At 52.9% G+C, this 230686-nt stretch carries 206 protein-coding genes, 9 tRNA genes, 2 other RNA genes, 2 pseudogenes and 1 riboswitch (2 of these 220 only partly in view); of the genes and pseudogenes, 113 read left to right on the top strand and 106 right to left on the bottom strand.

The genetic code is table 11. The features are described 5' to 3' along the window. The 3 genes in view from AC0Z7K_RS03365 to AC0Z7K_RS03355 are tightly spaced (at most 9 nt apart) and all read right to left on the bottom strand, a layout consistent with a single transcriptional unit that may run on beyond the window. Window positions 1-187 carry the start of a hemagglutinin repeat-containing protein gene (locus tag AC0Z7K_RS03365; protein WP_485612779.1) on the bottom strand. Its footprint begins 8885 nt before the window's first position, so 187 of the gene's 9072 nt are visible here — the first part of the coding sequence; its start codon is at window positions 185-187; its stop codon lies off the left edge, out of view. Further along, the gene (locus tag AC0Z7K_RS03360; protein WP_485612778.1) at window positions 184-729 is read right to left on the bottom strand and encodes a toxin-activating lysine-acyltransferase; all 546 of its coding nucleotides are present in this window, start codon (window positions 727-729) and stop codon (window positions 184-186) included. Before AC0Z7K_RS03360 ends, AC0Z7K_RS03365 begins: the two co-directional genes overlap by 4 nt. A 9-nt stretch (window positions 730-738) precedes the next feature. Further along, on the bottom strand, window positions 739-2433 hold the full coding sequence (locus AC0Z7K_RS03355; protein ID WP_485612884.1) for a ShlB/FhaC/HecB family hemolysin secretion/activation protein: 1695 nt from the start codon (window positions 2431-2433) through the stop codon (window positions 739-741). 977 nt (window positions 2434-3410) lie between these two features. Here AC0Z7K_RS03355 and AC0Z7K_RS03350 point away from each other — a divergent pair. Then, window positions 3411-3974, top strand: coding sequence for a YagU family protein (locus tag AC0Z7K_RS03350; RefSeq protein ID WP_485612776.1), 564 nt, complete (start codon window positions 3411-3413; stop codon window positions 3972-3974). Between the two features lie 74 nt (window positions 3975-4048). Here AC0Z7K_RS03350 and AC0Z7K_RS03345 read toward each other — a convergent pair whose 3' ends face one another. Beyond that, window positions 4049-4381 (bottom strand): hypothetical protein, encoded by a 333-nt coding sequence (locus tag AC0Z7K_RS03345; RefSeq protein ID WP_485612775.1) that lies wholly within the window; start codon window positions 4379-4381, stop codon window positions 4049-4051. 780 nt (window positions 4382-5161) lie between these two features. On the opposite strand from AC0Z7K_RS03345, the gene AC0Z7K_RS03340 reads away from it, so the two are divergent. Next, window positions 5162-10747 carry a DUF3320 domain-containing protein gene (locus AC0Z7K_RS03340; protein ID WP_485612773.1) on the top strand — a complete coding sequence of 1862 codons (5586 nt, stop codon included), beginning with the start codon at window positions 5162-5164 and terminating at the stop codon, window positions 10745-10747. 197 nt (window positions 10748-10944) lie between these two features. Here AC0Z7K_RS03340 and AC0Z7K_RS03335 read toward each other — a convergent pair. Continuing rightward, window positions 10945-11109, bottom strand: a pseudogene (locus AC0Z7K_RS03335) (DUF421 domain-containing protein); the annotation flags it as partial. A gap of 118 nt (window positions 11110-11227) precedes the next feature. On the opposite strand from AC0Z7K_RS03335, the gene AC0Z7K_RS03330 reads away from it, so the two are divergent. After that, window positions 11228-12223, top strand: coding sequence for a LacI family DNA-binding transcriptional regulator (locus AC0Z7K_RS03330; RefSeq protein WP_485612771.1), 996 nt, complete (start codon window positions 11228-11230; stop codon window positions 12221-12223). 12 nt (window positions 12224-12235) lie between these two features. Here AC0Z7K_RS03330 and AC0Z7K_RS03325 read toward each other — a convergent pair whose 3' ends face one another. The 3 genes from AC0Z7K_RS03325 to AC0Z7K_RS03315 form a co-directional block, all read right to left on the bottom strand. Continuing rightward, window positions 12236-13675: a glycoside hydrolase family 32 protein gene (locus tag AC0Z7K_RS03325; protein ID WP_485612769.1), complete on the bottom strand. Its 1440-nt coding sequence runs from the start codon at window positions 13673-13675 to the stop codon at window positions 12236-12238. Further along, entirely contained in the window at window positions 13672-14922 is a 1251-nt protein-coding gene (locus AC0Z7K_RS03320) for an oligosaccharide MFS transporter (RefSeq protein WP_485612768.1), read from the bottom strand. Before AC0Z7K_RS03320 ends, AC0Z7K_RS03325 begins: the two co-directional genes overlap by 4 nt. 153 nt (window positions 14923-15075) lie before the next feature. Further along, window positions 15076-15939, bottom strand: coding sequence for a hypothetical protein (locus tag AC0Z7K_RS03315; RefSeq protein WP_485612767.1), 864 nt, complete (start codon window positions 15937-15939; stop codon window positions 15076-15078). Window positions 15940-16438: 499 nt separating this feature from the next. Between AC0Z7K_RS03315 and AC0Z7K_RS03310 the strand changes: the two genes are divergently transcribed. From AC0Z7K_RS03310 to AC0Z7K_RS03270, 9 genes are all read left to right on the top strand, one after another. Then, window positions 16439-17236 carry a fimbrial protein gene (locus AC0Z7K_RS03310; protein ID WP_485612765.1) on the top strand — a complete coding sequence of 266 codons (798 nt, stop codon included), beginning with the start codon at window positions 16439-16441 and terminating at the stop codon, window positions 17234-17236. A gap of 179 nt (window positions 17237-17415) precedes the next feature. Beyond that, entirely contained in the window at window positions 17416-17919 is a 504-nt protein-coding gene (locus AC0Z7K_RS03305) for a CS1 type fimbrial major subunit (protein ID WP_413528203.1), read from the top strand. A gap of 76 nt (window positions 17920-17995) precedes the next feature. After that, window positions 17996-20728 (top strand): TcfC E-set like domain-containing protein, encoded by a 2733-nt coding sequence (locus AC0Z7K_RS03300; RefSeq protein ID WP_485612763.1) that lies wholly within the window; start codon window positions 17996-17998, stop codon window positions 20726-20728. A 15-nt stretch (window positions 20729-20743) separates the two neighbouring features. Further along, complete coding sequence (locus AC0Z7K_RS03295) at window positions 20744-21901, top strand: CfaE/CblD family pilus tip adhesin (RefSeq protein ID WP_485612762.1); 1158 nt, start codon at window positions 20744-20746, stop codon at window positions 21899-21901. Window positions 21902-22149: 248 nt separating this feature from the next. Next, a complete protein-coding gene (locus tag AC0Z7K_RS03290; protein ID WP_413528295.1) occupies window positions 22150-22557 on the top strand; it encodes a (R)-mandelonitrile lyase in 408 nt (135 codons plus the stop codon). An 83-nt stretch (window positions 22558-22640) separates the two neighbouring features. Next, the gene (locus AC0Z7K_RS03285; RefSeq protein ID WP_413528206.1) at window positions 22641-23696 is read left to right on the top strand and encodes an NAD(P)-dependent alcohol dehydrogenase; all 1056 of its coding nucleotides are present in this window, start codon (window positions 22641-22643) and stop codon (window positions 23694-23696) included. A 261-nt stretch (window positions 23697-23957) separates the two neighbouring features. Beyond that, window positions 23958-24983, top strand: a complete 1026-nt coding sequence (locus AC0Z7K_RS03280; protein ID WP_485612760.1) for a diguanylate cyclase domain-containing protein — start codon at window positions 23958-23960, stop codon at window positions 24981-24983. A 48-nt stretch (window positions 24984-25031) separates the two neighbouring features. Further along, window positions 25032-25382 carry a hypothetical protein gene (locus AC0Z7K_RS03275; RefSeq protein WP_413528208.1) on the top strand — a complete coding sequence of 117 codons (351 nt, stop codon included), beginning with the start codon at window positions 25032-25034 and terminating at the stop codon, window positions 25380-25382. A 23-nt stretch (window positions 25383-25405) separates the two neighbouring features. Next, window positions 25406-25921, top strand: coding sequence for a cupin domain-containing protein (locus tag AC0Z7K_RS03270; RefSeq protein ID WP_485612758.1), 516 nt, complete (start codon window positions 25406-25408; stop codon window positions 25919-25921). A 64-nt stretch (window positions 25922-25985) separates the two neighbouring features. Here AC0Z7K_RS03270 and AC0Z7K_RS03265 read toward each other — a convergent pair whose 3' ends face one another. After that, on the bottom strand, window positions 25986-26231 hold the full coding sequence (locus AC0Z7K_RS03265; protein WP_485612756.1) for a hypothetical protein: 246 nt from the start codon (window positions 26229-26231) through the stop codon (window positions 25986-25988). A gap of 341 nt (window positions 26232-26572) precedes the next feature. Between AC0Z7K_RS03265 and AC0Z7K_RS03260 the strand changes: the two genes are divergently transcribed. The 5 genes from AC0Z7K_RS03260 to cspE all read left to right on the top strand — a co-directional run bounded on the left by AC0Z7K_RS03260 (window position 26573) and on the right by cspE (window position 32389). Continuing rightward, window positions 26573-27604 (top strand): Ppx/GppA phosphatase family protein, encoded by a 1032-nt coding sequence (locus AC0Z7K_RS03260; RefSeq protein WP_485612754.1) that lies wholly within the window; start codon window positions 26573-26575, stop codon window positions 27602-27604. Window positions 27605-27640: 36 nt separating this feature from the next. Continuing rightward, a complete protein-coding gene (locus AC0Z7K_RS03255; RefSeq protein ID WP_485612752.1) occupies window positions 27641-29731 on the top strand; it encodes a prolyl oligopeptidase family serine peptidase in 2091 nt (696 codons plus the stop codon). Window positions 29732-29930: 199 nt separating this feature from the next. Beyond that, the gene (locus AC0Z7K_RS03250; RefSeq protein WP_485612750.1) at window positions 29931-31061 is read left to right on the top strand and encodes an ABC transporter substrate-binding protein; all 1131 of its coding nucleotides are present in this window, start codon (window positions 29931-29933) and stop codon (window positions 31059-31061) included. A 204-nt stretch (window positions 31062-31265) separates the two neighbouring features. After that, window positions 31266-32003, top strand: a complete 738-nt coding sequence (locus tag AC0Z7K_RS03245; RefSeq protein ID WP_485612748.1) for a DUF2076 domain-containing protein — start codon at window positions 31266-31268, stop codon at window positions 32001-32003. A 176-nt stretch (window positions 32004-32179) separates the two neighbouring features. Beyond that, the gene (gene cspE, locus AC0Z7K_RS03240) at window positions 32180-32389 is read left to right on the top strand and encodes a transcription antiterminator/RNA stability regulator CspE (RefSeq protein WP_056772010.1); all 210 of its coding nucleotides are present in this window, start codon (window positions 32180-32182) and stop codon (window positions 32387-32389) included. Between the two features lie 64 nt (window positions 32390-32453). Here cspE and AC0Z7K_RS03235 read toward each other — a convergent pair whose 3' ends face one another. From AC0Z7K_RS03235 to AC0Z7K_RS03220, 4 genes are all read right to left on the bottom strand, one after another. Beyond that, a complete protein-coding gene (locus AC0Z7K_RS03235; RefSeq protein WP_485612747.1) occupies window positions 32454-33641 on the bottom strand; it encodes a multidrug effflux MFS transporter in 1188 nt (395 codons plus the stop codon). 9 nt (window positions 33642-33650) lie between these two features. Next, window positions 33651-34307, bottom strand: a complete 657-nt coding sequence (locus AC0Z7K_RS03230) for a TetR family transcriptional regulator (RefSeq protein ID WP_485612746.1) — start codon at window positions 34305-34307, stop codon at window positions 33651-33653. A 417-nt stretch (window positions 34308-34724) separates the two neighbouring features. After that, window positions 34725-35108, bottom strand: a complete 384-nt coding sequence (gene crcB / locus AC0Z7K_RS03225; RefSeq protein WP_413528217.1) for a fluoride efflux transporter CrcB — start codon at window positions 35106-35108, stop codon at window positions 34725-34727. A 64-nt stretch (window positions 35109-35172) separates the two neighbouring features. Next, a riboswitch (Fluoride riboswitch) is annotated at window positions 35173-35235 on the bottom strand. 22 nt (window positions 35236-35257) lie between these two features. Next, window positions 35258-36601, bottom strand: a complete 1344-nt coding sequence (locus AC0Z7K_RS03220) for an aminotransferase class I/II-fold pyridoxal phosphate-dependent enzyme (protein WP_485612745.1) — start codon at window positions 36599-36601, stop codon at window positions 35258-35260. A gap of 219 nt (window positions 36602-36820) precedes the next feature. Here AC0Z7K_RS03220 and AC0Z7K_RS03215 point away from each other — a divergent pair, with 219 nt between their 5' ends. The 6 genes from AC0Z7K_RS03215 to tatA all read left to right on the top strand — a co-directional run bounded on the left by AC0Z7K_RS03215 (window position 36821) and on the right by tatA (window position 41919). Continuing rightward, window positions 36821-37780: a substrate-binding domain-containing protein gene (locus AC0Z7K_RS03215; protein ID WP_413528219.1), complete on the top strand. Its 960-nt coding sequence runs from the start codon at window positions 36821-36823 to the stop codon at window positions 37778-37780. A 17-nt stretch (window positions 37781-37797) separates the two neighbouring features. After that, entirely contained in the window at window positions 37798-38598 is an 801-nt protein-coding gene (locus AC0Z7K_RS03210) for a deaminated glutathione amidase (protein WP_485612882.1), read from the top strand. 194 nt (window positions 38599-38792) lie between these two features. Further along, window positions 38793-39701: an ABC transporter substrate-binding protein gene (locus AC0Z7K_RS03205; RefSeq protein ID WP_413528220.1), complete on the top strand. Its 909-nt coding sequence runs from the start codon at window positions 38793-38795 to the stop codon at window positions 39699-39701. Beyond that, window positions 39698-40681 carry an amino acid ABC transporter permease gene (locus tag AC0Z7K_RS03200; protein ID WP_485612744.1) on the top strand — a complete coding sequence of 328 codons (984 nt, stop codon included), beginning with the start codon at window positions 39698-39700 and terminating at the stop codon, window positions 40679-40681. Before AC0Z7K_RS03205 ends, AC0Z7K_RS03200 begins: the two co-directional genes overlap by 4 nt. Next, a complete protein-coding gene (locus tag AC0Z7K_RS03195; protein ID WP_485612743.1) occupies window positions 40678-41475 on the top strand; it encodes an amino acid ABC transporter ATP-binding protein in 798 nt (265 codons plus the stop codon). The genes AC0Z7K_RS03200 and AC0Z7K_RS03195 overlap by 4 nt, the downstream gene beginning before the upstream one ends. A 240-nt stretch (window positions 41476-41715) precedes the next feature. Continuing rightward, a complete protein-coding gene (tatA, locus tag AC0Z7K_RS03190) occupies window positions 41716-41919 on the top strand; it encodes a Sec-independent protein translocase subunit TatA (RefSeq protein ID WP_112169037.1) in 204 nt (67 codons plus the stop codon). Between the two features lie 132 nt (window positions 41920-42051). On the opposite strand, the gene lipA is transcribed toward tatA, so the two are convergent. The 14 genes from lipA to leuS form a co-directional block, all read right to left on the bottom strand. Further along, entirely contained in the window at window positions 42052-43017 is a 966-nt protein-coding gene (gene lipA / locus AC0Z7K_RS03185; protein ID WP_112169035.1) for a lipoyl synthase, read from the bottom strand. A 244-nt stretch (window positions 43018-43261) separates the two neighbouring features. Beyond that, a complete protein-coding gene (locus AC0Z7K_RS03180; protein ID WP_485612740.1) occupies window positions 43262-44248 on the bottom strand; it encodes a YbeF family transcriptional regulator in 987 nt (328 codons plus the stop codon). Between the two features lie 161 nt (window positions 44249-44409). Further along, the gene (gene lipB / locus AC0Z7K_RS03175; protein WP_485612739.1) at window positions 44410-45099 is read right to left on the bottom strand and encodes a lipoyl(octanoyl) transferase LipB; all 690 of its coding nucleotides are present in this window, start codon (window positions 45097-45099) and stop codon (window positions 44410-44412) included. Between the two features lie 72 nt (window positions 45100-45171). Further along, window positions 45172-45435: a DUF493 family protein YbeD gene (ybeD, locus tag AC0Z7K_RS03170; protein WP_112169030.1), complete on the bottom strand. Its 264-nt coding sequence runs from the start codon at window positions 45433-45435 to the stop codon at window positions 45172-45174. A gap of 125 nt (window positions 45436-45560) precedes the next feature. Continuing rightward, entirely contained in the window at window positions 45561-46769 is a 1209-nt protein-coding gene (gene dacA, locus AC0Z7K_RS03165) for a D-alanyl-D-alanine carboxypeptidase DacA (protein ID WP_413528225.1), read from the bottom strand. 139 nt (window positions 46770-46908) lie between these two features. Next, a complete protein-coding gene (gene rlpA, locus AC0Z7K_RS03160) occupies window positions 46909-48045 on the bottom strand; it encodes an endolytic peptidoglycan transglycosylase RlpA (RefSeq protein WP_485612738.1) in 1137 nt (378 codons plus the stop codon). A 9-nt stretch (window positions 48046-48054) separates the two neighbouring features. Then, window positions 48055-49167 (bottom strand): peptidoglycan glycosyltransferase MrdB, encoded by a 1113-nt coding sequence (mrdB, locus tag AC0Z7K_RS03155; RefSeq protein WP_112169024.1) that lies wholly within the window; start codon window positions 49165-49167, stop codon window positions 48055-48057. Between the two features lie 6 nt (window positions 49168-49173). Continuing rightward, window positions 49174-51078 carry a peptidoglycan DD-transpeptidase MrdA gene (gene mrdA, locus AC0Z7K_RS03150; RefSeq protein WP_413528227.1) on the bottom strand — a complete coding sequence of 635 codons (1905 nt, stop codon included), beginning with the start codon at window positions 51076-51078 and terminating at the stop codon, window positions 49174-49176. Between the two features lie 43 nt (window positions 51079-51121). After that, on the bottom strand, window positions 51122-51592 hold the full coding sequence (gene rlmH, locus AC0Z7K_RS03145; protein WP_013576495.1) for a 23S rRNA (pseudouridine(1915)-N(3))-methyltransferase RlmH: 471 nt from the start codon (window positions 51590-51592) through the stop codon (window positions 51122-51124). A 3-nt stretch (window positions 51593-51595) separates the two neighbouring features. Further along, window positions 51596-51913, bottom strand: coding sequence for a ribosome silencing factor (rsfS, locus tag AC0Z7K_RS03140; RefSeq protein WP_056771497.1), 318 nt, complete (start codon window positions 51911-51913; stop codon window positions 51596-51598). A 207-nt stretch (window positions 51914-52120) separates the two neighbouring features. After that, window positions 52121-52789: a nicotinate-nucleotide adenylyltransferase gene (nadD, locus tag AC0Z7K_RS03135; protein WP_485612880.1), complete on the bottom strand. Its 669-nt coding sequence runs from the start codon at window positions 52787-52789 to the stop codon at window positions 52121-52123. Window positions 52790-52812: 23 nt separating this feature from the next. Then, a complete protein-coding gene (gene holA / locus AC0Z7K_RS03130) occupies window positions 52813-53853 on the bottom strand; it encodes a DNA polymerase III subunit delta (protein WP_485612735.1) in 1041 nt (346 codons plus the stop codon). Then, window positions 53850-54497, bottom strand: coding sequence for an LPS assembly lipoprotein LptE (gene lptE, locus AC0Z7K_RS03125; protein ID WP_485612734.1), 648 nt, complete (start codon window positions 54495-54497; stop codon window positions 53850-53852). The genes holA and lptE overlap by 4 nt, the downstream gene beginning before the upstream one ends. A 14-nt stretch (window positions 54498-54511) precedes the next feature. Next, the gene (leuS, locus tag AC0Z7K_RS03120) at window positions 54512-57094 is read right to left on the bottom strand and encodes a leucine--tRNA ligase (protein ID WP_485612732.1); all 2583 of its coding nucleotides are present in this window, start codon (window positions 57092-57094) and stop codon (window positions 54512-54514) included. A gap of 270 nt (window positions 57095-57364) precedes the next feature. Between leuS and AC0Z7K_RS03115 the strand changes: the two genes are divergently transcribed. Then, window positions 57365-57859: a zinc ribbon-containing protein gene (locus AC0Z7K_RS03115; protein ID WP_112169019.1), complete on the top strand. Its 495-nt coding sequence runs from the start codon at window positions 57365-57367 to the stop codon at window positions 57857-57859. 53 nt (window positions 57860-57912) lie between these two features. Here AC0Z7K_RS03115 and AC0Z7K_RS03110 read toward each other — a convergent pair whose 3' ends face one another. From AC0Z7K_RS03110 to miaB, 9 genes are all read right to left on the bottom strand, one after another. Then, complete coding sequence (locus tag AC0Z7K_RS03110) at window positions 57913-58638, bottom strand: amino acid ABC transporter ATP-binding protein (RefSeq protein WP_112169018.1); 726 nt, start codon at window positions 58636-58638, stop codon at window positions 57913-57915. Then, the gene (gltK, locus tag AC0Z7K_RS03105; protein WP_485612730.1) at window positions 58635-59312 is read right to left on the bottom strand and encodes a glutamate/aspartate ABC transporter permease GltK; all 678 of its coding nucleotides are present in this window, start codon (window positions 59310-59312) and stop codon (window positions 58635-58637) included. Before gltK ends, AC0Z7K_RS03110 begins: the two co-directional genes overlap by 4 nt. Window positions 59313-59314: 2 nt before the next feature. Further along, entirely contained in the window at window positions 59315-60055 is a 741-nt protein-coding gene (locus AC0Z7K_RS03100) for an amino acid ABC transporter permease (RefSeq protein ID WP_413528231.1), read from the bottom strand. Window positions 60056-60249: 194 nt separating this feature from the next. Continuing rightward, the gene (locus AC0Z7K_RS03095) at window positions 60250-61146 is read right to left on the bottom strand and encodes an amino acid ABC transporter substrate-binding protein (protein ID WP_112169015.1); all 897 of its coding nucleotides are present in this window, start codon (window positions 61144-61146) and stop codon (window positions 60250-60252) included. A 466-nt stretch (window positions 61147-61612) separates the two neighbouring features. Continuing rightward, window positions 61613-63142: an apolipoprotein N-acyltransferase gene (lnt, locus tag AC0Z7K_RS03090; protein WP_485612728.1), complete on the bottom strand. Its 1530-nt coding sequence runs from the start codon at window positions 63140-63142 to the stop codon at window positions 61613-61615. 7 nt (window positions 63143-63149) lie between these two features. Further along, window positions 63150-64028, bottom strand: a complete 879-nt coding sequence (gene corC / locus AC0Z7K_RS03085) for a CNNM family magnesium/cobalt transport protein CorC (protein ID WP_056771527.1) — start codon at window positions 64026-64028, stop codon at window positions 63150-63152. A gap of 110 nt (window positions 64029-64138) precedes the next feature. After that, window positions 64139-64612 carry an rRNA maturation RNase YbeY gene (gene ybeY, locus AC0Z7K_RS03080; RefSeq protein WP_413528233.1) on the bottom strand — a complete coding sequence of 158 codons (474 nt, stop codon included), beginning with the start codon at window positions 64610-64612 and terminating at the stop codon, window positions 64139-64141. Then, window positions 64609-65679 (bottom strand): PhoH family protein, encoded by a 1071-nt coding sequence (locus AC0Z7K_RS03075; protein WP_485612726.1) that lies wholly within the window; start codon window positions 65677-65679, stop codon window positions 64609-64611. Before AC0Z7K_RS03075 ends, ybeY begins: the two co-directional genes overlap by 4 nt. Window positions 65680-65923: 244 nt before the next feature. Next, window positions 65924-67348, bottom strand: coding sequence for a tRNA (N6-isopentenyl adenosine(37)-C2)-methylthiotransferase MiaB (gene miaB, locus AC0Z7K_RS03070; protein WP_413528235.1), 1425 nt, complete (start codon window positions 67346-67348; stop codon window positions 65924-65926). A 192-nt stretch (window positions 67349-67540) separates the two neighbouring features. On the opposite strand from miaB, the gene ubiF reads away from it, so the two are divergent. Then, window positions 67541-68725, top strand: a complete 1185-nt coding sequence (ubiF, locus tag AC0Z7K_RS03065) for a 3-demethoxyubiquinol 3-hydroxylase (RefSeq protein WP_485612725.1) — start codon at window positions 67541-67543, stop codon at window positions 68723-68725. A gap of 97 nt (window positions 68726-68822) precedes the next feature. On the opposite strand, the gene AC0Z7K_RS03060 is transcribed toward ubiF, so the two are convergent. The 11 genes from AC0Z7K_RS03060 to nagB all read right to left on the bottom strand — a co-directional run bounded on the left by AC0Z7K_RS03060 (window position 68823) and on the right by nagB (window position 75839). Continuing rightward, window positions 68823-68897 (bottom strand) — tRNA-Gln (locus AC0Z7K_RS03060). A 52-nt stretch (window positions 68898-68949) separates the two neighbouring features. Continuing rightward, window positions 68950-69026: transfer RNA gene (locus tag AC0Z7K_RS03055), tRNA-Met, on the bottom strand. 91 nt (window positions 69027-69117) lie between these two features. Further along, window positions 69118-69192, bottom strand: a tRNA-Gln gene (locus tag AC0Z7K_RS03050). Window positions 69193-69257: 65 nt separating this feature from the next. After that, window positions 69258-69332, bottom strand: a tRNA-Gln gene (locus AC0Z7K_RS03045). Window positions 69333-69355: 23 nt separating this feature from the next. Beyond that, window positions 69356-69440: transfer RNA gene (locus AC0Z7K_RS03040), tRNA-Leu, on the bottom strand. 7 nt (window positions 69441-69447) lie between these two features. Continuing rightward, a tRNA-Met gene (locus tag AC0Z7K_RS03035) sits at window positions 69448-69524 on the bottom strand. 228 nt (window positions 69525-69752) lie between these two features. Next, entirely contained in the window at window positions 69753-71417 is a 1665-nt protein-coding gene (gene asnB, locus AC0Z7K_RS03030) for an asparagine synthase B (protein ID WP_485612724.1), read from the bottom strand. A gap of 349 nt (window positions 71418-71766) precedes the next feature. Next, window positions 71767-72519, bottom strand: coding sequence for an HAD-IIA family hydrolase (locus AC0Z7K_RS03025; protein WP_112169008.1), 753 nt, complete (start codon window positions 72517-72519; stop codon window positions 71767-71769). Between the two features lie 57 nt (window positions 72520-72576). Further along, window positions 72577-73800 (bottom strand): DNA-binding transcriptional regulator NagC, encoded by a 1224-nt coding sequence (gene nagC, locus AC0Z7K_RS03020; RefSeq protein ID WP_485612722.1) that lies wholly within the window; start codon window positions 73798-73800, stop codon window positions 72577-72579. Window positions 73801-73820: 20 nt separating this feature from the next. After that, the gene (gene nagA / locus AC0Z7K_RS03015) at window positions 73821-74960 is read right to left on the bottom strand and encodes an N-acetylglucosamine-6-phosphate deacetylase (RefSeq protein ID WP_485612879.1); all 1140 of its coding nucleotides are present in this window, start codon (window positions 74958-74960) and stop codon (window positions 73821-73823) included. A gap of 78 nt (window positions 74961-75038) precedes the next feature. Further along, window positions 75039-75839 (bottom strand): glucosamine-6-phosphate deaminase, encoded by an 801-nt coding sequence (nagB, locus tag AC0Z7K_RS03010; protein ID WP_112169006.1) that lies wholly within the window; start codon window positions 75837-75839, stop codon window positions 75039-75041. Window positions 75840-76233: 394 nt separating this feature from the next. On the opposite strand from nagB, the gene nagE reads away from it, so the two are divergent. The 5 genes from nagE to AC0Z7K_RS02985 all read left to right on the top strand — a co-directional run bounded on the left by nagE (window position 76234) and on the right by AC0Z7K_RS02985 (window position 85005). After that, window positions 76234-78186 (top strand): PTS N-acetyl glucosamine transporter subunit IIABC, encoded by a 1953-nt coding sequence (gene nagE, locus AC0Z7K_RS03005; protein ID WP_413528237.1) that lies wholly within the window; start codon window positions 76234-76236, stop codon window positions 78184-78186. Window positions 78187-78400: 214 nt separating this feature from the next. After that, window positions 78401-80071 carry a glutamine--tRNA ligase gene (gene glnS, locus AC0Z7K_RS03000; RefSeq protein ID WP_485612720.1) on the top strand — a complete coding sequence of 557 codons (1671 nt, stop codon included), beginning with the start codon at window positions 78401-78403 and terminating at the stop codon, window positions 80069-80071. A gap of 419 nt (window positions 80072-80490) precedes the next feature. After that, a complete protein-coding gene (gene chiP / locus AC0Z7K_RS02995; protein ID WP_485612718.1) occupies window positions 80491-81954 on the top strand; it encodes a chitoporin ChiP in 1464 nt (487 codons plus the stop codon). Between the two features lie 13 nt (window positions 81955-81967). Beyond that, window positions 81968-82309: a ChiQ/YbfN family lipoprotein gene (chiQ, locus tag AC0Z7K_RS02990; protein ID WP_485612878.1), complete on the top strand. Its 342-nt coding sequence runs from the start codon at window positions 81968-81970 to the stop codon at window positions 82307-82309. Between the two features lie 14 nt (window positions 82310-82323). After that, a complete protein-coding gene (locus tag AC0Z7K_RS02985) occupies window positions 82324-85005 on the top strand; it encodes a beta-N-acetylhexosaminidase (protein WP_485612716.1) in 2682 nt (893 codons plus the stop codon). Between the two features lie 144 nt (window positions 85006-85149). Here AC0Z7K_RS02985 and fur read toward each other — a convergent pair whose 3' ends face one another. Next, window positions 85150-85605, bottom strand: coding sequence for a ferric iron uptake transcriptional regulator (gene fur, locus AC0Z7K_RS02980; RefSeq protein WP_013576469.1), 456 nt, complete (start codon window positions 85603-85605; stop codon window positions 85150-85152). A 314-nt stretch (window positions 85606-85919) separates the two neighbouring features. Beyond that, on the bottom strand, window positions 85920-86447 hold the full coding sequence (gene fldA, locus AC0Z7K_RS02975) for a flavodoxin FldA (protein WP_056771565.1): 528 nt from the start codon (window positions 86445-86447) through the stop codon (window positions 85920-85922). A gap of 419 nt (window positions 86448-86866) precedes the next feature. Here fldA and AC0Z7K_RS02970 point away from each other — a divergent pair, with 419 nt between their 5' ends. Further along, complete coding sequence (locus AC0Z7K_RS02970) at window positions 86867-88531, top strand: methyl-accepting chemotaxis protein (protein WP_413528242.1); 1665 nt, start codon at window positions 86867-86869, stop codon at window positions 88529-88531. Between the two features lie 78 nt (window positions 88532-88609). On the opposite strand, the gene ybfE is transcribed toward AC0Z7K_RS02970, so the two are convergent. Both ybfE and ybfF read right to left on the bottom strand, forming a co-directional pair. After that, window positions 88610-88891: a LexA regulated protein gene (gene ybfE, locus AC0Z7K_RS02965; protein ID WP_056772022.1), complete on the bottom strand. Its 282-nt coding sequence runs from the start codon at window positions 88889-88891 to the stop codon at window positions 88610-88612. 255 nt (window positions 88892-89146) lie between these two features. Further along, a complete protein-coding gene (gene ybfF / locus AC0Z7K_RS02960; RefSeq protein ID WP_485612877.1) occupies window positions 89147-89935 on the bottom strand; it encodes an esterase in 789 nt (262 codons plus the stop codon). 238 nt (window positions 89936-90173) lie between these two features. Here ybfF and seqA point away from each other — a divergent pair, with 238 nt between their 5' ends. The 3 genes from seqA to AC0Z7K_RS02945 all read left to right on the top strand — a co-directional run bounded on the left by seqA (window position 90174) and on the right by AC0Z7K_RS02945 (window position 93294). Continuing rightward, the gene (gene seqA, locus AC0Z7K_RS02955) at window positions 90174-90722 is read left to right on the top strand and encodes a replication initiation negative regulator SeqA (protein ID WP_413528244.1); all 549 of its coding nucleotides are present in this window, start codon (window positions 90174-90176) and stop codon (window positions 90720-90722) included. Between the two features lie 24 nt (window positions 90723-90746). Next, on the top strand, window positions 90747-92390 hold the full coding sequence (gene pgm, locus AC0Z7K_RS02950; protein ID WP_485612713.1) for a phosphoglucomutase (alpha-D-glucose-1,6-bisphosphate-dependent): 1644 nt from the start codon (window positions 90747-90749) through the stop codon (window positions 92388-92390). Window positions 92391-92562: 172 nt separating this feature from the next. Further along, window positions 92563-93294 carry a PadR family transcriptional regulator gene (locus tag AC0Z7K_RS02945; protein WP_485612712.1) on the top strand — a complete coding sequence of 244 codons (732 nt, stop codon included), beginning with the start codon at window positions 92563-92565 and terminating at the stop codon, window positions 93292-93294. Here AC0Z7K_RS02945 and kdpE read toward each other — a convergent pair. Genes kdpE through AC0Z7K_RS02915 form a run of 6 tightly spaced genes read right to left on the bottom strand, consistent with a single transcriptional unit; the run spans window position 93284 to window position 101228 of the window. Next, the gene (gene kdpE, locus AC0Z7K_RS02940) at window positions 93284-93973 is read right to left on the bottom strand and encodes a two-component system response regulator KdpE (RefSeq protein WP_413528247.1); all 690 of its coding nucleotides are present in this window, start codon (window positions 93971-93973) and stop codon (window positions 93284-93286) included. The two genes, AC0Z7K_RS02945 and kdpE, sit on opposite strands and share 11 nt — an antisense overlap. Next, window positions 93970-96669, bottom strand: coding sequence for a two-component system sensor histidine kinase KdpD (gene kdpD, locus AC0Z7K_RS02935; RefSeq protein ID WP_413528300.1), 2700 nt, complete (start codon window positions 96667-96669; stop codon window positions 93970-93972). Before kdpD ends, kdpE begins: the two co-directional genes overlap by 4 nt. 54 nt (window positions 96670-96723) lie before the next feature. Continuing rightward, on the bottom strand, window positions 96724-97317 hold the full coding sequence (gene kdpC / locus AC0Z7K_RS02930) for a potassium-transporting ATPase subunit KdpC (RefSeq protein WP_485612710.1): 594 nt from the start codon (window positions 97315-97317) through the stop codon (window positions 96724-96726). Window positions 97318-97339: 22 nt separating this feature from the next. After that, entirely contained in the window at window positions 97340-99406 is a 2067-nt protein-coding gene (kdpB, locus tag AC0Z7K_RS02925) for a potassium-transporting ATPase subunit KdpB (RefSeq protein WP_485612708.1), read from the bottom strand. Between the two features lie 43 nt (window positions 99407-99449). Next, on the bottom strand, window positions 99450-101138 hold the full coding sequence (gene kdpA, locus AC0Z7K_RS02920; protein ID WP_485612707.1) for a potassium-transporting ATPase subunit KdpA: 1689 nt from the start codon (window positions 101136-101138) through the stop codon (window positions 99450-99452). After that, window positions 101139-101228: a K(+)-transporting ATPase subunit F gene (locus AC0Z7K_RS02915; RefSeq protein ID WP_101075733.1), complete on the bottom strand. Its 90-nt coding sequence runs from the start codon at window positions 101226-101228 to the stop codon at window positions 101139-101141. Between the two features lie 306 nt (window positions 101229-101534). Here AC0Z7K_RS02915 and AC0Z7K_RS02910 point away from each other — a divergent pair, with 306 nt between their 5' ends. From AC0Z7K_RS02910 to AC0Z7K_RS02890, 5 genes are all read left to right on the top strand, one after another. After that, on the top strand, window positions 101535-101750 hold the full coding sequence (locus AC0Z7K_RS02910; protein WP_413528251.1) for a YbfA family protein: 216 nt from the start codon (window positions 101535-101537) through the stop codon (window positions 101748-101750). Between the two features lie 190 nt (window positions 101751-101940). Continuing rightward, window positions 101941-102894: a YbgA family protein gene (locus AC0Z7K_RS02905; RefSeq protein WP_413528252.1), complete on the top strand. Its 954-nt coding sequence runs from the start codon at window positions 101941-101943 to the stop codon at window positions 102892-102894. Between the two features lie 10 nt (window positions 102895-102904). Beyond that, window positions 102905-104335: a deoxyribodipyrimidine photo-lyase gene (gene phrB / locus AC0Z7K_RS02900; RefSeq protein ID WP_485612704.1), complete on the top strand. Its 1431-nt coding sequence runs from the start codon at window positions 102905-102907 to the stop codon at window positions 104333-104335. 35 nt (window positions 104336-104370) lie between these two features. Next, complete coding sequence (locus AC0Z7K_RS02895; RefSeq protein ID WP_485612703.1) at window positions 104371-105351, top strand: MBL fold metallo-hydrolase; 981 nt, start codon at window positions 104371-104373, stop codon at window positions 105349-105351. A gap of 26 nt (window positions 105352-105377) precedes the next feature. Then, window positions 105378-106121, top strand: a complete 744-nt coding sequence (locus AC0Z7K_RS02890; RefSeq protein ID WP_485612702.1) for a type 2 GTP cyclohydrolase I — start codon at window positions 105378-105380, stop codon at window positions 106119-106121. Here the strand turns inward: AC0Z7K_RS02890 and AC0Z7K_RS02885 are convergent. Further along, on the bottom strand, window positions 106083-107492 hold the full coding sequence (locus AC0Z7K_RS02885) for an MFS transporter (protein ID WP_413528301.1): 1410 nt from the start codon (window positions 107490-107492) through the stop codon (window positions 106083-106085). The genes AC0Z7K_RS02890 and AC0Z7K_RS02885 overlap by 39 nt on opposite strands. A 289-nt stretch (window positions 107493-107781) precedes the next feature. Here AC0Z7K_RS02885 and pxpB point away from each other — a divergent pair, with 289 nt between their 5' ends. Genes pxpB through nei form a run of 5 tightly spaced genes read left to right on the top strand, consistent with a single transcriptional unit; the run spans window position 107782 to window position 111594 of the window. Next, on the top strand, window positions 107782-108447 hold the full coding sequence (gene pxpB / locus AC0Z7K_RS02880) for a 5-oxoprolinase subunit PxpB (RefSeq protein ID WP_413528256.1): 666 nt from the start codon (window positions 107782-107784) through the stop codon (window positions 108445-108447). Beyond that, window positions 108441-109370, top strand: coding sequence for a 5-oxoprolinase subunit PxpC (gene pxpC, locus AC0Z7K_RS02875; protein WP_485612701.1), 930 nt, complete (start codon window positions 108441-108443; stop codon window positions 109368-109370). Before pxpB ends, pxpC begins: the two co-directional genes overlap by 7 nt. Next, window positions 109360-110094, top strand: coding sequence for a 5-oxoprolinase subunit PxpA (pxpA, locus tag AC0Z7K_RS02870; RefSeq protein WP_485612700.1), 735 nt, complete (start codon window positions 109360-109362; stop codon window positions 110092-110094). Before pxpC ends, pxpA begins: the two co-directional genes overlap by 11 nt. Window positions 110095-110149: 55 nt before the next feature. Next, the gene (gene pcp / locus AC0Z7K_RS02865) at window positions 110150-110800 is read left to right on the top strand and encodes a pyroglutamyl-peptidase I (protein ID WP_413528259.1); all 651 of its coding nucleotides are present in this window, start codon (window positions 110150-110152) and stop codon (window positions 110798-110800) included. Beyond that, on the top strand, window positions 110800-111594 hold the full coding sequence (gene nei, locus AC0Z7K_RS02860; protein ID WP_485612698.1) for an endonuclease VIII: 795 nt from the start codon (window positions 110800-110802) through the stop codon (window positions 111592-111594). Before pcp ends, nei begins: the two co-directional genes overlap by 1 nt. An 86-nt stretch (window positions 111595-111680) precedes the next feature. On the opposite strand, the gene AC0Z7K_RS02855 is transcribed toward nei, so the two are convergent. Then, the gene (locus AC0Z7K_RS02855) at window positions 111681-112964 is read right to left on the bottom strand and encodes a citrate synthase (protein ID WP_485612696.1); all 1284 of its coding nucleotides are present in this window, start codon (window positions 112962-112964) and stop codon (window positions 111681-111683) included. A 756-nt stretch (window positions 112965-113720) separates the two neighbouring features. Here AC0Z7K_RS02855 and sdhC point away from each other — a divergent pair. The 26 genes from sdhC (at window position 113721) to pnuC (ending at window position 136215) form a co-directional block, all read left to right on the top strand. Continuing rightward, window positions 113721-114110, top strand: a complete 390-nt coding sequence (sdhC, locus tag AC0Z7K_RS02850) for a succinate dehydrogenase cytochrome b556 subunit (protein WP_015698116.1) — start codon at window positions 113721-113723, stop codon at window positions 114108-114110. After that, window positions 114104-114451: a succinate dehydrogenase membrane anchor subunit gene (sdhD, locus tag AC0Z7K_RS02845; RefSeq protein ID WP_112168980.1), complete on the top strand. Its 348-nt coding sequence runs from the start codon at window positions 114104-114106 to the stop codon at window positions 114449-114451. Before sdhC ends, sdhD begins: the two co-directional genes overlap by 7 nt. A gap of 3 nt (window positions 114452-114454) precedes the next feature. Beyond that, entirely contained in the window at window positions 114455-116221 is a 1767-nt protein-coding gene (sdhA, locus tag AC0Z7K_RS02840; protein WP_213051120.1) for a succinate dehydrogenase flavoprotein subunit, read from the top strand. 19 nt (window positions 116222-116240) lie between these two features. After that, window positions 116241-116957: a succinate dehydrogenase iron-sulfur subunit gene (locus AC0Z7K_RS02835; RefSeq protein ID WP_485612693.1), complete on the top strand. Its 717-nt coding sequence runs from the start codon at window positions 116241-116243 to the stop codon at window positions 116955-116957. Between the two features lie 407 nt (window positions 116958-117364). Beyond that, entirely contained in the window at window positions 117365-120172 is a 2808-nt protein-coding gene (gene sucA, locus AC0Z7K_RS02830) for a 2-oxoglutarate dehydrogenase E1 component (RefSeq protein WP_413528262.1), read from the top strand. Window positions 120173-120218: 46 nt separating this feature from the next. Beyond that, the gene (gene odhB, locus AC0Z7K_RS02825) at window positions 120219-121451 is read left to right on the top strand and encodes a 2-oxoglutarate dehydrogenase complex dihydrolipoyllysine-residue succinyltransferase (RefSeq protein ID WP_413528263.1); all 1233 of its coding nucleotides are present in this window, start codon (window positions 120219-120221) and stop codon (window positions 121449-121451) included. A gap of 100 nt (window positions 121452-121551) precedes the next feature. Next, entirely contained in the window at window positions 121552-122718 is a 1167-nt protein-coding gene (gene sucC / locus AC0Z7K_RS02820; RefSeq protein ID WP_485612691.1) for an ADP-forming succinate--CoA ligase subunit beta, read from the top strand. Then, on the top strand, window positions 122718-123590 hold the full coding sequence (gene sucD / locus AC0Z7K_RS02815) for a succinate--CoA ligase subunit alpha (RefSeq protein ID WP_056771654.1): 873 nt from the start codon (window positions 122718-122720) through the stop codon (window positions 123588-123590). The genes sucC and sucD overlap by 1 nt, the downstream gene beginning before the upstream one ends. A 717-nt stretch (window positions 123591-124307) precedes the next feature. After that, window positions 124308-125876: a cytochrome ubiquinol oxidase subunit I gene (gene cydA, locus AC0Z7K_RS02810; RefSeq protein WP_112168975.1), complete on the top strand. Its 1569-nt coding sequence runs from the start codon at window positions 124308-124310 to the stop codon at window positions 125874-125876. 14 nt (window positions 125877-125890) lie between these two features. Then, the gene (cydB, locus tag AC0Z7K_RS02805; RefSeq protein WP_485612689.1) at window positions 125891-127030 is read left to right on the top strand and encodes a cytochrome d ubiquinol oxidase subunit II; all 1140 of its coding nucleotides are present in this window, start codon (window positions 125891-125893) and stop codon (window positions 127028-127030) included. Between the two features lie 10 nt (window positions 127031-127040). Then, window positions 127041-127154 (top strand): cytochrome bd-I oxidase subunit CydX, encoded by a 114-nt coding sequence (gene cydX / locus AC0Z7K_RS02800; RefSeq protein WP_013576433.1) that lies wholly within the window; start codon window positions 127041-127043, stop codon window positions 127152-127154. After that, on the top strand, window positions 127154-127447 hold the full coding sequence (ybgE, locus tag AC0Z7K_RS02795) for a cyd operon protein YbgE (RefSeq protein ID WP_485612686.1): 294 nt from the start codon (window positions 127154-127156) through the stop codon (window positions 127445-127447). The genes cydX and ybgE overlap by 1 nt, the downstream gene beginning before the upstream one ends. Before the next feature lie 138 nt (window positions 127448-127585). Then, window positions 127586-127990 carry a tol-pal system-associated acyl-CoA thioesterase gene (ybgC, locus tag AC0Z7K_RS02790; RefSeq protein WP_112168972.1) on the top strand — a complete coding sequence of 135 codons (405 nt, stop codon included), beginning with the start codon at window positions 127586-127588 and terminating at the stop codon, window positions 127988-127990. Beyond that, the gene (tolQ, locus tag AC0Z7K_RS02785; protein ID WP_056771666.1) at window positions 127987-128676 is read left to right on the top strand and encodes a Tol-Pal system protein TolQ; all 690 of its coding nucleotides are present in this window, start codon (window positions 127987-127989) and stop codon (window positions 128674-128676) included. Before ybgC ends, tolQ begins: the two co-directional genes overlap by 4 nt. An 11-nt stretch (window positions 128677-128687) precedes the next feature. Then, entirely contained in the window at window positions 128688-129119 is a 432-nt protein-coding gene (tolR, locus tag AC0Z7K_RS02780) for a colicin uptake protein TolR (protein WP_413528266.1), read from the top strand. Between the two features lie 115 nt (window positions 129120-129234). Beyond that, window positions 129235-130479 carry a cell envelope integrity protein TolA gene (tolA, locus tag AC0Z7K_RS02775; RefSeq protein ID WP_413528267.1) on the top strand — a complete coding sequence of 415 codons (1245 nt, stop codon included), beginning with the start codon at window positions 129235-129237 and terminating at the stop codon, window positions 130477-130479. Window positions 130480-130608: 129 nt separating this feature from the next. Next, window positions 130609-131901 (top strand): Tol-Pal system beta propeller repeat protein TolB, encoded by a 1293-nt coding sequence (gene tolB / locus AC0Z7K_RS02770; RefSeq protein ID WP_413528268.1) that lies wholly within the window; start codon window positions 130609-130611, stop codon window positions 131899-131901. Window positions 131902-131948: 47 nt separating this feature from the next. After that, window positions 131949-132458 carry a peptidoglycan-associated lipoprotein Pal gene (gene pal, locus AC0Z7K_RS02765; RefSeq protein WP_056771674.1) on the top strand — a complete coding sequence of 170 codons (510 nt, stop codon included), beginning with the start codon at window positions 131949-131951 and terminating at the stop codon, window positions 132456-132458. A 9-nt stretch (window positions 132459-132467) separates the two neighbouring features. After that, window positions 132468-133265, top strand: a complete 798-nt coding sequence (gene cpoB, locus AC0Z7K_RS02760; RefSeq protein ID WP_413528269.1) for a cell division protein CpoB — start codon at window positions 132468-132470, stop codon at window positions 133263-133265. 197 nt (window positions 133266-133462) lie between these two features. After that, window positions 133463-133538 (top strand) — tRNA-Lys (locus AC0Z7K_RS02755). A gap of 68 nt (window positions 133539-133606) precedes the next feature. Further along, window positions 133607-133682 (top strand) — tRNA-Lys (locus tag AC0Z7K_RS02750). Window positions 133683-133696: 14 nt separating this feature from the next. Continuing rightward, window positions 133697-133816, top strand: a non-coding RNA gene (locus AC0Z7K_RS02745) — RtT sRNA. Between the two features lie 67 nt (window positions 133817-133883). After that, window positions 133884-133959 (top strand) — tRNA-Lys (locus AC0Z7K_RS02740). A 14-nt stretch (window positions 133960-133973) separates the two neighbouring features. Then, window positions 133974-134093: non-coding RNA, RtT sRNA (locus AC0Z7K_RS02735), on the top strand. A gap of 295 nt (window positions 134094-134388) precedes the next feature. Further along, window positions 134389-135453, top strand: a complete 1065-nt coding sequence (gene nadA, locus AC0Z7K_RS02730; protein ID WP_485612683.1) for a quinolinate synthase NadA — start codon at window positions 134389-134391, stop codon at window positions 135451-135453. Window positions 135454-135492: 39 nt separating this feature from the next. Beyond that, window positions 135493-136215 carry a nicotinamide riboside transporter PnuC gene (gene pnuC / locus AC0Z7K_RS02725; RefSeq protein ID WP_413528302.1) on the top strand — a complete coding sequence of 241 codons (723 nt, stop codon included), beginning with the start codon at window positions 135493-135495 and terminating at the stop codon, window positions 136213-136215. A 58-nt stretch (window positions 136216-136273) separates the two neighbouring features. Here pnuC and zitB read toward each other — a convergent pair whose 3' ends face one another. Both zitB and AC0Z7K_RS02715 read right to left on the bottom strand, forming a co-directional pair. After that, window positions 136274-137224, bottom strand: coding sequence for a CDF family zinc transporter ZitB (gene zitB, locus AC0Z7K_RS02720; RefSeq protein ID WP_413528271.1), 951 nt, complete (start codon window positions 137222-137224; stop codon window positions 136274-136276). 128 nt (window positions 137225-137352) lie between these two features. Continuing rightward, window positions 137353-137694, bottom strand: a complete 342-nt coding sequence (locus tag AC0Z7K_RS02715) for a protein YbgS (RefSeq protein WP_485612682.1) — start codon at window positions 137692-137694, stop codon at window positions 137353-137355. 201 nt (window positions 137695-137895) lie between these two features. Between AC0Z7K_RS02715 and aroG the strand changes: the two genes are divergently transcribed. After that, complete coding sequence (aroG, locus tag AC0Z7K_RS02710; RefSeq protein WP_413528273.1) at window positions 137896-138948, top strand: 3-deoxy-7-phosphoheptulonate synthase AroG; 1053 nt, start codon at window positions 137896-137898, stop codon at window positions 138946-138948. Between the two features lie 268 nt (window positions 138949-139216). Then, window positions 139217-140641, top strand: a complete 1425-nt coding sequence (gene gbpA / locus AC0Z7K_RS02705; RefSeq protein WP_485612679.1) for an N-acetylglucosamine-binding protein GbpA — start codon at window positions 139217-139219, stop codon at window positions 140639-140641. A gap of 56 nt (window positions 140642-140697) precedes the next feature. Here the strand turns inward: gbpA and AC0Z7K_RS02700 are convergent, their stop codons facing one another. The 13 genes from AC0Z7K_RS02700 to modE all read right to left on the bottom strand — a co-directional run bounded on the left by AC0Z7K_RS02700 (window position 140698) and on the right by modE (window position 153922). Next, window positions 140698-141171 (bottom strand): GNAT family N-acetyltransferase, encoded by a 474-nt coding sequence (locus tag AC0Z7K_RS02700; RefSeq protein WP_485612677.1) that lies wholly within the window; start codon window positions 141169-141171, stop codon window positions 140698-140700. 111 nt (window positions 141172-141282) lie between these two features. Next, complete coding sequence (locus AC0Z7K_RS02695) at window positions 141283-142938, bottom strand: methyl-accepting chemotaxis protein (protein ID WP_485612875.1); 1656 nt, start codon at window positions 142936-142938, stop codon at window positions 141283-141285. Window positions 142939-143197: 259 nt separating this feature from the next. Beyond that, a complete protein-coding gene (arsC, locus tag AC0Z7K_RS02690) occupies window positions 143198-143638 on the bottom strand; it encodes a glutaredoxin-dependent arsenate reductase (RefSeq protein WP_485612676.1) in 441 nt (146 codons plus the stop codon). Window positions 143639-143664: 26 nt separating this feature from the next. Beyond that, window positions 143665-144957, bottom strand: a complete 1293-nt coding sequence (locus AC0Z7K_RS02685) for an arsenic transporter (protein ID WP_485612674.1) — start codon at window positions 144955-144957, stop codon at window positions 143665-143667. Between the two features lie 57 nt (window positions 144958-145014). Beyond that, complete coding sequence (locus AC0Z7K_RS02680; RefSeq protein WP_485612672.1) at window positions 145015-145350, bottom strand: metalloregulator ArsR/SmtB family transcription factor; 336 nt, start codon at window positions 145348-145350, stop codon at window positions 145015-145017. Between the two features lie 175 nt (window positions 145351-145525). After that, a complete protein-coding gene (gpmA, locus tag AC0Z7K_RS02675) occupies window positions 145526-146278 on the bottom strand; it encodes a 2,3-diphosphoglycerate-dependent phosphoglycerate mutase (RefSeq protein WP_112166632.1) in 753 nt (250 codons plus the stop codon). Between the two features lie 206 nt (window positions 146279-146484). Next, window positions 146485-146817 carry a PsiF family protein gene (locus tag AC0Z7K_RS02670; RefSeq protein WP_485612670.1) on the bottom strand — a complete coding sequence of 111 codons (333 nt, stop codon included), beginning with the start codon at window positions 146815-146817 and terminating at the stop codon, window positions 146485-146487. Between the two features lie 143 nt (window positions 146818-146960). Then, the gene (gene galM / locus AC0Z7K_RS02665; RefSeq protein ID WP_485612669.1) at window positions 146961-148007 is read right to left on the bottom strand and encodes a galactose-1-epimerase; all 1047 of its coding nucleotides are present in this window, start codon (window positions 148005-148007) and stop codon (window positions 146961-146963) included. Further along, on the bottom strand, window positions 148001-149149 hold the full coding sequence (gene galK / locus AC0Z7K_RS02660; RefSeq protein WP_485612667.1) for a galactokinase: 1149 nt from the start codon (window positions 149147-149149) through the stop codon (window positions 148001-148003). Before galK ends, galM begins: the two co-directional genes overlap by 7 nt. After that, window positions 149149-150198 (bottom strand): galactose-1-phosphate uridylyltransferase, encoded by a 1050-nt coding sequence (gene galT / locus AC0Z7K_RS02655; RefSeq protein WP_485612666.1) that lies wholly within the window; start codon window positions 150196-150198, stop codon window positions 149149-149151. The genes galK and galT overlap by 1 nt, the downstream gene beginning before the upstream one ends. 18 nt (window positions 150199-150216) lie before the next feature. Continuing rightward, the gene (gene galE / locus AC0Z7K_RS02650; RefSeq protein WP_485612664.1) at window positions 150217-151233 is read right to left on the bottom strand and encodes a UDP-glucose 4-epimerase GalE; all 1017 of its coding nucleotides are present in this window, start codon (window positions 151231-151233) and stop codon (window positions 150217-150219) included. Between the two features lie 317 nt (window positions 151234-151550). Continuing rightward, the gene (gene modF / locus AC0Z7K_RS02645; RefSeq protein ID WP_485612662.1) at window positions 151551-153017 is read right to left on the bottom strand and encodes a molybdate ABC transporter ATP-binding protein ModF; all 1467 of its coding nucleotides are present in this window, start codon (window positions 153015-153017) and stop codon (window positions 151551-151553) included. Between the two features lie 122 nt (window positions 153018-153139). Further along, a complete protein-coding gene (gene modE, locus AC0Z7K_RS02640) occupies window positions 153140-153922 on the bottom strand; it encodes a molybdenum-dependent transcriptional regulator (protein ID WP_485612660.1) in 783 nt (260 codons plus the stop codon). Between the two features lie 173 nt (window positions 153923-154095). Here modE and AC0Z7K_RS02635 point away from each other — a divergent pair, with 173 nt between their 5' ends. The 4 genes from AC0Z7K_RS02635 (at window position 154096) to modC (ending at window position 157006) form a co-directional block, all read left to right on the top strand. Continuing rightward, window positions 154096-154251: an AcrZ family multidrug efflux pump-associated protein gene (locus AC0Z7K_RS02635; protein WP_112166616.1), complete on the top strand. Its 156-nt coding sequence runs from the start codon at window positions 154096-154098 to the stop codon at window positions 154249-154251. Between the two features lie 232 nt (window positions 154252-154483). Continuing rightward, entirely contained in the window at window positions 154484-155254 is a 771-nt protein-coding gene (modA, locus tag AC0Z7K_RS02630) for a molybdate ABC transporter substrate-binding protein (RefSeq protein ID WP_485612658.1), read from the top strand. Then, on the top strand, window positions 155254-155943 hold the full coding sequence (gene modB, locus AC0Z7K_RS02625; protein WP_413528311.1) for a molybdate ABC transporter permease subunit: 690 nt from the start codon (window positions 155254-155256) through the stop codon (window positions 155941-155943). The genes modA and modB overlap by 1 nt, the downstream gene beginning before the upstream one ends. 1 nt (window position 155944) lies before the next feature. Next, on the top strand, window positions 155945-157006 hold the full coding sequence (gene modC, locus AC0Z7K_RS02620) for a molybdenum ABC transporter ATP-binding protein ModC (RefSeq protein ID WP_485612656.1): 1062 nt from the start codon (window positions 155945-155947) through the stop codon (window positions 157004-157006). Here the strand turns inward: modC and AC0Z7K_RS02615 are convergent. Next, window positions 157003-157266, bottom strand: coding sequence for a helix-turn-helix domain-containing protein (locus AC0Z7K_RS02615; RefSeq protein ID WP_485612655.1), 264 nt, complete (start codon window positions 157264-157266; stop codon window positions 157003-157005). The genes modC and AC0Z7K_RS02615 overlap by 4 nt on opposite strands. A 141-nt stretch (window positions 157267-157407) precedes the next feature. On the opposite strand from AC0Z7K_RS02615, the gene AC0Z7K_RS02610 reads away from it, so the two are divergent. Beyond that, window positions 157408-157668, top strand: a complete 261-nt coding sequence (locus AC0Z7K_RS02610; protein ID WP_413528318.1) for a helix-turn-helix domain-containing protein — start codon at window positions 157408-157410, stop codon at window positions 157666-157668. 69 nt (window positions 157669-157737) lie between these two features. Here AC0Z7K_RS02610 and AC0Z7K_RS02605 read toward each other — a convergent pair whose 3' ends face one another. Continuing rightward, entirely contained in the window at window positions 157738-158559 is an 822-nt protein-coding gene (locus tag AC0Z7K_RS02605; RefSeq protein ID WP_485612653.1) for a pyridoxal phosphatase, read from the bottom strand. 207 nt (window positions 158560-158766) lie between these two features. Between AC0Z7K_RS02605 and pgl the strand changes: the two genes are divergently transcribed. Both pgl and AC0Z7K_RS02595 read left to right on the top strand, forming a co-directional pair. Beyond that, window positions 158767-159768 (top strand): 6-phosphogluconolactonase, encoded by a 1002-nt coding sequence (pgl, locus tag AC0Z7K_RS02600; protein WP_485612651.1) that lies wholly within the window; start codon window positions 158767-158769, stop codon window positions 159766-159768. Window positions 159769-160018: 250 nt separating this feature from the next. Then, complete coding sequence (locus tag AC0Z7K_RS02595; protein ID WP_413528316.1) at window positions 160019-161530, top strand: methyl-accepting chemotaxis protein; 1512 nt, start codon at window positions 160019-160021, stop codon at window positions 161528-161530. A gap of 97 nt (window positions 161531-161627) precedes the next feature. Here the strand turns inward: AC0Z7K_RS02595 and AC0Z7K_RS02590 are convergent, their stop codons facing one another. From AC0Z7K_RS02590 to AC0Z7K_RS02575, 4 genes are all read right to left on the bottom strand, one after another. Then, window positions 161628-162938 carry a putative acyl-CoA thioester hydrolase gene (locus AC0Z7K_RS02590; protein ID WP_485612650.1) on the bottom strand — a complete coding sequence of 437 codons (1311 nt, stop codon included), beginning with the start codon at window positions 162936-162938 and terminating at the stop codon, window positions 161628-161630. Window positions 162939-163060: 122 nt separating this feature from the next. Next, window positions 163061-163543 carry a kinase inhibitor gene (locus tag AC0Z7K_RS02585; RefSeq protein WP_485612648.1) on the bottom strand — a complete coding sequence of 161 codons (483 nt, stop codon included), beginning with the start codon at window positions 163541-163543 and terminating at the stop codon, window positions 163061-163063. Between the two features lie 37 nt (window positions 163544-163580). Further along, entirely contained in the window at window positions 163581-164276 is a 696-nt protein-coding gene (locus AC0Z7K_RS02580) for a type 1 glutamine amidotransferase domain-containing protein (protein ID WP_485612647.1), read from the bottom strand. 41 nt (window positions 164277-164317) lie between these two features. After that, window positions 164318-165355: an NADP-dependent oxidoreductase gene (locus tag AC0Z7K_RS02575; RefSeq protein ID WP_485612645.1), complete on the bottom strand. Its 1038-nt coding sequence runs from the start codon at window positions 165353-165355 to the stop codon at window positions 164318-164320. Window positions 165356-165626: 271 nt separating this feature from the next. On the opposite strand from AC0Z7K_RS02575, the gene aphA reads away from it, so the two are divergent. Next, on the top strand, window positions 165627-166340 hold the full coding sequence (aphA, locus tag AC0Z7K_RS02570) for an acid phosphatase AphA (RefSeq protein ID WP_485612644.1): 714 nt from the start codon (window positions 165627-165629) through the stop codon (window positions 166338-166340). A gap of 116 nt (window positions 166341-166456) precedes the next feature. On the opposite strand, the gene AC0Z7K_RS02565 is transcribed toward aphA, so the two are convergent. Both AC0Z7K_RS02565 and AC0Z7K_RS02560 read right to left on the bottom strand, forming a co-directional pair. Then, complete coding sequence (locus AC0Z7K_RS02565; RefSeq protein ID WP_413528472.1) at window positions 166457-167455, bottom strand: ABC transporter permease; 999 nt, start codon at window positions 167453-167455, stop codon at window positions 166457-166459. Window positions 167456-167463: 8 nt separating this feature from the next. Beyond that, window positions 167464-168945, bottom strand: coding sequence for a sugar ABC transporter ATP-binding protein (locus AC0Z7K_RS02560; RefSeq protein WP_485612872.1), 1482 nt, complete (start codon window positions 168943-168945; stop codon window positions 167464-167466). Between the two features lie 361 nt (window positions 168946-169306). On the opposite strand from AC0Z7K_RS02560, the gene AC0Z7K_RS02555 reads away from it, so the two are divergent. Both AC0Z7K_RS02555 and AC0Z7K_RS02550 read left to right on the top strand, forming a co-directional pair. Continuing rightward, window positions 169307-169648, top strand: a complete 342-nt coding sequence (locus AC0Z7K_RS02555) for a zinc ribbon domain-containing protein YjdM (protein WP_413528322.1) — start codon at window positions 169307-169309, stop codon at window positions 169646-169648. 112 nt (window positions 169649-169760) lie between these two features. Then, window positions 169761-171623 carry a M3 family metallopeptidase gene (locus AC0Z7K_RS02550; RefSeq protein ID WP_413528323.1) on the top strand — a complete coding sequence of 621 codons (1863 nt, stop codon included), beginning with the start codon at window positions 169761-169763 and terminating at the stop codon, window positions 171621-171623. Window positions 171624-171697: 74 nt separating this feature from the next. Here the strand turns inward: AC0Z7K_RS02550 and AC0Z7K_RS02545 are convergent, their stop codons facing one another. Continuing rightward, entirely contained in the window at window positions 171698-172327 is a 630-nt protein-coding gene (locus tag AC0Z7K_RS02545; RefSeq protein WP_485612642.1) for a flavin reductase family protein, read from the bottom strand. Between the two features lie 205 nt (window positions 172328-172532). Here AC0Z7K_RS02545 and rlmF point away from each other — a divergent pair, with 205 nt between their 5' ends. The 3 genes from rlmF to AC0Z7K_RS02530 all read left to right on the top strand — a co-directional run bounded on the left by rlmF (window position 172533) and on the right by AC0Z7K_RS02530 (window position 175461). Next, window positions 172533-173498: a 23S rRNA (adenine(1618)-N(6))-methyltransferase RlmF gene (rlmF, locus tag AC0Z7K_RS02540; RefSeq protein WP_413528325.1), complete on the top strand. Its 966-nt coding sequence runs from the start codon at window positions 172533-172535 to the stop codon at window positions 173496-173498. A 338-nt stretch (window positions 173499-173836) separates the two neighbouring features. Further along, entirely contained in the window at window positions 173837-175141 is a 1305-nt protein-coding gene (locus AC0Z7K_RS02535; RefSeq protein WP_485612641.1) for a methyl-accepting chemotaxis protein, read from the top strand. Window positions 175142-175197: 56 nt separating this feature from the next. After that, on the top strand, window positions 175198-175461 hold the full coding sequence (locus AC0Z7K_RS02530) for a hypothetical protein (RefSeq protein ID WP_485612639.1): 264 nt from the start codon (window positions 175198-175200) through the stop codon (window positions 175459-175461). A gap of 430 nt (window positions 175462-175891) precedes the next feature. Here the strand turns inward: AC0Z7K_RS02530 and ybiO are convergent, their stop codons facing one another. The 5 genes from ybiO to AC0Z7K_RS02505 form a co-directional block, all read right to left on the bottom strand. After that, on the bottom strand, window positions 175892-178114 hold the full coding sequence (gene ybiO / locus AC0Z7K_RS02525; RefSeq protein WP_485612637.1) for a mechanosensitive channel protein: 2223 nt from the start codon (window positions 178112-178114) through the stop codon (window positions 175892-175894). Between the two features lie 463 nt (window positions 178115-178577). Continuing rightward, a complete protein-coding gene (gene glnQ, locus AC0Z7K_RS02520) occupies window positions 178578-179300 on the bottom strand; it encodes a glutamine ABC transporter ATP-binding protein GlnQ (RefSeq protein WP_056782351.1) in 723 nt (240 codons plus the stop codon). Next, complete coding sequence (gene glnP, locus AC0Z7K_RS02515) at window positions 179297-179956, bottom strand: glutamine ABC transporter permease GlnP (RefSeq protein ID WP_413528328.1); 660 nt, start codon at window positions 179954-179956, stop codon at window positions 179297-179299. The genes glnQ and glnP overlap by 4 nt, the downstream gene beginning before the upstream one ends. A gap of 106 nt (window positions 179957-180062) precedes the next feature. After that, window positions 180063-180806 (bottom strand): glutamine ABC transporter substrate-binding protein GlnH, encoded by a 744-nt coding sequence (gene glnH / locus AC0Z7K_RS02510; protein ID WP_413528329.1) that lies wholly within the window; start codon window positions 180804-180806, stop codon window positions 180063-180065. A gap of 409 nt (window positions 180807-181215) precedes the next feature. After that, entirely contained in the window at window positions 181216-181482 is a 267-nt protein-coding gene (locus tag AC0Z7K_RS02505; protein ID WP_112166570.1) for a DksA/TraR family C4-type zinc finger protein, read from the bottom strand. Window positions 181483-181595: 113 nt separating this feature from the next. Between AC0Z7K_RS02505 and AC0Z7K_RS02500 the strand changes: the two are divergent. Continuing rightward, window positions 181596-181817: pseudogene (locus tag AC0Z7K_RS02500) on the top strand (KpsF/GutQ family sugar-phosphate isomerase); the annotation flags it as partial. 165 nt (window positions 181818-181982) lie between these two features. Here AC0Z7K_RS02500 and dps read toward each other — a convergent pair. The 5 genes from dps to rhtA form a co-directional block, all read right to left on the bottom strand. Beyond that, window positions 181983-182486 carry a DNA starvation/stationary phase protection protein Dps gene (gene dps / locus AC0Z7K_RS02495; protein ID WP_112166546.1) on the bottom strand — a complete coding sequence of 168 codons (504 nt, stop codon included), beginning with the start codon at window positions 182484-182486 and terminating at the stop codon, window positions 181983-181985. A gap of 407 nt (window positions 182487-182893) precedes the next feature. Beyond that, window positions 182894-183571, bottom strand: a complete 678-nt coding sequence (locus AC0Z7K_RS02490) for an anti-sigma factor (RefSeq protein WP_485612634.1) — start codon at window positions 183569-183571, stop codon at window positions 182894-182896. Further along, entirely contained in the window at window positions 183568-184149 is a 582-nt protein-coding gene (locus AC0Z7K_RS02485) for a sigma-70 family RNA polymerase sigma factor (RefSeq protein WP_485612633.1), read from the bottom strand. The genes AC0Z7K_RS02490 and AC0Z7K_RS02485 overlap by 4 nt, the downstream gene beginning before the upstream one ends. Before the next feature lie 64 nt (window positions 184150-184213). Then, window positions 184214-184777 carry a fasciclin domain-containing protein gene (locus tag AC0Z7K_RS02480; protein WP_485612632.1) on the bottom strand — a complete coding sequence of 188 codons (564 nt, stop codon included), beginning with the start codon at window positions 184775-184777 and terminating at the stop codon, window positions 184214-184216. Window positions 184778-184965: 188 nt separating this feature from the next. Next, window positions 184966-185874, bottom strand: a complete 909-nt coding sequence (rhtA, locus tag AC0Z7K_RS02475) for a threonine/homoserine exporter RhtA (protein ID WP_413528474.1) — start codon at window positions 185872-185874, stop codon at window positions 184966-184968. 486 nt (window positions 185875-186360) lie between these two features. Here rhtA and ompX point away from each other — a divergent pair, with 486 nt between their 5' ends. Continuing rightward, window positions 186361-186894 (top strand): outer membrane protein OmpX, encoded by a 534-nt coding sequence (ompX, locus tag AC0Z7K_RS02470; RefSeq protein ID WP_413528334.1) that lies wholly within the window; start codon window positions 186361-186363, stop codon window positions 186892-186894. Between the two features lie 96 nt (window positions 186895-186990). Here the strand turns inward: ompX and AC0Z7K_RS02465 are convergent, their stop codons facing one another. The 3 genes from AC0Z7K_RS02465 to AC0Z7K_RS02455 all read right to left on the bottom strand — a co-directional run bounded on the left by AC0Z7K_RS02465 (window position 186991) and on the right by AC0Z7K_RS02455 (window position 189187). Next, complete coding sequence (locus tag AC0Z7K_RS02465) at window positions 186991-187755, bottom strand: molybdopterin-dependent oxidoreductase (protein ID WP_485612631.1); 765 nt, start codon at window positions 187753-187755, stop codon at window positions 186991-186993. After that, window positions 187748-188392 (bottom strand): cytochrome b/b6 domain-containing protein, encoded by a 645-nt coding sequence (locus tag AC0Z7K_RS02460; protein WP_485612871.1) that lies wholly within the window; start codon window positions 188390-188392, stop codon window positions 187748-187750. Before AC0Z7K_RS02460 ends, AC0Z7K_RS02465 begins: the two co-directional genes overlap by 8 nt. A 171-nt stretch (window positions 188393-188563) precedes the next feature. Continuing rightward, window positions 188564-189187 (bottom strand): hypothetical protein, encoded by a 624-nt coding sequence (locus AC0Z7K_RS02455; protein ID WP_485612630.1) that lies wholly within the window; start codon window positions 189185-189187, stop codon window positions 188564-188566. A gap of 212 nt (window positions 189188-189399) precedes the next feature. Between AC0Z7K_RS02455 and AC0Z7K_RS02450 the strand changes: the two genes are divergently transcribed. From AC0Z7K_RS02450 to AC0Z7K_RS02430, 5 genes are all read left to right on the top strand, one after another. Further along, window positions 189400-190074: a heavy metal response regulator transcription factor gene (locus AC0Z7K_RS02450; RefSeq protein ID WP_413528337.1), complete on the top strand. Its 675-nt coding sequence runs from the start codon at window positions 189400-189402 to the stop codon at window positions 190072-190074. Further along, window positions 190067-191494, top strand: coding sequence for a heavy metal sensor histidine kinase (locus AC0Z7K_RS02445; protein ID WP_485612629.1), 1428 nt, complete (start codon window positions 190067-190069; stop codon window positions 191492-191494). Before AC0Z7K_RS02450 ends, AC0Z7K_RS02445 begins: the two co-directional genes overlap by 8 nt. A gap of 233 nt (window positions 191495-191727) precedes the next feature. Beyond that, a complete protein-coding gene (eptB, locus tag AC0Z7K_RS02440; RefSeq protein ID WP_485612628.1) occupies window positions 191728-193404 on the top strand; it encodes a kdo(2)-lipid A phosphoethanolamine 7''-transferase in 1677 nt (558 codons plus the stop codon). 133 nt (window positions 193405-193537) lie between these two features. Next, window positions 193538-194650: an endonuclease/exonuclease/phosphatase family protein gene (locus tag AC0Z7K_RS02435; RefSeq protein WP_485612627.1), complete on the top strand. Its 1113-nt coding sequence runs from the start codon at window positions 193538-193540 to the stop codon at window positions 194648-194650. 2 nt (window positions 194651-194652) lie between these two features. Beyond that, window positions 194653-195567, top strand: coding sequence for a LysR substrate-binding domain-containing protein (locus tag AC0Z7K_RS02430; RefSeq protein WP_485612626.1), 915 nt, complete (start codon window positions 194653-194655; stop codon window positions 195565-195567). 13 nt (window positions 195568-195580) lie between these two features. On the opposite strand, the gene leuD is transcribed toward AC0Z7K_RS02430, so the two are convergent. Together leuD and leuC are read right to left on the bottom strand one after the other, a co-directional pair. Next, on the bottom strand, window positions 195581-196189 hold the full coding sequence (gene leuD / locus AC0Z7K_RS02425) for a 3-isopropylmalate dehydratase small subunit (protein ID WP_485612625.1): 609 nt from the start codon (window positions 196187-196189) through the stop codon (window positions 195581-195583). Continuing rightward, a complete protein-coding gene (gene leuC, locus AC0Z7K_RS02420) occupies window positions 196176-197606 on the bottom strand; it encodes a 3-isopropylmalate dehydratase large subunit (RefSeq protein WP_485612624.1) in 1431 nt (476 codons plus the stop codon). Before leuC ends, leuD begins: the two co-directional genes overlap by 14 nt. A 171-nt stretch (window positions 197607-197777) precedes the next feature. Here leuC and AC0Z7K_RS02415 point away from each other — a divergent pair, with 171 nt between their 5' ends. Further along, window positions 197778-198653: an alpha/beta fold hydrolase gene (locus AC0Z7K_RS02415; protein WP_485612623.1), complete on the top strand. Its 876-nt coding sequence runs from the start codon at window positions 197778-197780 to the stop codon at window positions 198651-198653. Window positions 198654-198715: 62 nt separating this feature from the next. Here AC0Z7K_RS02415 and AC0Z7K_RS02410 read toward each other — a convergent pair whose 3' ends face one another. Then, window positions 198716-200761 (bottom strand): choline transporter, encoded by a 2046-nt coding sequence (locus AC0Z7K_RS02410; protein ID WP_413528344.1) that lies wholly within the window; start codon window positions 200759-200761, stop codon window positions 198716-198718. Window positions 200762-200997: 236 nt separating this feature from the next. On the opposite strand from AC0Z7K_RS02410, the gene betI reads away from it, so the two are divergent. From betI to AC0Z7K_RS02390, 4 genes are all read left to right on the top strand, one after another. Next, window positions 200998-201591, top strand: a complete 594-nt coding sequence (betI, locus tag AC0Z7K_RS02405) for a transcriptional regulator BetI (protein WP_413528345.1) — start codon at window positions 200998-201000, stop codon at window positions 201589-201591. 43 nt (window positions 201592-201634) lie between these two features. Continuing rightward, window positions 201635-203104, top strand: a complete 1470-nt coding sequence (gene betB / locus AC0Z7K_RS02400) for a betaine-aldehyde dehydrogenase (RefSeq protein WP_485612622.1) — start codon at window positions 201635-201637, stop codon at window positions 203102-203104. 24 nt (window positions 203105-203128) lie between these two features. Continuing rightward, window positions 203129-204814 carry a choline dehydrogenase gene (betA, locus tag AC0Z7K_RS02395; protein ID WP_485612621.1) on the top strand — a complete coding sequence of 562 codons (1686 nt, stop codon included), beginning with the start codon at window positions 203129-203131 and terminating at the stop codon, window positions 204812-204814. 101 nt (window positions 204815-204915) lie between these two features. After that, window positions 204916-205374 carry a GNAT family N-acetyltransferase gene (locus AC0Z7K_RS02390; protein ID WP_485612620.1) on the top strand — a complete coding sequence of 153 codons (459 nt, stop codon included), beginning with the start codon at window positions 204916-204918 and terminating at the stop codon, window positions 205372-205374. 697 nt (window positions 205375-206071) lie between these two features. Here the strand turns inward: AC0Z7K_RS02390 and AC0Z7K_RS02385 are convergent. Together AC0Z7K_RS02385 and ompC are read right to left on the bottom strand one after the other, a co-directional pair. Then, entirely contained in the window at window positions 206072-206878 is an 807-nt protein-coding gene (locus tag AC0Z7K_RS02385; RefSeq protein WP_485612618.1) for a 5'-nucleotidase, lipoprotein e(P4) family, read from the bottom strand. Window positions 206879-207092: 214 nt separating this feature from the next. Beyond that, the gene (ompC, locus tag AC0Z7K_RS02380) at window positions 207093-208202 is read right to left on the bottom strand and encodes a porin OmpC (RefSeq protein ID WP_485612616.1); all 1110 of its coding nucleotides are present in this window, start codon (window positions 208200-208202) and stop codon (window positions 207093-207095) included. 323 nt (window positions 208203-208525) lie between these two features. Between ompC and dinG the strand changes: the two genes are divergently transcribed. Continuing rightward, window positions 208526-210700, top strand: coding sequence for an ATP-dependent DNA helicase DinG (gene dinG / locus AC0Z7K_RS02375; RefSeq protein ID WP_485612614.1), 2175 nt, complete (start codon window positions 208526-208528; stop codon window positions 210698-210700). A gap of 28 nt (window positions 210701-210728) precedes the next feature. Continuing rightward, a complete protein-coding gene (ybiB, locus tag AC0Z7K_RS02370; RefSeq protein WP_485612612.1) occupies window positions 210729-211691 on the top strand; it encodes a DNA-binding protein YbiB in 963 nt (320 codons plus the stop codon). Window positions 211692-211798: 107 nt separating this feature from the next. Here ybiB and nfo read toward each other — a convergent pair whose 3' ends face one another. Next, window positions 211799-212665: a deoxyribonuclease IV gene (gene nfo / locus AC0Z7K_RS02365; RefSeq protein WP_485612610.1), complete on the bottom strand. Its 867-nt coding sequence runs from the start codon at window positions 212663-212665 to the stop codon at window positions 211799-211801. A 103-nt stretch (window positions 212666-212768) separates the two neighbouring features. Next, complete coding sequence (locus AC0Z7K_RS02360; RefSeq protein ID WP_485612609.1) at window positions 212769-213869, bottom strand: YeiH family protein; 1101 nt, start codon at window positions 213867-213869, stop codon at window positions 212769-212771. Window positions 213870-214072: 203 nt separating this feature from the next. Here AC0Z7K_RS02360 and yieE point away from each other — a divergent pair, with 203 nt between their 5' ends. The 6 genes from yieE (at window position 214073) to cirA (ending at window position 222096) form a co-directional block, all read left to right on the top strand. Next, window positions 214073-214945: a DNA-binding transcriptional regulator YeiE gene (yieE, locus tag AC0Z7K_RS02355; protein ID WP_485612608.1), complete on the top strand. Its 873-nt coding sequence runs from the start codon at window positions 214073-214075 to the stop codon at window positions 214943-214945. A gap of 131 nt (window positions 214946-215076) precedes the next feature. Further along, a complete protein-coding gene (locus AC0Z7K_RS02350) occupies window positions 215077-216567 on the top strand; it encodes an amino acid permease (protein ID WP_485612606.1) in 1491 nt (496 codons plus the stop codon). A 231-nt stretch (window positions 216568-216798) separates the two neighbouring features. Beyond that, window positions 216799-217962, top strand: a complete 1164-nt coding sequence (locus AC0Z7K_RS02345; protein WP_485612605.1) for an ABC transporter substrate-binding protein — start codon at window positions 216799-216801, stop codon at window positions 217960-217962. Between the two features lie 45 nt (window positions 217963-218007). After that, window positions 218008-219090: a FecCD family ABC transporter permease gene (locus tag AC0Z7K_RS02340; protein WP_413528358.1), complete on the top strand. Its 1083-nt coding sequence runs from the start codon at window positions 218008-218010 to the stop codon at window positions 219088-219090. Further along, window positions 219090-219926: an ABC transporter ATP-binding protein gene (locus AC0Z7K_RS02335; RefSeq protein ID WP_413528359.1), complete on the top strand. Its 837-nt coding sequence runs from the start codon at window positions 219090-219092 to the stop codon at window positions 219924-219926. The genes AC0Z7K_RS02340 and AC0Z7K_RS02335 overlap by 1 nt, the downstream gene beginning before the upstream one ends. A 196-nt stretch (window positions 219927-220122) precedes the next feature. Next, window positions 220123-222096, top strand: a complete 1974-nt coding sequence (cirA, locus tag AC0Z7K_RS02330; protein ID WP_413528360.1) for a catecholate siderophore receptor CirA — start codon at window positions 220123-220125, stop codon at window positions 222094-222096. Window positions 222097-222178: 82 nt separating this feature from the next. Here cirA and AC0Z7K_RS02325 read toward each other — a convergent pair whose 3' ends face one another. Next, window positions 222179-223111, bottom strand: coding sequence for a LysR family transcriptional regulator (locus tag AC0Z7K_RS02325; RefSeq protein WP_485612870.1), 933 nt, complete (start codon window positions 223109-223111; stop codon window positions 222179-222181). 102 nt (window positions 223112-223213) lie between these two features. Here AC0Z7K_RS02325 and AC0Z7K_RS02320 point away from each other — a divergent pair, with 102 nt between their 5' ends. Together AC0Z7K_RS02320 and AC0Z7K_RS02315 are read left to right on the top strand one after the other, a co-directional pair. Beyond that, complete coding sequence (locus AC0Z7K_RS02320; protein ID WP_413528361.1) at window positions 223214-223648, top strand: DMT family transporter; 435 nt, start codon at window positions 223214-223216, stop codon at window positions 223646-223648. 3 nt (window positions 223649-223651) lie between these two features. Continuing rightward, a complete protein-coding gene (locus AC0Z7K_RS02315) occupies window positions 223652-224104 on the top strand; it encodes a DMT family transporter (protein WP_413528362.1) in 453 nt (150 codons plus the stop codon). Between the two features lie 17 nt (window positions 224105-224121). Here the strand turns inward: AC0Z7K_RS02315 and AC0Z7K_RS02310 are convergent, their stop codons facing one another. Continuing rightward, window positions 224122-224580 carry an RES family NAD+ phosphorylase gene (locus tag AC0Z7K_RS02310; RefSeq protein ID WP_413528363.1) on the bottom strand — a complete coding sequence of 153 codons (459 nt, stop codon included), beginning with the start codon at window positions 224578-224580 and terminating at the stop codon, window positions 224122-224124. After that, on the bottom strand, window positions 224577-225041 hold the full coding sequence (gene parS / locus AC0Z7K_RS02305) for a type II RES/Xre toxin-antitoxin system antitoxin (protein ID WP_485612602.1): 465 nt from the start codon (window positions 225039-225041) through the stop codon (window positions 224577-224579). Before parS ends, AC0Z7K_RS02310 begins: the two co-directional genes overlap by 4 nt. Before the next feature lie 347 nt (window positions 225042-225388). Here parS and AC0Z7K_RS02300 point away from each other — a divergent pair, with 347 nt between their 5' ends. From AC0Z7K_RS02300 to AC0Z7K_RS02275, 6 genes are all read left to right on the top strand, one after another. Then, entirely contained in the window at window positions 225389-226276 is an 888-nt protein-coding gene (locus AC0Z7K_RS02300; protein WP_413528365.1) for a nucleoside-specific channel-forming protein Tsx, read from the top strand. 163 nt (window positions 226277-226439) lie between these two features. After that, a complete protein-coding gene (locus tag AC0Z7K_RS02295) occupies window positions 226440-226862 on the top strand; it encodes a lysozyme inhibitor LprI family protein (protein ID WP_485612600.1) in 423 nt (140 codons plus the stop codon). Window positions 226863-227029: 167 nt separating this feature from the next. Continuing rightward, window positions 227030-228625 (top strand): ABC-F family ATPase, encoded by a 1596-nt coding sequence (locus AC0Z7K_RS02290; protein WP_072158016.1) that lies wholly within the window; start codon window positions 227030-227032, stop codon window positions 228623-228625. A gap of 250 nt (window positions 228626-228875) precedes the next feature. Further along, complete coding sequence (locus tag AC0Z7K_RS02285) at window positions 228876-229355, top strand: Hcp family type VI secretion system effector (protein WP_413528367.1); 480 nt, start codon at window positions 228876-228878, stop codon at window positions 229353-229355. A 15-nt stretch (window positions 229356-229370) separates the two neighbouring features. Then, window positions 229371-230261, top strand: coding sequence for a hypothetical protein (locus AC0Z7K_RS02280; protein ID WP_485612598.1), 891 nt, complete (start codon window positions 229371-229373; stop codon window positions 230259-230261). 1 nt (window position 230262) lies between these two features. Further along, window positions 230263-230686: the 5' portion of a DUF1240 domain-containing protein gene (locus tag AC0Z7K_RS02275; RefSeq protein WP_485612597.1), read on the top strand. Its footprint extends 32 nt past the window's final position; the window shows 424 of its 456 coding nt (coding positions 1-424); the start codon lies at window positions 230263-230265; its stop codon lies beyond the right edge, outside the window.

Genomic DNA, 230686 nt, shown 5'->3' with positions numbered 1-230686 from the left:
TCGCACCAAGTGCCAGCAGTAAGGCAAAACTCACGCCATGAACCTTACCAATCAGCTGGCTGAGGGTATGACCGGTCCCGGATGAAGACGACGACGCGCCTGCCCTGCCTGCACCGGCAATATCCGCCACGACCATCAGCAGGCCGCGCGCTTTGTTGAAAACAATACGGTAGAGATTCTTATTCATGACAGCGTCCTTACTGGCATTTCGATAACAGGGACAGACAGCGGGTGTGCATCACGCCAGGCTCTGGCCTGCTGATGACTGACACGGTCGCCTTTGAAATTGATGACCCGCTGGCCTTTTTCAGCCCCGCGGTGATAAAGCGCCCGGAAGCAGCGTTCGGGAAAAAGGGTATTGCAAACAAGGCGACGCATGGCCATCGTGTCGCCAAAAGGCGCAATCCAGTCACGGATCCACATACGTTCGCCGCTGGCCCAGTCACGATCCTGCACGCTGATCGCCGGTTGTGTCAGGTAGCGCTGCTCGGCAATATCGTCCAGCCACATCCAGCTTAAGAAAAACAGCGGCCTGGCGTCGCGGCTGACCAGGGCATACTGTTGTCGTTTTATGATTGGCAGAAGCACCGTCGGCAGCGCATGCAGAGGCAAGTCGCGATGCTGAGCCGAGTGCATCCATAACCAGACGGCGGCACCGAAAGCTTCAGCTTCACTCATATCCCCACCAACGATCATGGGTGAATGAATGTCATAAGACCCTATTTGCATCCCTGCCTCTCAATACTGCCAGTTGAGGTTAAAGCCCAGTGAAACCGGATCGGTGCTAAAGCCGTCGGGTTTGGAGAATGGCACGGCGGCAAACAGGTCATAACCTGTTTTAAATGCTGAACCGCGAATACCGATAGCGCCCCCGGCCAGGTGGTTGCCCACCAGATATTGCGTGCCGTTTCCGCCCACTTCGCCGTAGTCAACGCCCAGATAAAGTTCCTGCGCCGGAACCGGCGTAGCCCAGGCGATATCATTACGCACAAACCAGCCACGATCGGCGTTCAGGGTACGCTCGCCGTCAAAACCGCGCACCGTCCAGCGGTTGCCGATAGCAAACTGATCCTGCGGCGTCAGCGGTGTATTGCTGAACTGACGCTGGTATTGCACGTTGTAATGGAATTTTTGGTTAGCCAGCGCGAAGGGGATATCGAGCTGAGACGAAATTTGTACGATTTTGCTCAGTGCCGTGGCATCGCCGAAACTTTCTTCCGGCGCAGGCATTGCACCGAACCAGCGGGTGCCGCGCTGGTAACTGATGCCCGCATCCAGGGTGGCCTGAGCAATATAATGACGATGTTGCAGACCGACGCGCCATGCGGCAGTGCGACGTCGCTGCACTTCAACTTCCGTATCATCAATGTAATTTTTTGATTCGCGGGCCAGCACATCGTAAGTCAGGGTGGTTTTCTGGCTGCCGCTACGATGCAGAACGCGGCTGATCTGGAAATCGACGTTGTTGCTTTTACCGCTGTAGCGGTAGTCGCTGTTCAGACCGGCCACTGTCTGGTGGTAGTCATAACTGTTGGCCGTGAGGCCAAACATCCAGTATCCGAAAGGTACAGAATAGTGCCCGGTGATATTATCCGAACCTTTTCCGCCTTTACTCTCCAGGCTGCTGCTGCCGGAGAGATAGAAGAGATCGCTGAGTGAAAAAGGGTTATCCAGCGACAGCGTCAGACCGCCCTGATAACGCCCGGTGCTGCGGGTGCCGGAATCATCCAGCGAAGCACCCACCCTCCACATGCGTTGCTGTTTCCAGAGCAAGGCAATGTCACTTTCCCCCGGCTGACTGCCGGGCAAAATTTCCATGTTGGCCTGTACTGTAGGCAGCCGTTGTAAATTTTCCAGCCCCTGTTCGATATCGCGCAGATCTAAAAGCTGGCCTTCATGGGCGGGAAACGCGCTGTACAAGGTGATGTAGTGACCGCTGTCCGGCGTCAGTTTTACCTGGCGGACTTTACCCGGTACCACGGTCAGTTTGAGTTCGCCACTGTTGAGATCCTGCTGCGGAGCCAGCACGCGGGTTGTGATGTAGCCGTGATCCACCAGGCGGTTTTGCAACGTGCTCATCAGCAGGTTAATGCCTTTCCCGCCCAGACAGTGGCCCAGTGCCTGATTACTGATGTGCTGTAACGGCAACCAGTGTGGCAGGGTGTCTGTGCCAGAAAGTGTGACCTGCGAAATTGTAAAGCACGGAGTTTCCTGCGGGAAAATGATGCGGCCAAAACTATCAGAAGGCGGAGAAAGGCGAACGTCAGGTGCGTTGGGGGTCAGGCGTTGCTCTAATGCCCGCTGCTGTTCCTGCTGATGAATAAACTGCCGGTCACCGGCGGTCAAGGCACGTTCAGGGTTATTTCCCACAACATTTGGCACCGCTGAGTTAATCAGGGGTGTAGGTATCTCGGGGGCGGCAAACAAAGGCATTGAGCATAACGCCAGCAGGGCAAAATATGGGCGGCGACGCGTAAAAGTGGCAGGGTAAATCACAACATATCCTTATGTACTGAACGCAAAAACATCCCTTTTTATGTCTTACTTATTTTCATAAATTTACACTTTTCGTACAAAATTTCAATTAAATGGTCTGTGCTATACAAAAAATTTCAGAATTGAGATTAGTCATCATATCTCCCTTCGTGCGGATACCGTATCAAACATATTCAGGAGGCTGAACCAGACGCGCGGCTGGATCTATTCAGGGCAGTGACTTTCGCTTATCGCTATATTCAGGTAATACAATGTTGATACAAATTTTATCGAAGACAGGATTTTCTATATAAAACATACCACTACTGGATGTATTAGAATCCTGTAAGGTAAATGACTGGTGTCAGTAAAAATTAACTTCATCCTGCTTGTTACTCATTTAAGACAGATTTTCAGTATTTTGATATGATTTCATCAACAAACAACAGGGATATAATTTATGAGAATAATTTTAATTACTGCTTTGTGTTTACTATTGTCCGCCTGTACATGGGAGTCGTTATTGCGTCCGGTATCCTCCGATGTATGTCCTCAAGGAACAAACAGTATTACCCAGCAATGCAGGTGAAAAAAATAGGTGTTTTAGCGTTTATTTAGGGCGTATTTATTTAACAAATACTAATAGTGTTTCTACTTCATGAAAAAAAACAGCGGAAAGTGAAGGCTATATTCACTCCGCTTATCATATCTGAAGGTGATTGTTGTTTTTAAGGTGACAGTTAACCGCGCTTGTTGTTTATTCATTATCTCTGAAGAGTATAAAAAATATAGCAGCATCCAAAAATAAAACTCTGGCAGCAATTAATCTTAAACTACACAATTATTTACAAATATCCCAAAACCCTGATCAAGATCAACTATGACAATCTGTAAAGTTTTACCCTTAACGGAAATTTATTTGCCATTGGGGATCTATGAAAATCAAGGAATTTTTTGTTATGACTGCACCGGGCCGACGTCGTTATGGTGTAGCTCTGTTTGTCGGAATCATCGCAGGTATGATGTCTGCCTTTGTGAAATGGGGCGCGGAAGTGCCTTTGCCACCGCGCACTTTCACAGGTGGACGCGACCAGTTCAATCCGCCTTTTCTGTTCCTGAGAGATTATCTGGGTATTGATCCGACTCATACGGTTTACCAGTTTTCTGAACACATCATTAACCCTGTTCATATTACCCACATTATTTTCTCTTTGGTCTTCGCGATAGGTTATTGCCTGGTAGCCGAAGTTTTTCCGAAAGTGAAATTATGGCAGGGCGCGCTGGCGGGTATTATTGCCACCGTGTGTGTTCATTGGATCAGTTTCCCGCTGCTGGGGCTGACACCACCATTATCCGGGCTTCCGCTGGATGAATATGTGTCTGAATTAGTGGGGCACATCTTCTGGTTCTGGGCGATTGAAATGATTCGCCGTGATCTGCGAAACCGCATCACGCATGAACCAGACGCCGAAGTACCGATGAATTCACCGTTCCGTTAACATTTTCTTTTTTCCTAAGCCCGCCTGAGCTGTCTGGCGGGCTTTTTTGTCTGTGTGTTGTCAGACAGGATACGCTATCCGCTAATGGCGTCAGCGTTGATTACTCTCGCCTTTCCCAGTCCGTCATTTGCCCGTTCGCACAGCTCAAACAATACTGGCAGGACATGCGCGGTGGCTTTCAGATAAGCGCTCACCTGAAGGATACCCTCTGGCGGCAAGATCTCACCGTTCTCCAGCCCTTCACTCAGGCAGAGCAAGCCGTGGCACAGCCCTTCGGCGGATTCAGATGCCAGCGCACTGAGGTCATAGAGCTGAGTATCCTTAAAGCTGCTTATATCCATTTCGTTAATCAGCGAACGGAAGACGGTAATAGAGTTTTCTGTGAATGCGGTTTCAGTGTTAGTCATTATTTAAATTCCGTGTAAGTAAGATTAAAACGACCACCTGAGACGCTAAACTCGGGTGGCGGCTCAGACTGGGTTAGCGTACCGGCTTACACGGATCCGGCGCTTCTTGCGAAGCCCCTGCCTGAGCCACCATTATTTGGGGTGAATCAAAGCGCGCGGCATTATCACATAACGCCACCGTGTAAGTCTCGGAACGCTAACTCCGACTGCGGATTTTGCCGCAGCGAGGAGACTTTATTCCTGCCAACGAAACAAAGAAACAGGCTGGATGAATTTACAGGGAGTTGTATTCAGATTTGGAAGATGTCTCGCAAAGGTGGGGCTATTAATCGTTGAGTGTTTAGCCGATAAGCCCTTGTGTCACGAACGCTTCTACATGATGCCATTCGATAAATTGCTCCAGCTCTTGTAGTAATTATCACATCAGGCATAAATAACTGTAGTAAATTATTTTTTTTGCAATAATTCAAATTATATCTAGTAGCATGATTATCTTGACGGATTGTTTTCTATTGACGTTGTGAATCAAATTATTTTCTTTATCTATTAAGTATATGGCTTTTTGATTTTCTCAAAGTTTTCTTAAACGTATAGTTTTCATTTATAGTAAAATGATCAGATGTTAAATTTTCAATACACCTGCTACTTTTTCAGTAGTAATAGGTTTGTTAATTCCCGCCCTACTAAAAATTTATTTCTGACTATTCTGTTGCTGCAAGACAGGGTGATATCTGCATTTGCGCTGACTTTAATATTAACTCACTGGAAAATATAGAGATTATGGACGTAGATAGTTCACTTTTTCAAAGTCGTCTTTCCCTAGAAGATAAGCTTGAGCGAGCTCGTACTGAGCTGTTGGATCTCGGCGCACGCAATAAGCTTCTAAATATCCCCCGTTCGAAAACTTCTAAAAGTGTAGAAATAATCGGTGAGAGTTCCGAGCAGGTATACCGTTTTCTCTTTAATGAATCCAAGGCCTTTACATTTTTGCCCGGGCGTGGTGCTTCTGATGACGACGGAAAGGATGAGCTTACAGAGGAGTTAACCGAAACAAACCTGCTACAACCTGATGAAGATGCCTGGCAGTTACGAACCGGTCAAACTGATACAAAATTACAAACCAGAATGACGCCAAAAGGTTTGCAAAAAAGATTATTAGATCTTTATCACGACGCAAGAATTCTAGAAGAGGAACAAGGGGTAAATATTCTGTTCCTGACGTTAGGTACGTTAAAGTGGGTAGATCCCAATAATAAAGAAAACATTCGATTTGCTCCTCTGGTTTTACTCCCCGTTACTCTGGAGCGAGGAACTGCTGGTGAAAGGTTTAAACTTAAAATCAGGCCAGAAGAATTATTGGCTAACCTTTCTCTTGAGTCATTTTTGGATAAAATTCATAAGCTCAAATTACCCGCTTTTGATATAGGGGATGATTTTGACATTATAGGGTATATGGACGCTATTGCTGATGCAGTCAGCACTAAAACTGACTGGAGCGTGCAGAACAACGATATCACCCTAGGTTTTTTCTCTTTCGCTAAGTTTTTAATGTACAGAGATCTGGATCCAGATAACTGGCCAGAAGGTAATAAACTCACCGATCAGCCGATTGTTCGTGCATTACTGGCGGATGGATTTGAAGGCAGTGAGTCATTGATTCCGGATGATGTCTCTATTGATCCCTATATTCAGCCCAAAGAAATGCTCCACATTGTGGATAGCGATAGCTCACAAACTCTGGCAGTAAATGACGTCCGGCAGGGGCGAAATATTGTCATTCAAGGGCCACCTGGAACGGGTAAATCTCAGACAATAGCCAATGTTATTGCTTCAGCTATTGCTGATGGAAAGACAGTCCTTTTTGTCGCCGAAAAAATGGCTGCTCTTGAAGTAGTTAAGCGTCGTTTGGATCAGGCAGGAGTAGGGGATGCGTGTTTAGAACTGCACAGTAATAAAGCCAACAAACGTGCTTTTTTAGATGAATTAAAAAGAGTATGGGAACTGGGTTCTCCACGCGGTGAATTCCCCGATGTACTTTTGGAAAATCTGACAAGCGCACGCGATGAGTTAAATGAACACTCGCGCAGGTTACATGAACAATATTTACCCTCTGAACTCACACCTTATCAGGTGATGGGGCAGTTGGTTCGATTACGCAGAACGGGTCAGCAGCCTTCTGATATAACATTAAGCGGGGTATTAAGCTGGTCTAAAAATGAATACAACAAACGACTTGAATTAGTGGATGAGTTAGTTCAGCGAATTCAAGATATTGGTTTGCCGGATGAACATCCTTGGTTTGGCGTAGGGCGAGAGGAAATATTACCTGTTGAAGTCGAGAGGCTGATACCAAGATTGGCTGAACAAAAACAACAAATTGAATTGTATCAGTCCAAAATGGAAAGTATGGCTATTGCACTGGAAATAACTTCAGTGCCTATATTATTCAATGATGTTGACCTTCTTGAAACCGTTGCAGCCATTGTAGATAACGTTCCCTCGCTGGGTGTGGAAGCATTAACTTCAACTGTGTGGAATACTGATTTCGAAACAATTAAAACGTCGGTTTCGCAAGGGTTTTTATATCAAAAATATATTGCTGATCTTTCGGATGTCATCACCTCAGAAGCTGTAAAAGTCTCTGTAGATGACTTATCAAAATATCTGGTTGCGTTACCTCAGGACTTTATTTTTTCAGGTTTCAAAGCTGCGGAGCTGTTAAAAGATTTACTTCCCAGATTACTCGCTGAGGCTGAACGCCTTCGACAAGAGCTGGGGGCTCAGGGAATTTATGGCACATTTACGGATATTTCTCGTCTGGCCTCGCTAGCACAACGTGTTGCTGACGCGCCTGAAGCCAGCTCGGATGCTTTCATTGCTACTGTATGGGACTACGGGGTTGAACAAGCTTCTGACATTGTTGATGCGATCGAGAATCTGGAAACCGTCAGAAAGAATGTGGGTTCTGGTTTACTGGATATTGCATGGGACACGGAGGTTAAATCTGCCAGACAAGTGTTGGCTACTGAAACCGGAGCCTTTCGTTTTCTCAGTAGCAAATGGCGCAGCGCACGTGCACTGAGCCGATCAATCTTACAGGATGCTAATCTCCCCGTTCCAGATATTGTAAGATTACTCGATGAACTTATTAAAGGCCAAGCAGCGGTAGCCAAAATACGTGAGGGAGATACGTTGGGTCAGTCTGCATTTGGTAGCGACTGGAGGAGCGAACGTAGTAACAGTGAGCCATTGAGAGCGCTTGTCGACTGGATGAGAACACTTAAAGGATTCGGCTCTGAACCACGCGTCTTAGTCAGTCAGTTGGCTGACCGTAGTATCGTTCAGTCACGTGCTCAGAGCGTTTTCAATTTAATGCAACAAGCAGAACCAGAGTTGATGAATCTCTGGAATGCCTATTCACAACGCGCGAGTGATAACTTCTGTAATGAACTGTCTATTACACGCGTCCATCTCAGCACTATCGAAATGCGGGCCAGACACCTGGGTGAGATTGATGAACTTTCCCGCCAGGTTTTACAAAATCCTCCACAGAACATTGGCGCGCGTCTTCAGTTAGTACTTCGCCTGAAGGAATTACAGGAGTTAGGAAAGAAAATATCCGCTTATGCCCCCTTAGCTCAGCAAGCATTTGGTGATGCCTGGCAAGGAACAGAATCTGACTGGTTGCAATTGGAAAGCGCAACTGAATGGATGCAAAAATATTCACAATATCGTTTTGTCGCCGCTAAAGTTTACAGTGAAAGACACGAGATCATTGAATCTGTCAACGGTCTTTCTGATCATAAAAATACTCTGCTGGCAGCAATTCGAATAATAGCTGATGAGCTGAAAGCATCACCCGCCATGCTATTTAAAGCTACGTCTTCTGAAAAATTAGCAATGCAAAGTGTTAGTGATGTCCTCGGCTCGTGGTTGCTTCATTCTGAGCAATTATCTAAATGGGTTGCATACCAACATCGTGCGACTAAGGCGCGTAGTTCTGGTCTTAATGAACTGGTTGATAGGCTGGCAGATGGTCGGATTTCTTTAACTCATGCCAGGCTGACAATGGAAAGGGCATATTACGAATCGGTTCTGGCTAATATGGTTCAACAACAACCTGAACTGGCTCGTTTTGATGGTGAACTGCATTCAAGGCTGGCGTCAGATTTTGCCAAGTTTGATCTTCAGAGAATTAAGGCGGCAAGCTTTGAAGTTGTGCGTGCGCATCATCGCCGCATACCTTCTAAAGAAGGTGGTGCAGGCCCTGTCGGCATTTTGAGAGGTGAAATGGCGCGTAAGCGAGGCCATATGCCGATAAGGCAACTAATGCAGAAAGCGGGTTCTGCAATTCAGGCGTTGAAGCCTGTCATGATGATGAGTCCTCTTTCCGTGGCACAGTTCCTCGTTCCTGGCAGACAGAATTTTGACTTGTTAGTGATGGATGAAGCCAGCCAGATACAGCCAGTTGATGCAATTGGTGCGATTGCACGTTGCAGACAAGTGGTTGTAGTGGGTGATGAACGGCAACTGCCACCAACGAAATTCTTCAGCAAAATGACGGAATCGAGCAATGACGATGATGATGAATCCACTCAGGTATCGGATATTGAAAGCATTCTTGGATTATTTGTTGCACGTGGTTTACCGCAACGTATGTTGCGCTGGCATTATCGCAGCCGTCATCAATCCTTGATTGCCGTCTCAAATAGTCAATTTTATGAGAACAAACTCTTCATCGTTCCAAGTCCTTACACTCAGGAAGCGGGAATGGGATTACAGTTTTATCCCGTGACCGGGGGCGTTTTCGGGGCTGGAGGAAAGGGAACTAATGTTGTTGAGGCAAAACAGGTTGCCGAGGCAGTCTTGAAACATGCCAAAAATAATCCTGAACTGTCATTAGGTGTTGCCACGTTTTCAGTTTCCCAGCGCACTGCGATTCAGGATGAACTTGAAGTATTACGCCGCTTGAATCCTGATTTGGAGAGTTTCTTCTACTCTCATCCAAGCGAACCTTTCTTCATTAAAAACTTGGAAAACGTTCAGGGTGATGAACGCGATGTCATCATGATCTCAGTAGGTTATGCCAAAAATGAGCATGGTTACATGGCAATGCGCTTTGGTCCACTTGGTGCTGAAGGCGGGGAGCGCAGGCTTAATGTATTAATCAGCAGGGCAAAACGCCGGTGTGAAGTTTATGCTTCAATAACTGATGAAGATATTGATCTTGAGAGGGCGAAAGGAAAGGGCGTTTTCGCATTCAAATTGTTCCTACACTATGCAAGAACAGGGAGACTATCGGTTGCACATGCCAGTCATCGGGAAATGGACAGTATTTTCGAAGAGCAGGTAGCTGATGCACTTCAGTTAGCCGGGTATCAGGTTCATCCTCAGGTAGGTATTGCTGGTTTCTATATTGATCTCGGTATTGCCGATCCTGAAATGCCAGGGCGGTACTTGATCGGAATCGAATGCGACGGGATGTCTTATCACTCATCGCGGTCGGCACGCGAGCGAGATCGTCTGCGCCAGGCTGTTCTTGAAGATCATGGATGGATCATCCATCGGATCTGGAGTACTGACTGGTTCCAGAGACCTGAAGAGCAACTGGCTCGTACGTTGGTCGCAATTGAAACTGCTAAGACTGAACTCGCAGCCAGACTTGAGCGAGGCGCGCAAATCAGTCGTGCAGTTCCGGTTGAGATTGTGACTGTTGACCGCGGACCTGTCACCGAGATTGGGCTTGGAGATGTTGAATCTTCTATCTTTGTATCAAATAATTACATTGAAGCAGAGCCTAAGGCTAACTTAGCTTATGAACTGCATGAAACTCCCACAGGGATTCTGGCCGATTTAGCGGAGCAAATTGTTATTATTGAATCGCCTGTCCATTTCAGTGAAGTCGTTACCCGGTTAAGAACCGCATGGGGATTACAACGCTCGGGTGTTCGTATTGAAGCTGCTGTTGAACAGGCTCTTAAAGTAGCTTGCTCCAAAGGTCATATTGTCAGAAATAATGCGTTTCTTTTATATTCTGCTTCTTCCGTGACGATTCGTAACAGACAAGATGTCCATTCTGCAGGGATCCGTAAACCAGAAATGATTGCACCTCAGGAAATTGCAGTGGGGATTTTTCAGGTGATCAAAAGTAATTTTGGTGCATCTGAGGATGAGTTAATTGTCTCAGTTTCGCGAATGCTTGGGTTTAAAGCAACGAGCGGTACCTTGAGAAAAGTTATTACCGATGTTATTCAGGATATGTTGAAAAACAACATATTATTACGTGACCAGATGATGCTTATTGATAACAGATCAAAAAGTGACGAAGTAGCGGGGGTGATCATCCCTGTTCATCTAGCTATATAATTATCCAATGCACTAAATAACTCTTAAATAAAAGACACCTGTGAAGGTGTCTTTTATTATCCTTAGACAACCCTACCGACATACTTTCCCGTCCGTCATGACCAACGTCATCGGCTCCGGTCACAATTCGGCGAGGAAAATGTCGCTGATTTCTTTGACATCCAGTGCCCTGATCTTCTTATTCAACCATTCTTTGTCTTACTGATTGTGTACAAAAGAGAGGTTAGCATGACGCCGAGCATCAGCACGACAATACATTGGTACTGCGGGATAACATCGTTATAAATGACGCCACCGATAATTCTGCCCAAAACAACGTTGCTGATGAGATCGACCGGCGTTATCTGTGAAAGCTGAGTTTCTTGTGCAGCCTTTCAGAGCAAACCCCCTTCGGCCTCTCATCTGCAAGGATATAGGCTTACGCTACGGTCGTTTTTTTGTGTAGGATCAGGGCTGTAAAATTCGCTGATAGGGAGAGGTATGGCTTCGCTGAAAGAAGTAGCACAATTGGCATCGGTCTCGTTGATGACCGTGTCCCGCGCCATTAATGAGCCGCAAAGGCTGAAGCCGGAAACCCTGGCGCGCGTGCAGCAGGCCATTGATGCACTGAATTATGTGCCCGATTTCTCCGCACGGAAAATGCGCGGTAAAAGCAGCAAAGTATCCACGCTAGGCGTACTTGCGCTCGATACCGCCACAACACCGTTCTCGGTTGAACTCCTTCTCTCGATAGAACTCACCGCCCGCGAATTTGGCTGGAGCAGTTTTCTGGTCAGCATTACGTCAAAGGAAGACAGCGAGCGCGCTGTCAGTCAGCTGCTCTCGCAACGCCCGGATGGCATCATTTTTACCACCATGGGGCTGCGCGAAGTCGAGATCCCGGCGCGGCTGTTGGATAAAAATCTGGTGCTGGCGAACTGTCTCAGCCGTGAGCTCGCGCTGCCGGGCTATATTCCTGATGATTTTGACGGTCAGTATCAGGCGATGAATATGCTGATCCGTAAAGGGTACCGGCGTCCGCTGTGCGTTTATTTACCGCAGTCCATTCCCGCGGGCATCCGCCGTCGCGCGGGTGCTGAGCAGGCGTGGCGCGAAGCTGGACTGGCGGAAGAACACCTTCGTCAGCTTCATATGGAAGTGGGGGATGAGCATTACCGTGACGTTGTCGGGATGCTCGAAAAGTTCATCATCGACGGCAAACCAGATTTTGACGTGCTGGTCTGCGGCAATGACCGCATCGCATTTTTGGCGTATCAGGTATTGCTGGCGAAAGGGATTGCGATACCGCAGCAGGTCGCCGTGCTCGGGTATGACAATATGGTCGGCATCGGCGATCTGTTTCTGCCGCCGCTGACCACGGTGCAGCTGCCGCACCGTGAAATCGGCCGTGAAGCGGTGCTGCATCTTATCGAACAGCGCCCCAATCACGGCCTGATAAAAATCGCCTCGCCCGTGCTTGAGCGGGCGTCTTTATAACGTCTTCGCGAATTATCCTGCGCTTAACGTCCAGTATTCACTCTGCACTAACGCCGCCTCACCTTTTTCAGCGAAGAAAGAGAGGGCACGCCGATCGGGCTGCGGGTAAATCCGGCTGCTGAGCGTTGCATCGCCCTGATTAACAAACACTTCCACTGATGAGCGGTCGATAAAGATCCGTACTTCCAGTGTGTCACCCGCTGGCAACGCCACGCTGCGGTGATCGTGGATCCCGTACTGCGGGAAATCACGGCGCAGACACAGCCTTTGCGCCTGTGCGTCCACGAAGACGGAGACGCCGTCGCCCAGTTTTATACCGAAGCTCTCCGCATCAGAAGCGCTGAGATCCCACTGTGCGATGATTTCGATTGCCTGCGCGTTATCCGTTATCCGCACAACGCTGCTTTTGATGACCTGCGGCAGGAGAGGGTGATGATCACGGCGCAGTGTTCGCACCTCGTCCACCGGCATCATGCAAACCTTGCCCTCGCGCAGCTTGAGTTCACGCGGCAGCGTCATGCAGCCCGCCCAGCCTTCCGCCTTCGAAGGCATCACCGATTCCCACATGTCCATCCACGCGATAACCACCCGACGTCCGTCGGCAGCGGTAAACGACTGCGGCGCGTAAAAATCATGGCCGTTGTCGAGTTCGGTGAAACCTTCCAGTACCTCAAAATCCTGACCCGGCTGCCATCTGCCGCGCACGCAGCCGCTCTGGAACAGGTTGCGGTAATCATAGCCTTGCGCTTTGATGCCCTGCGGCGAATACATCAAAATGTGTTCATCGCCCAGCGGGAAGAAATCCGGGCATTCCCACATGTAGCCCGTGTTACCGTCGGCTTTGGCGAGGATGCGATCGAGCGTCCAGGCGAGCAGGCTGTCGCCTTTGTACAGCAACACCTGCCCGCAATCATGTTCATCCCGCGCGCCGATAACCATCCACCAGTAACCCAATTCGTACCAGACTTTCGGGTCACGAAAATGCATGATGTTGTCCGGCGGCGTGAGTACCACACCCTGTTTGGTGAAGTGAATACCGTCCTCGCTGGTGGCAAGACATTGCACTTCACGGATGGCACTGTCATTGCCTTCGCCGCTCAGCCAGACGTGGCCGGTGTAAATCAGGCTGAGTACACCGTTGTCGTCCACGGCGCTGCCTGAGAAACAGCCGTCGCGGTCATACCCATCGCCCGGCGCCAGCGCCACCGGCTGATGCTGCCAGCTAACCATGTCCCGGCTGGTGGCGTGGCCCCAATGCATCGGCCCCCAGTTCTCGCTGAACGGATGGTGCTGATAAAATGTGTGATACAGCCCCTGATGATAAATCAGCCCGTTAGGATCATTCATCCAGCCTGCCGGTGGGGCGAGATGAAAGTGTGGGTAGAAGGTATCGCCGCGCGTAGATTTTCCATTGCGCAACGCCTGTTCTGCGCGTTCCAGTCGCTGTTTCATAAAATCTCACTCTTTTTGAATAACACAGATGGAGGCGTCCGGCTCTTTTCACCGATGAGCAGGCAGCCGGAGATGAGGGTCAGAACCAGCACCAGCATCCCCATGATCATGTAAGTGTCGGCAAAGCCGATCAGGTCGTAGCCGTGCCCGGCCAGCGGGGATAACACACTGGCGCAGACTTGCGTGATGAACTGAAAACCGACCAGATACAGCGTGGCCGAAAGGCGCGGGTCAAAGCGGGTGGTGATGTACTTAAACATGGCAATCAGCAGGATCGGCAGCTCGACGGCGTGCAGCAGCTTCATGCAGGAAATCGTGACGGCATCCGCCGCCAGCCCCGAGCCAAACACGCGCAGCGCCATGATCAGGCCGCTGAGCAATAATCCGTTTTTAGCACCAATTTTGTTAACGACAAACGGCGCGAGGAACATTCCGCCGGCTTCTAAAAACACCTGGAAGGAGTTGAGGAAACCATACATCTCGTTGCCGTTTTTGACGTCCGAGAACAGCGAGGAGAAGTACACCGGAAACTGCTGGTCGTAAACGTTGTAAACGCTGACGCCGGTCACAAACACGATCAGCGCCCAGAAACGCGGCAGGCGAAACAGAGCCACGGCATCAGCCAACTGGAGGTTGGCGGGCTTGCCGTACTCGAGCTGGTTCAGCGCATCGGTTTTCACTTCGCGCAACCGCCACAGCAGCAGCAGGAAAATCACCGCAGAAGATGACGCCATCCAGAAGTTCAGGTTCGGGTTGATGTTAAACAGCATCCCGGCGAAGAAGGTGGCCGCCGCCCAGCCGAGCGATCCCCACATTCTGGCCTTGCCGAACTCAAACCCCAAAATGCGGCTGACCCGCTCGGTGTAAGACTCCAGTGCGCCAATCCCGGCAAAAAACGTCGCGCCGACGTACAAGCCCCCGGCAGCGGCACCCAGCAGAATATTGACCTGCAACAGCGGGGCGAAGATGAAGATAAAAAACGGACCGCTGGCCAGTAACAGACAACCGATGGCCCACAGCAGGTTTTTGCGCAGCCCCAGTTTGTCCTGAATAAATCCGTAAAGCGGCTGGGCGCACAGCGCCGTCAGGGCGATGGCGGAAAAAAACATTCCTGTTTCCGTACCTTTCAGCCCGACCTTTTGACTGAGCCATAGGGAGATTAGCGAAAAGGCGGAGGACCAGGTGTAGAAAAAGCAAAAAAGCAATCCGCTCAGCAATGTGTAGTGACTTCGGTGACTGTTTTTCATGGGCATATCCGTGCATGTTTCGAAGAGACAGACCACATTGTTAACGTTAACTTATTGCTTTTCCCAGACTGAACGATGTGGAATTATGATGTTAATCACAAGTGTTAACGTTAACATAATTGAAGTGTGATCTGAACCACAAAATCTTGTGGTTCAGTGCGCCGGAAGCGGGGGGACACCGGGCAGGCCGCGCAATCCATGCTCGACCATTGCCATGTAAACGGCAAAATAGTTCAGTACCATCTGCATGAAGGTCAGGTGCAGGATGATGGTGTTATTCGGTGTATCGAGCGTCAGTAATCCGCCAACTTCTGCCGCTTTCAGGCATCGTTTGATGTGCGAACGGGACACTCCACACTTGAGCGAGGCTTTCAGGTAGTTGTACTCGATCACCGCCGTCTGCTGCCTGATGCTCTCGATGTACAGGTCCATTAGCAGCATGTGCCCGGCATCCCTGAATATGAACTCCTTACAATCGGGTACCATATCGAAGAGATACACCTGACTGAGGGTGATTTCGGCATATTTATGGAAATAATCAGCCATGAAATTTTCCATTTTCAAACATCCCGATACATCGAAATCCGGATAAAGCATTCCGTAGGGGATCATCATGGTATTAATTAACGCACGGGTTTCATCAAGCGCTTTTGACGTCACCTGATAGTTTAACTTTCGCTTATCCTGCGGATCCTTTTTAACGTCCATACGACCGCCAACCCGGATAAAGAGCAGAAAAGAATCGATCGTATTGTCGCTGATTAAACCCGTTTTCTTGCAAAAATCTTTGACGTGGCGAAGCGTCGGTTTTTCTGTCGTGAAAAAATACGCCATGATGGCAGAACCGATAATAAAACGGTTTGCTTTAAAAATAACCTTAAAATAGAGAGGTTTAGTCAGGTAAAGTCTGAACAGAAGTTTATAGTGCTTCTGCATGACTGCCTCAATATCTTTATGGGACTTAATTGCTTCTGCTCGGTGAGAAATTAATTCTGTGAGTTGTTGTTTGCTCTTCATATTGCTGCTTACTTTGCCTGGTTCCATAATACAAATAAAAAAACATCGCAATTGTTCTTTAGCGTTAATTTAAAGTCCGTTGAGGAACGGTTCATTATGCTATATGGCAACATTGGGTGTTTAGCGATTTTTGTTAAAATAAGGAAGGGTCTTTATTGCCCTTCTCAGGATAATCCTAGCACTAAAGTGACTATTTTGCATAAACTCTGATTTTATTTTCACCAGTTATAATACTTTCAAAAGTCAAAGTCTTATTTTTTACATGGATATTTTAATCAGTTATTTCATTGAGTTAGGTAGTTTTTTTTACGACATGGATTTTCTGCCGTTTCTCTTGAAAAAATTAACCACAAAAATGGACAGTGACATAACAAATCCTGTGTGAGAATTTTCTTATCGCCAGGTTATACCCGTGGGTTCAGATGTCCGGGTTAACAGGGGTTCTCTCAGGAGGGGGAATTACCGGCACGTTTTTTAATGGATTTTATAAGGATTTATCATGGAAGAGTCACGTCATCAGACCCTGCATCACGGCAATTCTTTTGCGTTATTTTGTAAAAAGAAGTTCGCCTGGCTACTTCGTTTATCTCTGATATCAATGACTTTTTTAGCCATCCCTGCTGCTTTGGCAAATATGAGTGTCTATCCTATGGAAGTGACGCTAAATAGCCAGGGCGCAGCGCAGGTACAGACCCTGTCGCAAAGCGGTGAAGCGCAGTTTATTAAAGTCAGTATTAAGCGAATAGATCGTCCTGCGACACAATTTGAAAAAGAAACATTGATAGAAGATGCGGTTTCACGCTCTCTGATTGCTACGCCGGATAAATTCGCGCTGGCATCAGGTTCGCAACGCATCATTCGTCTTATTTCGCTACAACCTCCGGAGAAAGAGACCGCCTGGCGTGTTTACTTCGAGGCCGTCGGTGCGCCGGAAGAATTGAAAGATAAAACAGTTCAGGAAAATAAAATCAGCAACCAGGTAGGTATCAATTTAGTCTGGGGCGTACTGGTTCATATTCCGCCGAAACATGCTGTATTATCTCTTATACCCTTATCATCGGGTGAAGTTAAAAATGATGGCACCGTGCGCATGGTGATCCGCGAAGTCGCTCTCTGCTTGCAAAAAAATAGCAGCGGCAGCTGTCAGTGGAAACAGGAACACGCCACGGTATATCCGGATGAGGCATTGCGGTTTAAAGCATGGACGCCAGCGGAAGTAAGCGCAGCACAGGAAATACGAATTAAATATGTTGATCAGAAAACGAGAAATATGAACGAGTATATTCTCGGAAAATAATCAGCTTATTCTAAGGGAATAACAACCCGTTTGTTATAAAGCAGTTCATTATCAACGAGACGGTCATTGATGCGCGTCATTCTTCAAGCCGCAGGTGCGTTGGCTATGTTCAGTCGCCTTCCTGTAGCGAGAATTATCTGGCGTATAGGGCCATTACATGGATTTTCATGGAGCTAAAAATGCAAAAATTAATCAAACCACTTTTCATCGCTGCTGCGTTAACGGCTGCATTTAATGCACAGGCTGTGCAGAAAGATATTACTGTCAATGCAAACGTTGATTCGACGGTAGATATGACTCAGGCTGACGGTACTGCACTGCCAGGCACTATTAATATGCAATATATTCCTGGCCGTGGTTTATCTACTTATTCACTGGATACTAAAATCTGGTCGAATTCTTCTACCGCCAATATCAACGTGGCACTGGTGAGCACTGCCCAGCTAAACGAAACCGTGACCGGTACCGCCGTTCCGTTGAAAGTCACGCTGGGTGCAGATCTGAAACCGATCACCACCACGGCAACTTCCCTGACTTATGCATCCCTGTTTCCGGCGGGTACTGCGAACGGTTCTTCCGTTCTGCCACTGAAAATCTCCCCGGCAACCGTATCGCCTCTGGCGACCGGCACCTATTCCGGCGTGGTCAGCCTGTTAATCACACAGGCAACGACGTCGAGCTGATTTGCCGGAGTTGACTGATCGATTATTTCGGGGGGCAGTTCGCCCCCTTGTTATTCTTTTTCAGCAGGACGCTGTAATGAAGGTCAATATTCGCGTTGTTTTAATAGCCTCTTTCATTACCCTGATCCCCTTTCTTTCAGCCCGTGCCGCCACTCAGGTTCCACCAGGTTTTGAATCGCTGGTCACCGGCCAGACGCTGTGGGTCAACCTTTCTGTCTACGGGCAATCGCTTGGACTTTTTGAAGCCTCCGTTAACCTCGATACCGTCACCTTCCTTAAACCGCAAGAGGTGGCGCAGGCGGTAATGGCGCATTACCAAAAAAATTCTCAGCAGCAGGCGGTGTTAAACACGCTGATCCGCCAGCCTCTGGCGCGGAACGGAAATCTGGCGTGCAGCAGTAACGGCGGCGTGGCAGGTTGCGACTATCTGGACACGGATTCGGTTGCGCTTATCTATGATGAAAACAATGCCAAAGTCGCGCTGTTTCTTGGCCCCGAGTTTGTACCGCTCGCCGCCGATAACAGCTCACCGTACTACGAACAGACGGCAGAAACGGAAGCGGCGTTTATCCATCAGCAGAATATCAACTTCGTTACCAACAATGATGATCAGACGTTGTCCCTTCAGGGCGCGGGTGCGCTCGGGCTGACGGAAAACAGCTATGCCGGTATTGACTGGGATTATCTGGCGCAGAAATATCGTCAGCAAAATCATCAGGATGTGCGTTTTAACAACGTCTTCTTGCGCCGTGACGTCGGCAAACGCTATTACGTTCAGGCGGGGCGTATGGACTCGCGGGATATTTTCAGCAACGCGGGCGGAAATATTACCCTCAGCCAGTTGCCGCTCAGTACCATCGAAGGCGCGCGCGTCGGTTCCACGCTGGCCTGGATGAACAACTCGCAGGCGGCGCAGGGCACACCCGTGACAGTGTTTATCACCCGCCCGTCACGCATTGATGCCTATCGCGATCAGCAACTGCTCGGCACTTTTTACCTGAATGCGGGGACACAGAACCTTGATACCACCGCATTCCCCAATGGCAGCTACAACGTGACGCTGCGCGTGTATGAAGATAACCAGCTGTCGCGTACCGAGCAGGTGCCTTTCAGCCGCACGGGCAATGCGACCAGCCAGAACATCGAATGGTTTGTGCAGGGTGGTGCCATTCCTGACCGCGGGGTACAGGGCAACGGCGCAGAATCACGAAACGGTGCCGACCGCCGCGTGATGCAGGCGGGGATCAAAGTGCCGCTCAGCCGTGAAGCCGCGCTGACCGGCGGTGTGGCCGCGACCAACCGCCACCATTTTGTCGAAAGCGCACTCGACTGGAGCCACGGATTTGATAACCCGCTGCTCGACGGCATTCTTACCACCCGCTTCAGTTACCTGAAGGGCAGCGAAGGCTCGCGCGGCAATATTCAGCAAGTCACCTATAACGACGGTTTTTCCCTCAGCTTTTACCGCAGCGCGCTGTATGCGCAGGACTGCTACAGCAATAACGGCGGCCAATACGGTTTCAGCGGCTGCTATCAGAGCAGCAGTCTGATGTTCAGCGTGCCGGTGAAAAGCTGGTACGTGAATGCCGGTTACAGCGCCAGCAAAAATGAAGGTCGCAATGTGATCCCGGCGCAGCTCGATGATAACGACATCGTACCGGTGTGGACTCGCCGCAGCAGCTATAACAAAACGCAGACGACCACCTGGCAGGCCGGATTTGGGCGCGGGTTCAGCGTCGGCGGCATCAACATCAATACCAGCGCCAACTTTTTTACGCGCACCAGCAACACCGGCATGAAGCGCGATAATGGCGGGTTTCTCTCCGTTTCGCTCTCGCGGGTCAGCACGCCGACGATTAATGCGCGCTCGAACTACAGCTCGGTAGGCATGACTTATCAGACTGACCGCAGCAGTAAGGATCAGGTTGGCTATAACGTCGCGCAAAACTGGTATTTCGATGCGCAGAATCAGCAGGAAATCGGCGTGAATCTCAACGGGAATCAGGACAATACGCTGAATGCTTCGGTCTACGGAAAAACCAGCGGCGAGTACGGCAGCGGCAGTCTGGCGTTCAGTTCCGCCTCTTCCGGTGCGTCCGGCCAGCGTTTAAGCAGCAGCGGCAGCTATAACTCCTCAATGGCGGTGGCGAAATCCGGTTTGTACTGGGGCAAATGGGGCAACGGCCTGCCCGGTGCCGCTGTCGGGCTAAACGTCGTGAGTACCGATGACAGCCGGGATACCCGCGTGGATGTCTCCGTTGACGGCGCGGGCAGCGCCAGCCTGCACGGTACCGGACGTACCTTGTTCAGCGTACCGGCGTATACGCAAAGTAATATCAGCATCAATGATTCCATTGAATCCACCGCCGGTATGCGCAGTGAAATCACGCAGGGTGCCGGACGCCGGACACTGTTTATCGCGCCGGGCCGGATGCTGGTCAGCAAGGTGAATATCGTCTCGCGCTATACCTATCTCGGCAGGCTGATGATCAATCAGCAAACGCCGCTGGAAGGCGCTACGCCGCTGAATGTCGCCAGCTGGTCGGGATTAGGGCAGGGCGGATTCACAGCGGAAACCGATCACCGCATGAAGAATTTATATATGGCGCGTGGCATGCAGATGTACCGCTGCGAATTGAAGGTGAAAAGCACGCATGACGTTGTGCGTTACGTCGGCGACAGCGACTGTAAAACGGTCGAACTTGCGTCGGTGCCGCAGGACGTTCAGCAGCAGGCAAAAATGCTGATCGCTACCCGCCGGACGGATGAAGGTCCTCTTGCCCGGGCAGAGTTTTCTTCGCAGGAATAACAATAGGGATTTTGTATGAAAAGTAGATTTCTTGCCGGTCTGGCGCTGATGTGCCTGATGTGCGGAGCACAGGCGGCCTCGCTCACGCCGTCAGGACGCAACACCAGCGTCGCCGTGTCCTTCGACCGGATGTCCGTACCGGCGCAGTTGCCCATCTGGACCAACGAAAACGGTGGCTATGACACCACCAACGCGCCCAGGTGGGGGCGAAACACGCTGGTTTGTCAGTCACGAACCAGCAATCAGTATGGTGCCTGCCTGACGTTTCCGGTCTGGCTGGAAGCGTCCCCCGCGCCGTATCCCGTACCGGTTTTATTTACCGAAAGCACCACCAAACAGACGCTGGTGCTCAATGTCTATATGACCAAACGAAGATCGCTTAATAACATTGTCGTGGCCACCAATCTGGTGCCGCTGAATGCCTTTGGCGGCGAAGTAACGCCGAGGGGCGACGGTACGGATTACTCGGCGTATCTCCCCTCGTCGGAGCTGAGTAAATTCCCTTCCGCCGGAACCTGGAGCGGAACGCTCAAAATGTCGCTGATGCAATGGCCCGTAACCTGTACCGGGAATTCGCAGAATGTGAACGTGGGCTGTACCAACGTAACCAAGCTGGGTGACTGGATCGCCAGCATGACATTCAAGGTGACGGATTACGGTAATCAGCAGATCTATCTGCCCGAGTTTGGCAATGCGGCGGCGAATGTGGATCTCGGACTGAAAATCTTTCCCGGCGCCCGCGCCACCACCACCGTGAGCGGCAGCCGTTCGCTGGATATGTGTCTTTATGATGGCAATAATTCGGACAGCAACCGCGTAAGCCTGATCTTTCAGGACGAAGGCTCCACCGCGCCCTCCAGAGCCACCGGATTGTTTTCGTTATATCTCATCGGCGGGAATAAAAATCTGGCACAAGATCGTCTGGATTATTCGATAGAGGTGATTAATCCGCTGACCAGGGCGCGGCAGATAGTGCAGAACGGCACTGAGGTCATCTGGAGCGGCACCAATAAAGGCGTATTACGGCGCGTCGTTTTACCGGGGCAGCGAAATTCCGTGTTGTGCGTTCCCGCACCGATGGAATTAATTACGCCGTCTTTCACGTTATCGTCGAAAACGGCGGGGCGTTATCGCGGTACTCTGAGGATTATTTATACCCCGACGACGCAATAGTTCTCTGACAATATTCACAACTCATGACGTTGATTAATGAATTTTGCTCATAGGTGCTTTCATATTTTGCCATCTAGTCCGCACACGCGAAGGGCGCTAACGTAGTTCAATCAATCATGAGTCTGTAATGGCTCGGGCATAACGTGGCAGGAGAAAGTGACATGAATGCCTTCAAAGCAACTACGCTTTCACTATCAATGATGATGTCCTGCATGGCCCCGGCAGCGTTTGCCGAAGCGGAGAATAAAATGAACGACGCAATCAGAATCACCAAAAGCGGTTCCACGCCTTCTCAGAGCGGCCCGGAAAGTTACTTCACCGGTAAAGTGCGCATTGATGCGCCGTTTAGCGGCACGGAATCTGCCCGCGTTGGCGGCGCCACCGTGACCTTCGAACCCGGCGCGCGTACCGCATGGCACACGCATCCGCTGGGTCAGACGTTGATCGTCACCCACGGTCGCGGCTGGTTACAGGAAGAGGGCCGCGATGTTCGCGAAATGAACGTGGGGGATATCGTGTGGATCCCGGAAGGGGTGAAACACTGGCACGGCGCGACGCCGGAAAACGCGATGACGCATATCGCGATTGCTGAATCTCTCAACGGCAGCCCGGTAGAGTGGATGGAAAAAGTGACCGACGCGCAGTATCAGAAATAAAGAACAGGTTTTCATTTTTGACAACATCCTGTCCGGATTATCCGGACGGGATTTCTTACTTTCTACCTGTACAGGAAAATATCATGACCCTGAAAGTGCTCGGATACGCTGCCCAGTCAGCGAAAGTGCCATTAGCGCCCTTCGAATTTGAACAACGCGAAGCCCGCGCCGACGACGTAGTGATCGACGTAATGTATTGCGGCGTCTGCCATTCAGATTTACATCAGGCCCGCAACGACTGGGGATTCAGCACTTATCCGCTGGTGCCCGGCCATGAAGTGGTGGGCCGCGTGGCGAAAGTCGGTAAGAACGTCACCAAATTCAAAGTCGGTGATTACGCCGGGATCGGTTGTATGGTCGATTCCTGTCGCACGTGCAGCCCGTGTGAAAAAGGGCTCGAGCAGTATTGTTTAGAAGGCAACACCCAGACCTATAACAGTGTAGATCGCCACGATCATATGCCGACTTACGGCGGCTACTCCAAATCCATCGTGGCGAGCGAAAGCTTCGTGCTGAGAATGCCGGAAGGCATCGACCTCAAAGCAGCCGCACCGCTGCTGTGCGCCGGTATCACCACCTGGTCGCCGCTGCGCCACTGGAATATCACCAAGGGAAGCAAAGTCGGTGTGGTCGGGCTCGGCGGTCTGGGCCACATGGCGCTGAAACTGGCGAATGCGCTGGGTGCGGAAGTTACGCTGTTCACCCGTTCCGCCGGCAAAGCAGAAGATGCCCGCCGTCTGGGCGCGCACCACATCGTGGTCTCCACGGATGACGCGCAGATGGCCGCGACCAAAGGCGAGTTCGATTTGATCATCGATACCGTGCCTTACGTTCACGACATCAACCCGTACATGCCAACCCTGAACATCGACGGCACTCTGGTGTTTGTTGGTTTCCTCGGTGACATCAGCCCGATGCTCAGCACGCTGTCGATGATCCTTGGCCGCCGCTCCGTAGCCGGTTCATGCATCGGCGGCATTGCAGAAACCCAGGAAATGCTCGATTTCTGCGCCGAACATAACATCGGTTCTGACATCGAAATGATCAGCATGCCGGACATTAACGACGCTTACGAACGTATGCTGAAAAGCGATGTGAAATACCGCTTCGTGATTGATATGGCGACGCTGACGGCGTAAGAAATCTGCTTCTGACACTGTAAAACGACTCTTTCGGGAAAGCTTCCTGATGGGGTCGTTTTTTATTCCCAATGCACCGCTATCCCAAATTTCTGCGCTAAACCTATAACTCTCTCTAAATAAGTCAAAAACACCCCGTATTCCCCCCATTAAAACCGATGCTTTAACTAGATGACTCATCACTAACTCGACTACTATAAAAAGAATTACATTCAGCGAGCTTTGTCAGGTATGCCACATTTTTTCCCGGATGAAAGTCACGTGCGTGAACGTTCTGATCGTTTTTTACGACGAATGTATCTGATGCGCATGCTGGGCACTTTCCTCTGCTTTCTGCCCATTGCCTCTGTGCTTGAAGAGCGGGGTGCATCCTGGCTGCCGATCAGTCTGCTGGTGTTCAATGGGTTTATCTGGCCACACGTCGCGATGCTGATTGCACGGCGGTCTAAAAAGCCCAATCAGGCCGAGTTCAGAAATCTGGCGTTTGACGCCGTCGCCGGTGGCGCATGGGTCGCGCTGATGGGCGTCTGTCCTCTGCCGTCTGCGGTGATTACGTCCATCCTTATTGCGGATCGTTTTTCCGCCGGTGGCTGGCGTCTGTTACGCCGTGCGATGGCGTTTTACTGCATCGGATTTATTGTCTGCTGGCCGTTCTCGGGGATGACGTTTTATAACGACGTTACCGTGCGCACTCTGTGGCTGACGTTACCCCTTTCGACGATTTACATCATCGCCTTCAGCGCGGCCAACTATTCGATCTCCAGAAAGTTGCGTGATAAACAGCATGAGCTGGAGAAAACTGCGCTGATGGATCCGTTCCTCGGCCTGCCAAACCGGCGGTTGCTCGACAGGCGGCTGATGCTGGAGTTTGATCGTTCCAGACACGATCTTTCCTGCCTGATGGTGCTCGACGTCGATGATTTAAAAATGGTCAATGACCTGTTTGGTCGTGAGGCCGGGGATTATGTGCTGCGTTCGGTGGCGACGATTTTGCGTCAGGAAACCGGCGAGCACGATTTCCCTGCGTTGCTGGGTGACGATGAGTTCGTGGTGATCCTGCCGGGAATTTCCGAAGAGGAAGCTTACGCAGTCGGATACCGGTTATTGCTCAAAGCTTCAGAAATCCGGCTATCGCAGGACGCCGGTTTCCAGTGCTCTCTGAGCGCGGGCATCGCAACCTCGCGCGGGCGGGAAGATTACCACCAGTGGCTGGCCGCGGCAGAACACGCCGTAGCGGCGGTAAAACAAAATGGCAAAAACAGTATTGGCAGCGCAGGCAGGGCTTAAGCCTTTCCTGGTCTACACTGATTTGGAATACATTTTTCGGGATGAATAATGATGAAAAATATGAAAATAGTGATGATTGCAGCGGTTATGAACGCCGGTTTTCTGGCAGGATGCTCAAGTATTGATGAACCCGTAGGCGAGCAAACCTATCGCCCGGCAAAGTTCGATGAATCTTTTGCCCAGGGGCAGGCGAGTTATACCTCTTCCGTATTTTCCATTCTGGAACGTCACCGCCGGGCGGAGACTTACAAAAAGATTTTCGAGTTTTGTAACGGCAGATTCCAGACGCTCGGCGAAAGTAATGACGGCGAAAAGGTTAACATTCGGTTTGCCTGTCTGCCGAAGGAGCTGGCGCAAAGTAATTATTCTGCGCAGCCGGGATTACCCACGCATTATTAAACTTACTGATATTTTGAGGCGCTATGAGCAAGGAACGACCTGATTTTATCCGTCACTGGACGGAGCTCGAAGGCCCGGACGACGGCAGTTATCCCGGCGATGATGAACTGATGTCGATCGGTGTGCCGCTTGGAAAATCACTCGGGCTGACGCGCATTGGTATCCATCATGAGCGGCTGCTGCCGGGGCGTCGCACCAGTTATCCGCATGCGGAAAGTGCTGAAGATGAATTTGTGTATGTCCTTGAGGGGCATCCGGATGCGTGGATCAACGGGGATTTGCATCCGCTGAAACCGGGCGACTCGGTGGCTTTTCCACAGGGAACCGGTATCTGCCATACCTTCATCAACAACACCGATGAAGAAGTGCATTTGCTGACGATCGGTGAGGCGAACAAAGCGGAAAACCGTATTTACTATCCGAAGAATCAGCAATATGAAGCCACCCGCAAAGACCGCTGGCAGGATGTACCGCCGCAGGAGTTTGGTGAGCATGACGGGCTGTCGGATCAAAAAAGAGGCAACAAAAAGCCGGTGTGATAACCGGCTTTTTAAGGTGCGTGTGACGCGGGTTTTGCAGAGTTCATCATGTTAACAAAGGTCTTCATTGGATAGAAAGCGACTGCCAGCGCTGCTGACAATACGGCATCATGCGGTGGATCTTCAGCGTCTGCGCTTCATGGCGGTTGAGCGAGTAACCTTCCGGCGTGATTTCCAGCGTATCACCGGTTTTCAGCGAGAAGTTGTTATCCACCGACAATATCAGCTTCAGGTTTTTAAACGCCTGAATGCAGATGTATTTGAGTCCTGTGTGCGGGATATTCAGGATATCTATAATTTTCCATTCCATACTTCCACTCCTTTCTGAAACTGCCTGATTTTCGTGCCTCATTTTTACCTCATAACCACGTCATTTTTTGTCATCACAAGGTAATGATTTCTTTATAGGCGTTCCTATAAGTTCAATGCATGAGCTGACTCACAAAAAGGAATAGCCAGATCTCCGTGGGATCTCAGAATGGATTTTTTAGGACAAAGTGCAGTGGTTTTTGGTTTTTTAGGCCAGGGAAATCGTACGTTTTAAGAAAGTCGCCGTGTGTTCAGAAAGCAAAAAAGCTTGAAATCACAAGGATAAAACGGGTATTCCTGAATGCTTTATGATTTTTGTTATATTTTTCAGGGCAGGATGAGATGAATCACACACGTAAAAATCTTCTGGTTATTGTATTCGCGTTAAGCACGTTCTCTGCGTGGGCAAACAACTGTATTGAAACCCGTGCGGGTATCGATATGGGTTCCGGCACCACCAAAATTCAGGTCGCACAGGTGGATATTTGCCGCCACCAGCTGGGGAAAGTGCTGTATGAAGATCAGCGCCCGCTGGGCTTTAACGATGATTTAGGAAAATCTGGCAATAATCAGTTAAGTGCCGCCATGCAGCAGCAGGGCGTGACCGCGCTCAGGGAGATGGTTGATAAGGCGCGCACGTTCCATCCTCAGCGAATTACCGGCGTGGCGACCGCGGTGTTCCGTTCAGCGTCAAACGGCCAGCAGGTGATCGACCAGTTCAACCAGCAGGCACAGATCCAGCTGCGCATCATCACGCAGGAGCAGGAAGCTGAGCTGGGGTTTATTTCGGCGAAAGCCGCGCTGCATGACAACAACGTCAAAAATGAAGATTTGCTGGTATGGGACATTGGTGGCGGATCGATGCAGATGACCGCCTTTCGCGAGCAAAATGGCAAGACGGTGACCGATATTTACCAGGGGCGTCTGGCCTCGGTGACGCTGAAAGAATTCATCATCAGCGTGCTGAAAAATCAGGAACTCGACAAAGCGGCGTCGCCGAACCCGATTGGTTCGCTGCGTAATACCGTGCTGCGTTATGTGAATTTCTACGCACGGACGCACGTCAGCCCGCAGATCAAAGAGGATGCTAAGACCCGTCGGGTGATCGGTATCGGCGGCGTTCACGGCTACTCGGTCAAAGACCAGCTGCGTTCTGCCAACAAGACTCATCGCTCAAACAATACTTACACCTTAGAAGATCTGCAGCGGGTGTCGAAAAATCAGGTGTGGAAAGGCGACAGCGAACTGGCCGGTGAATATCGGGCGACCGACGTCAGCAACTTGTTGCTGGTCGAAGGGTTTATGCAGGCGCTGAACATTCCGCAGGTGACTGTGGTGAAAGCCAGCCTGATTCAGGGCATTCTGGTGCAATAAGGCCCGTATAACGCATGACTGAAGGAGCAGAATCGCATGACAACTGACTCAACCAACCCACAGCACGATGACTTTATCTGGCTGGAAGGGATCCGTAACGAACAGGCGCTGGCCTGGGCGCATGAGCAAAATCCAATTACGCTGGCCGCTTTTACCCAGGGCAAAGAGTTTGACCCGCTTCGCGAGAAAGTGCTTAAAGGGCTGAATTCGCCGGATCAGATCCCCGGCATCGGGCGGTTTGGCGAAAAGTGGTACAACTTCTGGCAGGATGCGAAAAATCCGCGCGGCCTGCTGCGGCGCACCACGCTGGACGAATACCGTAAATCTGAACCACAGTGGGAAACGGTGCTGGACATTGATGCGCTGGGCAAAGCTGAAGGAAAGGACTGGGTGTATCACGGAGTCTTTCCGCTGAAACCTGAATACAAACGGGCGCTGGTTTTCCTGTCCCCGGACGGCGGCGATGCCTCTGAAGTGCGCGAGTTTGATTTGCAGACGCTGGAGTTCGTCTCCGACGGCTTCTTCCTGCCGGTCGCGAAAAGCCGCACCGGCTGGATTGACCATGACCACCTGTTCGTCGCCACTGATTTTGGCGAAGACTCCCTGACCGAATCAGGTTATCCGCGTAGTGTGAAAATCTGGTCGCGCGGTACACCGCTCAGCGAAGCCACTACGGTCTACAGCGCGGGTAAAAAAGACATGATGGCCGTTGGCTATCACGACAGCTTCACCGGCTTCGAGCACGATTATATCGTGCGGGTGATCGATTTCTATCACCGCGAAGTGTTCCTGTTAAACGCAGAAAAAGAACTGATTAAAATCGATTTGCCTGATGATGCCAAATTCAGTTCGTGGCGCGAATGGATCCTGATCCAGCCTTCCAGCGAGTGGCAGGTCAACGGCCAAAGCTGGCCGTCCGGTTCGCTGCTGACCATGAATTTTGACGCCTTTATGGCCGGTGACCGCACGCTGGTACCGCTTTTTGTGCCGGGCGATCACAGCGCACTGAGCGGAGTGACTGCCACGCGTGATCAGCTCAACGGCTATTCCTGCACCTGCGATCACATCATTTTGAGCATCACGCGTGACGTGGTGAACCGCCTCGAAGTGCTGACCCCCAAAGACGGCGAATGGCAGCGCGAGCCGTTCGGACATGTGCCGGAACTCAGTAAAATCAACGCCTGGGGCGTCTCGGACGACTCGAACGACTATTTCATGACCGTCAGCGGCTTCCTGCAACCGGCGAGTTTGTCGCTTGGCAGTCTGGATAATGGCGCGGAACAAGAGGCGCAATTGCTTAAACAGGATCCGTCGCATTTCGATGCATCCCGTTATCAGGTCAGCCAGCATTTTGCGCGGTCCGACGACGGCACCCGCGTGCCTTATTTCGTGGTCTGCCGCAAAGATGTGGTGTACGACGGCAAAAATCCGACGCTGCTTTACGGCTACGGGGGATTTGAAGTGTCGCTCGATCCCTATTATCTCGGCGTGAGCGGCGTAGCATGGCTGGATCGCGGCGGCGTCTTTGTGGTGGCCAATATCCGTGGCGGTGGCGAGTACGGGCCGGAATGGCATAAGGCGGCGCTGAAAGGAAAACGTCTGCGCGCGTATGAAGATTTCGCCTCGGTCGCCAAAGCGCTGATTGGCAGCAACATCACCTCACCGGCCCATCTGGCGGCGCAGGGCGGCAGCAACGGCGGTCTGCTGGTCGGCAATATGCTGACGCGATACCCGGAGCTGTTCGGCGCGATCGTCTGCGAAGTCGCGTTGCTGGACATGCAGCGTTACACGCAGATCTCCGCCGGTGCCTCGTGGATTGCTGAATACGGCGATCCGCAGATCCCGCAAGAGTGGGAATTTATCCGCGAATTCTCGCCGTATCACAACATCGATCCGGCGAAGAAATACCCGCCGGTACTCTTCTCTACGGCGACCAGCGATGACCGCGTCGGGCCAGATCATGCGCGTAAAATGGCGGCTAAAATGCAGGCGCTGGGTATTCCTGATGTATATTTCTACGAGAATACTGAAGGTGGCCACAGTGCAGCGGCAGACAAAGCGCAGTCCGCCTTTAAACGCGTGATGGTCAGTGAGTTCCTGCTGAAGTTCATCGGTCGCGAATCGTAAGACCAGCCGTTTTATTGATTATCTGACTTAACTCAAACGGGATGCCGGCCTGGTATCCCGTTCATATTTCGACATGTTTTATCCGCATTATTCCCCGTAAAAGCGTTGCCTCATCAATCGTTCCTTGTTTATTATTTCTGTTTGTTTGATAACAATTATCAAAATCATTTTTCATTCATTCTCATTTTCGGGGCTTTGCATGTACAAGAACACCGCTCGCGTGCTGTCTGTTGCCGGTCTGATGGCCGCTTCCTTTTCTGTTTTTGCCACCACTTATCCGCTGACGGTTACCGACATTTCCGGACAGAAAGTCACTATCGAGAAAGCGCCGCAGCGCGTGATTTTGCAGGATGGCCGCGATTTACTGGCGCTGGCAGTGCTGGACAAAGCCAACCCTTTTGAGCACGTAGTGGCGTGGAATAACCTGCTGAAGAAAACCGACAGCGGCACCTGGGATATGCTGAAAAGTAAATGGCCAGAATCTGCCAATATTCTTGATATGGGGTTCAGTGATAAAGGGCAGGTTGATCTCGAAACCGTGATTGCCAAGAAACCCGACCTGATGGTTGCCCAGCTTCGGGCTAAAGATTCTCTCGCACAGGCGGGCGTGCTGGACAAACTGGCCGCGCTGCACATTCCGGTGGTGTTCCTGGATTATGAACTGGATCCGGCCAAAAACACTGCGCCAAGCATCGATCTGCTAGGCAAAGTGATGAATCAGGAGGATAACGCCCGCGCCTATACGCAGTTCTATAACGAACATTTCCAGAACATTCAGAAAGCCGTATCAGCGATCAAAATTAAACCAAACGTGTTCATCGAACCGATTGCCGGTCGCGATGATTCCTGCTGCTTCACCCACGGTAATGCAGGCTGGGGCCGGTTGATTCAGGCGGTCGATGCCCACAACATCGGCTCCCAGCTGTTGCCCGGGGCTTCAGGCACCGTTTCGCTGGAGCAGGTGATCAGCATGAAGCCGGACGTTTACATCATGACCGGTTCTGCGCGTCCGAAAGGCGGTTCTGTGACCCACATTCTGCCATTTGGTTACGGCGCGGATCAGGCCAGCCTGGATCAAACCGCGAAAGTGCTGACCACCCGCACCGGCGTAGCGCAGATCCCGGCTGTGATGAACGGCAACGTCTATGCGGTGTATCACCAGTTCTATAACCACCCGTACAACATCGTAGGGATGGAATATCTGGCAAAGTTTATTTATCCAAAAGAGTTTAAAACGCTGGATCCCGCGAAGACTTACCACGAGATCGTGCGTAACTACACCAACCTGCCGGATCAGGATTTCATCCTCGGCTGGTCAGCGAAGAAATAACTTAAGCGTCATCCCGTCTGCTTTCCGGCAGACGGGCTCCTTACCGCCTCGCGCCCGTTATGACCGCCATTTACATTCGTCACATTCGTTGACACTCCGTTAATTCATACCTTAATTCAATTGTATTAGTGTGATTCATAGAATCCCGCTATAGGTCACCAGGACGACCGCCAGCGAAGCGCACGACATCAACAAGGTGAATTTATGCAATCTGAAGAACAGCGTTTAATTGACGGGCTTTTTAGTCGCTTGCAACAGGCTGAGTCCAATACAGCACCCCGCGATGCGGACGCTGAGCGTGTGATTCAGGCCCATATCCGTCAGCAGCCGTCGGCACCTTATTACATGGCGCAGGCGATGATTATTCAGGAAGCCGCACTGACCAAACTGAACGGTCAGGTGCAGGCCTTACAGCAGCAAGTCGATCAGTTACAACAGCAAACTGCCAAACCGCAAAGTAGCGGTTTTCTGGCCGGGCTGTTTGGCGGCGGAGCTTCTGCGCCTGAGCCGCAGCGTTCTGTGTCGCAGGGCAGTCAGCCAATCCCCGGCACGCAAGGGTGGGGCGCTCAGCCACAACCGTCACAATACGCCGGGCAGCCACAGCAGGCTCCCGCACAGGCCGCGCCTCAGGCTCCGGGATTCCTGGGCAGCGCACTGCGCACGGCGGCGGGCGTCGCCGGTGGCGTGGTGCTGGCGGATATGCTGACCGGCATGTTCCATCACAGCCAGCCGCAGGAAATTGTTAACATTATCGAAGAACCGCCAGTGCAGGATCTCAATCCGGCTGACAGCAGTTTTCTGGATAACAACAATCAGGGCTTCGACAGTAATCAGCCATCCTGGGAGGATGCGTCGTTGCGTGATAACAATTCAGATCTGGGTTTCGGTTCAGATAATTTTGACTCTGATGACTTCAATAATGACGATGATTCATTTTTCTGATGGTGCGCGATATCAGGGCGTGAAGGGCTGATTTTGCAGAAGAAAGCGGCAACGAAAAGTCAGGAATGAGAGCTTTATCGCTTATTGCTATCAGAATTCTGGACAAAATGAAGATCTGTTGCTGTACTGTGAATGACACACATTTTGTGTCCAACATTCACGTAAAGGTAAGTTTGATGTCTAAGATTAAAGGTAGCGTTAAGTGGTTCAATGAATCTAAAGGTTTTGGTTTCATTACCCCTGAAGATGGCAGCAAAGATGTTTTCGTTCATTTCTCTGCTATTTCCAGCCAGGGCTTCAAGACCCTCGCTGAAGGCCAGCGCGTAGAGTTCGAAATCACCAATGGTGCCAAAGGCCCGTCGGCTGCTAACGTTATCGCTATCTGACTTTAGCCGAATTCTTAAAAAACCCGCCGAAGCGGGTTTTTTTTTGCCTGTCGATCAGGGACATTTACGCCGGTTTGCGTACCAGCGTGACGAACAGCAGGATGGCTATCGCATAGCAGCCGAGCATGGTCAGCGCCATTGAGAGCGCAGGCATACTGCCAAAGCCGGTCACCGGTACGGCAATCGCGCCGAGCGCAAACATACACACGCCCAACAGCGCCGACGCGCTGCCTGCATTTTTCCCCTGACTTTGCATCGCCAGCGATCCGGCATTCGGGCTGACAATCCCGATCACCATCACCGAGAAGAACAGCGGCACCAGCAGCATAATCAGCGGCGCACCAAGACTGGCGGCGATCACCAGCGCGACAGACGCCACGGCAGCAATGCACAGGCCAGTTTTCACCAGCGCCATTTCGCCATAGCGACGGCTAAAGCGGGTGGATACCTGCGCGGAAATGACCAGACCGATGCCGTTGACTGCAAAGCACAGGCTGAACATCTGCGGGCTAAGGTGATAAATCTGCTGCAAGACAAACGGCGATGCGCCGATATAGGCGAACATTCCCGCCATCACAAAGCCTTGCGTCAGGCACAGCCCCATAAACGGACGGTGTTTCAGTAATGAAAAGACTGAGCCGAGCATGCTGAAAATCCCGCCCTGCGAGCGTCGCTCCGGCGGCAGCGTCTCGTGCAACTTCAGCGCGGCGGAGGCAAACAGCATGATGGAGATGACCGCCAGCACGCCGAAAATCCCCCGCCAGTTCATCCAGCTCAGCATCGCGCCACCCAGCACCGGTGCAATGATGGGCGCCAGCCCGTTGACCAGCATCAGCAAGGCAAAGAAGCGTGTCAGCTCATGACCGTTGTACAAATCTCTGGCGACGGCGCGGGAAAGTACTGCGCCACCGGCACCGGCGATGCCCTGAAGTAAACGGGCTACAATCAGTTGATGGATATCCGGTGCTACAGCGCACCAGACTGAGGCAGCCAGCAGCAAAGCCAGCGACCATAACAAAGGACGAATGCGGCCATAGCGATCGCTTAGCGGACCAAAAATCAGCTGGCCGAAACCCAGGCCAAGCAGACCGGCGGTGAGACTTAGCTGCGCGCTGGCGGTGGAAGTATTCAGTTCACCGGCCAGTTCTGGCAGCGCCGGTAAATACAAATCGGTACATAACGGACCGAGAGCGGCGAGTGAGCCGAGAACCAGGGCATAGCCGAGGCGTTTATCTTGCAGGTGAGCACTCATGGTGAAGGATTATTCCGGTTTGCTGGGGGTGAAATCCGAGTTGAAGAGATCCTGAAAGTAGCGATGGTATAACGCTTCCAGAACCTCCGCATCGGCGTGAACGGTGGTCAGACGGCGGAAGGCGGTTCCTTCGCAGATGACGGCGAGGCTTTCGACTTTTGCCGTCATTTCCGCATCCGAAAACTGCGGGAAACTTTTACTCAGGAATGATTTAGCTTCGTTAAACAGCTGCTTTTCTGAATCGCGCCAGATCTTTTCGACCGCAGGATTACGGGTAGCTTCGGCGGCCACCTCCAGCATCAGCGCGTGGTCAATTTCGGCCTGCTCTTTTTGTTCGGTGCAGAAATCTTCCTTAAACGGTGAACTGAGATTGCCGATGCGCCGGTGCGCCAGATTGTGAGCCACCTGTTGTAAATTATGGGCGTTACCGGTGATCAGCTGGATTTTTTTCATCACCATACGACGCACGATTTCTTCGATGATGGCGTCTTTGTTGGCGAAATAACGATAAATCTGCCCCACGCTGAGCTGCGACGTTTTGGCTATCTCAGCCATGCCGGCACCGTGAAAACCGTGCTTACGAAAACACAGTCGGGCGGCGGCGATAATCTGGTCACGCCGGGCGCTGATACGGGCATCTTTACTGCATTGTTGGGGGGCAAGCATGGGTGTCCTGGCGTATCGCCGTCATTGGTTGTGAACGATCATTCTCAATTATAGGCAATAAGGCACGGCAGGTAAATATGAGTATGCGGAATGCAACAAAAACGGCGCACTTCAGAGAGGTGCGCCGTTTTTTGCAAAGGGGAGTGTAAACCGGTGGTATTAAGAGAAATAGGCCTGGAAAAAAGCGGCAACGGTCAGGACACAAAGGGCCACAACCAGATATTCAGATGACGTTTTTGGAGCAGAAAACATGGCATACCTCAGAGTGTGCAATTAATGAGTCCGATTTAATGCTCACCATTATCTGCAAGGAACATGAAGGAAACATTAAGACACTGAGAAGGGATGTGAATCTGCGTCACAGTTCGAACACAACAACGGGGCGTTTGCGCAGAAAAGCCCCGCTGCCGGAGAGGATCAGTGTGCGGTGTACCAGCTGACCAGCGCGAACGCCAGTAAGGTCATGGCAAGGGAGCCGGCCAGATTAAGCGCCATGTTGAGCATCGCCGCACCGAAACGGCCATCCTGCAACATGTAAACCACTTCCAGCGAGAAAGTCGAAAAGGTGGTCAGGCCGCCGCAGAAACCGGTAGTGAGCAGCATTTTCCAAACCGGATCCAGGTGCGTCATCTTGCTGAAAATGGCAATACACAGCCCGATGATAAATGCGCCGACCAGGTTAACCGTCAGCGTGCCGACCGGTAGCACCGGGCTCATCCCGTTCATTTTAAGGCTGACATACCACCGGACAACGCTGCCAATGCCGCCGCCGATAAAGACTGCAAGTAAGGTGCTAAGCATATAATCCATTCTAAGTAAGTTGAATTCAGAAAGGCCCGGGCACGACGCTACGAACCTCTCACGAGATTGCGTAGACATCATCAGCCGGTAAAGGCGGTTTGGGAGGAATGTCATCTCCATACAGCAGGCGCTGATTTTAGCGTGAAACGTCAGCCCATCGCCAGCACTATGGCATCGGCAATCAGATCGACTTTATCGGCCTTGATCTGACTGGTGCTGATGCGGATAAACTGTCCCGGTCCAATGCGGCAACGTTCACCCGGCAACACGGCGATCCCGCGTGCGGCCAGCGTCACCAGCGCAAACTGCTCAGAAGGTACCGGGATCCATATCGCCAGCCCGTCGCGTTCCGGGATATTCACGCCGCGAATGCGCAGGGCATCCGACATCGCTTTGCGCCGCTCTGCGTACACTGTTTTGGCGTGAGTAATACCGGCCTGCGTTTTCACATCGTTAATCAGCCACGCCAGCGCCTGTTGCAAGATACGGCTCGACCAGCCAGCGCCGAAATTACGGAATGATTTGATTTGCTTCACCAAATCCTCAGAACCGGACAGCACTGCCAGCCGTAAATCAGGGCCGTAGGCTTTGGAATAAGACCGCACATGCACGGTGCGATCCGGCAAGACGCTGCCCATGCTGACCGGCGGGTAGGCCGACAGTTGCCCGATGCCGTCGTCTTCGATAATCAGCGTATTGCTCTCGCCAAGGATTTTCGCCAACGCCGCAAAACGCGCGTCATTCAGCGCATGACCGCAGTGAGAATGGGTGCGCGGCTGGTAGATAAATGCCGAAGGGTTTTTAGTCAGCGCCATGTTGAGCGACTCCGGGATCGGGCCGAATTCATCACATTTCACCGGCACAACCTGTGCGCCGAGATTATCCAGCATATCGAGCAGACGCGTCGCCGTCGGGTCTTCAATCGCCACTACGGAACCCTGCATCAGCAATGTTTGCAGCGTGAGATTCATGGCGTCGAAGCCGCCGTCGGCAGCCATAAACGACGGTGCGTCATAAGGCCAGTCAGGTTTGACGGCATCGAGTAAGGCGGGTGCAATGGCTTCACGCTGATAGCTATTGAGATTGTCAGCACTCACGCCGTGCTGCATGGCTTCATGTAATTCCGGTAACAAGGTCGGATCGGGCGAGGAGAGCGCCAGATCGGCGATGATATGCTCGCCGAAATTACCGATTTTCTCAAAACGGGCAGGGCGCGGTGAGAGCATATCGCCGCAGACCCAGACGCCATTTCTGCCGCGTCCGGCAATGACTTTCTGGCGGCGCAACTGCCCCCAGGCGGCGGATACCGTCGCCGGGCTCACCCCTAACGCCTGCGCCAGTTCGCGAACGGCGGGCAGGTGCGTACCTATCTCGATCACACCCGAACGGATCAGCGCAGCGGTTTCAATTGCAATGCCGCGCATCGAACGATCCTGCAATTGTGTTGCTAACCATTGCGCATCCAGCGTTTTTTCAGGGGAATTTTCAGCCATCTTTTTGCCTTTTGTTCAGTAACAAAGATTCTATTGTACATATTAATTTATGCCATTAGTATCAAACTTAGCCAGCGGAGGCGATAAAATAATCACGTTGCAATAATCATGATCTCCTTCGTAAAAGAATTTGGTGCGTTTGTGGAGCGGTTTGTGACCAGCTGATGAACGCACAGTTATTTTTCTGCATTTCAGATGCTGACACTTAAGGGGATAGATGTGACGATTACCATCAGGCTGGCAGTACGTGACTGGGATTATTTTACGCCGCTGGCGTTGGGCGATCTTAAACCTGAAGGGTTTAACCTCGAGATTGATCGTGTGGGAACGCTGGTTGATAACCTGGCGACCAGCGAGAAGTACGATGCAGGCGAAGTTTCTTTCAGCCGTTATGCACAGGGGCGGGCGCGTGGTGAATCCGATCTGCTGGCTATCCCGCATTTCCTGATGCGCGGTTTTCGCCAGCGTTGCATTATCACCCGCGAAGACAGCCCGCTGACCGAGCTGTCGCAGCTGGCAGGGAAACGCATCGGCCTGACCGGCTGGCAGGATTCAGGCAACACCTGGACCCGTACGCTGCTGGCGCTGGAAGGCGTGGGGATTGAAGATGCGAACTGGTACGTGGGACGCCTGACCGAAGCGCACCCGATTGTCGATCGTCTGGCTGGTTTTGGCCGCGAAGGACGCATCGAAACGGTGCCGGGTGAACGTCCGATGATGGAATTGTTGCAGGAAGGCTGGCTGGACGCGATTTTCACGCCGTTTATGCCTGACGGCTTTTTCAAACCGGATTCCGGTTTCCGTCAGTTCCAGCCCGATTTTCGTGCCGCCGAGCTGGCTTATTTCAACCGCGTCGGTTACATCCCCGGCATTCATTTGCTGGCCATCAAACCGGCGCTGGCCGAAGCGCATCCGTGGCTGCCGCAGGCGTTAAGCGACATCATCGACCGTTCCTATGAACTCTGGATGGATAAGCGCGCGAAATACGCCGATACCACGCCTTGGCTGCTGGATGATTTACGTCGCACGGTGGTGGATTTACCGGCGAACTGGAATGCAAACGGTTTCGCGGCGAACGAAAAAATGATCGACGATTTTGCTCATGAATTACACGCACAGGGGCTGACTGCTCAGCGCCTGACGCCGGCAGATTTGTTCCCGCAGTTTGCCACCCGTTAATGGCCGGAGAAGTAATGATGAAAGTTGCATTAGGTCAGTTTGCCGTTTCCCGCGAATGGGAAGCCAACGTCGAAACCTGCCTGTCGCTGATGGCGAAATCGCTGGAAGCCGGAACCGATTTACTGGTGCTGCCGGAAGGTATTTTAGCGCGTGATATCACCGATCCGGATTTAGTACTGAAAGCCGCACAGCCTCTGGACGGTCCGTTCGTCAGCCAGCTGCTGGCCGCCAGCCGTGGTAATCAGATGACCACCATGATGAGCGTGCATACGCCTGCACCGGACGGTCGCGCGTATAACATCCTGATTTCTATTCGTAATGGTGAAATCATTTCCGAGTACCGCAAGCTGCATTTGTATGATGCGTTCTCCTCGCAGGAATCGAAAAACGTTACCGCCGGCGACGACGTGCCGCCGCTGGTCAACGTTGCCGGTTTTAACGTCGGCCTGATGACCTGTTATGACGTGCGTTTCCCTGAACTGGCGCGCCGTCTGGTACTCGATGGCGCAGATGCGCTGGTACTGCCTGCCGCCTGGGTGAAAGGCCCGCTAAAAGAAATGCATTGGGAAGTGCTGGTCACCGCCCGCGCACTGGAAAATACCACCTATATGGTGGCGGTGGGCGAATGTGGCGAGCGCAATATCGGTAACAGTATGGTGGTCGATCCGCTGGGCGTGGCCATTGCCCGCGCCGCCGAAGCGCCTGCCTTAGTGTTTGCCGAGCTGGACAAAGATCGTCTGGCTCATGCCCGTAAAGTGTTGCCGGTGCTGGCTAACCGCCGTTTTGGGTTGCCGCAACTGAACAACAACGAAGCCTGATTTCCGCCGGTCCTCAACGGCTGACATTCAGCGCTTAAAAGCAGTAACGCGAGCGCCTCACCAGGGACTCGTTGTAAAGAAAGACCTATAAACAGAAAGCATTACTCTAAAGAAGTCCGCCACGGAAGGCGTTAACTATAAATACACAACATTCATAAACTCACAGACTAATTTTTTACACAGAGGATTAAGAGATGATGGCAAAACAATTACGTCAGGCCGCGGTTCTGACTGCTGCATTACTTTCCGTGTCTTCCCTGAATACCTTTGCTGCTGAAAGTGTTGCGATTCCGACTCAGACAATGGATCCGGCGATCCACGCCAAATTACCTGCGGACATTCAGAAGTCAGGTGTGATGACCTCTGTGAACAACGGCTCTTTCCCTCCCTATGAAATCGTGACCGGCAGCAACGGTCTTGATGGCGCCAGTGCCGATTTGTCCCACGCGCTCGGAGAAGTGCTGGGCGTCAAAATTGAACACGCATCGGTCACCGGTTTGTCCGGCATTTTGAGCGGCATGGCCGCGGGGCGTTACCAGATGGGTATCGGCCCGATTGGTGATTATCCCGATCGCCAGGCGAAGAATGATTTCGTCGATTTCGTGAAGGAGTTTGTGGTGTTCGGCGTGCGCAAAGGCAATCCCGAAAAGATTAACGCGCTCGACGATACTTGCGGCAAGCGTATCGCCGTCATGGCGGGTGGTTCGGCTGAACAGGTGATCCGCAAGCAGTCTGAAGTGTGTGTGAAAGACGGCAAACCGGCCGTGACCGTGCAGTCGTTCAGCGATCAGCCGACGTCCATCCTGGCGGTGCGTTCAAACCGCTCTGATGCCTTCTTCTCTTCTCAGGCACCCCTGACTTACTTCGTTGAAAAAGCCAACGGCCAGCTGGAACTGACCGGCACCGGAAAATCTAACGGCTTCGGCGATATCTTCCAGGGCACCGTAGTGCCGAAAGATTCTGCCGTGCGCGATGCGATTCTGGCCGGTTATCAGAAGCTGTTTGATAACGGTACCTACGCCATCATCATGAAAAAATGGGGTCTGGAAGGCAATATGATCCAGGCACCGGGCATCAACCTGGCAAAGGCGCAACCTAAATGACCGACAAAACGTATAGTTCAAAGCCGGCAGTCAAGGACGACTATACGCAGGATCCACGCCGTAACGTTGAGTTCTCCCATGCACCCCGCAGCTTTGGCCGCTGGGTTGCCTGGATTGTGGTACTGCTGATCGCCGCAGATGTGCTCTGGGGCGTATCGCAGAACAAGAACTTTGAGTGGCACGTTGTCGCGCAATGGTTCATGGAAGGTTCGGTGATCAAGGGCCTGGGCGTAACGCTCGGCCTGACCGTGGTTTCCATGTTGCTTGGTGTGTTCATTGGTCTGATGCTGGCCATTGCCCGCTTGTCTGACAGCCTGTTGCTGCGCCAGCTGGCGGGGTTGTACATCTGGTTCTTTCGCGGAACGCCGCTGCTGGTGCAGTTGCTGTTCTGGTACAACATGTCGACGTTATTCCCGCGCGTCGTACTGGGCATTCCTTTTGGCCCGGAATACATGAGCTGGAACACTAATGATCTGATCACGCCGCTGACCGCCGCGATCGCTGGTCTGGCGCTGAACGAAGCCGCGTACATGGCGGAAATCATTCGCGCCGGGTTGCTCTCGGTGGATAACGGTCAGGGCGAAACCGCACAGGCGTTCGGTATGAGCCGCGGGCGCGCGCTGCGCCGGATTATTATTCCGCAGGCGATGCGCTCCATTATCCCGCCAACCGGTAACCAGCTGATCAGTATGATCAAAGCGACATCGCTGGTCAGCGTCATAGCAATGGGCGATCTGCTGTATTCAGTGCAAACCATTTACAACCGTACCTTTGAAGTGGTGCCGATGCTGATGGTCGCGGTTATCTGGTATCTGTTTATCACTTCGCTGCTGAACCTCGGGCAGTCTGCCGTCGAGCGTTACTATTCCCGTGGTACGCGCCGTACGTTACCCAGCGTGAAACGCCGTCAAAACGCTGCGCAAGAAAAAGCCGTGCCGATCATGAATTCACCGGGCATGGCCCGCAAGGAGGACTTATGAGTCATACGCCATCCGACGTACAGTCATCCGACACGGCGTCACTGGTGGTTGCCCGTAATGTGCATAAAAGTTACGGCGACAACGAAGTGCTTAAGGGTATCGATCTGGATGTAAAGCCGAGCGAAGTGGTGGTGATCCTCGGGCCTTCGGGCTCGGGTAAATCGACGTTTCTGCGCTGCATTAATCATCTGGAAGATATCGATCGCGGTTCAATCATGGTGGGTGGTGAGCAGATTGGTTATGAACTGCGCGGCGACCGGCTGCACAAATTGTCCGAGCGGGCGATTGCGCGCCAGCGCCGGGACATCGGTATGGTGTTCCAGCAATTCAATCTGTATCCGCACATGACGGTGCTGCAAAACATTATTGAAGCGCCGGTCGGCGTGCATAAAGAATCCCGTCAGGATGCGGAAAAATATGCCCGCGAGCTGCTGGAAAAGGTCGGGCTAAGTGATAAAGCCGATGCCTATCCGCGCCATCTCTCCGGCGGACAGCAACAGCGAGTGGCGATTGCCCGTGCGCTGGCGGTTAAACCTAAGCTGATGCTGTTTGATGAGCCAACGTCCGCGCTCGATCCGGAACTGGTCGGCGAAGTGCTGGCGACAATGCGGGATCTGGCGCAGCAGGGGCTGACAATGATTGTTGTCACTCATGAGATCGGATTTGCGAAAGAAGCCGCAGACCGCGTGGTGTTTATGGATCGCGGGTATGTGGTCGAGCAGGGCGCGGCGGATGAAGTTTTAGTTAATCCGCAACATCCTCGAACGCAGGCCTTCCTCAGCCGCTTTATCTGACCGACAGCGGTGCAACGAAACGCGGGTTTAAATCAAACTTGCGGCGTATTTAGGGCAGCGAAGGACGGAATTGCTTTATAGGCTGGCGGTTCATGCTCATAATAGCCGCCGCTGGTCATAATGCGCACAGGTTTGGATCCGTTCTGTTACATTTTCGGGTTGTATTAGCGTCGCGAATGGCCGTTAATAATGACAGGTTGTTACCGCTGTTTTCTGGCACTCAGTGTAAAGAAGGTATGTATGGAAGGTCTAAGTATTACTAAATTGTTGGTGGTCGGCGTGCTGATCGTCCTGTTGTTCGGTACCAGCAAGCTGCGCTCTTTGGGCGGAGACCTGGGCGCCGCGCTGCGTGGCTTCAAGAAAGCCATGAACGATGATCCGGCTCCGGCAGCACCTGCTGAAAAAACGGCTGCAGAAGAAAAACGCGTAGAGCATAAAGACTGAGAAGTCAGCAATAAGCTCTCTGGCCTTACTGCAGAAAATAAAAAAGGTTGTTCTCGCGAACAACCTTTTTTGCATTCAGAAATTAAGAAGTAACAAAATATTTAAGCGCTGAACTCATTTCAGCGCCGCAGATTATTTTACTTCCATCCCTTTGGCTTGCAGATCGGCGTGATAAGAAGAACGCACGAACGGACCGCAGGCTGCGTGGGTGAAGCCCATTTCCATCGCGGCTTCTTTCATCTGGTCAAACTCTTCCGGGCTGACGTAACGCTGTACCGGCAAGTGGTGACGGCTTGGTTGTAAATACTGGCCGAGGGTCAGCATGGTCACACCGTGGCGGCGCAGATCGCGCATCACTTCGATGATCTCTTCGTTAGTCTCACCTAAGCCGACCATCAGGCCTGATTTGGTAGGTACTTCCGGATGCGCTTCTTTGAAACGTTGCAGCAATGTCAGTGACCACTCGTAGTTTGCCCCAGGGCGAACCTGACGGTAAACGCGCGGTACGTTTTCCAGGTTGTGGTTGAACACGTCCGGTGGTGTCTCATTGAGGATATCCAGCGCACGATCCATACGGCCACGGAAATCCGGCACCAGCGTTTCGATTTTAATCGTCGGGTTCTTGGCACGGATGGCAGCGATACAGTCGGCAAAATGCTGAGCTCCACCGTCGCGCAAGTCATCACGGTCAACTGAGGTGATCACCACGTAACGCAGGCCCATGTCGGCAATGGTTTGTGCCAGTTTTTCTGGCTCATTCACATCAGGCGCGGTCGGGCGGCCATGTGCCACGTCGCAGAACGGGCAACGGCGGGTACAAATCGCGCCGAGGATCATGAAGGTCGCGGTGCCGTGGTTAAAGCATTCGGAAAGATTCGGGCAGGCGGCTTCCTCACACACGGAGTGCAAACCGTTCTTGCGCAGCGCCGCTTTGATGCCCTGAATTTTAGTTGAGTCTGCAGGCAATTTGATTTTCATCCATGCCGGCTTACGTAACATTTCCTGCCGGTCGCTGACCACGGTTTTCACCGGGATTAACGCCATCTTATCTGCATCGCGGTATTTAACGCCGCGTTCCATCTGAATCGGTTTACTCATAGTCTTGCAGCTTCCAGGTTTTTCTCTCGTAACGCGAGATTTTTCAGGACATTCAATGAACTGGCTGATTCATCAAAAAAAGTAGAAATAATGCGGAAATTATATCATTGAAGCATCGCTTCGTTCAGCCCTTCGTCATGGCCTGAAGTGCTAAATGCTGCATTTTTTTAACCTGAGTCACATCATTTCTGCACCGGCAAGGGCTTTTTTTGAACGCAATTCGCTGAATTTACAATGATTTTACTCAGATGGCGGGGGGCGGTCGTTTGGTGTTAATAGGGTGTGAATTTTTTTGTGCCCGTGCGGATTTTTCTTGCTGAACGAACGCATCACCAATGGCATCAATAATCATGCTCAGCGTTTTATCGCTATTGGCCGCTTTGTTGTAATACATCATCATGGTGTAAGAAAGTGTCGGTATTTCGCAGGTAAGCTTCTGTACTTCGAACGTATTGGCAAACATATCCACCAGTTTTTCCGGCAGGATGCCCAGCAGGTCAGTGCTGGCAACCATCGACAGGATATTGATCGCGTTGTAACTGGTGAACACAACTGGCCGGTCGGGCAGGGATTCACTGAGTTCAAATTGCATTCGCTTCAGGTCACTGGCGTTGGTCATGAGCGTGGTTTGCGGCAGTGCGACGGCCTGTTCGGCGCTGAGGGTTTTGTGGACTGTCGGATGGTTTTTCCTGCAAACAAACACGGCGCTGTCCGACATCAGAGTGATGGCTTTCAGTGACTTATTAAATAACGGGCTGATATCGATCACTAAATCGGCACGATGCTGGATCAGCGTATCTTCCGGGTCATGCAGCGGCAGATGTTTAAGCGTGTAGTTACAGTTAATTTTCTCCAGTTCTTTGAGGATCAGCGGAAAAGTGATTAACGCAATATAGGGGAAACAACTGACGGTCAGCACGCGGGATTTGTCATTATCGTGCGTGAAGTCCAGCCCGGTCAGAATGGAGTTGAGCCCCTGACTGATATGTTTGTGCAGGTTAGTCGCGTACGCCGTCGGGCTGATGCCCTGACCATTGCGGATAAACAACGGATCGGGAAAGGTGTTACGCAATTTCTGAATGGACTGGCTGACCGACGAGGGCGTCAGGTTCAGCGCTTTGGCTGCATGGACAATGCCTTTATGCAGATACACCGCTTCAAAGACTGTCAGCAGGTTAAGATCCAGATTACGGAGCTTGTTCAGGCTGGCACTGATATCTTTATCATCCATATAACATTCCTGACAGTGTAAAAGACTGTCCCGGCGTGCGGCTGGCCGGGGAGTGCGCTTATCCTTAAGCGATAAAATGCTGGCAGAGATTTAGCGATATGATAATAAACCAAATTAATCTGTAAAACCTGTGATTCGTTGTTACGTCTCTTTCAGGCAAATCATGAATCAGAGGCAGTGGCGCTATACTGCTCAATCTGCCACGGAAGATAATCAACCTGCTGATAATTAAGATGATGTTTAAAGGATTTCACCAGTACCGGCATCACCGTATCGACCCTCAGCCCTGGCTTTTCACGGCTGGCCTGCGTCATTTCCAGACCGGCATAACCACAGGGGTTGATGCGGTGGAACGGTTCCAGATCCATATCAATATTCAGCGCCAGGCCGTGTAAGGAGCAGCCTTTCCGGATGCGCAATCCAAGCGAGCAGATTTTCTTGCCATCGACATAGACCCCCGGCGCATCGGCGCGAGGATAGGCGTCGATCGAAAAATGGGCCAGTGTGTCGACCACGGTTTGCTCGATTGCGGTCACTAACTGACGCACGCCGAGTTTTTTGCGCTTCAAATCCACCATCACATACATCACCTGCTGGCCGGGACCGTGATACGTCACCTGACCGCCGCGATCGCTCTGGATAACCGGAATATCGCCCGGCATCAGCACGTGTTCTGCTTTGCCTGCCTGACCCTGCGTAAAGACGCGATGATGCTCAACCAGCCAGATTTCATCGAGCGCGTCGGCTGTGCGGTGTTCAGTGAAATGATGCATGGCCAGAGAAACGGGTTCATAAGGCTGAAGGCCAAGCTGGCGTAGTACGATACGTTCTTGCGGATTTTGTGATTGCACGGCGGTTACCGTCAGTAGAAGGGAAGAAGCCGCGCGACAGGTTTGCTCCCGCGCGGATTAATCAGAAAGGGCTTACAGCACCATGCGGACAATTTCGATATTGCCGAGCTCATCGTACAGGGTTTCGACCTGATCGATATGCGTGGCGGTGATCGTAATAGAAACGGAGTGGAAATTCCCTTTACTGCTCGGTTTTACCTGAGGATTGTAGTCGCCAGGCGCATGGCGTTGCACGACTTCCACAACCTGGTCCACCAGCTCGGGTTGTGCCAGGCCCATTACTTTGTAGGTAAAGGAGCAAGGGAATTCGAGCAGTTCGTTCAGTTTGGTTTTCATGTGCACTCCAGCGTGTTGTACCGCGTAATAAGTATTGTCTCTGAAAGTATAACTCCCGCCGGAGCGGGAGCTAATATCTATACCCATTATATGGGGACTGTTGCAAACTATTTCAAGCGGGCAACTTAACCAAACCAATGATGGAACATCAGTTTGATGTAATCGACGATGCGACCGAAGAAACCGCCTTCTTTCACCTCGTTCATCACCACCAGCGGACGCTCATCAATCGTTTTGCCATCCAGCTGGAAGTTGATTGAACCGACCACCTGATTTTTCTGCAATGGTGCATGCAGTTCTGGCGTATTCAGCACATAGCTGGCTTTCAAATCTTTCATACGGCCGCGTGGGATGGTCAGATACGCATCTTTTTCCACGCCCAGTGCGACGCGATCGGTATCACCAAACCACACTGGCTCAGACGCAAACTCTTTGCCTGCTTTCAGCGGAGACACGGTTTCGAAGAAGCGGAAGCCCCAGGTCAGCAGCTTTTTACTTTCAACTTCACGGCCTTTGTAAGTATGACCGCCCATCACGGCGGAGATCAGGCGCATCTGGCCTTCCGTCGCGGAAGCCACCAGATTGTAACCTGCTGATTCCGTATGGCCGGTTTTTATGCCATCCACGTTCAGGCTTTGATCCCACAGCAAACCGTTGCGGTTCATCTGACGGATATTGTTGAAGGTGAACTCTTTCTCTTTGTAGGTCGCGTACTCTTCCGGCACATCGCGGATCAGCGCCTGGCCGATCAACGCCATATCACGCGCTGAGCTGTACTGACCTTCCGCATCCAGACCATGAACTGTACCGAAATGGGTGTTTTTCAGGCCAAGAGCGTTGACGTAGTTATTCATCATGGCAACGAACGCGTCCTGACTTCCGGCGACATGGTCAGCCATCGCGACGCAGGCATCGTTACCCGATTGCAGAATAATGCCACGGTTGAGTTCAGACACCGGCACGCGATCGCCTGGTTTCAGGAACATCAGGGAAGAACCTTTGAACACCGGATTACCGGTTGCCCAGGCATCCTGACCGACAGTGACAATGTCCGTCGGGCTGATTTTGCCTGCCTTGATGGACTGGCCGATAACGTAACTGGTCATCATTTTGGTCAGACTTGCCGGGTCACGGCGGGCATCGGCATTCATTTCTGCCAGAACTTTGCCGGAGTTGTAGTCGATCAGGACATAGGCTTCAGCATCAATTTGCGGAACGCCAGGGATCATTGTTTTTAAATTAACATCGTCGGCATAAGCGGACGCTGCACTGAGGGAGATAACGGTGCCAAATGCGAGGCTTTTGACGAGACGTGAAGTGTTTACAAGTTTCATGATCGGGACAACAACATCCGTAGGAGTAGGTGATAAACGTGCGCCACTATAGCAGAAGAGTCCTGAATCAGACATCTGCGATTACCGGCGCTTACTGATTTTTACTTATGAAACAGGGCTCACGCCCTGGCTCTGAGAATTAATTGCTGGCTGTCACGAACGACTGCTGCTGCGCTTCGCTGGCCAGTCGTTGTTTTAACTGCTCGGCCTGTTGACGTGTGCTGAAGGGGCCGAGTTGTACACGGTAAGTGCTGCCGTTCGCCTGCACTTTGCCCGGTACCGAGAAACGCTGGCTGAGGCTTTTCTGCCACAACTGTGCATTCTGCGGATTACTCAAGGCACCGACCTGAACCATGTAGCCGGAGCCTGAGATTGCCGTAGTGTGCGCAGGTGCCGCCACGGCTGCGGTAGCGGCAACCGGGGCGGCGGTAGCCATGACCGGCGCGGAGACCGGCTCACTGCTTTCAAGAACGCCATTACGTAACGGCGTTGGTGCGCTGAGGAAACCGCCGCTGCCGCTGTTACCGGACATCGTTGTCGCAGGCGCATTGCCGCTTGCGGCTTCATCATTGGTCAGCGGCGCAGCGTTTGGATTACTCAGCGTGCTGTTATCAATAGGACGCACATCGGAAGTGCTTACCGGCTCTGCCTGCATTGTAGGCGTTCCCATGTCGCTTGCCCCTAAGCTTGGACGCGCGGGCAGGGCATAAGACTGTTTGGCAACGGTAGTGCCGATGGTGCCGGGGCCGGTCATGGTGCCGTCCTGCGCAACATTAATGAAATCGATACGCACTTTAGTGCTGTTGGTCAGGTTCAGACGATCTGCCGCGGCCTGCGACAGGTCGATGATTTTACCCGGCACATAAGGACCACGGTCGTTGACGCGAACCACCAGCATACGGCCAGTGGCCATATTGGTGACGCGTACATAGCTTGGGATCGGCAGCGTAGGGTGGGCGGCGGTCATGGCAGTCGGATCAAATTCTTCGCCAATCGCGGTGGTGTTGCCGCCGTTTTCTTGCCCGTACCAGGCGGCCTGTCCTACCTGCGAGAAGTTGGACGGATCTTTGACGATTTTATAGGTTTTACCGTTAACGGTATAATCCTGCATCGTACCCTGATTATAAGGCTCGTAACGCGGATCAGCGCCGCCGATTTCCACCACCGGGCCGTTGTAAGCCTGTTGTGGTGCCGGTTGTTGTTGCTGAGTTTCGTCAGTGGCGCAACCACTTAACAGCAAACCGATAATGACAGCTCCAAGCCACTCCTTACGCATTGCTCACCTCTATAAATTTTTCGACAACATTTTTCGATGAGTATGTATCGACATGACGATACCAAACCCTGCCATTAGCACGATGAGTGCTGACCCGCCATAGCTGACCAGAGGCAAAGGTACCCCAACCACCGGGACAATACCACTGACCATGCCGATGTTAACAAAGACATAAACAAACAGAATCAGCATCAGTCCACCGGACATGACGCGTCCGAAGGTTGTCTGAGCATGGGCGGCAATCATCAGGCCGCGCATAATGAGGCATAAATACAGGCCGAGCAGCACCAGCACGCCTATCAGACCCAGCTCTTCAGCAAGTACAGCAAAGATAAAGTCAGTATGGCGCTCGGGCAGAAATTCCAACTGTGACTGAGTGCCGTGCAGCCAGCCTTTACCGGAAAAACCGCCTGAGCCGATGGCAATTTTCGACTGAATAATATGGTAGCCCGCGCCGAGCGGATCGCTCTCCGGATCCAGCAACATCATCACGCGATCGCGCTGATAATCATGCATCAGGAAGAACCACAGGATCGGGATAAAGGCGGCGACCAGAATGGCGGCGACAGCGATCAGTTTCCAGCTCATACCGGAGAGGAACAGCACGAACAGGCCGGACGCGGCGATCAGAATCGACGTCCCCAGATCGGGCTGGGCAGCTACCAGCAGGGTAGGGATGAAAATCAGCGCCAGTGCGATGGCGGTATTTTTAAGTGAAGGCGGACACACGTCGCGGTTAATAAAGCGCGCGACCATGAGCGGGACGGCGATTTTCGCCAGTTCCGAGGGCTGGAATTTGATGATGCCTAAATCCAGCCAGCGCTGCGCGCCTTTACTGATGCTGCCAAACGCATCCACCAGCACCAGCAGAAAGACGCAGAAGATATACAGATAGGGCGCCCAGCTTTCGTAAACCCGCGGTGGAATTTGCGCCATGACCAGCATGATCACCAGGCCCATCAGGATCTGGCCGACTTTACGTTCCATCATGCCAAGATCCTGACCACTCGCGCTCCACATCACAAACGCACTGTAGGTCAGCAGCGCAAGTATGATCAGCAACATGGTCAGGTCGATGTGCATTTTCGACCACAATGATCTTTTTTGTTGATTCTCAGTCATTGCTGGTTAATCACCTTCGGTTCCCGGCGGCGCAGGCGCGTCAGCCGGTAATTGTGTCGTGTTATCGCCCAATAAAATATGGTCGAGTATCTGCCGCGAAATCGTCCCCACTGCCGGACCTGCACCACCATTCTCCAGCACCACGGCGACTGCCACGGTAGGCTTATCGTACGGGGCAAAAGAGGTCATCAGTTTATGGTCACGCAGATGCTCTGCAATCTTATGCGCATTATAGATTTCATTGGCTTTCAAACCGTAAACTTGTGCTGTACCGGATTTGGCCGCTGCCTTATAAGGCGCGTCAGCAAAATATTTCCGTGCAGTGCCGTTCGGGCGGTTGGCGACGCCATACATCCCGTCTTTGGCGATTTCCCAGTAGCCGGAATGGATGTCACCAATCTGCGTGGTGTCTTCCTGACGATATGGCACCTGCTTGCCATCAATTTTGGTACTCAGCAACAGATGCGGCGTTTTGACGTCACCGTCATTAATCAGCGTGGTCATTGCTTTCATGATCTGTATCGGCGTAGCAGTCCAGTAACCCTGACCGATACCCACCGGAATGGTGTCGCCCTGGTACCAGGGTTTCTTAAAGCGCTTAAACTTCCAGTCACGGTTTGGCATGTTACCGCTGCGCTCTTCCGAAAGGTCGATACCGGTGTAATGACCGTAACCGAATTTACCCATCCACTCAGAAAGGCGGTCGATACCCATATCGTACGCCACCTGATAAAAGAAGGTATCGGCGGATTCTTCAAGGGCTTTGGTGACGTTCAGACGGCCATGCCCCCAGTGTTTCCAGTCACGATAGCGCTTATCCGAGCCAGGTAACTGCCACCAGCCGGGATCGAATAATGAGGTGTTTTTGGTTATCACGCCGGACGTCAGCGCAGACACGGAAATATAAGGTTTTACCGTTGAGGCTGGTGGATACACGCCCTGCGTGGTGCGGTTAATTAGCGGTTTATCAGCATCATTTAACAGCCGGCTGTAATCCTTGCTGGAGATCCCTTCGACGAACAGATTCGGGTCATAGCTTGGGTTTGAGACCAGCGCGCGGATCGCACCATCACGCGGATCGCTCACCACTACGGCCGCACGGCTGGTGGTCAGGAGTTCTTCAATATATTGCTGCAAAGGCAGGTCGATAGTCAGGTAAATATCTTTACCCGCCTGCGGCGGCTCTTCGTGCAACTGGCGGATCACCCGGCCACGGTTATTCACTTCCACTTCTTCATAGCCGGTTTTGCCGTGAAGCGTGTCTTCGTAATACCGCTCGATACCGAGTTTGCCGATGTCGTGCGTGGCAGCGTAGTTGGCCAAAATGCCGTCTTTATCCAGACGCTCCACATCACGATCGTTAATTTTCGACACATAGCCGATGACGTGGGTCAGCGCGGAACCGTAAGGGTAATAGCGGCGCTGATAGCCTTTCACTTCCACGCCGGGGAAATGGAACTGGTTCACGGAGAAACGGGCGACCTGCACTTCCGTCAATGCGGTTTTCACTGCAATAGACGTGAAGCGTCTGGAGCGCTGGCGTTCTTTCTTGAAATTATCGATATCGTCAGGGGTTAAATCGACGATGGGCTTGAGGGCTTCCAGCGTGGCTTGCAAATCATCCACTTTTTCCGGGACCAGCTCGAGCTGATAAATGGTGCGGTTTAGCGCCAGTGGCGTTCCGTTGCGGTCATAGATAATGCCGCGGCTTGGCGCGATGGGCACCAGCTTAATGCGGTTATCATTGGAACGTGTCTGGTAATCCTGGAAACGAACAATTTGCAGGTTATACAGATTGAAGGCCAGGACACCGCTAAGTAGCAGAATGCCGATAAACGCCACCAGTGCACGGCGCACGAAGAGGGCTGATTCAGCCGTATAGTCGCGAAAAGGGTTACGATCTATTTTCATCCCACTACTTAATTCATGTTGCTGACATTCAATTCACCACCCGTTATTCGCGGTGGTATGGATGATTGGTGGTAATACTCCAGGCGCGGTAAAGACTCTCCGCCACCAGGACCCGCACCAGCGGGTGAGGGAGCGTCAACGGAGAGAGCGACCAGCTCTGTTCCGCTGCGGCTTTACAGGCCGGTGCCAGCCCTTCCGGACCGCCAATTAACAGGCTGACGTTGCGTCCGTCCTGTTTCCAGCGTTCCAGTTGTTGCGCCAGTTGCGGGGTTTCCCACGGTGTCCCTGGAATATCCAGTGTGACAATGCGGTTCCCCTTTCCGACAGCAGCCAGCATCTGTTCGCCTTCCTTTTCAAGAATGCGTTTGATGTCTGCATTTTTCCCGCGCTTCCCGGCCGGAACTTCAGTCAGTTCAAACGGCATATCTTTGGGAAAACGGTGCAGATAATCGTTAAAACCGGTTTGTACCCAGTCTGGCATTTTGGTGCCGACGGCGACAAGTTGCAGTTTCACGGCTTAGCCCCAGAGTTTCTCGAGCTCGTACAGTTGACGGCTTTCTTCTTGCATGACGTGAACAATCACTTCACCCAGATCAACCACAACCCAGTCGGCTTCGTTAATGCCTTTAACGCCCATCGCATCAATGCCGACGGCTTTAACTTCTTCCACCAGGTGACCGGCGATAGAGACGACGTGACGGCTGGACGTGCCGGTACAAATAATCATGCAGTCAGTAATACTGGATTTACCCACAACATCAATGGCAATGATGTCTTGTGCTTTCAGGTCATCGACTTTATCGATAACAAAATCTTGGAGCGCTTTACCTTGCAAAGGTTCCCCCTGGGGATGTTTGAAACACGTTGACTCCATAAGACGCCCGCCGGTTTAACACCTGAACGATGATCAGTCTCATGAAGGAGTGGCATAGCGGCAATCAGGAAAACGCCTCAAAGCGTTTAATTATCAATAAATTATATTGACGAGTCACGCGACGTAATCGAGAGCCGAAATTTAGCGGCGCAGTATACCACGCGTTGGCTACGCGCGGTACAAGCCCTGTGATTCTATATAGCGCTCAACGGCGACGGGCAGAAGATCTGAACAATCGAGACCCGCCTTACGGCGCTGACGGATTTCTGTCGCTGAAATATTCAGCAGTGGCGTATTGGCCTGATAAATGAATCCGGCAGGCTGAAGCTTGAGTTTATTTGCATCGGTGACACGATGCACCTCATACCAACGCTGTAACTCAGGCGTATCGAGCTGCTCGTGATAACCCGGTCGTGCCATAACAATCAGATGGCAAAAATCCAGAAGAGAGCCCCAGCGATGCCATTTGTGCAGCGTCAGCAACGAGTCCTGACCGATAATAAACGCCAGCGGGCAACTCTCGCCATGTTCTTTACGTAACGTTGCAAGAGTCTCAATGGTGTACGACGGCGTATCAACGGCAAGCTCACGCGGATCGACTGAAAACAGCGCATTGCCTTCGACCGCCAGTTCCACCATATGCAGGCGCTGTTGCGGGCTGGCGCCGGGCTGCGGGCGGTGCGGCGGAACATTGTTTGGAAGCAATATCACGTGATCCAGACCGGTGTTCTGCGCCAGTTGCGTAACCGGTTTGAGATGGCCGTAATGGATAGGGTCAAACGTCCCGCCAAAAAAAGCCAGCAACGAAGCAGTTTCACCGGTGGAACGAGAGGGCATTGTCGGCATGGAAATATCCTGCGTCAGTACGAACCTTGTCCGACGAAGCTGACAGGTAAGGGTTTGCCACACAATAGCATGGAGAGGCTTTCCAGCTCCGGCCATACGGACTGGCCGTAATCCTGCTTGAGCGTGATTTCCATTTGCGTCAGCAAACGTACCGCCTGATTAAGATCCGCAAGGGATAAACGCTGTAAGGCCTGGGTTACCAGCGTACGTCTGTTCTGCCAGACTTTTTGTTGATCGAACAAAGTGCGCAGCGGTGTACTGTCCATTTTACGTTTCAGATTCAGCAACATAAGGAGTTCGCGTTGGACAGTGCGCAGCAAAATCACCGGCTCGCTGTCTTCCTGTTGCAGTTGACGCAAAATATGCCAGGCACGTTTACTTTTTCCCGCAAGCAGGGCGTCCAGCCAGTGATAAGGGGTGAAATGCGCTGCATCATTTACCGCATCTTCTACACGGGGCAGCGTCAGTTTGCCATCAGGATAAAGCAGTGACAGGCGTTCAAGAGATTGCGCCAAGGCCAGCAAATTACCTTCATAGCAATAGCACAGCAGCTGATTCGCCGGTTCATCAAGTTCAAGGGAAAGTTCTTTAGCGCGACGTGTCACCCAGCGGGGAAGTTGTGCCTGCTCAGGTGTCTGACAGCTGACAAAGACGCTTTTATCACTCAACGCTTTAAACCAGGCGCTGTTTTCCTGGCCTTTGGTAAGTTTGGTGCCGCGAAGTACCAGCAAAATGTCATCGTGCAACAGCGTGGTCAGCTTGAGCAGAGGTTCTGCCATCGGCGCCGTCGGGCCATTTTCCGGTAGGATCAGCATCAGTGTCTGACGGCTGGCGAACAAACTCAGCGCCTGGCAGATGCTGAAAATCGAATCCCATTCAGTATGGGCGTCGAGAATAAACGTGTAATGCTCCTGAAAATCAGCCAGCTGTGCCGCTTTGCGGATACTGTCCTGACTTTCCTGCAGAAGCAGAGGGTCGTTACCACATAATATATAACAAGCGCGCAGCCCCTCACGGAGCTGCGCGGCAAGTTGTTCCGGATAAACTCGGATCATTGTGCAGAAGTGCTGGCCGGTGCCGTTGATACCGGTGTGGTAACAGACGACGACGGCGTCATTGCATCAGAAGATTTGCTGGTGGAGGAGCCGGTAGTAATCACTTCTACCTTGCCATCCACCTCATCGGCTTTTCGCAACTCAGACGCATGAACCGACAACAGTTTACGGATTAATTGTTGTGCAATCTGCTGGCGCATCTCTTCGCGAATGATCTCCTGTTCGTTATCCTTCGCCAGCGCCGTCAACGGGTTGTCAAAGAATGAACGGAACACGATGGCATTGATCGGATAAATATCTTTACCCGGCATCAGAACCGTCGCACTGACACTCATTTGCATCTGATATTCAGCCGTTTTACCGTCCTGGAATACCGATGCAGTGCTTTGACCACTTGTTTCAGGACCAATTCGTAACGAAGGAATATCCTTACGCTCACCGGTTGGATCATCAACAATGGTCACGTTGCTCAGGCGCAACTGAGTACGAATATCACGCGTTAACGGACCGTAAGGATCCCCGCTGTCCAGAACGATAGTTTGCAGTTCGTCAGGCACATTGGTTTTTCCACGTAAATGGAATCCACAGCCCGCGGTAACCATGACTGATGCTGTCAGCAGCAGTGTCACTATACGATGTCGCACAGCTCCTCCTTGACTCAACCTACTACCAGGTTAAGCAGTTTGCCCGGGACGTAGATTACTTTGCGAACCGTAACCCCATCCAGATATTTAGCGACCAAATGTTCTTCTGCCGCACGCTCGCGCACTTGTTGCTCTGTAGCATCAGCGGCTACGGTGATTTTAGCACGCACTTTACCGTTCACCTGCACAACGACCAGTTTTGAGTCTTCGACCATTGCCTGTTCGTCAGCCTGCGGCCACGGCGCGGTATCCACATCACCTTCGCCTTTCAGTGCCTGCCACAGGCTGAAGCACACGTGCGGCGTGAATGGATAAAGCATACGAACTACCGCCAGCAGGGCTTCCTGCAGCAGAGCGCGATCTTGCTCGCTTTCCTGCGGCGCACGGCCCAGCTTGTTCATCAGTTCCATCACTGCCGCGATGGCGGTGTTGAAGGTCTGACGACGACCGATATCATCTGTCACTTTAGCGATGGTTTTATGCACGTCGCGACGCAGATCTTTTTGCGCTTCGTTGAGTGCTGCCACGTCGAGGGCAACGGTCGCGCCTTTTTCGGAATGTTCATAGGCCAGTTTCCAGACACGTTTCAGGAAACGGTTTGCGCCTTCCACGCCTGATTCCTGCCATTCCAGCGTCATTTCGGCCGGAGAAGCAAACATCATAAACAGACGTACGGTATCCGCGCCGTATTTCTCAACCATCACCTGAGGGTCGATGCCGTTGTTTTTAGACTTGGACATCTTGCTCATACCGGCATACACCAGCTCGCGACCCTCTGGATCGGTAGCTTTGGTGATACGGCCTTTTTCGTCACGCTCAACGGTCGCATCGACCGGAGAAACCCAGACACGTTCGCCGCTGTTGCCGGTGTAATAGAAGGCATCAGCCAGAACCATACCCTGACACAGCAAGCGTTTAGCCGGTTCGTCAGAATCGACCAGACCGGCATCGCGCATCAGTTTGTGGAAGAAGCGGAAATACATCAGGTGCATGATGGCGTGTTCAATACCACCGACATACTGATCAACCGGCAGCCAATAGTTGGCCGCAGCCGGATCCAGCATGCCTTCATCGTATTGCGGGCAGGTGTAACGCGCGTAGTACCAGGAAGACTCCATGAAGGTGTCGAACGTGTCGGTTTCACGCAGGCCTGGCATGCCGTTAACGATGGTTTTTGCCCACTCAGGATCGGCTTTGATCGGGCTGGTGATTCCGTCCATGACCACGTCTTCCGGCAAAATCACCGGCAGCTGATCTTCTGGCGTCGGAATAACGGTACCGTCTTCCAGAGTGATCATCGGGATTGGCGCGCCCCAGTAACGCTGACGGGAAACACCCCAGTCACGCAGACGATAATTGACTTTGCGCTGGCCCACGCCCTGCGCGACCAGTTTGTCGGCAATAGCATTGAAGCCGTCTTCATGGCTCAGACCGTCAAACTCGCCTGAATTGAACAGCGTACCTTTGTCGGTCATGGCTTCTGCCGTGACGTCCGGCTGGCTGCCGTCGAGGGTCAGGATGACCGGTTTGATTTGCAGATTGTATTTGGTGGCGAATTCCCAGTCGCGCTGGTCATGGCCCGGAACGGCCATGACCGCACCTGTGCCGTATTCCATCAGAACGAAGTTAGCGACCCAAACTGGCAGCTTTTCACCGGACAGCGGGTGAATTGCATACAAGCCAGTGGCCATGCCTTTTTTCTCCATCGTCGCCATTTCTGCTTCGGCAACTTTGGTATTGCGGCATTCGTCGATGAATTCAGCCAGCGCAGGGTTATTCACTGCGCCTTGTTGCGCCAGAGGGTGCCCGGCGGCAACCGCAACGTAGGTCGCGCCCATGAAGGTGTCAGGACGGGTGGTGTAAACCGTGACTTTCTCGTCGCTGTCAGCCACGTCAAAAGTGATTTCGACACCTTCGGAGCGGCCGATCCAGTTACGCTGCATGGTTTTGACCTGCTCTGGCCAGCTTTCCAGCGTGTCCAGATCGTTCAGCAGCTGGTCGGCGTAAGCGGTGATTTTGATAAACCACTGCGGAATTTCTTTGCGCTCAACCTTGGTATCACAACGCCAGCAGCAGCCGTCAATCACCTGTTCGTTCGCAAGAACGGTCAGGTCATGCGGGCACCAGTTCACTGCGGATGTCTTCTTATAAACCAGGCCTTTTTCGTACAGCTTGGTGAAGAACCACTGTTCCCAGCGATAGTAATCCGGCTTGCAGGTCGCGATTTCGCGATCCCAGTCATAGCCGAAGCCCAGCAGTTTTAGCTGGTTCTTCATATATTCGATGTTTTCGTACGTCCACGGCGCAGGGGCGGTATTGTTTTTCACCGCGGCACCTTCAGCTGGCAGGCCGAAAGCATCCCAGCCGATTGGCTGCAGAACGTTTTTACCGAGCATGCGCTGATAACGGGAAATCACATCACCGATGGTGTAGTTGCGCACGTGCCCCATATGGAGGCGGCCTGACGGGTAAGGCAACATGGAGAGACAGTAATATTTCTCCTTGCCAGGCTGTTCGGTAACTTTGAAGGTTTGCTTCTCTTGCCAGTGAAGCTGAACGTGTGACTCGATGTCTTCTGGACGGTATTGCTCTTGCATGGCGGCCGGTGGTCCTGTGAGTGAAAACAGCTACGCCTGTAGCTCAAAAAGTTTTAATCAAAAGATCCGCATAGCATAGCTGATAAGCAGAGGCGGCAACAACACCCAGCGACGGGCTAAGGGGGATTTCTGCCTCCTTATGCCCCATTATTCGCAAACTGCGAAGCAGCCCGGGATAATCTTCACAACGGATCAGGGATTTACGACTAAAATAAAGACAAGTAAACATCTGCCGGGCGAACGGTCATGTCAGTTCAAGGAGAGGAAATAATGAGCAATATTACTCAAAATTACCGTCAGTTAGTGACGTCGCTGACAGAGCGATTGAAAAATGGGGAACGGGATATCAGTGCGCTGGTGCAAGATGCGCGCGTCCGCCTGCAGGACGAAGGGCAACTGTCTGAAATTCAGATTGAACAGCTCACCTCTGCGGTGCGGCGTGATTTGCATGAGTTTGCCCGCAATTATACGGAGAATCAGCAAGCGGAGAAGGATGACGGCACGGACAGCGTTTTTATGCGGGTTATCAAAGAGAGCCTGTGGAAAGAGCTGGCGGACATGACGGACAAAACCCAGCTAGAATGGAAAGAAGTCTTTAAGGACGTCAATCATCACGGGGTTTATCACAGCGGGGAGGTCGTGGGGCTCGGCAATCTGGTGTGTGAAAACTGCCAATTTAGTCTTGCGGTGTATACGCCAGAAATCCTCAGTAAATGCCCGAAATGCGGCCATACTGAATTCTCACGTCACGCGTTCGAGCCTTAATCTGCAGACTGCCTGCTCCTGCAACAGCCGGGAGCAGGCAGACTCTTCTCTTATCAGTGCAGGATTTTCGCCAGGAAATCACGGGCACGATCGGATTGCGGGTTATTGAAGAAGTCGTCTTTGTTACGGTCTTCCACAATCTTCCCTTCATCCATGAAAATTACGCGGTTTGCCACTTTACGGGCGAAGCCCATTTCGTGGGTGACCACCATCATCGTCATGCCTTCGTTCGCAAGCTCTACCATCACGTCCAGTACTTCGTTGATCATCTCAGGATCGAGCGCCGACGTTGGTTCATCAAACAGCATGGCAATCGGATCCATACACAACGCACGGGCGATAGCCACACGTTGCTGCTGACCGCCAGAGAGCTGGCCAGGGAACTTGTTGGCGTGGGCAGATAATCCCACGCGATCCAGCAGTTTCAGCCCTTTATCTTTGGCTTCCGCTTTGTCGCGTTTCAGTACTTTCACCTGCGCCAGCGTCAGATTGTCGATGATCGACAGATGCGGGAACAGTTCGAAATGCTGGAAAACCATGCCCACTTTCGCGCGCAGTTGCGCCAGATTGGTTTTCTTATCGTTAACCGGCGTACCGTTAACCAGAATCTCACCTTTCTGCACCGGCTCAAGGCCGTTGACGGTTTTGATCAGCGTCGATTTACCTGACCCGGAAGGGCCGCAGACCACCACAACTTCACCTTTTTTAACTTCGGTGCTGCAATCGGTGAGCACCTGAAAGTGCCCGTACCATTTAGAAACATTCTTCAGTGAAATCATGAAACGGTCCTTTTCTTCAAATAACGCACCAGCAAGGAAGCACAAAGGCTGATAACAAAATAAATAAGTCCTGCAAACAGCACCATCTCCACCAGCGTACCGTCGCGGTCGCCGATGTTAGAGGCGCTGCGGAAGAAGTCTGCGAGGCCCAGCACGTAAACCAGCGAGGTATCCTGGAACAGAACGATCGCCTGAGTGAGCAGCAAAGGCACCATTGCGCGGAAAGCCTGCGGTAGGATAACCAGCTTCATTGACTGCCACTGTGTCATACCCAGCGCCAGCGCGGCGGAAGATTGCCCGCGTGCGATACTTATGATCCCGGCACGAATAATTTCTGAGTAATAGGCGGCTTCAAACAGGGCAAACGCCACCATCGCGGAAATCAGACGGATATCGGTTTTCGACGACAGGCCGAGTACTTTTTGCAGGAAGCCCGGCACGATCAGGTAGAACCACAACAGCACCATGACCAATGGCACGGCGCGGAACAGGTTCACGTAGCCCGTTGCAAACCATCTGACCGGGGCAAACGTCGACAGGCGCATCACGGCGAGCAGTGTGCCCCAGAGAATACCCACAACAATCGCCAGTGAGGTTATCTTCAGGGTGATGACCATGCCTTGCCACAGATAGGGCAGGCCGGGGCCAATAGAACTCCAGTCAAATTCATGCATGATTATTTACCTCCCATGTTGCCCGGCAGGCGGACTTTACGTTCTACAAAGTGCATCAGCAGCATAATCACCGCATTGATAAGCACGTAGGCAACGGTAATGGCAGTAAATGATTCATACGCATGCGCAGAGTAATCCAGCAATTTACCGGCCTGCGCGGCCATATCGACCAGACCGATGGTCGAGGCGATCGCGGAGTTTTTCACCAGGTTGACCATTTCTGAGGTCATTGGCGGCACGATGACGCGATAGGCGTTGGGCAGCAGTACATAACGGTAGGTCTGAGGCAGCGTCAGCCCCATCGCCAGACCGGCGTTACGCTGGCCGCTCGGGAGTGACTGGATGGCGGCACGAACTTGCTCGCACACGCGGGCAGCAGTAAACAGGCCGAGACAAATCATCGAGGAGGTGAAGAACTGCACGTCCGGCGCGAGTTCTGATTTAAACCACATACCGATATTTTCGGGCAGCAGCTCAGGCACCACCAGATACCAAATGAAGAATTGCACAATCAGCGGCACATTACGGAAGAGTTCAACGTAACAGGTACCGATGCCAGAGAGAAAACGGTTGGGAACGGTACGCAGGATACCGAACAGAGAGCCGATGAAGAAAGCGATGATCCAGGCGCAAATCGACAGCGCGACCGTGACCTGAAATCCATTCCAAATCCAGCCCAGATAGGTGGTATTACCGAAGGGGGCTTGTTGCAAAAAGATGCCCCAGTTCCAATCTATTGACATAAAAACTCCATGACGCGGGTAATAAACTACCCCTCTGAGTGATGACGTAACCAAAAACGTGGGTGAGTGACGGAAAAAATGCGGGGTGGGGAACGACCACCCCGCATCCGGTCTGCCTGTCCTTTCGGACCATCATCACAAGCTGGTTGGCCAGCCTTTATTTTTAATACCCGGTACTACCCGTCTGCTACTAATTACAGTGCTTTGTCGTTTGGTGCTTTGAACAGGGCTTTCATGTCATCGGACAATTCAAAGTTCATGTTCAGGTTTTTCGGAGGAATAGGTTTTTTGAACCAGGTTTCAAACCACTTGGTGGCTTCACCGGAGGTCTGCGCCTTCACAATGGTGTCATCAACCAGTTTTTTGAATTCCGCATCGTCTTTACGCATCATGCAGCCATAAGCTTCTTTCGACTGCGGTGTGCCGACGATATCCCAGTTATCCGGTTTTTTGGCTTTCGCACGTTCGCCAGCCAGCAGGGCATCATCCATCATGAACGCAACGGCACGGCCGGTTTCCAGCGTACGGAAGGAGTCACCGTGGTCTTTGGCGCTGATAATGCGCAGGTCCAGTTTCTTCTCTTCGTTCAGTTTATTGAGCAATACTTCAGAGGTCGTCCCGGAAGTCACCACCACGGTTTTACCTTTCAGATCAGCAAAATCTTTAATGTCTGACCCTTTTTTGACTAGCAGACGGGTGCCGATCACGAAGATGGTGTCTGAGAAGGCGGCTTGCTGCTGGCGCTCCAGATTGTTAGTCGTAGAACCACACTCAAAATCGAACGTGCCGTTTTGCAGCAGCGGGATACGGTTCTGAGAAGTGATTGGCATCATTTTTACTTGCAGGTTCGGCAGGTCCAGCTTCTTCTTGACGGCGTCAACGATAGCGTTGGAGTAGTCCTGTGAATAACCTACGACTTTCTGTTCGTTGTTGTAGTAAGAGAATGGCACTGAGGATTCGCGGTGACCCACGACGATAACGCCATTGTCTTTAATTTTCTTCAGAGTGCCGGTCAGTTCTTCCGCGTGGGCAAAGCTGCTTGCGGCAACGCTTGCCAACAGTACTGATAACGCCAATTTGCGCAATTGCATGTCCAACTCCTTGCTGTCATTAGGGATCCAAACTCAGGGATCAGAAAGTGCTAATGCCTCGTCATATGAAGCTAGAAAATAGCTGAATGTGAAATTTATGAAACTAAATTGTTTCTTTTTTGAGACGCGACGCGCACCAAATCAAAGCAATTAACCGGCTATGCACTGTGAGGGTGCATGAGGAATAGCCTTTTTGTATCAAAATGATGCACAGCGTCAAAAAAAGTCACTAATCAGATATCTTTCAATTAGATGAAGCAAGACTCATGCCAGATGACCTGATTTAACCTCGAAGGCAAACAAAAAGTCAGCGCTTAATACCGCCGTTTGGACAATCGGCAGCAGGTTAACGGGAGGGATTTTCGGCAACAGGGAAGGGGATGCGACAAAAAAGAACAGGCGCTCAGCGCGCCTGTTCAGTCAGCATTGTTTTTAAAGACTTATCAGTACAGAAAATAGGAGGGACTCAGGCTTTACGCCGGCCAAGCCACAGGGCGACAGAGGCCATCACCAGAGTCGCAAACCAGACTGGCCACCAGCCGACGCGGGCATAAGGCGTCATACCGGTTGTCGGCGTGACTTTTACATTCAGTACTTCACGGGTGAACTGCGGGATTTCAGCGGTCACATCGCCCTGAGCATTCACCACGGCAGTGACGCCGTTGTTGGTGCTGCGCAGCAGCGGACGTCCCAGTTCCAGAGAACGCATGCGCGCCATCTGGAAATGCTGCCAGGGACCAATAGAATGGCCGAACCAGGCATCGTTGGAGATTGTCAGCAGGAAGTTGGTATCAGGCTGCATGTTATCGCGCACCTGTTCGCCAAACACCACTTCGTAACAAATTGCCGTTGTGAGATTCAGGCCGCTGACAATCAGCGGTTTCTGCACATAATCACCACTGGTCAGGCCTGACATCGGTAAATCAAAGAACGGTGCAAGCGGGCGCAGAATCGTTTCTAACGGAACAAACTCACCGAACGGTACCAGATGATGTTTATTAAAACGGTTGTCATCGGGATAACGATAAGTCTGTTCACCGCCGAGTACTATCGCGCTGTTGTAGACTTTCATGCCTTGTTCGTTACGGCGTGCATCAATAATACCGGTCACCAGCTGCGTGCCATGAGAACGGTAAATGTTGTCCACCATACTCAGGAAAGCTTGCTGATCGGATTCGATATCGGAAATCGCCGATTCCGGCCAAATGATCATCCTGGATTTGCCAAGGTAGGGGCGGCTGAGATCCAGATAGGTTTGCAAGGCACTTTCCAGCGCTTTCGGATCCCATTTCATCGACTGGGGAATGTTGCCCTGAACCAGTGCTATATCCACGGCTTTGTCCGGCTGTTCCTGATACCAGTGAACATAGCGCAGCGGCCACGGCAGTAACAGCATTGCCAGCGCAATCACGGCCGGTGTGATGCGGCGCTGAAGAAGGGCATACACCAGCAGGCCGCTCAGGGAGGTTAGCAACAACGTAATGCCGTTCACCCCGGCGATGGGCGCCAGACCTTTCAACGGGCCGTCGATCTGGCTGTAACCAAATTGCAGCCACGGAAAACCGGTCAGTACCCAGCCACGCAGGAAGTCGGTGATTTGCCATAAGGCAGGCGCGGCGAGAGCCAGTTTCCACCACGTTGTTTTTGGCCATAGTTTGCTGAATACGCCTGCGAATAGCATGATGTAAAGCGAGAGGTACGCCGCCAGCAGAACCACCAGAAACAGGTTGATGGCTTCCGGCATGCCGCCAAACGTCGCAATACTGACATAGACCCAGTTTACGCCTGAACCAAATAAACCCATCCCCCAGAAGAAACCGATCCATGCGGACTGCGCAGGGCGGCGGTCTGACGTTAATGCCAGCAGGCCGCAAAGCGAAACAATCGCCGCAGGCCAGAAGTCATAAGGGGAAAAGGCGAATGTGCCACAGGCACCGAATAAAAGCGCCAGCAGGACGCGAACCCGCTGGCGTTGGTATAAAGAGGCAATTGCCATGGAGTAATTATTCTTCCAGTATCGGTTGCGGCGCGTCGTCCGGTATTTTTACGTGAACCTGAATGATACGGCGGCTGTCAGCCATCGCAACCTTGAACAGGTAACCGTCAATTTCAATGCTCTCGCCACGGGCCGGTAAATGGCCGAATGACTGCATCACCAAACCACCAATGGTATCGACTTCGTCATCACTGTAATTCGTCTGGAACACTTCATTGAAGTCTTCGATAGGTGCCAGCGCGCGGACGGTGTAGGTATGGCGGCTGAGCTGTCGGATATCCAGATCCTCAGCTTCGTCATACTCATCGTCGATTTCACCGACAATCAATTCAAGAATGTCTTCTATGGTCACCAGACCGGAAACGCCGCCGAACTCATCGACAACAATCGCCATGTGGTAACGCTGGGACCGAAACTCTTTCAGCATGCGGTCGACACGTTTGCTTTCAGGAACCACCACAGCGGTTCTCAGCACTTTATCGATGCTGAATGGCTCAGACGTTGTGCGCATAAATGGCAGCAAGTCTTTGGCCATCAGGATGCCTTCAATGTGATCCTTATCTTCGCTGATCACCGGGAAGCGTGAGTGGGCAGATTCGATGATGACATCGAGGCACTCTTCCAGCGGCTGATTGCGTTTAAGCGTGATCATTTGTGAACGCGGGATCATGATGTCCCGGACGCGCTGCTCGGCGATATCCATCACACCTTCCAGCATGTCACGGGTATCGGGGTCGATCAGATCGTTTTGTTCTGAGTCACGGATAAGCTCAACCAGGTCGCCACGATTTTTAGGTTCACCGTGAAAAAGCTGGCTAAGGATAAGGGAAAAGAAGCCCTTCTTGGGACTGGGGCTGTCACTATTTTGTGAATGGTCATCGCTCATGGCGTTTGGTTTGTTTTACTCGTAGTAGTGAAAAAATATTTAGCCAGCTTAGTAAACGCGGCGCAAGGGTGAAATTCCCTTCCGCCGTGTTGCTATTGACTGCGCTAATCTCAGTTATCTTCTTTCTCTGAAATATACGGGTCCGGATAACCCAGCCCCTGCATGATTTCAGTTTCAATCGATTCCATCTCTTCGGCTTCTTCGTCAACGATATGGTCGTACCCCAGCAAATGCAAACTGCCGTGGATCACCATATGTGCCCAGTGAGCCAATAACGTTTTTTCCTGCTCTTTAGCCTCTTTCTCGACGACCTGACGACAAATAATCAAATCACCCAGCAGCGGCATCTCCATACCCGGAGGTGCTTCGAACGGGAAGGATAACACGTTGGTCGGTTTATCCATGCCACGATACGTCATATTAAGTTCATGGCTTTCAGGGATATCCACCACACGGATGGTTACCTCTGATTCTTCCTGAAACTGCGGAAGCACCGCCTCCAGCCAGGTCTGAAAGTCATTTTCTGACGGTAAACCTGCAGCATCTTCGCAGGCAATTTGTAAATCGAGGATTACCGTATTCATTGACTGACCTGTTGGGAGGAATTGTGTTCGTGTTTTCGCTCAGCGGCAATCGCATCACGGCGTTTCTGATCTTCTTCTTCCCAGGCTTCATAGGCGACAACAATGCGCGCCACGACCGGGTGGCGAACCACGTCTTCGCTGTGGAAGAAGTTGAAGCTCAGTTCTTCGACCGACGACAGTACTTCAATCGCATGGCGCAGGCCTGACTTCTGATGGCGCGGAAGGTCAATCTGAGTGACGTCACCGGTGATCACCGCTTTGGAGTTAAAACCAATACGGGTCAGGAACATCTTCATCTGTTCGATGGAGGTGTTCTGGCTTTCATCCAGAATGATAAAAGCGTCGTTGAGTGTTCGTCCGCGCATGTAGGCCAGTGGTGCAACTTCAATCACGTTGCGTTCAATCAGCTTTTCTACCTTCTCAAAGCCAAGCATTTCGAACAGGGCGTCATAGAGCGGACGCAAATACGGGTCTACTTTCTGGCTAAGATCGCCAGGCAGGAAGCCGAGTTTTTCACCGGCTTCCACCGCAGGGCGGGTCAGCAGAATGCGACGCACTTCCTGACGCTCCAACGCATCAACCGCAGCGGCTACCGCCAGATAGGTTTTACCCGTACCCGCAGGCCCAATACCGAAAGTGATGTCATGATCGAAAATATTGGCGATGTACTGCGCCTGATTTGGCGTGCGCGGTTTCACCATGCCACGTTTGGTCTTGATGATGACCGATTTACCGTAATCCGGTACGCTTTCAGCGGTTTGTTCCAGCACCCGGCTTTCTTTAATCGCCAGATGGATTTTTTCGGGATTGATGTCCTGCGTCTCACCGCGCACCGGCGCCGTGTCTACATATAAGTCACGCAGGATGTCGGCGGCGGCAGCGACGGCCAGACTTTTGCCGACCAGTTTAAATGCGTTATCACGACGGTTGATTTCAACGCCCAACCGGCGTTCCAGTTGTTTGATGTTGTCATCAAACGGCCCGCACAGGCTCAGCAGGCGCTGATTGTCTTCGGGCTCCAGTAAAATCTCTTGTGTTACAACGTTCAAACTATTCCTCTGGGCCACTCTGGACCTGTTGCGATGTTACCCGACTGCACATTGCTTTCAGCCGTTCACCATACCTGAGTTAATAATACATGCCCTTGGCAAAATATGCTGCGTCGCGGTGACAGTTGCAGATGCCTTCATCCGAATATGCGGCCTTTCTCGGAAAATTAAACCCTCAAGGCCTTAGCGCTGCACAAATTCTCAATAGAAACAGGACGCCGAAGCGCCCTGTGAATGTGCTGCCATACATCATCGTGATGGCTCAGGGTTGATACATTCCAACGCCTAATTCATTCTCCTTACGGGTGCGTGCGATGACTGACTGCGGAGACTCATGTAGGCGCAGCGCCATTTGCTCTTCTGTACGCACCACCACGCCACGCAATGAGTTGGTGTAGACATCAACGATTTCCACATCGACAAATTTGCCAATCATATCCGGTGTGCCTTCGAAATTGACCACGCGGTTACACTCGGTGCGGCCGGTCAGTTCCATAATATCTTTTCGCGAGGTGCCTTCGACAAGAATGCGCTGAACGGTGCCCAGCGTGGCGCGGCTAAAACGCATCACCTGTTGCGTGATCCGCTCTTGTAAAAGCGCCAGACGCTGTTTTTTCTCGTCCATTTTGACGTCATCCACCATGTCCGCCGCCGGCGTGCCCGGGCGCGGAGAATAGATGAAACTGAAACTGACGTCGTAATTTACCTGCGCAATCAAGTCCATCGTGCGTTCGAAATCGTCGTTGGTTTCGCCGGGGAAACCGATAATGAAGTCAGAGCTGAAATGGATATCCGGACGCGCGGCGCGTAATTTGCGAATAGTCGATTTATATTCCAGCACCGTATGCGGACGCTTCATCATCGTTAAAATACGATCCGAACCGCTCTGAATAGGCAGGTGCAGGAAGCTGACCACCTCAGGCGTGTCTTTATAAACGTCGATAATATCGTCAGTGAATTCAACCGGGTGGCTGGTGGTGAAGCGGATGCGGTCAATGCCATCAATCGTGGCCACCAGACGGAGCAATTCAGCAAAGGTGCAGATGCCTCCTTCATAGGCTTCGCCGCGATAGGCATTCACATTCTGGCCGAGCAGGTTCACTTCACGCACGCCCTGTGCCGCCAGCTGAGCGACTTCAAACAGAACGTCATCACACGGGCGGCTGACTTCTTCGCCACGGGTGTAAGGCACTACGCAGAAGCTACAATACTTATTGCAACCTTCCATGATCGAGACGAATGCTGTCGGGCCATCGGCGCGGGGTTCCGGCAGGCGGTCGAATTTTTCAATTTCGGGAAAGCTGATGTCTACCACCGGGCTGTGCGTGCCGCGGACATGATTGACCATTTCCGGCAGGCGGTGCAGGGTTTGCGGGCCGAAAACGATATCCACGCACGGTGCGCGCTTGCGTAATAATTCGCCTTCCTGCGATGCCACGCAGCCGCCGACGCCAATAATCACGTCCGGGTTTTTCTTTTTGAGTAATTTCCAGTGTCCGAGCAGGCTGAACACTTTCTCCTGCGCTTTCTCCCTGATTGAACAGGTGTTCAGCAGCAGAATATCCGCCTCTTCGGCATTATCTGTGAGCTGGTAACCGTGGGTGCTTTCGAGAAGGTCGGCCATTTTGGATGAATCATATTCATTCATCTGGCAGCCCCAGGTTTTTATGTGCAGTTTTTTAGTCATCAGCGTGTCAGTACTCGAAACGAAGGAAAATACGGGTGTTTGGCAATGCCGCAGCGCAGAGCGCAATTCAGAAGCACTATTGTAAACCCTCACTCCGGTGGTGACCAGCGCAGGAAAGCAGCTTAGGTCCTGATGCTGACTCAAAAATCCGGTACACTTTGTTTAATGAACTGAATAAAAAGCCGGAATAAAATGAATAATTCTGAGAAGTTATTTGATGCCGTGATCGTCGGCGGTGGCATGGTAGGCGCCGCTGCGGCTCTGGGACTTGCGCAGCAGGGGCTTGAAGTGGCATTAATCGAGAATGAAGAGCCTGCCGTGTTTGACCCGTCAGCGTCCGCTGATTTAAGAATTTCCGCTATTGGCTGCGCGTCGGTGCGTTTTCTCAGGAAACTTGGCGCATGGCCAGCTGTTGAGCAAATGCGCTCTGTGCCATACCGTCGGCTGGAAACCTGGGAGGTCGATGGTTCCGAAGTAAAGTTTGATGCGCAATCACTCGGGCTGCCGGAGCTGGGATTCATGGTCGAGAACCGCGTGCTCCAGCGGGCGCTATGGCAGCAATTTGATGGTTTCTCAAATCTGACCCGCTTTTGCCCGGCCAAACTGCGCCATCTTTTACAGCATGACGACAAAACCTGGTCGCTTCAGCTGACGACGGGTGAACTGCTGCACACGCAGTTGGTGGTCGCCGCCGATGGTGCGAATTCGCTGGTGCGCCAGTTGGCAGGGATCGGCGTGGATGGCTGGCAATACCGGCAGAACTGTATGCTGATTAACGTCGAGACCGAAACGCCAGATCAGGATGTCACCTGGCAGCAATTTTTCCCTTCAGGCCCGCGTGCATTTTTGCCGCTGTTTGACCATCAGGCATCGCTGGTCTGGTACGACAGCCCGCAGCGTATCCGTTATCTGCAAACACTGAGCATGAAACAACTGACCACCGAAGTCATGCAGGCATTTCCGGCACGGCTTGGGAAGGTCACCGCGTTGTCTTCGGGCGCTTTCCCGCTGGTCCGGCGTCATGCGCAGCGTTATGTCTTACCGGGGCTGGCGCTGGTGGGCGATGCGGCACATACCATTAATCCGCTGGCCGGACAGGGCGTAAATCTCGGTTACCGGGATGTCGACGCGTTGCTGTCGGTGCTTGAAAAAGCGCGAGAGGGCGGCGAAGCGTGGGGCAGTGAGCGCGTGTTGCTGCGCTATCAGCGCCAGCGCCGTCTGGATAATTTGATGATGCAAAGCGGAATGGACTTGTTTTATACCGCTTTCAGCAATGATTTAGCGCCGGTAAAAGTGTTGCGTAATCTGGCGCTGATGACTGCTGAGCGGGCAGGTGGTCTGAAAACCAGAGCATTAAAATACGCACTGGGGATTTAATGAAAAAAGGCTGACGTTAAAAAACGATCAGCCTTTTGAATCTGTTTTTAAATAGCAGAAAAGCAAAAGGCCCGAATATATTCGGGCCTTTCTAATGTGGCTGGGGTGCCAGGATTCGAACCTGGGTATGCTGGTATCAGAAACCAGAGCCTTACCGCTTGGCGACACCCCAATGGTATTTCTTACTTCTTTCTACAACCTGCTTAAAACGCTCAGTTGTAAAATGGTGGCTACGACGGGATTTGAACCTGTGACCCCATCATTATGAGTGATGTGCTCTAACCAGCTGAGCTACGTAGCCAAATTTTACTGATTTACTTCAAAACTTCAAGCACTAATTTAACTAACTTAATAATAAATTTCAAGTGCTTACCAATTAAAAGAGAGAAGTATGGCTGGGGTACCTGGATTCGAACCAGGGAATGCTGGTATCAAAAACCAGTGCCTTACCGCTTGGCGATACCCCAACAGTACAACTTCTTCAAACTGGGTTTTCTTCACTCACATATCAAAAATATGACGAGGAAAGAAATGGCTGGGGTACCAGGATTCGAACCTGGGAATGCTGGTATCAAAAACCAGTGCCTTACCGCTTGGCGATACCCCAACTGTGCTACCGATGTCTGGAAATGGTGCGGGAGGCGAGACTTGAACTCGCACACCTTGCGGCGCTAGAACCTAAATCTAGTGCGTCTACCAATTTCGCCACTCCCGCAAAAAGATGGTGGCTACGACGGGATTCGAACCTGTGACCCCATCATTATGAGTGATGTGCTCTAACCAACTGAGCTACGTAGCCATCTTTTTTCGCGCTACCTTCATCGGCGTTGCGGGGCGCATTATGCGTATATGACCGATTTGCGTCAACACCTTTTTTGGAGAAAAAGCCCTGATGGCGTCCATTTGTCTGGCTTATAACCACTCTGGTGATTAATTGGGCAAAAGACATTATTTTTACTGGCTTTACACATAAAAAAATGGACCTAAAGAGGCCCATTTATGAGAAAGAGATTAATCCGACAATCGGTTATTTATAAGCAGACTGATGAACGCCTACCGCACGGCCGGAAGGGTCATCCATGTTTTTAAACGCTTCATCCCACTCGATCGCTTTCGCTGAAGAACAGGCCACTGAAGGACCGCCAGGGACGCATTCTGCGGCGCTTGGTACCGGGAACAGCTCTTCAAAGATCGTGCGGTACAGATAGCCTTCTTTAGACGTTGGCGTGTTGTACGGGAAACGGAAATGCGCCGTTTCGAGCTGTTGATCGGTGATCTGCTGAGACGCCACTTCTTTTAACGTATCGATCCAACTGTAGCCCACGCCGTCGGAGAACTGTTCTTTCTGACGCCATGCGACGCTGTGGGGTAAATAAGACTCGAAACATTCACGCAGGATATGTTTTTCCATCTTGCCGTTGCCACACATTTTGTCTTTCGGGTTCAGGCGCATAGCCACGTCGAGGAATTTTTTGTCCAGGAACGGTACGCGCGCTTCCACGCCCCATGCTGACATCGCTTTGTTGGCACGCGCGCAGTCATACATATGCAGTGCCAGCAGTTTACGCACGGTTTCTTCATGGAATTCTTTGGCGTTTGGTGCTTTATGGAAGTACAGGTAACCGCCCAGCACTTCATCGGCACCTTCGCCGGATAACACCATTTTGATGCCCATTGCTTTGATTTTACGAGACATCAGATACATCGGCGTTGAGGCGCGAATAGTGGTCACGTCGTACGTTTCGATGTGGTAAATCACATCGCGGATAGCGTCCAGACCTTCCTGCACGGTGAAATGAATTTCATGGTGCACGGTACCTAAATGCGTGGCGACTTCCTGTGCAGCGCGCAAATCCGGAGAACCTTCCAGACCGACGGCAAAGGAGTGAAGCTGCGGCCACCAGGCTTCGCTTTGATCTTTATCTTCGATGCGGCGACCGGCAAATTTCTTGGTAATCGCAGAAATCACCGAGGAATCCAGACCACCGGAGAGCAGTACGCCGTAAGGCACATCGGACATCAGGTGGCTTTTTACGGACTCTTCCAGCGCGTCTTTCAGTGCTTTAGCATCAGTGACGTTGTCTTTAACATTGTCATAATCGAACCAGTCGCGGTGGTAATATTCGCGGATTTCGCCGTCTTGGCTCCACAGATAGCTGCCTGCCGGGAACTCTTTGATGGTGCGGCAAACCGGCACCAGCGCTTTCATTTCGGAAGCCACATACATGTTGCCGTGTTCGTCGTAGCCCATGTACAGCGGGATGATGCCCAGATGATCACGGCCAATCAGGTATGCATCTTTTTCTGTGTCATACAAAATGAAGGCGAACATGCCTTGCAGCCCATCGAGGAAGTCGTGACCTTTTTCCTGATACAGCGCCAGAATGACTTCGCAGTCAGAGGCAGTCTGGAATTCATACTTGTCGCCTAATTCAGCGCGCAGTGCCTGATGGTTGTAGATTTCACCGTTAACGGCCAGAACGTGGGTATGTGCTGCGTTGTACAGCGGTTGCGCGCCGTTGTTGACGTCGACAATCGACAGACGCTCGTGAGATAAAATCGCTTTATCGCTGGCAAATACGCCGGACCAGTCTGGTCCGCGGTGGCGCATCAGGCGCGAAAGTTCCAGCGCTTTTTTGCGCAGCTCGACGGAGTCAGTTTTAATATCGAGCACACCGAAAATTGAACACATAAGTCTTTCTCCCTAACGTTTCTCTGGCTGTCATTTTTATGAGGGTCAACGTTGCCGTTCTTTCTGTTTTAGTCTGGCGATGTTGCGTTGCTGACTATGAAAATGCGTCAAAACCCCCATGCTGTGCAAGCGGTTTAACACTCTTATGAGAAATAGTATGTTCTGGGGCGAAGATCTTTAGCGAATTATCAGTTTAATGATGGATTTATTGATGAATCGTCATTTATATTGCGAAAAATTGAGATGGCAACAAAAAAACAGGAAAGTGGATATAAAACAATCAATAAGATGAAAAAAAACGAGCCAGAACAGGCGTCCTGACTCGTTTTCAAAGACTTAACACACGACATTAAATGATGTCTATATCGGCAACCGAAGGATAAATCCACGTCGGGCGAAAAGGCATCCCCTCAATATCGTTCAGTGTGGAAACGCCGGACAGCACCAGAATGGTTTCTAAACCCGCCTGAAAACCGGCCAAAATATCAGTACGCAAATTGTCGCCGACAATCACCGTGCCATCAGAATGCGCCTGCATTTTATTGAGGGCAGAGCGGATGATCCACGGGCTCGGTTTACCGACATAAAAGGGTTTGCGGCCAGTGATTTTTTCGATAGGGGCACACAGCGCGCCACAGGCCGGGGTAAATCCGTGGCCGTGGTTATCCGGATTCGTGGCGATAAAGCGCGCACCGTTGGCGACGAAGAACGCTGCTTTATGGATCATGTCCCAGTTATAAGAGCGGGTTTCGCCAACAATCACAAAGTCAGGATTGATGTCGGTAATGGTGAAACCGGCTTTATATAATTCGTGGATCAGCGCACCTTCGCCAACGACGTAGGCTTTCTTGCCTTCCTGACGTTTCAGGAAATCAGCGGTGGCCATTGCCGAGGTAAAGAAGGCACTTTCCGGCACATCCAGACCTGCTGCGCTGAAGCGGTTTGCCAGATCTTGCGCGGTCTGGGAAGGGTAGTTAGTGAGAATGACCAGAGGCATTCCCTGTTCCTGAATACGGGCGAGAAATTTGTCTGCGCCGGGTACTGCGGTGTTGTCGTGCAACAGCACGCCATCAATGTCACAGATTACATTCTTTATCGTCATGATTTCTAAACCCACTTTTCCAGCTCCATTTCTGGCAGCCAAAGACTATAGCACGTCTTAATTTTCCAGCAGACGCTGTAAAAGAACACCATTGAGCATCGCGCGTTTAACCAGCGCAAAGGCGCCAATCGCCGACCGATGATTCAGTTCCGAGGTCACCACCGGCAAATTACGGCGGAAATCCTTCAGCACCTGCGCATTGATACAGTTCTGAATGGCAGGCAGCAGCACTTTATCGGCTTCGGTAATTTCACCGGCGATCACCACTTTCTGCGGGTTAAACAAGTTGATGGCAATAGATACCGCTTTACCCAACTGGCGCCCGACGTGATCGATGACTTCCGTGGCCAGCGCATCATGGCGGTTTGCCGCTTTGCAAATAGCGGTAATCGAACAGTCATTGAGGCTGAGCTTGCTGGCATAGCCCTGGGTCAGGAGATGACGCACGCGATTTTCAATGGCGGCGTTGGCAGCGACGGTTTCCAGACAACCGAAATTCCCGCAATGGCAGCGCTCGCCCAACGGGTCTATCTGAATGTGTCCGATCTCACCGACGTTGCCGTTACTGCCAAGGAATATCTGTCCGTTAACGATAATCCCGGCACCCGTTCCGCGATGTAAACGAACCAAAATAGAATCCTGACAGTCGCGGGTTGCACCGAAGTAGTGCTCGGCGAGAGCCAGACTTCGAATATCGTGGCCAACGAAACTGGTCACTTTGAACCGGGCTTCCAGTGCATCCACTAACTTCCACGCACCGACGCTGATATGCGGCATGTAGCGAACGATGCCTTTATTCGGATCGACTAAGCCAGGAAGGATGACGGAAATGGCAATGAGCTCGCGAATTTTGCGTTGATTCAGCTCGATAAATTGCGCGATCGACTCAAACAGTGCGTTCTCCAGCGTTTCCTGAGTGCGTTCCGGCAGGGCGTAATGTTGTTCGGCCAGTGATTTAGCGCTCAGATCATAGAGCGTGATGGTTGCGTCATGGCGACCCAGACGGACAGCAATGGTATGAAACGGGCGGGCTTCGGTGATGATAGATATGGCGCGACGGCCCCCGGTGGACGCCTGTTGTTCCACCTCTTTAATCAGGCCGCGCTCAAGTAACTGTCGGGTGATTTTGGTAACACTGGCGGGCGCGAGCTGGCTCACGTCGGCGATCTGAATGCGCGATATGGGCCCCTGCTGATCAATCAGGCGGTAAACCGCCGCGCCGTTTAACTGCTTAACCAGATCAACGTTGCCGATTTGTGCCTGCTGTCCGCCAGTTGTCATCAATACTTTTATCCGCTCAATTAAACTTCGTCACCGTTAACGATAGTTTTTGTGATTTTAAAATCATGAGTGAACGCGGTGAGGTTGGCGACTTTACCTGCTTCGATGCTGCCTAATCGGTCATCGAAACCAATCGCACGTGCCGGATAAAGCGATGCCATACGCAATGTTTCATCCAACGCGATCCCGACATGTTCGACGCTGTTTTGTACCGCTTCAATCATTGTCAGCGCCGAGCCGCTCAGTGTTCCGTTCTCGTCCACACAGAGTCCATCACGGTAGTATATTGTTTTACCGGCAAAAATGAACTCATCAATATTTGCCCCCGCTGGCGCGGTAGCATCGGTGACCAGTACCAGCTTGTCGCCTTTAAGCTTTTTCGCGTTGCGGATATTCGCCCAGTCCACGTGCAGACCGTCGGCGATGACACCGGTATAGACTTCTGGCGTATCAAAAATTGCACCAATCAGGCCAGGCTGGCGGCCGGTAATGGCCGGCATTGCATTATAAAGGTGCGTAGCAAAGGAGATTCCGGCGGCAAAACCTGCGCGCGCCTGCTCATACGTTGAGTTGGAATGGCCTGCTGACACCACAATGCCCGCATCACGCAGCTGGCGAATGTAATTTGCATCGACCTGCTCGGGCGCGAGGGTGAGTTGGGTAATCACCTCGGCGTTGGCACACAGAAAATCAATCATCGCGCTGTCTGGCAGGCGGATAAAGGCCGGATTGTGGGTGCCTTTTTTCACCGGGCTCAGATATGGCCCTTCGAGGTGCAGACCCAGCGCCTGATTTGGATATTTTTCCAGATAAGTGCGCATGACGCTGATACCGTGTTTCATGTAGTCATCGCTACAGGTGATAAGCGTCGGCAGGTAACTGGTACAGCCGGATTTTTCGTTGGCTTTCTGCATGATTTCTAACGTTTCTATGGAAATAGCTTCCAGAGAATCGTTGAACTGCACGCCACCGCAACCGTTCAGTTGCAGATCGATAAATCCGGGGGCAAGAATGGCACCGTCCAGACTGCGGGTTTCCACATTTGCCGGCAGCTCGCTGACCGGACAGACACGTTCGATTTTGCCATCGGCAATCACGACTGCGTGGTTATCCAAAACGTCGTGACCGGTATAAATCCGGCAGTTAATTAAAGCGTACATCATGCCCCCATTCCCCTTCATCTTTCGAGCCGCAGCCATCACAGCTGCGACTCAAATGATTTTGGGGATTCAGTTAAATTAAAGATTTTTCATATTTTCCGCTTCTAACTCGCGGAAATATTTAACAGTTTTGACTTTCAGTTCCATGGTGGACGGTTCGTCACATACCATCACGGCTTTAGCGTGCAGTTGCAGACAGCTGATGGTCCACATGTGGTTAATGTTGCCTTCAACCGCCGCTTCCAGAGCCTGCGCTTTCGCGTGACCGGTAACCAGAATCATCACTTCTTCTGCATCCAGCAGCGTACCCACGCCAACGGTCAGGGCGTATTTTGGCACCTGAGACACATCGTTGTCGAAGAAACGGGAGTTCGCGATACGGGTTTCGTGCGTCAGCGTTTTGATACGCGTACGGGAAGCCAGCGAAGAAGCAGGTTCGTTGAAAGCAATGTGACCGTCGTTGCCCACGCCACCCATGAACAGGTTAATTTTGCCGTAGGATTTAATTTTTGCTTCGTACTGACGACATTCTTCGTCAATATCTGGCGCATTACCATTTAGCAGGTTGATGTTTTCGCTTGGAATATCAACGTGATCAAAGAAGTTTTTGTACATGAAGGTATGATAGCTCTCAGGGTGTTCCTGTGGCAGGCCAACATATTCATCCATGTTAAAGGTTACGACGTTTTTGAAGCTAACCTGGCCTGCTTTATGCATGGCGATAAGGTGTTTGTAAGCTTCAAGTGGGGTACCACCGGTAGGAAGGCCCAGAATGAAAGGACGTTCGGCAGTCGGTTTGAAGGCATTGATACGTTCAACGATATGTCGTGCAGCCCATTTGCCAACTTCAGTGGTGGTGTTTAAAGGAATCAGTCTCATCACGTACCTCTAGTTTCAGAATATTGAATATACTGTTTATACCCTTAGTCGTAACGAATGACTTCGGATATACGTAGACAAAGCTAAAGCAAAGTTCTTCGATTCAAAGGCGGTCTTGTTAAGCGTAAACCACCGTGAAAGTTTATGGATGGCACAATACCGTCTAGATTTTTTTAATAATAAAATAAGTTTTGTGTGTTGACCAGTCTGATGGCATGTTATCACCTCTTTTTGGTGACAATTATCACAAAAAGAGAGGTTTTAATTTGCGATACGAAATAATCTTTTTACACTCGCAGTGCAGTCGGTTAAATCGGAACGGTTAACAGTAAAGGTAGTAACCATACTAATTAAACTACTTAGGTGATTCGCCTGACGGCGGATAGGGGGAAATGTGAATATTCTTGGATTCTTTCAGCGTTTAGGCAGAGCGCTTCAGCTGCCGATAGCCGTACTACCGGTCGCTGCGTTATTGCTGCGCTTCGGACAGCCTGATCTTCTTAACATGCCTTTCATCGCGCAAGCCGGTGGCGGGATTTTTGATAACCTCGCATTAATCTTCGCTATCGGTGTGGCGTCGAGCTGGTCTAAAGACAACGCGGGTGCGGCTGCATTAGCCGGCGGTATCGGTTACTTCATCCTGACCAAAGCGATGATCACCATCAACCCGGCCGTTAATATGGGTGTGCTGGCGGGTATCATCACTGGTCTGGTCGGCGGTATGGTTTACAACCGCTGGTCTGACATCAAACTGCCTGACTTCCTGAGCTTCTTCGGTGGGAAACGTTTCGTTCCTATCGCAACCGGCTTCTTCTGTCTGGTTCTGGCCGCTATCTTCGGTTACGTCTGGCCTCCGGTGCAGGATGCAATCCGTGCCGGTGGTGAGTGGATCGTGGGCGCTGGCGCATTCGGAGCGGGCATCTTCGGTTTCGTTAACCGTCTGTTGATCCCAACCGGTCTGCACCAGGTACTGAACACCATCGCATGGTTCCAGATTGGTGATTTCACCAACGCTGCCGGTACCGTGTTCCACGGTGACATCAACCGCTTCTACGCGGGTGACGGCACGGCGGGGATGTTCATGTCCGGCTTCTTCCCAATTATGATGTTCGGTCTGCCAGGTGCGGCATTTGCCATGTACTTCGCAGCGCCTAAAGAACGTCGTCCATTGGTCGGTGGTATGCTGGTTTCCGTAGCGGTGACTGCATTCCTGACAGGTGTAACTGAGCCATTAGAATTCCTGTTCATGTTCCTCGCTCCGCTGCTTTATTTAGTGCACGCCATCCTGACCGGGATCAGCCTGTACGTCGCAACGGCTCTGGGTATTCACGCAGGCTTCTCCTTCTCTGCGGGTGCTATCGACTATGCGTTGATGTACAACCTGCCGGCGGCAAGTAAAAACGTGTGGATGTTGCTGGTGATGGGCGTTGTGTTCTTCATCATCTACTTCGTTCTGTTCAGCGTGATTATCCGCATGTTCAATCTGAAAACGCCGGGTCGTGAAGACGACATTGAAAACATGGGCGCGCCGGAAGCGAACAGTAATACCGAAGAAGGCCTGAACCAGCTGGCGCTGAGTTACATCGGTGCACTGGGAGGTTCTGACAACTTCAAAGGGATTGATGCCTGTATTACCCGTCTGCGTCTGAACGTGAAAGATGCCGGCACCGTGGATGATGCCGCGTGTAAACGCCTTGGCGCATCCGGCATCGTTCGTCTGAATAAACAAAGCATTCAGGTTATCGTTGGTGCAAAAGCCGAATCTCTGGCAGATGCTATGAAGAAAGTGATTGCACGTGGCCCGGTCGCAGCAGGTGTGGCAACGGCTGCGCCGGTAGTGACCACCAAAACGGCCCCTCAGGCAGTGCCAAACACGATGAAAACCGTGGTGGAGACGCTGGTGTCTCCGGTAACGGGTGATGTTGTGGCGCTGGATCAAGTGCCTGATGAAGCCTTCGCCAGCAAAGCTGTCGGCGACGGCGTTGCGATCCGTCCGACCGGTAAAACCGTGGTCTCGCCTGCTGCGGGGACTATTGTTAAAATCTTCAATACCAATCATGCCTTCTGTCTGGAAACCGTTTCTGGTGCTGAAATTGTGGTTCACATGGGGATTGATACCGTCACGCTCAATGGTAAGGGCTTTACCCGCCTGGTCGAAGAAGGCGCGACGGTGACTGCCGGTCAGCCTGTTCTGGAACTGGATCTGGACTATCTGAACGCCAATGCGCGCTCAATGATAAGCCCGGTTGTGGTCAGCAATATCGATGATTACACCGGTGTTGTTTCTCTGGCGAGCGGTTCCGTGGTGGCCGGCCAGACCAAACTGTTCGACATTCAGGGCAAATAATCTTTTTGTCTGAGTGAAGCAGTTTCAGAAAGCACTGTTTTAAAAAAGACAGTCAGAACGGGAAGAGAGCGATCTCTTCCCGTTTTTTATTGTTTTCGGACAGCCCGCAAAGGGATAACCACGATTTTATGCAACTAACGGTTGTTTCCCGACGTGGCTTGTTGGAACATAAGCGGTTATCCGTAGAGTCAATGTTGCGTAGAGGAATTGCACAATGAGTGAGGCTGAAGCCCGCCCAACAAATTTTATCCGTCAGATTATTGATGAAGATCTGGCGACCGGGAAACACAATACCGTTCACACCCGTTTCCCGCCTGAGCCTAATGGCTATTTGCATATCGGCCATGCGAAGTCTATCTGCCTGAATTTCGGCATTGCGCAAGACTACCAGGGTCAGTGCAATCTGCGTTTTGACGATACTAACCCGGCAAAAGAAGACATTGAGTTCGTTGAGTCGATCAAACACGACGTCCAGTGGCTGGGCTTCGACTGGAGCGGTGATATTCACTACTCGTCAGACTATTTCGATCAACTGCACGCATACGCGCTGGAGCTTATCAACAAAGGCCTGGCGTACGTTGATGAACTGTCTCCCGATCAAATCCGCGAATACCGTGGCTCGCTGACTGCGCCGGGCAAAAACAGCCCGTACCGCGATCGCAGCGTGGAAGAAAATATCGCGCTGTTCGAAAAAATGCGTAACGGCGAATTCGCCGAAGGTGCAGCCTGCCTGCGTGCCAAAATCGATATGGCATCGCCATTCTTTGTGATGCGCGATCCGGTCATCTACCGTATTAAGTTTGCCGAACATCATCAGACCGGCACAAAATGGTGCATCTACCCGATGTACGATTTCACCCACTGCATTTCCGATGCGCTGGAAGGGATCACCCATTCACTGTGTACGCTGGAATTCCAGGACAACCGCCGGCTGTACGACTGGGTGCTGGATAACATCACTATTCCATGCCATCCGCGTCAGTATGAGTTCTCTCGTCTGAATCTTGAATACTCCATCATGTCCAAGCGTAAGCTGAACCTGCTGGTGACGGATAAGATTGTCGAAGGCTGGGACGACCCGCGTATGCCGACGGTGTCCGGTCTGCGTCGCCGTGGTTATACCGCTGCGTCTATTCGCGAATTCTGCCGTCGTATCGGCGTGACCAAGCAGGACAACAACGTCGAAATGATGGCGCTGGAATCCTGTATCCGTGACGATCTGAACGAAAACGCACCGCGCGCCATGGCCGTTATTAACCCGGTTAAAGTTGTCATTGAGAACTTCACCGGTGATGACGTGCAGATGGTGAAAATGCCGAATCATCCGAGCAAACCGGAGATGGGCACCCGCGAAGTACCGTTCACCCGTGAGATTTACATCGACCAGGCTGATTTCCGCGAAGAAGCGAACAAGCAGTACAAACGTCTGGTGCTGGGCAAAGAAGTTCGCCTGCGTAATGCTTATGTGATCAAAGCGGAACGTATCGAGAAAGACGCGGAAGGTAACATCACCACCATCTTCTGTTCTTACGATATTGAAACGCTGAGCAAAGATCCTGCCGATGGCCGCAAGGTGAAAGGTGTGATCCACTGGGTTTCAGCTTCAGAAGGTAAACCGGCAGAATTCCGCCTGTATGACCGTCTGTTCAGCGTTGCGAATCCGGGCCAGGCTGAAGATTTCCTGACCACCATCAACCCGGAATCTTTGGTCATTGCACAGGGCTTCGTTGAACCGTCTCTGGCCGCTGCTCAGGCAGAAGTCAGTGTGCAGTTCGAACGTGAAGGTTACTTCTGTGCCGACAGCCGCTATTCAAGCGCTGAGCACCTGGTGTTCAACCGCACCGTCGGCCTGCGCGAGACCTGGGAAAGCAAACCCGTCGCCTGACTGAAATATCACGTCTGACTCAACGCAGCTTCGGCTGCGTTTTTTTATGCCTGTAAAAAGGTGTATTTGATTTTCATCACGAATTAATGTGTTTTTGATGGTCACTTTTTAGCTCCTTGATTTAACCACTTTATGAATGCTGAAACGTGTAAAGTGTGTGGTTATTTTATTTAATATCATGAATATTAATGGCTTTACTCTTTTCCACCTGTTTAATTCCTTCCGTGCCGTTTCTGTTACACTTTTTCATCTTTATGTGCACTTTGTCATATTTCAGAGAACAATGATTAATTACTCATTGATAATTCGCGTCGCGAAAAATACTCTTACTCTGCTTTTTACGGTTACGCCGCTGGCGGCCGCTTTTAATACCCGTTTGGGTTTTGCACCATCTTTTTTAGTCAAAACGAGGAATTTCTATGCACAAGCACCTTAACCGGGGCAGGGGATCGGCTTATCTGAAACCTGTGATGTACACTCTGGCCGGCACCTTACTGGGTGGCGGAATGATATTTTCTAAAGAAGTCAGAGCGGAAGGCTTTATTGATGATTCCACGCTGACTGGCGGAGTTTACTACTGGCAACGTGAACGTGACCGCAAAGATCTGAACAAGACCAAAGAAGAAACCCGACCTGACGGCTCGAAAGTCACGGTCAACAACCCTGATTACGATAAGTACGCCACTAACCTTTCTCACTCCACCGCCAACCTGAATCTGGATTTCTCCTCCGGTTATGCGTGGGATATGTTCGGTATCGACGTCGCAGCTTTTACTGCGATTGAGCTGGCTGAAGCCAGCGACAGCGGCCACCCGAACGAAATCGCTTTCTCTTCCAAAAACCACGCCTACGACGAAGATTACTCCGGCGATAAGGGCGGGGTCAGTCTGTACAAAGCCGCAGGTAAATTTAAATATGGCGGTTTCTGGGGGCACGCGGGTTATATCCAGCCTACCGGGCAGACGCTGATCGCGCCGCACTGGAGCTTCATGCCGGGTACCTATCGCGGCGCGGAAGCCGGTTATAAACATGATTTCGGCGAACCGGGCGAGCTGAGCTTCTCCTACATGTGGGCGGACGAATATAAATCTCCGTGGCATCTGGAAATGGATGATTTCCGCCAGAATGACAAGAAAACCGGTGTCTCCTACATTCACTCCCTCGGCGCGAAATATGATTTTAAAAATGATTTCGTCCTCGAAGCGGCCTATGGCGAAGCGGAAAGCTACGTCGATCAGTACTTTGCCAAAGCGTCCTATAAGGTCGATCTGCTGGGCAATCCGCTGACCACCAGCTACCAGTTCTACGGTGCACAAGACCGTATCAGCGACAAGAACGATCCGAACAGTTTGTATGACGGCCTCGCATGGTTGCAGGCGCTGACATTCGGCTACACCACGGGTCAGTTCAACTGGCGTCTTGAAGGAACGATGGTTAAGGCAGAAGGGAATCAGGGATATTTCCTGCAGCGTATGACACCGACTTATTCCTCATCCAACGGCCGTCTTGATGTGTGGTGGGATAACCGTTCTGACTTCAACGCCAATGGTGAAAAAGCAGTCTATGCCGGGGTGTTATACGATCTGGCCAAATGGGATCTGCCGGGCTTCGCGGTGGGCGGTTCTTACGTTTACGCCTGGGACGCCAAGCCAAGCACTAACGCGGCTTATGACCAGAGCCAGCGCCTGAAAGAGAGCGCCTGGAGTCTGGATGCGCTGTACACCATTCAGGAAGGTCGAGCCAAAGGCACGCTGTTCAAACTGCATTACACCCAGTACGACAACCATTCGGATATTCCGAGCTGGGGCGGTGGTTACGGCAACATCTTCCAGGATGAAAAAGACGTCAAATTCATCGTTATCGCTCCATTCACTATTTTCTGAGGTCGCCATGTCGATGAATAAATTACTGATGATCGTTGTTACTTCCGTTCTGTTGGCTGGTTGTGCTCCGACAACGGCGCAAAAAGAAGACACCAAACTGCGTGAGGCCTACAGCGCCTGTATCAATAAGGCGGAAGGATCGCCGGATAAAATAGCCTCGTGCCGGACTGTACTGGACGTCCTTAAACAGGAAAAAGCACACAAGCAATTTGCCGAACAGGAAACGGTGCGTGTGGTGGATTACCAGCGCTGCCTGACCGCGCGTAAAACCGGTGACGGCCAGGCTTACGCCGACGACTGCGGCAAAATCTGGCAGGAAATCCGAGCGAATAATTCCCCTAAACCAACGAATTAAGGATGAGGTTGAAGATGAATAAATTCAGACTCAACGCACTGGCAGCAGCGACGCTGATGGGCGGGATGCTTGGCGGTATGTCTGCGGCGAATGCCGATCAGCAGCTGGCAGACCAGCTTAGCCAGCTGAAAGTGAATTATGCATTACAGGATAATCAGGCCGGTGCGCACGGTACGGATTGCAGCCTGCTGGGCGCCGACTGGGCATCCTGCAACACGGCCATCATCACCCTGACCAATGCCGGTGAGGCGATCGAAGGCAACGACTGGGCGATTTATTTTCACAACGTTCGCCGTATTTTGAAAGTCGATAACGATCAGTTCACCATCACCCGCGTGACCGGCGACCTGCATAAAATCGAGCCGACCAACAAATTCAAAGGCTTCCCGGCCAATCAGTCGGTCAGCATTCCGGTGGTCGGCGAATACTGGCAACTGTTTGAAACCGATCTGATCCCGCGCTGGTATGCGACATCGTCAAATGCCCAGCCAAAAGTGCTGGCGAACACCGATACCGAAGATTTGCATCAGTTCGTCACGCCGTTTAAGGGCGACCAGTGGAAGCGCACGGCGGATGACAAAAACGTTCTGATGACGCCGGTCAGCCGTTATGTGAAAAATGACGAGCTGAAAGTACTGCCTGCGGCGACCTTGCGCGGGCAAATTATTCCGACACCGCTGGAAGTGAAAATTCATGCGAAAGATGTGTCGCTGGCAGGCGGCGTGGCACTCGATCTGAGCGCGCTGGCCAAACCGGCGGCGATCGCGGTGACCGAACGCTTTGCGCTGCTGGGCATCACTGAAAATGCCAAAGGCTATCCGATCACTACGCGCATTGAGAAAGACAAATTCAGCGGAAAGCAGGCGACTGAAGGCGCGTATATTCTCAATATTGGTGAGAAGGGTGCACAGGTTACCGGTTTCGATCAGGCCGGCGTGTTCTACGGTTTACAGTCGATTCTTTCTTTAGTGCCTGCCGATGGCAGTAAAAAAATCGCCAGCCTGGACGCCAAAGATGCACCGCGTTTTGAATACCGCGCGATGTTCCTCGACGTTGGCCGCAACTTCCATTCTAAAGCCGCGGTTCTGCGATTACTCGACCAGATGTCCGCATACAAACTGAATACTTTCCACTTCCATCTTAGCGATGATGAGGGCTGGCGCATCGAGATCCCTGGCTTGCCGGAGCTCACGGATATCGGCAGTAAACGCTGTCACGACCTGACTGAAACCAAATGCCTGTTGCCGCAGTTGGGTTCTGGCCCGGATTCGGACAACAACGGCAGCGGGCATTTCTCCCGTGCCGATTACATCGAGATTGTGAAGTACGCCAATGCGCGTCAGATCAACGTGATCCCGGAAATCGACATGCCTGCGCACGCCCGTGCGGCGGTGATTTCAATGGAGGCGCGTTACCGAAAACTGCATGCGGCGGGTAAAGAGGAAGAAGCCAATGAGTTCCGCCTGCTGGATCCGACTGACACCTCAAATACTACCGGCGTCCAGTTCTATGATCGCCACGGGTATCTGAACCCTTGTATGGAATCGTCCAAACGCTTTGCAGATAAAGTGATTGGCGAAATCGCCCAAATGCACAAAGAGGCCGGACAGCCGCTCAGCACCTGGCATTTTGGCGGTGACGAGGCGAAAAACATCTTCCTCGGTCCGGGCTATCAGGATAAAAACGGTAAGATCGATCCGGCAAAAGGCGTGATTGATCTGAGCAAGCAGGATAAACCCTGGGCGCAGTCACAGGTCTGTCAGGCAATGATTTCTTCCGGCAAAGTCGCGGACGTTGAGCATCTGCCAAGTTACTTCGCAATGGAAGTCAGCAAGCTGGTGAATGCCCACGGTATCGAAAGAATGCAGGCATGGCAGGACGGCCTGAAAGATGCCAGAGATGCCAGTTCCTTCGCCACTAAACGTATCGGCGTAAACTTCTGGGATACGCTCTATTGGGGCGGTTTCGACTCAGTAAACGATTGGGCGAACAAAGGCTTCGAAGTGACAATTTCGAATCCGGATTACGTTTACTTCGACTTCCCGTACGAAGTGACTCCGCTGGAAAAGGGGTTCTATTGGGGTACACGTTACAGCGATGAAGCGAAAGTTTTCAGCTTCGCACCGGATAACCTGCCGCAGAATGCTGAAACCTCTGTCGATCGTGACGGTAACGCTTTCGAGGCGAAAAGTGACAAACCCTGGCCGGGCGCGTACGGGATTTCCGCACAACTGTGGAGCGAAGTGGTGCGTACCGATGACCGGATGGAATACATGATCTATCCGCGACTGTTGCCGCTGGCAGAACGTGCCTGGCACCGGGCAAACTGGGAAATGGATTATAAGGCAGGACGCGAATTCGCCGGTGGTAAAACTCATCACGTCGATACCAAAGCACTGCACACCGACTGGCTGCGCTTCGCCAACCTGATGGGGCAGCGAGAGTTACCGAAAATGGATGCGGCAGGCGTTGCTTATCGTCTGCCTGTGCCGGGCGCGCAGGTGAACGGCGGAAAACTTCAGGCGAATACGTCGCTGCCCGGGCTGGCGATAGAGTATTCCGTCGACGGTGGCAAGCAATGGCAGCGTTATGATGATGTTCAAAAACCGCAAATCACCGGTGACGTCTGGGTACGCTCCGCGTCTGCGGATGGTAAACGCTTCAGCCGTGCAGAGCCGGTGACAGATAAGCTTTAAGCGAAACCGCCTGAGGCTAAAAAACAAAACCCCGGTTTTCCGGGGTTTTTTACATCTGATGTTCATCGCGTAGGCCAAAAAAAACCGCTTTTCAGCGGTTAGTTAAGTCTTTACGTTGACGGCAACTTCGCCGAACCGGGCAGATTACTGCGCGGGTTTATCATTGTGCAAAGAATCATCTTCGCGGCAATCGCCTGCTTCACAGTGACCGTACAGGTACAGGCTGTGGTTGGTCAGTTTGATGCCATGTTTCTTAGCGATTTCACGCTGACGACCTTCGATATATTCGTCGCGGAATTCAATCACGCGGCCACAATCTAAGCAGATCAGGTGGTCGTGGTGATGTTGCTGGGTCAGTTCGAATACGGATTTGCCGCCTTCGAAGTTATGACGGGTCACGATACCGGCGTCATCAAACTGGTTCAAAACGCGGTAAACCGTCGCCAGACCAATCTCTTCACCCATATCAATCAGTTGTTTGTACAGATCTTCCGCACTCACGTGATGACCTTCCGGCGCTTGCAGCACTTCCAGGATTTTAAGGCGCGGAAGCGTGACTTTTAAGCCGGCTTTCTTCAGTGCGGTGTTGTTGTCAGTCATGCGGATTCAGTCCTGTTACTATGTGCTAATCAAGTTGAGGCATGGAGCCTGTGGCATCAGCGGCACAAAATTGTTCGTTTAGGATCCTTCGTTTAACGGAAGTGTGCCGATCCCCTAAACGATTGCCTGTTAATAAAGATCACTAAATGCCAGTCACACCAGATAATGCAACGACTTGATCGATAGAAAAAACAGATGAACTCAGTGTACCTTGATACTACGGAAAGTAACAATTTTGTTGTGGCTAAATTGTTAATTTCAGTAATAGTTTGGCCCTTCAATTGTAGAATAAATCCTCAGGGCCAACAGGGTTTTTAGCCAATAATTTCTGAAAGGCTCAATTCTTCTGTAATTTGCTTAACCCACGCATCAACGCGCTCATTGGTTAATTCAGGCTGACGGTCTTCGTCAATCGCCAGTCCGATGAAGTGTTTATCATCGGCCAGACCTTTTGAGGCTTCGAAGTGGTAGCCTTCGGTTGGCCAGTGACCCACAATCACCGCGCCGCGTGGCTCAATGATGTCGCGCACGGTGCCCAGTGCGTCACAGAAATATTCTGCATAGTCTTCCTGATCGCCACAGCCAAACAGCGCAACCAGCTTACCTTCGAAGTCGATCTCTTCCAGGCTAGGGAAGAAGTCATCCCAGTCACACTGGGCTTCACCGTAATACCAGGTTGGAATACCGATCAGCAAAATATCGAATTTTTCCAGATCCTCTTTGCTGCTCTTCGCAATGTCATGCACCTCAGCAACATCTTTACCCAGTTGTTTCTGGATCATTTTTGCGATGTTTTCGGTGTTACCTGTATCGGATCCAAAGAAGATTCCTACTACGGCCATAAGATGTCTAACCTCTTGTTCTCAATGATAAGCCCTACATTGCAGGCAATAATAACGCTGATAATAGCAAACTCGCGTGGCGGAGAATATGCTTCTGCGCGCCTTCTTAACTGACGAATAAGTTTATCGGCCAAACTTTTTAAGTGTTATCGCCTTCGTGTCTTTTGAATGTCTGTGTTTAACCTCAAAGGTATTGAGGTTAAAAGCAAAGTGAAGAAATAGTCCGACGCACTCCTTAAGTTTAAGCACGCTCAGCCGATAGATGATGCGAGAGCAATCTCAACATAATAAAGAAATCGATGCCCGGAGAGGTGTTCAAACATGTCCAGAGGCACCCGCCCGCTGGTTACATGTCTTGATTCTCCGCATCCCCCTCAATCCTCAGACCAGAAACAGTCATGTTTCGAGAGAGGCATATCGTGCAGTTTTTGAAAAACATTACCATCAGGACCGCTTTATTAGCCATTCTTGGCGTTTTTTGCGTCATGTGGGCCGGTGTATCGCTTTACACCGTCAGCTCGCTTAACACACTGACCCAAAACACCAGGAACAGTTCCGAACTCGTCAACAACATGGCGCTGATCAGCAAAGGAAATGATCAGTATTTTCGTACCGTCACCCGTTTGAGCCGTGCCGTCTCGCAGCTTCAGGCCGATCCGACCAAAGGGCCGGAAATTTTTGATAGCGCAAAACAGTCTCTCGATGGCCTGACTCAGGCTTTGGCGGGATTTAAAGCTGCGCCACATCCGGGCCTGGAAGAATCTGCGGTTCAGGAGTTGCTTGCCAGCTGGGAAAGTCTTGTCGCCCAGGGCGTCAACCCGTTGTTTGAGGCTGCCAGCAACAAAAATATCGATGTCTACAATCAGTTAGCGAACACCACCGTTCCGCCGCTGAGCCGTGATTTTGGCGCGGCAATGCAAAAAGTCAGCGGCCAGATTGCCGTGGACTTCAGCGCGGCGCAAACGGAATCTAACCATCTGACCTACGTCAGCAAAGTGATTCAGATTACAGCGTTCATCATTGGTCTGATTATTCTGCTGCTGACTGACCGCTATCTTGTTATGGCGCTGGTGAAACCGCTGGATAAGATCCGCGATCAGTTTGCACTGATTGCCAGCGGTGATCTGACAAATCAAATGGAAGAGTTTGGTAAAAACTGTGCCGGTAAGCTGATCCCGTTACTCAACATCATGCAAGCCAGCCTGGTGAACACGGTTCAAACCATCCGCAACTGTACCAACAACATTTATCAGGGAGCGTCCGAAATTTCTGCCGGCAATAACGATCTCTCTTCCCGTACGGAAGAGCAGGCCTCGGCGCTGGAAGAAACGGCAGCCAGCATGGAAGAGCTGACCGCAACGGTGAAACATAACGCCGACAACGCCCATCACGCCAGCCAGCTGGTGATTGAAGCGTCTGGCACCGCCCGCAAAGGCGGCAACATTGTGGCCGACGTTGTCAGTACCATGAAAGATATTTCCGGCAGCTCGAAGAAAATTGCTGAGATAACCTCGGTCATCAACAGCATTGCCTTCCAGACCAACATTCTGGCGCTGAACGCTGCGGTAGAAGCCGCGCGCGCAGGTGAACAGGGGCGCGGATTTGCCGTGGTCGCCAGCGAAGTGCGTAATCTGGCACAGCGCAGCGCGCAGGCCGCGAAGGAGATTGAGCAGCTCATCAGCGAATCGGTTTCCCGCGTTGACAGCGGATCCAAACTGGTGGAGAACGCCGGTCAGACCATGAACGAAGTGGTGCGCTCGATTACGCATGTCACCGACATCATGGCGGAAATCGCGTCTGCCTCCGATGAGCAAAGCAAAGGCATCAGCCAGGTCGCTGTGGCCGTCACGCAGATGGACAGCGTCACCCAGCAAAATGCCGCGCTGGTGGAACAGGCATCTCAGGCCGCCGTTTCTCTGGAAGAGCAGGCCGCATTGCTCAATAACGCCGTTGCGACGTTCAAACTACGAGACAGCGTCACGCGCGTCGGGTCAAAACCTGCGGGAATGATTTCTGCGCCGTTGTTACGACCGGATACGGGCATGATTTCTGCGAAAAGTTCGGAAAACTGGGAAACGTTCTGAGTAATGCAGTGAAGGGACACGTTGAGCAGTATAAGTAGAAAAACAAACGGGTAGCCTGAAAAGGTTACCCGTTTTTAATCAGCCTTCATGACCGTTAAGATGCGCCAGCAGCATCTCTTCAATCAATTCGCTCCGGCTGATATTGCGTTCTTCTGCCAGCTTATTGAGTGTATCAACAGCATCGGCGTTCATTTTCAGCTCGACACGACGCAGGCCGCTCGCTTTATCGCGGCGTAACTGGTTGCGCTTGTTGATCCTGAGCTGTTCATCACGGGATAGCGGATTTGTTTTTGGACGCCCCGGACGGCGGTCATCTGCGAACAGATCAATCGTCGTGCGATCCAGTTGTTCTTTTGCCATAGGTAGCGGTACAACCAGGGAAGTTTTTACATCGGAAAACGGCAAGCCGATTCCTGACGAGCGTTTCACACATTTCGGGCTAAGAAACCCTGACCCAATTCACCCCCCGCCACTCGACCTGAGCGAAACGGGGCGGCAAAATTATAGCGCGCAATCATACCCTAGCGCGCCAGGAGTTCACAACGCCTGATTGCCCTGATTTCATGATAACTTCTGAAGTTGTGCAGACTTTTTGCACAATTTATCCCCAGGATGTTAAACCTCAGGCGAATCGATGAAACGATGCACAGCGCGTAGCACGGCGTCAGGTTTTTCCGCGTGAACCCAGTGACCGGTTCCGGCGACCACATAGGCTTTTGCCTGCGGGAACTGGCGGGCAATATCTTCACGGTAGGCGTCCTGCACATACGGCGACAGGCCGCCGCGAATGAATAAGGCCGGGTGATCCCACGCGGGCACATTCTCCCAGCCGATAATCGTATCGTACTCACTCATCAAAACCGGCACGTTGAAACGCCATTCTCCCTGCTGGAAGGATTTGAGCAGGAACTGGATCACGCCATCTTCCTTTATATGCTCTTGCATGCAGGCGGTGGCAGACGTGCGATCGCGTACTCCGGCGGTGGTCACGGCATTAATCGCGGCAAAAATTTCGTCGTGACGGCGGGTGTGATAATCCACCGGTGCGATATCAATGGCGATCAGCTTTTCGATGCGGTCCGGGATAAGCGCCGTCAGCGCCATCGCGGCTTTTCCCCCCATGGAGTGGCCGATAACGATGATTTTTTGGAAACCGACTTCTTCTAACGTCTCCACTAAATCCTGCGCCATCGCGGCGTAAGACATCTCATCCGAGCGTCCGGACTGACCGTGATTTCGCAAATCTACCTGCAACACTCTATGCTGTTGTTTCAGGTCGCGGGCCAGAACGCCCAGATTATCAAGGGTTCCGAACAAACCGTGGATTAACAAAACCGGCAGGGCTGTGCTTCCAGAGACTTCAGGTTCTTGCAGGCGATAATGTAATTTCATGGCGAAGTTCATACAGATAAACAATCTCATTAGGTTATCATGAGTGGCGGATAATTTTTAAAACAGAAAGTTTTCTGCCAGATGCCTGAGCGGGATTTTACTACGTGGAGAACAACAGGCCGGGGCCAGCATGCAGCGAAAGGTAATAATGCTGCTTTTTGCTTCGCGGCACGATTCCCTGTTTGTAAACGCGTAGAAATTTGTATAATCCTTTTGAACAAATTAAGTAGAAAAACAGTACTGGATAAAGATGAAAACTATTGAGGTTGACGAAGAACTCTACCGCTACATTGCCAGCCACACACAAGCTATCGGTGAAAGTGCGTCTGATATTCTGCGCCGTATGTTGAAGTTTACTGCCGGTCAGACCGCACCTGCCGCGCCAGCGGCTAACATCCCGGGCACCGTTGTTCAGGAAAAACCGGCTGCCGCTGCGGCACCGACGTCGCGTGATAAAGTCCGCGCCGTTCGCGAACTGCTGCTTTCCGATGAATACGCCGAGCAGACCAAAGCGGTGAATCGCTTTATGCTGATTCTGTCGACCTTGTACAGCCTGAACGCGAAAGAATTTGCTGCTGCGACCGACTCTTTGACCGGCCGCACGCGCACTTATTTTGCCGGTGACCAGCAAACGCTGCTGCAAAACGGCATCCATACCAAGCCTAAACACGTTCCCGGAACGCCGTATTGGGTTATCACGAATACCAACACAGGTCGCAAACGCAGCATGATCGAACACATCATGCAGCTCATGCAGTTCCCGGCGGAACTGACTGACAAAGTGTGCGGCACCCTCTAATTTCAGCGTCAGGGAGAAGCGCCAGTGGCTAATCACCCCCGTGCAGGGCAACCTGCTCAGCAAAGCGATTTGATTAATGTGGCGCAGTTAACGTCACAATATTACGTTCTGCAACCGGACCCACAAAACACCGCGCATGCGGTGAAATTCGGCACGTCCGGCCATCGCGGTAGTTCGTTGCGTCACAGCTTTAATGAAGCGCACATTCTGGCAATTGCTCAGGCGATCGCCGAAGTGCGCAAAGAGCAGGGCACTACCGGTCCGTGCTACGTGGGGAAAGATACCCATGCGCTGTCCGAACCGGCATTTATCTCCGTGCTGGAAGTGCTGACGGCCAACGGCGTTGACGTCATTGTGCAGGAAGACAACGGTTTCACCCCCACTCCGGCGGTGTCTCACGCGATCCTGACCCATAACCGCAAGGGCGGCGCACTGGCTGATGGCATCGTCATCACCCCGTCGCACAACCCACCGGAAGATGGCGGCATTAAATATAACCCGACCAACGGCGGCCCGGCAGATACTAATCTGACCTCGGTTATCGAGAAACGCGCTAATGCACTGCTGGCGGCGAAACTCGCTGGTGTGAAGCGTCAGTCTCTGGATCAGACGTGGAAAAGTGGTCATCTGACTGAACAGGATTTGGTTCAGCCGTTTATCGAAGGCCTGACTGAAATCGTCGACATGGCCGCGATTCAGAAAGCCGGTCTGAAACTGGGTGTGGATCCGCTCGGTGGCTCCGGTATTGAATACTGGAAGCGCATTGCTGAGCATTACAAACTGGATCTGACGCTGGTGAACGATCACGTCGATCAGACTTTCCGTTTCATGCATCTCGACCACGACGGTGTGATCCGTATGGACTGCTCGTCTGAATCCGCAATGGCCGGTTTGCTGGCACTGCGTGATAAATTCGATCTGGCCTTCGCCAATGACCCTGACTACGACCGCCACGGTATCGTGACGCCTGCTGGTCTGATGAACCCTAACCATTATCTGGCCGTGGCGATTCAGTACCTGTTCCAGCATCGTCCACAGTGGGGCAAAGACGTCGCCGTCGGTAAAACGCTGGTCTCAAGCGCAATGATTGACCGCGTTGTTGAAGATTTAGGCCGCAAACTGGTCGAAGTCCCGGTCGGTTTCAAATGGTTCGTCGATGGTCTGTTTGACGGCAGCTTCGGTTTTGGTGGCGAAGAAAGCGCAGGGGCTTCTTTCCTGCGTTTTGACGGCACGCCGTGGTCAACTGACAAAGACGGCATCATCATGTGCCTGCTGGCTGCGGAAATTACCGCGGTGACCGGCAAGAATCCGCAGGAACATTACAACGAGCTGGCCGCCCGCTTTGGTGCGCCAAGCTACAACCGTATCCAGGCGCCTGCGACTCACGCCCAGAAAGCCGCGCTGTCTAAACTTTCCCCTGAACAGGTGAAAGCGGATACGCTGGCCGGTGACCCGATCACCGCCCGTCTGACTAACGCACCGGGCAACGGCGCGTCGATCGGCGGTCTGAAAGTGATGACCAAAAACGGCTGGTTCGCGGCACGTCCGTCCGGTACAGAAGAAGCGTACAAAATCTATTGTGAAAGCTTCCTCGGTGCAGAACATCGTGAGCAAATCGAGAAAGAAGCGGTAGAAATCGTCAGCAAAGTGCTCGCCGACGCCAAATAAGCCTGTTTCTTTATCTCATCAAAAGCGCTGATTATTCAGCGCTTTTTTTTGCCTGCGATTTACGAAATAAAAAAGATATATCTAAATTCACGTTCAGGCTTGCCAGATGTTGAAATTCGATCTAATTTAGATATATCGAAATAATTCGATATATCTAAATAGGACATAAAATATGTTTAGCAAAATGTTTGAAGGCCGTCATCGTGGTCACGGTAGCAGGGAAGAGGGGCATCGCGGCCATTGCCGTCATGAGTCAGAAGTGAGTGGTCACAGCGAGCGTCATGCTTTACGTCGTGACGGCCGTCATCGTGGTGAAGAACGTGGTGAAGAAGGTCGTGAACGTCGCGGTGGTCGTGGCGAAGGTCGCCGGGGCGGTCCTCGCGGTGAACGCGGTGTGCATCGTCTGTTTGAGCATGGTGATTTACGCCGCGTTCTGCTGGCGCTGGTGGCGAAGAAACCGAGTCATGGGTATGAGTTAATCAAAGCCATCGAAGAAGCCTCTTCTGGCCTGTATGTGCCAAGTCCGGGGGTGATTTATCCGACGCTCACATTGCTGGAAGAACAAGATTTTCTGGAAGCCGTGGCCACCGGAAATGGCCGCAAAAGCTATCAGTTAACCGAAGCCGGTAAAACTGAGCTGGCGCAGCATCAGGATGCGGTGGATGTGATTTTTGCCCGTCTGGCCGGTGCAACCCGACCGAAGGAAAACAATCTGGCGGCAGGCATCCATGAAACCATGCATCGGCTGAAACACGCGCTGCGCGGCAATATGATGCGTGATGATTTAACGCCGGAGCAGGTACTGCGTGTAAGCGCGATTTTGCAGCAGGCGGCAGAGAGTATCGAAGCGGAATTTGCGCCGGTTAAAACCGACACTGACGCCACCGAAGCCCCTACGGCATAAAGCGATAACCCACTCCCGTTTCGGTCAGTAAATGACGCGGACGGGTGGCGTCGGCCTCCAGTTTCTGGCGCAAATGCCCCATGTAGATGCGCAGATAATGGCTGTGTTCGACGTAATTCGGGCCCCAGACGTGGCTCAGTAACTGACGTTGTGTAATGACTTTGCCGCTGTTTGCCAGCAACTCGGCCAGCAGGCGAAACTCGATCGGCGTCAGATGACAGTCCTCACCGTTACGCTGTACGCGACGGTTAATCAGATCGACAGTCACATCGGAAAACGTGACCAGCGGGCTTTCCTGCGAGCTGTTTGCCTGACGGCGCAGCGCCACACGAACCCGCGCCAGCAGTTCACCGACGCCAAATGGCTTGGTGAGAAAATCATCGGCACCGGCATCCAGCGCGGCAATTTTGTCTTCTTCGCGGGTGCGTGCCGACAACACAATGATCGGGATGGCGCTCCAGTGGCGCAAATCGCGAATATAGGTCAGGCCGTCACCGTCCGGTAAACCGAGATCGAGAATAATCAGATCCGGTTTTCGCGTGCCGGCCTCAATCAGCCCGCGCTGCAATGTTTCGCTTTCAAACACCCGTAAGCCTTCCGCCTCCAGCGCTGTGCGCACAAAGCGGCGGATCTCTTTTTCGTCTTCAACAATCAAAATATTGATGGGGGATGCGGTCACGGGGCCTCGCCGATGTCTTTTTCCATGTCATTCTCCATATCAGGCAACGCTTCCAGCGGCAGCCTGAAACGGAAACGCGCACCGCCGTTCGGACCGTTTTCTGCCCAGATCCGGCCGTCGTGCACCTCAATAATGGCACGACAAATGGCTAATCCCAACCCTACACCCGGAATGGCCGATTCTTTATTCCCGCGCGCGAATTTCTCAAAGATTCTTTGCTCGGTTCCCGCCGCAATGCCGGGGCCGTTATCCCAGACTTCGATCTCCAGCCATTCCTCCAGCGGCGTGGCTTTGATACCGATGGTTGCGCCGATCCCGGCATATTTATGGGCGTTCTCCAGCAGGTTGATCAGCACCCGCTCGATCAGGCTGGCATCGCAGTTCACCAGCACCATTTCTGCCGGTAAATCGATTTCGATATTATCGTTGGCCAGCACCGGTTCCAGCATCCGCAACGCGCTGCCGGTGATCTCTTCCACCGACTGCCACTCTTTGCGCAGATTAAACCCGCCCGACTGAATGCGCGCCATATCCAGCAAATTGTTCACCAGCCGCGTGGTACTCAGTACCTGCTGGCGGATCTGGCTGGCCTGCGGGGCGTGTTTTGAGCCCTCTGAAGCCAGATCCAGCGTCAGGATTTCCGCCTGCCCGAACAGCACGGTGAGCGGCGTGCGTAAATCGTGAGAGAGAGCCGAAAGCAGTGAGTTGCGCAGCTGCTCGCGTTCGGTTTCCAGACGTGCAGATTCCGCCCTGGCGGCCAAATGCAGGCGGTCGAGGGCGTTGGCGATAAGCACGGTAAATGTCTGCAACAAACGCTGCTGTTCCGGCACCAGCAGTTGGCGAATGTTGGTGGGCTCCACCGCCAGCAGCCCGCAGGATCCGCCGGACGCCACCAGCGGCAGCAACTGATACGGCACGCCGGGCAGGGTATCGGTGCCCGCACCGGCGGGCAGTTTCTTATCAAAACTCCAGCGCGCGATGGCGTCGTCCACCACAATCGACGTTACTTCTCCGGCAGGCTGCGCCAGCTCGCCGTTTTCCTGCGGCAGCAGAATGGCGGTTTTGGCGTGCAGGCTGGAGGAAATAAAGTGGCGGCTGGTTTGTGCGATGGCTTCCGGCGTCAGCGCCTGACTGAGGCTTTTCGACATCTCATACAGATGCTGTGCACGTTTTTCGCGATGGCGGGCGATGCGCGCCTGATAACGTACACCGGCGGTGAGATTCCCGATCAGAATACCGACCAGCAGCATCACGCCGAAAGTCACCAGATATTGCGCGTCGGTGACGGCGAGCGAGCCGCGCGGCTGCACAAAGAATAAGTCAAAACTGACGACGTTAATCACCGCCGCCAGCACCGACGGCCAGCGGCCATAAAACAGTGCGACGATCACCACCCCGAGCAGATAGACCATCACCAGGTTGGCCTGGTCGAAGGCCGGGATAAGCCACTGTGCCAGTACGGTGATCAGCGCGCACAGTGCGACAGCCAGCGAACAGCCCCACAGCTGGCGGCTGAAGCGGTCGGCGAACGTGCGTGAATCCTGCTCTTTACGCACCGGCGTGGCAGGGGAATCTTCCAGCCCGACGATAATCAGATCGAGATCCGGGCCGATATCTGCCAGCTTGTCGGCAAAGCTGCCACCGGGTTTCCAGCGTTTTTCACGGCGGCGGCCCATCATGATTTTGCCCAGTCGATGCTCGCGGGCATAGCGCAAAATCGCCTGTTCTTCGTGCGGCTCTGAGAGCGTGGCGGTTTCAGCGCCCAGCTCCTGTGCCAGTTTCAGTGAATGCAAAATCGCGCGGCGCTGGCCTTCAGGCAAGCGGTGCAGACGTGGCGTTTCGACATACACAGCGTGCCAGACGCAGCCAAGGCGCGCCGCCAGACGTGATGCAACGCGGACCAGCTTTTCATTGCCGCCGCCGTGCCCGATGCATAACAGCAGCGCATCGCGGGTGTGCCATACGCGGTTGACGCCCTGATCGTCGCGGTATTCCCGCATCTGATCGTCAACGCGATCGGCGGTGCGGCGCAGTGAAAGTTCGCGCAGGGCAATAAGATTGCCTTTACGGAAAAAGTGCTCGATGGCGCGTTCAGCCTGACCGGGAATATAAACTTTGCCCTCTTTCAGGCGCTGACGCAGGGAGTCGGGGGGTAAATCCACCAGCACCACTTCGCTGGCGTCATCAAACAGACGGTCGGGGACGGTTTCACGAATAATAATGCCGGTTACGCCGCTGACCACGTCGTTCAGGCTTTCGAGATGCTGAACGTTTACGGTGGTAAACACGTCGATACCGGCATTGAGTAATTCTTCGATGTCCTGCCAGCGTTTAGGATGGCGCGAACCGGCCGCGTTGCTGTGCGCCAGTTCGTCCATCAGGATCAGGGCTGGGCGGCGCGCCAGCGCGGCGTCGAGGTCAAACTCCTGCACCTGACGTCCGCGGTGGTGAATGCGTTTGGGTGGCAACAATGTCAGCCCCGGCAGCAGCGCCTGCGTTTCCTGCCGCCCGTGAGTTTCCACCACGCCGACCAGCACATCGAGGCCGGTGGCGCGCAGCCGCTGCGCTTCCTGCAACATGGCATAAGTTTTCCCGACGCCCGCACAGGCACCGAAAAAGACCTTCAGTTGCCCGCGCGGCTTTTCGTTGGCGAGCGCCAGTAAGCTGTCAGGATCGGGGCGGTTATCTTCTGTCATATTATCCTTCATACTTCGGGCCGCCTTCCTGCGACCCGAATTATTTTGGCTAAATTAATGGGCTTTCAGTTTATCCAGCGCCTGATTGAGTTCCAGCACGTTGACCACGGTCGGGCCGAGGTAACCTATCAGTGGTGATGATGTATTATCATCAATCAATTTATCCACTTGCGCCAGTGGCAAGCCGCGTGCGCTGGCAATGCGCTGTGCCTGCCATTGCGCTGCTTCTATGGATATCTGCGGATCCAGCCCGCTGCCGCTGGCAGTGACCAGATCGACCGGCACCGGGGCGGTGCTTTGCGCATTGGCTTTACGCAGCGCGATCACGCGGTCTTTCACCGCCTGATCCAGTGCCGGATTACTGGCCGCCAGATTGCTGCCCCCCGACGCCATCGGGTTATACGGCGTATCGGACGTCACTGACGGACGGCCCCAGAAGTACTCATTGCGGGTAAAATTCTGCCCGATAAGCTCTGACCCTATCACCTTGTTGCTGCCGTCTTTGATAAGCGATCCCATCGCCTGCGAGCTGAACACCAGTTCGGAAACGCCGGTGGTCAGCAGGGGATAGGCCACGCCGGTCGCCAGCGTCAGCAGAACGGTCATCACCAGAGCCGGGCGAACATACGCAATACGTGTAACAGACATAATGGTCTTCCTTATTAATCAATCAGCTCAGGTGTAAAACGGTCAGAATCATGTCGATAATCTTGATACCGACAAACGGCACCAGCAGCCCCCCCACACCATAAATCCACAGGTTACGGCGCAGCAGCGACGCGGCGCTCATGGCCTTATAGCTCACGCCTTTCAGCGCCAGCGGGATCAGGAACACAATCACCAGGGCGTTAAAAATGACCGCCGACATGATGGCCGAAGACGGTGAGGTCAGGTGCATCACGTTCAGAGCATTCAGCTGTGGATAGGTGGCCGCGAATGCCGCCGGAATGATGGCGAAATACTTGGCGACGTCGTTGGCGATACTGAACGTGGTCAGCGAGCCGCGGGTCATCAGCATCTGTTTCCCGATGTGCACCACTTCAATCAGCTTGGTCGGGTTAGAATCCAGATCCACCATGTTCCCGGCTTCTTTCGCTGCCTGCGTACCGGAGTTCATTGCCACCGCGACGTCAGCCTGCGCCAGCGCCGGGGCATCGTTGGTCCCGTCGCCGGTCATGGCCACTAAACGGCCTTCCGACTGGTACTGGCGGATCAGCGCCAGTTTGGCTTCCGGCGTGGCTTCAGCCAGAAAATCATCGACGCCCGCTTCGGCGGCAATGGCAGCTGCGGTCAGACGGTTATCGCCGGTGATCATCACCGTCTTGATGCCCATCTTGCGCAACTCGGCGAAACGTTCTTTGATGCCGCCTTTAACGATGTCTTTCAGTTCGACCACGCCCAGCACTTTCGCGCCTTCAGCAACCACCAGCGGCGTACCGCCTTTACGCGCCACGGTTTCTACCAGCCCGTCGACGGCTTTCGGGAACGTGCCGCCGTTGGATTCCACATGGCGACGGATAGCGTCCACCGCGCCTTTACGAATATTACGGTCGCCGACGTTTACGCCGCTCATGCGGGTTTGCGCCGAGAAGGGAACGAAAGTGGCATTCAGCGAATGAATGTCGCGTTCGCGCAGATTAAAGCGCTGTTTTGCCAGGACCACGATACTGCGGCCTTCCGGCGTTTCATCAGCCAGTGAAGATAACTGCGCGGCATCGGCCAGTTCCTGTTCCGTCACCTGAGGGGCGGGCAGGAACTGCGATGCCTGGCGGTTACCCAGCGTGATGGTGCCGGTTTTATCCAGCAACAACACATCCACGTCACCGGCGGCTTCCACCGCACGGCCGCTGGTGGCGATCACGTTGGCTTCCAGCATGCGGCTCATCCCTGCCACGCCGATAGCAGACAACAGACCGCCAATGGTGGTCGGGATTAGACACACCAACAGCGCGACCAGCACGGTCACGGTGACGGGAATGCCTGCATGACTGGCGTCGACGCTAAACAGCGAGAACGGATACAGCGTGGCGGTTGCCAGCACGAAGACCAGCGTCAGGGCCACCAGCAGGATAGTCAGTGCCACTTCGTTTGGCGTTTTACGACGTTTCGCACCTTCGACCATAGCGATCATGCGATCCAGGAAGGTGTCGCCGGGGTTAGCGGAACATTGCACCACCAGCCAGTCGGAGAGTACGCGCGTCCCGCCTGTCACCGAGGAGAAGTCACCGCCGGATTCACGGATGACCGGCGCAGATTCGCCGGTGATCGCGCTTTCATCCACCGACGCGCCGCCGACCAGCACTTCACCGTCGCACGGCACGGTATCACCGGCTTCGATCAGCACCATATCGCCCTTACGCAGCTCGTCCGCGGCGACTTTGATCACCGCCGAATCCGGGCGCGGTTCATAGATTTTTTTCGCCCAGCTGGTTTTTTGGACGCCTTTCAGGCTCTGCGCCTGGGCCTTGCTGCGGCCTTCCGCCAGTGCTTCGGCAAAGTTGGCAAACAGCACGGTGAACCACAGCCACAGCGACACGCTGCCGGTAAAAGCGGCGCTGCCGTCGGTGCGATGCAGCAGGATCGCCAGCCAGATAACCGTGGTCAGAATACTGCCCAGATACACCACGAACATCACCGGATTGCGCCATTGAACGCGGGGATCCAGCTTTTTCGCCGCATCCCACAGGGCAGTGCGGATCAGGCGGGGTTCAAACAGCGCACGTTGTTTACGAGTCATTTTATTAATCTCTATATTCATTAATTAAACGAATTACGCAGCATTATTGTGCTGACCAGACCTGCAGATGTTCCGCGACCGGCCCCAGCGCCAGCGCCGGAATAAAGGTCAGCGCGCCGACTAACAGTACGGTCCCGACCAGCAGGCCGATAAACAGCGGACCAGACGTCGGCAGCGTGCCGTTGCCTGCCTGCTGACGTTTTTTCGCCACCAGTGAACCGGCAATCGCCAGCACCGGCAGGATCACGCCAAAGCGTCCGAAGAACATGCAGAACGCCAGCAACAGGTTGTAGAACGGCGTGTTGACGCCAAGCCCGGCAAACGCGCTGCCGTTGTTGTTGGCGGCGGAAGACACTGCATACAACACCTCGCTAAAACCGTGCGCACCGGGGTTAAGAATGCCCGCCCGACCGGCGTCGGTGACCAGTGCCAGCGCGGTGCCGAGCAGCACCAGCGTAGGGGTGACCAGGATCGCCAGCGCCGTCATCTTCATATCGTAAACGTCGATTTTCTTGCCGAGATATTCCGGTGTGCGACCAATCATCAGCCCGGCGATAAACACCGTCAGCAGCACGAACAGCAGCATGCCGTACAGGCCTGAGCCCACGCCGCCGAACACCACTTCACCAATCTGCATCAGCCACATCGGCACCATCCCGCCGAGCGCGGTGAAGGAGTCATGCATCGCGTTGACCGCACCGCAGGAGGCTGCCGTCGTCACCACCGCATACAGGCTGGAGGCGAGAATGCCGAAGCGACTCTCCTTGCCTTCCATATTGATGTTGCTGCTGGCACCGAGCGCCGTGAAGTGCGGGTTACCCTGCAACTCGGCGTACATCACCACCACCACTGACACCACGAAAATCACCGACATCGCCCAGACCAGCGCGTTGCCCTGACGGTTATCACCGACCACGCGACCGAACGCAAAGCACAGGGCGCAAGGGATGATGAAGATCGCCAGCATCTGGACCATGTTGGTCAACGCCGTCGGGTTCTCAAACGGATGCGCCGAGTTAGCACCGAAGAAACCACCGCCGTTGGTGCCCAGCATTTTGATCGCTTCCTGTGAAGCCACCGGCCCCATCGGCAAGGTTTGTTGCAGGCCTTCCAGCGTGGTGATGTGCTGATAAACTTCGAAGTTCTGAATCACGCCCTGACTGACGAAGAAAAGTGCCAGCAGGAAGGCGACCGGCAGCAGCAAATACAGCGTGATGCGCCATAAATCCGTCCAGGCGTTACCAATGGTTTGTGCAGAAGGTCGCGCAAAGGCGCGGATCAGGGCAAACGCCACGGCGATACCGGTTGCCGCAGACAGGAAGTTTTGAACGGTTAAACCCACCATCTGGCTCAGATAGCTCAGCGTGCTTTCGCCACTGTAGGCCTGCCAGTTGGTGTTGGTGACGAAACTGACGGCGGTGTTAAACGCCAGATCCCACGACAATCCGCCAAAATGCTGCGGGTTCATCGGCAATCCGCCTTGTGCCATGAGCATGGCCGTCAGCACAACAATCCCCAGAATGTTGAACACCATGATCGCCAGCGCGTACTGCCACCAGTTCATCTCAGTATCGCTGCTGCCAGACGTGCGTAATACCCCGTTTTCTACGCGCTGCAAAAATGCGCCAGGCTGTCCTTCAATAAGTTGAGCAATAAAGTTACCCAGTGGTTTTGCCAGCAGCAAAAGCACCAGCATAAAACTGGCAATCAGTAAGAATCCGGTCGCGGCCATTTAAAAATCCTCCGCATTCAGCAAGGCATAAACCAGATAGCCGAGCAGCAGAAGAACCAGCAATGCGCCGCAGATTACGCCAACAGTCACAATCCACCTCCACAGGTGTGTTTTTATGTTGGGAGGAGAATAAAAAAACGCGGGCAAAGATCCTGAAAAGAAAGGGGGCTTAGGTGTAAAGAAAGTATAAAAATGCGCAAATAAAAAACTTAAAAGAAACTTTATCGATGTATTTATTTAACCATTTTGTAACTCAATTACATCTTAAGGCGGAAAGTGGCGAAAATTTACACTTTTAAGTGGTCAGATGAGTGGTAAAATTTCAGCAATTGCCGTAAAATTTTTCACAACTTCCAGTTTCTATAAAAGTTCTGAAATTTGCACAGGAGCAACGCGATGAAAGCTACGTCTGATTACACGCCTTACACCATGACCCGTATTTTGGCCCGCCGCGCTTTTGTGCTGGCTGCCGGACTTCTCGCCTTACCGGTTATGCTGTTCCGCGCCGATCGCGCCCGTTTTTACAGCTATCTACACCGCGTCTGGATGAAGACCAGCGATAAGCCGGTCTGGCTGGTGCATGCTGAGATGGCGACACAAGATTTCTATTAATGGTGAACTCACTCCTTCCCCTTCGCAGGGGAGGAGCTAAACAAAAGCCCTGTCTTCCAGATGGGGCTTTTTTATTGCCCTTTCGGAAAACCTGTACAACATTATTTTTATGTATAACTTATACTGAGTAATACATGAGAGTGATGAATCACTGACACTCCCTTTTTCACTTCAACGGCGGGAGCTGACAATGACGAAAACAATCCCTATCGGCATCAGCGCATGTCTGCTGGGCGACAACGTTCGCTTCGATGGCGGCCACAAGCGGTTCGCCTTTGCTGTAGAGCAGCTGGCGCCTTATGTTCGCTTCGAACCGATCTGCCCGGAAATGGCTATCGGACTGCCAACGCCGCGTCCGGCGTTGCGTTTGGTCAGAATGGATAATGGCGTCGCGATGCGCTTTAGCAATGATGAAACCATCGATATCACCGAAAAAATGCAGAGCTACGCCGAAAAGCGCGTGGCGCCTTTAACGCAGCTTTGTGGTTACATCGTCTGCGCCAAATCTCCGAGCTGCGGCATGGAGCGCGTGCGGGTTTACAGCGCCAACGGCAAAGATGCCAAGAAGAGTGGCGTGGGCCTCTACACCGCAGAGCTGATGAAACAGCACCCCTGGCTGCCGGTGGAAGAAGACGGTCGGCTTAACGATCCGGTGATCCGCGAAAATTTCGTGGAGCGGGTATTTACCCTTTTCGAGCTGAATCAGCTGCGCGAAAGCGGTCTGACGCGCGGCAAACTGATGGCGTTTCACAGCCGTTACAAACTCTCTTTACTGGCGCATTCGCAGCCGGAATACCGGGAGCTGGGGCGCTTTGTCGCTGCGATGGCTGAATGGACATCGCTGGAGGATTATTTTGTCGAATACCGCCAGCGGCTGATGGCGCTGCTTAATCACAAAGCCACCCGACGTAATCACACCAATGTGCTGATGCACGTGCAGGGCTATTTCCGTAAACAGCTTACTTCTGCACAGCGTCAGGAACTGGCGGGGCTTATCGACCGCTACCGTCAGGGAATGCAGCCGCTTCTAGCCCCGATCACGTTGCTGAAACATTACATGTCTGAATACCCGGATGCATATCTGGCCGATCAGCGATATTTCGAGCCTTACCCGGAAGCGCTGCGCTTGCGTTACGGACACTAAAGGGAATTTTATGGCCACGCATTTAGTCTGGTTCCGCAATGACTTACGTATTACCGACAACCGCGCGCTGCACGCCGCCTGCGAGGATCCGCAGGCGAGGGTGATCGCCGTTTTTATTGCCACGCCCGACCAGTGGAAACAACACGAGATGGCACCGCGCCAGGCGGCGTTTATTTATCAGCATCTTCAGTCGCTGCAACATGCTCTCGCGGAACGCGGGATCCCGCTGCATTACCATCAGTGTGATGATTTCGCGGCCAGTGTCAGCTGGATGAAAGCGTTCTGCGAGGCGGAAAAAGTGGATGCGCTGTTTTACAACAAACAGTATGAAATCAATGAACGTCTGCGCGATGACGAGCTGGAAAAAACCGTCGGCGCGGACGTAATATGTCACGCATTTGACGACAGTCTGCTGCTGCCACCGGGATCGGTCACTACCGGTAACGACGAGATGTACAAAGTCTATACGCCGTTTCGTCGGGCCTTTTTATCCCGCCTGACCGAATCCGACAGCCGCTCCTTGCCCGCACCAAAAGCGCGAGAGCACGGGCAGAAAACGGTGATGCATAAGTTAATGCCTTTCGATTATCCGCTGGAAAACATTGACGAGAATTTTGCTGTCGGCGAAGACGCGGCGCGCAATCAGCTGCGCAGTTTTTGCCGTGAGCAGGTGCAGGATTATCTTCAGCAGCGCGATTTACCCGCCGTCGATGGCACCAGTTCGCTCTCGCCGTATCTGGCGATCGGCGTGCTTTCGCCACGTCAGTGTTTCAACCGGCTACGCACCGAATGCCCTGACGTGCTCGACCGAACCGACGGTGGCGCGTTTGGCTGGCTGAACGAGCTTATCTGGCGTGAGTTTTACCGACATCTGATCGTCGCCTGGCCGAAACTCTGTAAACATCAGCCCTTTGTCGGCTGGACCGACGGCGTGCGCTGGCGTCATGCGCCTGAAGACCTTCAGGCGTGGAAAGAGGGCAAAACCGGCTATCCGATTGTGGATGCAGCGATGCGTCAGCTCAACGCCACGGGCTGGATGCACAACCGTTTGCGGATGATCGTCGCCAGTTTTCTGGTGAAGGATTTGCTGATCAACTGGCGTGAAGGCGAACGCTATTTTATGTCGCAGCTGCTCGACGGCGATCTGGCCGCCAACAACGGCGGCTGGCAGTGGGGCGCGTCGACAGGGACCGACGCCGCACCGTATTTCCGCATTTTCAATCCGACAACGCAGGGCGAACGCTTTGACAAAGCCGGGCGATTTATCAAGGCCTGGATCCCGGAACTGTCGGACGTGCCGGAAAAAGACATACACACACCGCATCGCTGGGCGGAAAAACAGCACCGCGTGCTAGACTACCCGTTGCCGATCATTGATCACGCAAGGGCACGCAAAGACACGCTTGCGGCGTTTGAGGCGGCAAAAAACCGGTCAGACTGACCTTTTTGCTAATCACCACGACAAGGAGCGATGTGATGAAAAAACACCTGCTGGCGCTGATACTGGCGTGCTGGACGAGCCAGGCCGTGGCGGCCTTTGATGTGGTTGCACTGGGTGTCAACGGTGGCGTTGAGGAAGGAAATCTGACGTCATATCTGGTGCGCAGTGATGATCAAAAACTGTACCTCGGGCTGGACGCCGGTTCCGTATTGCCGGGCATCCGAAAAGCGCTGGAGAAAGGCAGTTTCCCCGAAGTGACGACTGAAAATGCCGCCCCCTACACCCCGCAGGGCGCGGTATTTCGCAACCTGATCGGTGGCTACTTTATCAGCCACGGTCACCTCGACCATCTGGCCGGGCTGATTATCAGCTCGCCCGAAGACACCAAAAAACCGATTTACGGCACCGCCGACACCATCGGCACGCTGCGTCAGCATTACTTCAACGGCCGCATCTGGCCGAACTTTACCGATTCCGGCAGCGGCCTGCGTATCGGCACTTATCGCCTGAATTTACAGCGTACGGATCAGCGATTCTCCCTTGGCCTTACCGGCCTTGATGGCCGCATTTACCCGCTCAGCCACGGCGGTACGCCTTCGAGCATGATTCTGGTCAGCCGCAATAACCAGTCCTTTGCCTTCTTTGGCGATACAGGGCCGGATGAAGTCGAGAAATCAAAAAATCTCGACGCCGTCTGGCGCGTGCTCGGCGATGAAATCAAGGCAAAACGCCTGAAGGGGCTTATCATCGAAACCTCTTATCCTGATGACGTACCTGACAGCAAACTGTTCGGTCATCTCACGCCGCACTGGCTGCTGAAAGAGCTTGGCAATCTGCAACAATACGCCGGTGGGGAGGGAACGCTGAAAGACCTGACGGTGATTATCAGCCACGTGAAACCCAGCCTGAAAGCCGGTGCGGATCCTGAAAAAGAGATCATGCAGCAGCTGGAGAAAGGCAATAATTTGGGCGTGAAGTTTGTGCGGATGCAGCAGGGTGATAAATTAACGTTTTGATAAGCCATTCTAACCCGGGAATAACCATGAACAATCTCCAGCTTGAAGCCCTGATTAACCAGAAACTGGATGTCAGTAATTTCAATGATTACGCGCCTAACGGCCTTCAGGTCGAGGGGCGTCGTAATGTGCAGCGCGTGGTCACCGGGGTGACGGCGTCTCAGGATCTGCTGGATGCCGCGATTGCCGTCGAAGCGGACGCAATTTTGGTGCATCACGGTTACTTCTGGAAAAACGAACCGGCGGTTATTCGCGGTATGAAGCGCAACCGGCTGAAAGCCCTGCTGGTGAATGATATCAATCTGTATGGCTACCATTTACCGCTCGATGCCCACCCGGTACTCGGTAATAACGCGCAGCTGGCTGAGTTATTTGGCATTGATGTGCAAGGTGAAGTCATGCCGCTGGTGCCGTATGGCGAGCTCGAAAAGCCGTTATCCGGGGAAGCATTACGTCAGCGGATTGAAGTGATTTTAGATCGCAAAGTGCTGCACAGCGCGCAAGGTGGGCCAGAGGAAATCCGTCGCGTCGCATGGTGTTCCGGCGGCGGTCAGGGCTTCATTCAGCAGGCGGCAGAGTTTGGCGTGGATGCATTCATCAGCGGCGAAGTCTCCGAGCAAACCATCCACATCGCCCGCGAAATGGGGCTGCATTTCTATGCCGCTGGCCATCACGCCACCGAACGTTATGGCGTGAAAGCCTTAGGCGAATGGTTGCAGGAAGAGCATGGGTTAGATGTGATGTTCATCGACATCGATAACCCGGCCTAGAGTTTTTGTTTCTTCCGGCACACTGTCTTCGAGCAACGTAAATGCCCGCTGTAAGCCGGTATCCACTTCGGGGTCTGCACCCTGCGGCGGATACGGGCTTTCTTCCTCTTCTTCAGTCACTTCATTTTCTTCCACTGCCGGTTCGGTGACGTTTTCCGGCGCAGGCATCGTTTCCTGAATCATTTGCTCGTCAAAGGCCGGATTCAGCGCAGGCGACAGCGGTGAACTGCTCAGGCTGTCCGGCATAGCGATGTGCGGCAGAGGCGCATCGACCGCCATCACGGTTTCTTCTTCTTTCGCAGAGGTCCGGCTGAGCGCAACGATTGCCGCTCCGCACAGGGCGAAAAAGGCATACAGAATATTGCCGCCGAGCGGTTCCATCAGCGCGCCCACGGCCAGCGGACCGATACAGGCACCGACGCCAAACGCCATTAGCAAACAGGCGGAAAGCGAGACGCGGCGCTCCGGTTCGATCATGTCATTGGCCAGGGCCACAACCAGCGGATACAGCGTGAACTGCATCAGACTGACCACAAAACCGATGCCGAGCAGCACGGGGAACGAAATATGCGTGAGCAACGCCAGCGGCAGGGCGGCGACCGCCAGGAGGATTGCGTTGATGCGCATCAGCATATTTCGGTTATAGCGATCTGACAGCCAGCTCAGCGGAAACTGCGCCAGCAGCCCGGCGAAGATCGCCAGCGCCATAAACAGACCGGTTTGCTGAGTGGTCAGCGATTGCTGGCTGGTGTAAATCGGCGCCATCCCGTAAAACGAGCCGACCACCATGCCGATGACCAGCGTAATCGCCAGCACCTTAGGGATCGCACCGATGAAGAATTTAAGCTCCATCGGCGCCGGAGACATATGGCCAACGTTGGTGCGCGTCGTCAGCGCGATGGGGACCAGACAGAGCGCGAAACACAGCGCGATCATGATGAGCGTACTGACGCCAAGGCCGCTGTCGAGCATCAAAACGACCTGACCGAGCGACATCCCGAGGTATGACGCCACCATGTAAAATCCGAAAACCACGCCGCGCTGATTGGCCTCGGCCTGATCGTTCAGCCAGCTTTCCAGCACCATGTATTGCACCATCATGCACAGGCCGATGATCAGCCGCAGCACCACCCAGACGGGGATAATGTCGGTCAGACCGTGACCCAGAACGGCGGCGGTAATGATGCCGGAGCAGGAGACGTAGGCGCGAATGTGCCCGACGCGGGCGATCAGGATATGGCCGACTTTACCGCCGATCACCAGCCCGATGTAGTTGGCGGCGATAATCGCCCCGATCATCGCGCCGCTGACGTGTATCGCCGACAGTCGCAGGGAAATGTAAGTGGTGAGCAGGCCGGAACCGAGCAGCATCAGTAATGTGGTGGTATAAAGCGGAAAAAAGAGTGCTAAAGGTTTTCTCACGGGCTGTCCCTTTCATTTTGTAAATACTGCGTTATCCAAACGCTAAAAAACTGCAACACCTCTGAGAGTAGCAGGTGCGGGCGATGGGCGAAACCTTCACAGCCCTTTGGTGGTCTTTGACAAGTTGACATCCTCTGTCGCTTTCCCGCATAACTACCCTTAATCTACATACTCTTATCGGGACATTGAGTTCATGAATAACTCAATGATCCACAACCCTTCTTTGAGGAGTGTCTGAGTGCAACGAGCACGATGTTACCTGCTGGGTGAACGCGCGGTAGTGCTGGAACTGGAACCGCCTGTGACGCTGGCCAGCCAGCAGCGGATCTGGGGGCTGACCCAACGTTTACAGGATCGCGTGGCCTATCCCGGCGTTCGCGAAGTCATTCCCGGGATGAATAATTTGACGGTCTTACTCACCGATGCGCAAAGCTCCGCGCTGGACGCAATTGAGCGCCTGCAAACCTGGTGGGAAGAGAGCGAAGCCATTGAACCGGCTTCCCGACTGATTGAAATCCCGGTTATCTACGGCGGTGAGCAGGGACCGGATCTGGAGAACGTCGCCCGCCATACCGGAATGACGCCGCGTGAGGTGGTCGGGTGCCATTCGGGTATCGATTACACCGTTTACTTCCTCGGTTTCCAGCCCGGCTTCCCGTACCTTGGCGGAATGCCGGAGCAACTGGCTACGCCACGCCACGGCGAACCGCGGCTTTCAGTACCAGCGGGATCGGTTGGCATCGGCGGCAGCCAGACCGGTATCTATCCGCTGGCCACGCCCGGTGGCTGGCAGCTGATCGGACAGACGACGCTGGCGATGTTTGATCCCACGCGTTCATCACCGACCTTATTACTACCCGGTGATCACGTGCGCTTTGTGCCACAGAAGGAGGGCGTATGCTGAAGGTTTTACGCGCAGGGATGTTTACCACGGTGCAGGATTTGGGGCGCAACGGCTACCGCCAGCAGGGCGTTAGTCAGTCAGGCGCGCTGGATGCGCCGGCGCTGCGCATCGCCAATCTGCTGGCCGGCAATGATGAGAACGCCGCCGGGCTGGAGATTACCCTTGGCCAGTTCAGCGCCGAATTTCATCGCGAAGGCTGGATGGCGCTGACCGGCGCAGGATGTCACGCGCAACTCGACGGCAAAGATGTCTGGACCGGCTGGCGTTACGAAGTGAAGCCGGGTCAGGTGCTCACCATGAAAACGCCGACGCGAGGGATGCGCAGTTATCTGGCGGTTTCTGGCGGGATCGATGTGGCGGAAGTGATGGGCTCACGCAGCACCGATCTGAAAGCAAAATTCGGCGGTTTTAACGGTCGTGCGCTCCAGGACGGTGACGTGTTGCCGACCGGTGACAGTTTCCATATGCCAAAAAGCGCAGGCGGTATCAAACAACTGCTGTTTGGTAACCGTATCCGCGCAATACCGGGGCCGGAGTATCAGGAGTTCAGCGCCGAAGCGCGCGATGCTTTCTGGCGTGCGTCATGGCAACTGAGCCCGCAAAGTAACCGCATGGGTTATCGCTTGCATGGCCACGCGCTGAACCGGGAAACCGACCGAGAGATGCTGTCTCACGGGCTGTTACCGGGTGTGGTGCAGGTGCCGCACGGCGGCCAGCCGATTGTGTTGATGGCCGATGCGCAGACCACCGGCGGCTATCCGCGTATTGCCTGTGTGATCGAAGCCGATCTCTATAATCTGGCGCAGATCCGCTTGGGGGAACCGGTGCATTTCGTGAAATGCACGCTGGAAGAAGCGCAGAAAGCCCTGCGCGAGCAGTCATTGTTTATCGAACAGATCAAGCGGGGGCTGTATGACCGTTGATCTCAACGCCGATCTCGGTGAAGGCTGCGCCAATGACGAGGCGCTGTTACAGCTGGTCAGTTCCGCCAATATCGCCTGCGGTTTTCACGCCGGAGATGCGCAGACAATGCAGCAATCGGTGCGCTGGGCGATGAAGTACAAGGTCGCAATTGGCGCGCACCCGAGCTTTCCCGATCGCGAAAACTTCGGTCGCACCGCTATGCATCTGCCGCCGGAAACCGTTTATGCGCAGGTGGTCTATCAGCTCGGCGCACTGGCGGCCATCACCCGCGCCGAAGGCGGAAAGATGGTACACGTCAAGCCCCACGGTATGTTGTATAACCAGGCTGCGACCGAAACGCAGCTGGCTGACGCCATTGCCCGCGCAGTCTGTGATGTCGACCCGACGTTGCGTCTGGTCGGTCTGGCGGGCAGTGAGCTTATCCGCGCCGGTGAGCGATACGGGCTGCCAACGCGCCAGGAAGTGTTTGCTGATCGCCGCTATCAGAGCAATGGTTCGCTGGTTCCTCGCAGTCAGCCCGATGCGATGATCGACACTGACGAACAGGCGCTGGAACAGACGCTGGCGATGGTACAACAGCAAAAAGTCCTCAGTCGCGAAGGCGTCTGGGTGCCGGTGCAGGCCGATACCGTCTGCCTGCACGGTGACGGGGAGCATGCTCTGACATTTGCGCGGCGGCTGCGTGAGGCGTTTAGCGAGCGGGGGATTGAAATCCGATCATAATTACCTCATAGCTAACAGATGAGATATCAGTCTTGCCCTACAACAAGGATCTATCATGCGTAAAGTCTTAGTGACCGGTTTCGACCCGTTTGGCGGCGAGCGTCTCAATCCGTCGTGGGAAGTGGTGAAATTACTGGGTGATCTGGAGCTGTCGGGCGCGCAGATTGTGGTGCGGCAGCTGCCTTGCGTGTTTGGCAAAGCCATTGACGCCCTGAATGCGGCGATTGATGAAGTACATCCGGAAATGGTGCTGTGCGTGGGTCAGGCCGGCGGGCGCAGTGATTTCAGCGTTGAGCGTGTGGCAATCAATATTGATGATGCGCGGATCCCCGATAACGAGGGAAACGAGCCGGTGGATGCACCGATTGTTGCCGACGGCCCGGCGGCCTATTTTTCTTCGCTGCCGATCAAAACCATCGTGAATGGTTTGCGCGAATCGGGTATTCCCGCGTCGGTGTCGCAAACGGCGGGTACTTATGTGTGTAATCACGTGATGTATGGGTTGATGCACCGGCTGGCACATCCTTCATGCAGCGTGGTGAAAGGCGGCTTTATCCATATTCCTTATCTGCCTGAACAAGCCGCAAAACATCCGGGCGAACCAAGTATGTCAGTACACACTGTGTTGAATGCCCTTGAACTGACTATCGCCATTGCCCTGCATACTGAGCAGGACCTGCGAATTGCCGAGGGTGCGACTCACTGATGCCTGAAGGTCCTGAAATTCGCCGCGCGGCCGATTTACTGGTGCGCGCGGTCGTCAATAAACCGCTCACGGATGTCTGGTTTGCTTTCCCCTCATTGAAACCTTACCAGTCGGCTCTGCGTGGCACGAAAATCACGGCGATTGAAACGCGCGGTAAAGCGCTGTTGACCCATTTCTCTAACGGCCTGACGCTTTACAGCCACAATCAACTTTATGGCGTCTGGCGGGTAGTGAAGACCGGTGAAACACCGAAAGAAACCAAACGTTCACTGCGGGTGCAGCTGCAGACCACCGATGCGGCGATCCTGTTGTACAGCGCGTCTGAAATCGGGATTTATGATACGACGGAAATAGAAAATCATCCGTTCCTGCAACGTATCGGCCCGGACGTGCTCGACGAGACTCTGACGGTCGCGCAGGTTCGCGAGCGTTTACTTTCACCCAAATTTCGTAACCGCCAGCTGGGGGGCATGTTGCTCGATCAGGCGTTTCTTGCCGGGCTGGGAAACTATTTGCGGGCGGAAATTCTCTGGCTGGCAAAACTGCTGCCGGATCATAAACCGAAAGAGCTAAAAGAGACCGAGCTGGATGCGCTGGCGGATGCCTGTTTGTCCGTCGCGCGATTATCTTACGCCACCCGGGGAACGATGGACGAAAATGTGCATCACGGCGCGTTGTTCCGGTTCAAGGTATTTGGCCGGACCGGCAAACCTTGTGAACGCTGCGGCGATCCCATCGTTAAAAGCAGCGTGTCATCGCGGCCGTTTTTCTGGTGCCCGGTGTGTCAGGTGTAAAGCGAACCGGCTGACGTTATCCAATAAAAATGGCACCCGCGAAGGTGCCATTTTTGTCAGTGCTGATTCTAATTAAAAATCAGCGCTTATTTTTTCAGCTGAGAATGGAAATCACGTTTGTCGTAGCCGGTGTACAGCTGACGAGGGCGGGCGATTTTAATGCCGTCCTGGTGCATTTCGCTCCAGTGTGCAATCCAGCCCACGGTACGTGCCATCGCGAAGATAACGGTAAACATGGAAGATGGAATGCCCATCGCTTTCAGGATGATGCCTGAGTAGAAATCGACGTTCGGATACAGTTTCTTCTCGATGAAGTACGGGTCGTTCAGCGCGATGTGTTCAAGTTCCATCGCCACTTCCAGCAGGTTATCTTTCAAATCCAGCTCTTTGAGTACTTCATGACAGGTTTCACGCATTACAGTGGCGCGAGGGTCGTAGTTTTTATAAACACGGTGACCAAAGCCCATCAGGCGGAACGAATCATTTTTATCTTTTGCGCGCTTAACGAACTCAGGGATGTGATCCACGCTGCTGATTTCTTCCAGCATTTTCAGCGCGGCTTCGTTGGCACCGCCGTGAGCCGGTCCCCACAGAGAAGCGATACCTGCGGCGATACAGGCGAACGGGTTAGCGCCACTTGAGCCAGCGGTACGCACTGTTGACGTTGAGGCGTTTTGTTCGTGGTCGGCGTGCAGGATCAAAATTCGGTCCATCGCACGTTCCAGAATCGGGTTCACTTTGTATTCTTCACACGGCGTGGAGAACATCATGTGCAGGAAGTTACCGGCATAAGACAGGTCGTTGCGCGGATACACAAACGGCTGGCCGATGGAATATTTGTAGCACATCGCGGCAACGGTCGGCATTTTGGACAGCAAACGGTAGGCGGCGATTTCACGGTGACGCTCGTTTTCGACGTCAATCGAGTCGTGATAGAACGCGGCCAGCGCGCCGGTCACGCCGCACAGCACGGCCATCGGGTGAGAGTCACGGCGGAAACCGTGGAACAGACGGGTAATCTGCTCGTGCACCATGGTGTGACGGGTCACATTGGTTTTGAATTCTTCGAATTGCTTCGGTGTCGGGGTTTCGCCGTTCAGCAGCAGGTAGCTCACTTCCAGGAAGTTAGACTCCTTCGCCAACTGATCAATCGGGAAGCCGCGGTGCAACAGAATGCCTTCTTCACCATCAATGTAGGTGATTTTGGATTCGCAGGATGCAGTAGACGTGAAACCGGGATCATAGGTAAAAAGGCCTTTTGAACCGAGGGTGCGGATATCAATTTCATCCTGGCCCAGCGTGCCGGATAGCACATCCAGTTCAATCGGGTCGTGACCTTGTAGGGTAAGTGTCGCTTTCTTATCAGCCATTTACAGTCTCCTTAGCGCCTTATTTTTAAAAATCGATAACAACAGAAATACCTGGAAGCGACGCCTTGTAAGGTCATTATTATTATCAGCCTTAACTCTGCGATCGTATCGGAAGGGAACGTAGAGCTGAGTCGAATTGCAGTCTCAGACTGCTCTGTGACAAACAAGCGGCGTTTCATCGTTGTTAAAGATTCGGTAAATCATTACTGTTCTGTCGCTCAGTACCTGTTAGGAATATGAGGATTTACACAATCACCACTTTTGCATAACTTGGCCTGACAGGGAAGACCCCGTCTTACGATTGTGTGATCCACTGATTCTCTGAATACTTTCCCTTGTTGATGCGTTCGGGTAAAGCCGGTATGTGCTCAGTGTCACAGTCCTATAGGGATGCATCATATGTAATGGAAATGTTGATCAAATGTCAAACTCGATAATTTATTTTGTGTGATTTGTCGAATTTGGGAGATAACTCACTGTTTCGCAGAAATGTGAATAAAGCATTTGTAGGGCAATTGTAATAAGAATGTGATCAACCTATACTTCGACGAGGTCTCCGGGCAAACCCTGAAGTAGGAGCACCCAGCGTTATTTTCTGAGCATTTCGCGTTTCCCAAACGTAAACACTGAGAAAATGCATCACGCGCCGTTTAAGCACATTGGATGTCGTTGTTTGAGCGCGAGGGATGAAGGCTTACAGTCTTAATGCTGTCTGACACTGCTCCAGACCGGAGGAAGTAAAATAATAAGAGCTGTGTGGGCAAAACCGTGAAAAAACAAAGACCTGTCAATCTGGATCTGCAAACGATCCGGTTTCCCGTTACTGCGATAGCGTCCATCTTACACCGAGTCTCTGGCGTAATAACCTTCGTCGCCGTCGGTATCCTCCTCTGGCTGCTAGGCCTGTCTCTCTCTTCTCCGGAAGGGTTTGCGCATGCGGCTGCCATCATGAATAGCTTCTTCGTCAAATTCATCTTCTGGGGAATACTTACTGCGCTGGCCTATCACGTCTGCGGTGGCATCCGCCACTTGCTGATGGATTTTGGCTATATCGAAGAGAGTTTGGCTGCCGGTACCCGTTCTGCCCAGGTGGCAATCGGTCTGACCGTCGTGCTGTCAATTCTGGCTGGAGTCCTCGTATGGTAAGCAATGTTTCTGCATTAGGGCGCAATGGTGTGCACGACTGGCTGTTACTTCGTGCTTCCGCAATTATTCTCACCCTGTACATCCTTTATATTCTGGGCTTCGTGGTTCTGGCTCAGGAACTGACTTTTGATGTCTGGCATGGCTTCTTCGCTTCCTCCATCACCAAAGTATTCACACTGCTGGCGCTGCTGTCGATTTTGATTCATGCGTGGATCGGCATGTGGCAGGTGTTAACGGACTATGTCAAACCGGTAGCTGTTCGACTGGTGCTGCAACTGGCCATCGTCGTCACGTTAGTGGTTTACCTACTTTACGGAACAATTGTTGTTTGGGGAGCGTAGTAAATGAATCTGCCAGTCAGAGAGTTTGATGCTGTGGTGATCGGTGCAGGTGGCGCCGGTATGCGTGCAGCATTACAGATTTCACAAACGGGCCAGACCTGTGCCCTGATTTCCAAAGTCTTCCCGACCCGCTCCCATACGGTGTCAGCGCAGGGCGGTATTACCGTCGCGCTGGGCAACACCCATGAGGATGACTGGGAATGGCATATGTACGACACCGTAAAAGGTTCCGACTACATCGGCGATCAGGACGCGATTGAATATATGTGTAAAACCGGGCCGGAAGCGATTCTGGAACTCGAACACATGGGTCTGCCTTTCTCCCGTCTTGAAGACGGCCGTATTTATCAGCGTCCGTTTGGTGGCCAGTCGAAGAACTTCGGCGGTGAGCAGGCGGCACGTACCGCCGCTGCTGCTGACCGTACCGGTCACGCATTGCTGCACACGCTGTATCAGCAAAACCTGAAAAACGGCACCACGATTTTCTCCGAATGGTATTCACTGGATTTAGTGAAGAATCAGGATGGCGCGATCGTCGGCTGTACAGCTATCTGTATCGAAACCGGTGAAGTGGTCTACTTCAAAGCCAAAGCGACCGTGCTGGCGACCGGCGGGGCAGGCCGTATTTACCAGTCCACCACTAACGCACACATCAATACCGGCGACGGTGTTGGCATGGCGTTGCGCGCTGGCGTGCCGGTGCAGGACATGGAAATGTGGCAATTCCACCCGACCGGTATCGCGGGCGCGGGCGTTCTGGTAACAGAAGGCTGCCGTGGTGAAGGCGGTTATCTGCTCAATAAAGACGGCGAACGTTTCATGGAACGTTATGCGCCGAATGCCAAAGATCTGGCGGGTCGTGACGTGGTGGCGCGTTCCATCATGATCGAAATCCGTGAAGGCCGTGGTTGCGAAGGTCCGTGGGGCCCGCACGTTAAACTGAAACTCGATCATCTGGGTCGTGAAGTGCTGGAATCCCGCCTGCCGGGCATTCTCGAACTCTCCCGCACCTTCGCTCACGTGGATCCCATCAAAGAGCCGATCCCTGTTCTGCCAACCTGCCACTACATGATGGGCGGTATTCCGACCAAAGTGACCGGTCAGGCACTGCGTGTGAACGAGAAGGGCGAAGACGTAGTGATCCCAGGTCTGTTTGCGGTCGGCGAAATTGCCTGTGTCTCCGTTCACGGTGCGAATCGCCTCGGTGGCAACTCGCTGCTGGATCTGGTGGTATTTGGTCGCGCTGCCGGTATGCACTTGCAGGAATCTATCAATGAGCAGGGCGACAGCCGTGAAGCCTCTCAGGACGATATTGATGTTTCCCTTGAGCGTCTGAACCGCTGGAACAATACCCGTTCCGGTGAAGATCCGGTGGCTATCCGCAAAGACTTACAAGCCTGTATGCAGAACAACTTCTCGGTATTCCGCGAAGGCGATGCGATGGCAGAAGGTCTGGAACAGCTGAAAGTGATCCGCGAGCGCCTGAAATCTGCCCGTCTGGACGATACCTCGACGGAGTTCAACACTCAGCGCGTGGAATGTCTGGAGCTGGATAACCTGATGGAAACCGCGTTCTCGACGGCCGTCTCCGCCAACTACCGTACCGAAAGCCGTGGCGCACACAGCCGCTTCGACTTCCCGGATCGGGATGATGCGAACTGGTTGTGCCACACGCTGTATCAGCCGGAAACCGAAAGCATGACCCGCCGTGAGGTGAACATGCAGCCTAAGCTTCGCGCGGCGTTCCCGCCGAAAGCGCGTACTTACTAGGGCGTAGCGGAGACAGAATATGAAACTCGAATTTTCGATTTATCGCTATAACCCGGACGTCGATGACGTCCCGTACATGAAAGATTATGTGCTGGAAGCCCAGGAAGGGCGCGACATGATGTTGCTCGATGCGCTGATTTTGCTGAAAGAGCAGGATCCGACGCTGGCCTTCCGCCGCTCTTGCCGTGAAGGCGTTTGTGGTTCCGACGGTCTGAACATGAATGGTAAAAACGGTCTGGCATGTATCACGCCAGTCTCGACCTTACGCCATGGCAGCAAGAAGATTGTTATCCGTCCGTTACCTGGGTTACCGGTTGTGCGCGACCTTGTAGTGGACATGGGGCAATTCTATAAGCAGTATGAGAAGATTAAGCCTTACTTGTTGAATGATGGGAAAAATCCTCCGGCGCGTGAACATTTACAGATGCCGGAAGAACGCGAAAAACTGGACGGATTGTACGAATGTATTCTCTGCGCCTGTTGCTCGACGTCGTGCCCATCCTTCTGGTGGAACCCGGACAAGTTTATCGGTCCGGCAGGTCTTCTTGCCGCTTACCGTTTCCTGATCGACAGCCGCGATACCGAAACACAACCGCGTCTCGACGATCTCAATGATGCTTTCAGCGTATTCCGCTGCCACAGCATCATGAACTGTGTGAGTGTATGTCCGAAAGGGCTAAACCCGACCAAAGCTATCGGCCATATCAAATCGATGCTGCTACAACGCGGCGCCTGACAAGATAAGCCATGCCACAGCGGGAACTCAGGTTCCCGCTGTTATTTACCCATAAGCGCTACTTACAATAGTTACAAATGTGCTAAGTGAGGCGCTGATAGCAAATAAGTAATTTTTTAATAACAAAGTAGCAACAAGTGCAACAAAGTTGCGCCTGACTGGAGTAAGATAGTGGGGTAAAAATCAGGGACATCTATTTTCAGCTGTTTTGTTAAGAAGGGGAGAAAGATAAGCAGGGCAACTTCAAAAGTCAGTCACGCGCATGGCGGATTTTTGAAGGTTCCTTGAAGAGCCAAACGCTCAACCAACGAACTGTTTTAGTAAGGAAAACCGTTTTACCGCGGTGTATCACGGTCATTATTATTAACCACGGCGAAAACTAAAGCTTCAAAGCTTAAGGGATCACGATGCAGAACGGCGCAATGAAGGCCTGGCTGGATTCCTCCTATCTGGCGGGTGCGAACCAGTCTTACATAGAACAACTCTATGAAGACTACTTAACCGATCCTGGTTCCGTTGACGATAGCTGGCGTTCGATTTTTAAACAGCTACCAACAGTGGGTGTGAAACCAGAGCAACTCCATTCTCAAACACGGGACTACTTCCGCCGTCTGGCGAAAGACGCGTCACGTTATAACTCCTCCATCAGCGATCCAGAAACGGATGCCAAGCAAGTTAAGGTGTTGCAGTTAATCAACGCCTTCCGCTTCCGTGGCCATCAGAACGCGAACCTTGATCCCCTCGGCCTGTGGAAACTGGACGATGTGCCCGATCTCGACCCTGCGTTCCATCATCTGACCGAAGCTGATTTCCAGGAAACCTTCAACGTCGGTTCTTTTGCCATCGGCAAAGAAACCATGCAGCTCGGCGAGCTGTATAAAGCCCTGAAGCAAACCTATTGCGGCTCCATCGGTGTGGAATACATGCACATCACCAACACCGAAGAGAAACGCTGGATCCAGCAGCGTGTCGAATCCGTGGTCGGTCGGGCAAACTTCACTGATGCAGAAAAGAAAACGTTCCTGAAAGAGCTGACCGCAGCAGAAGGTCTGGAACGTTATCTGGGCGCGAAATTCCCGGGAGCCAAACGCTTCTCGCTGGAAGGTGGCGATGCGCTGGTACCGATGTTGAAAGACATGATCCGTCACGCGGGCAAAAATGGAACGCGTGAAGTGGTGCTGGGTATGGCGCACCGTGGTCGTCTGAACGTGCTGATCAACGTGCTGGGTAAAAAACCTCAGGATCTGTTTGACGAATTTTCTGGCAAACATAAAGAACACCTGGGTACCGGCGACGTGAAATACCACATGGGCTACTCGTCTGATGTGGAAACCGAAGGCGGTATGGTTCACCTGGCGCTGGCGTTTAACCCGTCGCATTTGGAAATCGTCAGCCCGGTCGTCATCGGTTCTGTCCGTGCGCGTCGTGATCGTCTGGACGAAGCGCGCAGTAACATGGTTCTGCCTATCACCATTCACGGTGACGCGGCAATTACCGGTCAGGGCGTGGTTCAGGAAACTCTGAACATGTCGCTGGCACGTGGTTATGAAGTAGGCGGTACCGTGCGTATCGTCATCAATAATCAGGTGGGCTTCACCACCTCGAACCCGAAAGATGCGCGTTCGACCGATTACTGTACAGATATCGCGAAAATGGTGCAGGCGCCGATTTTCCATGTGAATGCAGATGATCCGGAAGCTGTGGCTTTCGTTACCCGTCTGGCGCTGGATTTCCGCAATACCTTTAAACGCGATGTCATGATTGATCTGGTTTGCTACCGTCGCCACGGCCATAACGAAGCCGATGAGCCAAGCGCAACGCAGCCACTGATGTATAACAAGATCAAGAAACACCCGACGCCGCGCAAAATCTATGCAGACATCCTGACTGAGCAGAACGTTGCCAGCCTGGAAGATGCAACTGAAATGGTCAACCTTTACCGCGATGCGCTGGATGCCGGTGAGTGTGTGGTGGAAGAGTGGCGTCAGAATGACATGCACACGTTCACCTGGTCACCGTATCTGAACCACGAATGGGACGAGCCTTATCCGAACAAGGTGGAGTTTAAACGTCTGCAGGAACTGGCTCGTCGCGTCAGCCATGTACCGGATGCCATCGAAATGCAGTCACGCGTGGCCAAGATTTATGGCGACCGTAACGAGATGGCCGAAGGGAATAAGAAGTTTGACTGGGGCGGTGCCGAAAATCTGGCTTACGCCACGCTGGTCGACGAAGGCATTCCTATCCGTCTGTCCGGTGAAGATACCGGCCGCGGGACCTTCTTCCACCGTCACGCGGTGATCCACAATCAGAAAAACGGTTCCGTGTATGTGCCGTTGTCGAATATTCATAACAGCCAGGGCGAATTCAACGTCTGGGACTCCGTGCTTTCCGAAGAAGCGGTGCTGGCGTTCGAATACGGTTATGCCACGGCTGAACCGCGTACGCTGACCATTTGGGAAGCGCAGTTTGGCGATTTCGCCAACGGTGCTCAGGTAGTTATCGACCAGTTCATCAGCTCCGGCGAGCAAAAATGGGGCCGTATGTGCGGCCTGGTCATGCTGTTGCCGCACGGCTACGAAGGGCAGGGGCCGGAGCACTCCTCCGCGCGTCTGGAACGCTATCTGCAACTTTGCGCTGAGCAAAACATGCAGGTGTGTATCCCGTCTACCCCGGCGCAGGTTTACCACATGATCCGTCGTCAGGCGCTGCGCGGTATGCGTCGTCCGCTTATCGTGATGTCACCGAAGTCTCTGTTGCGTCATCCGCTGGCGGTTTCCACGCTGGACGAACTGGCCAACGGCAGCTTCCTGCCGGCGATTGGTGAAGTGGACGAACTGGATCCGAAACAGGTTAAGCGCGTCGTGATGTGTTCAGGTAAGGTCTACTATGATCTGCTGGAACAGCGTCGTAAGAACGAAAAAACCGACGTCGCGATCGTCCGTATCGAGCAGCTGTATCCGTTCCCGCACAAAGCCATTCAGGAAGTGCTGGAACAATACGCACACGTTCATGATTTCGTCTGGTGTCAGGAAGAGCCGCTGAATCAGGGCGCATGGTACTGCAGCCAACACAATTTCCGTGAAGTGATTCCTTTCGGGGCTTCTTTACGTTACGCAGGACGCCCGGCCTCTGCCTCACCGGCAGTCGGCTACATGTCCGTTCACCAGAAGCAACAGCAAGATCTGGTTAACGATGCGCTGAACGTGAAATAACCGCGTTGGTGTCAGTTAACTATATGGAACATAAGAAGGATTGATAATGAGTAGCGTAGATATTCTGGTCCCTGACCTTCCTGAATCCGTTGCGGATGCGACGGTTGCCACCTGGCACAAAAAGCCGGGCGACAGTGTTGAGCGTGACGATGTACTGGTAGAAATCGAAACCGATAAAGTGGTTCTGGAAGTGCCTGCAAGCGAAGCCGGTATTCTGGACAGCATTATCGAAAACGAAGGCGCAACGGTAATTTCCCGTCAGATTCTGGCGCGCATTCGTCCGGGTAACAGCTCTGGTAAGCCAAGCACTGAGAAAAGCTCCGATAAAGAAGCGACTCCTGCGGCACGTCACACAGCTGCGCTGGAAGAAGAGAGCAGTGACGCCCTCAGCCCGGCGATTCGCCGCCTGATTGCAGAACATTCTCTCGATGCCAACGCCATTAAAGGCAGCGGTGTGGGTGGTCGTCTGACCCGTGAAGACGTTGAGCAACACTTGGCAAAAGCCAAAGATGCCAAACCTGCAACAGCACCCGCTTCAGCGCCTGCTGCCAGCGAAACACCGGCACCGGCTCTGGGTTCACGCAGCGAAAAACGCGTACCGATGACCCGTCTGCGTAAACGCGTAGCCGAGCGTCTGCTGGAAGCCAAGAACAGCACTGCGATGCTGACCACCTTTAACGAAATCAACATGAAACCCATCATGGATCTGCGTAAGCAGTACGGTGATGGTTTCGAAAAACGTCACGGCGTGCGTCTGGGCTTCATGTCTTTCTATCTGAAAGCCGTGGTCGAAGCGCTGAAACGCTATCCGGAAGTGAACGCTTCTATCGATGGCGAAGATGTGGTTTACCACAATTACTTCGACGTCAGCATTGCTGTTTCAACGCCACGCGGCCTGGTGACCCCGGTTCTGCGTGATGTGGATACGCTGGGCATGGCGGATATCGAGAAAAAAATCAAAGAGCTGGCCATCAAAGGCCGTGACGGCAAATTGAAAGTAGAAGAACTGACCGGCGGTAACTTTACTGTAACCAACGGCGGCGTCTTTGGCTCCCTGATGTCAACGCCAATCATCAACCCGCCGCAGAGCGCGATCCTCGGCATGCACGCCATTAAAGATCGTCCTATGGCGGTGAATGGTCAGGTCGTGATTTTGCCAATGATGTATCTGGCACTGTCCTACGATCACCGTCTGGTTGATGGCCGCGAATCGGTTGGCTTCCTGGTGACCATTAAAGAGATGCTGGAAGATCCGGCTCGTCTGCTGCTGGACGTTTAGTCCCCGGTTGCCGTAAGTAAAAGAGATCTCGACCCACAGTGGCACGGTTCGCCGTGCCACTGACAAAGCCCTCCTACTGAATAAGAATGGATAGAACATCATGAATTTACATGAGTATCAGGCGAAACAGCTTTTCCTGCGCTACGGCCTGCCAGCACCATCAGGCTTCGCCTGTTCCACCCCGCGTGAAGCGGAAGAGGCTGCATCGAAAATCGGTGCCGGTCCGTGGGTGGTGAAATGTCAGGTTCATGCCGGTGGTCGCGGTAAAGCGGGCGGCGTGAAAGTGGTAAAAAGCAAAGAAGAAATTCGTGCTTTCGCTGAACACTGGCTGGGCAAACGTCTGGTAACTTACCAGACAGACGCACAGGGCCAACCGGTTAACCAGATCCTGGTTGAAGCGGCGACTGACATTGATAAAGAACTGTACCTCGGCGCGGTAGTCGATCGCAGCTCCCGTCGTGTGGTGTTCATGGCGTCTACTGAAGGCGGCGTGGAAATTGAAAAAGTGGCGGAAGAAACCCCGCACCTGATCCACAAAGTAGCACTGGATCCGCTGGCAGGTCCGCAGCCGTATCAGGGCCGCGAACTGGCTTTCAAACTGGGTCTGACCGGTAAGCAGGTTCAGCAGTTCACCAAGATCTTCATGGGTCTGGCGAACATCTTCCTTGAGCGCGATCTGGCGCTTATCGAAATCAACCCGCTGGTGGTGACCACTGCCGGTGACCTGATTTGCCTCGATGGCAAACTGGGCGCAGACGGTAACGCTTTGTTCCGTCAGCCAGAACTGCGCGAAATGCGCGACCACAGTCAGGAAGATGCCCGCGAAGCTCAGGCTGCGCAGTGGGAATTGAACTACGTGGCGCTCGACGGCAACATCGGTTGCATGGTGAACGGTGCCGGTCTGGCGATGGGTACCATGGACATCGTGAAACTGCACGGTGGCGAACCGGCTAACTTCCTCGATGTTGGCGGTGGTGCAACTAAAGAACGCGTGACCGAAGCCTTCAAAATCATCCTGTCTGATGAAAAAGTGAAAGCCGTCTTCGTAAACATCTTCGGCGGTATCGTTCGTTGCGACCTGATCGCCGACGGTATCATCGGTGCGGTGGAAGAAGTGGGCGTCAGCGTGCCGGTTGTGGTACGTCTTGAAGGTAACAATGCCGAGCTGGGCGCCAAAAAACTGGCGGACAGCAGTTTGAACATCATTGCAGCGACCAGCCTGACGAATGCGGCTCAACAAGTTGTCGCGGCAGTGGAGGGGAAATAATGTCGATTTTAATCAACAAGAACACCAAAGTTATCTGCCAGGGTTTCACCGGTAGCCAGGGGACTTTCCACTCCGAACAAGCCATCGCTTATGGCACAAAAATGGTCGGCGGCGTTACGCCGGGCAAAGGCGGCACTGAACATCTGGGCCTGCCGGTGTTCAACACCGTGCGTGAAGCGGTAGAAACCACCGGCGCTACCGCGTCTGTGATTTATGTTCCGGCACCGTTCTGCAAAGACTCCATTCTGGAAGCGCTGGATGCGGGTATTAAACTGATCATCTGTATCACCGAAGGAATCCCGACGCTGGATATGCTGGTCGTGAAGATGAAACTGGATCAAAGCGATGCGGTGATGATCGGGCCAAACTGCCCGGGCGTGATTACTCCTGGCGAATGCAAAATCGGCATCATGCCGGGCCATATTCACCTGCCTGGCAAAGTAGGCATCGTTTCCCGCTCCGGTACATTGACCTATGAAGCGGTTAAACAGACTACCGATTACGGTTACGGCCAGTCTACCTGCGTCGGCATCGGCGGTGACCCGATCCCGGGTTCTAACTTCATCGATATCCTGAAGCTGTTCCAGGAAGATCCGCAGACTGAAGTGATCGTGATGATCGGTGAAATCGGTGGTAATGCGGAAGAAGAAGCGGCTGCTTATATCAAAGCACACGTGACCAAACCGGTGGTGGGTTATATCGCGGGTGTGACTGCGCCGAAGGGCAAACGTATGGGGCACGCTGGCGCCATCATTGCCGGTGGTAAAGGTACTGCAGATGATAAGTTCGCTGCGCTGGAAGCGGCCGGTGTGAAAACCGTTCGCAGCCTGGCTGATATCGGTGAAGCAGTGAAATCTCTGCTGCCACAGTAAGTACGACATCACCCGCCAGTAAAATTCTGGCAGGCTGAAAGCTACAAAGATTCGACATGTTGGTCACCTTCGGGTGACCTTTTTTATTGCTGCTATAATGTTTAACAATAACTGATTTAAGTCATAATTATTAACAAAGCACGATGGGTTCATTAGAAATGAAAAGTTAATAAATAGGGCTTTTAAAGTAGCCAAATGAGTATTATTGCCAACCATTCAAACACAATTAATTAACAATAAAGTCATCATTAAAGTGTATTGAAACCCATCAGTAACATCCGGAAATATTTTTTTGTAATTTGCGTTGTTCAATATAGAAATAAACAATGAGATAGGCTTAAATTGCGTCAGATCAATTTCACCCGAAGAGGCAGATCTGAGCGCTAATTGACCTGTATGCGTAAATCCGCTTTGGGTCACTAAAAAACCTATTTATTGTGTGGAATTAGTGGCGTAACATATTGGCCCTGTAACATCAGTTTTTTGTATGTTTATTTTCCCCGACATTTTTCCTGTCCGCAAAGCCCTTTTGAGGCTTAAAGGCCGGTTTTTTATCGGGTATCAGAGTGCCTGCGAGCCGGCTTTACTCCGTCATATCGCAGACATTTCTGTTTTGCACACATTTGATTTGAATTCTGGTAGTCATGAGGCGTTCCGGGTGACCGATTCGTCAGAGATCGCAAGTTGGGGTCTTCCTCCGAGGAGCAAGGGGTCAAGATGTTTGATATCGTTGAACTGTCGCGTTTACAGTTTGCTTTAACAGCCATGTACCATTTCCTATTTGTCCCATTAACGCTGGGTATGGCGTTTTTACTGGCAATTATGGAAACGGTTTATGTGCTTTCCGGCAAACAAATCTATAAAGATATGACCAAATTCTGGGGCAAACTCTTTGCAATTAACTTTGCACTGGGCGTCGCCACCGGTTTAACCATGGAATTCCAGTTCGGGACCAACTGGTCATATTTCTCACATTACGTCGGTGATATCTTCGGTGCGCCTCTGGCGATTGAAGGTTTAATGGCGTTCTTCCTTGAATCTACATTAGTCGGCCTGTTCTTCTTCGGTTGGGATCGTCTGTCTAAAGTTCAGCACATGACGGTGACCTGGTTTGTTGCCCTCGGGTCGAACTTATCAGCATTGTGGATCCTGGTGGCGAACGGCTGGATGCAGAACCCGATTGCATCAACCTTCAACTACGAAACCATGCGTATGGAAATGGTCAGCTTCTCCGAGCTGGTCCTGAACCCGGTTGCGCAGGTTAAATTCGTTCACACCGTGGCGTCCGGTTATGTGACTGGCGCGATGTTCATTCTGGCTATCAGCTCTTACTACCTGCTTAAAGGCCGTGACATCGGTTTCGCGAAGCGTTCATTCGCTATCGCGGCAAGCTTCGGTCTGGCCGCTGTGCTCTCCGTGATCGTACTGGGTGATGAATCCGGTTACGAAATGGGTGACGTACAAAAAACCAAACTGGCTGCCATTGAAGCTGAGTGGGATACCCAACCTGCACCGGCCAGCTTCACGCTGTTCGGTATGCCGAATCAGGACAAAATGGAAAACGAATATTCTATTCAGATTCCATACCTGCTGGGCCTCATCGCAACGCGTTCCGTCGATACGCCGGTCACCGGTCTGAAAGACCTGATGGCGCAACACGAAGTGCGTATTCGCAACGGGATGAAAGCGTACACCCTGCTGGAAGAACTGCGTTCAGGTAACACTGACCCGAAAGTGCGCAGCGATTTCGAAAGCGCCAAGCAGGATTTGGGCTACGGTATGCTGCTTAAACGCTATACCGATAACCCGGCTGATGCGAGTGATGCACAGATCCAAAAAGCCACTAAAGATTCTATTCCACGCGTTCTGCCGCTGTACTTCGCATTCCGTATCATGGTTGCCTGCGGCATCCTGATGCTGGTGCTGATCGGTCTGTCCTTCTTCGCAGTTATTCGCGGCAAGATTGGTCAGAAACGCTGGCTGCACCGCGCGGTGTTCCTCGGCCTGCCATTACCGTGGATTGCTGTGGAAGCAGGCTGGTTTGTGGCGGAATACGGTCGTCAGCCTTGGGCGATTGGTGAAGTGCTACCGACTGCGGTTGCGCACTCTTCACTGACGGTAGGTGATGTACTGACGTCGATGATTCTGATTTGCGGCCTGTACACCCTGTTCCTGATCGCTGAGATGTTCCTGATGTTCAAATATGCACGCCTGGGCCCAAGCAGCCTGAAAACAGGTCGCTATCACTTTGAACAAACTCCAGCGCCACTTGAGCAAACTCGGTAAAAGGGAGTCGAAATATGTTTGATTATGAATCGCTAAGGTTCATCTGGTGGGTGCTGATTGGCGTGCTGTTTATCGGCTTCGCAGTCACCGATGGATTCGATATGGGCGTAGGCATTCTGGTGCGGATTATCGGCAAAACCGATACTGACCGCCGTGTAATGATCAACGCCATCGCCCCGCACTGGGACGGTAACCAGGTCTGGCTCATCACCGCCGGCGGCGCGCTGTTTGCAGCCTGGCCGATGGTTTATGCCGCGGCATTCTCCGGTTTCTACGCCGCGATGGTGCTGGTGCTGTGCGCCTTATTCTTCCGTCCACTCGGTTTTGACTATCGTTCAAAAGTGGATAGCGCACGCTGGCGTGGCATGTGGGACTGGGGCATCTTCATCGGCAGTTTCGTGCCGGCATTAGTGTTTGGCGTGGCATTCGGTAACCTGCTGTTGGGCGTTCCGTTCCACATTGATAACGATCTGCGTCTCTTCTACACCGGCAACCTGTTACAGCTGCTGAACCCGTACGGCATTCTCGCCGGTCTGGTCAGCCTGACCATGCTTATCACGCAGGGCGCAACCTATCTGCAAATGCGTACCGTGGGTGAATTGCATCTGCGCACCCGTGCGGCATCCCAGATTTCCGCGTTGGTGATGATGGTGTGCTTCCTGCTGGCAGGTATCTGGTTAGTCAAAGGGATTGATGGCTTCACCGTGACTTCAGTGATGGATCACGCGGGCCCGTCGAATCCGCTGCGCAAAACGGTCTCTCACGAAGCGGGCGCCTGGCTGGCTAACTTCAACAAGACACCGGGCCTGTGGGCTATCCCTGCGCTGGGCGTTATTCTGCCGCTGCTGACTATTCTGTTCTCACGCATCAACAAAGGTGCACTGGCGTTTATCAGTAACTCCCTGACTATCGCCTGTGTGATCCTGACTGCCGGTATCACTATGTTCCCGTTCGTGATGCCGTCGGTCACTGAGCCGAATGCCAGCCTGACCATGTGGGATGCGACATCCACGCTGCTGACGCTGAGAGTGATGACCGTTGTAGCCTGTATCTTTGTGCCAATCATCCTGATTTACACCTCATGGGCGTATTACAAGATGTTCGGTCGCCTCGATAAACACTACATCGAGAACAACAAGCATTCGTTGTATTAAGGAGAACACCATGTGGTATTTTGCCTGGATCCTCGGCACCTTACTGGCTTGCTCGTTTGGTATCATTACCGCGCTGGCGTTTGAGCACAGCGAAGCCAATAAAGCTGCCAAAGAAGAGAAGTAATGAGTGTGATCGCGGATAAGATTTACGCCCTCACCGATAAGGGCCCCTTACGGGCCCTTTCACTGGTGATGTCGCTGGTTCTTGCCGGCTGTATTTTTTGGAAACCGGGTATGTTTGCCTCGTCGACCAGTCAACTGGAAGTGTGGCACGGGATCATTCTGATTTGGGCGGTATGCGCAGGAATAATTCACGGTCTGGGATTTCGTCCGCATAAGCCAATCTGGAAAGCATTCTTTTGTCCGCTGCTTGCCATGATTGCTCTGGCTGCGGGACTTCTATACTTTTATAGCTGAATAAATACACAGATTTACACATAAATTCCTATGGGCCGTTCTGGCCCATAATTATTTTCAATACATCAATCCAACCCATTCCCAACCCCAGCCCTCTTGAGTATAGTAGTGCCGTCAAATTGCATTACGGGATGTACAGTGAGTAATTCGTTGTTCCGATGGCCGGTTCGTGTCTACTATGAAGACACAGACGCGGGAGGCGTGGTCTACCACGCTCGATACGTCGCCTTTTATGAAAGGGCTCGCACAGAGATGTTGCGCCAACGCAATTTTCACCAGCAACAGTTGCTGGGCGAACACGTCGCTTTTGCTGTCCGCCGCATGACGGTCGAATACTTTGCACCAGCTCGTCTTGATGACATGCTGGATGTCCAGAGTGAGATTACGTCCATTCGCGGAGCTTCTCTTACTTTTGCACAACGAATTCTTGATTCGCAAGGAAACCTTCTGAGTTCTGCGGAAGTGTTAATTGCGTGCATTGATCCACACCAAATGAAGCCACGAGCGCTTCCTAAGTCTATTGTCGCGGAGTTTAAGCAGTGACTGACATGAACATGCTTGATTTATTTTTAAAGGCCAGCATCCTGGTTAAGCTGATTATGCTTATCCTGGTGTGCTTCTCTGTCGCGTCTTGGGCAATCATCATTCAACGTACGAAAGTGCTGAATGCCGCCACCCGTGAGGCAGAAGCGTTTGAAGATAAGTTCTGGTCCGGTATTGAGCTTTCCCGTTTGTATCAGGAAAGCCAGGGCCGTCGCGAAACCCTGAGCGGGGCAGAGCAAATCTTCCATTCCGGTTTTAAAGAGTTCGCACGTCTTCATCGTGCCAACAGCCACGCACCCGAATCTGTGATTGAAGGTTCTTCGCGTGCGATGCGTATCTCTTTTAACCGTGAACTCGAATCCCTTGAAATGCACATTCCGTTCCTCGGTACTGTCGGTTCTATCAGCCCGTACATCGGTCTGTTTGGTACGGTCTGGGGGATCATGCACGCCTTTATCGGCTTAGGTTCTGTGAAACAAGCTACCCTGCAAATGGTTGCACCGGGTATTGCAGAAGCACTGATTGCGACGGCGATCGGTTTGTTTGCTGCTATCCCTGCGGTTATGGCGTATAACCGCCTCAACCAGCGTGTGAACAAGCTTGAGCAAAACTACGATAACTTCATGGAAGAATTTACGGCCATCCTGCACCGTCAGGCTTTCTCTCGCGAAACCAGCAGTAACTAAAGGGGGAGAGTATGGCTCGTTCACGAGGTCGTCGTAACCGTCGCGAAGGTAAGTCGGAGATCAACATTGTTCCGCTGCTGGACGTACTGCTGGTTCTGTTACTGATATTTATGGCAACAGCACCCATCATTACTCAGAGCGTGGAAGTGGATTTGCCAGACGCGACGGATTCCAAAGCCGTCTCCAGCGATGATAATCCGCCAGTGATTGTTGAAGTCTCAGGCGTCGGTCAGTACACCATTGTGGTGGATCATCAGCGTATGGAACAGTTGCCTGAACAGCAGGTTATCGCAGAAGCGAGCAGCCGTATTCAGGCCAATCCGAAGACAGTCTTTCTGATCGGCGGTGCAAAAGATGTGCCTTATGATGAAATTATCAAGGCGCTAAATATGTTGCATCAGGCCGGTGTGAAATCTGTCGGATTGATGACACAACCTATCTGAGGATAGGTAATTTGTAACACTTATTTGAAACCCGGCTTTCCCTGCCTTGTTAAAAGAGAACGACAGGCACTGAAGGGACCCGGGTTTTTGGTAATCCTGTCTTGGGAAATCTATTTTGGTAAAGGCAACTGCAACTGAACAAAACGATAAGCTCAAACGCGCCGTTATTGTTTCGGTCGTTCTGCATATCATCATTATAGGCCTGCTGATTTTGGGATCGCTGGACGAAGATACCAGCATGAGTGGCGGCGGTGGCGGTAGCGATATCTCCGCAGTAATGGTTGATCCAAGTGCCGTGGTCGATCAGTACAATCGTCAACAGCAGCAACAGGCTGATTCCCAACGTGCTGCTGCAGCACGTCAGAAAAAATCAGAGCAACAGGCTGAAGAATTACAGCAGAAGCAGGCCGCAGAGCAACAGCGCCTGAAAGAGCTTGAGAAAGAGCGTCTGCAAGCGCAGGAAGACGCGAAGCAGCAGGCTCAGGAACAGGCCCAGCAGCAGAAGCAGTCTGAACAAGCCGCTGAGCAGGCCAAAGAACAACAGAAACAGGCAGAAGCTGCCGCTGCACAAGCCAAGGCTGAAGCGGCGAAAGAAGCTGCCGTTCAGGCTAAAGCCGATGCTGCTAAAGAAGCAGCCAAAGCCCAGGCTGATGCACAGAAAAAAGCTGCTGCTGCCGAGGCGAAGAAACAAGCTGAGGCAGAAGCCACTGCCGCCGCTGCGGCTGCCAAGAAACAGGCAGAAGCAGATGCGAAGAAAGAAGCCGCTGCTGAAGCGAAAAAAGCGGCTGCTGCTGAAGCGAAAGCTCAGGCTGCTGCAGATGCCAAAGCGCAGGCTGACGCCGACGCCAAAGCTGCTGCCGATGCTAAAGCGGCTGCGGCAGCGGAGAAGAAAGCTGAAGCGGCAGCTGCCGCGAAAAAAGCAGCTGCAGATAAGAAAGCGGCCGCAGCTGCGGCGGCAAAAGCCGCTGCGGATGCTGATAATTTATTCGATGGTCTTGCTGATTCGAAGAACGCGCCTAAAGGTTCAACGGGCGGCGGCGGGGCATCTGCTCCGGCAGGGAAGGGAGCCAGTAAGAAAAGCGGTGCTTCCGGGGCTGAGATTGACGGGTATCTTGGTCAGGTTACAGCGGCTATTCAAAGTAAATTCTACGACAGTGGTTTATATGCGGGGAGGACCTGTGATCTTCGTATCAAGTTGGCTCCCGATGGTATGCTGATTAGTGTCACACCTGAAGGTGGAGATCCTGCACTATGTCAGGCTGCAGTTACCGCAGCTAAGCAAGCGCGGATCCCTAAGCCACCGAGTCAGGCAGTGTATGAAGTCTTTAAAAATGCACCAATGAGATTTAAACCACAGTAAAAGATGAAAATAATAACTTTTCAGAATTTTACGATAGATTGCAGTGTGTAATTCTAGTTTTGTATGCGTTGGTTTGTTAAAATTCTGCTAAATTATCGCGGGCAGATACGTCCAGATAAGGGAGATACAATGAAGCAGGCATTTCGAGTAGCGTTCGGCCTTTTAATGATGTGGGCATCTGTAGCACATGCAGAAGTTCGTATTGAAATTACCCAAGGGGTAGATACCGCCCGTCCGATTGGCGTTGTGCCATTTAAATGGGCTGGCCCGGGTACTCCACCTGAAGATGTCGGTGGCATCGTTGCTGCTGACTTACGTAATAGCGGCAAGTTTAATCCTATTGATGCATCCCGTATGCCTCAGCAGCCGGCCACCGCAGCAGAAGTCACTCCTGCCGCATGGACTGCTCTGGGTATCGATGCTGTGGTTATCGGCCAGGTTCAGCCAGCAGCCGATGGCAGCTACGTGGTATCTTACCAACTGGTCGATACCTCTGGCGCGCCGGGCACCGTACTGGCACAAAACCAGTATAAAGTGACCAAGCAATGGCTGCGTTATTCCGCCCATACCGCCAGTGATGAAGTGTTCGAAAAACTCACTGGTGTGAAAGGCGCATTCCGTACCCGTATCGCTTACATCGTGCAGACCAACGGCGGCAAGTTCCCGTATGAACTGCGCGTAGCGGATTACGATGGTTACAATCAGTTTGTCGTTCACCGTTCACCAGAACCGCTGATGTCCCCGGCCTGGTCTCCGGACGGCAGCAAACTGGCGTACGTGACCTTTGAAAGCGGCCGTTCTGCACTGGTTGTTCAGACACTGGCGAATAGCAGCATTCGACAGATTGCTTCTTTCCCACGTCACAATGGTGCACCTGCGTTCTCGCCTGATGGCAGCAAACTGGCTTTCGCACTGTCTAAAGACGGTAGCCTGAACTTGTACGTGATGAACCTTGGTTCTGGCCAAATCAGCCAGGTGACTAACGGTCGCAGCAACAATACTGAACCTACCTGGTTCCCGGACAGCCAGAATCTGGCGTTTACGTCGGATCAGGGCGGTCGTCCACAAGTTTATAAAGTGAATATTAATGGCGGTGCGCCTCAGCGTCTGACCTGGGAAGGCTCTCAAAATCAGGACTCTGACGTAAGTGCAGATGGCAAATTCCTGGTAATGGTGAGCAGCGCCAGCGGTACACAGCACATCGCTAAACAAGATCTGGCAACGGGAGCCGTTCAAACATTGACGGACACGTTCCTGGATGAAACGCCTAGCCTCGCTCCTAATGGCACCATGGTTATTTACAGCTCTTCACAGGGTCTGGGTTCCGTGTTGCAGTTGGTATCGACTGATGGACGTTTCAAAGCGCGTCTTCCGGCAACTGATGGACAGGTCAAATTTCCTGCCTGGTCGCCGTATCTGTGATGCATATACAACTATGTATGGCAAAAAATTATAAAAGGATCGAATAGATGCAACTGAACAAAGTTCTGAAAGGGCTGATGCTGGCATTGCCTGTACTGGCAGTCGCTGCTTGTAGTTCACACAAGAACGCAGACAACGACCAATCAGGTATGGGTCTGAACACCGGCGCTGGCACTGAAAACGCAAACATGTCTTCAGAAGAGCAAGCTCGTCTGCAGATGCAAGAATTGCAGAAAAACAACATCGTTTACTTCGGCTTAGACAAGTACGATGTGTCTTCTGAATTCGCTCAGATGCTGGATGCACACGCAGCTTTCCTGCGCAGCAACCCGTCTTACAAAGTGACCGTAGAAGGCCATGCTGACGAACGTGGTACTCCAGAGTACAACATCGCCCTGGGCGAACGTCGTGCTACTGCTGTTAAAATGTACCTGCAAGGTAAAGGCGTTTCTGCTGATCAGATCTCTATCGTTTCTTACGGTAAAGAAAAACCAGCTGTACTGGGCCATGACGAAGCGGCTTACGCCAAAAACCGTCGTGCCGTACTGGTATACTAAGAGAGTCGCATGAGCAGTAACTTCAGAACTCACCTGTTAAGTCTGTCGTTACTGGTTGGCGTAGCGGTCCCATGGGCCGCTACTGCCCAAGCGCCAATCAGTAATGTCGGCTCAGGCTCGATTGAAGATCGGGTCACCTCTCTGGAGCGTATTTCTAACGCTCACAGCCAGCTATTAACTCAACTCCAGCAGCAACTTTCTGATTCCCAACGTGATGCCGATACTCTTCGTGGTCAAATCCAGGAGAATCAGTATCAGTTGAACCAAATCGTTGAACGTCAGAAGCAAATGTATCAGCAAATGGACAGCCTAAGCCAAGGGTCTGCCGGAGCCGCCAGTACGGGCGCTGCCGCAGCCACGGGTGATGCGTCTGGTTCTGCTAACACAGCATCAGCGCCTGATGCCGGTGCAGCTCAGGCACCTGCAAGTACGGGTGATGTGAACAGTGACTACAATGCAGCTGTTTCACTGGCGCTGGAAAAGAAACAGTATGATGAGGCCATTGCGGCTTTTCAGAGTTTCGTCAAAAAATATCCTGATTCAACCTACCTGCCGAACGCGAATTATTGGCTAGGTCAGTTGTATTACAACAAGGGTAAAAAAGATGACGCTGCGTATTATTTTGCAGTCGTGGTCAAAAACTATCCTAAGTCTCCAAAAAGTTCTGACGCGATGTACAAGGTTGGGGTGATCATGCAGGAGAAAGGTCAGGCTGATAAAGCCAAAGCCGTCTTTACGCAGGTCGTAAAACAGTACCCAAATACCGATGCGGCAAAACAAGCTCAAAAACGTTTATCTGCAAAGTAAAACCCTATTCAGGTCCGGAAAATGTACATATCGTGCATTTTCTGGGCTTGAGTGTGTGAAGAACCAGCAGTCAGGCATCTTTATGAAAATTAAAGTTGCACTGAAAAGTTAAATAAGTAATATATGCCGCCGTTGCCCAGACAACTCCAAACGGCTCAAGCTGTTAGAGAATCAGGCAATTTGCAGCAAGTTTAGATGGGCCGTTAGCTCAGTTGGTAGAGCAGTTGACTTTTAATCAATTGGTCGCTGGTTCGAATCCAGCACGGCCCACCAATCTAAACAGCACGCAAGTGGATTGCACACCAACTGCAATTCACCAGGTAGTCAGAAGTATTCAGGAAGGGCCGTTAGCTCAGTTGGTAGAGCAGTTGACTTTTAATCAATTGGTCGCTGGTTCGAATCCAGCACGGCCCACCACTTTTCAAGTGGAATACAATATGAAGCAGTGCAGGATGAGAACCATAGGTTCGAGCCGAGCGAAGCGAGACGACAACGCGTAAGCGTTGCCCGCAGGGCGAGGCGAAGCCGAGTCAATCCAGCACGGCCCACCACTTTCAAGTGGAAGTCCTGAGTAAGTTTCTGAACGCCGAAGAGTAAAGTAACACAAAGTATTTAGATGGGCCGTTAGCTCAGTTGGTAGAGCAGTTGACTTTTAATCAATTGGTCGCTGGTTCGAATCCAGCACGGCCCACCACTTTTCAAGTGGAATACACTGTGAAGCAGTGCAGGATGAGAACCATTGGTTCGAGCCGAGCGAAGCGAGACGACAACGCGTCAGCGTTGCCCGCAGGGCGAGGCGAAGCCGAGTCAATCCAGCACGGCCCACCACTTTTAAGTGAAGACATCTAAATCTAAGAATTCAGGAAAAAGCGCCTTTTGGCGCTTTTTTCGCATCTGAGCCTCTAAACTTCTTTTTATCCCATGCGCAATTTTCCGCGCAGCGTACCAAAACCTGTCAAATTTAAGTCTGGTAAACATTTTTAGCTTAACGGCGAAAATACCGACGACTTTCCTCCTGTTTTACGTTATTTTGTTTAGCATACAAAACCACTCTGTTTCTGATTGAATCCAGGGGTGGCTTCCAGCCTTCAGGCACGACGCCTGACTGAATGAGATGATGAGTATGAGCGAAACATTGGATCTGAATGCGACGGTATATCCTTTTCCGCCGAAGCCCGCTGTTCTAGATGCAGACGAAAAAATTTTCTATAAAGAGAAAATTAAGAAACTGCTGAAGGAGCGTAATGCCGTAATTGTCGCGCATTACTATACCGATCCTGAAATTCAGGCGCTGGCAGAAGAAACCGGCGGTATCGTGGCAGACTCACTGGAAATGGCACGTTTCGGCAGCCAGCATCCGGCGTCGACTTTGCTGGTGGCCGGTGTGCGTTTTATGGGTGAGACGTCTAAAATCCTCAGCCCGGAGAAAACCGTGCTGATGCCGACACTCCATGCAGAGTGCTCGCTGGATCTCGGTTGCCCTGAGCAGGCATTTTCGGATTTTTGCGACAGTCACCCCGATCGTACCGTAGTGGTCTACGCGAATACCTCCGCTGCGGTTAAAGCGCGGGCAGACTGGGTGGTGACCTCCAGCATCGCCGTCGAATTGATTGAGCATCTGGATAGTCTGGGGGAGAAAATCCTCTGGGCACCGGACCGGCATCTGGGTAATTACGTGCGTAAACAGACCGGTGCAGATGTGCTGTGCTGGCAGGGCGCCTGTATCGTCCATGACGAGTTTAAAACTCAGGCCCTGACCCGAATGAAAGGTTTGTACCCAAACGCCGCTGTGCTGGTGCATCCAGAGTCTCCACAGGCGATCGTCGACATGGCTGATGCGGTAGGGTCGACCAGCCAGCTGATTCAGGCGGCGAAAACACTGCCCAACAAACAGCTGATCGTGGCGACTGACCGGGGTATTTTCTACAAAATGCAGCAGGTGTGTCCGGATAAAGAATTATTCCAAGCGCCGACGGCGGGTGAAGGCGCCAGCTGTCGTACCTGTGCACATTGTCCGTGGATGGCGATGAACGGCCTGAAAGCCATTGCGGAAGGCCTCGAGCACGGCGGCGCGGAACATGCTATTGAAGTGGATGAGGCGCTGCATGTGAAATCTTTGATCCCGCTGAACCGTATGCTGGCGTTCGCGGCTGATCTCAAACTGCGTACTCAGTCTAAAATGCTGTAAGCCAAAGCTTTGTAATTGACGAAAGGAAAGGACGAGATGATGGATTTTTTCAGTACCAGCAATATCCTGGTGCATATTCCGCTGGGGAAAGGCGGCTATGACCTGTCATGGATCGAAGCGATCGGAACTATTTTTGGTCTGTTGTGTATCTGGTTCGCCAGCAAAGAGAAGCTGATCAACTATCCGTTTGGCCTGATCAACGTTACGCTGTTTGCGATCATTTTCTTCCAGATTCAACTTTATGCCAGCTTGCTGCTGCAAGTATTCTTCTTTGGTGCCAATATTTACGGCTGGTACGCATGGAGCCGCCAGACGGCAGATCAACAGGCTGAGCTGCAAATTCGCTGGTTACCGCGCGGAAAAGCAGTGCTTTGGGGCGTGATTTGTGTCGCTGGCATCCTGCTGATGACCTTCAATATAGACCGTGTGTTTGCCGCGCTCACGCTGCTGGCCGTTAACCTGATGCAGGCGCTTGGGCTGAATGTACAGATGCCCGAGCTGCAGCCTGATGCATTCCCGTTCTGGGATTCATCAATGATGGTGCTGTCGATTGTGGCAATGCTGCTGATGACGCGCAAATACGTCGAGAACTGGTTGCTTTGGGTGGTGATTGACGTCATCAGCGTGGCAATTTTCGCGTATCAGGGAGTCTACGCGATGGCGCTGGAGTATGTTCTGCTGACGCTTATCGCGCTAAATGGTTCCTGGCTGTGGATCAAAAGCGCGAAGCAAAACGGTTCGCTACCGCTACAAACCGCCTGATTGCCTGCCAAAAAAACGCCTCCAATCCGGAGGCGTTTTGCGTTATGAAACATGTCAATCAATGATGCGCATGGCTATGACCGTGATGATCATGTCCGCCGCTCGTGACAGGCACTTCATTGATCTCACAATCGGGCGTTTCACAATGACCGTATTCCATCTGGACAGTCGCATGACCTATGCGGCATTTCTCGAGCAAATGATGCTGAATGCGTCCAAGCAGCGCATCATGGTCATGCGGTGGTACCACCTGAACATGCAACGTCATCAGCCGCTGTTCACCAATTTGCCAGACGTGAACATGATGCACGTTTCGTACTTCAGGAATACTGCGCGATAAATCCTTACGCAGCTCATCGATATCGATCTCTTCGGGCGTGCCCTCGAGTAATTCGTGAAAGCTTTCACGTAGCAAGCGCCACGCATTATTCAGAACTAAACACGATACCAGCACCGACAAAATGGGGTCGATCGGCGTCCAGCCGGTGTACATAATGATCAGCGCTGCGGCGACCGCACCAATTGAACCAAGCAAATCCCCAAGCACGTGAAGCGCTGCGGCCCGCACGTTGATATTGGCTTTCTCTTCCCCCTGATGCAGCAGCCAGAACGCCAGAATATTGGCGAACAGCCCGGCGATGGCGATCACCAGCATCGTGGTGCCCATAACCGGTTGCGGGTTGAAGAAACGGGCGATAGCTTCCCAGACAATCAGCACAACGATCACCAGCAGTGCAGCCGCGTTCACGAAGGCCGCCATGGTGGTCAGGCGCAGATAGCCAAAGGTATGGCGTGAGTTAGGCTTACGCTTTGCGAAACGCACCGCCATCAGTGCGACAAGCAGCGCAGCGGCATCGGTCAGCATGTGCCCGGCATCGGCCAGCAGGGCCAGTGAGCCGGAAATCAGACCACCGATCACCTCGGCGACCATAAAAGTGACGGTAATCAGGAACGCGAGCAGCAGTCGCCGACTGTTTTTATCCTGAGGTAAAAATGATGATGCAGACATAATTGTATTCACAAAAATGATGAATAGAGGCAATTACAATAACGTAATCATGACGTGTTGCAAGAAGGGGGCAGGGCGAAAAAAGAGGAACCGAAGTTCCTCATGATGCTTTGCTGTAAGGGCGAGGTTTAATTACCCGTAGCTTTAGACTGGTTAGTACCTGGAACCTGATCCGGGCAGCGGCCGTCCTTACACATTGCTTTTTTATGATCGACCGTTTTCTTGCTCATGTCATGATGCGCTTTATCCGTCGTTTTGTGAGTCTTTTTATGGACTTCATTAACGGGTTGGCCGGTTTCATTGATTTTGCTGTTATCAACGCCATTAGGCGCAATTTTCTGAATTGAGCCTGGGCTGTCGGACTGATTAGCTGCGCCGTTATTAGAACCAGCATCGGTGCCTGCTGCAAGCGCGGCACCTGAAGTCAGGGCCAGAGCTGCGGTAAAGAATGCGATTGCGAACTTATTCATATTGTCATCTCCATTGTTACAGAAGGATCCGTCGTCGTTTTCGTATGGACAGTTAAAAGGTTAGCTAATGAATTCATGTCCTGAATCAAAATGAGACTATTCGTAAGTGTAAAAGTAGATTTACACCGTCACCCAATACGGCTAGATTGAACGCGGTCAGCGTTTCGCTTTGTCACTTATGAATACCCGAATGGAACAGTTATGAATTATCAAAACGACGATTTACGTATCAAAGAAATTAAGGAACTTTTGCCACCTGTCGCGCTGCTGGAAAAATTTCCTGCGACCGACAAAGCGGCGAAAACAGTCTCTCAGGCACGCAATGCCATTCATAAGATTCTGAAAGGAAACGATGATCGTCTTCTGGTAGTAATCGGCCCTTGCTCTATCAATGATCCGAAAGCTGCAAAAGAGTACGCGGCGCGCCTGATGAAAATGCGTGAAGAACTGCAGGGCGAGCTGGAAGTGGTGATGCGTGTTTACTTCGAAAAACCACGTACCACCGTCGGCTGGAAGGGGTTAATTAATGACCCCCACATGAATAACAGTTACCAGATTAACGACGGTTTACGCATCGCGCGCAAATTGTTACTGGATATTAATGATACCGGACTGCCTGCGGCGGGCGAATTCCTGGACATGATCACGCCACAATATCTGGCGGATTTAATGAGCTGGGGCGCGATTGGCGCACGCACGACAGAATCTCAGGTTCACCGTGAGCTTTCCTCCGGTTTATCCTGCCCGGTCGGATTTAAGAACGGTACTGACGGCACTATCAAAGTGGCGATCGATGCGATTAACGCCGCCGGCGCACCACACTGCTTCCTGTCCGTCACCAAATGGGGACACTCTGCGATCGTCAATACCAGCGGTAACAACGATTGCCACATCATCCTGCGCGGCGGCAAAAAGCCAAACTACAGCGCGCAAGATGTACAGGAAGTGAAAGAAGGCCTGAAAAAAGGCGGTCTGCCGGCACGTATCATGATCGACTTCAGCCATGCAAACAGCAGCAAACAATTCAAAAAGCAGATGGAAGTCTGTGAAGATGTTTGCGCTCAGGTGGCTGGGGGTGAACAGGCAGTGATGGGCGTGATGGTGGAAAGCCATCTGGTAGAGGGCAACCAGAACCTGGACAGCGGTGAGCCACTGGTTTACGGCCAGAGTGTGACCGATGCCTGCATCGGCTGGGACGACACCGAAGTGCTGCTGCGCAGCCTGGCGAACGCGGTCAAAGCGCGCCGCGGTTAATATCAGTATTTGTAAGTAACGCGAGTAAACCGGGATATTATTCCCGGTTTTTTTTCGTCTTTAGATAAATGATCAGTATCCGCTATGTTTTATTATCAGTGATTGTTTTGATGAATGATTTAATTCAGTAAATCTTAAACTGCCAGTAAACCTAATAAAATAATAGATTTACCCTTCGGGATTCCCTAATTTGGATGCGCATGCTTGTTGTTGTATTTTATTTCAGCATGTCACTTAATTATATTATTAATTTATTAAGGTCATTACTATGAAAATTAAATCCTGGATTATTTTTAGTCTGGTGGGTTTCAGTCCCTCATTATGGGCGCATGGTTATTTAACGTCGCCTGTTTCCCGTAGTTACGCCTGTAATACGGCGCAGAACATCAACTGCGGCGCGGTTCAGTACGAACCACAAAGCCTCGAGGCGCCGTCTGGCTTCCCGGAGAAAGGACCTGCTGATGGTAAAATTGCCAGCGCGGGTGTCGATCGTTTCTCTAATCTTGATGAGCAAACCAGCGTTCGCTGGGCAAAAACCGCAATAACACCGGGCGCAAATAAATTCACCTGGTTATTTACCGCTAATCATGTGACCAGTAACTGGCGTTATTACATTACTCAACAAAACTGGGATGTAAATAAACCGCTTTCCCGCAGTTCATTCGAATTAACACCCTTCTGTACGATTAATGGCGCAATGGAATCACCCCCCGCGACGGTGACGCACTCGTGTAATGTGCCAGAACGGTCCGGTTATCAGGTGATATTAGCGGTGTGGGAAGTGGGTAATACTGCCAATAGTTTTTATAATGTGATGGACGTTACTCTTTCCGGTGGCAGCGTCGCACCAGACACCTCATGGACTCAGCAAGTCGGAACAATTCAGCCGGTCATCGACTTAAAACGAGGAGATGAAGTCAGTACCCGCGTCTTTGATGTCAGCGGTGAACGTGCTGAGTTGAGCACCCGCCTGATTATAAGCAGTGATGAGCAGGGAGAGAAAAATACCTGGGCTCACGATTTGGCGCAAAAAGTGAATCAGAGCAACGGCCAGCTCCGCGCAGGCCAGAAGGCAGCGGACGGAACGTTTAATGCGATATATGGCGCGAACGGGTTGTTCACTAATCCGGGCGGCACGCTCACGCGTGTAGAGGTGACTGTCGAGCAGCAAGGCGTTGCTCCGTCTCCGACCTTCTCCGTCAGCGGTATGCAATCGAGTTACGTGGCGACTTCCGGCAATTTAACGCTGAATTTCAACGTGTCAGTGACCGGTAAAATGGCCATCGAAAGCACGGTGTATGACCACGCGCAAACCCAGAAAGGCTACGTTGCGTCGTCACTTGATAACAGCAATAAGGCTTTAACCCTGAGTATGAAGGATATGAGCGACGGCCATTACATGCTGGTGGTGAAAGGGACCGACGATACCGGCAAAGTCACTCAGACGACTTATGATTTTATGGTGAGCAGTGATTCAACGCCCTCTGCCGCAGGCCAATATGATTATACTTTCCCGGCAGGGCTGAAAAGCTATAAAGCCGGAACCAAAGTATTACAACCAAAAGATAACGGCATCTACCAGTGCAAGCCTGCACCGCTGAGCGGTTATTGCATACAGTGGACTGACGTTTCAAACGCTTATGAACCGGGTGTCGGCTTTGCCTGGCAATCAGCATGGACGAAAGTCGGCTGAAAACTCTCGTGTTATGAAGCCCCGTGTATTCGGGGCTTTTTTGTTTTGAGTTAAAACTAAAGTTCGCAACGCATATCCATACAGCGCAAATCGGCTTTCGCCAACTCAGATTGGTACAGGCTTTCCTTCACCAGACTGAACCCGTTCTTCTGATAAAACGCAAAGGCGTTGGGCGTAGAGGATAATGTTAGTACGGCCAATTCTCGCTCTTTCGCTTCAGTCTTAATGGCATCCAGGATCAGCCGTGCATAGCCTTTGCCCGTGAATGCAGGCAGCGTAAAAATAGCTTCCACGCTTTGATTTTCCAGATCGAGAAAACCTGTTGCAACCGGGAAGTTATCCTCCGGCGAATCCACGACGAAAAATGGATTATTGGTGATGGCTTTGCGAAATCCTTCTGGCATCTTATCTGGTGTCCAGGCAGTGATTACGATTGCGTCATACGTATTCTTACATCCATAACGAATGGCCTGATTCCTGATCTCCCAGAGCTTTTCTGCTTCATCCGGTGAGGCGTATCTGACGGGCATAGGTTTCTCCTTGATAAGCTTTACTAACCCATACTCTAATTTGCAGACTCCGGTGTCCATGCTCTTCAGGAACTTATTCCCCCTCAATCAACCTGAGGGGGAATAAAAAATTCAGAACTTGGTCCATCCGCCCGAAACGGTCGCTAATGCCTGGCTTTTTGCACTCATATCTGGCCTTTTCAGCTGTTGCGTGTTGGCACGTTTCTCCGGGCCATTAATTTTAAAGATGGAAACGATCTCAGTGAGCTGTCTCGCCTGCTCTTCAAGAGAGGCCGCCGCTGCGGCAGACTCCTGCACCAACGCGGCATTTTGCTGGGTCACGCTGTCCATCTGAACCACCGCCGTACCGATCTGGCTGATCCCTTTGCTTTGCTCAGTAGACGCTGCCGCTATTTCACTCATGATCTCATTAACGTGACTGACTGAGCTGACAATTTTCTCCATCGCTTCACCCGCGCGCGTCACCTGATCTGACCCTGATTTAATATTTTCAACGGACTCATTGATCAGCACACCAATCTCTTTAGCGGCTTGCGCGCTACGTTGAGCCAGATTTCGGACTTCACTGGCGACAACGGCAAAGCCACGACCTTGCTCACCCGCACGTGCGGCTTCAACCGCAGCGTTCAGGGCAAGGATATTGGTCTGGAAAGCGATGCTGTTGATGACGCCGATGATATCGACAATCTTATGTGAGCTGCCGGTAATTTTAGTCATGGTAGTGATGACCCCGCTGACAATATCGCCCCCGGTATGCGCTTCCTGAGTCGCATGGCTAGCAAGCGTACTTGCCTGCCCGGCGTTATCCGCATTTTGTCTGACGGTTGACCCCAACTGCTCCATGCTGGCGGCGGTCTCTTCCAGTGCGGAAGCCTGTTCTTCAGTCCGTGAAGACAGGTCGGTATTGCCGATGGAGATTTCGCTGGAACCTTTATAAATGGAGTCTGCGCTGTTGCGAATATCACGTACGGTCTGCGCCCAGTTGCCCTGCATTTTATCAATGTAAGGGACTAACTGGCCGATACAGTTTCTTCCCTGTTCGACAATTTTGTTATCCAGTACGCCGGTAGCCAAAGATTCCAGGTGGGCTTTTATGATATTCAGAGGTTTAACGAGGAAATTAACTAAATAACGATCGCTCGCCATCATAATGAGTACGCTTATCACCAGTGCGCTAATGAGAATATACTGGCACCATGTCACCCAATGCGTAATCCTTTCATTTGCCTCAGCATTTAAAGAGATTATTTTATTGTTGTATTTATCAATTGCCGCACTGAAGTTACGCCTAAGAGGAAGATACTTATCATTTTTAATTTTCTCGAAGTCGCCGATTCTTTTATCTTTAGCAGATTCAAACAGGGGTAACACAGCTTCATGGTAAAGATTAAATGAACTGTTATAAATATCATCTATTGTTGGCGCATCAAGATTGCCATGATTAATCGCTTTAAACTCCATTAAACCTTTTTTCAGACTCTCTAATTCCACCGCCGTCGCCTTCATTTCGAGATCAAAAATGGCATTATCATTTTTTTCTACGCCTGCCATGGCACGTTCAAGCGAAGTGACGGCGCGATAGTACTGCGCGTTCGCGCCGTTGATGATATCGCCATTATTTTGCTGAATATGGGTCACGCCCAGTTCGAGTTTTAACTCTTTAAGAGAATATAACGCAAATCCTGATGCTCCTGCCCAGAGCAGAGAAAATACAATGAGAATGAGTACGAGTGCCGTTCTTATTTTAATATTTCTTAGGAAGTTCATAATCTGTAACCCCGGTGGCAAATGCTTCAAGGTCGTCAGGTAACGGATTTTAAGCATAGTTTGCGATCAGTTAGATGGCGATTCGCTTTATTAGGGTTCTAATATTCCCCTTCTGTAGTATCGGATAAGTTGTTTTAATCTTTAGGTGTTTCATCATATTTAAATAAATAAAAACATACAGGTTTTGAAAGTGTCATTTAATATTGTTCGCAGGGTAAGAATAACCATAAGTATTTTTAATATTATTCTTTGCCATCACTTATCTTTTTTCATCCTTCACAATCAACCGCCCATTTTCATCAATCACTTTTTCACCGTCTTCTTTAGTGAACGCACCTTTCTGGTGGTCCGGCAAAATCTCCAGTACGATTTCGCTAGGGCGGCAAAGTCGGGTTCCCCCCGGTGTTACGACAATCGGCCGGTTGATTAAAATCGGATGTGCCAGCATGGCATCCAGCAACTCGTCGTCAGAGAATTTATCCTCGCTCAAACCCAGCTGTGCGTAAGGTTCAACGTTTTTACGCAGCAGCGCGCTTACGGAAATGCCCATGTCGGCAATCAGGGCGATCAGCTCATCGCGTGACGGCGGGGTGTCGAGATACAAAACAACTGCGGGTTCAGCGCCGCTGTTACGGATAAGCGCCAGCGTATTGCGCGACGTGCCGCAGGCTGGATTGTGATAAATCGTGATATCGGTCATTGCGAGTTCTCTTTGAGGTGAGTGGCTCAGGCCACATGAAATGATAAGCGGACAGCCAGGGCTGCCAGCGTGACGAACAGTACTGGCAGGGTCATGACGATGCCGACGTAAAAGTAATAACCCCAGGTGATGGCGATATTTTTTTGTGCCAGAACGTGAAGCCACAACAACGTGGCCAGGCTACCAATCGGTGTAATTTTCGGTCCGAGATCGCTGCCGATAATATTGGCGTATATCATGGCCTCTTTGATGACGCCGGTTGCAGTGCTGCCCTCAATGGAAAGCGCGCCAATCAGCACCGTTGGCATATTGTTCATCAGTGAGGAGAGCAGGGCGCTGAGGAACCCGGTACCCAGCGTGGCGACCCACAATCCGTGAACGGCGAAAGTATTCAGCACGCCGGACAACCACTCCGTCAGGCCAGCGTTGCGCAGACCATAAACCACCAGATACATCCCCAGTGAGAAAATGACGATTTGCCATGGCGCTTCTTTCAGCACTTTACCGGTATCGATAATGCGACCGCGACGGGCGACCAGCCAGAGAATAAACGCTGCGACAGCGGCCACCGCACTGACGGGAATGCCCAGCGGCTCAAGGGCAAAGAAACCCACCAGCAACAGAATCAGGACCAGCCAGCCGGTTTTAAACGTGCGCATATCGCTAATCGCATCACGCGGGCGCCTGAGCCTGGCGACATCGTAGGTTTTCGGAATATCTTTGCGAAAGAACAGATGCAGCATGATGAGCGTCGCCACGATAGCGGCGATATCGACGGGCACCATCACCGAGGCGTAATCGTTGAAGCCAAGTTTGAAAAAGTCGGCAGAGACAATATTGACCAGATTGGAGACGATCAGCGGCAGGCTGGCAGTATCAGCAATAAACCCGGCTGCCATGACAAAGGCCAGCGTCGCGCCACGGCTGAAACCAAGTGCCAGAAGCATGGCGATGACAATGGGGGTCAGGATCAATGCCGCGCCGTCATTGGCGAACAGCGCAGCGACGCTGGCGCCGAGTAAAATTATGTAGGTGAACAACCATCGGCCTTTGCCGTTTCCCCAGCGCGCGACGTGCAGCGCGGCCCACTCGAAGAATCCCGATTTATCCAGCAACAGGCTGATGATAATCACGGCGATGAACGTCACCGTGGCGTTCCAGACAATTTCCCATACCACCGGAATATCACCGGGATGTACAACGCCGGTCGCCAGGGCCAGCACCGCGCCCAGGCTCGCGCTCCAGCCAATGCCTAATCCACCGGGCTGCCAGATAATCAGTATCAGGGTAAAGATAAAAATCAGGCCTGCGAGCCACATAGTGTTCTCCGTATTACATATGTTATTTCATATATGAATGAGTAAATTTTTAACGTATTATTGGCAAGCGACGCTGCCTTGTTGCAGACGTTTGGTGAGCTGAGTGATTTGTACAAACTGGCATTGGGCGGTCTGCCTGATGATTTCGGCTGCCCAGACAGGAATGTGCGGTGAAAGGCGATAGTGGATCCATTTCCCTTCGCGTCGGTCTAATAACAGGCCGGTTTCGCGCAGCATCGCCAGATGACGCGAGGTCTTAGGTTGCGACTCTTCAATGGCGACGGTGATATCGCATACGCACAGTTCGCCCATTTCATGCAGCAACAGCGTGATCCCCAAACGGGTTTCGTCAGAAAGACATTTGAAGAGCTGAAGCGGGGTAAGCTGGGGCATAGACACTCCTGATGTTGTCGGGGAATATTACCCGACAGAACAGGAGAGTCAATAACATATTCGAAAATATGAATATGTACTGGCGCAAAAAGACGTAAGTCATCCTGCCTCAAAAACAAAAAAGGCATGCTTACGCATGCCTTTCACATTCACTGAACAGGTCAGTGAATGTTAATTACTTCGCTTTACCCTGGTTTGCCACGGCCGCGGCTTTCGCTGCGATTTCGTCGGCATTGCCCAGATAGTAATGTTTAACCGGTTTGAAGTTTTCGTCGAATTCGTAAACCAGTGGAACACCGGTAGGGATGTTCAGTTCCAGAATTTCGTCTTCGCCCAGATTATCCAGGTATTTGACCAGCGCACGCAGGGAGTTACCGTGTGCAGCGATGATCACGCGCTCGCCGCTTTCAATGCGAGGTTTGATCACTTCAGTCCAGTAAGGGATAACGCGTTCGATGGTCAGCGCCAGGCTTTCCGTCGTTGGCAGCTCTTCCTGAGACAGTTTTGCGTAACGCGGATCGTGGCCCGGGAAGCGCTCATCTGAACGGTCCAGCTCTGGCGGAGTCACGGCAAAGCCACGACGCCATTGTTTCACTTGCTCGTCACCGTATTTTTTCGCGGTTTCAGCTTTATCCAGACCCTGCAACGCGCCGTAATGACGTTCGTTCAGTTTCCAGGATTTTTCTACCGGCAGCCATGGCTGATCCAGTTCGTCCAGAACGCTCCACAGAGTATGGATGGCACGTTTCAGCACGGAGGTGTAGGCGAAGTCAAAGTGGAAGCCTTCATCTTTGAGCAGCTGACCGGCAGCTTTTGCTTCGGTACGGCCTTTTTCGGACAGTTCAACATCATGCCAGCCGGTAAAACGGTTTTCTTTGTTCCACTCACTTTCACCGTGTCGTACCAGCACCAGTTTGGTTACAGCCATAGCTAAACTCCTCAGTTAACTGAATTTTCAATGATAACAATTATCATTATAGGGTCTTGGCATCCTCATCGGCAATCGCTATGTACCTTGATTGCCGTTGTGTCACACCGTTTGAGGTTAAACATAACGAATTTGCTGCGGGGATGTAAAACAAAACGCGCAGACGGTCGCCCGAACCGCGCGTTTTGTATAAAAGTGCAGCGTAATTAGCTGGCTTTTTTCAGGCAGGTGCTCATGAAGGTTTTACGTGCATCGCCTTTCAGCTCTTTCTTCGCCGCATCAGCATTACAGGTTTTCATTTTCTCCTGTTGCGGGCTCAGTTTTTCGGTAGCGTTACTTTCTGCTTTCAGGCAATTACTCATGAATTTTTTGCGGTCCTCGCCTTTGAGGGATTGCGTAGTAGCCTGCGAATTACAATCGGTCATTTTCTGACGTTGCGCGGTTTGTGCCGCAGAAGGTGCTTTGACCGGATCTGCAGCCAGCGCAGAACCCGCCACACACAAGGTAGCCAGCAGGGTTAATACAACGGGTAAACGCATAACGAACTCCTTATTAAACGTCCTTTTCGCAGGACACTCACTAAGCGTAGATGCGGCTGAAGTCTTTAGCTGAAGAATGTGCTGGCGCAGATGCGGGGTAAGTCACAAAACAGGACAGGATCGGGCGATCCTGTCCATCAGGATTACAGCGCGAAGAACTGGTAGGTCGTGGCAGATTTATAGGTCTGACCTGGTTTTATCCAGCAGCTGGGCTGCGGCCAGGTAGCGTGATTCGGGCTGTCTGGCAGGAATTCACTTTCCAGCGCCACGCCGCTGTAGCTGGCATATTCGCCGCCGGTGCGGTTCGGTGTACCACCGAGAAAATTGCCGCTGTAAAGCTGCAGCGCTGGTGCAGAGGTGAAAACAGTCATCTGCACCTTACCATCGGCAGACCACAAATGCGCCGCCGGGAATTCGCCGGAATTGCAGGTGCGGTTGAGCAGATAGGCATGGTCATAGCCCTTCACACGCTGCTGATCGCGATCGCTGAGGAAATCCTTCGCCAGCGTTTTCGGCGCGTTGAAGTTCATGCCGGTGTTTTCCACCGTGGTCGGATCGGCGCACGGAATTCCGTCGCTGTCGACCGGCAGGAAGCGGTCGGCAAACAGTTGCAGCTTGTGCTGACGCGCATCCGTGCCTTCGCCGTCGAGATTGAAATAAGCGTGATTGGTCAGATTGACCGGGCACAGCTTATCGACCGTCGCGTCGTAGCGGATTTCCAGACGATTATCGTCGGTGAGCTGATAATGCACCGTCGCGGTCATATTGCCCGGAAAACCCTGATCGCCGTCGGCGGAGAACAGCTGGAAACTGACTTTCTGCGCGCTTTGAGACAGGATCTTCCAGCGGCGCGCATGGAAACCTTCCGGCCCGCCGTGCAACTGGTGTACACCCTGATTGGCGACCACCAGATGCGGTTTACCCTCGATCTCAAACTGCGCACGGGCGATGCGGTTGGCATAGCGCCCGACTGTGGCACCCAGATAGGCGCTCTGATTCATATAGTCGTGCGTTGACTGACAGCCGAGCAGCAGTTCGCGCGTGGTGCCGTCCGCCAGCGGCAACGTGAAGGACAGCCAGGTCGCGCCCCAGTCCATGAAAGTGGCGGTAGCACCCGCCGCATTCTGTAGCGTCACCTGTTCAAACGGTTGGCCATCGGGCGCCAGCTGCGTATTTTCAGGTTTTAACATACGCCGGCTCCCTGCGATGCGGTGCAGACGTAGAAGGTTTCTTTCAGGCCACTGTGTGCCTGATATTGCTCTTGCACCGCGTGACGGACTTTTTCCACCATATCTTCCGGCACCAGCGCCACGATGCAGCCGCCGAAGCCGCCGCCGGTCATACGTACGCCGCCTTTATCGCCAATCACTTCTTTAACGATTTCCACCAGTTTGTCGATTTGCGGTACGGTGATTTCAAAGTCATCGCGCATAGAGGCGTGAGATTCTGCCATCAGCTCGCCCATGCGTTTCAGGTCGCCGCTGGCCAGCGCGTCAGCGGCAGCCAATGTACGGTCGTTTTCGGTGATGACGTGACGGGCACGGCGTGACACCACCGGATCCAGCTCATCCTGAATGGAGAAGAACAGGGCAGGGTCAACGTCGCGCAGCGCTTTAACGCCGAAGAAGCGGGCAGCCACTTCGCACTGTTCGCGACGGGCGTTGTATTCGCTGTCGACCAGACCGCGTTTGACGTTGGAGTTGATGATGACCACCGCGGCGTTTTTCGGCATGGACACCGCGCGGGTTTCCAGGGAACGGCAGTCGATCAACAGGGAGTGATTTTCTTTGCCGAGGGCAGAAATCAGCTGATCCATGATGCCGCAGTTACAGCCGACAAACTGGTTTTCTGCTTCCTGTCCGTTGAGCGCCAGTGCAACGCCGTCCAGCGGCAAATCGTAAAGAGATTTCAGCGCCTGACCGACCGCCACTTCCAGCGATGCCGATGAGCTCAGCCCCGCGCCCTGCGGCACGTTGCCGCTTATCACCATGTCCGCGCCGGAGAAATCTTTGTTACGCAACATCAGATGTTTCACCACGCCGCGCACGTAGTTGGCCCACGGATGCGCGTCGCTGTGCAGGATAGGTTCGTCGAGCGAGAAGCTGTCTTCTTCGTTGTCGTAATCGGCGGCGATGACGCGGATCTGGCGGTCATTACGCTGGGCGCAGGCGATCACCGTTTCATAGTCGATGGCACACGGCAGCACGAAGCCGTCGTTGTAGTCGGTATGTTCGCCGATCAGGTTCACACGGCCCGGCGCTTTGATGGTGATGGTCGCAGGGTAGCCGAATTTATCAGCAAAGATTTCAAGGACTTTAGTTTTCAGATTCATTATTTTTCTCCGACCTCACGATAATGGACATCACTCACCGCACGCAGACGTTCAGCGGCTTGTTCAGCCGTCAGGTCGCGTTGGGTTTCGGCCAGCAATTCATAGCCGACCATGAATTTACGTACCGTGGCTGAACGCAGCAACGGCGGATAGAAATGGGCATGCAGTTGCCAGTGTTCGTGGTCGCCCTCGGTAAATGGCGCGCCGTGCCAGCCCATCGAATACGGGAAGGAGCACTGGAACAGATTGTCGTAACGGCTGGTCAGCTGTTTCAACGCCAGCGCTAAATCACTGCGCTGTGCTTCGGACAAATCGGTGATGCGCTTGACGTGCGCTTTAGGCAGCAGCAACGTTTCGAACGGCCATGCCGCCCAATATGGCACCACGGCCAGCCAGTGTTCGGTTTCCACCACGGTACGGCTGCCGTCGGCCAGTTCGCGCTGCGCGTAATCAACCAGCATCGGCGAACCCTGCTGTTCAAGATACGTGCGTTGCAGACGGTCTTCGCGTTCCGCTTCGTTCGGCAGGAAGCTGTTGGCCCAAATCTGTCCGTGCGGATGCGGATTAGAGCACCCCATTGCCGCGCCTTTGTTCTCGAAAACCTGCACCCACGGATAGGTTTTACCTAAATCCGCAGTCTGTTCCTGCCAGGTTTTGACGATCTCAGTCAGCGCTTCTACCGACAGCTGCGGCAACGTTTTGCTGTGATCGGGCGAGAAGCAAATGACACGGCTGGTGCCGCGCGCGCTTTCCAGACGCATCAGCGGATCGGTACTTTTCGGGGCAAACGGCGTATCCGCCATCAGCGCGGCAAAGTCATTGGTGAAGACGTGCGTGCCGGTATAGTGCGGATTCACATCGCCGGTGACGCGGGTATTTCCTGGACACAGGAAGCAGTCCGGATCGTGCGTGGGCAGCACTTCATCGGAAACAGCTTCCTGCTGACCCTGCCACGGGCGTTTAGCGCGGTGCGGGCTGACTAAAATCCACTGATCGGTCAGCGGATTGTAGCGGCGATGCGGATGTTCAATCGGGTCAAACGTGGTCATAAAGATTCCTTATCCGCCTTAATTTGGGTAACCCTGCGGGTTTTTTGACTGCCAGAGCCAGGTGTCATTCGCCATATCTTCCAGCGTGCGTGTCACCTTCCAGTTCAGCTCTTTCTCCGCTTTGGTCGGATCCGCCCAGTAAGCCGGCAGGTCGCCGTCACGGCGTGGCGCAAAGGTATATTTCACCGGCTTGCCGCAGGCTTTGCTGAAGGCATTGATCACTTGCAGTACGCTCTGGCCAAAGCCTGCGCCGAGGTTATAAATGTGCACGCCGGGCTTGTTGTGCAGGGTTTTCATGGCTGCCAGATGGCCGTCGGCCAGATCGACCACGTGGATGTAATCGCGCACGCCGGTGCCGTCTTTGGTTGGGTAATCATTCCCAAACACCGCAACGGATTCACGACGGCCCACGGCCACCTGCGCGATGAACGGCATCAAATTGTTCGGTACGCCCTGTGGATCTTCACCCATCAGGCCCGACGGATGTGCCCCGACCGGGTTGAAGTAGCGCAACAGCGTAATGCTCCAGTCAGGTTCCGCGCGTTGCACGTCTTCCAGGATCTGCTCGACCATCAGTTTGCTGCGGCCATACGGGCTGGAAGGATTGCCGGTCGGGAAGTCTTCGACATAAGGCGTTTTAGGCTGATCGCCATACACGGTGGCAGAAGAGCTGAAAATCAGGTTTTTGACGCCGGCCTCGCGCATCGCTTCCACCAGTACCAATGTGCCGGTGACGTTGTTGTCGTAATACGCCAGCGGTTTAGCGACGGATTCACCGACGGCTTTCCAGCCAGCAAAGTGGATCACTGAGTGAATTTTGTGTTCGCTGAAAATTTTATCGAGGATCGTACGGTCACGAATATCGCCTTCGTAGAACAGCGGCGTTTTACCGGTCAGCGTGTTGATACGCTCCAGCACGCTGACTTTACTGTTGTGAAGATTATCCAGAATGATTGGCGTATAACCCGCATCAATCAATTGCACGCAAGTATGACTCCCGATGTAACCGCTACCACCTGTGACTAAGACGTACATAATCGCTCCCCGATGATTATCAATGCTGCAACGATATCACGCTGCAAGGCTGAAAAAGGTGATCCATCCCCAATAAAATGGAATCGCTTACACAAACAGTTTAGCACCTTTCCACTGCGCTAAACAGCTGATACCAGCGGTAAGGAAAGTCAGCTGTAAAGCGCTACAGACCAGAAACGGCGCTAGGTGTAATCGCTTACACTCCTGATTTCGCACTATCTGAAAACGGTTTCCCGGTGATAAAGCGGCAGGCAGGGGAGGAAAGTGCGGGGAAAATGAAGAAAACAGGCCTTCCGTACCTAGAAGGCCACCACGTTTTAACGTTGTTCGATCTGGTACCGGTAGATATCGCCGTCCGCAATAAAGCTCAGACGATGCGTGATGCACTCAGGCGCATCTTCAGCGTGGTGCGATACGAACAACAGCTGGGTTTCTCCTTCGCCAATCAGAATATCGACAAAGCGGCGCACCAGCTGGCGGTTAATCGGATCCAGCCCCTGCAAAGGTTCATCGAGGATCAACAGCGCAGGGTGTTTGACCAGCGCGCGGGCGATCAGCGCCAGACGCTGTTGCCCCCAGGACAGGCTGTGGAACGGCGTATCTCCGGCTGCGCCACCGAGACCTAGCAAGGCCAGCCACTGGCTGGTGAGTAGACGTTGCCGGTCTGAAACCGCCTGATAAATGCCGATGGAATCGAAGAAGCCGGAGGTAATCACGTTACGCACGCTGGTGCTGACGCGGTAATCCAGATGCAGGCTGCTGCTGACATAACCGATGTGGCGTTTGATATCCCAGATAGTTTCGCCGCTGCCGCGACGGCGGCCAAACAGCGTCAGATCGTTGCTGTAACCCTGCGCGTGGTCGCCGGTAATCAGGCTCAGCAGGGTCGATTTACCTGCACCATTTTGCCCGGTGATCTGCCAGTGCTGGCCGTGTTCGACCTGCCAGCTCAGATTGTGCAGGATTGGCTTGTCGTCGTACTGCACCACGCCGTTGCGCAGCACAATCAGCGGGCAGTCGGCAGGCGGACTGACGCGGGCAGTCGGATCTTCCGCTTCCGGGACCGCCATGCCGCTCAGGCTTTCGCTGTGGGCCAGCTGCGCCACCAGCGCATCGGCCATCACCTGTTTGCGCGGGCCGACGGAGGCCAGCGTGCAATCGGCCAGCACGCCGACGTTCTGCACAAATGCAGGAATATCATCGAAACGGTTCAGCACCAGCACCATGGTCTGACCCTGTCCGGCCAGCGTGGCCAGCAACTCTGCCAGCTGGGCGCGCGCATTGACGTCGAGGCCGTCGAAAGGCTCGTCAAGCACCAGCAAGTCAGGCTGTTGCATCAGCACCTGGCACAGCAGCGTTTTACGGGTTTCACCGGTGGAAAGATATTTGAAACGGCGGTTGAGCAATTTCTCAATGCCAAACTGCGCGGCGAGGGCGGCACAGCGCGCCGGATCCTGCACCTCTTCCTGAATGATTTCAGCAGTAGTGCGGCCGGTATCGTCTTCACCTTCACTGAGCATATCGGTGTTGTTACGCTGCCATTCATCGGCCACCAGTTTTTGCAGTTGCTCGAAGGAAAGCCGGACGATGTGGGCAAAGCTGTTTTCTCGGGTGCCTTTTAGCAACGTGAGGTCGCCCGCCAGCGCGCGGGCCAGTGCGGATTTTCCGCTGCCGTTGGAGCCAACGAACGCCCAGGTATCAGCCTGCTGAACAGTGAGATCGGAAAGTACGAGGGTTCGGGTATCGCTCAGACGGAAAATGCCTTGCGAAATATGTAACGACATTTTTATCCCTTAATTCGAAATAATTATAAATTAAGGGATAAGCGCTGAGGTTCTCCGAGTCAATTGACAATTCTGCAAAGTGTCAGCGCTGATTCTGCAAGATTCTGATTATCAATGTTTTTTCAGCATAGCGTGGCAATAATCACTTTGTCATCATCAAACTGGGCAAACGCCGTCTGGCCGGTTTCCAGCTTCAGCGTATCCATTTCCACGTTCGGCACCGTGGCGCACAACGTCTCGCCCCCGGTGAGTTTCAGCAGCACTTCGCTGTTCACATCGCCGCGCTGAATGTGGGTCACGTCGCCCTGCAACGCGTTGTGTGGATTTTCGGCGCTGAACCCGAGGGTTATCCACGGCGCTTTGATCAGCACCAGCACTTCCTTGCCGGGCGTCAGCGTCAGACGGTCGGCGCTTTGCTCGGTAATGGCGGCGCGTATTTGTGTTTTCCCGTCGGCCAGCATCACATTGATATGCTGCTGCACGCTCTCATGGCTGCGTTCTACCACCTTGCCGAAGAACTGATTGCGCGCACTGGTCTGTAACGAGAAACGGGAAATGGCGGCCAGCAGGCTGTCGAGAGGCAGGGAATCTTCTTTAAGTACATCAAACGCTTTTTGCTGGATCTGCGCCAGCAACTCGTACAGCTGAATTAGACGTTCGCCGTAAGGGGTAAGGATTGCGCCGCCTCCGCCTTTGCCGCCGGTGCTGCGATCTACCAACGTTTCATCCGCCAGCTGGTTCATCTCGTTGATGGCGTCCCACGCGCTTTTGTAGCTGATGCCTGCCAGTTTTGCGCCCTGGCTGATCGAGCCGGTGTGGCGTACCTGCCGCAGTAATTCGATACGGCGCGGGTCGGCAAATAGCCGCTCTTGTAGCCTGAGGGTTAACAGAATTTCAGCTTGCATATCAGCTTCCTTAATAGACGAAGATGTATTGTCGCCGTTATACCCGTCCGCAGGCAAGTTGGCGAAATGCTAAAGTAATTCCCGCCCCGTACTGCTATTATCTGTGACAGTCTGTCATACAGTTTATGAACATCGCCGCCGTTGTGCGATCCAGCCAGTCAAGTGAGGCTATCATGTTAGAATTAATCGAAAGTTTGGTATTTGCTGCCATCATGGTGCCGGTCTTCATCGCGGTGATCCTGGGTCTGATCTGGGGGCTGGGCACAGTCTTCAACGTTATTTCCGTTATCGGCCACTCTAAAGAGTCCCGCAGTAAGCCTCATTACTGAGTTGTCGTGAAGCAGTCTGAATCTGAAGAACCCGGCCATTGTGCCGGGTTTTCTTTTTTCTGCGGGCAGCGCAAACCCCTGAAAAAATATTTACCGCAGCCAGATCAACAAACTTCAAGTTCTGCCAGTTTCCGCCGATAAATCAGATGACAACCCATTTTCCTGCGCTATATTGTTGCCTACATAACGCATCATGTGATGTATGAATAACAGATAACAGGCGAGGAAAACGATGAAAGCTTCCTGGACAACATTATTTACGGCGACCGTGCTGATGGCAGGGCTAAACGTGCAGGCGCAGGCCGCAGACAAAATTACGGTCTTTGCCGCGGCGTCGCTGACCAACGCGTTGCAGGACATCGCGACGCAGTATCAGAAAGAGAAAGGCGTGCAGGTGGTGTCTTCTTTCGCCTCGTCTTCTACGCTGGCGCGTCAGATTGAGCAGGGCGCACCGGCGGATCTGTTTATTTCAGCCGATCAGCAGTGGATGGATTACGCCATCGGCAAACAGCAAATTGTCGATAACACCCGTTATACTCTGCTCGGCAATGAGCTGGTGCTGGTTTCTGCGAAAACCAGCAAAATCGATAAAGTCGATATCTCTGAAAAAACCGAGTGGCTGAAGCTGATTGGCGACAGTCGCTTAGCCGTCGGCGATCCGGACCACGTCCCTGCGGGGATTTATGCCAAAGAAGCGCTGCAAAAACTGGGCGCCTGGACCGTGCTGGAACCTAAACTGGCGCGCGCCAGCGACGTTCGTGGCGCTCTGGCGCTGGTCGAGCGTGAAGAAGCCCCGCTGGGTATCGTCTACGGTTCTGATGCCGTCGCCAGCAAAAAAGTGAAGGTTGTCGGCATCTTCCCGGCTGCAAGTCATAAGCCGGTGGAATACCCGATGGCTATTGTTAAAGGCCACGAAAATCCGACGGTCAGCGCGTTTTATGATTACCTGAAAACGCCTGCTGCCGCTGAGATCTTCAAACATTATGGATTTACGCCACGCTGATGATGTTGAGTGAATATGAGTGGCAGGCGGTCTTTCTCAGTCTGAAAGTATCGAGCCTGTCCGTAGTTTGCAGTCTGCCACTTGGTATTCTGATGGCGTGGATCCTGGTCCGCTGCCGCTTTCCCGGCAAATCCCTGCTCGACAGTATTATCCATTTACCGCTGGTGTTACCGCCAGTGGTGATTGGCTATTTGCTGTTGGTGGTGATGGGGCGACGGGGCGTGGTGGGCCAGTGGTTATATGACTGGTTTGGGTTTAGCTTCAGTTTCAGCTGGCACGGCGCGGTGCTGGCCTCTGCCGTTGTGGCGTTTCCGCTGATGGTGCGCGCTATCCGCCAGTCGCTGGAAGCCGTGGATCCGAAACTTGAGCTCGCCGCACGCACGCTCGGTGCCTCGCCGTGGCGGGTGTTTTTTACCATCACCTTGCCGCTGTCGGTGCCCGGAGTGATCGTCGGCGTAGTGCTGGCGTTCGCGCGTTCGCTGGGCGAATTTGGCGCGACCATCACCTTCGTCTCAAACATCCCCGGCGAAACCCGCACCATTCCGCTGGCCATGTACACCCTGATTGAAACCCCCGGCGCAGAAGGCGCGGCGGCACGGCTGTGCGTACTGGCGATCCTGTTGTCTCTTGCGGCGTTACTGATTTCCGACTGGCTGGCGAAACGCAGCCGCACGCGGCTGGGAGGCTGACATGCTGGAACTGGATTTCAGTCAGCAGCTCGGTGAGCTGAATTTGCAGGTGACACAGACGTTACCGGCACAGGGCATCACCGCGATTTTCGGTTTGTCCGGCGCGGGGAAAACGTCGCTTATCAACGCCATCGGCGGTCTGACCCGGCCCGACAGCGGACATATTTCGCTCAATGGCCGGGTATTATCTGATGCCGACAACAAAATATTCCTGCCGCCTGAGAAGCGACGCGTGGGCTACGTATTTCAGGACGCGCGCCTGTTCCCGCATTATCGCGTGAAGGGCAACTTGCAATATGGCATGGCGGCGTCCATGCGCGGCCAGTTCGACAGCATAGTACAGCTGCTCGGCATTGAATCTTTGCTCGATCGCTTTCCATTGATGCTCTCAGGCGGTGAAAAACAGCGCGTGGCGATTGGGCGTGCGCTGCTGACGGCGCCGGAAATTCTGCTGATGGATGAGCCGCTGGCGGCGCTGGATCTCCCGCGTAAACGCGAGCTGATGCCTTATCTTGAGCGGCTGGCACAGGAAGTCAGTATTCCGATTCTGTACGTCACGCACAGTCTGGATGAAATTCTGCGGCTGGCGGAAAAAGTGCTGGTGCTTGACGGTGGCAAAGTGCTGGCGATGGGCAATCTGGAGGAGGTCTGGGCGAGCAATGTGATGCGCCCGTGGCTGCCAAAAGAGGAGCAAAGCAGTGTGCTGAACGTCAGCGTGCTGGAACATCATCCGCGCTACGAAATGACCGCGCTGGCCATTGGCGATCAGCGGCTGTGGATCAGTAAAGTCGATGAAGAACCGGGGACGCCTTTGCGGGTGCGGGTTAATGCTACCGACGTTTCACTGGTGTTGCAGCCGACGGCCAATAACAGCAGCATTCGTAACGTCCTGCCTGCGCAGGTGCTGGAATGTCTGGACGTGGGTCATCAGGTGGAAGTGAAACTGGCGATGGCCGGCCACATTATCTGGGCACGCATTACACCCTGGGCGCGGGATGAGCTGATGATCCGCGCCGGACAATGGCTGTATGCGCAGATCAAAAGCGTGTCGTTAAACCGTTAAGCTTTTGACGCGTTAAAGGTTTCATACAATGCCAGAACCTGTTCGGCAAAGTCGTCGTCCAGAATATAGAAATAGCATTCAGGCACGTTCAGCACGCGGGCAAAGTGACACATGGTGTCGAAGTTCGGGCTGTACGTGCCGCTCTCATATTGCGACACCCTTGAGCGCGCCGTGCTCTCATCAATTCCGCCCAAAACGCCCAGTTTTTCCTGCGTGAGGTTGGCTTTTTTACGTGCTGATTTCAGTCGGTGAGCGATCATAGTCAATAACCATATAAACTGTATTGACGTCATGTTAAGCATCCCTTAACATATTGTTGTTTAGAGTTACTGAACGATGTTACTGGAAAGAGTAGACCACATTTCAATGACAGTACCGACAAAAAAGGAAGAACGATGAAAATGGAAAATGACTGGCATCCGGCGGATATCATTGCCGGACTGCGCAAAAGGAAAACCACGCTGGCTGCGGTCTCCCGTGAAGCCGGTTTAGGATCGTCAACGCTGTCCAACGCGCTGGCCCGCCCCTGGGCGAAGGGTGAGAGGATCATCGCCCAGGCATTGGGTGTGCCGCCTTCAGCTATATGGCCAAGCCGTTATTTCGACGAAAATCACCGTTTAATTCCGCGATGCATCAGGTCGGAAAAGAAAAAGACGGACTGACAAAACCTCTGGATTATCCTAAAACGCCTTCCTCAATGACAGAAGAGGGCGTTTTCTTTTATGGCCGCATCAGCTCAGCACTTTACTGCGGATAACGTCCGCAATGCCCGGCGTTTCATGGTCGCCAATCACCAGCGCGGCACGCTCTTTAATGGCATCCGCTGCATTGCCCATTGCCACGCCTAACCCGACATTTTCAAGCATGCTCAGATCGTTGAAATTATCCCCAAAGGCGATTACGTTCTGCATACTCATACCCTGAGATTCGACCCACTCCTGCAAACGACGGCCTTTACTGTTGCCGCCTTTGGCGACGTCGACCTGATCGTGCCATGACCATTCGCAGGCCAGACCCAGTTCGTTTTCCACCTGCGCGGCAAAAGTATGCAGCGCATCGAGATCCTGATGTGACGTAGCAAATTTCCACACCGAGTGCGCATCGTCGGCCGCGTCGCGCAGGCTATTGACCTGTACGATGTTTGGGCGCTGGCCTTCCGGCAGTGTTTCGCCCCAGGCGATGGAACGGCTGACGTGGCCACTCGGTTGCTGGTAAAGCATCGCGTCATCGACATAGAGCAAGCCGTGAATGCCGTGATACTCGAGCAAATCGACCACTTTTTTGGCCTTCACTTTATCCATAGGGTCGGACGTCAGCACCTTACGTGCCTGATAATCATAGAGATAGGTTCCGTTACAGCAGATGGCCGGGGTGTCGAGTTGCAAGGCCTGATAAAACGGATGGATCGCCACGTGATGACGCCCGGTGACGATAACGACTTTGATACCCTGAGCACGGGCGTCGGCCAGCGCGGACAAAGATTCAGGCAGGATGCGTTTTTGACGGTCGAGCAGCGTACCGTCGAGATCGAGTGCGATAATGCGATAAGTCATGGTCAGTCCATCATAAAGTGAGAGGATCGAAGAAATTATCACCATGTTACCGTGTTAAGCCTGCTAATTAAACCTACAAACCCGCCAGACGTGGTGCAGTGAATGCCTTGCCGGCTCCCCGGTTTATTTAGGGCGTGGAGGGTTTGGGGTTGTTGGGTTATCCTGAACTACGCTTTCAAATCTAATGAGATTTAATAAGGAGTTGTGATGAAGCAAGTTGTCTACGTTGCCAGCCCTGATAGCCAGCAAATCCATGCATTTCGTCTGGCGGACAGTGGTGAACTGAGCCTGCTGCAAACCGTGGAAGTGCCGGGACAAGTTCAGCCGATGGTTATCCATCCTGACGGCCACCGCCTGTACGTAGGTGTGCGTCCTGCGTTCGGCGTTCTCACTTACCGTATTGATAGTGAAGGTAAACTCGAAGAAGCATCGATGGCACCGCTGCCGGGCAGCCCGACGCATCTGGGAATCGATCTTCAGGGGCGCTTTGTGTTCTCGGCTTCCTACAGCTTCAATAACGTCAGCATTCATCCGCTGGATGAGCAGGGCCACGCACTCGCTCATACGCAGGTGCTGGAAAATATTCAGGCACCGCACTCTGCCAATATCGATCCGACCAACCAGTTGCTAATGATCCCCGCGCTGAAAGAAGACCGTATCCGTCAGTTCGATTTCAGCGTCAGCGGTGAAGCTACGCCGCATGATTCCGCTGAGCTGCGCACCGCCGAAGGTGCCGGTCCGCGCCACATGGCCTTCCACCCGAATCATCATTTCGCTTACTGCGTGAATGAGCTGAACAGCAGCGTGGACGTGTATCAGAAAGACGTCACCAGCGGCGAATACCGCCAGGTGCAGACGCTGGGCATCATGCCTGCCGATTTTACCGGCACCTGCTGGGCGGCCGACCTGCACATCACGCCTGACGGCAAATTCCTGTACGCGTCAGATCGTACCGCCAGCCTGATCTCCGTGCTGACCGTGTCCGAGGATGGCAGTGTGCTTGAACTGGTGGGGCATCACGCCACGCAAACGCAACCGCGCGGGTTCAATATCGATCACACCGGCAAGTTTGTTATCACCGCCGGTCAGAAATCTGACGCCATTGAAGTCGCGAAAATCAACCCTGAAAACGGTCAGCTGACGACGCTTAAAACCTACAGCGTAGGTAAAGGCCCGATGTGGGTGAGCATTCTGGAAATTCGTGGATAACAGAATCATTAATTAACGAGTTTAATGATTTGTTTGATATTGATGAATAATACCGCCACGTAATAATGATCAAGCCCCTGTATTAGGGGCTTTTTTGTTTCCTGAGCATCCCGTGCCATTGTTAAGACTTATTTTTATTACCCTCTAAACATTGTGCCTACCCGGTCGATAACTCTCCCGTTATTCACTCATTCTTCAGTGGCCCCGCCACTGTCAGAATCAGTCCATTTTGGAAATCAGGGAGAAAAAAATGAACGTACTTTCAGGGATCGCTGGCCGGGTTCGCCACGCCAATATCGCTAATAAACTCGGTGCCGGTTTTGCGCTGGTTCTGTTGCTGGGTTCCCTCGTTGCCGTATCCGGCATTTACCATCTGACCAACATCAATGAGCGGGCAGAAAAAGTGACGCTGCTAAAAACCGTTAACGATCTGCTGAGCAGCGCGAAGTTTTCCCGTCTGTCCTATATGGCGACCAAAGACCCTAAATTTGTGGAAGAAAACGCACAGGCGCTGGATAAGCTGGAAGCGAGGCTGGCGGATGTCGCCGCCTATTCGTGGGATGCCCGTGACCTTCCACTGGAAGAGGCGATGCCGGAAAACATCCGCCGTTATCGCGAAAGCTGGCAGCAAACGCTGAATCCTCCGGCCGGAAGCGACCCGAAAGAGATTGCTGCCCAACTCGCCGCTGCCGGGCTGGCGCTGACCTCGGCCTCCAACACCATGCTCGATCACGAAATTGCCAACACTCATCATGAAGTCAGCCAGACCATCAGTGAAATGGTGGGCATCGTCATCGCGACCATTATTGCCGGTGCTTTGATTTCATGGCGCATGACCCGTCAGCTGACCCTGCCGCTGCGCCGGACCTTAGCGACGGCAGAACGCATTGCCGCCGGTGATTTATCGATGCACGTCACCAGCCACAGTTCTGATGAGGTTGGCCAGCTGAGCCGCGCCATCGAAGGCATGAATAAAAATCTGCACGGCATCATTGGTAATATTCGCGAAGGGGTCACGCAGGTGACGCGTGCCTCCAGCGAGATTGCAGCGGGGAATATTGATCTCTCTGCGCGCACCGAAGAGCAAGCGGCTGCGCTAGGCCAGACCGCCGCAAGTATGGAACAGCTTACCTCTACGGTTAAACAAAATGCCGACAATGCCACACAGGCCAGCCAGCTGGCATCCGATGCCGCAGACACCGCCGCACGCGGAGGCAAACTGGTCAGCGACGTGGTGGGGGTGATGAAAGAAATTGCGGTGAGTTCGAAGCAGATTTCTGAAATCACTACCGTGATCAACGGCATCGCGTTTCAGACCAACATTCTGGCGCTGAATGCGGCCGTCGAAGCCGCCAGGGCGGGTGAGCAGGGGCGCGGATTTGCGGTCGTCGCCAGCGAAGTGCGTAGTCTGGCACAGCGCAGCGGTCAGGCAGCGAAAGAGATAGAAGGGCTTATCCAGAAATCAGTGGTTAATGTGAACAACGGTTCGCAACTGGTAGCCAAAGCCGGAGACACGATGGAGGACATCGTCGGTTCCGTGCGCCACGTCACCCAGATTATTCATGAAATCGCATCGGCGTCGGACGAGCAAAGCCGTGGGATCAGCCAGATTGCGCAGGCCGTAGCGGAAATGGATACCGTGACACAGCAGAACTCGGCGCTGGTGCAGCAGTCTGCCAGTGCAGCGGCATCGCTTGACGAACAGGCGGTGAATCTGGAACGGACAGTTTCAGTATTCAGGTTGGGTAATGAGATGGCCTGAGTACTGAACGAGGAATAAAAAAGCCGCCGGAGTTATCTCCTGCGGCTTTTTCTTTATCAGACCTGCGACGTCATCAGACCCTTGTTATCACTGCAAATTACTTCGCTGGCTGAGTCAGCACGTTGTTGTACTGCCACAGGCGGTTGAAGTTAGGATCGTTCAGGTCGCGCTGCTGTTTTTCATCTTTCGGTACGTTGCCGGCGAACGGACGGCCTGAGAACGCCGCGGCGCCCCACGGGTTCATCTGGTCGTAGCTGTTATCGAAGTTGCTGTCGCGGATCACCAGCTGGCTGTTCGGTGTGGTGCCCGGAACATAACCGCCTTGTGCAACGCCTTCATCCCATGCGCGGCCCATTTTGGCTTTCGCGGCTTGCTCGAAACCACGGTCACCGGTCAGATTGCTGTCAGTGACCAGGAAACCGTAGGGGGCGTTCGCCGGAGTGTTGGGCGCAAAGATGGACGCTTCTTTCACGCCACGGCTGCTGACAGTGTGGAATTCAACATGGTCGAAGACCGCCACGGCACGGCCAAACACGTAATCCACGTCGCCGACGATCAGGCTGTTGTGCACATAAGCGCGGCTATAGCGTTTGTTATCGGTTTGGTTATGGATGTTGGCAGTGTTTACCATAAAGGTATTCTGACGGCCAATCAGACGTACGTTGTCGATAACCACGTTATCGCCATCAGTACGCAGCGCAACGGCGGAGTGATCGCCCGCGTCAACGGTATCGAGCAGGGCATTACCGATGGTCAGATTTTGCAGTTGCAGGCCGTTACTCTGTGACCAGACGGTCGCGGAACAGCCGGTGCCGATGGTTTCAGTCGTCTGCGTCGCACAGTTCTGGAACATATAGTTCGCGCGGTCGCCTGGCAGGAACTGGCCATTAGGACTGACGGTAGAACGGTATGTGGCCGGTGTGCTGGTGGCTTCCAGACCCTGAGACAGCGTGACGTCAGAAGAGCTGTTGCCTGCGCCGAATAAGGTTACTGGCGGAGAGCCCGCCGGGATGTAAACCGCGCCAGAGTAGGTACCTGGCAGGATTTTGATGAAGATGCGTTCACCGTGGTTACGCACGGCCAGTGCGGCATTGACTGCCAGTTGTACGCTGGAATAGGCTGCGCCGTCGGTGCCTAACTGCGGGCCGACCACGAAGTCTGTTTTCACACCGTCAGTGCTGACCAGTTTCGGGAACCAGCTCTGTTGCTGAACCTGCAAAGAAGGGCCGCCAAAGGCCAGATATTTTTTCGCTGTAAAGTTGGCCGCTTCGTCCGCAGATAACACGGGCAGGGACGCGGTGCCGGGAGCAACCTGGCTGGATTTGCCTTCATGGCTGCTGCTACATGCCGCCAGAAACAGGCCGGCAGACAACACGGCGCACGCGCGCGACAGGGTGGAAATTTTCACTGTGACTGACTCCTTGATGAAGAACATTTATTCTTTTTTTCAATGTCGCGACGAAGGCCGCAATAAAAAAACGGTGGTCAGCAAAACTGACCACCTTTTCTGGTTCTTTTATACCACAGGAATCAGCTATATATCACTGTCAGTGATGCTTTGCCGAGCGTATGGAAATGGACGTTGAAGCCGAGATAGGCACCGCTGGCTTCTTCGTTAACTTCAAGCTGCTCTACATCGAGAGCATATACGGTGAAATGATAGTGATGATGCTCGCCCTGCGGAGGTGCGGCGCCGCCATATCCGGCTTTGCCGAAGTCCGTGCGAGTCTGCACTGCACCGGCAGGTAAACCGCCTTTACCCGAGCCTGCGCCCTGCGGCAGCTCCGTCACGTCAGCCGGAATATTGGCGACGCCCCAGTGCCACCAGCCGGAGCCGGTAGGTGCATCGGGATCATAGACGGTTACCACAAAACTTTTGGTGCCTTCCGGTGCGCCGGACCAGGCCAGATGTGGCGACAGGTTGTCGCCGGTGTAGCCCATTCCATTGAAGACCTGCGTTTCCGGCATTTTCTCGCCGTTGCGCAGATCGTTGCTGGTCAGTGTAAATGCCATAAAACCCTCATCTGATGGTGTATTGTTATCAGCCAGATTACTTGGCGACTTCGCCTCCGCCCAGCATTTTCAGCAACGCTTTCGCGACGGCGGTGGAAGAGGCCGGATTCTGACCGGTGATAAGCTTGCCGTCGGTCACCGCATACGGATACCAGTCGGCTGCTTTACTGTAATCGCCGCCGTGTTTTTTCAGCTCATCTTCAACCAGGAATGGCACGATGTCAGTCAGACCTACGCCGTCTTCCTCGCTATTGCTAAACCCGGTGACGCGTTTATCTTTCACCAGCGGCGTACCGTCTTCCAGCAGCACATTGCGCAGAACCCCCGGCGCATGGCAGACCGCGGAAACCGGCTTGCCCGCTGTCCAGAATGCCTGAATTAATGCAATAGAATGTGCATCTTCTGCCAGATCCCACAACGGACCGTGACCGCCCGGATAAAACACCGCATCGAAATCACCGGCTTTCACGTCTGCCAGTTTTACGGTATTCGCCAGCGCGTGCTGTGCGTCTTTATCTTTACGGAAACGGTCGGTGGTCCCGGTTTGTGCATCCGGTTCATCGCTTTTCGGATCCAGCGGTGGCTGGCCGCCTTTCGGTGAAGCCAGTGTCAGCGTCGCGCCCGCATCCAGAAATTCGTAATACGGTGCGGTGAATTCTTCCAGCCAGAAGCCGGTTTTCTTGCCGGTTTCGCCGAGTTTATCGTGCGATGTCAATACAATCAGTAATTTCATGTTACCTCCTGTGGACGTGAGTAAAGCGTCGTTATCCGCTATCAATCCTGCCCGACACGGACCACCAGTTTGCCGAAGTTTTTCCCCTCAAGCAGTCCGAAGAATGCCTGCGGTGCGTTTTCCAGACCTTCAACCACATGTTCGCGGAACTTCACTTTTCCGTCTTCAAACCATTCACTCATTTGTTTGGCGAATTCGGGATAACGGTGGCCGTAATCATCAAAAATGATGAAGCCCTGCATGCGCATACGTTTCTTAAGGATAGTCCCGGTCAGCAGCGAAAGGCGATCCGGGCCGTCGTTCAGGCCGGTGGCGTTGTACTGCGAGACTAAACCGCATACCGGAATACGCGCTTTGGTATTGAGCAACGGCAGCACGGCGTCAAATACCGCGCCGCCGACGTTTTCAAAATATACGTCGATACCGTCCGGGCAGGCGGCTTTCAGGCGCTTATCCAGATCGGGTGCGCGGTGATCCAGACATTCGTCAAAACCAAAATGTTCGACGGCGTAGCGGCATTTTTCTTCGCCACCGGCGATGCCGACCACGCGACAGCCTTTGATCTTACCTATCTGCCCGACAAGCGATCCGACCGGGCCGGTTGCGGCGGCCACCACCAGCGTTTCGCCGGGTTTAGGTTCACCAATATCCAGCAGACCCATAAAAGCGGTGAAGCCCGGCATCCCAAGCACGCCCAGCGCCAGAGAAGGTTGTTTGAGGGCTGCGCCTTCCAGCTTTTTCACGGTGTTGGCGTCGGCCACTGAGTAATCCTGCCAGCCGGTGCTCCCGACCACCAGATCACCGGTTTTAAAGTCCGGGCTGTGTGATTCCACCACGCGCGACACCGCGCCGCCGGTCATCACTTCGCCGATTTGTACCGGCGCGGTGTAAGAGGGTGCATCACTCATGCGGCCGCGCATGTACGGGTCGAGTGAAAGCCATACGGTGCGCAATAAAAGCTGACCGTTTTGGGCCTGCGGTAAAGGGGCTTTTTCGAGACGGAAGTTATTGTCAACGGGCTTACCGTGAGGGCGTGACGCCAGTACGATGCGGCGGTTTTCGGATTGTAATTGAGGCATACCTGTTCCTTTCCGTTTGTATATAAGAGAGTTAAAACTCGAAACAATAGGGAATAAGTATAGGCCGCATAATCTTGTTTGAATGAAGCGTCTGATGCTCTCTGTCAATAAGTCAGACGATTCTCCCCTAAAGTGTGATCATCATCTTTTCCTATGACACCCGCCGAGAAAACCCTTTCCCTCTGAAATTTACGCAGGTATGTTCGGTAAGATTTTTGACCAGTTGCTCCACTTTATCTTCAAGATTAATAAGCATAAAAAAGGGATCATGATGCGTAAAACCACACTGGCACTGAGTGCCATTTGCCTGCTGCTCAGCCTTAATCACTCCGCTATTGCCAAAGAGTCCGCGCCTGCGCCGCTCTATCCGGGCGTCAACGTGGCGCAGCTCGCGCAGCAGTCACCGGTTCACTGGGTGTCCGTCGCGCAAATCGAAAACAGCCTTAACGGGCGTGCGCCGGTGGCGGTAGGTTTTGATATTGATGACACCGTGCTGTTCTCCTCGCCTGGGTTCTACCGCGGCCAGCTGGAATTTTCGCCGGGCAAACAGGATTACCTGAAAAATCCGCAATTCTGGGAGAAAATGAACAATGGCTGGGATGAGTTCAGCATGCCGAAAGAGGTGGCCAAAAGCCTGATTACGATGCATCTCAAACGTGGCGACAGCATCTACTTCGTGACCGGACGCAGCGAAACGAAAACCGAAACGGTCACGAAAACCTTGCAGGATGATTTCCAGATCCCACAAGACAAAGTGAATCCGGTGATTTTCGCGGGTGACAAAGCCGGGCAGAACACTAAAACACAGTGGCTGAAAGACAAACAGATCAAGATTTTCTACGGTGACTCCGACAACGACATCACCGCCGCGCAGGCTGCCGGCGCCCGTGGCATCCGTGTACTTCGCGCCTCTAACTCCAGCTATAAACCTCTGCCGCAGGCAGGCGTCTATGGCGAAGAAGTCGTGGTAAATTCAGAGTATTGATAGTCTCTGACTCTGCGATTTCCCCCCTTAAAATCCAGTGAGGGTACGCAGGTCAGGTAACTCCGCAGAAGGGGCCGGTCAGCGAGGAAAGGCGTTTCCACGCTGACCTGAATTGCTTATCGTTTTTGAATGTAGGTCAGTGCCAGCGCCACTGCAAGTACCAATCCCTTGATGATATCCATCGCATAATACGGCACAGACAACATCACCAGTCCGTTAGACAGAACGCCCAAAATCACCGCGCCCAGCAACGTTCCGAGCGCATTCGGCTTGCCTGATCCCGCCAGCGAAAACCCGATATACGCCGCAGCCACCGCATCCATCAGATAACCGCCACCGGCGTTGACCTGCGAGGAGCCAATCCGTGATGCCAGCAAAATACCGCCAGCGCCTGCAAGGACCGAGGAAATCACGTAGGCAATGACGCGGTAACGCGCCGTGCGGATCCCTGCCAGACGTGCCGCCAGCGGATTTCCGCCGATGGCGTACATGCGGCGCCCATGCTTGGTCAGCGACATAAACAGCTGGACGGCGATCGTCACGACGGCCATGACAATCACGATCACTGGCACCTGACCCAACAGACTAAACACCGCCGGCACTGTACCTTCGGCCATGTCGCCGCTTGGCAGCACCATATTTTCGGTGATCGAACCGCCGTAGCTGTAGGTCATCGCCGCGCCCTGAATCACGAACAGGCTGGCGAGCGTGGCCAGCATGTCCGGAATTTTCAGGATAACGATCAGAAAAGCGTTGAACAGGCCAACCAGCGTACAGAGCGCGAGCGTGATCAGAATGGCTTCGGTGGTGCCAAAGCCGTGCCAGACGAACATCGAAATCACCAGCGCATTCGCGAGCGAGGCGGTCGAACCGACCGATAAATCGAAGCCGCCGACCGAAAGTGAAATTGAGACGCCGATGGCAATCACCGTCACGATGGCGATAGAGCGCAGAATATTGATGATGTTCGACGGTTCGAGAAAGTTGTCCGATGCCACGCCAAAACCGGCGATCAGCAATACCACGGTCAGCAACATGCCCCATTTATACAAAAACTCGAACAGCTGATGACGCCAGGGCTGGCTGGCTTCGGGTACGCTTTCTTTACTCACCACGGCTTTGTTCACGCGGGTGTTCCTCCGGTTGAATAGACTAATAAGGTTTCTTCGTCGATGTCTGCGGCATCCAGTTCGGCCACGATACGGCCATCCCATAACACCAGAATGCGGTCGCACAAACCGACCAGTTCGGCGAACTCACCGGAAGCATAAATAATGCCTTTTCCCTGTTGCGCCAGGCCGTCAATCAGCCTGAACACGTCCGTTTTGGCTTTGATGTCCACGCCTTTGGTCGGTTCGTCGAAGATCAACACCTGACTCTCACTGCGCAGCCATTTTCCGATCGCCACCTTTTGCTGATTACCGCCGGAAAGCCGGGCCAGTTTCTGCATCGGCCCGGAAGCGCGAATGCCTAAGCGGTCAATAATATCCTTCGCCCACGACAGCGACTGGCGGCGGTTAAAAATGCTCCAGCGCGAGAAGGTGTCGTCGGCGGTGACGCTCAGATTCATCGGGATATCCTCGTCGATAAAAATCCCTTCTTTACGTCGTTCTTCCGGCACTAACGCCAGGCCCTGTTCCACCGAAAGATGCGGTTCTTTCGGCTTCCACGGTTTGCCATTCAGTTCACCGCTTTCCACCTGGCTCGGCGTCGCGCCAAACAGCGCTTTGCACAGTTCGGTTTTTCCCGCCCCGGCAAGCCCGGCGATCCCAAGGATTTCGCCCCGATGCAGCCGCAGCGATATATCGCGCAGTTTGTCTTTGTCGTGCATCCCGTGGATTTGCAGCAGCGTCTCCCCGCTGTGCGCAGGGCGGCGCGGTGGATAAATATCATCGAGCTGATGGCCGATCATTTTCTCAATAATGTGTTCGTTACTCAGGCCGTCCATGCTGTCATCGCTGACCAGACGTCCGTCGCGCAGCACGGTCATGCGGTCACAGATATCGCGCAGTTCGTGGATTCGGTGGGAGATAAATACGACAGCCATACCTGTGGCTTTCAGCTTGCGCACCAGCGCGAACAGTCTCGCGCTTTCCGCCTGATCGAGCGGGGCAGTCGGTTCATCGAGGATCAGGAACCGGCACTTATGCGATAACGCCCGTGCCAGCAAAATCAGCTGTTTCTCCGCCAGCGTGCAGCTTTCAATGCGCGCGCGGAGATCGATATTCAGCCCGAGCTGTGCGATCAGCCGTTGTGCCTGATGATAAAGCTGCGACCAGTTATGCCAATGACCCGGCTCAGAAAGCCTGTCGAGCATGATATTTTCAGCAACGTTCAGCGTCGGCACCAGTGCAACGTCCACTTCCTGCTGCACCAGATGAATTCCGTGGTCACGGGCCTGATGCGGTAGCCTGATATTCACCGGCTGGCCGTCGATCGTGACCTGCCCGGTGTAATGGTCGTGGGTGCCGGACAGCACCGCCATCAACGTGGATTTACCCGCACCGTTCGCGCCGACTAACGCGTGGACGGAGCCGCCTTCCAGCGTGAAATCAACCTGGCGCAGGGCGGGGAAACCCGCAAATGAAATCGAGATATTGCGCATCTCAAGAAGGGAAGAACTCACGCTTGGATTGACCTTATTGATAGACGGATGGGGGGTTAGACGTTTAGCCGTCTGTAAGCTTTTAATTGCAAATTTTTAACATATTGGGGGGATTAAGCAAGGGATTAAATGGGATAAGTAAGTTCAAAAAGATCTAAACTCAACATCAAGGTCAAGACTTTGGATTGCCCCCTCCCTTCGAAGGGTGATGAGCAAAAGGCGCGGTCAGCCTGTAAAGGGATATTACTGAAAATCCTGTTCCGGCTATCAAAATTTGCGAGTAAAGATTAAAATACCCCTACTAAAGGATTTTAATCATGATTTAAATGGCTTTTTTAAAAGCATAATATGAGGTTTTATTATGGAAACGTTACCAAATTGTCCGACTTGTAAGTCCGAATTTACATGGCAGGACGGTGAAATGCTTAATTGCCCTGAATGTGGGCATGTCTGGCCTTTGGCTGGCGAAACAGCGGCTGAAGACGACGCGCTGAAAGTGATCGACGCCAACGGCAATCTGCTGGCAGACGGCGATTCCGTTACGGTAATCAAAGACCTGAAAGTAAAAGGCAGTTCTTCAATGCTGAAGATCGGCACCAAAGTAAAAGGCATTCGTCTTTGCGAAGGCGATCACAACATCGACTGCAAGATTGACGGTTTTGGTCAGATGAAACTCAAATCCGAGTTTGTTAAAAAGAACTGACTGGTCACCACTGAAGCCTGATGGTTTAACGCGGTTTTGCCGTATCGACAGAACCGCCGCTTAAACATACACTCAATGCATAATCTCGTTAACTTTCAGCAGAGAAGATTGCATGAAACAGGCTCAGGACTACCTTAACGCCCTCAACCACGATTACCTTAAAGTGCATCAGGACAAAGAAAATTTGTTCTGGCAAAACTACATGGGCATCGGTGATGACAACGTCGCCGAAGCGTTCTCCGCCGCCGAAACCGCCTACAAACGTTTTATCGCCGAACCTTCCCGCCCGGCACAATTACGCCAGGTCATCGCTCAACTCGACAATCAAAAACTCGATAAAGACGGTGAAGCCGTTCTCCACGGCCTGCGCGGCTGGCTGAACTTCTTCGACTGTAACGTGATCGAAGACCCCAAAGCGCAGGCGCTGCTGGATGACATTATTCAGGCCGAATCCGCGTTGTTTGGTAAGCGTAAGCAGTACCGCATGACGCACATCAACAGCAAAGGCGAGCGCGTGAGCGCTTCACTTGGCGAGCTGCTGACCAACCAGGCGAACAACGAAAACGAAACCTATCGCCGCAGTTCGCAGAATGCGCTGCGTGAACTGGAAGAGTGGTTGCTGCACAACGGCTTGCCGGAGCTTATCAGTCTGCGCAACCGCTTTGCGCGCCAGCTCGGTTACCGCAACTATTTCGACTATAAAGTGAATAAAACCGAGCGTATGACGCCGGAACAGCTGTTCGCTATCCTCGATCGGTTCGAAGAGCAAACCCGCGAAAGTAACACGCGCAGCCTGAATGAACTGGTCGCGCGCGAAGGCGATGCCGCGCTGCTGCCGTGGAATATCCGCTTCGCCAGCGCCGGTGACGTCACCCGTCAGCTCGATCCTTACTTCCCGTTTGCCGATTCACTGCGCCGCTGGATTGACAGCTTTAAGCGCCTGAACATCGGTTTTAACGGCGCAGATATGCAGCTGGATCTGCTGGTGCGTGAAGGCAAATTCGAAAACGGCTTTATGCATGGTCCGGTACCTCCATTCTTTGATAACGGTAAGTGGGTGCCTGCGGTGATCAACTTCACCAGTCTGGCGAAACCCGACCAGATAGGCAGCGGTGCCAGCGGGCTGAATACGCTGTTCCATGAAGGCGGCCACGCGGCGCACTTCGCCAATATCCGCCAGAATGCGCCATGCTTCTCGCAGGAGTTTCCGCCGACGTCGATGGCCTATGCCGAAACGCAGTCGATGTTCTGCGACAGTCTGCTTGATGACGCCGACTGGCTGAAGCGCTATGCCAAAAACGCCGCTGGTGAATCCGTGCCTGACGAACTGATCCACGCCAGTATCGAGGCCCGCCAGCCGATGCGCTCGTTCAACGAACGTCACATTTTGCTGGTGCCGTATTTCGAATGGCAGCTGTATCAATGGCCTGATGAAAAACGCACGCCGGAAGCAATGATCGCGCTGGCGCGTGACATCGAAACCCATATTCTCGGTGTGACCGGCAGCCCGCGTCCGACGCTGGCAATTCCACATCTGCTGTCGATGGAATCGGCCTGCTCTTATCAGGGTTATCTGCTGGCGATGATGGCCGTTGAGCAAACTCGCGCGTTCTTCCTCAAACGTGACGGCTACCTCACTGATAACCCGGCAATCGGACCTGACCTGGCGAAACATTACTGGACGCCGGGCAACAGCGTGAGCCACGACGAAACGCTGCGCAGCCTGACCGGTGAAGGGTTCAATCCGGCGTATCTGGCGCAGGCCTGTAATCAGACGGTCGATGCAGCGTGGCAGGACGCGCAGCAAACCATCGAGCTGGCATCCAAGCGCGAACAGCCGGAAGCGGATTTTGACCTCAATGTGCATATCCGGGTGATCGACGGCAAACGCATTCTGGCCGACAGCGCGGATGGCGACGAGGCGATGTGTCAGGATTTTGCGGACTTCGTGGAACAGAACTATCCGGCGAAGTAACTGCCTGAAAGCCTGAAAATAAAAACCGCCGCCGGGGTGAAATCCGGCGGCGGTTTTTTGTTGTCCGGGAGCGGTCAGCGGGCGTCGGGGCGGGTTAAATCAAAGCGTAATTCTTCGGAAATACCGTAATAGGCGGAAGGGCCTCCGGCGCGCAAGACCGGCTCGGCGAGGGCAGTCTGATAGATGCCATCCACCAGCAGATGCGGGGCGATATGCACGGCGACAACTTCACCGAGCACCAGCCAGGTATCAATATCGCCACCGGCGGCAGTTTTCAGCTGAATGCACTGCGTCAGCTTACATTCGAAATTGACCGGGCTTTCGAGAACGCGATCGGCGGCGACGATTTTACCCGGCTGCGGCGTCAGGCCTGCGAAGTCGAACTCGTCGTTACCGCGCTCCAGTGACGCCGAGCTTTCATTCATTTTCACCGCCAATGCCCGCGTCGTCAGGTTCCAGACGAATTCACCGGTTTCGACGATATTCGCCACGCTGTCTTTCCAGCCACTGCTGGCGAAACCAATGATCGGTGGACGATAATTGAAACAGTTAAAGAAGCTGTAAGGCGCGAGATTGCGCTGGCCTGTGGCATTGCGTGAGGAAATCCAGCCGATCGGGCGCGGACCGACAATGGCGTTGAGCGGGTCGTGCGGCAGACCGTGACCGGATGCGGGTTCGTAATAATAGCGATCATCAGCGTTCATGATATTCCTCTGGCAATGTATTGATTTAGTTTCTGAATACCAGATTACCCATTTTGAAGGTGGATTGGCGGTTTTTATGTGCCCCCGCCGGTGAGCATCCGGCAGGCGGCGACGGTTTGTGGTATCTTGTGCGGCAATAAATGAATATCCCACGCCCCATCGCATGTTTTATGCGTCGCGCACACCTTTTCGGAGAGTCACTCAGGTGGAAAAAAAGAAAGTCTTCCCTCAGGAAAAAAGCGGTCTTCACCCGCGAAATCGTCATCGCAGCCGCTATGATTTCCCGGCCCTGATTGCCAACAATCCCGACCTGGCGCCGTTCGTCACTGAAAACAAATGGGGCGATCTATCGGTTGATTTCGCTAATGCCCAGGCAGTCAAAGCGCTGAATCGCGCATTACTGCATGATTGCTATCAGATTGAAAACTGGGATATTCCGGCTGATTATCTTTGTCCGCCAATTCCGGGGCGTGCGGATTACGTGCACCATCTGGCCGATTTGCTGGCGAGCAGCAACAACGGCAATATTCCGCAGGGCAAAGATATTTCCGTGCTGGATATCGGCGTTGGCGCCAACTGTATTTACCCGATTATCGGCCTGCGCGAATATGGCTGGCGCTTTACCGCCAGTGAGATCGACCCGGTCTCTATGGCTGCTGCTAAGAAAATCGTAGCGACCAACCCGCAGCTGACCAATCAGGTACGTTTCCGTTTGCAGGCTAAACCGCAGCGTATTCTCGATACCATTATTCGTCACGATGAGCGTTACGACGCCGTGCTGTGTAACCCGCCGTTCCACTCCTCTGCGGCGGATGCGGCGTCCGGCAGCCAGCGTAAGCGTCAGAATCTGGGGCTGGATCGTCGCGCCACGTCTGAGCTTAACTTCGGTGGTCAGCACAATGAACTGTGGTGTGAAGGCGGCGAAGAAGCCTTTGTGACCCGCATGGCGGAAGAGAGTGCAGGTAAAGCGCAGAACTGTTTCTGGTACACCGTGCTGGTTTCTAAAAAAACCACGCTGCCGTTGCTGTATGACGCGCTGAATGAAGAAGGCGTAACGGACATTCGCACCGTCGAAATGGTCCACGGTAACAAAATCAGCCGCTTCGTTGCCTGGACGTTCCTGACGCCATCGCAGCAAAAAAGCTGGGCAATTAAACGCTGGTCAGTCTGATCACGACGTGAAATGAAACATTCCAGCGTGTTCATCTGTTCATGAGCGCGCTGGAAAAATAGTCCGGTCGCCCCCTTTCTTTTTGAGTGGATTAAATTATGCTTAATTCACTATAAAAAAGCTTATTAGTTATCAAAGTAATGATTCTTTACGTTATTTTATTATCACAGCATTGGTGATTATGTTGTTGCCTGCCTGAAACCCACCCAGGGGTCAGACTAATGTTTCGCTGCTTGTTAGTTCGGTCACTAATAACCTGCGGACTTAGCACGTGTTTATTTTTCAATTAATGGCGTTTACGCATTAATTCACGTTATCAGCCACAGGGTGTCTGTCCTATGCAATTATTCTCTCATCAATTTAGTACGGCCTGGCGTGAAAAATTCTCGGCTATTCAGCAGGCTGTTCCGATGATTGCCTTCACGCCAGATGGCGTGGTGCTTGAGGTGAACGATTTGTTCCTCAACGGCATGGGCTACAGCCGGCAGGAAGTCGTCGGCCAGCCACACCGGATATTTTGCACCCCGGAGTTTGTCGCCAGTGATGCATACCGGCTGCACTGGGAAGGGCTACGGCAGGGGAAGTCGGTCAGCGGGAATATCAAACGGGTGCGTAAGAACGGCAACATTATCTGGCTGGAAGCCACCTATATCCCGGTTAAAAATAAGCAGGGCAAAGTCACTGAAATAATTAAAATTGCCAGCGATGTTTCTGAACGGGTTAATGAATCACATGAGCACAATGGCATTTATCAGGCACTTGAGCGTTCCATGGCGCTCATTACCTTTACGCCAGAGGGGCACATCATTTCTGCAAACAATAACTTCCTCAAAGTCATGGGCTATTCTCTGCAACAAATTAAAGGTCATTCCCATTCGATGTTTTGCCTGCCGAAATATCGTGATTCCCATGATTACCGCAATCACTGGCAACGTCTGAAAAACGGTGAGTTTATTCTTGGACGTTTCGAACGCATTAATGGCCGCGGGCAGAGTATCTGGCTGGAAGCAAGTTATAACCCGGTGATGGACGACGATGGCAAGGTGCTGAAAGTGGTCAAAATCGCGCAGGACATCACCAGCCAGATGACTCAGCAGCGTCAGCAGGAAAGCATGATGACGCACGTTCACGAGCTTTCTCTCACCACTGATAAAACCGCTGCCGAAGGCGTCACCATTGTGCAGAAAGCGGTGGAAGATATGCAGGAAGTCGAGGCGTTAGCGCGTCGCACCTCCGACATCATCGGCCAGCTCGGCCAGACGTCAGAACGTATCGGCGAGATGGTGGATACCATCCGGCGCATTTCCTCGCAAACCAATCTGCTGGCCATCAACGCCACGATTGAAGCCGCCCACGCCGGGGAGCAGGGCAGAGGTTTCGCCGTCGTCGCCGGAGAAGTCCGGTCACTGGCCGATCAGTCCCGCAAAGCGGCCGTAGAGATTGACCAGCTGACGCAGAACATCCGCGAGGGTGTCATGGCCGCAATTGACGGTATGGGCAACTGCGTTAACCGCGCAGGCGGCGGTGTTACGCTTAGCCGCAATGCGGGCGATGTCATTAATCAGGTGAATCTGGGGATGCAGGATCTGGTGCGGATGATGGCGGAGTTTTCGGTGATCGCGGGGGAGCGGAGCAGACAGTAGAGTGGCGGTCAGAATGGATCGCAGCGGTGAGAGCCGTTTGAAAATGGCAGAAATTTATGAAGAGCCACTCGGATCAATTTAACGGCAAATTCAAAGTCAAGACCTTGGGTTGCCACCCAAACTGGCCTCAAGAGGCGCCTATCGCCGCGCCTCTTAAGAATCTCCGGCTCTTGAAAACAGGTGCCATGCAGACCGGCTATGTTTCAGCGGCTTTCGCTATTGCCGCAAAATCCCGCCGCTGCGCGGTGCCCTTCGGTCGGGTTACAACCCGCGCGAACAAACGCGCGGTTTTCCACCTCTCCCTCCAGCGTGATTTTTGAAAGCGGCCATGGGCTTTCTAGGTCACAACTTCACCGGCTAGGATCATTTCAAAAAAACAAATACGCTGTGCAAGTTTTCATTTTTATTTTTTAAAAAGGTGTGATGGCGCGATCAAAAAATCCTGCTGAACGGAGCGGCCTGAAGACCTGTGGCTTCAGGACCGAGTGAAGGCACCGCGCAGCGGCAGGGTTTTGCGCCACACGCAGGATTCAAAGATCATGTCCGTTGTACCAGCGATAGCGCGTGTTTGAAGAAAGCGTGGGAGATCAAAGAGGGAGGCGCTTTCCTCCCTCTTTGGCGGTTTCGGCACAGAGTGTTAAGTGATCACTGCGCGCGAGAAACCGAAATATTCTCGGTCATTATTAAAGCCGCCATGCAGTTGCATCTGCACGTGAGAAACCGAAATATTCTCGGTCCTTATTCAATCAGCTATTGCGCGGCACCCGCATTGATCCCCGGCTGCGCCCCGTCGCCGTTATAAATCTGAACAGCCTGCTTCGGCATCTCAATTCCCGCCTGCGCAAAGTGATTCTTCACCAACCGGTCAAGCGCATATTGCACCGTCCATTGTTCCAGCGCCTTGGTTCGCACCAGCACGCGCAGGGTGAAGAACTGATCGCCTAATCCCACAACGCCCTGATAGGTCGGTTCGCCGAGCAGCAGCGGTTTGATGTTTTCATCTTGCTTCAGCGCTTCAACGGCCTCGCGCAGAACGGCGTTGGCGGCATCGACGTCTTCGTCGCGACTGACGTTATAACTGGCGCGATAAACGCCAAACTCGCGTTCGTAGTTGGAGAGCGTGGTGATAGAAGAGTACGGAACAATGTGATAGACGCCGTAAATATCGCGCAGGCCAATCGAGCGGATGGTCATGCGTTCCACGGTGCCGCTGATACCCATCACCGTGACGTATTCTCCGGTATTCATGCCGTTTTCAAACTGGATAAAAATCCCGGTGATCACGTCTTTCACCAGCGTTTGCGCGCCGAAGCTGACTGCCAGACCCAGCGCACCGGCACCGGCCAGCAGCGGGGCGATATTTAGCCCGACCTGAGACAGCATGATCATAATGGTAATGGTACAAATCACGATGGCCAGCACGTTGCGAAACAGCGTCAGCAGCGTGCGCTCACGGGCGCTGGGGCGCGCACCGTTGCTCAGTTCCTGCGCCAGACGATGTTCAATCACACTGGCGAGCAGCGTCCAGGCGACAATCGCGAAGCACAGAATAAACAGCATATGGCCCAGCCCGCTGATCACCTTCTCGCCGGTTTCGGTCATGAACCATTTATTCAGATTAAAGATTTGCCATGCATCGAGCAGGGAGAGTGTGACGCTCAGTACCACCAGCACGCGGATGATTTTCAGACCTGCGGGAATGTAGGAGTTGATGCGTTTTTCCAGCAGCGGATAGCGGCGGTTGACGTCGTCAGGCAGGGTGATACGACGGCTGATCCAGCGTGAAAGCAGGCCGGAAATCAACGCGCCAAGACCGATAATCACCAGACTTTTGATGGTCGCGGCCATCATAAAGCGCAGGCTACCGGCGAAATCAAACTGCGAAAGGAAGAACAGCACCACAAAATAACTGACCGCCAGCAGGTGCCAGACATGGCCGAGGGCGCGCAGGATCACGCTGAAAAACGCCATAGAGCGTTCGGCCAGCTGATTGAATTCATGATGGATCGTGTGGCGGTTATGCAGGATAAGCCAGCTGGCGTAAATCGTCAGCGACAGCATTACCACAAAGTTCACCACGGCGGCGGTGGTGTAGTTGATTTGCGTGGCGACCACCGGCACGCCGACCATCAGCGCATAGCCGATCAGACCGCTCACCCACGCCAGACGGGTATTCCAGTAGCGGGCCGTGACGTCAGCCAGCGGGAAAGGGCGCAGATAGCCGAAGCTGGGTGAAAAGATCAATCGCAGGACGGCTTTGAAGAATTCGATCACCGCGAAGGCACTGAGGAACAACGCCTGCAAACGCGCAATCAGCGGGCTGCCACCGTTGACGTACTGGGTAAACAAATTCCCGGCGGCAACGGTCAGCAATAAAATGCCGAGATCGACCGCGAACGCACCGATGATGCTGGCGGGCAGTTTGTACCAGTGCGTCTCTTTCATCCGCGCATGATTTCCCCAGCGGCCGAGGCGCAGGTACAGCGGGCCGATTAACCGGCGGATCAGATGGAAAAATGCAAAGGTCACCACGACGGTCAGCAGGAAATAACCCAGTACCTGGAAGAAACGGGCGGCATTAAAATGGTGCTGAGGACCGGAGTTGATGGTGTCTTTAAGCACCTGGACACGTTTCATGATCCCCGAAGCGGTTTGCTGGGTGGTATCCACCAGCTGATCAATCAGCGACAGCTGTTCAGCCTGCGGTGCAGTTTTTTCGCTGGCCGTTTTGGCTGCGTCAGGGTTGCCTGCGGCGGCTTCGCGCAGATGGGTAATCAGTTCAGCGCGGGCTTTGTCATCCTGAAGAATATCGGCCAGCGCGGCGTAAGAGGCTTTTTGCTGATCGCCCGCAGCGGGTTTCTCCTCAGCCGCGTGGCTGAAGGCGCTGAACATGGCGAGGGTGATAAACAGCAGAGCCGAAAATAGATGTGTATGGATGCGGTGAGCCAACGGAGTCCTGTCGTTATGCGGCATTGTTCCTCTCTCAAAATGGCGGTTAATCGAAATTGTGCAGCCCTAAGGGTAAAGCAAGAGTGACCGTATTGTAGATAATTTGTGGCAAAACGTTGTGGGGTGACGTGCCATAGGCAGGGGAAGTGCAAAGTAATATCTTTAATCTCATCGAGTTCATACTACCAAGCCTAAATGAGCTTTCGATTTACATAGCCAGTGGCCGCGTTCAAAACGACGTTGAGTGAGTGGTGAGAAACCGCGAGAGCGGGTCCGAACCCGAAGCGAAAGCACCGCGCAGCGGCGGAGTTTGCGGCAATAACAGCGGCTGCTGAAACATACCCAGGATGCATGGCACGTGTTTTAAAAGCGGGGAGGAATCCAAAGGAGGGAAAGCACTTCCCTCCTTTGGTCGGTTTAGGCGCGGCGAACTAAGTGATCACCGTACCTAAGAAACCGAAATATTCTCGTTCAGATTTTCTGCAACTTAAGAAACGTGCTGCAAGAACTCGCGTAAACGCTCACTCGGTGGGTTATTCACCAGATCCGCCGGTTTGCCGTCTTCCGCAATGCGGCCTTTATCGATGAAGATCAATCGTGATGCGACTTTCTCGGCGAAGCCAACTTCGTGAGTCACGATAACCATCGTCATGCCTTCGTCAGCCAGCTGTTTCATCACGGTCAGTACTTCGTGACGCAGTTCCGGATCAAGCGCCGACGTGGGCTCATCAAACAGCATCAGTTTAGGTTTCACCGCCAGCGCACGGGCAATCGCCACGCGCTGTTGCTGACCACCGGAAAGCTCAGAAGGGTAGTGATGCGCGCGCTCAGACAAACCGACTTTCGCCAGCAGTTCTTTCGCCAGTTTATTGGCTTCTTCTTTTGATGCACCACGTACGCGGATCGGGCCGAAGGCCACGTTTTCCAGCGCCGTCATGTGCGGGAAGAGATAGAACTGCTGGAAAACCATGCCGGCTTCCTGACGGATCAGACGTTCGTCTACTTTCGGATCATTCACTTTCAGGCCATCAACGATGAGATCGCCTGAGGTGATTTCTTCCAGCTTATTGATGCAACGCAGCAGTGTAGATTTACCGGAACCTGATGGCCCGATAATAACCACGACTTCACCCTGAGAAATGTTCAGATCGATGTCGTGGAGCACCTGGGTTTTGCCAAAGTGTTTTGAGACGTTCTTGAATTCAATCATATAATTTTCAGTTTGCGTTCTAAGCGGCGCAGAACAAAGCTCAGAGCCAGCGTGATGATCAGATAGATAACGGCAACCGCACTCCAGATTTCCATCGCGCGGAAGTTACCGGCGATGATTTCCTGGCCCTGACGGGTCAGCTCGGCAACACCGATGACGATAAACAGCGAGGTATCTTTGATACTCACAATCCACTGGTTACCCAGCGGTGGCAACATGCGGCGCAACGCCAGCGGCATGATGATGTAACGCAGAGTCGCGCGGCGGGAAAGACCCAGCGCCAGACCGGCTTCGCGGAAACCATTGTGAATGGACAACACCGCGCCACGCGTGATTTCAGCGATGTAGGCACCGGAGTTGATCATGATGGTAACCACTGCCGCGCTGAACGGGTCGATACGCAGATCGGGAACCATCATCGGCAGGGCGAAATAGATGAACATTACTTGTACGACGATAGGCGTACCGCGAATGAGCTCGATGAAGACCAGTGCGATATGGCTGCTTACCCAGCCACCAAAGGCGCGGGCAAAACCCGCAATCACACCGATAATCAGACCACCAACCAGACCGAGGACCGAGATCCACAATGTCATCTTGGCGCCTTCGAGCAGGATAGGCAGAGCGGGCCAAATTACGCTCCAGTCAAACTGCATGGATTCTCTCCTGGTAAAACAAAACTGCGCCTGAACTGACGATGTCGTACAGGCGCTTTATCTCAAGTCATACATCTATAAAAGGAACGACTTAAATGAACAACGCTTATTTAGGTTCGGTATCAAACCATTTTTTATAGATTTTTGCGTAAGTACCATTCTCTTTGATGGTTTTCAGCGCGGCGTTGGCTTTCTCACGCAGTTCGCTGCCCTGCGGGAATGCGATACCGTATTGCTGGCCAGCCAGTGAATCGCCAACCGCTTTGAACTGACCTTTACCGGCAGTTTTGATGAAGTACAGGATATTCGGGGTGTCATGCATCACCGCATCCGCACGGCCTGTGCCCAGCTCCATGTAGGCGCTGTCGATGTTCGGGAACTGACGCAGATCTTTGGTTTGCACGTTGGCTTTCATGTAATCAACAGAGCTGGTGCCGCTTTTCACTGCAACCACTTTGCCTTTCAGATCGTTCACGCTTTTGATGGCGTCATTGTTGCTCTTAACCATCACCATCAGGCCGCTGTTGTAATAGCCGTCAGAGAAGTCGATCGCTTTTTTACGTTCAGGCGTGATGGTGATCCCCGCCAGCGCCAGATCGATGTTATGAGTTTGCAGCGCAGGGATGATGCCGCCAAAGTCCATTGGTTTAAGTTCATAAGAGACTTTCATCTCTTTAGCGACTGCGTCCCACAGGTCGATATCGAAGCCGACATACTTGTCGCCTTGTTTGAATTCAAACGGTACAAACGCAGTGTCGGTAGCTACGATCAGTTTTTTGTCTGCTGCGTGTGAGCTAACGGCAAAGGCCAGAGTTAACGCGGCCAGGGAAACTTTTAAGAGTGACTTCATCAGTGAATTTCCTTTGTACATATTATGGGAACGATCTTATGTTACGACGCTTTAATGCAAAATTTATGCCAAAATTGATGAATATTAAAATTCAATGGGTTAAAGGCAGGCTGAACCGTTAAAGCAGTAAATTGAGAGGCTAATGCACTGACGTGGTGCATTGTTACACTTTGCAATGTTCTCTTGTGGTGCAGCGCTTTATCATTAACCAGATGTTGTGTTTTAAACAATCATTAATTAACAACTACGCTGCGCAAATGATAACTCGCTCTAACTTTTTCGGAACGGGAGCAAAACCTGTGCTCAATTTTGAAGCAGATGTTAAGGCGGGGAACCGGATATTCACGGGGGAAATCACTTTGGTTGAACCATAATGGTGCAATCCTTTATAAGTAAAACAGAGGGGATATTATCGAAGCTGGCTGTCCTTACTGCCGCGACGATTGTAACCCGCGTGATCTTGCTGTTTTTTGTCCAGTGCAGCCTGGCAGGTGACACAATACTGCACGCCCCTGAGCGCCTTTCTGCGTGCTTCTGGAATAGGTTCACCACACTCGTGGCAAAATTCTGCACTTTCGCCGTGGCCTAATGCCTGACGCGCGCGATCGACCGCATCGTTTACCGTGGAATCAATCTGATCCTGAACTGCGCCATCTTGCGCCCATCCGCTTGCCATAATGACCTCACTTGATATAAGTCTGATTTATTGAGAAAAACCCAATTTGTTGATATTTCAGCCAGCCAATAAATTTGTCATATACAAATAACTATCTGTTATATAACAAACTATTGAAATCTTCTGACCGCAGAGTAGTCGTTAATTATAGTTGGTTTTTTCCTGGCCTTTCGACTCAACTCGACAGCCAGCGATATCAGCAGGCGAAACGCCATGTCATTCCTTCGGGTATGGGCAAATCCGGCCACGTGGGACGAAAGATTTCCACGACGCTGGCGTCTACCGGTACCCCAGGTTTCTTTATTCATCCCGCTGAAGCCCTTCACGGCGATGTGGCTGGACGGGTTCGAATCTTCGACTAAAAACATTGCCCACCGTGATCCATAAAGTGAGAGTTGAGGCATGGAAACAAAAAAAGCCAGTCGCTTTCGCCACTGGCCTTTTTTTAGCATTGATCCGTTGTTATGCCGCAGATTTCAACTGCGGCAATCGAGTCCTGATTACTCGATATTGGATTCGATGAACCACAGGAATTTATCCAGGTCGCGAGATGCGGCGGTGAATATATCTGCGGTGTCTTCATCTTCCACTTCGCCGATCGCTTTACGCGTATCATTCGCGACCACGGCGTAACGTTCTGCCAGTGCTTTCAGGTGTTCCTGCACGGTATGAATGTTGGTCGGGTAGCTTTTCAGTGGCGTTTTATCGTTAACCACCTGCACTGTACCCAGCGCAACGCCGCCTAACTGCACGACACGTTCTGCGATAGTGTCCTGATGCTCAGTGATCGCAGTACGGAATCCATCCAGCATTTCATGTACGCCGATGAAGTTAGCGCCACGCATGTTCCAGTGCGCCTGCTTGGTGATCAGCGACAGATCGATAAACTCAGTTACCAGACGGTTCAACACTTTGATCGTATCCAGTTTTACACTTTCATCTACATCGTTGCGTGTATAAATGAGTTCAGAAGATTTCGTTTTGACCAGTTTGGCTGTACTCATAATAGATATCCTCTTCATTGAGTTGTTATAAATGACTTTGTTTCGTAACTGGATCCAGTATAGCTATAAATCTCAGTTTTGCAGGAAAGTCGTTCCTATCGTTCTGATAGCGTGTGCCAAATAATGCATCACGGACAGTTGTAATCAACCTATCACGCTGATTTTAAAGGTGGATAGGAATATTCCTGAAGGGAGGGAAATATTCGCGAGCAATCAGTATGAAATATTTAAGAATGTTACATGACGTGTGTGGATATATATTTCTGAAGTACGGTTAAGAGAATGAGAAATATTAACACCTGCGAATGATGATTTGCCCCATAATATCCAGCCTTATCAATAATCAACGGAGGAAATATTCCCCGCCGTTGATTGTTGATGAAATTGACTATCTTAAATTTCTACTCTCAGAGTGCCATAGCCCCGCTGTAGAGCACCGCGCCGGTCGGCTGACCGGTCGGAGAGCCACCGTGCGGTTCAACACTGATCGCCAGCGTAAAGCCGGGATCCGGCATTTTGGCGGCCAGCGTGAGCTGTGTAGGTTGCTGAGTATTGAGTAACCCGAGCGATCGCGGTTTGCCGCCCGGCGGAATAGCCCAGAGTTCAAGGCTGCGGTCTGCCGCCACGCGTTGGGCATTCAGCGGCGTCAGCATCAGGCTGCGCGTGCTCATGTCAGCGCTTACCACCCATTGCCCGCCCTGAGCGCCGGTGCTGCTGGCGAGTATTGCCACCGGCAGTGGCGCGGCGGGTTGTACCAGCAGACGTGGGATCAGCAACAATGCCGCAAGTCCGGCGGCCAGCGCCCAGCCGAGATAACCGCGAACGGGCGTTTTGGACGGCGCTCTGCGTTTAACCGGTTGGAGATCCAGATTATGCCGGATGCGTTTCCACACCGAGGCTGGGGGGATCACCGGGACAATCTGGTTATCCAGCTGAGTGAAGGCTTCCTGCCAGCGGGCCACTTCGGCCGCCAGTTCAGGGTCGTCACGCATTTTTTGCTCGAACTGAATTTTTGCCGCGCCGCGCAAGGTGCCGAGCGCATATTCAGCCGCGAGTGCAGCATGATAATGGCTTCTGCTTTTCATAATCCGACGCAGCTCTTTAAGTGTTCCAGGGCGCGACGGATCCAGCTTTTGATCGTCCCCAGGGGTTGTTGTAAATGAGATGAGACCTCGCCGTGAGACAGACCCTGATAATAGGCCAGGATCAGGCTTTGTCTTTGTTCTGCGGGAAGGTGCGCCAGACAGTTGGCCAGAATTTTGGCATAGCTGTCCTGCTGCAAACGCTCCAGGGGCTCATCACTTTGTTCGACGTAACGGTCCGCCACGCTGTCGTCCAGTTCGTCTGTCTGGTTGTCGCGTCCGCGCATCCAGTCGATGGCGCGGTTGCGGACAATGTGGGTGAGCCAGGTCATCGGGGAACTGAGGGCGGGGTTGTAAGACGCCGCCCGGTTCCACGCGGTGATGTAGCTGTCGTGCAATACTTCTTCCGCCCAGGCGTGCCGCCGCAGCATACGTAATGCGACGGCGAAAAGCCTCGGGGAGGTCAAACGGTAAAGCTGTTCGAATGCCTGACGGTCGCCAACGGCCATGGCGCTCATTAGCTCACGCTGTACTTCCAGCGCTTTCTCTGGTGCTGGCGTATTTAACAAAGGGTCATGCATTCGCCCGTCCTGACTGTCTGAGATGCTGTTTCATAAGGAAATCCAGCTCTCAGTATAGTCGGTATTATTTAGGCATCAGGACGGTATCGATAACATCGATCACACCGTTCTTCTGCTGGACGTCATAGGTGCTGATATTGGCGATATTGCCTTTGCCATCTTTAAGCTGAATATTGTGCGGGCCGTTGTTCATAATCCACAGCGGCTGGCCGTTCACGGTTTTCAGCTCTGCGGTGCCGTTGCCTTTTTTCAGCAGTTTTTCCAGGTCCTTCATTTCATACTTACCCGCCACCACGTGGTAGGTCAGGATGCTGGTCAGCGTGGCTTTGTTTTCTGGTTTCACCAGATTATCGACGGTGCCGGCGGGCAGTTTGGCAAACGCGGCGTTAGTTGGCGCAAACACGGTGAACGGGCCTTTGCTTTGCAACGTATCCACCAGACCGGCAGCTTTCACTGCGGCGACCAGCGTGGTGTGGTCTTTAGAATTCAGGGCATTTTCTACGATATTTTTGGACGGATACATCTCAGCGCCACCCACCATGGTGGTGTTTTGCGACATCATTGCAGCCATTGACGCGGTGCTCAGCAGAAGAGATGCACAGATTGCGGTACGGAGTAATGTTTTCATGATGGTGTCCTTCGTATGTTGAGTAGGTAAGGTCTTGCCTCACATCAGTACATACGAATGACTCCCTGCTTTTGGATGCAGGAAATGATGAAAATAAGTGAAATAAGCGAAAGTAATTTTTAGTGCATTGATTAAAAAGGAAAAAACCACGCGGTGAAACGTGGTTTTTTTGTGCAGGGTAATGAATGCTATTTACCCGACGGATTATTCCCCGGTACGTCCACCGTTTCGATTTTGGTTTTACGCTGGAGGGTCAGCGTCGAACCCGCCGACGCCGCAATAATTGCCGCCAGACCGAGCCATTGATAAGCCGTCAGAAATTCCCCTAAGAAGATTATCCCGGAAAGCGCGGCCATTGCCGGTTCCATGCTCATCAGCGTTCCGAAGGTTTTGGCGGGCAGCTTGGTCAGCGCCATCATCTCGAGTGAATAAGGAATGGCGGAGGTGAGCAGGGCGATAAGCAACCCCAGCGGCAGGATTTCCCAGGTAAAGATAGAGGTATGCGCCTGCGCGACGCCAATCGGGAAGAAGATAATCGCGGCGATCACCGAGCCCATCGCCGCCGTCCCAGGCCCGTAGCTGCTACCTGCACGCTGTCCGGCAAGGATATAGATGGCCCAGCAGGCACCGGCGATCAGCGCAAAGCAGGCACCTTTGAGATCCACACCGCCCGCGCTTTGGCCAAGTGGCAGCAGGAACAATAATCCGGCCACGGCCAGCGCCACCCAGACGAAATCTACCGGACGGCGTGATGAGAACATCGCGACGGCCAGCGGCCCGGTAAACTCCAGCGCAACGGCAATGCCGAGCGGCACGGTACGCAGCGCCAGATAGAAACTGTAGTTCATGCAACCGAGCGCCAGTCCGTACATCAGCAGGGCGCGAAAATTGCCGCCGCGCATTTTAAAGCGCCACGGGCGGAAATAAAGCAGCAACAGAATAGAGCCAAGGCCCAGACGCAGCGCCGTCACGCCCTGAGGCCCGACGACCGGAAACAAGGTTTTCGCCAGTGAAGCGCCGCCCTGTAGTGAGAGCATAGCGATGAGGAGCAACAGAATCGCAACCAGAGGAGAGGCTTTTTTAGGTAAAGCCGGCAACGGCGGGCTGTTGTTATGTTCATCAGCGGGCAGAGCGATCTGCGGCTTTTTATCAGACTGTGTCATCCATTGCGCCTTTTTAGGTGATCCATTTAATCGAAAATCTTCAGATTTATAGTTTTGAAAAGAAAGGTAAAGCACAGTCAGTGTAGAGGGAAATGGGGGAAGAAAAAATCAGTGAAAAAAGTTTTTTTCGGAGTGAGAGTTTTCGAAAAAAATCTTAAAATTTCGGAAATGTTGCAAAAAAATGTCGATTTTTTGCCCAAAATTTTAGGAATTATCTGCTAATCTCAAAAAGTTCAATAAGTTTTTCTTATAGTTTTGGTGACGAAAATCACAATAAAATTAATAAGATATACCCTGTTGGAAACTTTATGTTACACGATAGAGTGCTTTGGACATCTATATTAAGGCAGAGTTTCACGCTGGTTTTTGTTATATTTTCAAACGTGAAGGTTACTTTGGTTTCCCATTTTGAGGTGGTTTATGAAAAAAATTGCATGTCTTTCCGCATTAGCTTGCGTAGTAGCACTGGGCGTTTCAACAAGCGCATTCGCTGACACCAGCACCGTAACCGCTGGTTACGCTCAGGGTGATATGCAAGGCGTTGCTAACAAAGCAAACGGCTTCAACTTGAAATACCGTTGGGAAGAAGACAACAACCCACTGGGCGTTATCGGTTCATTCACCTATATCCAGGATGACAGCACTCCGGCTTCTGGTGACTACCGTAAAGCACAATACTACGGTCTGACTGCAGGTCCTGCTTATCGTCTGGCTGACTGGGTTTCCATCTACGGTGTTGTAGGTGTGGGCTACGGTAAATTCCAGCAGAACGATAACGCTGCATCTACTGCAAACCGTCAGAAATTTGACAACAGCGACTACGGCGTATCTTACGGCGCTGGTCTGCAGTTCAACCCAATCCAGAACGTTGCTCTGGATGTTTCCTACGAACAGTCCCGTATCCGCAGTGTTGATGTTGGCACCTGGATCGCTGGCGTTGGTTACAGCTTCTAATTCTTCGAGATTGAGTAACATTTAACGTTACGCCAATTCGAAAATGAAAAACCGCTCACTTGAGCGGTTTTTTTATGTCTGGAATTTCTCCTTACTTCAAATCCCGCTAAACCAGTTATACCCCTGATCTTCCCAGTAACCGCCAGGGTTCTCATTGGTGACAAAAATCGCGCCGATATGTTTGGCGTTTTTGAAGCCGAGTTTGGTCGGCATACGCAGACGTAGCGGATAGCCAAAGTCCGGTGGCAGCGGTTTGCCACCAAAATCCAGTGCCAGTATGGTTTGCGGATGCAAGGCCGTGGCCATATCGATGCTGGAATAGTAACGGTCGTCGCATTTGAACCCGACGTATTTTGCCGTGAGGTCTGCGCCGATGTGCTGCAAAAAAGTTTTCAGTGGTACGCCCTTCCACTGCCCGATGGCACTCCAGCCTTCGATGCAAATCAGGCGAGTGATCTGGCTCTCCTGCGGCAGGCGCTGCAACTGTTCCAGCGTCCACGAGGCTTTTTTCTGCACCAGGCCGGAAACTTCCAGCCGGTAATTGGGAATGTCGATCTCCGGCACATTGTATTCCGGGTAGAACGCATTGAAGCGGAACGGCGTGGTTATCTGATCTTCACGGTAAGTTTGTGCCAGCTTCTGGCCGCTGAACAGCCAGCCCTGCACGCGGTCATTCCAGCGGGACATCGCCCACAAAACTTTGTCGACCTGATCACCATCCTGCAAATTACAGCCGGTCAGCATTGATACCGCCCCCAGCGTCAGACCGGAGCGCAGCAATAAACGGCGCTGTATGTTCACCAGCTGCTTGCGCTGATCGGGTTCGATAATGATTTTTGGGCGGTCTGATTTATCACTCATCAGCGCTTTCCTCCGTACTGATTTTTTTACCGCCGGTAATCATGGCGACAAAGGTTTTCGGCACCAGCAACACCATGACAACGTGAACCACCACGAACAACATCACGCCGCTCATGGCAAAGAAATGGACATAGCGGGCGATATCAAAGCCGCCTAACAGCCACACCAGACCGCTGAACTGCACCGGTTTCCAGATGGATAACCCCGAGAGCACCAGTAATACGCCCAGCAGAAGCACGCCAACGTACATCAGTTTCTGCACCGCGTTGTACTGGCCGAGCTTATGCGGGAGGTGGAACGTCAGGGCGCGGACGGTATCGCGCCAGACGGTACGTGGCGAAAAAGGGAAAAAGTCACGTTTGAAGTGGCCAGTTAAAATCCCCCACAATAAATAAAACAGGCCGTTGGCCGCCATCAGCCACATCACCGCCAGATGCCAGGCAATATTGCCGCCCAGCCATCCGCCGAGCGTGGTGCTTTGCGGAAAGGTAAAAGGGAAAATCGGGTCGGCGTTATAAATTCCCCAGCCGCTCATCACCATGCCAATCATGGCCAACAGGTTGATCCAGTGGCAAATGCGAACCGGCCAGGAATGAATGCGTTTTTTTTTCGATAAAGGACGCTTTTTTTTCGACAGATGAATAGTTGAATTTGACGTACGCAGCGGGGAGGGTTGAGATTTCACGGATAAGCTCCTGCGTAATGAGAAACTGCGCAAAGTGAAAGAGGGAGGTTTCACCCTGCGCAGTTCTTCAAAAACCACTTACGCCGACTGACAGACACGGCCCGCCGGCGTAAGCGCTAAGGGTTACATCGGTGGCGCGACGCCATCTTTACCGGCGGCGATACCACGGGCAACCAGTGCACCTTTGTCGTCTTTCATCGCGAACAGCACGATTTTAGTGCCCGGTTTCAGCAGGCTGCGATCGCCCGGCGCCAGCAGAACCACCGGTACATCGTCAGGAACGACAACTGTTTTTTCCGCGTCATGATATTTCACGGTCAGCGTGCGGCCATTGGCGTTGACCAGTTTGCCGACGGTGCCGTTAGTCATGGTGTTGATTTTGCCATCGGCGGATTCAAACGGGTTGAAACCTTCACCGCTGCCGCGCAGGCTTGGCGCAAATACATGAACTTCCAGTGCTTTCAGCGTGCCGTTGGCCTGCGGAACAGCTGCGGTACCGATGAAGCTGTCCGCCTTGATGTCGCTGATCTGGCCTTTGGTCACGGCGTTGATTTTGGTCTGTTCGGTCAGCTTAACGTCCAGCTTTTCGCCCTGTCGGGTAGTAACCTGCATCGAAGAATCATTTACGGATTCAATGGTTCCGCGCGTTGGCTTGATGACGTTGTCAGCCGCAAAGGCGGATGTCATCCCGCTGCACATCAGCAGCGAACCGAGTAAAAGACCTGCAAGGCGTGTTGGTGTATTCATGTTTATCTCTCCAGTTTCTTACGTATTTTCATTCGGGTAGAGGAATCACTGAGGGTGCCAGTGATGAATGACTTCATTAAGAGTGGACGATAAACCGGGATTGGCAGATGACAAGTTGATGACAAAATTGTCATCAAAGGTGTCTGACGAAACTGATAAACTTCTCTGGAATCATTCTCTGGGGGAATGGTCGTGCGGCAATGAGGGCCTGAATGCGGATACTGGTAATAGAAGATGATGTCAGCACAGGCGATTACCTGAAGAAAGGGCTGACCGAAGCGGGTTACAGCGTAGATCTGGCGCGTAACGGCGCCGACGGGCTGTTTCTGGCGCTCGAGGACGGTTATGACGCGGTGATCCTCGACGTGATGCTGCCGGGGCTCGACGGCTGGCAGGTGATGGAAGTGCTGCGCAAGAAAAGCGATGTGCCGGTGCTGTTTCTGACCGCGCGCGACGAAGTACAGGACCGCATTCACGGCCTGGAGCTGGGCGCGGACGATTACCTCATCAAACCTTTCTCCTTCACCGAACTGGTGTTGCGTATTCGCACGTTGCTGCGTCGTCCCGCCGCCCGTGAGCCGGATATCTATAGTGTTGCCGATCTCAGTCTCGACCTGCTGCGTCGACGCGTAACGCGTCAGGATCAGACCATTGCGCTGACGAATAAGGAATTTATGCTGTTGCATTTGCTGATGCGCCGCGAGGGCGAAGTGCTTTCGCGCACCATGATTGCCTCGCAGGTGTGGGACATGAATTTTGACAGCGATACCAACGTGGTGGACGTGGCAATCAAACGCCTGCGCGCGAAAATCGACCGCGCCTTTGACGTCAAACTGATTCACACCGTGCGTGGGATAGGCTACGTCTGCGAAGTGCGTCATGACTGAGCAGAAAAAACCGCAACGGGCGATGTCTCTGACGCTGCGCGCCACGCTGCTGTTTGCGCTGCTGGCCTCACTGGTGGTGAGCGCCGTGGGCGTTTATCTTTATTACTCGCTGGAAAATGAACTGGTTCGCCGCGCCGATTATCAGGTGAGCGGGCGCGTTCAGTATTTCCGTCATCTGCTGGCCAGTGAGTTTCCGCTTTCTCAGCTCAGCCATAATCCCGGTCTGTTCGAAAACATGCTCGGTAATGAGCGGGATATTTTGACTTTCCGTCTGAGCGATGAACCGCCGATTATCAATGTCAATCCGTCGCGCCTTGTGTTGCCACCGGTCGCGCCGGTACCGGACGGCCAGCCGTTAACGCTGAGCACCGTTCACGCGCTTTCCGCCCCCGACGACACGCCGGTTCGCTTTGCCCGCGCAGCCGTCAAAATTCAGGATGGCCGTACGGTGGAGATTACCGCCGCGCACTTCATGACCGGCGAAGCGCGGATGTTGCAGACGTTCCGCTGGGAAATCACCGGCGCGGTGTTGTTTGCTTATCTGCTGATTGCCGCGCTCGGTTATGTGGTGATCCGCCGCGGATTGCGGCCGCTGCGGCACATGGCGCTGGAGGCGACGAAAATCCATCCCGCCAGTCTGTCCACGCGTCTTAGCAGTGACAATGCACCGCAGGAATTGCAGCAGCTAATCTATTCATTTAACGACATGCTCGAACGGCTGGCAGAAGGATATCAGCGTCTGACGCAGTTCTCCGCCGATCTGGCGCATGAGATCCGCACGCCGGTGGGCGCACTGATGGGACATTGTCAGGTGGCGCTCTATCAGCCGCGCAGCACCGAGGAATACGAAACGCTGCTGGCCAATAATATGGAGGAGCTGGAGCGTATTTCGCGCATGGTCGAAAATATTCTGTTCCTGGCGCGGGCGACCGATGCGCGTTCGGTTCTGACTATCACCAGTATTGATGTTTCTGCGGAAATGACGCGGATTCAGGAATACTTTGAAGGTCTGGCGGAAGAGCGCGAAATGACGCTGCACAGTGCGGGGGAGGGGGGTTTGTACGCCGACGCCATTTTGTTCCAGCGTGCGCTGAGCAATCTGGTCGCCAACGCCGTGCGGTATGCGCACCAGGGTACACCCATTGTTGTTCGTGCCGAACCGTACGCCAATGGAATGGATATCCATGTGATAAGTCAGGGCGATCCGATCCCTTCAGAAAAGCTCGGCAAACTGTTCGATCGCTTCTATCGCGCCGATGCTTCACGCAGCGAAGGTGGCAGCTCCAGCGGCCTGGGGTTGTCCATCGTACACGCCATTATGGCGCTGCATCAGGGGAGCGTTCGGGTGGTGAGTTCGGCGGAGGGCGAAACACGGTTTACGCTGACTTTCCCACGTGAAGTTCACAAGCTTTCTCAATAGTTTCTCTATAAATGTAAGAAACTGGCAGGGCGCGTAAGAAAATCATCTGGTTTATATCATTGAAAGATAAAGGTTTCGTTAATTCTGTTACATTATCACATTGGAAGATACCAATCAGTTTGAACGAAAATACGCGGCCCGGAGTCTGAATAATCCTAAGGAGTGGGTTCAATCCTCCGGCACGAGCGGTCATTACGACGTAAACAGACTCACCAAAGAGCCATTTATTACCAATGCAAAAATTACGATTACTTTCGCAACAGAGCATTTTTCTGTTCATTGCGCTTTATCTTGGGATCCTGCTTAACCTTCCGATTTTCTTCCGACGTTACTCTCAGTTGCACTATGACAACGCGTTGTCGATTGCCGTTGAGATGCTGGCGGCCTTTGCACTGGTGTATTTCCTCTGTGTGCTGCTGTCGTTTACCGGAAAAACAGTGTTCCGCGTACTGATGAGCGTGGTGGTGATTTCCTCCGCCGCGGCCAGTTACTACATGATTCTGTTCAACGTCGATATCGGTTACGGTATTTTGGCGGCGGCGCTGGCCTCCGACTCCATCGATTTATCGAAAGAATCCATCGGTACCCATTTCATCGCCTGGACGTTTCTGGTCAGCCTGATCCCCGTTCTGTTGCTATGGCTGAGCAAAATGCCCGGTGCGGCTCTCAGACAAACCACCCCGAAAACGCTGGCGGTGAAAGTCGTTCTGCTGATCGTCTCCGGTCTGTTGTGCTATTTGCCGTTGCAGATGATGGGCAAAGTGCAGGACCGCCATGACGTGGTGAATAATCGCATGATGGCCAGCTACGGCGGCGTAGTGGCCGGCACTTACTCTCCGTCTAACTGGCTCTCCGCGCTCGGACTGTACGTTTACAGCAGCTACAGTCAGGCCGAAGACACTAAAAACTTGTTCGATCCAGCCAAACATTTCACCTATACCGAACCGGCAGATGCCAAAGATATGTACGTGGTCTTTGTAATTGGCGAAAGTGCACGTCGCGACCACATGGGGCTGTACGGCTACGATCGCGACAACACGCCGCACCTCGATAAAGAGAAAAATCTCGTCGCGCTCGAGGGATATTCCTGCGATACCGCCACCAAACTTTCACTGCGCTGCATGTTTGTGCGTGAAGGCGGGGCATCCGAAGCGCCACAACGTACGCTGAAAGAAGCCAATGTATTCTCGGTGCTCAAAAGCAAAGGCTGGAGCTCGGAGCTTTATTCCATGCAGAGCGAAGCCTGGTTCTATAACAAAACCCGCGCGGATGATTACTCCCTGCGTGAAAACATTGCGTCCGAGAAGCGTAACGCCGGTAAACCGGTGGATGACATGCTGCTGGTGGATGAGATGAAAGATTCGATGGCCAACCATCCGAAGGGTAAGCATCTGATCATCCTGCACACCAAAGGCTCACATTATCTTTACTCCGACCGCTATCCGCGTTCATTCGCTAAATACCAGCCGGAATGTATGGGCATTGACGATTCCTGCTCCACTCAGGAAATGATCAACGCGTACGATAACTCGCTGCTTTACACCGATTACTTCCTGTCGCAGGTCTTTGACCAGCTGCGTGACAAGAATGCCATCGTGTTCTACGCCTCCGATCACGGTGAATCGATTTCGAAAAGCATGCATTTTCACGGTACGCCGCGCGATCACGCTCCGATAGAGCAGCGTACAGTGCCGATCATGGTCTGGGCATCGGATAAATTCCTCGCCAACGACCAGAACAAAGCCAGTTTCGAACAGCTGCAAAAAATGGCCGCTGAGAAGAAGCCCGCTTTCCATGAAAAACTGTACGACACCATCCTCGGCTGCATAGGCTATACGTCGCCGGACGGCGGCATCGTCCAGCAGCATAACTGGTGCCATGTATCCGATCAGGCTGCACCGGCGAAATAAAGACCGTGTCACCTCGCCACCTCTTTCTAATCTCAGGAAAAGGTGGCGATATCCTTCTGGTTGTTCCCTATCTTTTAAGTCACAATCTGCCAACAACTAAAATTGATGATTCTTTTATCAGGGCCGATTACCCATGGAAGCATTTCGCATTACAGTCTGCGTACTGACGGTCATCATGACCTTTTTGACGCTGCTGCCTCTTTCCAAAAATCAACGCTGGTGGGTGCGGGTGTGGGATTTCCCCCGTCTGCAAATGGCGTCTTTATGTTTACTTTTCCTGCTGACTGAACTGTTTATTCTGCCGTTTGGCGGCCCGGTTGCGACCGTCACCGTCGTGCTGACGGTGGCCTGCATGCTCTATCAGAGCTGGTGGATTTTGCCGTATACGCGCTTGTATCCGTTTCAGGTCAAAAAGACACCGCCGAACGGACATTCCCGTATTAAAATCATCAACAGCAACGTGCTGACCACCAACCGTAAGGCAGATAAATTACTCAGCCTGATCCAGAAAAATAAGCCCGATATCGTCGTGCTGCTGGAAACCGATCAGTGGTGGGAAGATCAGATGGCTCCGCTTGAGCCGGATTACCCGCACAGCCTGCGCTGCCCGCTGGATAATCTCTACGGTATGCACGTCTACTCGCGTCTGCCGCTGCACGATGCGCAGATCCAGTTTCTGGTAGCGGATGATATTCCCTCAATGCATTTTCGCGCCGAACTGGCGTCCGGTGAACAGGTGGTAATGCACTGTCTGCACCCGATGCCACCCAGCCCGACGGAAGCGGATGAATCCACCGACCGCGACGGCGAACTGATCGCCGTCGGGCATACCGCCGCGAAAGCCACTTATCCGACGATTGTGACAGGCGATCTGAACGACGTTGCATGGTCGCGCACCACGCGTCTGTTTATGAAAGTGAGTGGCCTGCTCGATCCACGTCGCGGCCGTGGCATGTACAACACTTTCCACGCCAGCTATCCGTTCCTGCGCTGGCCGCTGGATCACGTTTTCCACAGCAAACATTTCACTCTCATTGACCTGCACCGTCTGGAATTCATGGGCTCGGATCACTTCCCGATTATGGTCGAACTGGCGCTGACACCTCAGGAAGGCCACGATCAGGAGTCGCTGGAAATTGATGAAGAGGACATCGAGGAAGCGCAGGAGAAAATGGATATTGCGGGCGTAAAAAGCACCGATGTTCACCGGGCGGAAAGATTTAACGAAAATGCTTTCGGATTCTGACCATGAACAGTGAACGGGATCGTCTACCGCTGGCGGAGGATTTACGGGTCTTTCTGGCGGTGGTGAATAAGCAAAGTTTTGCCGCGGCGGCAACGGAGCTTGGGCAGTCTCCGGCTTATGTCAGCAAGCGGATTCAGATCCTCGAAGAAACGTTGAACGCCAGGCTGCTGCACCGTTCCACCCGTGGTGTACGTCTGACTGAAGAAGGCGAACGCGCCCGCCGCTGGGCGCTGCAAATTCTTGATACGTTCGACCAGTTTATCGGCGATCTGTCCGACTCCCGTAGCGAACCGCGCGGCAACGTGCACATTTGCAGCTCTTTCGGGTTTGGCCGCTGCCATGTCGCACCAGCTGTAGCGGAGCTGGCACGGCGTTATCCGCAACTTAATCTGCGTCTGGATTTGTTTGACCGGGTGGTGGATCTGGTCGCGGAAGGCATCGATTTGGAAATTTTGGTGGGTGATGACATTCCCGAACAGCACATCGGTAAAAAACTGGCGCAACATCAACGCGTCTTATGTGCATCACCGGCCTATCTGGCCGCGCACGGTGAGCCCGAATCGCTGACTGCGCTGGCGCAGCATCAATGTCTGGTGCTCAAAGAACGGGATAATCCCTTTGGTATCTGGTTACTGACCGAAGGCAATGAGGAGCAGCGCGTCAGAGTGAAAGGGGCGCTTTCGTCCAACAGCGGCGAAGTGGTGTTGCAGTGGGCGCTGGAGCATCAGGGCATCATTTTACGCTCAGAGTGGGATGTCCGGCCTTACATTGAAAAGGGCGAACTGGTGCAGATATTGCCGCAGTTTTCCCAGCCCGCCAGCGTCTGGGCGGTGTACCCCACACGGCTGGCGGAATCGGCAAAACTGCGGGTCTGCGTCGAATTCCTGCATCAGCGTTTCAGCCATTTACTCGGCTGAAACACATTTCATCTCACGCCAGCCACGGGTTACGTTGCAGGTGTGACCGCTGAAACTCACGAATTTCCTCGCTGTAACGCAGCGTGTTTCCCACCGCATCCAGACCGTTAAGCAGCGAAGTTTTACTCAGCTCATCAATGTTAAACGCGATTTCTTTACCATCATGCAGGCTGATTGTCTGCGCCGGTAAATCGACGGTAATGTCGTTTTTGTCCGCCTGAGCCACCTCTTTTGCAATCTGCGACCACTGCTCCGGGCTCAGTTGCACCGTCAGCACGCCGTTGCGCTGGCAGTTATCGAAGAAAATCCCGGCAAAGGTGGTGCCAATCAGCGCCCGAATGCCCAGTTGCTTCAGCCCCCATACTGCGTGTTCGCGGCTGGAACCGCAGCCAAAGTTCGGCCCGACCAGCAAGAATTTCGCCTGCTGCCAGTCAGGCTGGTTGAGGATAAAAGCCGGATCCGGCGAGCCATCGGCCAGAAAGCGCAGATCGAAAAATACGCCGCGATCCAGCCCGTTGCGGTCAATGCCTTTCAGAAACTGTTTTGGCATGATCACATCGGTATCAACGTTGGCCGCAGGGAAGGGCGCAGCCACACCGCTCAGTACGTTAAACGCCTGCATAATCTTCTCCTTTTACGTCACGCACATCAGTCAGGTGGCCACAAATGGCGGCGGCCGCCACCATTGCCGGGCTCATCAGATGGGTGCGTGCGCCCGCGCCCTGACGCCCTTCAAAATTACGGTTGGTGCTGGATGCGCAGCGATCGCCGGGCGAGAGTACGTCATCATTCATTGCCAGGCACATCGAGCAGCCCGATTGCCGCCACTCAAAACCGGCTTCAATGAACACGTCTGCCAGACCTTCCTCTTCCGCCTGTGCGCGAACCTGACTTGAGCCCGGAACGATCATTGCCCGAACGGCAGGTGCGACTTTTTTACCGCGCACCACCACAGCGGCAGCGCGTAAATCTTCGATGCGTGCATTTGTGCAGGAGCCGATAAATGCATGACTGATTTTGATGCTGTTAAGCGCCTGACCGGCGCGCAGGCCCATATAATTGAGCGCGCGCTGCAAATCTTTGCGTCGAGAGGCGTCGGGCTCGCTTTGCGGGTCGGGAACCTGACCGCTTATCGCCAGCGCCTGATCCGGGCTGGTGCCCCAGCTGACCATCGGCGCGATGTCTTGTGCTTCCAGGCTGACCTCGCTGTCAAACACCGCATCTGCGTCGCTGTGCAACTGACGCCATACATCTGTCGCATCCTGCCACTGCTGGCCTTTCGGGGCGCGCGGTTTGTCTTTCAGGTAAGTAAACACTTTGTCATCAGGAGCCATAAAGGCGCCGCGCGCCCCGGCTTCTACCGCCATGTTGCAGATAGTCATGCGGCCTTCGACGCTGAGCGTATCGATGCCCGGACCGCAGAATTCGATGGCGAAACCGGTCGCACCTGCCGCACCGATTTTCGCCACCATAGCCATCACCACGTCTTTTGCGGTAATGCCCTGATTAAGCTCGCCATTCACCGTCACCCGCATTGTTTTCAGACGTTTATACACCAGCGTCTGGGTCGCCAGCAGATGTTCAATTTCGGATGTGCCGATGCCAAATCCGAACGCGCCTAAAGCACCGTAAGTCGTGGTATGGCTGTCACCGGCGGCGATCACCATGCCTGGTAGAATAAAACCCTGCTCAGGCGCGACGACGTGTTCAATTCCCTGACGCTTATCCAAAATATCGAACAGCTCAATGCCAAACTCTGCGCAGTTTTCGGCCAGATAGGAAACCTGACGCGCGCCACCGGCGTCGGGCATCTGACGCGTGCGCAGCGGCGCTGTAGGGTTCACGTGATCCACCACCGCCAGCGACGTTTCCGGCCGCCACACGCGACGACCTGCATCGCGCAGTCCGCTGAATGCCTGCGGGCTGGTGTATTCATTAATCACCTGCCGGTCGATGTAAAGCAGCACGTGGCCTTTGTCATCCAGCGTGCGGACGGTATGGCTGTCGATGTGTTTTTCATACAGCGTTTTTGGCTTCATTTCATTGCCCTGATGAATCGAATGGATAATGCCAGCGTCGCAAACTTAGTGGTTATCAGGCAATGGCCTGAGTGTGGTGACTCAAAACACGGATCGTGAACCGGCGATCTTCATTTGCGGCCTTGTTGCCGCACCGTCATCCACTAAGATGGATGAAAAAGGAGAAAACCCATGTTTGAACATTTTACCCAAGGCCGGATGAAGGTCAGCGGCACCGAAATTGCCTATCGTATCGCCGGACAGGGCGAGCCTCTGCTGCTGTTGCATGGTCATCCGCAAACGCAGGCGATCTGGCATCGGGTCGCGCCTTACCTCACCCCGAGATTCACCGTCGTACTGGCCGATTTACGCGGCTACGGCGACAGCGGTAAGCCTGAACCAGACGCAGACCATCTTCGTTACAGCAAACGTGAAATGGCGCAGGACCAGCTGGAACTCATGGCCGCGCTGGGTTTCAGTCACTTCAGCGTTATCGCCCATGACCGCGGTGCCCGCGTGGCGCATCGTCTGGCGTTGGATCATCCGCAGGCGGTGAAACAACTGGTGTTGATGGATATCGCCCCGACGCTTTCTATGTACCGGCAAACCAATGAAGCGTTCGCCCGCGCCTACTGGCACTGGTTCTTTCTGATCCGCCCGGCACCTTTGCCTGAAATGTTGATCACCGCCGATCCGGCGCAGTATCTGCGCAGCGTGATGGGCAGCCGCAGCGCCGGGATGCAGCCTTTCACCGAAGAAGCTTACGCAGATTATCTGCGTTGTCTGCAACTTGATGGAACGGCGCGCGGAATTTGCGAGGACTACCGCGCATCGGCAAGTATCGACCTGCAACATGACGAGAAAGACCTGAATGCGGGCCGCAAAATCAGTTGCCTGCTGCTGGTGCTGTGGGGCGAAAAGGGCACCGTCGGTCAGTGTTTCAAGCCGCTGGAGGAATGGCGAAACGTGGCCGAAAACGTGCAGGGCGAAGCGCTCCCATGCGGGCATTACATTGCCGAAGAACAACCGGAGCTGTTGCTGGAGAAGGTGCTGGCGTTTTTGAGATAGTCTGTATGAAAATACAAAAACCCGCATTTGCGGGTTTTGTATTTTACTTAACTTATCAAAAATTACTCCGGGAACGTCAGCGTATTCCCTGGTGCTTCGCGGTTGATATGCAGGAAGTTCAGGTGACGTTCGTACTGATCCAGAATGTCGTTGATCACCTGATGTTTGGTGAAGTCCATCAGGTCATTACCCTGCGTCCCTTCCAGCAGGAACGTCTCCAGACGATAGTAGTTGGATTTACCCGCCCGGGCGCGATAGGTAAACGCAGGGACGGCGTAACGCACCGGCCAGATCTGATAGATAAAGTTCTGCTCTTCGCCGAGCGCCACCTGCAACTCCAGATGATTAATCTTCTCGTCTTCTTCCGGCTCGTGCTCGGTAAACGTCACTTTCGCACCGCGCAGCACCAGTTCCTGCGCCACTTCCTGCATCGCAGGGCGGCAGACGGTATCCATCATTTTTTGCGTATGCGTGGTGCCCGGATAATTCATCACCCGCGTCAGGCGCTGCTTCCAGTTCAGCGCCGCATCGCTGGTCGCCGGCAGCGGTGCCAGCGATTGCTGATTGCTGGCGCGGCGATAATCTTCTAGCCGCAGCGATTTATACAATCCGGCCATGATGAAGAAAATCACAAAGCTGAACGGCAGACCCATGATCACCGTAGTGTTTTGCAGCGCCGATACGCCGTCGGTCATCAACATCCCCAGCGTCAGCACACCGATGGTGACCGACCAGAAGATCCGCAGCCAGTTTGGTGCATCGTTATTGATGTCCGCCAGCTTCGAGGTGAAGTTACCCAGTACCAGCGAACCGGAATCTGCCGAGGTGACGTAAAACAGCAAACCGGTAATAGTCGCCACTGAAGCACTCAGCGTAAAGCCCGGATACTGCGCCAGCAGGCTGTACACACCGCGCTCAGGGTGCGCAATCACTTCGTTAGCGAAATCCAGATTCCCGTGAAGTATCTGATACAGCGCGCTGTTTCCGAAAATCGACAGCCACAGCAGGGTGAAGACGAACGGAATGATGAGTGTACCCAGCACGAACTGGCGGATGGTACGGCCACGGGAAATACGTGCCAGGAACAGGCCGACAAACGGCGACCATGCGACCCACCATGCCCAGAAGAACAGGGTCCAGCTGTTCATCCACTCGGTCGGGCGGTCAAACGCAAAGGTGTTGAGCGTCATTCCCATAAACCGGTTGATGTAATCACCGATGTTAAGTACCAGCGCATTGAGCAGGAACTCGGTATTGCCGAAGAACAGCAGGAACAGGATCAGCCCCAGCGCCAGCAGTACGTTCAGTTCCGACAAAATACGAATACCTTTATTCACGCCAGAGGTCACCGAGACCGTCGCCATCACGACCGACAGCAGGATCAGCGCCGCCTGAACCGTCAGGTTTTCCGGAATGTGGAACAGCACTTTCAGCCCGTAATTCAGCTGCACTACGCCGATACCCAGCGTGGTCGCGATCCCAAAAATCGTACCGACCACCGCCGCAATATCCACGCTGTGACCAATCGGCCCGTTGATGCGTTTGCCGAAAATCGGGTACAGCGCCGAGCGGATAGTCAGCGGCAGGTTATAGCGGTAGCTGAAATAGCCGAGCGCAATCCCCATCAGCGCGTACATCGCCCAGCCGGTCAGGCCGTAGTGGAACAGCGTCCAGGTCATCGCCTGTCGCGCCGCTTCCAGCGTCTGGCCGTTGCCTTCCGGCGGCAACATGTACTGCGTGACCGGTTCGGCGACCGAGAAGAACATCAGATCGATGCCGATCCCGGCGGCAAACAACATCGCTGCCCAGCTCATCATGCTGAATTCGGGTTTGGATTGTTCAGGACCGAGTTTGATCGAGCCGAAGCGCGAGCAGGCAATGAACACTACAAACACGATGTACAGCGTCGCCGCCAGCATGTAATACCAGCCGAAGGTGGCGGACACCCAGTTAAGAGTGAGGCTTATCCATTTTCCCGATAACTCGGTGAAGAAAATGGTCATCAATGTGAAGGCTAAAATCAGACCTGCTGAGGTGAAGAAAACCACCTTGTTAAGCTGATCGCGAGGTTTCTCAGAATGTTTTTCTGTCGTATCGGCAGTCGCCATCTTTTCCCCTGATTTGTTAATTACTCTCTAATTTTCAATAAAATGGATTCTAATTCATCTCAAAATTCATACAAATTACTAACGTATTGGTAATAAAATATATGCATTTTTAATTGAACGTTCAATCAAAAAAAAGTTAAATAGGTGACGTCAGAGCGTTAACAAGGTTGAACGAAAGCGTAAAAAAGTGGTTTTTTTCGTACGTTTCAGCCCGCTCATTTTCAGGAGTCGGACCCATGCCCAAAGTAGGAATGCAGCCCATCAGACGGCAGCAATTGATTGAGGCAACACTGGCCGCGGTGAACGAAGTCGGGATGCATGATGCGTCGATTTCGCAGATCGCACGCCGTGCCGGCGTTTCCAACGGCATCATCAGTCACTACTTTCGTGACAAGAATGGGCTGCTGGAAGCGACCATGCGTTACTTGCTCAGTCATTTGGGAGAAGGGGTGCAGCTGCGGTTATCGCAGCTGACGGATATCGCACCGACGGCGCGGCTACATGCGATTGCAGAAGCCAATTTTGACGACAGTCAGACCAACAGCGCGGCGATGAAAACCTGGCTGGCCTTCTGGGCCAGCAGTATGCATCACCCGCAGCTGTACCGTCTGCAACAGGTCAATAGCCGCCGGCTCTATTCAAATTTATGTTCTGAATTCAGACGTTTTCTGCCTAAGGCTGAGGCCCGTCTGGCGGCGCAAAGTACCGCTGCCCTGATTGACGGCCTGTGGCTGCGCGGGGCGCTCAGCGGTAAAGAATTTAACCGCGCTGAGGCGATGAAAATCACCCGCCGCCATATCGAAGCACAACTCATTCAGGTTCAGCAGTAATAGCGCAGAAAACCTTCAGACCGCACAGACCGAGGAGAGAATTATGTCCCGCTACGGCAAACAAAAACTTTATATCAACGGACGTTTTCAGGACAGCACCGGGGATGACACCTTTGACGCGATTAACCCGGCCAATGGCGAAGTGATTGCACAGCTGTCCGCCGCCACGCCGGCGGATGTCAGTCTGGCGGTGAAGGCCGCGCAAAAAGGCCAGAAAGTCTGGGCGGCCATGACCGCCATGAGCCGCTCACGTATTCTGCGCCGCGCGGTGGACATTCTGCGTGAACGCAACGATGAACTGGCCGCGATCGAAACGGCCGATACCGGCAAAGCGCTTTCCGAAACACTGGCGGTGGATATCGTCACCGGCGCTGACGTGCTGGAGTACTACGCAGGGCTGATCCCGGCGATTGAAGGCCAGCAAATCCCGCTGCGCGATTCCTCTTTTGTCTACACCCGCCGTGAGCCGCTGGGCGTGGTAGCCGGTATCGGTGCGTGGAACTACCCGATTCAGATTGCCCTGTGGAAATCTGCCCCGGCGCTGGCCGCCGGTAACGCCATGGTCTTCAAACCGAGCGAAAACACCTCGCTGACTGCGCTGAAACTGGCCGAAATCTACACCGAAGCCGGTGTGCCGGACGGCGTGTTCAGCGTCGTCACCGGTGCGGCAAGTGTCGGGCAGGCGTTAACCGATCACCCGGATATCGCCAAAGTTTCTTTCACCGGCGGCATCAAAACCGGCAAGAAAGTGATGGCCAGCGCATCGGCCTCCACGCTGAAAGAAGTCACCATGGAACTGGGCGGTAAATCACCGCTGATCGTGTTTGAAGATGCCGATCTGGATAAAGCGGCTGATATCGCGATGATGGCCAACTTCTACAGCTCCGGTCAGGTCTGCACCAACGGTACCCGCGTGTTCATCCCGAAAGCATTACAAAAAGCGTTCGAAGCCAAAGTGGTGGAACGCGTGCAGCGTATCCGCATGGGCGATCCGACGGATGAAAACGTCAACTTTGGCCCGCTGGTCAGCTTCGCGCACATGGATTCCGTGCTGCGTTATATCGAAAGCGGCAAGCGCGAGGGCGCAACCCTGCTGACCGGCGGTGAGCGCGTGACTACTGGCGAATTCGCCAAAGGCGCGTACGTTGCGCCAACGGTCTTTACCGACTGCCGCGATGACATGCTGATCGTCCGTGAGGAAATCTTCGGGCCGGTGATGAGCATTCTGACGTACGAAAGTGAAGAGGAAGTGATCCGCCGCGCCAACGACACCGAATACGGTCTGGCGGCTGGGCTGGTGACGCAGGATCTCAACCGTGCGCACCGCGTGATCCACAAACTCGAAGCCGGGATTTGCTGGGTCAACACCTGGGGCGAATCCGCCGCCGAAATGCCGGTCGGTGGTTATAAACATTCCGGCGTGGGGCGCGAAAACGGCGTCACAACGCTCGAACACTACACCCAAATCAAATCCGTGCAGGTCGAACTGGGCGAATTCAGCTCAGTCTTTTAATCCGCCGCAACAGAGGAGATTTCAATGGATTACGATTACATCATCATCGGTGCCGGTTCTGCCGGCAACGTACTCGCTACCCGTCTGACCGAAGACAGCAGTGTCAGCGTGCTGTTACTCGAAGCCGGTGGCCCGGATTACCGTCTGGATTTTCGCACGCAGATGCCTGCGGCGCTGGCGTTCCCGTTGCAGGGGCGTCGTTATAACTGGGCGTATGAAACCGATCCGGAACCGCACATGAATAACCGCCGCATGGAGTGCGGACGCGGTAAAGGTCTGGGCGGATCGTCACTGATCAACGGGATGTGTTACATCCGTGGTAACGCGATGGATTTCGACAACTGGGCGACAGCGCCGGGTCTGGAAGACTGGAGTTATCACGACTGTCTGCCGTATTTCCGTAAAGCGGAAACCCGTGATATCGGCCCGAATGACTTCCACGGCGGCGAGGGGCCGGTCAGCGTCGCAACACCCAAAAACGGCAATAATCCGTTGTTTGAAGCCATGATTGAAGCGGGTGCGCAGGCAGGATATTCGCGAACTGACGATCTCAACGGTTACAAACAGGAAGGTTTTGGGCCGATGGACAGAACCGTGACGCCAAAAGGCCGTCGCGCCAGTACCGCCCGTGGCTATCTGGATCAGGCCAAACCGCGCGCCAACCTGACGATCGTCACGCACGCCCTGACTGACCGGATCCTGTTCGAAGGCAAACGCGCCGTAGGCGTCAGCTATTTCAAGGGCGACGACTACAATGCCAAAACGGCTAACGCCAAACGCGAAGTCCTGCTGTGCAGCGGAGCGATTGCGTCTCCGCAGATCCTGCAACGCTCCGGCATCGGTGCGGCAGAATTGCTAAAACGTCTGGAAATCCCGGTGGTGCATGATCTGCCGGGTGTGGGTGAGAACTTGCAGGATCATCTGGAAATGTATCTGCAATACAGCTGTACACAGCCGGTGTCGCTTTATCCGGCGTTGCAGATGCACAACCAGCCTGCAATTGGCGCCGAGTGGCTGTTCAAAGGCACCGGCGTGGGCGCGAGCAACCAGTTCGAAGCAGGGGGGTTCATCCGCAGCCGTGAAGAGTTTGCCTGGCCGAATATTCAGTATCACTTCCTGCCGGTGGCGATTAACTACAACGGCAGCAACGCGGTGAAAGAGCACGGTTTTCAGGCGCACGTTGGTTCGATGCGTTCACCAAGCCGTGGTCGTGTGCAGGTTAAATCGAAAGATCCGCGTCAGCATCCGAGCATTCTGTTCAACTATATGGCGACCGAGCAGGATTGGCATGAGTTCCGGGATGCAATTCGTATCACCCGTGAAATCATGGCACAGCCGGCACTGGACCCTTATCGTGGACGCGAAATCAGCCCGGGTGAAAACGTTCAGACCGACGAAGAGCTGGATGCGTTTATCCGTGAACATGCAGAAACCGCGTTCCATCCGTCGTGCACCTGTAAAATGGGCACTGACGACATGGCGGTGGTCGACGGCCAGGGTCGCGTTCATGGTATCGACGCCCTGCGTGTGGTAGATGCTTCCATCATGCCGCAAATCATCACCGGTAATTTGAACGCTACGACGATTATGATCGCTGAAAAAATTGCCGATAAAATCCGTGGTCGCCAGCCGTTACCGCGCAGCACGACGGAATACTTTACCGCAGGCGATTTGCCGGTGCGTAATGAGCCGATGAAGAAAACCGCCTGAAGTCTTTCATAAGGCATGATAAAAAGAGATATCCTCCGGGGTATCTCTTTTTTTTTGCAGTAACAAAGCTGCGTTTTCAGGCAAAGGCGGGGCAGGCATTCATGACCGAATCTTCATCTATCGACTGGCAGGACTATCACCATAGCGAGCTGACCGCGCAACAGCTTTACGCCATTCTGGCATTGCGCAGTGAAGTGTTTGTCGTGGAGCAGACCTGTGTTTACCAGGACATCGACGGCCAGGATCTGACCGGCGAGAACCGTCATATCGTCGCGTGGCTCGACGGCAAACCGGCGGCCTATGCGCGAATTTTGCGTCATGAAGAAGGTGTGGCGATCGGGCGGGTGATTGTGGCACCTTCAACGCGGGGGCTGAAGCTCGGCTATCAGTTAATGGAGCGGGCACTGGTTTCATGCCAGAAACACTGGCCGGATATTCGCGTGGCGATTTCAGCGCAGGCACATTTAGAAGCGTTTTACGGGAAGTTGGGGTTTGTGGTGTACACCGAAGTTTATGAGGAGGATGGGATACCGCATGTGGGGATGGAGTTGATTCTTTAATTTCAACTTCAAGAGTTTGGGCTCGTCCCCCAAACCGGCTTTAAGGTAAAAACCGTGGGCGTCGGCCCACACCGACTTGGGGGACGGCGTATCGCCACCGCCCCCAAGACCCCCGGGCTCTTTAAAACACGTGCCATGCATCCTGGCTCTGTTTCAGAAACTCCTCCTATTGCCGCAAAATCCCGCCGCTGCGCGGTGCCCTTCGCTCGGGTTCCAACCCGCGCAAAAAGACGCGCGGTTTTCCACCTCTCGTGCCGGCGTGATTTTTGAACGCGGCCAAAGCTTTTTAGGTCACAACTTCACCTGTTTGGATCATTTCCAAAAAAAACACCTGGTTTAGATTTCTTAGTTTTTGTTTTTAATAATGGTGAGAAGGCGCGATCAAAAATCCAGCTGAACGAAGCGGCTTCGAGACCAATGGCTCGAAGACCGAGTGAGGGGAGCACGAAGTGCCTGGATTTGCGCCACACGAGGAAGTGCCAGAACATGTCCTTCGTTCTGGCGATAGCGCGTATTTAATAAAGCGTGGAGAGATCCAAGAGAGGGAAAGCACTTCCCTCTCTTGGTCGGTTTCGGGGCAGCTAGCTAAGTGAACACTGCAATTAAGAAACCGAAACGTTCTCAATCTGTTTTGAAAGCCGGATTGCGCGGCATCCGCAATTGAGAGAATTTGTCAGCTTTCTAAAGCAGAAAATTATTATTTCCCGCTCCACGCCTTCAGATTCTGCTCCCGCACGGACAATTTTTGCTCCGGCGTCAGCTTATTGTAATCCTTCGCCAGTCCGCTCTCCCAGTCACCGTACAACGGGTTAGGCAGGACGATATATTGCGTGCCGAACTGCTGATGGTTCTGGTTCACGAAGGCGCGGCGCTGGGCGTTATCTTTGTGATAAGTCGCAGAGCCGAAGTCGTTCAGGTTGTCACCGACGAACAATACGATGTGATAACCGGCGGCTTTGATGGAGTCAAAACGCACCTGCTTGTTCGAGGTGTCAGAGCTCAGCAACATGGTTTGGTCATTTGCGCCGGTGAAGCCCAGACGGTTCATGTTGTCCAGCGTGGCAGCGTATTCGCTGGTTTTACGGTTGGATACGTAGAACATCGTGCCGCCGTGGGTGTTCACGTAGTTAGCAAATTCCACTGCGCCAGGAATTGCGGTCGCCTGACGTGCTGCGGTCCACTCTGACCAGGTTTTGCTGTCGAATGGCTTGTTCGCTTTGACCTGCCACGCACTGTACGCGCTGTTATCGAGCATGGTTTCATCCAGATCCACCACCACGGCTTTCTTCTTGCCTGCCAGCGGCTTTGCCTGATCGAACGCCATTTTCGCGGTGTTGAATGCCTGATAGGTCAGCGCCTGATATTCACCTGACTGCTGGAACCAGTTCAGTGCCATCACCGACTGATCGTTCAGTTTTTGCTGAGCATCAGTTTTCTGCTGCGCACAGCCGCTCAAAGCCAGCATGATTAAGGCACTGGTGGTACAAAGCGAAACTTTATTCATTGGTTATCCCTGTTTTTTGTTAAGAGAAGTTCTCATTCGTAAAATTCTCTGAAACTTTAGCAGATTCAGCGTGATGCGAAAGCGAAAAAGGCGAATTACGCGAGATGTGCCGTAAAACACCAAAAACAAAAAAGGCCGGAGGGTGAGTCCGGCCGAATAAAATCAAGACAGAGAATAAAAGAGTGAATAATAATGAGGTGTAATTTGACTTAAATCAGAACTGATAAACCAGGCCAACGGCGGTGACGTCGTCGTTATTCAGACCCAGTTTATTATCGTCATCCAGTTGGTTGATTTTATAATCAACATAGGCTGACATGTTTTTGTTGAAATAATAGGTTGCGCCCACGTCGAAATATTTAACCAGGTCAACGTCGCCGATACCTTCAATATCTTTGCCTTTAGTCTGTACATAACCCAGAGAAGGGCGCAGACCGAAGTCGAACTGATATTGTGCGACTGCTTCAACGGTCTGGGTTTTATTAGCAAAACCGCTGCCTGCCGGTGCGCCTGCAATACCTGCCGGAACGGTGATAGCAATCATATTACGGGTTTCAGCATACATAGCGGCTAAATAAACACCGTTAGCATCGTATTTCATACCGCCAGTCCATGCGTCGGCTTTATCGCCTTTGCCATAGGCTGAGTTGCTCTGGCCAGTCGTGCGGTCAGAAGAGGCGTATGCGCCACCGAAGCTCACGCCGGTATCACCGAGTGCGTAAGTGGTGGAAAGTGCATAACCGTCGCCGTTCGCCGTGCTGCTGCTGCGACCGTCGTTTTCGTTTTTACCCTGATACTGAAGCGCAACGTTCAGACCATCAACCATGCCGAAGAAGCCACGGTTACGGTAAGTGGCCACGCCGTTAGTACGGCCGGTCATGAAGCGGTCAGCCTTGGTGTAACCGTCGCCACCGAATTCAGGGAACATATCCGTCCAGGCTTCGACGTCGTACAGTGCGCCGTAGTTACGACCGTAGTCGAATGAACCGTACTGACCAAATTTCAGACCCGCAAAGCCCAGACGGGTTTTGGTGCCGGTGGTGCTTGGTGATTTGCTGTCAGACTCTGCGTGGTTGGCCTGAACGTTATATTCCCACTGGCCGTAACCGGTGATCAGGTCGTTAATTTGCGTCTGACCTTTAAAACCGAAACGGACATAACTCTGGTCGCCATCGCTGCCCGGCGCGTCAGAGAAATAATGCAGACCTTTTACTTTCCCGTACAGGTCGAGTTTATTGCCGTCTTTATTATAAATTTCTGCTGCGTGTGCGCCTGATGCAATCAATAAACCAGGAATTAAAAGTGCCAGAATATTACGTTTCATGAATTTTTACCCTGCATTCTTATTTAAAAGCTTTTGGTGGAAAGCTTTATATGAAGTCTTGTGGAAAGACGCTAATCATCATTTTTTGCTATGCATTCCGTGTGAGCTCGGAATTTTCTCAGCGAAGGTTTTTTACCGTAGATTTGTGATCAATTTATGACAAACAGAAATGAACTTTTCTTTTTTTTACAAGTCCTCCATTTTTTAAACGGAAAGTGACGTGGTGAAAATGGCGCTAACGGGCGATTTCGGGCTGCGCCAAAAGCCGGTCTGTGGGACAATGGCTGCAACACTTTGGTCCCGACCCCAACAAAAAGAGATGCATGGCGCTTTCCCCCGCAGTAAAAAATCAGATCAGCCAGTGGTACAAAGCCCTGCAAGAACAAATTCCGGATTTCATTCCCCGTGCTCCGCAACGACAAATGATTGCAGAGGTGGCGAAGGCGTTCTCGGGGGATTCTGCACGGCATCTGGCCATTGAGGCGCCGACCGGCGTCGGGAAAACGCTGTCCTATCTCATCCCCGGCATTGCCGTCAGCCGTGAAGAAGAAAAGCCGCTGATTGTCAGCACCGCCAACGTCGCGTTGCAGGATCAGATTTACAGCAAAGATTTACCGCTGCTGAAAAAAATCATTCCGGACCTGAAATTTACCGGTGCGTTTGGCCGTGGTCGCTATGTCTGCCCGCGCAATCTGGCATCGATGAGCAATGAAAATGCACAGGGCGATCTGGGCTTGTTTCTCGGTGACGAGCTGGCACCTTCCAGCGGTGAAGAACAAAAGCTGTGCAAAACGCTGGAAACCGCGCTCTCCCGCTACGAGTGGGACGGGCTGCGCGATCACTATAAAAAAACCATCGACGATCCGCTGTGGATTAAAATCAGCACGGACAAAGCCAACTGCCTCAGCCGCAACTGTCATTATTTCCGCGAGTGCCCGTATTTTGTGGCGCGTAAAGAGATAGAAAGTGCTGACGTGGTTGTCACCAACCACGCATTAGTGATGGCCGCGCTGGAGTCAGAATCGGTGCTGCCACCGGCGAAAGACTTGCTTCTGGTGCTTGATGAAGGGCATCACCTGCCGGAGGTCGCGCGCGACGCGCTGGAAGTCGATGCCGAAATCACGGCGGTGTGGAACAATCTGCAACTGGATAATTTTGTGCGTCAGATTGAGCAATGTCTGGCACTGTTTACCCCGAAAAATCCACCGCCGCTGACCAACGCCGAGCGTCTGCACAATCACTGCGCCGAGATGCGCGAACTGCTGATGCTTATCGAGCAATCGGTCAGTCAATATCTGCCAGCGGATGAGCCGGAAGCGGAGTTTCGTTTTGAGCTCGGCGCGCTGCCGCCGGAGCTGACTGAGCAGTGCAGCCGCCTGTTCAAACTCACCGACGGCCTGCGCAGTCTGGCGGAATACATGGTGAACGATCTCAGCGAGAAGACAGGCAAGCACGACATTATGCGTCTGCACCGCGCTATCCTGCACATGAGCCGCATGCAAAGCTATCTCGAAACCATGAGCAAACTGTGGCGGCTGGCGGCGCTGGATAAAGCCTCCAATGCGCCGATTGGCAAATGGGTCACACGGGCATATTTCGATAATCAGACGCATCTGGTGTTCCACTGCGCGGGTATTCGCGTCAGCGATCAGCTGGAAAAAATGCTGTGGCGCAAGGTGCCGCACGTGGTCATCACCTCCGCCACTTTGCGCTCGCTGAACAGCTTCTCCCGCTTGCAGGAAATGAGCGGTCTGAGCGAAAAAGCCGGTGATCGTTTTGTCAGCCTGGATTCGCCGTTTAATCACGTCGAGCAGGGCAAAATCGTCATCCCGCAGATGACGCTTGAACCCGTGATGGCTAACGAAGCGGCGCATTTGCAAGAGATGGCTGATTTCTTTCGCACCGAACTGGCGAAAGGGCTGCATACCGGCCAGCTGGTATTGTTCGCCAGCAATCGCGCGCTGCAACAGTTTGTGGCTCTGCTGCCGGATTTGCGTCTGATGCTGCTGGTGCAGGGCGATCAGCCCCGCTACCGGCTGGTGGAAGAGCACCGCAAACGCGTTTCAGAGGGCACCACCAGCATACTGATAGGTCTGCAATCTTTCGCCGAAGGGCTGGATCTGAAAGGCGAGCTGCTGACGCAGGTGCATATCCATAAAATTGCTTTCCCGCCGGTCGACAGCCCGGTGATCCTGACCGAAGGCGAATGGCTGAAAACGCTGAAACGCTATCCGTTTGAAGTGCAAAGCCTGCCGAGCGCATCGTTTAATCTGATCCAACAGGTTGGCCGATTAATTCGCAGCCACGAATGCACCGGTGAAATCGTGATTTACGATAAACGTTTACTGACCAAAAGTTACGGTTCGCGCCTGCTGGCGGCGTTGCCGGTGTTCCCGATTGAGCACCGTGAAATGCCTGCGCCGGGGTCGGTTAAGCGGCCAGATATGCTCAAAACAGTGAAGAAAGATCCGGTTCGCCGCCGTGCGCGCCGCCGCTAATGATTTGAACAGACAAGGTAACGGTACGATGGATTACACCAAACTCATCAAAGAAGTCGGGCGCGGAAAAAATCACGCCCGTGATTTAGGCCGGGATCAGTCGCTTGCGCTGTACCGTGAGATCCTCGCCGGTGACGTGCCGGATTTACAGCTCGGTGCTTTGCTGATCGCTTTTCGAATTAAAGGCGAAGCAGAAGAGGAGATGCTTGGTTTTTATCAGGCGATGGAAGAGCGCGTGATGCGCCTTCAGGCTCCGGCAGATCGTCCTTTGCCGGTGGTGATCCCGACTTACAACGGCGCGCGCAAGCAGGCGAACCTCACCCCGCTGCTGGCCATTTTGCTCAGCCGTCTCGGCCTGCCGGTCGTGGTTCACGGCGTCGACGAAGATCCGACCCGTATCACCAGCGCCGAGATTTTCCGTGCGCTCGGTATCGAAGCCGCACGCACGCAGGAACAGGCGCAGCAGCAGCTCGCCGCTGGCACCGCGCCGGTATTTATCCCGATTTCTGTTTTGTGCCCGCCTGTCGATAAACAACTTTCGCTGCGCTGGCAGATGGGCGTGCGAAACAGCAGCCACACGCTGGCGAAGCTTATCAGCCCGTTCATCGGGCAGGATTCCCTGCGATTATCGAGCGTTTCGCACCCGGAATATATTCAGCGCGTTTCTTCATTTTTCCGCCAGATCAACGGCCGCGCCTTACTGACGCAGGGCACTGAAGGGGAAGTGTATGCCAATCCGCAGCGGTTCCCGCAGACTCATCTGATTGTTGCGGGCGAGCAACAGGTGCTGGCTGAAAAGGAGGAAATATTCGGCTCCGATACGCCGGGAACGAAAGATGTCGCGGCGACGGTGACATTTATTCAGGAATGTCTTAAGGGGGAGCGCGATATTCCGCTGGCGATTTTGACACAGGCAGCCTGTGTGCTGGTCGGGTGCGGCGTTTCCGGGGATGTCGTGGAAGCACGAATGCTGGTTGATCAACTGTTTTAATCCCGGACCGGGGATTGGGGCGGGGTATTAATCGGTGCCAGGTTGACATTCGACACAGCTGCTCCCCCTTTGCAGGGGGAGCAGCGAAGGTGCCTTCTTTGTTGCGATCACGCCGCGGCGTCATCCGCCTCAGCAGTCTGCTGCGCCTTCAGCCATGCGATTTCATCTGCCCATATCTCCGGATTTACCGTTTCCAGAATCATCGGGATCCCATCAAATCTCGGGTCTTTCATTATCCAGCTAAACACCGTATTCCCGATGTTGCCTTCACCCAGACTATGATGACGGTCGACGCGGCTGTTGAATTCGCTTTTCGCATCGTTGAGATGCATTCCGCGCAGATACTCGAAGCCGACGACGTCGCTGAAATGCCGGAAGGTATTTTCACACTCTTCGACGGTGCGCAAGTCATAGCCGGCGGCGAAGGCGTGGCAGGTGTCGATGCAGACGCCAACGCGGCTTTTGTCTTCCACGCCGTCAATGATTTTTGCTAAATGCTCGAAGCGGAAACCCAGATTGCTGCCCTGACCGGCGGTGTTTTCAATCACCGCCGTGACGCCCTTAGTTTGTGACAGGGCGATATTCAGCGATTCGGAAATGCGCTCGAGACATTTGTCTTCGTCGATTTGCATCAGGTGGCTGCCCGGATGGAAGTTGAGCAGCGAAAGGCCCAGCTGTTCGCAGCGTTGCAGTTCGTCGAGGAATGCCTCGCGGGATTTCTCCAGCGCTTCGGTCACCGGGTGGCCGAGATTAATCAGATAGCTGTCGTGCGGCAAAATCTGGCTGCTCTGATAACCGTATTTTTCACAGGCCGCTTTGAATTTTTCGATGACGTCTTCCGGCAACGGTGCGGCTTTCCACTGACGCTGATTTTTGGTGAAAAGCGCAAAAGCCGTGGCTTCCAGCTCGTGCGCCCTCAGTACGGCCTGATCTACGCCGCCTGCCGCACTGACGTGTGCTCCGACAAACTTCATTTTTGCTCCTCAGTTATTCATCGCGTTAATGGAGGGATGATAGCGCCTCCGCGAAGGAGGCGCAGCACTGAAGTGTAAAAGCTGGCGTGTAAAACCCGCTACATCAGCCAAAAAGGTGGTGGATAAGCTGGTTAATGCCTGCGCCGCCGACAATCAGCCAGACGAATAACATCGCCGCCAGCAGCATCGGTTTCAGGCCTGCCTGACGCAGTGCGCTGATGTGCGTGGTCAGACCGAGTGCCGCCATCGCCATCGCCAGCAATACCGTGTCGAGAGTAATCAGCGCCGGGATCCAGCTGTGCGGCAGAATATCCAGCGAGTTAAACGCCGCCACCAGAATAAAGAACAGCGCGAACCACGGAATGGTGATGTTGCGCATTCCCGTTGCCTGACCTTCTGCCTGCACGCCTTTGCGGCGGGCGATCCAGCCGGATAACAGCAGCAGGAACGGCGCCAGCATCATTACGCGGATCATCTTGGCGATCACCGCCGCGTTTTCCGCCTCCGGGCTGACACCCTGACCCGCTGCTACCACCTGCGCCACTTCATGCACCGTTGAACCGGTGTAAATGCCGAACTGTGACGCCGTGAAGGTCAGCCAATGATAATGCGCGTTGAGCTGCCACAGCCACGGATAGAGGAAGATGGCGGCGGTGCCAAAAATCACCACCGTCGCGACGGCGACCGTCACTTTCTCGGCCTTAGCGTTGAGCACCGGCTCGGTGGCCATCACCGCCGCAGCCCCACAAATACTGCTGCCCGCGCCGATCAACATTGAGGTATCGCGGTCTAACTTAAATACCCGCAGCCCGAGCCAGCAGGCGAGGGCAAAAGTGGAGCACAGCATCGTGGCGTCGATCAGAATGCCGGTCGCACCGACATCAGCGATCTGCGCAAAGGTGAGGCGCAGGCCGTAAAGAATGATCCCCAGACGCAGCAGACGCTGTTTTGCCAGCGTCACGCCTTCGTCACACCAGGGTTTTGCGGCCGGATAGACCGTGTTACCGATCACCATGCCGATAACAATCGCCAGCGTCAGCGCGCTGAGGCCGAGTTGGTTCAGTGCGGGAAAATCGCTCAGCCATACCGCCAGGGCGGTGATTGCGCCGGTCAGTAAAAGGCCGGGCAGTACGCGGCTGAACCACAAAGGCTGCGGGCGGTCGTGTTTCGCCTCGCTTAGGTGATTGAGCTGAAATGTCTTCATCGTCCGTTTCCTTGTTAGTGGTGAACAACAGGAGTGATGAGACAAGGCTACGCCGCCCTTATATAAAAATGAAATTGATTATAACTTTATAACCTATCACTAAAACTGGTATAAAAAGGGCGGTCGAAAAGAGCGGGCTGACCAAAGGTCTATACTGATAAAAGAAAACGCGTCGTCAGGCGCGCGAAGATAGCGGGACATTTATGCACATTACATTGCGACAACTTGAAGTCTTCGCCGAGGTGCTGAAAAGCGGTTCGACCACGCAGGCATCGGTGGTGCTTTCATTATCACAATCTGCCGTCAGCGCCTCGCTGGCCGACATCGAAAGCCAGCTCGGCGTGCAGCTGTTTGACCGCGTCGGGAAGCGGCTGGTGATCAACGAACACGGCCGTCTGCTGTATCCGAAAGCGCTGGCGCTGCTGGAGCAGGCGGGTGAAATCGAGCGTCTTTTCAATCACGATAACGGCTCGCTGCGCATTGGCGCGAGCAGCACCATCGGTAACTACATGCTGCCGGCGATGCTGGCGGAATATCGTCTGGATTTCCCCGGCACGCCGCTGGAACTCAACGTCGGCAATACTAACGACGTGATCAACGCCGTCGCGGATTTCCGGGTCGATCTGGGCCTGATTGAAGGGCCGTGTCAGATGCCGGAGCTTATCACCCAACCCTGGCTGGATGATGAGCTGGTGGTGTTTGTCGCACCGGAAAATCCCCTGGCAAGTCAGCCGGTAACGCTCGAAGCGCTGGCGCGCGAACCGTGGATTTTACGCGAGCGCGGGTCTGGTACACGCGAAGTGTTGGATCACCTTTTGCTGCCGCAGTTGCCGGATTTCAATCTGGTCATGGAGCTTGGAAATTCTGAAGCGATCAAACACGCAGTGCGCCACGGGATAGGCATCAGCTGCCTGTCGCGGCGCGTCATTGCCGAGCAACTGAGCAGCGGCTCGCTGGTGGAAATCCGCCTGCCGGTCCCGCCGCTGGTGCGCAAACTGTACCTGATCCATCACCGTCAGAAGCACATCTCCAGCGCATTATCACGGTTTTTAACCTACTGTCGGGAATCGCTATAACAGTCTTTCGCTAATGATCGGCGGCCAGTTATGAAGGTGTCTTATAACAGGTCGTTCCTGCTATTCAGAGCGGCAGGTTTTGCTACAATCCGCGCTTAAATTTTAGAATGACGAGCGGATATAGGGAAAACATGGCTCAACAACCTACAAAAAATACGCAGGTGGCACCCACACTGCGTCGCGAGCTGAAGGCACGTCACTTAACGATGATCGCCATTGGCGGCTCAATTGGTACAGGGTTATTCGTCGCCTCAGGCGCGACGGTGTCACAGGCAGGTCCGGGCGGCGCGCTGCTGTCTTATGCGCTGATCGGCATCATGGTGTACTTCCTGATGACCAGCCTCGGCGAACTGGCCGCGTTCATGCCGGTCTCAGGTTCATTCTCCACTTACGGCTCCCGCTATGTAGAAGAAGGCTTTGGTTTCGCACTGGGCTGGAACTACTGGTACAACTGGGCGGTGACCATTGCGGTAGATCTCGTGGCCTCGCAGCTGGTGATGAACTACTGGTTCCCGGATACGCCGGGCTGGATCTGGAGCGCCTTGTTCCTCAGTTTGATCTTCCTGCTGAACTACATTTCTGTTCGCGGTTTCGGTGAAGCCGAATACTGGTTCTCGCTTATCAAAGTCGTCACCGTCATCATCTTTATCGCCGTCGGCGTGCTGATGATCACCGGTATTATGCGCGGTGGAGAAACGGCGGGCTGGCACAACTGGGCTATCGGCGATGCGCCGTTTGCAGGCGGATTTGCCTCAATGATAGGCGTAGCGATGATCGTCGGATTCTCCTTCCAGGGGACTGAGCTTATCGGCGTCGCGGCGGGCGAATCTGAGAACCCGGCTAAGAATATTCCCCGCGCGGTGCGGCAGGTGTTCTGGCGTATCCTGCTGTTCTATATTCTGGCGATTCTGGTCATTAGCCTGATCATTCCTTACACCGATCCGAACCTGCTGCGTAACGAAGTCGGCGATATCTCCGTCAGCCCGTTCACGCTGGTCTTCCGTAACGCCGGTCTGCTGTCGGCCGCAGCGGTGATGAACGCCGTGATCCTGACCGCCGTGCTCTCCGCCGGTAACTCAGGTATGTATGCGTCTACCCGTATGCTGTTCACGCTGGCCAGCGAAGGCAAAGCGCCGCGTATGTTCGCCAAACTGTCGAAAGGCGGCGTACCGCGTAACGCGCTGTATGCGACAACCGTCGTGGCCGCGCTGTGCTTCCTGAGCTCAACCTTCGGTAATCAGACCGTTTACCTGTGGCTGCTGAACACGTCAGGCATGACCGGTTTTATCGCCTGGCTCGGTATCGCAATCAGTCATTACCGTTTCCGTCGCGGCTATGTTTCGCAGGGGCGTGATCTGAAAGACCTGCCGTATCTGTCTGGTTTCTTCCCGTTCGGCCCGGTATTCGCCTTTGTGTTGTGTCTGATTATTACACTCGGCCAAAACTATCAGGCGTTCCTGAAAGACACCATCGACTGGTACGGCGTCGCCGCGACCTATATCGGCCTGCCGCTGTTCCTGATCATCTGGTTCGGTTACAAGCTGACAAAAGGCACGAAAGTGGTGAAATACAGCGAAATGGAGTTCCCAAAATACGTCGAGACTAAAAGTAGCGACCAATAACGGGATTTGCGTTTTTCACGCGGTTATCAAGGCGGAGCTTCGGCTCCGCTTTTTTTATATCTTTATTTCGTTTTTTTCGCCCGGCAGTGTAATGCTTTGTTACCTCAGTCTTGTTTCGCCGCACGGCATCCCTCTGTACTCTTTATGGGTTATGTAAACTGCATTGATAATCGTTATCATTTCTTTTATTGTTAGCGCCTCTTCAGGGAAACGTAAAGGAATCGGAAGAAGATGAATTATCAGCAGAATTTGGTAAGCCCCCGCGTTGCCGGTGGCATTTTGGCACTGGCGATGGGCGTCATGAGTTTTGGTGCGCAGGCCGTCACGGTGACCGATATCGCCGGGCGAACCGTTACGGTACCGGATGATGTTCAGCGAGTGGTGCTGGGAGAAGGGCGGTTGTTCTTTGCTGTTTCCCTGCTGGAAGGGCAGAAACCCTTCGACCGCATTGTTGGCTGGCAGGGCGATTTCCGCAAGTTAGATCCGCAAACCTACGCTACCTATCAGGCTAAATTCCCGCAGATCGACAAAATCCCGCTGATTGGTAACACCAGCGCCGACAGCATCAGCCCGGAGAAAGTGCTCACGCTCAATCCGCAGCTGGCGATTTTTGGTTTGTCGGGGCACGGTCCGGGCAAAGAAAGCGCGCTGGTCACGCAGTTACAAAAAGCCGGTGTGCCGGTGGTCTTTGTTGATTTCCGCACCTCACCGCTGAAAAATACCCTGCCGAGCATGGAATTGCTGGGCAAAGTCCTGAACCGCGAAAAGCAGGCGCAGGATTACATCGCGTTTTATAAAGACAACATCAAACGCGTTACCGATGTGACCCAAAACATACCCGAGCAGGATAAGCCAAAAGTGTTCATCGAACTGCGTGCGTCTACCGATGATGAATGCTGCCGTTCAGCCGGAAAGGGCAACATGGGTGATTTTATCGATCAGGCGGGCGGGGTGAACATTTCCAAACCGCTGCTGCCGGGGCCGCTGGGGCTGATCAATCTTGAAAAAGTGATCGCCGCGCAGCCGGACGTGTATCTGGTCAGCGGTGGCGGTAAACCGGCGAAAGCGGGTGATCCGCCACCGACCGGTCTGGTGCTTGGCGCGCAGACGACGCCAGAGCAGGCGCGCGCCAGTCTGATGCCGCTGTTGCAGCGTAAAGGCATCAGCACACTCAAAGCGGTGCAAGAAGGCCGCAGTTTTGGCATCTGGCATAACTATTATAACTCGCCGTATAACGTGCTGGCGGTTCAGGTTTTTGCCAAAGCGTTTTATCCAGAGAAGTTTGCGGACGTCGATCCGCAGCAAACCCAGAATCAGCTTTATAAACAATTCCTCGCCGTAGAGCCGACGGGCACCTACTGGACGGATGCAGTTAAACCGGAAAGCGGGAAGTAAGTTTTCCTGCTGTAAGTTTTTACGTTGATGAGATTGAAGCAAAACATGAGTGCAACCACCGAACCTGCGCTGACGGCGAAAGCCAATGCCGACAACAGTGTTATGGGGCAATATCAGAATATCGTACGCCGCCGTTTGTCCATTATGCTTGTCCTGGTGCTGGCGATTGTCGTCTCACTGGTGATTGATTTCGTGATGGGGCCTTCGGGGTTGTCACTCAGTACGCTGTGGAAAACCTTGTTTAACGCGGCTGCCGCCGATCCGGGCACGCGGGTGATCGTCTGGGATATTCGTTTACCGTATGCGTTGATGGCGATTGCGGTGGGCATGTCTCTTGGCCTCGCCGGTGCCGAAATGCAGACTATCCTCAATAACCCGCTGGCCAGCCCGTTTACGCTTGGCGTCTCGTCCGCAGCCGCCTTTGGCGCCGCGCTGGCGATAGTGCTGGGCATCGGTATTCCGGGGGTGCCCGATCAGTGGTTTATCTCCGCTAACGCCTTCATTTTCGCACTCCTCGCCGCGCTGATGCTCGATGGCATCACCCGCTGGACGCGCGTCGCCAGCTCCGGCGTTGTGCTGTTCGGTATCGCGCTGGTGTTCACCTTTAACGCACTGGTTTCGCTGATGCAGTTCATCGCCACTGAAGACACCTTACAGGGTTTAGTCTTCTGGACGATGGGCAGCCTGGCGCGCGCGTCATGGGTGAAACTTGGGGTGATGATGTTCGCTTTCCTCATTTTGCTGCCGTGGTCAATGATGAGCGCGTGGAAGCTCACGGCGCTGCGTCTGGGTGAAGATCGCGCAGTCAGTTTTGGTATCGATGTGCGCCGTCTGCGCCTCGGCACGCTGCTGCGCATCAGTATTCTTTCCGCACTGGCGGTGGCGTTCGTTGGCCCGATTGGCTTTATCGGCCTGGTCGCGCCGCACATTGCCCGCCTGATGTTCGGTGAAGATCACCGCTTCTACCTGCCGGCCAGTGCGCTGATCGGCGCGCTGGTGCTGTCGATGGCCTCCGTGGCGTCGAAAAACCTGGTGCCCGGCGTCATCATTCCGGTCGGCATTGTTACCTCGCTGGTCGGCGTGCCGTTCTTCCTGAGTATTATTCTTCGTCATCGGGGGAACGTCTGATGTCTGCCATGCTGGAAACCCCTTCTCAGGATCTCCTGAATGCCGCCACGCAAGGGCTGCAAATCCGTGATTTCAACGCCGGTTATCCGAAGCGCCGGGTTATCCGCGATCTCAACGTGCCGATGCTGCCGCGTGGCAAAATTACCGTACTGCTGGGACCGAATGGCAGCGGTAAATCGACACTCCTGCGCTCGCTGGCAGGGTTAAACCGGGCGGAAGGGCAACTGATGCTCGATGGCCACGATTTGATGCCCATGCCTTTCGCACGCCGTGCCGAGCAGGTGGTGTATCTGCCGCAAACGCTGCCTGCCGGTGTGCATCTTCACGTACTGGAATCGATTATCGTCGCCCAGCGTGCGTCCGGCGGGAAAAGCAAAGCGGCGGAAGGTACGGATAAAGTGATGACGCTGCTGCGACAGCTCGGCATCGAACATCTGGCGCTGAGTTATCTCGATCAGCTCTCCGGCGGGCAGAAACAGCTGGTCGGTCTGGCGCAGTCTTTAATCCGCCAGCCCTCGTTGTTACTGCTCGACGAACCGCTCAGCGCGCTGGATCTGAATTATCAGTTCCACGTGATGGATCTGGTGCGGCAGGAAACACAAAAACGCAATATCGTGACCGTGGTGGTGGTGCATGACATCAACATCGCGCTGCGCCACGGTGATCGTGTTTTGATGCTCAAAGACGGCCATCTGATTGCCGATGGCGAACCCGAGGCGGTGATCACCGCCGACAGTCTGGCGCGCGTTTACGGCGTGCGCGGACGTATTGAACGCTGCTCGCAGGGAACGCCGCAAATCCTCATCGACGGGCTGGTCGGCGATCCTTCGATCTAAAACGTAGTCAGATGAAGTACTAAAAAACGGACGCAGCCAAAGTAGCAGCGTCCGCCTTTCATATTGTGAGCCTGAAACTAAAAAATAAGATCCTGATCATCCGGGCGATTCCGTTCGCACTTTTTTTACCGGATTGACGGAAATGCATTGCAACGTCCCGCACCGACGGGGTTGTTTTATCTCATGGAGAGAAGAAATGGTTAAGGTTAAATTGACACCGGCAATCAAAGCCGGGTTATTCGCACAGCTGTTTGCCGCCGCGTTCCCTGTGATGGCGGAAGACACAACCGAAGTGAAAGAAAAAGAAGATCAGATGGTGGTCACCGCCTCCGCCGTCGAACAAAACCTCAAAGACGCGCCGGCGAGTATCAGCGTGATCACCCGTGAAGATCTGCAAAAGAAGCCGGTGCAAAATCTTAAAGATGTCCTTAAAGACGTACCGGGCGTGCAGATCACTAACGAAAGCGACAACCGTCAGGGCGTCAGTATCCGTGGTCTGGGCAGCGGTTATACCCTGATTCTGGTGGATGGCAAACGCGTGAACTCCCGCAACGCCGTCTTCCGCCATAACGATTTTGATTTGAGCTGGATCCCGGCCGAATCCATTGAACGCATCGAAGTGGTGCGCGGGCCGATGTCCTCGCTTTACGGCTCCGACGCGCTGGGCGGCGTGGTCAACATCATTACCCGTAAAGTTGGTAAAGCCTGGCACGGAACGGTGAGCGCCGATACCACCGTGCAGGAACACCGCGATCGCGGCGACACGGGCAACGGTAACGTTTTCGCCAGCGGTCCGCTGATTGACGACCTGTTAGGCGTGAAGGTCTACGGCGCGCTGGGCAAACGTGAAAAAGATCAGGCCAGCTCCTCAAGTGGTAGCACCGGCCAGCCGCGCATCGAGGGTTACACCTCGCGCAACGCTAACGTCGAATTCTCGCTGACACCGGATAAAGATCAGGACATCACCTTCGGCTACGGCATGGACCGGCAGGACAGGGATTCCGATACGCTGGATAAAAACCGTATCGAGCGTGAGAATTACTCGCTCGGGCACAATGGCCGCTGGGGTTTAGCCAATACCGAACTGCGTTTCTACGGTGAAAACATCGAGAACAAAAATGCAGAAACTATCACGTCGAAAAACAACTCTCTCGACGGCAAAGTGGTTATCCCTTTGGGCGAATACAATCAGCTGCTGACGTTCGGCGGAGAATACCGCAACGATAAGCTGGAAGACGGCGTGAACATGAAAAACGGTGGCAGCACGCAGGCCAATCAGTACGCACTGTTCCTCGAAGACGAATGGCGGATTTTCGAAAGTCTGGCGCTGACCGGCGGCGTGCGTATGGATGACCACGAAAATTATGGCGTCAACTGGAGCCCGCGTGCGTATCTGGTTTACAACGCCACTGACACCGTCACGCTCAAAGGCGGCTGGGCATCGGCTTTCAAAGCGCCGTCGCTGTTACAGCTCAGCCCTGACTGGCAAAGTGCGTCCTGCCGCGGCGGGTGTAACGTGGTCGGCAGTAAAGATCTGAAAGCGGAAACCAGCGAAAGCATCGAGTTCGGCCTGTACTACGCCGGAGAAGAGGGATTGCTGGAAGACGTTAACGCCAGCGCCACGGTGTTCCAAAATGATATTGATGACATGATCACCGTTATCCGCACCGCCAATAAAAGCCTGGCACCGACCTACCAGAACTTCGTCGGCTTCGACGCCAGCGGCAATCCGATCTTCAAATATTACAACGTGAACAAAGCGCGAATTCGCGGTCTGGAAACGGAAGTCAGCCTGCCGGTCGCCGAGGCATGGGATCTCAAGCTGAACTACACCTACAACGACGCCCGCGATCTCAGCAACGGTGGCAACAAACCGTTATCGGAACTGCCGTTCCACACTACCAACGCCACGCTCGACTGGAAACCGTGGGACGCGTGGAGCTTCTATCTTTCTGCCAACTACAAAGGCAAAAGCCGCACCGTCACCGACGGTAACCCGACGCCGGGCGGCTACACAGTCTGGAACACCGGCGGGTCGTATCAGGTGAATAAGGCCGTGAAAATTCGGGCCGGGGTGTTGAACCTCGGGGATAAAGATTTGAATCGGGATGACTATAGTTATAACGAAGATGGACGGAGATATTTTGCCGCTGTCGATTATAGTTTCTGATTTGCAGGAGGCCGCTGCAATGGCGGCTTAGTAAAACAGTTCTCGGACAGCTCCTCCCCTGCGAAGGGGAGGATCAACACCTTCAACGTTCCCAATACGCCGGTGCTCCAAATTTCTCCACCAGAAAATCAATTACCGCCCGCACCTTAATCGATGCTCTGCGGCCATTCGGATATAACGCCGCTATCGTCTGTGGCTCCGGAGACGTCGACACCTGATACGAGTTCATCACATTCACCAGCCTGCCATCGCGCAGGGCATCGCCAATAAGCCATGTGGGAAATACCACCAGCCCCATGCCGTCGATAGCCGCCTGCGTCAACGTTTCTGCGTTATTGCTGGTGAGTGCGCCGCGCAAGCTGTAGGAGCGCCATTCCTGATCCGATTCGCGCAAGTACCAGCGCTGTGAACCGGCGAATCCTTTGAAGACCAGACAGCTATGCGAAGCAAGGTCAGCAGGTGTGGCGGGTGTGCCCGCCCGCGCGAGATAGGCCGGGCTGGCGGCGAGACGGAAGTTCTGTTGCCCGAGCGTGCGTGCCTGCATCGTAGAATCGGCTATCACTCCGATGCGGATGAGTAAATCCACACTGTCCTGCAAGGGATCAATAAAATCATCCGTTTGCATCAGCTCAATGTTCAGCCGCGGATAGTGGGCACTCAGTTCATGCAGCCAGGGAGCAATGTGCCGCTGGCCGAAAACGACGGGGGCGTTGATACGCACCAGCCCGCCCGGTTCGCTGTCCTGCTCCTGCAAATCCAGCGCCGCCAGATCCAGCTGTGCCAGCACCTGACGGGCATGATCGGCCAGCAGTTTACCGGATTCAGTCGGGCTGACTGCCCGCGTATTGCGATAAAGCAGTTGCGTTTGCAGTGCCTGTTCCAGCTGTGAAATGACCCGGGATACCGTCGAAGGGGACATCGCTTCGCGGCGTGCGACTTCTGAGAAATTCCCGTGATCCAGTACCGCGACAAACAGACGCAAGGACTGGATATTGATCTGGTTGAAGGTTTTCATCTGTGCAATATCCGCAAAGGTATTTTCCTTATTGTGCTGTTTTTCGCAAAAAAGTGCCACGCTATAGTCGCCGCTTCTTAAAATAGAGTGAGCAAGCTAATAATGAATCTGATGTTAATTCCGCTGGTCATTCTGGCGGGCATGGGGCTTTCGCTGGAGGCCGGTCTGATCGGGCCGCTTGGGACAGAAGTGGGGCATCTGTGGGCCACGCTGAGCATATTTGGCGTCGGCGCGGTGCTGACCGGTCTGCTGGTGCTGTTTTTCAGCCCGCGTAATGCGCCGTCGTTTACACAACAACCTGGCTGGCAGCTGCTTGGCGGCGTGCTCGGGCCGGTGTATGTGGTCGTGCTGACGCTGGCGACGCCGGTGATTGGTATCGGTATGACGATGATTGCGATTTTGTCAGGGCAGGTGGCGAAAAGCGTCCTGATCGACCATTACGGCTGGTTTGGTACACCTCATAAGAAAGTCGGTGGCGAGCGTTTACTGGCTTTGGTGTTTATTGTTGCAGCCCTTGTTTTGATTGCCTGGAGTTAACTGATGTCTGAACTGATTATGATTATTCTGGCGATCGTCGCGGGTGCGGCGCTGAGTATGCAGGCGGCGGTGAACGGTCAGCTTGGCGAGAAGGTGGGCGTGCTGAAAAGCGCCTTCCTGACCTTCAGCGTGGGCGCGGCGATTACCGCAGTGCTGATCCTGTTTCTGCAAACCCCTCAACAGGCAACCTTGCTGACCGTGCCAAAATGGCAGTTGGCCGGGGCATTGTTCGGTGTGCCTTACATCATCATTATGGTGACTGCGGTTCCACGTGTAGGAACTGCTGTGGCGACGGTGGCCGTGATTCTGGGACAGCTGGCGATGGGGATGCTAATCGATAATTTCGGCTGGCTGGATAACCCGCAGATCCCGCTATCGTGGCATCGTCTGGCGGCGATCCCATGTCTTATTATTGCGCTGGTGCTTATTTACCGCAGTAACAGGAAAACAGAGTAATCCCTCACGACCCGCGTTTATTGCAGACGCGGGTCAAATATCATCGGCTCGCGTTCTACCGAGGCCAGTAAATCCCCAAACGCCGGATGCTGCGGATTGAGTAAAACGTTAGACTCCGATGGCACGATAACTGACGGCACTTTCAGCCCGACATAGTCACCTTCCACCAGCCAGATTTCTCCCTGACGCTGTGTACTGTCCGGCGGCGAAGGGCTGCGCCAGTCTGCCGCCAGTTCTGAGACTTCCAGCGTGTCGAGCAAATCGTCCGGCACCTCGATGCTGAGCAGCGTGTAGGATTGCATCAGCATACTGGAGTGGATGTGCACCAGCATTTCCAGAATCGCCAGCGACTGACTACCGGCCAGATAAACCACCGGTCTGCCGGGCGGATTCCATCGGCCGCCATAAATCTGAGCGCCGGTGCCCGACCACGCGGTGCCCAAATGCTTTGTCTTGGTGATACGGAACAGCTTCAACTAAATACCCCGTATTCAAGACGCCCGATCAGCCGGTTGACTTCCACGGCTCCCGCTTCTGACGAAAGCAGTTCCAGCGGGCGCGAACCGGCCAGCGCCGGAGCAGGGCGGGTTATCCATTCCAGTGCCGCCATACGGTCACCTTCAAACAAATCTGTGGCTGCATCAATGGTGCGTACCAGACGCGCGACCCGTTCACTCTCATCACTTTTCAGTAACCCGTTACCGGCTTTTCGCCGTGCAAAATTGCGCTCGTTAATGCCCATGACTTCCAGTAATACCATCTTCGGCCATCCCAGCTCATCGTTAAGACGACTGATACTATCAACCGGAAACCCCTTTTGTATGGCATTAATCAAACTGATTCCGCTACTTGCGGGAAGCCCCGCAGATTGCCAAAGCGGCGTTGCAGGTTGGTGCAAAGGGCTGGAGGACAGCCCGGAAAATTTCGTGTTCATCATGTGTGCCTCCGCACCGTTAATTGTCATAATTATAACATGACAAATAACGATTGGTGCATAATCGCACGGGTGTTTTTTTCACTCTCCATCGCGTGAATGAAATCGTTCTGAAACATATATGTGATCAATGTCACATTGGGGATGTATCAGAATGAAACACAAATTGACAAACCTTGACCAAATCTATTTATTAGCTAAGAAAAGTTAACTCTTGTAGGAAGTAGCTGGTAATTGCATGTTCTATGAACTATGTGCAGCAATCGGTTGCGGATCACAGTTTTAGGGTTTGATATATGCAACGTCTGAAAGTGGCAAGGCGTTGTTCCTCCCCCGCTTCTGGTAAAAATATGAAAAATAAAATTATTGCAGCAGGCGCTTTGATGGCTTTGTCCTACAGCGCGACCGTGCTCGCTGATGATAGCAAGGGCGAATTTGTTTCTGACTGGTGGCACCAGAGTGTAAACGTTGTAGGTAGCGCTGATACCCGTTTCGGGCCAACGATTCGTAACGACGTTTATCTTGAATATGAAGCGTTTGCGCACAAAGACTGGTTTGATTTCTACGGCTACATCGATATCCCTAAAACCTTCGGTGCGGGTAACGGCAACGATACCGGTATCTGGGATAAAAACGGTTCTCCGATGTTTATGGAGATCGAACCTCGCTTCTCCATTGATAAGCTGACCGGCACTGACCTGAGCTTTGGTCCGTTCAAAGAATGGTACTTCGCCAACAACTATATCTACGATATGGGTCCGGACAGCGATAACCGTCAGAACACCTGGTACATGGGTCTTGGCACCGATATCAACACCGGTTTGCCAATGAGCCTGTCTCTGAACGTGTATGCAAAATACCAGTGGGAAAACTACAGCGCGGCTAACGAAAACAGCTGGGACGGTTACCGTTTCAAAGTGAAATATTTCGTTCCGTTGACTGAAATGTGGGGCGGCAACCTGAGCTACATCGGGTTCACCAACTTTGACTGGGGCTCTTCACTGGGCGATGACGATTTCCGTGACCTGAACGGCCAAAAAGCCCGTTCTAACAACTCTATCGCCTCCAGCCATATCCTGGCGCTGAACTACACACACTGGCATTACTCGTTCGTGGCGCGTTACTTCCACAACGGCGGCCAGTGGGCTGACGGCGCTGAGCTGAACTTTGGTAACGGTAATTTCGAAGTGAAATCTACCGGCTGGGGTTACTACGGCGTGATCGGTTACAGCTTCTGATATCCGAAGTTGTATTGGAAAACCCGGCTGAGGCCGGGTTTTTTACGTTTATCCTCCTGACCTTTTTAAGCTATGGCCAATTTTTTTACTATTGTGTAAAACAATGACGCGTTCATTATGGCGTTTGCTCTTTGTTTCTATGCCAAATTCAGGAGTGATTTTCATGAAGAAATACGCAGTAGTTTTGATGCTGTGCACCAGCTTTGGCGCGGTTTCTGCCTATGCTGAAAAAGTACAAATAAATATGAATATCGATAGCGTTCTTAAGCAATGTGCAGCTAATGCTCAAACCACGATGGATTCGTCTGAGTGTTACATACAAGCAACTCAATCATGGGATGCTGAACTCAACAAACAATATAAGTTATTGATAGATGAGCAGCCCGAAACGTCCAGGACGCCTTTAAAAGAATCTCAGCGGGCGTGGATTAAATACAAGGAAAGTTATTTTAAGGCTATCGACGCCTTCTATCAGAAAGAGCAGGGGACGGTGTGGTCAATCATCGCGGCCGAATCCAAAATGAACGTCATCAGGGATAAAGCAATTGATCTGAACCGTTTGTTAAACAGCACTGATTTGAGTTAAATCCTTGCCGGAGGTGGCCTAAAACGAAGGTGCCACCTTTCATCCTCCCAATTATTGCCTCTTTTGACATCACCTGCTTGAAAAATGACCACGCCGATAGGCGATCTCTTTGTGCCGTTGTGGCATAATGCGCGCCAAATCACATTTCCCAATTAAGAGCGAGCGTTGTGCTAAGTACTTACAACATCACCATGCAATTCGGCAGCAAGCCGTTATTTGAAAACATTAACGTGAAATTTGGCGGCGGTAACCGTTATGGCCTGATTGGCGCGAACGGTTGTGGCAAATCCACTTTCATGAAGATCCTCGGTGGCGACTTAGTGCCTTCAGCGGGTAACGTCGTACTCGACCCGAACGAGCGTCTGGGTAAATTACGTCAGGATCAGTTCGCCTTCGAAGAGTTCACCGTGCTGGACACCGTGATCATGGGCCACAATGAACTGTGGGCCGTGAAAGAAGAGCGCGACCGCATTTACGCGATGGCGGAAATGAGCGAAGCCGACGGCTATAAAGTGGCCGATCTGGAAGTCGAATACGGCGAGATGGACGGCTACAGCGCTGAATCCCGCGCGGGCGAACTGTTGCTCGGCGTCGGCATTCCGGTAGAACAACATTACGGCCTGATGAGCGAAATCGCGCCGGGCTTTAAACTGCGCGTATTACTGGCGCAGGCGCTGTTCTCTGACCCGGAAATTCTGCTGCTCGACGAACCGACGAACAACCTGGACATCGATACTATTCGCTGGCTGGAGCAGGTGCTGAATGAACGTAACAGCACCATGATCATCATTTCGCATGACCGTCACTTCCTGAACATGGTGTGTACACACATGGCTGATCTGGACTACGGCGAACTGCGCGTGTATCCAGGTAACTACGATGAATACATGACCGCGGCAACGCAGGCCCGTGAACTTCTGAGCGCCAACAACGCCAAGAAGAAAGCGCAGATTGCTGAACTGCAATCCTTTGTTAGCCGCTTCAGCGCCAACGCCTCCAAATCTAAACAGGCGACGTCACGTGCCCGTCAGATTGATAAAATTCAGCTCGACGAAATCAAAGCGTCTAGCCGTCAGAACCCTTACATGCGTTTCGAGCAGGACAAGAAATTGTTCCGTAATGCGCTGGAAGTGGAAAAAATCACCAAAGGTTTCGATAACGGTCCGCTGTTTAAAAACCTTGGCCTGATGCTGGAAGTTGGCGAGAAAGTCGCGATTCTGGGCGCGAACGGTATCGGTAAATCGACCCTGCTGAAAACGCTGGTCGGTGAGCATGAGCCGGAAACCGGGTCAGTGAAATGGTCTGAAAACTCTAAAATCGGTTATTACGCGCAGGATCACGAATACGAATTCGATGACTCCATGAACGTATTCGACTGGATGAGCCAGTGGAAATCCGAGAAAGACGACGAGCAGGCCGTGCGCGGTGTGCTGGGCCGTCTGTTGTTCGGTCAGGACGATATCAAGAAGAAAGTGAAAGTGCTTTCCGGTGGTGAGAAAGGCCGTATGTTATTCGGGAAACTGATGATGCAGCGTCCAAACATCCTGATCATGGATGAGCCAACTAACCACCTTGATATGGAATCCATCGAGTCACTGAACATGGCGCTGGAAATGTACGAAGGCACGCTGATCTTCGTTTCCCACGACCGAGAATTCGTGAGTTCACTGGCGACCCGTATTCTGGAAATGACACCGACCCGCGTCATCGACTTCTCCGGCAACTACGAAGATTACCTGCGTAGTCAGGGTATCAATAGTTAATTATTGATTCCGTTCAAAAGGCCGCAACGGTTAACGTTGCGGCCTTTTTTATGTCCCAAAAATAATATTTCAGAATTTATTATATATATTAAAATTTATATTGATGATGTGAATGACTTAAATATTATGGCTGAATAATAAATTAATAGAGCTTGCATTTCAAAAAAAGCAGGAACAAAATTATACTGTAAAACATTTCATTAATATTTGTATGGTTATTATCAATTCATATTATTGGTAAGGGACTAATATGGCAAACTTAACCTATCTCACGTTAAACGGGCAAACACAGGGGCTGATCTCTGGCGGATGTTCTTCTATGGATTCAATTGGTAATAAAGCGCAAATAGGGCGTATCGACCAGATCATGGTCTACAGCATGAAACACACCTTATCTCGCGCGCAGAACGTTAATCACCACGTTGTAACCCTCCTCAAACCAATAGATAAATCCACGCCATTGCTGGGAAAAGCTATTTCAGATAATGAAATAATGACCTGTGATTTAGAACTGCACCGCATTAACAAAACCGGTATGGGAGAGTGTTATTTCAAAGTAAAGTTAACCGGTGCCCGCGTAACGAATATCGATTTTATCGTGCCGCACAGCATTCTCGAGAGTAATGCAGAAGCGCAGGAAAGAGTGAGCTTCAGTTATGAAACGATCACCTGGGAACACTGTATTGCGGGCACCAGCGCATACAGCCTGTGGAATGAACGGGTTTACTGATCAGGGATGATGAAAATGACAGAACTCAGAGGTGCGGATTACTGGCGACGGATGAATGAAGGCAAACGTATATTGCGGGGAGAAGATACCTTCAGTTCTTTCCCGAGCATAAACCCGGTACAACGAGATATGGCATTCACAAATAGCACTTTCATTACCGAAAGCCGTTACATCATGTTGCTAACGTTAGAGGAGGCAGAGAAGGTCACCGATGAACTGCTCGGTGAAGTAGACGAGTTTTTTTCTAACAAACTGGCACCCGGTAACATCAAAGATATTCTTGAAGGCAGTAGCAGTATTGGCAAGCTGATGACATTCGAGAATTCTGCGGGAGACATCGCATTTCGTTTTAAGTCGCTCGGTATCAGAGCGATTGAATACACCTTTAAGGGCAAGACCTATATAAAAATAACCGGCTATCCGGGTATGCGCCGGATTCTGGAAGGCACACGATACGCCGTAGATCATCCGCAGATGCTGGAAATGGGCATCGGGATCCGCGGGTTGGGAAGTGCGCTGATAAAGGGCACAAAATTCTGTATTTTTGCCTCACTGGCCTGGCGAGCGATTGAACTTATCTTTAAATCCGACTACGACCTGGTCGATTTTCTCGGCGATATTACGATGGATGCGGCCAAGGCGGTGGTGGCGAGTGTGGTTATCGGAGTTATTGCTGGTGGAATATTGACTGTATTCAGTTTACCAATAGTTGTTACCACAATCATAGTAATTGGGGTAGGCGTAGTGCTAAATGCGGATTTGAACGCATTGGATGAGCATTTAGGATTATCAATAAGTCTCAAAGGAAAAATGCGCACAGCTTTGGTAGAGTATCAAAAAATGAACGAACGGAATTTTCGTAATGGGAATCCGATTTTCAGTCGTCCGCCAGGAATCAGGTATTAAAATGGAAAAAAGTAATGCTAAAAAATGGATTTTATTTAAAGGCGCATCGTTCTTATCGATAGTATTATCATTGGGGTATATTTATTCTGTTGTTCTTCTTATGGATATATTTAATACAAAAACATTAATCATACAAGGTGATACTATCGAATACAGTGGTAAAATTATAATTTGCATTGGAGGTATTCCTCTATTTATATGGTTATTCTTTTTTTCATTAAAAATGTTATTTAAGAAAGGCATTCAGCCTTTTAAAAGATACACTACGATAGGTTATATTTGGATGGTGCTGAGTGTAGGTTGTTTTATTTTAGGTTTTATTGCATCTTTCATTATTCCCTTTATCTTAATGGCATCCCCTTATACCTCATGTAATATTGGAAAGTATAGCAGTTACTATGTGATCAACCCGGATTTGTGCAAAA

It is taken from the genome of Rahnella sp. 1L-D-7-B-C2 (genome assembly GCF_057290995.1).
This window is presented reverse-complemented; position numbering and strand designations above follow the sequence as displayed.

Excerpts from the sequence above, each read along its gene's own strand:
- AC0Z7K_RS03360 (WP_485612778.1), bottom strand. The coding sequence starts at position 729 with ATGCAAATAGGGTCTTATGACATTCATTCACCCATGATCGTTGGTGGG.
- AC0Z7K_RS03355 (WP_485612884.1), bottom strand. The coding sequence starts at position 2,433 with ATGCCTTTGTTTGCCGCCCCCGAGATACCTACACCCCTGATTAACTCA.
- AC0Z7K_RS03350 (WP_485612776.1), top strand. The coding sequence starts at position 3,411 with ATGAAAATCAAGGAATTTTTTGTTATGACTGCACCGGGCCGACGTCGT.
- AC0Z7K_RS03345 (WP_485612775.1), bottom strand. The coding sequence starts at position 4,381 with ATGACTAACACTGAAACCGCATTCACAGAAAACTCTATTACCGTCTTC.
- AC0Z7K_RS03340 (WP_485612773.1), top strand. The coding sequence starts at position 5,162 with ATGGACGTAGATAGTTCACTTTTTCAAAGTCGTCTTTCCCTAGAAGAT.
- AC0Z7K_RS03330 (WP_485612771.1), top strand. The coding sequence starts at position 11,228 with ATGGCTTCGCTGAAAGAAGTAGCACAATTGGCATCGGTCTCGTTGATG.
- AC0Z7K_RS03325 (WP_485612769.1), bottom strand. The coding sequence starts at position 13,675 with ATGAAACAGCGACTGGAACGCGCAGAACAGGCGTTGCGCAATGGAAAA.
- AC0Z7K_RS03320 (WP_485612768.1), bottom strand. The coding sequence starts at position 14,922 with ATGAAAAACAGTCACCGAAGTCACTACACATTGCTGAGCGGATTGCTT.
- AC0Z7K_RS03315 (WP_485612767.1), bottom strand. The coding sequence starts at position 15,939 with ATGAAGAGCAAACAACAACTCACAGAATTAATTTCTCACCGAGCAGAA.
- AC0Z7K_RS03310 (WP_485612765.1), top strand. The coding sequence starts at position 16,439 with ATGGAAGAGTCACGTCATCAGACCCTGCATCACGGCAATTCTTTTGCG.
- AC0Z7K_RS03305 (WP_413528203.1), top strand. The coding sequence starts at position 17,416 with ATGCAAAAATTAATCAAACCACTTTTCATCGCTGCTGCGTTAACGGCT.
- AC0Z7K_RS03300 (WP_485612763.1), top strand. The coding sequence starts at position 17,996 with ATGAAGGTCAATATTCGCGTTGTTTTAATAGCCTCTTTCATTACCCTG.
- AC0Z7K_RS03295 (WP_485612762.1), top strand. The coding sequence starts at position 20,744 with ATGAAAAGTAGATTTCTTGCCGGTCTGGCGCTGATGTGCCTGATGTGC.
- AC0Z7K_RS03290 (WP_413528295.1), top strand. The coding sequence starts at position 22,150 with ATGAACGACGCAATCAGAATCACCAAAAGCGGTTCCACGCCTTCTCAG.
- AC0Z7K_RS03285 (WP_413528206.1), top strand. The coding sequence starts at position 22,641 with ATGACCCTGAAAGTGCTCGGATACGCTGCCCAGTCAGCGAAAGTGCCA.
- AC0Z7K_RS03275 (WP_413528208.1), top strand. The coding sequence starts at position 25,032 with ATGATGAAAAATATGAAAATAGTGATGATTGCAGCGGTTATGAACGCC.
- AC0Z7K_RS03270 (WP_485612758.1), top strand. The coding sequence starts at position 25,406 with ATGAGCAAGGAACGACCTGATTTTATCCGTCACTGGACGGAGCTCGAA.
- AC0Z7K_RS03265 (WP_485612756.1), bottom strand. The coding sequence starts at position 26,231 with ATGGAATGGAAAATTATAGATATCCTGAATATCCCGCACACAGGACTC.
- AC0Z7K_RS03260 (WP_485612754.1), top strand. The coding sequence starts at position 26,573 with ATGAATCACACACGTAAAAATCTTCTGGTTATTGTATTCGCGTTAAGC.
- AC0Z7K_RS03255 (WP_485612752.1), top strand. The coding sequence starts at position 27,641 with ATGACAACTGACTCAACCAACCCACAGCACGATGACTTTATCTGGCTG.
- AC0Z7K_RS03250 (WP_485612750.1), top strand. The coding sequence starts at position 29,931 with ATGTACAAGAACACCGCTCGCGTGCTGTCTGTTGCCGGTCTGATGGCC.
- AC0Z7K_RS03245 (WP_485612748.1), top strand. The coding sequence starts at position 31,266 with ATGCAATCTGAAGAACAGCGTTTAATTGACGGGCTTTTTAGTCGCTTG.
- cspE (WP_056772010.1), top strand. The coding sequence starts at position 32,180 with ATGTCTAAGATTAAAGGTAGCGTTAAGTGGTTCAATGAATCTAAAGGT.
- AC0Z7K_RS03235 (WP_485612747.1), bottom strand. The coding sequence starts at position 33,641 with ATGAGTGCTCACCTGCAAGATAAACGCCTCGGCTATGCCCTGGTTCTC.
- AC0Z7K_RS03230 (WP_485612746.1), bottom strand. The coding sequence starts at position 34,307 with ATGCTTGCCCCCCAACAATGCAGTAAAGATGCCCGTATCAGCGCCCGG.
- crcB (WP_413528217.1), bottom strand. The coding sequence starts at position 35,108 with ATGCTTAGCACCTTACTTGCAGTCTTTATCGGCGGCGGCATTGGCAGC.
- AC0Z7K_RS03220 (WP_485612745.1), bottom strand. The coding sequence starts at position 36,601 with ATGGCTGAAAATTCCCCTGAAAAAACGCTGGATGCGCAATGGTTAGCA.
- AC0Z7K_RS03210 (WP_485612882.1), top strand. The coding sequence starts at position 37,798 with ATGAAAGTTGCATTAGGTCAGTTTGCCGTTTCCCGCGAATGGGAAGCC.
- AC0Z7K_RS03205 (WP_413528220.1), top strand. The coding sequence starts at position 38,793 with ATGATGGCAAAACAATTACGTCAGGCCGCGGTTCTGACTGCTGCATTA.
- AC0Z7K_RS03200 (WP_485612744.1), top strand. The coding sequence starts at position 39,698 with ATGACCGACAAAACGTATAGTTCAAAGCCGGCAGTCAAGGACGACTAT.
- AC0Z7K_RS03195 (WP_485612743.1), top strand. The coding sequence starts at position 40,678 with ATGAGTCATACGCCATCCGACGTACAGTCATCCGACACGGCGTCACTG.
- tatA (WP_112169037.1), top strand. The coding sequence starts at position 41,716 with ATGGAAGGTCTAAGTATTACTAAATTGTTGGTGGTCGGCGTGCTGATC.
- lipA (WP_112169035.1), bottom strand. The coding sequence starts at position 43,017 with ATGAGTAAACCGATTCAGATGGAACGCGGCGTTAAATACCGCGATGCA.
- AC0Z7K_RS03180 (WP_485612740.1), bottom strand. The coding sequence starts at position 44,248 with ATGGATGATAAAGATATCAGTGCCAGCCTGAACAAGCTCCGTAATCTG.
- ybeD (WP_112169030.1), bottom strand. The coding sequence starts at position 45,435 with ATGAAAACCAAACTGAACGAACTGCTCGAATTCCCTTGCTCCTTTACC.
- dacA (WP_413528225.1), bottom strand. The coding sequence starts at position 46,769 with ATGAAACTTGTAAACACTTCACGTCTCGTCAAAAGCCTCGCATTTGGC.
- rlpA (WP_485612738.1), bottom strand. The coding sequence starts at position 48,045 with ATGCGTAAGGAGTGGCTTGGAGCTGTCATTATCGGTTTGCTGTTAAGT.
- mrdB (WP_112169024.1), bottom strand. The coding sequence starts at position 49,167 with ATGACTGAGAATCAACAAAAAAGATCATTGTGGTCGAAAATGCACATC.
- mrdA (WP_413528227.1), bottom strand. The coding sequence starts at position 51,078 with ATGAAAATAGATCGTAACCCTTTTCGCGACTATACGGCTGAATCAGCC.
- nadD (WP_485612880.1), bottom strand. The coding sequence starts at position 52,789 with ATGCCCTCTCGTTCCACCGGTGAAACTGCTTCGTTGCTGGCTTTTTTT.
- holA (WP_485612735.1), bottom strand. The coding sequence starts at position 53,853 with ATGATCCGAGTTTATCCGGAACAACTTGCCGCGCAGCTCCGTGAGGGG.
- leuS (WP_485612732.1), bottom strand. The coding sequence starts at position 57,094 with ATGCAAGAGCAATACCGTCCAGAAGACATCGAGTCACACGTTCAGCTT.
- AC0Z7K_RS03115 (WP_112169019.1), top strand. The coding sequence starts at position 57,365 with ATGAGCAATATTACTCAAAATTACCGTCAGTTAGTGACGTCGCTGACA.
- AC0Z7K_RS03110 (WP_112169018.1), bottom strand. The coding sequence starts at position 58,638 with ATGATTTCACTGAAGAATGTTTCTAAATGGTACGGGCACTTTCAGGTG.
- gltK (WP_485612730.1), bottom strand. The coding sequence starts at position 59,312 with ATGCATGAATTTGACTGGAGTTCTATTGGCCCCGGCCTGCCCTATCTG.
- AC0Z7K_RS03100 (WP_413528231.1), bottom strand. The coding sequence starts at position 60,055 with ATGTCAATAGATTGGAACTGGGGCATCTTTTTGCAACAAGCCCCCTTC.
- AC0Z7K_RS03095 (WP_112169015.1), bottom strand. The coding sequence starts at position 61,146 with ATGCAATTGCGCAAATTGGCGTTATCAGTACTGTTGGCAAGCGTTGCC.
- lnt (WP_485612728.1), bottom strand. The coding sequence starts at position 63,142 with ATGGCAATTGCCTCTTTATACCAACGCCAGCGGGTTCGCGTCCTGCTG.
- corC (WP_056771527.1), bottom strand. The coding sequence starts at position 64,028 with ATGAGCGATGACCATTCACAAAATAGTGACAGCCCCAGTCCCAAGAAG.
- ybeY (WP_413528233.1), bottom strand. The coding sequence starts at position 64,612 with ATGAATACGGTAATCCTCGATTTACAAATTGCCTGCGAAGATGCTGCA.
- miaB (WP_413528235.1), bottom strand. The coding sequence starts at position 67,348 with ATGACTAAAAAACTGCACATAAAAACCTGGGGCTGCCAGATGAATGAA.
- ubiF (WP_485612725.1), top strand. The coding sequence starts at position 67,541 with ATGAATAATTCTGAGAAGTTATTTGATGCCGTGATCGTCGGCGGTGGC.
- asnB (WP_485612724.1), bottom strand. The coding sequence starts at position 71,417 with ATGTGTTCAATTTTCGGTGTGCTCGATATTAAAACTGACTCCGTCGAG.
- AC0Z7K_RS03025 (WP_112169008.1), bottom strand. The coding sequence starts at position 72,519 with ATGACGATAAAGAATGTAATCTGTGACATTGATGGCGTGCTGTTGCAC.
- nagC (WP_485612722.1), bottom strand. The coding sequence starts at position 73,800 with ATGACAACTGGCGGACAGCAGGCACAAATCGGCAACGTTGATCTGGTT.
- nagA (WP_485612879.1), bottom strand. The coding sequence starts at position 74,960 with ATGTACGCTTTAATTAACTGCCGGATTTATACCGGTCACGACGTTTTG.
- nagB (WP_112169006.1), bottom strand. The coding sequence starts at position 75,839 with ATGAGACTGATTCCTTTAAACACCACCACTGAAGTTGGCAAATGGGCT.
- glnS (WP_485612720.1), top strand. The coding sequence starts at position 78,401 with ATGAGTGAGGCTGAAGCCCGCCCAACAAATTTTATCCGTCAGATTATT.
- chiP (WP_485612718.1), top strand. The coding sequence starts at position 80,491 with ATGCACAAGCACCTTAACCGGGGCAGGGGATCGGCTTATCTGAAACCT.
- chiQ (WP_485612878.1), top strand. The coding sequence starts at position 81,968 with ATGAATAAATTACTGATGATCGTTGTTACTTCCGTTCTGTTGGCTGGT.
- AC0Z7K_RS02985 (WP_485612716.1), top strand. The coding sequence starts at position 82,324 with ATGAATAAATTCAGACTCAACGCACTGGCAGCAGCGACGCTGATGGGC.
- fur (WP_013576469.1), bottom strand. The coding sequence starts at position 85,605 with ATGACTGACAACAACACCGCACTGAAGAAAGCCGGCTTAAAAGTCACG.
- fldA (WP_056771565.1), bottom strand. The coding sequence starts at position 86,447 with ATGGCCGTAGTAGGAATCTTCTTTGGATCCGATACAGGTAACACCGAA.
- ybfE (WP_056772022.1), bottom strand. The coding sequence starts at position 88,891 with ATGGCAAAAGAACAACTGGATCGCACGACGATTGATCTGTTCGCAGAT.
- ybfF (WP_485612877.1), bottom strand. The coding sequence starts at position 89,935 with ATGAACTTCGCCATGAAATTACATTATCGCCTGCAAGAACCTGAAGTC.
- seqA (WP_413528244.1), top strand. The coding sequence starts at position 90,174 with ATGAAAACTATTGAGGTTGACGAAGAACTCTACCGCTACATTGCCAGC.
- AC0Z7K_RS02945 (WP_485612712.1), top strand. The coding sequence starts at position 92,563 with ATGTTTAGCAAAATGTTTGAAGGCCGTCATCGTGGTCACGGTAGCAGG.
- kdpD (WP_413528300.1), bottom strand. The coding sequence starts at position 96,669 with ATGACAGAAGATAACCGCCCCGATCCTGACAGCTTACTGGCGCTCGCC.
- kdpC (WP_485612710.1), bottom strand. The coding sequence starts at position 97,317 with ATGTCTGTTACACGTATTGCGTATGTTCGCCCGGCTCTGGTGATGACC.
- kdpB (WP_485612708.1), bottom strand. The coding sequence starts at position 99,406 with ATGACTCGTAAACAACGTGCGCTGTTTGAACCCCGCCTGATCCGCACT.
- kdpA (WP_485612707.1), bottom strand. The coding sequence starts at position 101,138 with ATGGCCGCGACCGGATTCTTACTGATTGCCAGTTTTATGCTGGTGCTT.
- AC0Z7K_RS02910 (WP_413528251.1), top strand. The coding sequence starts at position 101,535 with ATGAAAGCTACGTCTGATTACACGCCTTACACCATGACCCGTATTTTG.
- AC0Z7K_RS02905 (WP_413528252.1), top strand. The coding sequence starts at position 101,941 with ATGACGAAAACAATCCCTATCGGCATCAGCGCATGTCTGCTGGGCGAC.
- phrB (WP_485612704.1), top strand. The coding sequence starts at position 102,905 with ATGGCCACGCATTTAGTCTGGTTCCGCAATGACTTACGTATTACCGAC.
- AC0Z7K_RS02895 (WP_485612703.1), top strand. The coding sequence starts at position 104,371 with ATGAAAAAACACCTGCTGGCGCTGATACTGGCGTGCTGGACGAGCCAG.
- AC0Z7K_RS02890 (WP_485612702.1), top strand. The coding sequence starts at position 105,378 with ATGAACAATCTCCAGCTTGAAGCCCTGATTAACCAGAAACTGGATGTC.
- AC0Z7K_RS02885 (WP_413528301.1), bottom strand. The coding sequence starts at position 107,492 with ATGCTGCTCGGTTCCGGCCTGCTCACCACTTACATTTCCCTGCGACTG.
- pxpC (WP_485612701.1), top strand. The coding sequence starts at position 108,441 with ATGCTGAAGGTTTTACGCGCAGGGATGTTTACCACGGTGCAGGATTTG.
- pxpA (WP_485612700.1), top strand. The coding sequence starts at position 109,360 with ATGACCGTTGATCTCAACGCCGATCTCGGTGAAGGCTGCGCCAATGAC.
- pcp (WP_413528259.1), top strand. The coding sequence starts at position 110,150 with ATGCGTAAAGTCTTAGTGACCGGTTTCGACCCGTTTGGCGGCGAGCGT.
- nei (WP_485612698.1), top strand. The coding sequence starts at position 110,800 with ATGCCTGAAGGTCCTGAAATTCGCCGCGCGGCCGATTTACTGGTGCGC.
- AC0Z7K_RS02855 (WP_485612696.1), bottom strand. The coding sequence starts at position 112,964 with ATGGCTGATAAGAAAGCGACACTTACCCTACAAGGTCACGACCCGATT.
- sdhD (WP_112168980.1), top strand. The coding sequence starts at position 114,104 with ATGGTAAGCAATGTTTCTGCATTAGGGCGCAATGGTGTGCACGACTGG.
- sdhA (WP_213051120.1), top strand. The coding sequence starts at position 114,455 with ATGAATCTGCCAGTCAGAGAGTTTGATGCTGTGGTGATCGGTGCAGGT.
- AC0Z7K_RS02835 (WP_485612693.1), top strand. The coding sequence starts at position 116,241 with ATGAAACTCGAATTTTCGATTTATCGCTATAACCCGGACGTCGATGAC.
- sucA (WP_413528262.1), top strand. The coding sequence starts at position 117,365 with ATGCAGAACGGCGCAATGAAGGCCTGGCTGGATTCCTCCTATCTGGCG.
- odhB (WP_413528263.1), top strand. The coding sequence starts at position 120,219 with ATGAGTAGCGTAGATATTCTGGTCCCTGACCTTCCTGAATCCGTTGCG.
- sucC (WP_485612691.1), top strand. The coding sequence starts at position 121,552 with ATGAATTTACATGAGTATCAGGCGAAACAGCTTTTCCTGCGCTACGGC.
- sucD (WP_056771654.1), top strand. The coding sequence starts at position 122,718 with ATGTCGATTTTAATCAACAAGAACACCAAAGTTATCTGCCAGGGTTTC.
- cydA (WP_112168975.1), top strand. The coding sequence starts at position 124,308 with ATGTTTGATATCGTTGAACTGTCGCGTTTACAGTTTGCTTTAACAGCC.
- cydB (WP_485612689.1), top strand. The coding sequence starts at position 125,891 with ATGTTTGATTATGAATCGCTAAGGTTCATCTGGTGGGTGCTGATTGGC.
- cydX (WP_013576433.1), top strand. The coding sequence starts at position 127,041 with ATGTGGTATTTTGCCTGGATCCTCGGCACCTTACTGGCTTGCTCGTTT.
- ybgE (WP_485612686.1), top strand. The coding sequence starts at position 127,154 with ATGAGTGTGATCGCGGATAAGATTTACGCCCTCACCGATAAGGGCCCC.
- tolR (WP_413528266.1), top strand. The coding sequence starts at position 128,688 with ATGGCTCGTTCACGAGGTCGTCGTAACCGTCGCGAAGGTAAGTCGGAG.
- tolB (WP_413528268.1), top strand. The coding sequence starts at position 130,609 with ATGAAGCAGGCATTTCGAGTAGCGTTCGGCCTTTTAATGATGTGGGCA.
- pal (WP_056771674.1), top strand. The coding sequence starts at position 131,949 with ATGCAACTGAACAAAGTTCTGAAAGGGCTGATGCTGGCATTGCCTGTA.
- cpoB (WP_413528269.1), top strand. The coding sequence starts at position 132,468 with ATGAGCAGTAACTTCAGAACTCACCTGTTAAGTCTGTCGTTACTGGTT.
- nadA (WP_485612683.1), top strand. The coding sequence starts at position 134,389 with ATGAGCGAAACATTGGATCTGAATGCGACGGTATATCCTTTTCCGCCG.
- pnuC (WP_413528302.1), top strand. The coding sequence starts at position 135,493 with ATGGATTTTTTCAGTACCAGCAATATCCTGGTGCATATTCCGCTGGGG.
- zitB (WP_413528271.1), bottom strand. The coding sequence starts at position 137,224 with ATGTCTGCATCATCATTTTTACCTCAGGATAAAAACAGTCGGCGACTG.
- AC0Z7K_RS02715 (WP_485612682.1), bottom strand. The coding sequence starts at position 137,694 with ATGAATAAGTTCGCAATCGCATTCTTTACCGCAGCTCTGGCCCTGACT.
- aroG (WP_413528273.1), top strand. The coding sequence starts at position 137,896 with ATGAATTATCAAAACGACGATTTACGTATCAAAGAAATTAAGGAACTT.
- gbpA (WP_485612679.1), top strand. The coding sequence starts at position 139,217 with ATGAAAATTAAATCCTGGATTATTTTTAGTCTGGTGGGTTTCAGTCCC.
- AC0Z7K_RS02700 (WP_485612677.1), bottom strand. The coding sequence starts at position 141,171 with ATGCCCGTCAGATACGCCTCACCGGATGAAGCAGAAAAGCTCTGGGAG.
- AC0Z7K_RS02695 (WP_485612875.1), bottom strand. The coding sequence starts at position 142,938 with ATGAACTTCCTAAGAAATATTAAAATAAGAACGGCACTCGTACTCATT.
- arsC (WP_485612676.1), bottom strand. The coding sequence starts at position 143,638 with ATGACCGATATCACGATTTATCACAATCCAGCCTGCGGCACGTCGCGC.
- AC0Z7K_RS02685 (WP_485612674.1), bottom strand. The coding sequence starts at position 144,957 with ATGTGGCTCGCAGGCCTGATTTTTATCTTTACCCTGATACTGATTATC.
- AC0Z7K_RS02680 (WP_485612672.1), bottom strand. The coding sequence starts at position 145,350 with ATGCCCCAGCTTACCCCGCTTCAGCTCTTCAAATGTCTTTCTGACGAA.
- gpmA (WP_112166632.1), bottom strand. The coding sequence starts at position 146,278 with ATGGCTGTAACCAAACTGGTGCTGGTACGACACGGTGAAAGTGAGTGG.
- AC0Z7K_RS02670 (WP_485612670.1), bottom strand. The coding sequence starts at position 146,817 with ATGCGTTTACCCGTTGTATTAACCCTGCTGGCTACCTTGTGTGTGGCG.
- galM (WP_485612669.1), bottom strand. The coding sequence starts at position 148,007 with ATGTTAAAACCTGAAAATACGCAGCTGGCGCCCGATGGCCAACCGTTT.
- galK (WP_485612667.1), bottom strand. The coding sequence starts at position 149,149 with ATGAATCTGAAAACTAAAGTCCTTGAAATCTTTGCTGATAAATTCGGC.
- galT (WP_485612666.1), bottom strand. The coding sequence starts at position 150,198 with ATGACCACGTTTGACCCGATTGAACATCCGCATCGCCGCTACAATCCG.
- galE (WP_485612664.1), bottom strand. The coding sequence starts at position 151,233 with ATGTACGTCTTAGTCACAGGTGGTAGCGGTTACATCGGGAGTCATACT.
- modF (WP_485612662.1), bottom strand. The coding sequence starts at position 153,017 with ATGTCGTTACATATTTCGCAAGGCATTTTCCGTCTGAGCGATACCCGA.
- modE (WP_485612660.1), bottom strand. The coding sequence starts at position 153,922 with ATGCAAGCTGAAATTCTGTTAACCCTCAGGCTACAAGAGCGGCTATTT.
- AC0Z7K_RS02635 (WP_112166616.1), top strand. The coding sequence starts at position 154,096 with ATGTTAGAATTAATCGAAAGTTTGGTATTTGCTGCCATCATGGTGCCG.
- modA (WP_485612658.1), top strand. The coding sequence starts at position 154,484 with ATGAAAGCTTCCTGGACAACATTATTTACGGCGACCGTGCTGATGGCA.
- modB (WP_413528311.1), top strand. The coding sequence starts at position 155,254 with ATGATGTTGAGTGAATATGAGTGGCAGGCGGTCTTTCTCAGTCTGAAA.
- modC (WP_485612656.1), top strand. The coding sequence starts at position 155,945 with ATGCTGGAACTGGATTTCAGTCAGCAGCTCGGTGAGCTGAATTTGCAG.
- AC0Z7K_RS02615 (WP_485612655.1), bottom strand. The coding sequence starts at position 157,266 with ATGATCGCTCACCGACTGAAATCAGCACGTAAAAAAGCCAACCTCACG.
- AC0Z7K_RS02610 (WP_413528318.1), top strand. The coding sequence starts at position 157,408 with ATGGAAAATGACTGGCATCCGGCGGATATCATTGCCGGACTGCGCAAA.
- AC0Z7K_RS02605 (WP_485612653.1), bottom strand. The coding sequence starts at position 158,559 with ATGACTTATCGCATTATCGCACTCGATCTCGACGGTACGCTGCTCGAC.
- pgl (WP_485612651.1), top strand. The coding sequence starts at position 158,767 with ATGAAGCAAGTTGTCTACGTTGCCAGCCCTGATAGCCAGCAAATCCAT.
- AC0Z7K_RS02595 (WP_413528316.1), top strand. The coding sequence starts at position 160,019 with ATGAACGTACTTTCAGGGATCGCTGGCCGGGTTCGCCACGCCAATATC.
- AC0Z7K_RS02585 (WP_485612648.1), bottom strand. The coding sequence starts at position 163,543 with ATGGCATTTACACTGACCAGCAACGATCTGCGCAACGGCGAGAAAATG.
- AC0Z7K_RS02580 (WP_485612647.1), bottom strand. The coding sequence starts at position 164,276 with ATGAAATTACTGATTGTATTGACATCGCACGATAAACTCGGCGAAACC.
- AC0Z7K_RS02575 (WP_485612645.1), bottom strand. The coding sequence starts at position 165,355 with ATGCCTCAATTACAATCCGAAAACCGCCGCATCGTACTGGCGTCACGC.
- aphA (WP_485612644.1), top strand. The coding sequence starts at position 165,627 with ATGCGTAAAACCACACTGGCACTGAGTGCCATTTGCCTGCTGCTCAGC.
- AC0Z7K_RS02560 (WP_485612872.1), bottom strand. The coding sequence starts at position 168,945 with ATGCGCAATATCTCGATTTCATTTGCGGGTTTCCCCGCCCTGCGCCAG.
- AC0Z7K_RS02555 (WP_413528322.1), top strand. The coding sequence starts at position 169,307 with ATGGAAACGTTACCAAATTGTCCGACTTGTAAGTCCGAATTTACATGG.
- AC0Z7K_RS02550 (WP_413528323.1), top strand. The coding sequence starts at position 169,761 with ATGAAACAGGCTCAGGACTACCTTAACGCCCTCAACCACGATTACCTT.
- AC0Z7K_RS02545 (WP_485612642.1), bottom strand. The coding sequence starts at position 172,327 with ATGAACGCTGATGATCGCTATTATTACGAACCCGCATCCGGTCACGGT.
- AC0Z7K_RS02535 (WP_485612641.1), top strand. The coding sequence starts at position 173,837 with ATGCAATTATTCTCTCATCAATTTAGTACGGCCTGGCGTGAAAAATTC.
- AC0Z7K_RS02530 (WP_485612639.1), top strand. The coding sequence starts at position 175,198 with ATGAAGAGCCACTCGGATCAATTTAACGGCAAATTCAAAGTCAAGACC.
- ybiO (WP_485612637.1), bottom strand. The coding sequence starts at position 178,114 with ATGCCGCATAACGACAGGACTCCGTTGGCTCACCGCATCCATACACAT.
- glnQ (WP_056782351.1), bottom strand. The coding sequence starts at position 179,300 with ATGATTGAATTCAAGAACGTCTCAAAACACTTTGGCAAAACCCAGGTG.
- glnP (WP_413528328.1), bottom strand. The coding sequence starts at position 179,956 with ATGCAGTTTGACTGGAGCGTAATTTGGCCCGCTCTGCCTATCCTGCTC.
- glnH (WP_413528329.1), bottom strand. The coding sequence starts at position 180,806 with ATGAAGTCACTCTTAAAAGTTTCCCTGGCCGCGTTAACTCTGGCCTTT.
- AC0Z7K_RS02505 (WP_112166570.1), bottom strand. The coding sequence starts at position 181,482 with ATGGCAAGCGGATGGGCGCAAGATGGCGCAGTTCAGGATCAGATTGAT.
- dps (WP_112166546.1), bottom strand. The coding sequence starts at position 182,486 with ATGAGTACAGCCAAACTGGTCAAAACGAAATCTTCTGAACTCATTTAT.
- AC0Z7K_RS02490 (WP_485612634.1), bottom strand. The coding sequence starts at position 183,571 with ATGAAAAGCAGAAGCCATTATCATGCTGCACTCGCGGCTGAATATGCG.
- AC0Z7K_RS02485 (WP_485612633.1), bottom strand. The coding sequence starts at position 184,149 with ATGCATGACCCTTTGTTAAATACGCCAGCACCAGAGAAAGCGCTGGAA.
- AC0Z7K_RS02480 (WP_485612632.1), bottom strand. The coding sequence starts at position 184,777 with ATGAAAACATTACTCCGTACCGCAATCTGTGCATCTCTTCTGCTGAGC.
- ompX (WP_413528334.1), top strand. The coding sequence starts at position 186,361 with ATGAAAAAAATTGCATGTCTTTCCGCATTAGCTTGCGTAGTAGCACTG.
- AC0Z7K_RS02465 (WP_485612631.1), bottom strand. The coding sequence starts at position 187,755 with ATGAGTGATAAATCAGACCGCCCAAAAATCATTATCGAACCCGATCAG.
- AC0Z7K_RS02455 (WP_485612630.1), bottom strand. The coding sequence starts at position 189,187 with ATGAATACACCAACACGCCTTGCAGGTCTTTTACTCGGTTCGCTGCTG.
- AC0Z7K_RS02450 (WP_413528337.1), top strand. The coding sequence starts at position 189,400 with ATGCGGATACTGGTAATAGAAGATGATGTCAGCACAGGCGATTACCTG.
- AC0Z7K_RS02445 (WP_485612629.1), top strand. The coding sequence starts at position 190,067 with ATGACTGAGCAGAAAAAACCGCAACGGGCGATGTCTCTGACGCTGCGC.
- eptB (WP_485612628.1), top strand. The coding sequence starts at position 191,728 with ATGCAAAAATTACGATTACTTTCGCAACAGAGCATTTTTCTGTTCATT.
- AC0Z7K_RS02435 (WP_485612627.1), top strand. The coding sequence starts at position 193,538 with ATGGAAGCATTTCGCATTACAGTCTGCGTACTGACGGTCATCATGACC.
- AC0Z7K_RS02430 (WP_485612626.1), top strand. The coding sequence starts at position 194,653 with ATGAACAGTGAACGGGATCGTCTACCGCTGGCGGAGGATTTACGGGTC.
- leuD (WP_485612625.1), bottom strand. The coding sequence starts at position 196,189 with ATGCAGGCGTTTAACGTACTGAGCGGTGTGGCTGCGCCCTTCCCTGCG.
- leuC (WP_485612624.1), bottom strand. The coding sequence starts at position 197,606 with ATGAAGCCAAAAACGCTGTATGAAAAACACATCGACAGCCATACCGTC.
- AC0Z7K_RS02415 (WP_485612623.1), top strand. The coding sequence starts at position 197,778 with ATGTTTGAACATTTTACCCAAGGCCGGATGAAGGTCAGCGGCACCGAA.
- AC0Z7K_RS02410 (WP_413528344.1), bottom strand. The coding sequence starts at position 200,761 with ATGGCGACTGCCGATACGACAGAAAAACATTCTGAGAAACCTCGCGAT.
- betI (WP_413528345.1), top strand. The coding sequence starts at position 200,998 with ATGCCCAAAGTAGGAATGCAGCCCATCAGACGGCAGCAATTGATTGAG.
- betB (WP_485612622.1), top strand. The coding sequence starts at position 201,635 with ATGTCCCGCTACGGCAAACAAAAACTTTATATCAACGGACGTTTTCAG.
- betA (WP_485612621.1), top strand. The coding sequence starts at position 203,129 with ATGGATTACGATTACATCATCATCGGTGCCGGTTCTGCCGGCAACGTA.
- AC0Z7K_RS02390 (WP_485612620.1), top strand. The coding sequence starts at position 204,916 with ATGACCGAATCTTCATCTATCGACTGGCAGGACTATCACCATAGCGAG.
- AC0Z7K_RS02385 (WP_485612618.1), bottom strand. The coding sequence starts at position 206,878 with ATGAATAAAGTTTCGCTTTGTACCACCAGTGCCTTAATCATGCTGGCT.
- ompC (WP_485612616.1), bottom strand. The coding sequence starts at position 208,202 with ATGAAACGTAATATTCTGGCACTTTTAATTCCTGGTTTATTGATTGCA.
- dinG (WP_485612614.1), top strand. The coding sequence starts at position 208,526 with ATGGCGCTTTCCCCCGCAGTAAAAAATCAGATCAGCCAGTGGTACAAA.
- ybiB (WP_485612612.1), top strand. The coding sequence starts at position 210,729 with ATGGATTACACCAAACTCATCAAAGAAGTCGGGCGCGGAAAAAATCAC.
- nfo (WP_485612610.1), bottom strand. The coding sequence starts at position 212,665 with ATGAAGTTTGTCGGAGCACACGTCAGTGCGGCAGGCGGCGTAGATCAG.
- AC0Z7K_RS02360 (WP_485612609.1), bottom strand. The coding sequence starts at position 213,869 with ATGAAGACATTTCAGCTCAATCACCTAAGCGAGGCGAAACACGACCGC.
- yieE (WP_485612608.1), top strand. The coding sequence starts at position 214,073 with ATGCACATTACATTGCGACAACTTGAAGTCTTCGCCGAGGTGCTGAAA.
- AC0Z7K_RS02350 (WP_485612606.1), top strand. The coding sequence starts at position 215,077 with ATGGCTCAACAACCTACAAAAAATACGCAGGTGGCACCCACACTGCGT.
- AC0Z7K_RS02345 (WP_485612605.1), top strand. The coding sequence starts at position 216,799 with ATGAATTATCAGCAGAATTTGGTAAGCCCCCGCGTTGCCGGTGGCATT.
- AC0Z7K_RS02340 (WP_413528358.1), top strand. The coding sequence starts at position 218,008 with ATGAGTGCAACCACCGAACCTGCGCTGACGGCGAAAGCCAATGCCGAC.
- AC0Z7K_RS02335 (WP_413528359.1), top strand. The coding sequence starts at position 219,090 with ATGTCTGCCATGCTGGAAACCCCTTCTCAGGATCTCCTGAATGCCGCC.
- cirA (WP_413528360.1), top strand. The coding sequence starts at position 220,123 with ATGGTTAAGGTTAAATTGACACCGGCAATCAAAGCCGGGTTATTCGCA.
- AC0Z7K_RS02325 (WP_485612870.1), bottom strand. The coding sequence starts at position 223,111 with ATGAAAACCTTCAACCAGATCAATATCCAGTCCTTGCGTCTGTTTGTC.
- AC0Z7K_RS02320 (WP_413528361.1), top strand. The coding sequence starts at position 223,214 with ATGAATCTGATGTTAATTCCGCTGGTCATTCTGGCGGGCATGGGGCTT.
- AC0Z7K_RS02315 (WP_413528362.1), top strand. The coding sequence starts at position 223,652 with ATGTCTGAACTGATTATGATTATTCTGGCGATCGTCGCGGGTGCGGCG.
- parS (WP_485612602.1), bottom strand. The coding sequence starts at position 225,041 with ATGATGAACACGAAATTTTCCGGGCTGTCCTCCAGCCCTTTGCACCAA.
- AC0Z7K_RS02300 (WP_413528365.1), top strand. The coding sequence starts at position 225,389 with ATGAAAAATAAAATTATTGCAGCAGGCGCTTTGATGGCTTTGTCCTAC.
- AC0Z7K_RS02295 (WP_485612600.1), top strand. The coding sequence starts at position 226,440 with ATGAAGAAATACGCAGTAGTTTTGATGCTGTGCACCAGCTTTGGCGCG.
- AC0Z7K_RS02285 (WP_413528367.1), top strand. The coding sequence starts at position 228,876 with ATGGCAAACTTAACCTATCTCACGTTAAACGGGCAAACACAGGGGCTG.
- AC0Z7K_RS02280 (WP_485612598.1), top strand. The coding sequence starts at position 229,371 with ATGACAGAACTCAGAGGTGCGGATTACTGGCGACGGATGAATGAAGGC.